Raw genomic sequence first — 230,686 nt, 5'->3', positions numbered from 1 at the left:
TGATTTTGAAGAGACTATTGTAACGGTAACGATTCCTGCAGGAGAGACTGAAGGAGAAGTAATTGTACCAATTACAGAAGATACTACAGATGAAGAAGATGAGATTTTCACAGTAGACGGAACAGTAACAAGTGGTAACACTGCCAATACAGATCCAAGTGGAGATGTAACGATTACTGATAACGACGATGCTCCAACAGTAACTATTGAAGATGTAGTAGTAAATGAAGATGCTGGAACAGCAACAGTTCCTGTGACTTTAAGTAACCCAAGTGATGAGGATACAGTGATTGACATTGTAACTACAACGGGTACAGCTGGTGCGGATGATTTTGAAGAGACTATTGTAACGGTAACAATTCCTGCAGGAGAAACTGAAGGAGAAGTAATTGTACCAATTACAGAAGATACTACAGATGAGGAAGATGAGATCTTCACAGTAGACGGAACAGTAACAAGTGGTAACACTGCCAATACAGATCCAAGTGGAGATGTAACGATTACTGATAACGACGATGCTCCAACAGTAACTATCGAAGATGTAGTAGTAAATGAAGATGCTGGAACAGCAACAGTTCCTGTGACTTTAACTAACCCAAGTGATGAGGATACAGTTATCGAGATTGTAACTACAACGGGTACAGCTGGTGCGGATGATTTTGAAGAGACTATTGTAACGTTAACAATTCCTGCAGGAGAAACTGAAGGAGAAGTAATTGTACCAATTACAGAAGATACGACAGATGAAGAAGATGAGATTTTCACAGTAGATGGAACGGTAACAAGTGGTAACACTGCCAATACAGATCCAAGTGGAGATGTAACGATTACTGATAACGACGATGCTCCAACAGTAACTATTGAAGATGTAGTAGTAAATGAAGATGCTGGAACAGTAACAGTTCCTGTGACTTTAACTAACCCAAGTGATGAGGATACAGTTATCGAGATTGTAACTACAACGGGTACAGCTGGTGCGGATGATTTTGAAGAGACTATTGTAACGGTAACGATTCCTGCAGGAGAGACTGAAGGAGAAGTAATTGTACCAATTACAGAAGATACTACAGATGAAGAAGATGAGATCTTCACAGTAGATGGAACAGTAACAAGTGGTAACACTGCCAATACAGATCCAAGTGGAGATGTAACGATTACTGATAACGACGATGCTCCAACAGTAACTATTGAAGATGTAGTAGTAAATGAAGATGCTGGAACAGCAACAGTTCCTGTGACTTTAAGTAACCCAAGTGATGAGGATACAGTTATCGAGATTGTAACTACAACGGGTACAGCTGGCGCGGATGATTTTGAAGAGACTATTGTAACGGTAACAATTCCTGCAGGAGAAACTGAAGGAGAAGTAATTGTACCAATTACAGAAGATACTACAGATGAGGAAGATGAGATCTTCACAGTAGATGGAACAGTAACAAGTGGTAACACTGCCAATACAGATCCAAGCGGAGATGTAACTATTATAGATAACGATGATGCTCCAACAGTAACTATCGAAGATGTAGTAGTAAATGAAGATGCTGGAACAGCAACAGTTCCTGTAACATTAACTAACCCAAGTGATGAGGATACAGTTATCGAGATTGTAACTACAACGGGTACTGCTGGTGCGGATGATTTTGAAGAGACTATTGTAACGGTAACAATTCCTGCAGGAGAGACTGAAGGAGAAGTAATTGTACCAATTACAGAAGATACTACAGATGAAGAAGATGAGATTTTCACAGTAGATGGAACGGTAACAAGTGGTAACACTGCCAATACAGATCCAAGTGGAGATGTAACGATTACTGATAACGACGATGCTCCAACAGTAACTATCGAAGATGTAGTAGTAAATGAAGATGCTGGAACAGCAACAGTTCCTGTGACTTTAAGTAACCCAAGTGATGAGGATACAGTGATTGACATTGTAACTACAACGGGTACAGCTGGTGCGGATGATTTTGAAGAGACTATTGTAACGGTAACAATTCCTGCAGGAGAGACTGAAGGAGAAGTAATTGTACCAATTACAGAAGATACTACAGATGAAGAAGATGAGATTTTCACAGTAGACGGAACAGTAACAAGTGGTAACACTGCCAATACAGATCCAAGTGGAGATGTAACGATTACTGATAACGACGATGCTCCAACAGTAACTATTGAAAATGTAGTAGTAAATGAAGATGCTGGAACAGCAACAGTTCCTGTAACATTAACTAACCCAAGTGATGAGGATACAGTTATCGAGATTGTAACTACAACGGGTACAGCTGGTGCGGATGATTTTGAAGAGACTATTGTAACGGTAACAATTCCTGCAGGAGAGACTGAAGGAGAAGTAATTGTACCAATTACAGAGGATACTACAGATGAAGAAGATGAGATTTTCACAGTAGATGGAACAGTAACAAGTGGTAACACTGCCAATACAGATCCAAGTGGAGATGTAACGATTACTGATAACGACGATGCTCCAACAGTAACTATCGAAGATGTAGTAGTAAATGAAGATGCTGGAACAGCAACAGTTCCTGTAACATTAACTAACCCAAGTGATGAGGATACAGTTGTCGAGATTGTAACTACAACGGGTACAGCTGGTGCGGATGATTTTGAAGAGACTATTGTAACGGTAACAATTCCTGCAGGAGAGACTGAAGGAGAAGTAATTGTACCAATTACAGAAGATACTACAGATGAAGAAGATGAGATTTTCACAGTAGATGGAACAGTAACAAGTGGTAACACTGCCAATACAGATCCAAGCGGAGATGTAACTATTATAGATAACGATGATGCTCCAACAGTAACTATCGAAGATGTAGTAGTAAATGAAGATGCTGGAACAGCAACAGTTCCTGTAACATTAACTAACCCAAGTGATGAGGATACAGTTATCGAGATTGTAACTACAACGGGTACTGCTGGTGCGGATGATTTTGAAGAGACTATTGTAACGGTAACAATTCCTGCAGGAGAGACTGAAGGAGAAGTAATTGTACCAATTACAGAAGATACTACAGATGAAGAAGATGAGATTTTCACAGTAGATGGAACGGTAACAAGTGGTAACACTGCCAATACAGATCCAAGTGGAGATGTAACGATTACTGATAACGACGATGCTCCAACAGTAACTATCGAAGATGTAGTAGTAAATGAAGATGCTGGAACAGCAACAGTTCCTGTGACTTTAAGTAACCCAAGTGATGAGGATACAGTGATTGACATTGTAACTACAACGGGTACAGCTGGTGCGGATGATTTTGAAGAGACTATTGTAACGGTAACAATTCCTGCAGGAGAAACTGAAGGAGAAGTAATTGTACCAATTACAGAAGATACTACAGATGAGGAAGATGAGATCTTCACAGTAGACGGAACAGTAACAAGTGGTAACACTGCCAATACAGATCCAAGTGGAGATGTAACGATTACTGATAACGACGATGCTCCAACAGTAACTATCGAAGATGTAGTAGTAAATGAAGATGCTGGAACAGCAACAGTTCCTGTGACTTTAACTAACCCAAGTGATGAGGATACAGTTATCGAGATTGTAACTACAACGGGTACAGCTGGTGCGGATGATTTTGAAGAGACTATTGTAACGTTAACAATTCCTGCAGGAGAAACTGAAGGAGAAGTAATTGTACCAATTACAGAAGATACTACAGATGAAGAAGATGAGATTTTCACAGTAGATGGAACAGTAACAAGTGGTAACACTGCCAATACAGATCCAAGTGGAGATGTAACGATTACTGATAACGACGATGCTCCAACAGTAACTATTGAAGATGTAGTAGTAAATGAAGATGCTGGAACAGTAACAGTTCCTGTGACTTTAACTAACCCAAGTGATGAGGATACAGTGATTGACATTGTAACTACAACGGGTACAGCTGGTGCGGATGATTTTGAAGAGACTATTGTAACGGTAACAATTCCTGCAGGAGAGACTGAAGGAGAAGTAATTGTACCAATTACAGAAGATACTACAGATGAAGAAGATGAGATTTTCACAGTAGATGGAACAGTAACAAGTGGTAACACTGCCAATACAGATCCAAGCGGAGATGTAACTATTATAGATAACGACGATGCTCCAACAGTAACTATTGAAAATGTAGTAGTAAATGAAGATGCTGGAACAGCAACAGTTCCTGTAACATTAACTAACCCAAGTGATGAGGATACAGTGATTGACATTGTAACTACGACTGGTACTGCTGGTGAGGATGATTTTGAAGAGACTATTGTAACGGTAACAATTCCTGCTGGAGAGACTGAAGGAGAAGTAGTTGTACCAATTACAGAAGATACTACAGATGAAGAAGATGAGATTTTCACAGTAGATGGAACAGTAACAAGTGGTAACACTGCCAATACAGATCCAAGCGGAGATGTAACTATTATAGATAACGATGATGCTCCAACAGTAACTATCGAAGATGTAGTAGTAAATGAAGATGCTGGAACAGCAACAGTTCCTGTAACATTAACTAACCCAAGTGATGAGGATACAGTTATCGAGATTGTAACTACAACGGGTACTGCTGGTGCGGATGATTTTGAAGAGACTATTGTAACGGTAACAATTCCTGCAGGAGAGACTGAAGGAGAAGTAATTGTACCAATTACAGAAGATACTACAGATGAAGAAGATGAGATCTTCACAGTAGATGGAACAGTAACAAGTGGTAACACTGCCAATACAGATCCAAGTGGAACAGTAACAGTTACAGATAACGATGGTGCACCAACAGTGACAATCGAAGATGTAGTTGTAGATGAAGATGCTGGAGAAGTAACAGTTCCTGTTACTTTAAGTAACCCAAGTGATGAGGATACAGTTATCGAGATTGTAACTACGACTGGTACTGCTGGTGAGGATGATTACACAGAGACTATTGTAACGGTAACAATTCCTGCTGGAGAGACTACTGGTGAAGTTGTGATTCCAATTACGGATGATATGCTTGATGAAGAAGATGAGATCTTCACAGTAGACGGAACAGTAACAAGTGGTAACACTGATAATACAGATCCAAGCGGAACAGTAACAGTTACAGATAACGATGGTGCACCAACAGTGACAATCGAAGATGTAGTTGTAGATGAAGATGCTGGAGAAGTAACAGTTCCTGTTACTTTAAGTAACCCAAGTGATGAGGATACAGTTATCGAGATTGTAACTACGACTGGTACTGCTGGTGAGGATGATTACACAGAGACTATTGTAACGGTAACAATTCCTGCTGGAGAGACTACTGGTGAAGTTGTGATTCCAATTACGGATGATATGCTTGATGAAGAAGATGAGATCTTCACAGTAGACGGAACAGTAACAAGTGGTAACACTGATAATACAGATCCAAGCGGAACAGTAACAGTTACAGATAACGATGGTGCACCAACAGTGACAATCGAAGATGTAGTTGTAGATGAAGATGCTGGAGAAGTAACAGTTCCTGTAACCTTAAGTAACCCAAGTGATGAGGATACAGTTATCGAGATTGTAACTACAACGGGTACTGCTGGTGCGGATGATTTTGAAGAGACTATTGTAACGGTAACAATTCCTGCAGGAGAGACTGAAGGAGAAGTAATTGTACCAATTACAGAAGATACTACAGATGAAGAAGATGAGATTTTCACAGTAGATGGAACGGTAACAAGTGGTAACACTGCCAATACAGATCCAAGTGGAGATGTAACGATTACTGATAACGACGATGCTCCAACAGTAACTATCGAAGATGTAGTAGTAAATGAAGATGCTGGAACAGCAACAGTTCCTGTGACTTTAAGTAACCCAAGTGATGAGGATACAGTGATTGACATTGTAACTACAACGGGTACAGCTGGTGCGGATGATTTTGAAGAGACTATTGTAACGGTAACAATTCCTGCAGGAGAGACTGAAGGAGAAGTAATTGTACCAATTACAGAAGATACTACAGATGAAGAAGATGAGATCTTCACAGTAGACGGAACAGTAACAAGTGGTAACACTGCCAATACAGATCCAAGTGGAGATGTAACGATTACTGATAACGACGATGCTCCAACAGTAACTATCGAAGATGTAGTAGTAAATGAAGATGCTGGAGAAGTAACAGTTCCTGTAACCTTAAGTAATCCAAGTGATGAGGATACAGTGATTGACATTGTAACTACAACGGGTACAGCTGGTGAGGATGATTACACAGAGACTATAGTAACAGTAACAATTCCTGCTGGAGAGACTACTGGTGAAGTTGTGATTCCAATTACGGATGATATGCTTGATGAGGAAGATGAGATCTTCACAGTAGACGGAACAGTAACAAGTGGTAACACTGATAATACAGATCCAAGTGGAGATGTAACGATTACTGATAACGACGATGCTCCAACAGTAACTATTGAAGATGTAGTTGTAGATGAAGATGCTGGAGAAGTAACAGTTCCTGTAACCTTAAGTAATCCAAGTGATGAGGATACAGTTATCGAGATTGTAACTACAACGGGTACAGCTGGTGCGGATGATTTTGAAGAGACTATTGTAACGGTAACGATTCCTGCAGGAGAGACTGAAGGTGAAGTTGTGATTCCAATTACGGATGATATGCTTGATGAGGACGATGAGATCTTCACAGTAGACGGAACAGTAACAAGTGGTAACACTGATAATACAGATCCAAGCGGAACAGTAACAGTTACAGATAACGATGGTGCACCAACAGTGACAATCGAAGATGTAGTTGTAGATGAAGATGCTGGAGAAGTAACAGTTCCTGTTACTTTAAGTAACCCAAGTGATGAGGATACAGTTATCGAGATTGTAACTACGACTGGTACAGCTGGTGAGGATGATTACACAGAGACTATTGTAACGGTAACAATTCCTGCTGGAGAGACTACTGGTGAAGTTGTGATTCCAATTACGGATGATATGCTTGATGAGGACGATGAGATCTTCACAGTAGACGGAACAGTAACAAGTGGTAACACTGATAATACAGATCCAAGCGGAACAGTAACAGTTACAGATAACGATGGTGCACCAACAGTGACAATCGAAGATGTAGTTGTAGATGAAGATGCTGGAGAAGTAACAGTTCCTGTTACTTTAAGTAATCCAAGTGATGAGGATACAGTTATTGAGATTGTAACAACAACTGGTACAGCTGGTGAGGATGATTACACAGAGACTATAGTAACAGTAACAATTCCTGCTGGAGAGACTACTGGTGAAGTTGTGATTCCAATTACGGATGATATGCTTGATGAAGAAGATGAGATCTTCACAGTAGATGGAACAGTAACAAGTGGTAACACTGCCAATACAGATCCAAGTGGAACAGTAACAGTTACAGATAACGATGGTGCACCAACAGTGACAATCGAAGATGTAGTTGTAGATGAAGATGCTGGAGAAGTAACAGTTCCTGTTACTTTAAGTAACCCAAGTGATGAGGATACAGTTATCGAGATTGTAACTATGACTGGTACTGCTGGTGAGGATGATTACACAGAGACTATTGTAACGGTAACAATTCCTGCTGGAGAGACTACTGGTGAAGTTGTGATTCCAATTACGGATGATATGCTTGATGAAGAAGATGAGATCTTCACAGTAGACGGAACAGTAACAAGTGGTAACACTGATAATACAGATCCAAGCGGAACAGTAACAGTTACAGATAACGATGGTGCACCAACAGTGACAATCGAAGATGTAGTTGTAGATGAAGATGCTGGAGAAGTAACAGTTCCTGTTACTTTAAGTAACCCAAGTGATGAGGATACAGTTATCGAGATTGTAACTACGACTGGTACTGCTGGTGAGGATGATTACACAGAGACTATTGTAACGGTAACAATTCCTGCTGGAGAGACTACTGGTGAAGTTGTGATTCCAATTACGGATGATATGCTTGATGAAGAAGATGAGATCTTCACAGTAGACGGAACAGTAACAAGTGGTAACACTGATAATACAGATCCAAGCGGAACAGTAACAGTTACAGATAACGATGGTGCACCAACAGTGACAATCGAAGATGTAGTTGTAGATGAAGATGCTGGAGAAGTAACAGTTCCTGTAACCTTAAGTAACCCAAGTGATGAGGATACAGTTATTGAGATTGTAACAACAACTGGTACAGCTGGTGAGGATGATTACACAGAGACTATAGTAACGGTAACAATTCCTGCTGGAGAGACTACTGGTGAAGTTGTGATTCCAATTACGGATGATATGCTTGATGAAGAAGATGAGATCTTCACAGTAGACGGAACAGTAACAAGTGGTAACACTGATAACACAGATCCAAGCGGAGATGTAACGATTATTGATAACGATGATGCTCCGGTTACAACACCTAATTTAGATCTTGTTAAAGTGGGCGTTTTAAATGACTCAAATGGTAATAACGTAGTTGATGCTGGTGATACTATCACTTACACTTTAACAGTTGTAAATAATGGAAACGAGGAGCTTACTAATGTAATCGTAGTAGATCCATTAATCGTTATCAATGAAGGTCCAGTCGCGGTATTAGCAATAAGTGAAAGTGCTACTTTTACTGGAACATATACAATCACTCAAGATGATATTGAAGCTGGAGGAGTTGTAAACGTTGCAACTGCAGAAGGAACTGATCAGGTAGGTAATACAATTACAGATCAATCTGATGATCCAACTGATACAACAAATGTAGACATTGATGGTGATGGAGATTTTGAAGATCCTACGGTGACTATATTAGATCAGTCTCCAAATATCATGATTACTAAGGATGGAGTATTCCAAGATTTTAATCAAGATGGATTTGCAAACGCAGGTGACCAGATTCTTTACACATTTGATGTTGTTAATACGGGTAACGTAATTTTAAATGACGTTATAGTAACAGACGAGATGGTAGAAGTGATTGGTGATGCAGTTAGTTTACTACCTGGTGAATCAGTTACATTTACAGCAGTGTATATCATAACTCAGCAGGATGTTGATAATGGTGAAGTTGTAAATACTGCCTTAGCAATCGGATTAACTAATGATGGTCTAGAAATCACAGATATTTCTGATGACGTAACAGACACTACTAGTGATGATGATCCTACGGTTACTGTATTAAGTCAAAGTTCAGGACTTATCTTTAATAATGGTATCTCTATGAATGGAGATGGTCGTAATGATTCATTTAGAATACAAGGAATAGAGAATTTCCCAGAAAATAAACTGAGAATATTTAATAGATGGGGTGTAGAAGTATATAATGCAGAAGGATATGGATCTGATGGTAAAACTTTCATAGGATTATCAGAAGGTAGAACCACTATATCTCAAGATAAATTCTTACCTGTAGGAACGTATTACTGGATATTAGAATACGTGAATTCAGTTGGGGAGACTATCAATAACTCTGGATATTTATACCTTACCCGATAAATAATTTTAAATCGTTGAGTGCATTAAGCACTCAACGATTTTATTTGACCTACATATGAAAAATATAATATTAACAGTTACTTTTTTTGGAGTACTAGTACTAAATACATTTACGATAACTGCCCAGCAAGATCCGCAGTATACTCAGTATATGTATAATACAGTAGCTATTAATCCAGCATATGCCGGAAATAGAGGTGTGACGAGTATTGTGGGGCTTCATAGAAGTCAGTGGGTAGGCCTAGAAGGTGCACCTAGAACACAGAGTTTAAGTATCCACTCACCCATAGGAGAAGGTAAAGTAGGATTGGGGTTATCTATCGTAAATGATGCCCTAGGTCCAGCTCAAGAAACATATATTGGTGCAGACTTTAGCTATACTATAAATACTTCTAATAGTGGGAGATTAAGTTTTGGATTGAAGGCGGGAGGTCATGTTTTAGATGTAGACTTTTCTAAGTTGACATTGTTTGATGTTTCTGATCCTAGATTTTCACAAAATATAGATAATAAAATTTCTCCAGTAATTGGTGCTGGATTATATTATCATACTGACAGATTCTATGCTGGTCTGAGTGCTCCAAATTTAATTCAAACAGAGCATTTTGATGAAAGTAATAACAGTAACTCAGCTAGCTTTATTGCAGAGGAGCGTATCCACTATTATGGAATAATGGGATATACTTTTGATATAAGTGACCAACTTAAATTTAAGCCTAGTACGCTTGTCAAATTAGTTGGAGGTGCACCACTTCAAGTAGATCTAACAGCAAACTTTTTGGTAATGGAAAAATTACACCTAGGGGCAGCTTATAGATGGAGCGCAGCCTTAAGTGGTTTAGTAGGTTTTCAAGTGTCAGATAGTATGCTTATAGGCCTTGCTTATGATCGTGAGAGTACAGATCTTGGAGAAACTGTTTATAATGATGGGAGTTTCGAAGTGTTTCTTCGTTTTGAACTCTTCAATGAGTATGATAGAATGCTTACCCCTAGATTCTTTTAATACGTATACTTTAGCAGTATATCTAATTTGATTACATGATGAAAAATATAATTTGTTTTTGCCTGAGCATCCTATTCTTGGGAGTTCTTACCCTAAATGCTCAAGAAGGAAAAATTGATAAAGCAGATAAAAAGTTTGACCAGTATGCCTTTGTAGACGCTAGAAAGATTTATCTGGAAGTTGCGGATAAAGGATATAAGTCTGCAGATCTTTTTCAAAAAATAGCAGATAGTTACTATTTCAATGCAAAATATGTGGAGGCAGAAGTTTGGTATAATAAACTTGTAACGAACTATGCAGAGGAGATAAAGCCAGAATACTATTTTCGTTTCGCTCAAACACTACGTGCCTTAAAAAGCTATGATCGTGCAGATGAAATGATGGCTAAGTTCAACGATGTTAATAGCGATGACTTAAGAGCTGAACTTTTTACAGAAGAGCCAAATTACCTAAGCAAAATTGACTACAAAAAGAGTAAGTATACTATAGAAGATATACGTAGTATGAACTCAAGATATTCAGATTTTGCCCCTACAGAATATGAAGGTAAATTAATTTTTGCATCCTCACGTGATACTGGTGGAGCAACAAAGAAAATTCACAAATGGAATAATGAGCCTTTCTTAGATTTATATGAATCAAAGGTAGGTGAAAACTCAGGGTCTTATACTAAGCCAAAATCTTTTAGTAGAGAACTGAATTCTAAATTTCACGAGAGTACTACTGCATTTACAAAAGATGGTAACACAGTGTACTTCACTAGAAATAATTTCAACAAAGGAAATTACCGTAAGTCAAAAAATGGAACTAATAAGCTTAAAATCTATAAGTCTAAAAAAGTAAATGGAAAGTGGTCTACTCCCGTAGAAATGCCATTTAACAGCGATGAGTACTCTACAGCGCATCCTACGCTTAATGCAGATGACAGTAAATTATATTTTGCCTCAGACATGCCTGGGACGGTAGGACTTTCAGATATATGGGTTGCCACTATAGATGAAACAGATTCAGTAGGAACCCCTGTGAATCTAGGACGACCAATAAACACAGAAGGAAGAGAGACTTTTCCTTTTATGAGTTCGAAAGGAGTGTTGTACTTTGGATCTGATGGCCATCCTGGTTTTGGAGGTCTGGATGTCTTTGCAACAACGCCGAGAACAAATAGTAATGAAAAAGAAGTTATTAGCAATATAGGTGAGCCTATTAATAGTTCTTTTGATGACTTTACATTTATATTAAATGAAGATACGCAAGTAGGTTACTTTGCTTCAAATCGTAAACGTGGTCAAGGAAGTGATGATATTTATAAGTTTTTAAAGGAAGAAATACCATGTGATATCAAACTTGTAGGTGTAGTAACAGATAAAGATAGCGGTAATCCTATTCCAGAAGCAACAGTGCAGCTTATAGATAGTGAAGGGACGGTTTTAGAAGCGGTTCAAGCGACAGCAGCTGGTGCTTATGCATTCGAGGCATCATGTGTAAAGCAATACGTTATACGAGCTTCAAAAGAAGAATATAGCACAGCAGAGGCTATCACTACAACACCAGATGTAACAGGCACACTAACCAATGATTTGGAGTTAAGCCTTCTCAAAAAACCAATCAATGTAGGTGATGATCTCGCAAAGGTTTTAGAACTTAATCCTATTTACTTTGATTTCGATCGATTCAATATTCGTCCAGATGCAGCACTTGAATTAGAAAAAGTAATCGCAGTGATGCGCGAGTATCCTAATATGGTATTAGATGCACGATCTCATACGGACAGCAGGGGTAAGGATTCTTATAACCTCAGTCTTTCAGATAAAAGAGCAAAGTCTACTGTTGCATATATAATTAATCAAGGTATAAGCTCATCTAGAATTACTGGACAAGGTTACGGTGAAAAGCAGCCTGTAAATTCTTGTTCTAATGGAGTTCAATGTTCAGAAGAAGAACATCAACTTAACAGACGTTCGGAGTTTATAGTAATAAGTAACTAGCACTTACCGTCTTTATAAAATATGAAGCCTCCTTTTCTATTGAAGAGGAGGCTTTTTTATTTGTGCGCTTTCGCGAAAGCGTTATTTTAATTTTTCTACTACCTGTCAGATTGTTTTACTCAATGCAAGAGCGTTGGTATTAATACGCCGAAATTAAATGTAAAGCCATTTAAGGGTGTTTTGTGACAACTCTCTATATATTGAGCAAATACCGTTGGCAAGTCCTTAAAAACCATCTAGATTGTCATAGAGAAAGAAGTACTTAGACCACGGCCATAATTGCGCTTTCATATCTAATTTACTCCGAGTTGATGTAAAAGTCTCTTTAAAATATTCAAACTAAAACATTAGTTTAAACTAATGTTTTAGTTATATTTGAGTAATTAATACGAATAAGGATTATAATTTTTTGTAATTCAGAGGAATATAAAGCTCGACTATGAAACAACTTACAAAGGCAGAAGAAGAGGTGATGCAGCTATTATGGGTAGCCAAAAAAGCAAATGTAGCAACACTCATTGAGCAAATGCCTGAGCCTAAGCCAGCATACAACACCATCTCAACAATCATAAGAATATTAGAAAATAAGGGCTTTGTAGGCCATGAGAAGGAAGGAAGAGGATACCTATACTATCCCTTAGTTACAAAAGAGGTGTATAGTAATGATTCTATGCACAAAATGATGGATAGCTATTTTAATGGAAGTTTTAAAAGCATGGTAAGCTTCTTTGTGAAAAAGAATGACGTAGGTGTGCAAGACCTAGAAGCCATACTTAAGGAAATTAATAAAAACGACTAGTCATGATAGCATATGTAATTCAAGTCATCTGTTTTCAAGCAATATTCTTAGCAGTGTATTATCTCCTATTAAGAAAGGAAACCTTCTTTGTATATAATAGAATTTACCTTCTATTGACACCTGTAATAGCACTCTTATTGCCATTTGTAAAAATTGCAAGTTTACAAACCGTAGTTCCCGTAGAGGTGATGTCTGTCATGTTACCAGAAGTAGTAATAGGTGAAGCAACTACGAGCCAATCAGAACAAACAAGCTCCTTTGTCATTCCGTGGTTGAGTATTTACTTCGCAGGTGTTGCAGTAAGTGCATTACTTCTTGTGATAAAGGTCAAAAGTTTTATTAGCTATCTATCTTTTAAACGACGTGGGGAGCACATCATTAACGTCCCTAACAGTACAGAAGCTTTTACGTTTTTTAAGTACATATTTATTGGAGAGGATATAGATACGCTTTCGCGAAAGCAAATCCTTACCCACGAACAGATACACGCAAAACAGGGGCATACTTGGGATCTTATCTTTTTTGAGATTATGAAAATCATCTTTTGGTTCAACCCATTGATATATTTCAATCAAAAACTGATAAGTACAGTTCATGAATACTTAGCCGATCAAAAAGCAACAGCAGCCTCATCAAAAAAAGCATACTACGAAGAGTTATTAAATACTGCCTTTGGCACTAATAACCTTTCTTTTACAAATACATTTTTCAATCAATCATTAATCAAAAATCGAATTGTTATGTTACAAAAATCAAAATCAAAAAAGAGTGCTCTCATCAAGTACTTTCTTATAGCACCTCTTATACTAGCAATGCTCGTGCAAGTGTCTTGGGCACAAAATTCAAGTAAATCAGGAGAGGTGGAGAGAGAGAATTTTACATTGATGGAAAGTGATTTTAATAACGAGAAAGTTAATTACTCTATTATAATTATAGATACCTTAAAATTAGCAAGTAATGAGAAAGCGTTTATAAAAGCTGTACAAAACGATAAATCTTTAGATGTAACAGGTTTTGATCCAGCAAAAGGGAATGAGGCAGTATTCAAAAACATAAACAAATTTCTTATGTTTTCAAGTAAGGATGACATTGTGGAGCTCAAAGAAAAATTTGATATAAAATCTTACACAGTTGAGGAGCTACGTAAAAAGTATAAGTTAACAAATACTTATACTTCTCAGGCTATATATAAAGAAGAAGTAGAAGTTGTCGAAACTCAAGACGAACTCGAAATACCATTTGCAGTTATAGATAATGTTCCTACCTACCCTGGTTGTAATGAATTAGAAGGAAATGAAGATAAGAAAACATGTATGTCAGATAAAGTCTCAAAATATGTAAGTGCTAATTTTAATACAAGTATTGCAAAGCCACTAGGTCTTACAGGAGTTAATAGAGTGTTTGTTTCATTTAGAATTAATAAAAGGGGACAGGTAGATAATGTTGAGGCACGAGCATCGCATCCAGATATTGCAGAAGAGGCTAGAAGAGTTATCTACAACCTACCTCAAATGAAACCCGGAAGTCAGGCAGGAGAAGAAGTAGGAGTTCTGTATAGCTTACCTATTACATTTCAAATAGCAGAGTAATTAAATAGAATAACCATATTAAAATATGCGATATGATAGCGTACATTATACAAGTCATCTGTTTTCAAGCAATTTTCTTAACAGTGTATTATCTCCTATTAAGAAAGGAAACCTTCTTTGTATATAATAGAATTTACCTTCTATTGACACCTGTCATAGCACTCTTATTGCCATTTGTAAAAATTGCAAGTTTACAAACCGTAGTTCCCGTAGAGGTGATGTCTGTCATGTTACCAGAAGTAGTAATAGCTGAAGCAACTACGAGCCAAACAGAACAAACAAGCTCCTTTGTCATTCCGTGGTTGAGTATTTACTTCGTAGGTGTGGCAGTAAGTGTATTACTACTTGTGATAAAGGTCAAAAGTTTTATTAGCTATCTATCTTTTAAACGACGTGGGGAGCACATCATAAATGTCCCTAACAGTACAGAAGCTTTTACGTTTTTTAAGTACATATTTATTGGAGAGGATATAGATACGCTTTCGCGAAAGCAAATCCTTACCCACGAACAGATACACGCAAAACAGGGGCATACTTGGGATCTTATCTTTTTTGAGATTATGAAAATCATCTTTTGGTTCAACCCATTGATATATTTCAATCAAAAACTGATAAGCACCGTACATGAATACTTAGCCGATCAAAAAGCAACAGCAGCCTCATCAAAAAAAGTATACTACGAAGAGTTATTAAATACTGCCTTTGGCACTAATAACCTTTCTTTTACAAATACATTTTTCAATCAATCATTAATCAAAAATCGAATTATTATGTTACAAAAATCAAAGTCAAAAAAGAGTGCGTTAATCAAGTATGCCTTTATTGTTCCATTAGTTTTAGGAATGTTAGTCTATGTTTCATGTAGTGAGGATAATGAGCTGGTAGAAAATCAATCACTAGAGGAAAAAATAAGTGAACTACAATTGCTAATAGAGCAAAAAGAGAACCTTTCAAAAACAGAATCTCAAATGATCAATGATCTAAGTATGACATCAGCCAAAAAAACAAAAGGAACATCTGTGCATACTTTTAATATGAGTAAAGATGACGACGAATTAATAGAGGTTGTAGAAGAAGAGGTTGTGTATGATGTCGATGAGAACGGAAATATCCCATTTACAGTCATAGATGAAGTTCCAGTATTTCCTGGATGTGAGTCACTCACTTCAAATGAGCAACGTAGAGATTGTATGTCTCAGAAAGTAGGTGTCTTGGTAAATTCTAACTTTAATGTTGCATTAGGCAAGGAGCTAAATCTCAAGGGTACTAACAGAATTTTTGCAAGTTTTAGAATTGATAAAAATGGATACGTCACAAATCTAAGAACTCGCTCACCACACCCAGATCTTGATGCAGAAGCACAGCGTGTAATTTCTATGTTGCCAAAAATGAAACCTGGTAAACACAATGGTGAAGAAGTAGGAGTCCTTTATAGCTTACCTATTACGTTTAAAATAGCAGAGTAACCTATGAGAAAACTAATTATACTTTTAAGTATCATAGCATTTTCAAAAGCCGGTGCACAAGCTCCGGCTTTGGCTATTGCAGATAGTTTATATGCTGTGGGAGATTATACACAGGCAATTGCTCAGTATGAATCTATAAAAAATCCTTCGGCTAGAACATATTTGCAAATAGCAAGAGCCTATAACAGTAAAGGAGTGAAAACTGACGCGCTTTTGTATTATAAAAAGTCGTTAGAGCTTAATGACAGGCAACCCATAGCTCAAACAGAGTACGGTAGATTATTACTGTCAAAGTCAAAGCATCATCTTGCAGACTCAATTTTTTCTGATTTAGCAAAGAGATTCCCTACCAATCCTGAGTATTACTATCAATGGGGGCGAGCGCTTAAAAAGACTGCGGTCAAGGATACCTTAGTTTTAAATAGAAAAGTAGATAATGAAAAGATAGACACTTCAGAAAAAGCTTTTGCCAAGGCAGTGCAGCTAGATTCTACTCACCAAAATGCCATGTATGAACTTGCATTACATCATTTAAGTCATAAAGAATACGATGTCGTAGAAAAGATTTCTGAGAAAGCACTTGAGAGTTACCCAGAGAATATTAAGATAACTAATATTCTAGCTCAAAATTATTACATAAAAGGATGGTGGGTTGAGGCCATAGCGTGGTTTAATAAATTACTAGATTTAGGCATGGATACTGCGTTTGTGAGAAATAAACTAGGGCGTGCCTACTACGAGAAAAGAATGTATCCAGAGGCTATAGAAGCTTATGAAAAAGTACTCGCTTATGATGACGAAGACTGGGGTACACTTATAACCCTTGCTAGGTTATATAACTTTAACAGAGAATACGATAAGGCCGTTGATTATTCGACCAAAGCGCTTAGGTATAAAGATTTGCCGCTTGATGATGTGTACTTTACGTTAGGTAGAGCTTACGAGTTTAAGAAAGAGTTCACTAAGGCAATGAAGCATTATCAACTAGCAGTTAAAGAAGATCCTGATAACCTTGATGCCGTATATGCGATTGCCGTAGCAGCCGATAATTATTATGAAGATAAGGAAGAGGTTGTCCAATTGTATGAGAAGTTTGTGGCTCAATCTGAAAAATCAAAATCAAAGCCATATTTGATAAGAATAGCTAAAGAGAGAATTATAATACTCAAAAGAGAAATTTTTGAAGCAAAAAAAGCGCAGGACTAACCCATTTACAGCACTTTTAAACGAAATTTAAAAATCGTACTTTCGAAGTACGTATGAGAGGCTTATTATATCGTGGTTTAGTAATAATTACAGCAATAGCTGTAATGACTTCTTGCGACCGTATAGAAACAAAAAAGATCTCATCTTCGGAGTATCTTTCAGAAAGTTGGAAGGCCATAGATCTCCATAAAGTGGACGGCTATCCTACTTTTGATACATGTAGCTCACAAGCAGAAGGAGAAGCCTTGAGAGTGTGTTTTGAAGAGACAGTAACGAGTACGTTTTACGAGTCCTTTGGTAAACACACAATTGTTGTAAATAGAGTGATCAACGATACGCTTGTAGTCAATTTTGTGGTAAATGAAAAAGGTAAATACTGTATTGATACACTCGCCATTACACCAGAAATACGCGCAGAAATCCCAAAACTAGAGCAGTGGATTCATGAAGCGGCCAAACAACTTCCTCAAGCTAAAGCAGCTACCAAGCAAGGAGTGCCCGTAAAGACAAAATTTAAAATCCCAGTAGTTTTAAAAGTGGAGTAATTGTAAGGCACCACAAACTATTGCTTGTAGTTGCGACCTTTCCATTGGTAACTACTAGTAAGCGATTTTACGGCTATATAAGTACTTAAAAACGGGTAACAAATCATCACAACTGGATACCATTTTAAATAACTTTTTCGGTTATAAAAAGAAGCTTCGGTGGCAATGAGGATAACATCAACCACTAGTTTTATGACTAAGCCTATTAGTATGATGGATTGGGTTTCCGCTTTCGCGAAAGCGTAATAAAAAACTCCCACAACACTTAAAAGATTAACACCCAAAACAAGAATCCCCATTAGCTTTGAGAACCAAAAGGTATAAGCACTAGACTTTGCAGCCCAGCGTGTGCGCTGTGCTATAAATATTTTCCACTGCTCTTGAGGCTGTGTGGTTACAATAGCATCTGGAGAGCGTAAATAGCTTATCCTATTTTTAAATTTCTCTTGAAATTTTTCGAGTAAAAAATGATCATCTCCACTAGCGATATGATTATTATTTGCAAAGCCTTGAACGGCTGTAAAGGCTTCTTTTTCATAAGCGAGATTTGCTCCGTTACATAAAAAAGGTAAGCCCATATAAAAGCTTCCGGCGGTTGCGCCCATAAGACTTAAAAAGTCTAATTGCTCATAGGCAGTTAGAAACGAAGGCTGAGGGGTGGTCGCAATAGCAACGGGCATAATAACCATAAGTGGTGATTGTTTATGTATTATAGCGTCTAATGTGTTGAGCCAGTTTACGGGCACGGTACAGTCGGCATCTGTGGTCACAATCCACTGGTGTTTACTGGTATGGATGGCGGTCTGGAGTGCATCTTTTTTTGGTGATGCAGAGGTGCGCACGTTGTCTATAACATCAATGTTTGTAAGCGCATATCGCGATATACACTTATTTATGACCTCGAGAGAGTTGTCTGTAGAGGCATCATTTACTAAGATGATTTCCCAGCTGTTTTGTGGATAGTCAACCTCGGCTAGTGATTGCAGCAAGTTAGTAAGATGCGCTTCTTCATTTCTAAAGGGTACAATAACGGTAAATGTGGTAGTTGTAGCGTCACAAGTTTGTGAGAACGTGCCAGCGCGATTAATCTCAAGCGCAAACCCGAGGATGATAATTCCATAGAGCAAGAAAACAAAAAACAGCATCCAGATCATTATACTGTCTTTATGTTGCTTGTTTGCTTTTGCACGAGTAAAAAGTAGGCACCAGGTAATAGCGGTACTACTACATTGAGCAGCCACATTAAAAGTACAGTACTTAATACAATCTCTTCGGGTACATTAAACAAGCCAAAAATGAGAACAGCCAAACCACCGCGTACCACAACGTCTAGTAACTGCATTACAGGTATGAGCGAGCTCACAAGGTAGGTAGCACAAATACACGCCATTACAAAAGGATAACTTGTGGTTGCACCTAGCAGGTAGAGAATGAGGTAAAACTGATGTGCAAAAATAATATATCGTATAAAGGAAAACAGGCGCACTTTCTTTTTGATGGGTGCAGCAATAGATTTCCAATACTTCTTGATTTTATACCAAGGATTTCCCTTGAGTGTCCAGTGTACACTTCGTAGTATTTTAGGAAGTATCTGGTACAACACGAGTGCCATAAATATGCTCAAACTCCAAAAGAATATCGCTGTCCCACTAGTGAAAAAGGCAATAACTCCTAAGCCAATGCTCCCAAAAATAAGCGTTGCCAGCAGCTGATACATATTGCCTATAAAGTTTAAGATGAGTATCTGCTTGCGTTGCTCTTTTGGGTAATAGAGAGCCTTTGCACCATAGTCACCAGCTTTGGCAGGAGTTACAAACCCTACGAGGTGAGCGGTGAGGATTTGTATTGCGCTTTCGCGAAAGCGTACTAATCTATATATACTCACTAGAGTTTGCCATTTCTTGATTTCAAAAAACCAGTTGGTAGCGGTAAATAATAGTATGATTATAATATAGAAATATAACGATGATGTACTAATTTCGGAAAGCTGAAATTGTAGCGACCGTAAATCACCGCGATCTAGTTTGTCATAAATAAAATAGCCAGCCAGTAGTACAATGAGAATCTTAAGAGTCGCCCAGAGTAATTGCGTAGCTTTGTGAGATAATCTAGGCATTCATTTCTTTGTTAAGGATGAGCACAAAGTAACAATAAAAGCATTGGCAGACGAAAAAATCATATTAGGTATTGATCCTGGAACCACAATTATGGGTTTTGGACTTATCAAGGTTGTGGGTAAAAAGATGGAGTTTATGCAACTCAATGAGTTATTGTTACAAAAGTATAATGATCCTTATGTGAAGCTCAAGCTCATTTTTGAGCGCACCATACATCTCATAGATACGTATCACCCAGATGAGATTGCGATAGAGGCACCGTTTTTTGGCAAGAATGTACAAAGTATGCTCAAGCTAGGTAGAGCACAAGGAGTGGCGATGGCAGCAGGTTTATCTCGAGAAATCCCTATCACAGAGTACCTCCCTAAAAAGATTAAAATGGCAGTTACTGGAAACGGTAATGCAAGTAAGGAGCAGGTGGCAAGAATGCTACAGTCTTTACTAAAACTTAAAACCTTGCCTAAAAACTTAGACTCTACAGATGGTCTTGCCGCAGCAGTGTGTCACTTTTATAATTCTGGAAAAGTAGAAATAGGTAAGAGTTACTCGGGCTGGGAGAGCTTTGTAAAGCAAAATGAAAAACGAGTTAAGAAGTGATATTTCTTTAGATCTTATGGCATCCATCTACATCCACATACCATTTTGCAAGCAGGCGTGTCACTATTGTGATTTTCACTTTTCGACTACAATGGGTAAAAAAGAGGAAATGATAACGGCTATCATAAGCGAACTTGAGATACGTAAAGCCGAGTTTGAAAATGATGAGGTGTCTAATCTTTATTTTGGCGGTGGGACACCTTCTGTCTTAAACACTGCAGAGATTGAACAAATTATAGATGCTTGCTACGCACATTACAAGATTCAAGAAGATCCAGAGATTACCCTAGAAGCAAATCCAGACGATCTTACTGAGCAAAAAATAAGAGAGCTCGCAGCATCGCCCATTAATAGATTGAGTATAGGCGTACAATCATTTTATGAAGAAGATCTCAAATTAATGAACCGTGCTCATAATGCTCAAGAGGCAATAGATTGCCTGAGATTAACAAGAGCAAGCTTTCCTAACAGTTCGCTAGATCTTATTTATGGAATCCCTGGGATGAGTAATGAGCGCTGGGAGCAGAATATAGATAAAGCGCTAGCGCTAGACCTCCCTCATATATCTGCCTACGCGCTTACGGTAGAGCCTAAGACGGCCCTAGAAAATTTTATTAAAAAAGGAATTGTACCTCCGGTAGAAGATGAGGTGGCACAAGAGCATCACGAGCTATTAATACGTAAGATGGAAGCTGCTGGTTATGAGAATTACGAGTTTTCAAACTTTGCAAAACCAGGTTATCATTCTAGAAATAATACGGCATACTGGCAAGGGAAAAAGTACATAGGTATAGGTCCTTCTGCACATAGCTATGACGGTAAGCGCCGCGCCTGGAATATAAATAACAACCCAAAGTACATAAAGGCAATCGCTGCTGGAGAGCTACCTCAAGAGGTAGAGGAGCTCTCGCTCACAGACCAGTACAATGAGTATGTAATGACGAGATTGCGCACACAGTATGGAGTTTCTTTACTTGAGATAAAAGCACAATATGGTGAGCGTTTTTATAACTACTTTTTAGAATACGCTCAAAAACACATAGAGGAACATTTGCTTTTTATAGAAGAAGATAGGGTTTATGTGAGTAAAAAAGGAAAGTTTTTAAGCGATGGTATTGCAAGTGACTTATTTATACTCAACTTAAAGTAGCCTAACTCGTTGCAATGAGTTTAAGTACTCTAGGTAAATCAATAGAGTATTTTTATCTTTAGTTTTCTTTTGAATTACGCTATGCTTGCAACTATAACTCATAATAAAGAAACTTTTAAGGTCAATCTTTCAAAACCCATTGATCTCTCGATTCCCCTTACTTCTAAGAAGAATCCGCTGGCTTGGTATATTGACCCGCCTAAGTTTGAGACAGTCACAGATGGCGAGTGGGTAGGAAGTGTGCGCAAGGGAGGCGATGTAAATTTTACTACCATCACCTTTAACCCACATTCTCACGGCACGCATACAGAGACCGCTGGACATATCACAGAAAAGGTGCATAGCATTAATAAAAATCTCAAAACATTTTTCTTTATTGCAGAGTTGGTGACAGTCATACCAGAGCCGCTTGTTAATGAAGATGATGATTTTATACTAAGTGATAAGCAGTTTAAAAACCTACTTAAAGATAAATCACCAGAAGCTTTGGTCATACGCACATTGCCTAACGCACGCGAAAAGAAAACAATGAACTGGTCTAACACAAACTGGCCATTTGTAGATGAGAGGGCGATGGTACGCTTTCGCGAAAGCGGTATAAAACACCTCCTCATAGATTTACCTAGTGTAGATAAAGAGAAGGATGGTGGAGAGCTCAAGGGGCATCACGCGTTTTGGGATGTAAATGGTGAGATACGACTAGATGCAACCATTACAGAGATGATCTATGTGCCGCATAAAGTTCCAGACGGGACGTATCTTCTTAATCTCCAGATTGCCTCTTTTGAAAATGATGCCACACCTAGTAAACCCATTTTATATAAAATTGAAACAGAATAATGCAACCACCTTACTACGCTGTAATCTTTACGTCTACACAAACCAGTAGCACAAGAGGCTATAAACAAGCAGCAGATCTTATGGAGGAGCTGGCCGTAACAATGCCTGGTTTTCTGGGAGTAGAGGGAGCTAGAAATGATAGTGACCACCTAGGCATTACTGTATCATACTGGCGCTCGCTAGAAGACATTGCAAGATGGAAAGCCCAAGCAGAGCATCAAGGCGCGCAACGTATGGGAAAGTCAGACTGGTACGATAACTATACGGTGAGAATATGCAAGGTGGAAAGAGAATATAGCTTTGATAAAAGTTAAATATCTGCCAAATGTTAAATAGAAACATACGATGTTTTTTAACATTTGCGTTGCAATTATAACCACACCTCCCAAGGTAATATTTCACGTTTATAAATCATCAATGTGTTTAAAATCAGCTATTTTTAGCTTGTCTGAGAACACCCTTATTTTAGATTTATTTTTTATGTCATACGCACATTGGTCTAAAGTAAACACCTAACACCATCACTCAAAATGCCTAACTATCATCTCTCATCCTCCTATCTTAAAAAAACGATTATAACTAAGTATGCATACGTCCTGCTGGCTTTGCTTACCATAACTATTTCTTGTAAAGAGAAGAGCACACCTACAGACAATCTCTTTAAGTTTAAGGATTACATTTCGTATACCACAGAGGGGCGACAGTCTGTTATGAGCCCTATACGTGTGGAGCTTGCACAGCCACTCACGCAGTTTGAGGTAGACCAGGTGCTACCTAGTGACATTATCAAAGTGCGTCCTAAAGTTTCTGGAGTGCTTAGTCTTCATAACAGTAGACTACTAGAGTTTATACCAGAAGAGCCTCTCAAACCAGACACGGCATATGAGGTAACTCTTATGCTCGATAAACTTTATGATGATCTTGACACAGGGAAGGAGCAATTTACTTTTGGCTTCAAGACCATTACTCCAGATTTTAAAGTAGCGATGGGCGCCTTACAATCATATAGTAAGGATTATAATTATCTAGAAGGACAAATAGAGGCGAGTGATGATATCGCTTTCGCGAAAGCGCAACAACTCATAAACGCCTCTCAAAATGGTAATGCACTAGCTGTAAAATGGTTTGATAAAGATGGGGTGTCTAGATTTCATTCATTTAGAATAGATAGCATCTCCCGCACTAAGGCAGATTCACAAATTATGGTTGTCTGGGATGGTAAAGCTATAGGAGCCAGAGACACAAATGGTAAGAATACCATACAAATACCTGGAAAAGATAATTTTAAAATCGTAGGCATACATCAAGAGCGCGGCGCAAACGCCTCTGTGATTATAAATTTTTCTGACCCATTAAAGGATAACCAAAACTTTGCTGGACTCGTGACAATCGCGCGTGCAGGAAACCTTCGCTTTGAAGTAAATGGAAATGTGCTACAGGTATATCCAGAAAATAAGATAGTAGGTAATGCACTAGTTGAGGTTTTTCAAGGAATAAAAAGTACTGATGACTATAAGTTGAAACAACCCTTTAAAGAGACCGTAAGTTTTGAGCAAATAAAACCTGCCATACGGGCTATCACAAATGGAGTTATTCTTCCAAAATCTACGAGTACTCCTTACTATTTTGAGGCAGTAAATCTTACACACGTAGACGTGAGAGTCATTAAGATTTATGAAGATAATGTACTCGAGTTTTTACAAGAGGGATCGCTCAATAATACGAGTAGTTATAACCTTAAAAAAGTAGGTAGGCGCATAGCAAAAAAGACGATTGAGATTGCACAAAAAGGTGATCTTAACACCGGCCAGTGGCAAGCTCACGGGGTAGATCTCTCAGCTATTTTTAAGGCAGATCCTGGTGCATTGTATAGAGTAGAGATAAGCTATAAACCTTCTTATGCTATTTATGAGTGTGATGATGCTGTTGCTGGTAGTATAGAAGAAGATAGTTATGAGGACTATTATGAAGATGCATATACCGAGGTAGAAAGTCCAGATGAAGATGCTAGAGAGGAGCAGTACTGGGATAACCGTATTTATAGATGGCGTAAGCAAGTGTACGACTGGAGACAAGAAGATAACCCTTGCCACCCTGCATATTATCAAGAGTCAAAATTTGTAAATAGTAATTTACTAGGGAGTAATCTAGGGGTGATTGTAAAAAAAGGAAAAGACAATTCCTACTTGTTTGCAACATCAGATATTGTGACTACTACGCCAGAGGCAAACACAAAAATCACATTATATAATTACCAAAAGCAACCTATTGCAAGAGTCACTACAGATGCGACTGGAATAGCTCAAGTAACACCAGATGGTTACCCAGTATATGCTGTTGCAGTAAAAGATGGAAACTATGCTTACTTAAAACTGCAAGATGGGCATAGTCTCTCTATGAGTAAGTTTGATATTGCGGGTAATCAACTTGAGAAAGGGCTTAAAGGTTTTACCTACTTAGACAGAGGTGTGCACCGCCCTGGTGATACCATCCATCTTACTTTTACACTTAATGATAAGGCGAACCCACTGCCAAAAGATCACCCGGTAAAGCTGGAAGTGACAGATGCACGAGGTAAACTTATGTATAGAAAGGTAGCGTCTGGATCAAAAAGAGGATCTCAAAATGGGAGCCAAGCACTTAATAACTTTTATTATTTCCCGGTTCCTACAGAGCAGGACGCTCCTACGGGTAACTATAATGCTACGATCTCTGTGGGAGGTGCCACATTTAACAAAACGCTCAAAGTAGAAACCATAAAACCTAATCGCCTCAAAGTAGATCTTACTTTTAAAGATGAGATACTACAAGCAAGCGGAAATCTTATGGGAGCTGCTACTGTAAAATGGTTACACGGAGCGCCTGCCAGAAATTTGAAAATTAAAACAGACGTAACTATACGCAAGTCAAGTAGCGGGTTTAGCCAGTTTCCTGGATATAATTTTTATGACCCAATTAGGGAGTTTGATGAGGTTAGTATAGATGTGCTAGATGGCACTCTGGATAATGAAGGCAACATAAAGATTAATAAAAAAATAGATTTGAGTAAGCGAGCACCGGGTATGCTCAAGGCAACGTTTGTTACAAAAGCCTATGAGGGAGGAGGTGACTTCTCTCTGGATGTGGTAAGTAAGGATGTCGCACCGTTTGATCACTTTGTAGGTCTGCGAGCTCCAAAAAGTCGTGCCTACGGGAGTTATTACACAGATCAAAATATAGAGTTTGACCTAGCTACTACAAATGCTCAAGGCGCACCAGCTGCGGGTCGTAAGCTTCAAGTAAAAGTATTTAAAATGTCTTGGCGCTGGTGGTGGAACAGGAGTCGAGATAATTACTCTAGTTATGAAACAAGCACTGTACATACACCTGTACAAGACTTTACCGTCACTTCTGGTTCTAACGGAAAAACAAGTTTTAATATCAATATTCCGGAGAAGGAAAGTGGGCGTTATCTTATACGTGTTATAGACCCAGAAAGCGGTCACGCTACAGGCCGTATCGCATATTTTTATAGAAACTGGGGTGGTTTTCAAAGAGACTCAGAAAGTGCAAAGATGCTCGTGTTTTCGGCAGATAAAGATGAGTATAGTGTGGGAGATAATGCCACCGTTACATTCCCATCTTCGGCGGGAGGTAGAGCGCTTGTGAGTATTGAAAATGGCACAAAAGTACTCGAGAGTTATTGGGTGGAGACCCAGCAAGGTAAAACCAATTTTTCTTTACCTGTTACCTCCGCAATGGCGCCTAATGTGTATGTGAATATTTCGCTATTACAGCCTCATAAACAATCTGTAAACGACCTTCCTATTAGGCTTTATGGTGTAATTCCTTTGATGGTAAAAGATAGGCAAACAGTGTTAGAGCCGGTAATCACTATGCCAGATGTATTAAAGCCAGAAGAGCCATATACTATCAAAATCACAGAAAAAAATAATAAACAGATGACCTATACTATCGCTGTGGTAGATGATGGTTTGCTGGATCTTACAAGATTTCAAACACCAAAAATCCATAAGCATTTTTATAGCAGAGAAGCACTAGGTGTGAAGTCTTTTGATATGTATGATTATGTGATAGGTGCATATTCTGGCAGTGTAGATAACATTTATGCAATAGGAGGTGGTGATGCTGCGAGCGCTGCCAAAAATAGAAAGGCAGAACGCTTTAAACCTGTAGTTACTTATTTGGGTCCTTTCGCTTTAAGCGAAAACGAAACAAAGTCACACACGGTAACAATGCCTAACTACGTAGGCTCTGTGAGAGCAATGGTAATTGCCGGAGATGCCACAAAAAGCGCCTATGGATCTGTAGAAAAGACAGTACCTGTGCGTAAACCGCTTATGGTTTTAGGTTCGCTTCCGCGAAAATTATCTCCGGGAGAACACGTGACTTTACCAGTAACAGTGTTTGCAATGGAAAAGAACATCAAGCAGGCTAAGATTACCGTCAAAACATCTGAAGCTTTTAAAGCATCTGAAGGGAATGTAAAAACGGTAAATTTCACGCAAGTGGGAGAAAAAATAGTTCCTTTTGAGTTTGATGTGCAAGCTGCTACAGGAGTGCAAACCGTACAAATTATTGTAGAAGGTCACGGGGAGCGTGCAACCTATGATGTTGAGATAGACGTAGAAAACCCAAATCCTATTACTCAAAAAGTAACCGATTACGAACTAGACCCTAGCAGTAACCTTACTATTGATTATGAGACGTTTGGTGTGGCAGGGACTAATGAAAGCGCTTTGGAGTTTTCGACACTGCCACCTATGGATTTTACTAAGCGTATGCAGTATTTAATACGTTACCCACACGGTTGTGTAGAGCAAACTACCTCTGGAGTTTTTCCGCAACTGTTTTTAGATGATGTTTTTGATCTTACCTATGAGCAAAAACGGGATGCACAACAGTATATTAAAGACGGTATTGCGAGGCTAGGCCGTTTCCAAAACACAGACGGAGGTCTAGGTTACTGGCAGGGAGAGATAGAAGCAGACCTATGGGGTACCACCTATGCTGGACACTTTATGATAGAAGCCCAGAAAAAGGGATATGCATTACCGCTCACTTTTATGAATAACTGGTTACGTTTTCAGAAAAAGGAGGCTCGTGAGTGGAGATCTGGACAACAAAGTTATAATGCAACGCTAGTACAAGCATATCGCTTATACACGCTCGCACTTGCGGGACAACCCGACCTTGCAGCGATGAACCGTCTTCGTGAGAATACAAATTTAAGTAATGAAGCAACCTGGAGGCTTGCGGGAGCTTATGCACTAGCAGGTCAAGACAAAGTAGCTGGCCAACTTACCGCTACGGCAAATATTGATTTTACTCCTAAAAAGTATGACTACCATACCTATGGCTCGGTATATCGCAACAGGGCAATGGCGCTAGAAACGATGGTGCTTCTTAATGATAGCAAGCAAAAAGAACTTGCTGTAAGTATAGCCAAAACGCTAGCTTCAGACAGGTGGTTAAGTACTCAAGAAACCAGTTATGCACTGCTGGCTATGGCAAAAATGGTTGTAAAGAACGGAGGTAAAGCAATGCAGTTCTCTTATACAAAAGATGGAAAAGAGTACAGTGTAGATACACAACAAGCTATCGCTCTACGTGACATAAAAACGCAAGACGGAGCAAATGAGATTATTATAAAAAATGCTAAAAATAGTACCGTGTTCATACGTCTTGTGCAAAGTGGTAAGTTACCATTAGGCAAAGAGCTTGTAGATCAAAAAAACCTACAGGTTAAAACAACCTTTTATAACCTCGCTGGTGAAGTGATGTCTATCAATAATCTCCAGCAGGGAGAAGAGTTTACCGCAAAAATTACGGTGAGTAATACGAGCAGAGATTATGTAGATAATGTCGCGCTTACACAAATCTTCCCAAGCGGTTGGGAGATTGTGAATACACGTTTTACAGATGCTCAGGGAGGTACAGCAGGAAGCGCCCGATATACAGATATAAGAGACGATCGTGTGCAGTTTTATTTTGATATGAGTAAGACCAGTACAAGAACATTTACGGTTCGTCTTAATGCAAGTTACTTAGGTGATTACTATTTGCCAGGTACTCAGGTAGAGGCTATGTATGATGCGACTTATTATGCCAGGTCAAAAGGAGCTTGGATAAAAGTTAAGAACTAACAGCGATGTACAGCCGCCTCCTACATATCATAAAGCGCCATAAATTCAAGTTTATACTTGTGGTGTTATTTATGTTGTACTGGGCTTTTTCTATACCGCAGCAGGTTTTTAAAGATCCTCACGCTACCGTGGTTGAGAGTGCGAGTGGTGAGTTGCTGGGCGCCCGCATTGCTAGTGACGGGCAATGGCGTTTTCCGGTACTAGATAGTGTTCCTCATAAGTTTGAAAAGTGTATTCTGTTATTTGAAGATGAGTATTTTTATACCCACCCAGGATTTAATCCCGTGGCGATGGGGAAGGCAATATGGGGTAATATCACTACAGATAAGCGTCGTGGTGGGAGCACCATTACACAACAAGTAATTAGACTTTCTAGAAAAGGAAAACAACGCTCCTATACAGAAAAAGTAGTCGAACTTATAAAAGCTACACGTCTCGAGGCAGGCTATTCAAAAGATGAAATTCTTGGTATGTATGCTACCTATGCGCCCTTTGGCGGTAACGTAGTAGGGTTAGAAACTGCCGCTTGGAGATATTTTGGACTCCCGGCGTCACAGTTAAGTTGGGGGCAAATGGCGGCACTGGCAGTATTACCTAACAATCCTAGTATGGTGCGACCGGGTAAAAATGAGATTACGCTTTCGCGAAAGCGTAATAACCTCCTTAAAAAACTTTGGGAAACAGGAGAGATAGACAAAACCACCTACGAACTATCGCTGCTAGAAAAACTACCCGGAAAACCCTACCCATTACCACAAATTGCGCCTCATCTAGTTGATAGAATTACTAAAGAATCTCGTGGAAAAAGAGTTCAAACCACGGTACAACTTCCTATACAGCGAGACCTCAATAGACTTGCCGAAGAGCATTATGGCCTGTTAAAGCAAAATGAAATTTACAACCTAGCGATCGTGGTTATAGATGTAAATACAAAAGAGGTTGTAGGCTATGTAGGAAACGCACCAACAGATGCAGCACACCAAAAAGATGTAGATATCATCACCAAATACCGCAGCACAGGAAGCACGTTAAAGCCATTGCTTTATGCGGGGATGGTAGATGAGGGACTCATATTGCCACAAACATTAGTCCCAGATATACCTACAAGTATCAATACGTATAGACCACAAAATTTTGACAACGAGTATCAAGGCGTAGTAGCTGCAGATGTGGCTCTTGCAAAATCGCTTAATGTACCTGCAGTGCGATTACTACGTGAATACGGGCTTGACAAGTTTTATAAAAATGTACAAGAGATGCATATGGGAGGTATAAATAAACCCGCCTCTCACTATGGACTTGCAATGATATTAGGAGGTGCAGAGAGCAGCCTTTTTGAATTGACAAAAACCTATGCAGGGATAGCAAACACCCTTAACACATTTAATAGGTCTAGTAGTGAGTATACTTTGGAGTCTTTTAGCGATTATCGTTATGTCAAAAGAGATAATCTGGCTTCTGTAAAAAAGAGTGTCCCCTTGCAAAGTGAGCCCGAGGTATTTTCGGCGGGAGCTATTTATAAAACGCTTGAGACATTGCAAACTGTAAATAGACCAAGCGGCGAAGAAAACTGGCAGTTTTATGAAGATGCCCAACCTGTGGCTTGGAAAACAGGGACGAGTTTTGGTTTTAAAGATGCGTGGGCAGTAGGGGTTACGCCTCAATATGCAATAGGAGTGTGGGTAGGTAATGCAGATGGAGAAGGAAGACCAGGGATTACAGGAATACAAGCAGCAGCGCCACTGTTTTTTGATGTGTTGCGTAGCTTGCCAGTAAATGGCTCTTGGTTTGACACACCATACGATGCACTCGTGGAGACCACGGTTTGCATAAAAAGCGGGATGAAAGCGAGTCCATATTGTGTAGAAACACGTAAAGAGCAAATACCTCACGCTGGGGAGCATACAGCTTCTTGCTCATATCACAAGCAAATGTACCTCTCTGCAAATAAGGAATATCTAGTAAACTCAGATTGTTATGAGCTTGATGAGATGACGGCTGTCACCTATTTTACGCTACCTGCTACAATGGAGTATTACTATGCAAGCAAGCATCCAGATTATAAAGAATTGCCACCATACCATCCAGATTGTAGCTTTTCTGGAGAAATGCCTATGGCATTTATGTATCCTAAAAATAATGAAGGTGTTATTCTTCCCAAGGATTTTGATGCAGCAGTAAACGATGTTGTGTTTAAAGTCTCTCACCGTAACCCTGAGACTAAGATTTTCTGGTATCTAGATAATGAGTTTATAGGAGCTACAGAAGATTTTCACGAGCTAGCTGTTACGCCAGGGGTGGGAAATTATACACTCACTGTAGTAGATGCAGCGGGTAATGAAATCAAGAAACAAATTGAGGTTTCTAGGGGTTAAGAAAAACAACTTTTACCAATTTTTAAAAGGATTCTCAGATAGCTGCGAGTTGTAATACTTGTTATCTCCAGTCACTTCGCTGCCTACCCATTCTGGTGTTGTAAAATCTTCCTCTTCAGCGTTTAGTTCTATTTCGGCGATGGTTAGTCCTTCGTTATCTCCATAAAATTCGTCTATTTCCCAAGTGTGATTACCTGCGGTATACTCGTAACGCGTTTTATCTATAACTCCGGGAAGGCATAGTGATAGAAGCGTTTGCGCCTTATCTACTGCGATTTCTTCTTCTACTTCTACACGCGTAGTACCGCTGTCGTTTGATTTTCCTTTAATGGTAAGAAAGCCTTTCTCGCCTTTAATTCGCACTCTTACAGTACGCTCAGGATCTGTACTTAGATAGCCTTGAGTAATACGAGTTGCCTTTTGAGCAACTTCTTTAAAAGCCGCTGAGGTTACTAGGAATTTTCGTTCTATTTCTAACATAATGTTGCTGTTATATCTAGCCTTTAGTTAATGCGCCACGGCGGGTTTTTGCGATTATCACCAGCGTAGTAAAGAATAATTTGATTCCCATCTGGATCCTTAAGTCTTGCCTCTCGCCACAACCACGACTGGTCTGTGGGCAATAGGTCGAAAGTAACATTCTCATCTTGTAATCGTGCCACTTCTTGGTCTAAACGCTCTGTTTCAAAATATACCGTTACTCCAGCACCTGCAGGTAGCTCATCTACAAGATGTATAGAAAACGTAGCATCTCCCTCTGGGCACTCAAAGCGTGCATAATGTGGCAAGGCTTTTACAATGAGACGCAATCCTAGTTGCTCATAAAAAGCAATGGAAGTTACAAGATCTAGTGACGGTACGGTGATTTGGTTGAGGTTCATAGCGTTTATTTTTGCCAGGGAGTTACGGTCGTAGGAGTGTCCTTTTGGTAAAGCACCACATTATTCCCATCGGGATCTTGTAGTGTTAAGTCCTTTCCACCCCAGTCTCTGTATATGGTGGGGATGAATACGCTTTCGCGAAAGCGTAATTCAAACACCTCAATACCGTCTGTTTCAAAGTAAACGGTTACGGGTTGTTCTGGAAGTTTGAGATTATAATAAGCTGTAAAAATGACTTCGTGCTCCTTATTTTCAAAATGTGCGTGATGCTGAGGCTCGTGCTCAATAAGTTCCATACCAATGCCTGTATAAAAGGCAATCGCCGCTTTAAGGTCTCGAGAGGGAACGGTGATGTGGTTAAACGTGGTAGGCACTGCTTAGTTCTTTAATCTCAATATTTGTGATGTCTGTGTGGGTTACTGTTTGTTTTGCAAGTTGTGCCATTGCTCTAGCAATATCTTTTGCTTGTGTAGACTTCCACTTTTTGAGCGGTCCCACCATAAAAAAGTCCATAACGGCCATCATCATTTTAAGAGCTTTCTCGCCTTTGCGAGCGTCATCTGGGCGGCCATTTATAAAAGCAGGTTTAAGAATGTGCGTGTTCTCAATGCCTACCTTACTCAAGTCGCCCTCCATCTCACCTTTTGTACGCACATAGAAAAACGGACTCTTAGCCGAAGTTCCCGCCGAAGAAATGACCATATAACTTGCTATACCGTGTTGTTTTGCTAGTTGTGCCGTTTCAATCGGGATGCCGTAGTCTATAGCTTTATATTTCTCCCTATCTGGCGTTTGGGCTTTCGTTGTGCCTATGCAGCAAAAAATAACATCACCTGTAAATTGCTCCTTGAAGGTACTCGTGTCTAGTAAATCACAAATAATCTCTTCTACTTTCTCGTGTGTAAAAGAGGTAGGCCGCCTTGTAAAGATTTTCACTTTAGAAAATGCTGGGTCTTTTATGAGTAACTCTGTTAAAAGTCCGCCAGTAAGACCTGTGGCGCCGAGTATGATTGCTGTTTTAGACATACTCAAAGTTACGATTTATAGTACAAAACCTTCTGAGTACTTTGTAACTTGCATACAATGTCTGAGCTGCCTATAAAAAAGATAATTCACGTAGATATGGATGCATTTTATGCATCTGTAGAGCAGCTGGATAACCCAGATTTACGAGGTAAAGCTATTGCTGTAGGTGGCGGTGGTGAGCGTGGTGTGGTAAGTGCAGCGAGTTATGAGGCTCGTAAATATGGCGTGCGGTCTGCTATGGCGGGTGCGCTTGCGCGAAAACTGTGTCCCGACCTCATATTTGTAAAGACTAACTTTGAACGATACCGAGAGGTCTCTGCTCAGATACGCTCCGTTTTTCACGAGTTTACAGATCTTGTAGAGCCCTTATCACTAGATGAAGCCTACCTAGATGTCACCGAAAACAAAGTAGGAATGCCTAGCGCAACCGTTATTGCCTCGTGGATACGACAACGCATAAAGGAAAAGACAGGACTAAATGCCAGCGCAGGAATAAGCATCAATAAGTTTATTGCAAAAGTTGCCAGTGACATTAATAAACCCAATGGTCAGAAAACCATACCGCCAGAGGAGGTAATCACCTTTCTTGAGGAACTAGACATCAGAAAGTTTTATGGCATAGGAAAAAAGACTGCCGAAAAAATGTATCTACACGGCATTTTTACAGGGATGGATCTCAAATTAAAATCAAAAGAATATCTGAGTGACAACTTTGGAAAGAGTGGAGCTTACTACTATGATATTGTGAGAGGTATACAACATAACGAAGTAAAGCCTAACCGCATACGCAAGTCACTTGCGGCTGAGCGTACCTTTAGAGAAAACATCACTTCGGAGATTTTTATGCTTGAAAAGCTAGAACATATAGCCGAAGAAGTGGAGAGAAGATTAGAAAAAAGCAAAGTAGCAGGTAAGACCATTACTCTCAAAATAAAATACTCAGACTTTACACTCCAGACCCGCTCAAAAACGCTGGACTTATACGTGAGGTCTAAAGACATCATACTAGAAACCGCAAAGGACTTACTGTATCAAGAAAAAATGAAAAATAGCGTACGGCTCTTAGGCATCTCACTATCTAACCTCAATACCGAAGACCGTAAAAAGAAGGACGCAGCAAAAGCTGTAAAAGAAGAAGAGATCGATGTACAGATGCGCTTTACCTTCTAGCAAGACATATCTGCTACGATTTTCCAGGCGCCGTTTATACGCTTAAAGATGATGATAAAAACACCGTCTGCATTTCCTACTCTACGTTTGAGATGATATTCTCCCATCACGTAATAAGCGTTTTCTTCTATGAGTGTCATATCATTAATCACAAATTGCAACTCACCTGTGTGATCTAGCGTGGGGTATCCTTTTTTATAATTTGCTAGTGTGTTTTCCCATCCATAGGTAAGGCCTTTACTTCCATAAAACTTTAAGGAATCACTCTTCCAGTAACTTTGCATAAAAGCTTCTAGATCTCCCTGTGACCAGGCTTCTTGTTGTGCTTTTAAGACAGCGGTAATGGCTGCCTTATCTTGAGCAACTGTATGTTGTTGCTGGCAGTTTATTAATAAGAAACTAGCAAGCAAGAGCGTGATAACGATTTTCATAATAAGCCTATTTCCTATAAAGATACATTATAGCACATAGGACAAAATGTGACTATCCTAAAATTTTAGTCTGCCGCCTGTAAAAGGCATCTTGCTGTCGTTTTAAAATCTCTTTTGCCATCTTTTTCTTGTAGTTGTATAGCTCTTCATCTTGAGCGATGTCTGTATACACGCGATCATTTACAATGTGATCTGTTTCGGTAAGGATCTTGCGTTGTAAGGCTTTTTGTGCACTCCATTCTTTAATGGTGAGCTCGTGGTCTGCAAGTTTTATATCATACTCACCCATAGGCGAGATGAGCTTAGAAAATATAGGTGCCGTCTCTATGGCAAGAAAGAGTAAGAAAATAAACAGCGAGGGTAACCACGGGAGTTCTTTCATCGCATCTATGCGCGCCATTAATCCGTCAAAATTATTTATAATAGGTTGACTCGTACTTACAGCAGTATTGAACTCGTCGCGCAGTTGTATTTTTTGCGCTTCGGCTTGTGCTATTTTTTCGGCATTTGTGGCTTTGAGAGTAGTGAGTTCTGCAAGAGCGGCATCGTGTTTATCTCGCTTTTCTTGATAGACTGGGCCTTTGCCTAGTAGCTCAGTGCCAGCAGTACCTTCTGCCTCGTCTATGTAGATTTCATACAGGTTATTTACTTCTGTCTCTTTGGTAGCGATTTCTTGTTTTGCGGCAGCTATTTGGGCATCTAGTTTATTGATTTCTGGGGTGTACTGCGCGAGTATCTCGCCTTGATTTTGCACGGTAAACTCATTTTTTTGACTGAGCATCACGCGGTCTATCTCTTTCTCAAATATTTTAAGCTCTAAGGGTTTTGAAATCACCACAGCAATAATTACCGCAAGAATAAGGCGGGGAATTGCCATTCCAAATTCTTTCCACCAGTTGTTTCGCTTTTTAAGTGTAGAAACAATAAAACGGTCTAGATTAAAAATTACCAGTCCCCATAATAAACCAAAAAGTATGGCTCTATACACATTATCAAAAACGGTAAAAAGCGCATAGGTTGCTGCGATGGTGGCTAATACGGCTGTAAAAAATACGGTAGCACCTATGCCAGCATATTTATTCTTCTCTCCGCGAGAGCAGGTGTCTAAAACGTCACGATCTGCACCAGAGCAGAGAATAAAAAAGGATTGAATCATAATACGGTTCGTTTAGTTAGTTTTTTTGAGTGGATGGTTGTTATGCAACCGGCTGATTGATGAGGGTGTGGAGTACTACAACGACGGTTTTCTGCTTTTTCGTATGTATTACACAACAAGGTGCAGGCGTAGGTGAGTCTCTTGCTTTAAGAGACTCATAAAATATGAGATTGTTGCAGTTGTGTGTGTTACGCTTTCGCGAAAGCGTATAAAACCTATTGAGAAACGTCTATAAAGTTATCACGATTAGGACTACTAGGGTACTCAAAGAGCTCAAGATCAAAGTAAGGTACGGCGGCCAAAAAATGGTCAAAAAGATCTGCCATTATGTACTCGTAGTTTTCCCATTTTTTGTCTTTACTAAAGCAATATACCTCTAGAGGGATACCTTGCGCAGTAGGAGCCAGCTGGCGACACATAAGAAGCATCTCTTTGTGTATGGCGCTGTGGTTTTGAATATAGGTCTCCATATATTTTCTAAAAAGACCTACGTTAGTCAGGTTGCTACCATTAATCTGGATAGACTTATCAGAATCATCTCGCTCGTTAATGCGAGCCAGTTTTTCCTCCATATTTGTGAGGTAATCTGTGATGAGTCCTATTCTCTTAAAGCGCTGTATATCCTCGTCTGTAAGAAATTTTATGCTGTCTTGTTTTATATATAAAGAACGTTTTATGCGACGACCAGGACTGTCTGTCATACCACGCCAGTTCTTAAAAGAGTCTGAGATAAGCGCGTAGGTAGGTATGGTTGTGATGGTCATATCAAAGTTTTGAACCTTTACCGTTGCGAGGTTAATCTCTACCACATCACCATCTGCTCCATACTTTTCAAAAGTGATCCAGTCGCCTATGCGCACCATATCATTAATAGCAACCTGAATACTTGCTACAAACCCAAGAATAGTGTCTTTAAAAATGAGTAATATAATGGCTGAGGCGGCACCAAAAGTTCCCAAGGCCTGCCCTAGTGATACAGGTGTGAGAAGACTTATTGCATAGAATATAGTAAACACCCACGCAAAAATCATAAAGACCTGTATGTAGCTATCTATAGGTTTATCACGTAAACCTGGTACTGTTTTAAAGTAATCTCTAAGGGTATGTAAAAGTGCTCTTATAATACGTAGCGCAAGAATGACTCCTATAAGATTGAGTATGACACTAAAGACGTGCTCGATTTCAAGGAAATCATCTAGTACAAATGGAAGCGCTCCTATAAGTAAGTACAACGGGAGTATGTGTGCTAGTCTTCTAGGTACACGGTTTTTGATGAGGAGATCATCAAAATTTGTTTTTGAACTTTTTGAAATATATGCAGCGAGGTTGCGCAGTACTTTACGCACGAGCATATCTGCCAGAAAAACCATTACTAGCACAATAATACCTAGTACAAAGGCATTGAGATACTTAGAGAAGGTTTCTGATAGTCCCCAATCAATAAAATGATCAAAGAAAAAACAGCTTATTTCCTTTTTATAATCCATTGCCGCAAAGCTACATATATCTGTATTAATTGCTTTGCTATTGGCTTTGTTTTAAGAAATAAGCTGTGTGAAGTATAGCTTGTAATTATTCTTTGATTTTCACAAATTTGAAAGATGGTTTCTCTTTTTCAGAACCTCTTGAAATGAGCTGCATAGTATACAAAGGGTTTTCAAATAATTCAATCATCTCGTCGTCTGAGAGTAACTTGTCATTATAGTAATAAAGTGCTTTTTGTTGAAGTAGATCCTTATGAATAATCATTTTATTATGTAAGGTAGAAGTCTGCGTGCTAATATTAGGTTCTTTAGATTTAAGTATCGCTTCTTCTTTTGAGATTTCTTTTCCTTCAAATTCAAAAGTACCGCCATTTAGGGCGTGCTGTTCAACGTCTTTTGATAAAGAACCATCTTCATCATAACTTGCTTTAACTTCAAAATGTTTGCTTTTTTGGTTTATTGGATAAGGCTGATTTTTATCCTTCTGTTCATCATTCATATCATCATAAATAATTTGAATTGTTTTTAAATCAGCAGCAGGAATTTGTTTAACAGTTTTGTTTTTATATTTTGATGTGAGGCGATTGTAAATTTCTAATTGGCGTCCATCAACTCCTGCATTTTCAGGAAGCTTATCTATAATAACTCCATTCTTGTTATTATTCATCACAGCTAGTGCCTTTTGACCAGTTTCAGTTACAGTGATTGTTAGAGTATCACCTTTTTTAATTGCTGGTTTTTGTGGCATATTATTATCCTTGCTTCCTATAAAAGTTTTGGGCGGGTTGCTGTAAGGATACGGTGTTTTAATTTCTGTTACACCACCTTTTGCAAGGCGTACAGCTTCTTCATAGGTTACTTCTTTTCCGTTATAGATAAAAAGGCTACCCAGTTTGTGCATTTTAAGTAAATGTTCTTCTGGAGATGGCGGCGGTGGCGGTGGAGGAAGCTCTCCTCTAGGTGCCGGTGGAGCAGGAGGTGGCGGAGGAATAAGGCGTAGACTGTTATTTGCCTTATACAATTGCGTTTGTCTAAAAACAGTTTCGGCTTTATTTATAAACTCTTTTGAGTTGCCCTTAAAAATCATAGACCTCACCGGCTCTGCAAACTCTTCTTTTGTCCACCGGGCGGTGATATTATCTACGCTTTCGCGAAAGCTGTCAAGCGGACTGTATTGTCCATTTATATAGATACTATCATTTCGTACCTCTATAACTAGTGCGTTTTTACCATTACGTGCTGCACCTTCTATAAACTGTGTGGCGTAGGTTGAGGTTTGAGGTGCCTTGGTAGTTAGGTGTTTTTGACTTTGCCAGTATGGACTAGTCCATACATCTACTCTATATCTACCATTTGTGCGATCACTAATAGCGTAGTAAGGGAGATCATCTGGATGATAATCTAAAATAGTTTTATTTGAAATTTCCTCGTTGTCTAAAAATATGGCAAACAACGATGTGTTTTGCCACTTAACAAGGTCTTCATAGTCTGGTTTTTTTGATTTTACAAAATTTGCTCTTACAAGTGCATTTGCCTCAGGATCAAAAATTGCATTTTGATCATCAACTAAATTTGAGGTGCAAAAAGTAACTCTACTAAAATTCCATAACTCTGCTACAAGAAATTGTTTTTCTCTTCCTAACTTGCTAGATACTCCTGGTCTACCTTGTATAGATAAGTAGTCGTAAACCGTTTTCTTAATAAGGTTCTCAATGCCTTGTATAGAGATAGGTTTTAGTTTGTAATAGAAATTACCTTCGGTGTCTAGTTCTAGCTCTAGAGTGTTTGTTGCACTATTCTCGTATGACATAATACCAGATATAGCATTTGGTCCCGATTGAGCAACAATAGCTTGATTAAAAAAGAGAACACACAAACCTATGATAGGAATGAGTAGTAATGCGCGCAGCACTACTTTTTTACGACTAAATGATTGTGATAACATAACGATTCGTTTTTTGGTTAATGAATAATTAAAAGGACTCTCGAGCGCAGTGTGATGAGTACTGCTTGCATAACTTAAGAGTATGTTTTGATATATAGCAATATTACTTTTATCTGCTATAGCACCTTGATCTGCTAGAAATTCGTGGTTTAATTTTATAGAACTTTTAAAGAACCACACCAGCGGATTGAACCAGAAAATGACCTGTATAAACTCTATGGCAATAATATCTAGGGAGTGCTTTTGGCGTACGTGAGTTGCCTCGTGAGCAAGTACTTCTGGAGCTATTTCCTGTTGTGTGTATGATTGTCTGTTTACAAAAATCCACTTAAGAAAAGAGTGTGGTACCATCACTTGCTCTAATAGGGCAAGCGTAAAGTGTGATGATGGGTGAAGCTCTGCCTGATGTATCTTTCGCTTTAAGCGCACAAGATTTACAATAAAACGTGTTCCAAAAATGAATACCCCTAGAAGGTATATTCCCCAGATAGCGGTGTTTGTGTAATCTACTTCGGTAACCTGAGGCACTTGGCTTGGCGCAGAAACTGTTTCTACATATTCTTGAAATATGGGAGTAATCTGTGGTGCTTCTGCTGCTTGGTATGTAAAGGTGATAAGCGGTATGGTAAATGAAAACACAAGACTTGCCAGGAGGTAAAATCTTTTAAAGTGGTGCATCGCTTTTCCTTCTAGCGCGAGCTTATAAAAGCCAAATAGGATGCCTAAACATAAAGCGCTTTTTAAGAGATAGATGAGTATCATTTCTTTTTGGCTTTAAGTTGGTTATCTATGATTTGTTTTAACTCCTCTAGTTCTTGCTGTGAGAGATCTGTCTCACGGGTAAAGAATGAAGCAAACTGCCCAGCACTATCATTAAAGAAATTTTTAATCAGCCCATTTACGTGTTTTGAGAAGTAGTCTGTCTTCTTTACAAGAGGGAAGTATTCCCTAGAACGGCCGTACTGTTTATAATCTACAAACTTCTTGTCTTGCATACGCTTAAGTAGCGTTGCGATTGTCGTGGTCGCTGGCTTTGGTTCTGGATATGCTTCTATGAGATCTTTCATAAAAGCCTTTTCCTGTTTCCAGAGCAATTGCATAAGCTGTTCTTCAGAAGTGGATAGTGCCATAATGTTCTACAGTGTTAGAATGTACTCTACAAATGTAGAATAATATTTTAATTCTACAAGTGTAGAATAATAATTATTTTAGATTTTTAATTATTTATTTTTTTAAGGAAAATTTTTAAATCTAATGGATCTTTAAATTTCAGTCTACTTTCTTTGAGGATTTTTTTTATAACACCCTTATCTTCATTAGAAAACAAACCGTAAATGTTGCGCTTTGTAACTTCAAGGGGTTTTTTGCCACCATTAGTGCTGATTAAAAAATAATAATCATTGCTAATTTTTCCAGCCTTATCTGGTACTTGCGGATTTGGTGCCTTTTCAGGAAGCCTTAATGTTTTTTCGTGTTTGATATAATATGAATTTGAATTATAGTCCCCGATGTACTCTAAGTATCCAATTATCGAGTTGTTATTTTTATCTAAAAAATTTGTGTAAATAAACAAGCGGCTGTCATATGAAACTTCAACACCATAAGCTTTCTCTAAAAAAGTGTGTGATGAGCTAGTTTGAGTTGCTTTACGCTCAAAAGTATCACTGTACACATCATACCTTAGATATAGTTTTGTCTCTTTATTAGTAAGCTTATCCTGAACTGTACTCAATTGAAAATCATCTTCAAGATATTGAGAACCCTTAAACGTGCTAAGATCATGCTCTCTATCTTTATTACTTCTATAATCTTGAGTTGCTGATAGGGTCTGCCCAAAGGAGTGAGAAACTGATAACAATAAAGTTATAATTACTAGAAAAATTTTCATATGATTGATGTTTAGTTAATTGCTCTCAATATTTGTACCGAATTTATAAAAATTAATAATGCCAAAAGTATTTCTTATGAAGTTGACGACCTAGCAAATTCATTTTACCAACTAAAACGGAGTATTTAATCCTCTAGGTACCTAGAGTTGGAATAAAAAAAACGCCTTAGTAATTACTAGATTACCAAAGCGCTTTTTTATTATTTAAGATTTACTGCTACTTACTCATCTCAGTAAAATACTGATAGAAATAAGGAATTGTTTCTATTCCTTTTAAGAAATTCCATACGCCAAAATGCTCGTTTGGTGAGTGTATCGCATCACTGTCGAGACCAAAGCCCATAAGGATTGTTTTGCTTTTAAGTTCTTTCTCAAAAAGGGCCACAATAGGAATACTACCTCCACTACGTTGCGGGATAGGTGTTTTTCCAAAAGTTTGCTCATACGCCTTTTCGGCAGCTTGATAAGCCACGTTATCTATAGGAGTAACATAACCTTGACCTCCGTGATGTGGTGTTACCTTAACTTTTACGCCTGCTGGAGCAATACCTTCAAAATGCGTTTTAAATAGTTCTGTGATTTCTTCCCACTCTTGATGTGGAACTAGTCGCATTGAGATTTTTGCATATGCCTTGCTTGCAATCACTGTTTTGGCTCCTTCTCCAGTATATCCTCCCCAGATACCGTTTACGTCTAGGGTAGGGCGTATAGAGTTGCGCTCGTTTGTAGTGTAACCTTTTTCTCCATACACAGCGTCTATATCTAGCGCTTTTTTATACTCATCTGGTGAGAAGGGTGCTTCACCCATTTTATCGCGCTCTGCCTGTGTGAGTTCTTCTACCTTGTCATAAAAGCCTTTTACAGTGATGTGATTATTATCATCGTGTAGTGAAGCAATCATTTTTGATAACACATTAATAGGGTTTGCTACGGCACCACCATAAAGACCAGAGTGAAGGTCACGGTTAGGTCCTGTAACTTCTACTTCTACATAACTCAAGCCACGTAGGCCTGTTGTAATAGAAGGAATATCATTTGCAATCATCCCCGTGTCTGAAATAAGGATGACGTCATTTTCTAACTTTTCTTGGTTACGCTCTACATACCAAGCAAGGTTTGCGCTTCCTACTTCTTCTTCACCCTCTATCATAAACTTTACGTTGCAAGGAAGCTTATCATTTGCAACCATATATTCAAGCGCTTTTACGTGCATATACATTTGCCCCTTGTCGTCACAAGCGCCACGTGCAAAGATGGCACCCTCTGGATGCTTGTCTGTTTTTTTTATTACAGGTTCAAACGGTGGTGAGTCCCATAGATCAATAGGATCTGGTGGTTGTACGTCATAGTGACCGTACACAAGTACAGTAGGTAAGTTTTTATCTATAATCTTATCTGCATACACAATTGGGTAGCCTGGTGTCTCGCAAATTTCTACCGTATCGCAACCGGCATCTCGCAGACTTTGTGCTACAGTTTCTGCTGTTTTTACAGTAGATGTTGCATAAGCTGGGTCTGCGCTAACACTCGGTAATTTTAATAATTCAATTAGTTCGTTTAAGAATCGATCTTTATGTTGGGCTATATATTCCTTAGAATTTTTCATCAAATAGTAATTTATTCAAAAGTACAAATTAGGGTAGTTCTTTGATAGCGTGGAATATTTTAGATCATAACATTTTTAGATATATCATCTATTTTGTTTAAAATATTACTAGTAACAAATCAATAAAAAAATGCATTTATAATTTAAATATTAAAATATTATGTATTTCATCGATTAAAGAGTTAATTTGAACGGTATTTGTATTGTTAAATTTTAATTTTGAAAAAAAATTTATCATGAGATATATAATTACTTTTCTGTCTTTTGTGACTTGTTTTTTAACATTGAATATGACAGCGCAAGTTGGGATTAATACCACTAGTCCCGATCCATCATCTGTACTTGACATACAATCTGAAGTAGGAGGTTTGTTAACCCCGAGAATGACGACAACCCAAAGATTAGCCATTTCAAGTCCTGCGCAGGGGTTACTAGTTTACGATACTACATTAGATGCCTTTTATTACTATGGAGCAGGATGGGAGGAAGTTAGTATTAATAATACTAGAGATAATTATAAACTAGTTAAGGATATTTCTGATCTAGCAGAAGAGCTTGCTGCTGGTGGTGGATCTACCTATTTATTGAGTTCAAATTTTCTATATGAAATCAACGGATCTATCGTTTTTAATGCTCCTATAAATATGAATGGTGCCTATATTGAAGGCGTAAATTCTTCTCAAGATATATTAGTTAATGCTTCTGGAGTAGCGCTCTTTCAAGGGTCGCCAGGTAGAATGAGGAATCTCACAATATCCGGTGGGTCGGCTCCTGTTTTTGATATTACAGGAACAGGGTCAGATTTATTAGTTGTGAATAGTACTATATTTACTGGAGCTAGTACTATGGGAACATTACATTCTCTAGGAACGGCTTTTTTCAGTATTACACAATACGTGAGTGTGAATGATGGTTTTAAGTTTTCTGATATTGGCTCCTTTTTTATGAATAATGTTTTTTGGACTACTTCGAATTCAGGAACGTTTGCAACAGTTTCTGGAACGTTCAATAATTTTCAAATTGCTAGTGGTAGGATAGAGGCAGATGCTGGTGAGGTAGGGATAGATGTAAGTGCAGATCCTATAATTGTAAATGAAGCTAGTTTAAATGGACTAAGCTTTGTAGGGGCTGGGACATTAGTATCTGGATATACCACTGGAAGTTATACAGATTTTAGCTTTACTACAGATTGGAACGTTAACTGTTCAGGTATTCCAACAGAAACTGATGATCAATCTACAGCCAATTTTTATAGTACCTCGACAATAACTACTGGCTTTACTCAAAGTATAACAAGCGCTGCAGCGGTTCCAATTGTAGGAAATGGAGCATTTGATAATACGGAATTATTTCGCTTTCAATCAAATACGGCAAATAATAGATTGATATATGAAGGTAAGAAACCTAGAAACTTTCAAATTAGTGCATCATTATCCGTTCGCGTTTCTGGCGCTGCAAGTAACTTTTATAGTTTTATAATTGCAAAAAATGGTACTGTAGTAGATGATTCAGATGCATTGGTTCTCATTGAAAGTGACACTCAAATACAATCTGTATCTATTAATACTGTTGTTACTATGGAGAGTGGTGACTATATAGAAATTTATGCTCAACGATTAACGGGAAGTGGTACAGATACACTTGTGGTCTTTTCGGAAAATTTGACTATTAGGTAATTTTTTCAGCAAAGGCTTCATTAGTGTTATAATCAATAAGATAGCTTGATGTATTGTTAGTTTACTTCATAAAAAGCGAATTTTTTTTTAATTTCTTTAAAATATTATTTTGAGATTGAAAAAAAGTATTATATTTGCACCCCGTTACGAAGTTATTACGTGACGATGTATTGAAATGCGGGCGTGGTGGAATTGGTAGACACGCCAGACTTAGGATCTGGTGCCTCACGGTGTGGAAGTTCGAGTCTTCTCGCCCGTACAAAAACCTCTCAAGAAATTGAGAGGTTTTCTTTTGCAATAAACTCTCGCTTGTAGAAGCAACAAAGCCAACTTAAAAAGTTGACTTTGTTGTTATGTATGCGTACTAAGTATGTTGAATTCAAATTTTCGCGAAAGCGTAATTACTATATATCATCAAGTAAGTCATTTACCTCATTATTATGCACCACTGGGTTTGCGCCAGCTTTACCAGCCACTAAGCTGCCCATAGCGCAAGCCACTTCAAGTGCATCATCTGCCGTTTCTCCAGATAGTAGTCCAAAGACTAGCGTTGCTAGAAAACTATCTCCAGCACCTACGGTGTCTACCACTTTGGTTTTGAAACCTACTTGAGTGTGTATGCCACCTTTATGTAATAACATCGCTCCCTCTGCTCCTAGCGTGACACAAACGATAGGAGTCTCAGTCATTGCACTAAGCATTTTAAGTTCATCCTCGAGTGTCTCTGCCTCTATGCCCATAGCTAGGACAACTAGCTCTAGCTCTTCATCGTTGAGCTTGATCATATCTGCAGCTTCCATGAGTCCTACTACCACTTCAAGGTCGTAATGTGGGGCACGAAGATTCAAGTCAAAAACCGTAAATTTAGATCGTTCTATCAGTACTTCTATTGCTTCTAGATTTATTGGAGGCGTAATTTCTTCTTCTAAGTCCAGTTGCATAGCGTCAAAATTTACGCTTTCGCGAAAAACTAGACTTCCTATAATCAGAGCGTCTGCATCAGTCACAGCTGCGACATTAGCTTCAGTCCATGCAATATTGTCCCAAGCAGCATTGTCTCCTATTTCATAAGAGGCGACACCTTTTTTATCAAGTGTAACGTTTACTTGCCCTGTGGGTTTGTCATTGCGTTGAATAAATTTAGTGTCTAATCCTAGTTCTTTTATCTTAGCAAGTGCCTCTTTACCTAAAGCGTCATTTCCTAAAGATGAGATCATAGATACATCTACCCCAAAGGAGTGTAAACGTAGCGCAACATTAAGTGGCGCGCCGCCTAGTCGTTTCTCATCTGGGAAAACATCCCATAATATCTCGCCGTAACTGGCTATTTTAAGTGGTGTATTAGGCATCTGTAACAAGGTCTTTTTCTAGTTCTTCTAGGGTACGTCCTTTGGTCTCTGGCATAGCAATAATTGCCCATAATAGTTGGAGTACCATCATTCCTGCAAAGAAATAATAAATATTCCAAAGATGGTCTCTCATTATGCCTTCTTTATCATCTATAAAAAATGGAGTTACGAGCGTTATGACGGCTGCAAAAACCCAGTGTGTACTCGTACCCCAAGATTGCCCATAAGCGCGCACCCGATTTGGAAAAATTTCTGAGATAAAAACCCATATAACAGCACCTTGTCCTATAGCGTGTGACGCAACAAAGGTACATATGAAAGTAAGTAAGAGGGCTGGACTTAGTTGCATCTGGAAACAAATACCTACCATAATAAGGCTCACAATATAACCTACAGACCCTATTATTATAAGTTGTTTTCTTCCTAGCTTGTCTAGTAATCGCACGCCTATAAATGTAAAGATGATGTTTACAATACCTATCGCAATAGAGTTAAAGAGCGACTCAGAACCGCCAAGACCTGCTTGTTCTAATATTTGTGGAGCATAATAGAGCACAAAGTTGATACCAGATAACTGATTGAAAAAAGCAATAAGGAAGCCTAACCATAGTACTTTTGAATATTTCTTTTGGAAAAGATTTTCTGAGGTTTTAGTTTGCTGTAAGTCTAGTTTTATTTCTTCTAGTCTCGACTGTGCAGCCCCAGCTCCTTCATATATTTTTTGTAAAACAAGCATTGCGCCTGCATCATCTTTTTTCTGTAGTACGAGCCACCTCGGGCTGTTAGGCACTTTCATCACCATAAGCGTATATATAAGTGCAGGTATAGCTTCTACACCTAGCATCCACCGCCAGTCGTTTATGCCATCTACACCTTTAAGCAGCCAGTTTGACACAAATGCAATGAGGATACCAAAGACGAGCCAGAACTGATAGAGACCTCCCAGTTTACCACGGTTAGACTCAGAGCTTATCTCAGATATATAAATAGGTGCCGCCACAGATGAGACTCCCACACCAATGCCTCCTATAAATCTAAAGGCAGAAAATGAATACGGATCTTGTGCTAGCGCACAGCCTATGGCAGAAACAAAAAAGAGGATTCCTATCCAGAAGAGTGTCTTTTTACGTCCCAATTTTTTAGTAGGAAAACCACCAAGTAGTGATCCAGCCACCGTACCCCATAATGCCATACTCATTATAAAAGTACCGTGCATAAAAGGCGATAAATTCCATAACTCCTTTATGGGTGAGTTTGCACCACTTATAACTACGGTGTCAAAACCAAATAAAAATCCAGCGAGGGCAACGGTAATACTCCATTTTGTAATTTCTTTCATATGCCTTGTTTAGGGTGATGAGAGGTCGCGTGCTTCTACACTACTTCCATATTCGTTTTATTTTACTCACTTTTAAATTTGCGATTGTAGCATTCTCACTTGTAAATGTGAGTGCGGTAAAAGGTGTGGTAGGAAAAATTTGATCTGTAAAGACAGTGCTCCCGCCGTTTATAAAAATCTCAATAGATGATGCATCCATTACAATACTATAAGCTACATCAGTAGGGCTGTCAATAATGGCTGGTGCTGTGTGAACTTTATCGCCAAAGGATGGTTCAAAGCTTACAACGCCAGATTTTCTCCGGTCTAGATAGTAGCTCTTTGTGTTGCTGTTATAACCAAATTTTACTGATTCCTTATTGACATTTGTAAAGTTGAGTTTAAAGTCATCTAGTTTACCGGGTATTTTAAAATCTAGGCGTTGCTCATTATAATTTTTACTAGAGAGAGACATTCCATTCTTCATCGTATCGTGTACTACGGTTGCATAGGCATATTCATCTAGAGAGTTGACGGGATAGTTTTTAAGGTAAAAGCCATTTGTCTTGTTTTTATGAAGAGTAAGCTTTCGCGAAAGCGTCATAGCACTGCGCCACGCTTCTGTAGGGGTGTCACGGGCATAGTTCCAGTTGCTCATCCAGCCTATAAACGTACGATCTGTATCTGGAAGTCCATTAAAGGTAACGCCGGCATAGTTGTCTGTACCGTAGTCTAGCCATTTTATTTCCTTTTGGTTTGTAGTAAAGGTGGTTCCGTCAAAGTCACCTACAAAATACTGAGTTCCCGATCCACCATTTGGCGCGCCAGGATTAATACTTATAATCAAGACCCACTTAGTCTCATCGCTTCCCTCAACTTTGAGCGGAAATAAGTCTGGACACTCCCAGACGCCGCCGTGAGCTCCTATATTTTTTCCAAACTCACTCATAAGAGTCCAGTTTTTAAGATTTGTGCTACTATAAAATTTGGCGTGATCGCCAGCGACAAGTGTCATCACCCATTGCTCAGTGTTGTCATCCCAGAATACTTTAGGATCTCTAAAATCTTTGATGTTTCCTTCATTACCTATAACGGGATTGCCAATATACTTTTGCCAGGTCTCACCTTCATCTAGACTGTAAGCAATACCCTGAGTTTGAAAATCTTTACGTCCTGCTTTTTCGCCTTCCATAAGGTGGTAGGTAAAAATGGCAACCATAGGAGGATTGTCTTTTGTGCCTAAGCCAGAGGTGTTATTTGTATCCATCACAGCACTACCAGAAAATATAAGACCTAGCTCGTCTGGGTATAGTGCTATAGGCTTATGCTCCCAAGAAACGAGATCTTTTGAGGTGGCGTGACCCCAGTGCATAGGTCCCCAGACAATGTCTTCTGGGTAATGCTGGTAAAATAAGTGATAAGTGCCGTTGTGGTATAAAAGCCCGTTGGGGTCATTCATCCACATTGTGGGTGGAGTGAAGTGGTATTGAGGGCGATAGTTTTCGCGAAAGCGGTCTTCTACCACTTCCACTTCATTTACAGGAGTTGTTTTTTCTTTACAACCTATAAGAGTAAAAAGTGCAAGAATGATAAGAAGCTGCTTCATTTTTTGACTAGTTTTTAGACATAAATTGAACAAGTAGATTAATTTAAAATGATCTAAATGCTATTTAAACCATCCTAAAATAGGGCAAAAATTCACATTTTGATAATAAATATAATAACTTATTAAGAATACATCGTTTTCGTACCCAAAAGGATTTGTTTAAATTGTACTATAGCTTTTAGTAAGCCTATTTTTACGATACCATTATGAAAAGAAAACTCACCTTAAAATTAATTGCCAAAGAACTTGATGTTTCTATCTCTACTGTCTCAAAAGCACTGCGTGATAGTGCAGAGATAAGTGAAGACACACGCCAGAAGATTAAAGCCTTTGCAAAGCTGTATAATTATAAGCCTAATAATATCGCGTTAAGTCTTAAAAACAGGAAGACGCGCACCATCGGGATTATTATACCGCAAATAGTGCATCACTTTTTTACCACTGTAATACGTGGAGTTGAGCAAATGGCGAGAGAGCATAATTATAATGTGATTATCACCCTTTCTAATAATGATTTTGATAAAGAGGTCCTTAATATGGAGCTACTCGCAAATGGTAGTACAGATGGATTTATCCTTTCTTTATCAAAAGAAACAATGCAAAAGGACGACTTTAGACACCTCACAGAGGCTATTGATCAAGGGATGCCTGTTGTAATGTTTGACCGTATAGTAGATGAGATTCCTTGTGATAAAGTTCTTATAGATGACCGCGAGGGGGCAAAGCTAGGCGTAAACCACTTGATTAAAACAGGCTGTAAAAAGATAGCCATCATCACTACCGAAGATTATATCACCATAGGTAAACTAAGAACAAAGGGCTACATAGAGGCATTAGAATCTGCAGGTATAAAAATAGATCCAAATCTTATTTTAAAATTAGATGCTATAGATGAGCTCAATGATAAAGCAAAAGCACGTATCAAACATTTCTTAAAAGGGAAGGACATAGATGGCGTGTTTACGATAAATGAAATTTTTGCTGTGACCGCCGCCAAATATGTTATGGAGGCAGACAAGAGTATTCCAGAAGATGTGAGTATCGTGAGCTTCTCAGATGGTGAGTTATCTCAACACTTTGTACCTAGCCTCACTACAGTAAGCCAGCACGGAGAAGAGATGGGACGTAAAGCAGCAGAGTTACTTATCAATAAACTAGAGCGGCCAGAAGAAGAGGTAGAGCAATATACTACCGCATATATAGATACAAGTCTCATAGAGCGTGAGAGCACAAAGAGAGTAAAATAGGGCTATTACGCTTTCGCGAAAATTGAATACAAACACATCGAGTGAAAACAAAACAGCTCTGATGACCGAAAACACATTAAAATTGAAAAAGAAAGCATTCCTTTTTGACCTAGACGGAGTTATAGTAGACACTGCAAAATTTCACTATCTCGCCTGGCGTAACCTTGCCAAAGAGATGAATTTTGACTTCACAGAAGAGCAAAACGAACTTTTTAAAGGGGTAAGCCGTGTGCGATCGCTAGAGATACTACTAGACCTAGCTTCATATGATGCAACTCAAGAACAAAAGGACAGGTGGCTCATCCAGAAAAATGAAGAGTATCTTAAGTACATCAAAGGGATGGATGACAGCGAGATTTTACCAGACGTGGTGAGAGTACTTGATTTTCTAGAAGAAAAAAATCAAGGTATTGCACTAGGTAGCGCAAGTAAAAATGCACGACCTATCTTAACTAAGCTTGATTTATTAGATAAATTTCAGGCGATTGTAGATGGTAATGATGTGACAGCAGCAAAGCCAGATCCAGAAGTATTCTTAAAAGGAGGAGAAGCTTTGAAAATTGAACGTACAGATTGTATCGTTTTTGAAGACTCTATTGCAGGTATACAAGCTGCAAACAGCGCAGGTATGATAAGCATAGGTATAGGAGAGCAAGACGTGCTACACGAGGCAAACTATGTTTTTAAAGACTTTACAGAGATGAGTAATGCTTTCCTTCTAGAACTTATAGAAGCATAAATTTTATCTAACTACAACTATCATCAAGTATGAGGTAAGCTCATACGTAAGACTACCATAATATGCATATAGATTATATCACTCCAAATGATTGGTCCATTATAGAAGATGGATGGAACCCAAATAACGTAAAATCATCAGAGAGTCTTATGGCGCTAGGTAATGGTGCAATGGGGCAACGCGCAAATTTTGAAGAAGATTATAGTGGCGCAACCTTTCAAGGAAGTTATATAGGAGGTGTGTATTACCCAGATAAAACCCGCGTAGGCTGGTGGAAAAATGGGTATCCAGAGTATTTTGCAAAAGTGCTCAATGCGCCTAGCTGGATAGGTATAAAAGTCACAGTAAACGGAGAGAGTCTGGATTTACATACCTGTAAAGAGGTAAAAGATTTTCGTCGTGAGCTTGATATGAAAGCTGGTGTATTGTACAGAAGTTTTAAAGCCACCCTACAAAATGACGTTGAGATTGCAGTAAAAGCAACACGTTTTTTAAGTATGGAGATGGATGAGGTAGGTGCCATTAAATACGAAGTCACACCTATCAATGTAGACGCAACAATAAGTTACGAACCGTATTTAGATAGCGGTATAACTAATGAAGATTCAAACTGGGATGACAAGTTTTGGAACACGCTAGAAGTTTCAGAAAATGATGATATGGCTTTCATCACCGCACATACAATGAAGACGGAGTTTCACGTATGTACGATGATGCAAAACAAGCTTTTTATAGATGGTGATGAGATTACGCTTTCGCGAAAGCGTTCTCAAAAAACTGCAACTTATGTAGGTCACGAGTATGAGACAGATGTTGCCAAAGGAGAAACCTTTGCCATACAAAAAATAGGAGGTTATGTAAGTAGCCTTAATCACGATAAAGATGGTCTGGTTGCAGTAGCAACAGACGTACTAAATAAAGCAACAGGCTTAGGATATGATGCTTTGCTAGCTTCTCAAAAAGAAGCCTGGGCAAAAACTTGGGAGATGTCTGACATCACAATTGAGGGAGACACAAAAGCACAGCAGGGTATACGTTTTAATATCTTTCATCTTAATCAAACCTACACGGGGCAAGATAGCCGTCTCAATATAGGCCCAAAAGGGTTTACTGGCGAAAAATACGGAGGATCTACTTACTGGGATACCGAGGCTTACTGTATTCCATTTTATATGGCTACCAAAGATCAAAGTGTTGCACGACAGTTACTCACTTATAGGTATAACCAGCTAGATAAGGCTATAGAAAATGCTCAAAAACTAGGTTTTACAAATGGAGCGGCACTATACCCTATGGTTACTATGAACGGGGAGGAATGTCATAATGAGTGGGAAATCACCTTTGAAGAGATACACCGTAACGGCTCTATGGTTTATGCTATATATAACTACGAGCGTTATACAGGAGATACGAGCTACATTCCAGAAATGGGGCTTGAGGTAATTATAGGTGTAGCGAGATTCTGGAGACAGAGGGCGACTTTTTCTAAGGCTAAGAATGCTTATGTGATTCTAGGGGTTACAGGTCCTAATGAGTACGAGAATAATGTAAATAATAACTGGTTTACAAACTACATCGCAAAGTGGTGTCTCGAGTATGCTTTTGAACAAGCAGAGTTGCTAAGAGATACTGCCAAAGAAGATTGGTCACGTATTTCTGGAAAAACGCATCTCTCTTATGACGAGATGCTTTCTTGGAGGTCTACTGCAGAGCAGATGTACTTTCCATACTCAGAAGAAAATGGAGTGTACCTACAACAAGATGGTTTCTTAGATAAGGAATTAATCACCGTAGCAGATTTACCAAAATCAAACCGACCTATTAATCAAAAATGGTCTTGGGACCGCATACTGCGTTCTCCATATATAAAGCAAGCAGATACGTTACAAGGGTTCTACTTTTTTGAAGATCACTTTACTAAGGAGCAATTAGAAAAGCATTTTGATTTTTATGAGCCATTTACCGTACACGAGAGTTCATTATCCCCTTGTGTGCACGCTATACAAGCTGCAAAATTAGGCAGAATGGATCAAGCATATGAGTTTTACTTACGCACATCACGTTTAGATCTTGATGATTATAATAAGGAGGTAGAAGAGGGACTGCACATCACAAGTATGGCGGGTACCTGGCAGAGTGTGGTAGAAGGCTTTGGAGGGATGCGTGTAAAGAATGACACGTTATCTTTTGATACTAAAATACCTAATGCCTGGACGGGTTACAGTTTTAAAGTAAACTTTAGAGGCCAGATTTTAAAAGTAGAAGTGACTAATAATGCAACCAACTTTACACTGGTGAGTGGAGAAGGTCTAAGTATTCTTGTAAACGGAGAAAAGAGAGAGGTATTACCAGCTTAAAGAGCTGGTAAGCCTATAATTTTATAGGTGTACTATCTGTAACTGCATTCCCATTATATTCAAGTGTCCACCCCAGTGAGTTAGTAAGAAAGTAAATTTTAGAAAGTTCTGAGATAAGTCTGTTTTGTGCATTTGAGTAAAGGGTAGAGTTTTTAACTTCCTTTTCAAGCCCTTTTTGCACGCGTGATTTTATGATATTATAATCTCGAGCATTAAACTGGTTGAGGTAGTCTTGTTGCACATCATAATATTCTATATTAGGATTAATCTTCAACTCAGGTTCTGGGATATAGATAATGCGTACTGTCTTTGTGAGCTCATCAATTTCTGTAGCCACCTTAGAAAGGTCGTAAGCGATAGTTGCTTCGGCATTTACGACTACTAGGGCCTTTTTTGTAGCAGAAAGTACATCTACATAAAATTTTTTTGAATCTTCATAGGTAAAAACTTGGGCATAGTTACCTTCTGTAACGATGAGTTTCCCCACATTTTTTATTTGTTTCTCAATGAGCGCGGTGTTTGCTCTAAGTTGCTCACTTTCATCTTTTGTGTGTTCACAATAACGCACACCAAAAACAATCACAAGTGCAAGAGCTGCCCCAAAAAGTATTTTACGCATAATAGATATTTCTTTGACTAAAGTACGTAAAATAAAAGGCCACACTTGCGTGTGGCCTGAATGAGTTTATAAATCCCCCAATTTAATCCCTCATTGATTATTGGTGTAAATATAGTTTGAGGGATAGCTTTTTAGTAGGGGCATTTACCCTATTTTCTGTATTACAAATCTCACTTAAGATTGAGTTGTAAGTGTATTACGAGTCCTTCTAAGTGGTCTTTAGAAAATATGGCCCCTTTCATATTGTTATTCGTAGTGTCAATAGTAAAATCGATTGCTCCCATAAAATCTGCCTTAGTAAGATTTGTATTATCAAAGATGGTTTTACTCAATGTTGATCCAGTAAATGTGGCCTGTGATAAATCTGCACTAGTAAAATCTACCTCTGTAACTTGGCAAGAATTAAAAGATGTTCCTTTTAAAGGTAATTGAGTGAAATTTGCTAGCTGTAGTATGCTTTCGCGAAAGCGTATATCTAACATAAATGGCTGGCAAACGCTGAAGTCTGCGCCTAGTAATTTACACGATTCAAAAGTGACTTGGTTAAGCGTTGCACCACCAAATTTTACATTAGTAAGATTGCAATCTATGAATGTACATTCAAGAAAGCTTGTATTTGAGACATGAAGATTTTCAAAATTACAGTCTGTAAATGTGCAATTATCATACTCGCCTTTTTTAAAGGATTGTAAGGTGAAGTCTATGGAAACAAATTCTTCATCATCATAAAAATCAGACATATTGGTACTAATTTATTATCGGCATGAAGATTTCTGCTTTCCAATTACTTGCGTCTCCACCCATATTAGGATTATTATAAAAAACTTCTGTGGGCCTAGGATCTATTTTTATATTGTTAGTTTTTGCGTAATTAAGTAAGGCGTACCAAGCGCGATCTGATGTAAGATAGTTTCCATTGTAGGTAGCTTTAAGAACCTTTTGATCCTTAGTATTTCCATATTGTATATCTGCTACTTGAGGAAGTGAGTCAGTGGGTATTATTGGAAAACCAAACTGATATTTAATGCTATCGGTTTTACGATTCCAATAGGTTATTTTGACAAATGGAGGTCCATCTAATGTTGTATTTGATACGGCCATTGTGTTTTGTAGATAGGTGATGTCTTTCATCATACCTGTCACTTTGTAAGCTTGTAGTCCCTCATATTGGGTATATGCATAGTGCTTTGCAGGTAATGTGGTAATACCATCTATAGTAATAGTAATGTCCTTAAGGTGCTGTTGTAATGTTTCGTTATAATTTAGGATGGTCTGTCTAGCGCTTTTTTCAAAGCTAGTTTGTTGCCATAGTCCTTGAAGTCTATTCTGTAAGCTATAAGCACTGTCTGTTACATGTACTTTTATTTCAGAAACAGTATCATTTATTCTTTTTATATTCCAGTTGTAAAGGTGTACTGAATCTTGTATCATATATTTTTGATCAATCTGAGTACGATTATTCTTTTCTAAAACGGAAGCAGTTGTTACAATATTGTCATTCCAATTCTTCGTAAACTGCTCGATAGTTCCTAGGTTTCCTTTGGCTTTAATCTTTGCAGTAAAGTCTCCAGGTTTCAAAAAGAAATACCAGCCTGCAGCTGCAATCAAGGCAATAAATACTATCGCTATAACTTTTTTCATTATTTTCAAACCTTAGTTAGTTGCAACCATTGTTTCATTTTTCATTTCTAGTGTAGAAACAACAAACTTTCCTAGTTTTTGACCTTGTTCTAGTCCTACTGCTACAGCAGCACGATAGTGTATTCCTCCATACATACGACTTACAGCAGCTTCCTCAGCCGCGGCTTTGAAAGATGTGAAGCTACGCACGGGTAGTCCGTATGCTATTTCTGTATCATCATCAAAAGAAAAGTCATCGCCAAAAATGCTAGTCAATGTCTCAGATGCTGCACCAGATACTACAGAGTGTCCACTCACATATTCTGGAAACGGAGGCGTTTGTAATATAGGTTTCCACGAGTCGTCTATATGATTGTTGATGAGCGTTTCTGGGCGTATCAGGTTAGAGCGATATTTTTCATCCCAGCAAGAAATAAACGCATCGTTCATGGCGATAGATGTTTTTGCATAAGCATGTAATGTATTCATTACATCAAAACCTGCTTTCTTTGAAGCAATTTTTGTAATACCTATCCAGTGACCTCCTGGAGTAATCTTTTTGGTTGCAAACATTAAGTGACCGCGAGTAACAGATACGTATGGATTACAATCCCAAAACTGAGCAATCGCAATCTCCTCAGAGTTGTCTCCATCTTTTGTGATTTGCTGGCTTATGTCATAGACCTCTTTAAGCTCTTTATAAAAATCTGAATCTTCTTCTAGTGAGAATGCAGGAGGTGGTACAGGCTTAAACTGGTCTGCAGATGTAAGCGTAAATGGTCTTATTTTATTCCAATGTGGTTCTATGCCGTCCATGTATGCTGGAGGCGTAGGTTGCCAGCGAGAAGGCTCATCTGCATACACAGAAAATTTAGGCATTGTACGCGTCTGTTTATAATTATCTCCATCCATCCATTGTGCTATATGGCTTGCAACCTTTAGCCCATAATCTCTGGACTGTACAAAAACATCTTCATTGCGCTCTTTCCATGTCATGTAAAGGCTATCTCTATATGTCTCAATTTCTTGCTCAGAAAATATGAGGCGCTTGCTCATTTCCATGTGAGCAACCAGTGCTGCAAGCTCAAAGTTTATAGTTGTGTCCTTTGATGGAGTTGGAATACTTTTAAGACCTGCAAGCTGTCCAGCAAGAGAGTTAAATTCAGTATCATTTACAGCTAGTATTTCATAAGCTGCAATATTAGGATACGCATAGATACGACTCGCAACAGGCGGTGAGAAAATGTCGTGTATAATAACTTCAGTAACCTTGTCTATTGCATTATGAAAATGCTCGGGAGTAATAACAATAGGCTCATCTTTTGTAGCGCATGAAGTGATGCATGCAGTAATAAGGACTACTATAAGAAAGTGGTATGCTGTTTTCATTAATCAGGGATTTGTATGTTATAAACTTGTGCTGCTTCATTATTAAAAGTAACGAGCAAGTATGAAATATTGTTTACGGTTATAATATCTAAATGTCTTAACGATTTTTGTGCAAAATCTAGGCCTAGCTCATACCCTAAGGTTACTTTATTTTCTGAAGCTATTAGTGCCCCAGAAAACGAATCTAGTCTACTGTGATATGGTTTTGTGCCAAAATAATTTCCTCCAGCTAGTGCTTCCTCGTTGCCATCGCCATTAAAGTCGTAAACCACGAAATCCATAATAGGCGCTACTTGCAATGCACCAGTGAAAGGTACAAAAGTAAAAATTCCTTTTTCATTTTTTAAATATCCAGAGGACAAGGTGTTTACTTCAAATCGCTGAGCGGCTCGGAGTGCTTTTTCTCCAAAAATCTGGAATACAGTGTCTCCTGCAAAATCATTATTATTTGCGTATTTCTTTTTAAGAAATACGAGTTGAGCTCCTAGCTCTTGAAGATTTTGAATAGGGTAGTAGTCTCCGTCTTTTGCCGTAGTAACAATGGTTTCTGTTTGCCCATTATTATCAAAATCTGAGTAATGCATTGTCATGGGAAACGCTGTAGATGCTGTAAACTTACTGTTTGTTCCCCAGTTCCCAAGTAGGTAGTCCATATCACCATCATGATCTATATCAAACGGTTGTATGCTTTGCCATAAACCATTGAGCGTAGCGTCTAGTACTTCTTCTTTTTTAAGAATACCATCTTCATTTTTATAAAAAAGCGGCTGCATCCATTCTCCTATGACAATTAAATCAGTGGAGCCATCAGCATTAAAATCTGTCCATACGGCATCTGTAACCATTCCTATCTCGCCTAGAGGGTTGTCTTGATCTTCTACAAACTTACCTCCGTCATTCTTTAAAAGAAATGATGCTGGAACTTTTCCAAAGTCGCCAGTTACGGCGTGATTACCCACAAAGAGATCCTTGTCTCCATCATTATCATAATCACTTGCTATAATGATAGAGGTGTTAGCTCTTAGACCCGACATTTTGGTAGTCAGCGTGTCTGTGATTTTTAAATAATAGTTTTCTAAAGCCTCGTTTACTTCAGAAAAATCACCACCTGCTGTACCTACAATAATTTCATTGTTAAGGATAGTAGCTGTCACATCCTCTGTTTTTGAAAGCGATTTTAATGGGGCTGAGTACGCTTTCGCGAAAGCGTTATTTCCTCCAGTGTACATGGCCGAAGGTATAAATTTAGAACTACCAAAATAGATGTCGTCATTACCATCACCATTTATATCGCCAATTGCTGTTGCAGGACCACGGTCAGATATTTGATAAGGAATTAGTTGCTGTCTATTGAAATCTATATACGCATCTTCCTTGTGTACATAATCTATACCTAAATTATTTGGTTCTTTAGAAAATAGCGGCTTGCTTTTTATTTGAAGTATACTATAGTCAAAAGCGGTTGTGTTATCTGGTGATAAGGATAATGTTTGGTTCGTTGAGATATCGTAGAACAATTGCTGCTTGTTATCTGGCCAAATAATGCGAAGTGAATCTATTGAAGTACTCTTTTTAAAACCAAAATGAACGATAGGCTCAGAGGATGCTTGAAATCCTCGGGCAGTATACAATTCCTTGTATTGTAACGTTCCATTTTGATATGCAAAAACCTTAGTACCTATACCGAGCGAATTAGCTTTAGAGTAATCAAACTTTAATTTTAAAAAGGTTGCTGTAGTGTCTGTTTGGTTCACATAAATAGTGGCTTCTTGATTAATGTTATTAACAACAACATCAAGATCACCATCATTATCAAGATCTGCTAGCGCAGAAGCACCAGACATCGTAGGTTTTTTGTCAATCCACACTCCAGATTGATCTGTAAATACGAGGTCTTCATTCCCTTGATAGACATAATTATGTGTAGCACCATCAGGCATAAGATTAAGAGCTTCGTTATCTAGAAGCCTTGTCTCGTTGAGCCTGTTTTGAATCTTACCGCTAGAAATGAAATTAATGAAATCAAGATTATTAGGTCGTTTTGGGATACCATTTGAAATAAACAAGTCTTGATTCCCATCTTGATTAAAATCTGCAAAAAGAGCACTCCAGCTCCAGTCTGTCACCCCAACTCCAGAGGAAAGGGCACGTTCTTGAAATTGATATCCCGGCTGATTTACAAATAGCATATTGCGGGTAAACTGGTAGTGATACCCAAAACGTTCTGTACGCAGTTTTTGTGTTTGGATATTATCATCACCTTCGGAAGCCTTTAATACTTTCTCATCTTCAGGTAACATATCGAGTGACATGAGATCTGGGAAACCATCATGATTAACGTCGGCCACGTCATTACCCATTGAAAATCTTGATGTGTGTGGGAATTGCTCTTTTAAGCTTTCGCGAAAGCGTAACCCTCCTTCATTAATATAGTAATAGTCGTCCTCATGAAAATCATTACCTACATAAATATCTGGGTAGCCATCTTGATTAAAATCTGCAATCGAAATACCAAGGCCATACCCATTAATACCACCAAAAATGCCCATTTCCTCACTGACATCTGTAAAAATGTTTCCATCGTTTCTAAGAAGTTTGTCTCCCGTAAATTCGTTACGCTCTAAACGTAAATTTGCATGACCAAATGAGGATTCTGTATGTACAGCATGGTTGAGTAAATACAGGTCGAGATCACCATCTTTATCATAATCAAGAACGGCGGCAGTGGTACCATAATTTTGAAAATCAAGACCAAACTCTGCAGCGCGCTCTGTAAAGGTCTCATCACCATTATTTATAAAAAGCTCGTCGTGTCCCTGGAAATTATTTATGCCTACTACGGCACGCACATAGATATCTAACAGTCCATCTGAGTTTGCGTCAAACATTATCGCTCCAGTGCTCCACGAGTTTTTCCCTTCTACACCAGCACTAGCGGAGATATTTTTAAACGTAAGGCCGCCATTATTGAGGTAGAGCTTATTTTTCACTTGATTTCCAGAGAGGTAGATATCTGGTAACCCATCATTGTTAATATCTCCTACAGCGGTGCCACCACCATTGTAGAAGTACAAGTAGTCGAGTATGTTGAGACTATCTGTCTCTGTGAGATTGTTTGAAAAAGTGATTCCAGTACTCGTGCTTTGAGGGTTTAAAAATAGCGCAGGTGCTTCTTGTACTGGTTGATGGGTACAACCAATGAGCAGATAACACAGACTTAATAGAATTCCCCACTTCATGAATTATTTATTTGCTGTGAAAATTCTAGGTTTTCCATCATTAATCGCTGCTACGAGAAATACATTACCTTGAGCATCTTTAAATGATTCTAGATGTTTCATTTCTTCGCGCACAAAGAAACCAGTGTCTGTATAATCTTGCCATTCAAAATTTGCTTTACCATCACCCAGTAATACGTGGGCATATCCAGCATCAAGTTGGGAGTATTGAGGTTTGAATTCAAAATTATTACCTCCCATTAAAATATCAAGATTGCCATCATTATTTACATCTGTACATGTAATACCACAAACACAAGATAGTTGTACTCGGGTAGGTAATGCTTTGATGGTGAAGTTGCCATTTCCTTCGTTTATTGCAATCATTGTTTCGGCAGTATTAACTTCTTTTACAATAGCGTTAGCTAGGATATCCTTAGGAAAAAGTTCATCAATGGATCGCTTTGCATAATCTGATGCTTTGAGATTTTTCTTTTTGAGATAAACTATTTGTGATGTGATTTCGCTCTTTTGATGTATTGGGAAGTCTTTGCCACCCTCTGAGTACGTTGTGATTTGTTCTATAGTACCGTTTCCATCAAAGTCTGTGATAAACATTTTAAGCGGGCCGTCATTTCCTGGTTTGTAATGCACATTTGTTCCATCATTACCAAGTATTAGGTCTAAGTCGCCATCATTGTCAAGATCTGCGCTTTGTATAGCATTCCACCATCCTGCATAAGATGATAGTCCAGTATCTATAACTTTAATGGACTCGCTTGTGATGTTAAATGCAGTAGGAGTCCCCCAGTCTGAAACCGTTATTAATTCTTTATTGTTGTCAGCATCAAGATCTATCCATAGCGCGTCTGTTACCATTCCAGCAGGATTAAGCTGCTTAGAGAGTAGATTGTCTTTAGTGAAATTTCCTTTTCCGTCATTAATTAAGATTGCGTGCGGCGGGTTAATACCGTAAACACCAGCAACGCTTCTACTACCAATGAATAAATCTATATCTCCATCGCCATCAATGTCGTTAGGTGCAATTACAGATGCACTTTGATGTGCAGATGGTAAACTACGTGCATCTTTAAAAGTTCCATTGCCGTTATTTATGTAAAGTCTAGAAATGTAGTAAGCCTCCGCATCTACTTGACCACCTCCAGTGGATACAATAAGATCTAAAAAGCCGTCATTATTTACATCTACAAAAGTGGCTGCTGTGTCTTCAAATAATGCAGCCTTTTCAAAAGTAATTTTACTAGATGGAATAAGATTACCTTTTCCTTTATGAATATAGAGCATGCTAGTTTGCCCTTTTGCTCCACCTATGAAGATATCGTCATTACCATCATTGTCTATATCTCCTATTGCAATTGCAGGTCCTTCTTGAGAAAGTTTCTTGGCAATGAGTCCCTCAAAATCAAAGTCACTATAATTATTCTCTTTGTGAGCAATAAGCGTAGGGTTTGTAATTTCTTTTAGTAATGTAGGCTTATTCTTTTTTACAGGAACATAGGTTTCAGATGCGTCTGTGATTGATAAATTGAGCGTTTGGTTTGCTTTTACTTTTGTGAAAAGCTGTGTTTTATCATCAGGCCATATAACGCGAAGTGAGTCTAGAGTTGTAGAGCTTCCTAGTCCGATAGTCATATCATGATCCATAGATGACTGGAATCCGCGAGAAGGTATAAGTTCTTGTAATACTGAAAGATTATTGTGGTAGAGTCTTACTGTGGTGCCTACTGCAAACTTGTTTTTGTCACCTCCTTTAAATGTAAGTTTAATATAGTTATGATCTTTATCGACCTGCGTGTTGTTGCGGTAAATAAAAGAAGGCATATTTACATTGTTAACCACGATATCGAGATCACCATCATTATCAAGATCTGCGTGAGCTGCACCATTACTCATGCTGGGTGTAGCAAGTCCCCAGTCTTTAGATTTATTTTTAAACGTGATATCTTTTTGATTGTGATACGCATAATTAGCTAGTGGCTTAACGGGCATTTTATTGATTATAGAATCTACAGGATGTGTTTTTCCGGTAGCTTGACTACGCATAAGTTTATCTGCAAAGAAGTCTACAAAGTCAAGATCTGTGAGGTCATGATTTATTCCATTAGTAACATAAATATCTCTGAATCCATCATTATCCATGTCAAATACAAGTCCAGACCAGCTCCAGTCTGTAGCGTTCACCCCGCTATGATATGCGGTTTCAGAAAACGAACCATTACCATTATTTATCTGTAATGTGTTCTGTATAAATTGTTGGTAGAAATCGTTACGTTGCTTTCGTTTATAAACGTTATATCCATCAAACTCCATAACAGACTTAACGCGTTGCTCATTTTCAGGCAACATATCTGTGATAAAAATATCTTGTAAACCATCGTTATTTATATCAGAAATATCAATTCCCATCGCAGATAGGGATAAGTGAGAGGTCCATTGTTTTATTTCTTCTGTAAATGTTCCATCTTGATTGTTGATGTATAAATAGTCACGCTCAAAGAAATCATTTGAGATATAAATGTCTGGCCATAAATCTTGGTTAATATCAGTAACTACGACACCCAGCCCAAAACCTATTAAGGAACCATAAATGCCTGCCTCTTCACTTACGTCTGTAAATATTCCGCCGTCGTTGCGCATTAGCAAGTCTCCTACGCCTCTAAACTGGCTGCCTACACTTTCCCAGTTTTGGGCACGTTTGTCACGTTGTCCCTTATTTCCTAAGCTACTTACGGGAACGTTACTATTGTTAAGAATATAGACATCAAGATCACCATCTTTATCATAATCAAAAAAGGAAGCTTGGGTTGAAAATCCTGAAGTCGCTAGGTTGTATTCTTTTGCTTTTTCAGTAAAGGTGAGATCACCATTGTTTATGTATAAATCATTATCATGACTGTCTTCTTCGAGGTTTCCTGCGTTACTTACATAAATATCAAGAAGTCCATCTGCATTTACATCTGCCATTGTTACTCCAGTAGACCACGGCTTGTTCCCTTCAATCCCTGCAGATGCTGATATATCTTCAAATTTAAAATCTCCTTTATTTAAGAAAAGCTTATTCTTACCCATATTTGCCGTTAGGTAAATATCTGCTAGACCATCATTATTAATGTCACCTATAGCAACACCACCGCCATTATAGAAGTTTCGGTATTTAAAAATGTTGAAATCGGTTTCATTTTTAATGCTATTTATAAAATTGATTCCCGTGCTGTCTGAGTGCATCTCCGTAAATAATGTATCGCTCTCTGACTTTTGGGTTGTGCTAGACTGCTTATTACAAGAAAGTAATAATAGGGGAAGGACTATTAATAAAAGCCCATATTTTTGTAGTGTTTCCATAAAGTTTAGTCGTCTTTTCTTATGAATAATGGGGTGTCATTATTCCTTCCTATAAGGTAATAGGTTGTTCCAGAAATTGTAATTGTTTGTATGCTTCTGGAAGCTCCTAAAATATTAAATTTTGCTTGTTTTTCTATGCGGAAGAAGCCCTTTTTATCGTTGATAAGGAGAACGCCTTGTGATCCATCTAGTCTTCCTAGTTGAGTGCTTATTTCATAATCATTGCCTACTAACAATACATCTTTATAACCATCGTCATTTATATCATCTACTAGAATGTCATGAACAGATGAGATTTGAGAAAGTAGTGGTAGCTCATGTGCTGTAAATGTATTATCTCCGTCGTTTTCAAAATACATGGAAGCAAGTTGTGTGACAGACTTTACTTGAGCTTCTCTTAGTTTATCTTGAGGTAGTATTTCTTTAAATTTCGCTTTCGCGAAAGCGTTATAAGACAAGTATTTCTTATTGAGTTGAGGTAGCTGTTTTACGAGTTCATCTTTTGTTGCAATGGTAGTTTCTTCTCCTTGATAATAATACGTTACAATAGGGTCGTGAGTTCCATTGCTGTCAAAATCTTGAATATATAGCTGTAACGGTTGGTCTGCAGAAGCAGTAAGTCTTGAATTAAGTCCCCAATTTCCAGTAATGATATCTAAATCCCCATCATTGTCAAAGTCTGCTACTCTTAATGAATTGAACCACCCTTTAAATGCTGCTAATCCGTCATTATCCTGCTTTGAAAGCTTGGTTCCGTCATTAAGAAAAACTGCAGGAGGCATCCAGTGCCCTATAACTACAGCATCCTTATAGCCGTTGTTATCTATATCTATCCATTGAATATCTCGGACGTTTCCTATACGTTGAAACAATGTGCTGTACTGAGTTGTGACATCCTTAAAAACACCTTTCCCATTGTTCTCAAGAATATATTGCAGTGGAGTAGTGCCAAATTGTTGAGGAATCACGTCACTAGTTATAGAAATATCGAGATCCCCATCGTTATCGATATCAATGGCTTTTACGGTGGATGCGTTTACTGCTATATCTGAGAATGCAGTCTCGTCGTAGGATAATGATGTTCCATTATTAATATATAATCTTGGTTGGAGAGGCTTGCCAGATTTTATTTCATTCCCACCGCTTACTATAATTAAGTCGTTTAAGGAATCGCCATTTACATCTGCAATGACACCATCAATGTCCTCATGTATTTGATGTTTATCATTTTCCGGGAGATGTACTTCGTTAAATGTACCTGAGGATGTCTGTATGTAAGTTGTAGATTCTTCTATTTTAGAACCAAGAGCAACCATGTCATCAAGTCCATCATTATTTAAATCTCCAGCAACAATTGCTTTACTAAGGTTAGTATATGCATAAGGTACAAGGGGATTCCGGCTGAATTCTAGCGTGGCGTTATCTATATGTTTGAAAGGTATAATGCTGTCAGTTATTTGTGCTTTTAATGTTTCTTTTTGGCTAGAAGAAGCCGCAGAAGATGTATCATATGCTAGAGTAATAATTTGATCTGCTTTTATGTTTTTCAAGGTTTGCTTCTTGCCGTCTGCCCACATAATACTGAGAGAATCAATACTCTTCTGTTTGCCTAAACCAATTGATAATTCAGGTGCTATAGAAGACAAGTATCCCCTAGTAGTGTAGTTTTCAAAATATTGATAGTTTGTTGCCGTGTATACATGAACTTGTGCTCCAATACCGAAGGTGTTTTGAGGAGATCCTTTAAAACGAACCTTCAGATAATGCATACTATCCTTTAATTGTTGGGTTTTGTTTTCTAGTAAATAAGCCTGTTCATTTACATTATTTACTATGATGTCTAGATCACCATCGTTATCTAAATCTGCATAACTACTTCCGTTACTAAAGGAGGTACTACTCTCTATCCACGATTTTGAGGTGTTCTCAAAAGTTCCATTACCATTATTTGAGAAGAAATAGTTTTCTGTTTTCTTCTGTGGTATTTCGTCTAATAGCGGAAGTTCCTTGTCAGTCATGCGACTGCCTATCCTCTTTTGAATATTATCATTGGATATAAAATTTATAAAATCCATATCATTTGTAGCTCCTACGATGCCGTTTGTGATGTATATGTCTTTATCACCATCATTGTCAAAATCGGCAAGTAGGGGAGACCAGCTCCATTCCGTACTTGAAATGCCGCTTAGAAAAGCCGTCTCAGTAAATTGCTCTTTCCCTTGATTAATATGTAAGGTGTTTTGCATGAATTGAGGTTGATATCCTTGACGTAACTGATTTTGGAAAATAGGGAAATTAAATTCCGTTCCAGATGATTTTAAGGTTTCTAAATTCTCTGGTAGCATGTCTACAGATAGGATATCGGTAAACCCATCATTATTGATGTCTGCAATATCATTACCCATAGAAAAATGGCTAGTGTGACCTAAGTTTCCTTCTGTAGTATTGACTTCTTTAAAGGTTCCATCAGTTTGATTTATATATAGATAGTCATCCTCAAAGAAATCATTACCTATATAAATGTCAGGATAACCATCGTTGTTTATGTCACTTATGGCAAGCCCTAGTCCGTAACCTATTCTAGATGAAAATATATTCGCTTTCGCGGAAACGTCTATAAAAATACCATCTCGATTTTCTAATAGTTTGTCTCCACTGATGCTATCCACCTTTGTGCGCTGACTTCCTCGACCAAAATATGCATTAGGATATAACGAATGCCCCATGATATAGGCATCAAGATCGCCATCATTATCATAATCAAAAAAGGCAGATTGAGTAAACAATCCAGATAGATTTAATTGGTATTTTTTTGATTCTTCTTTAAAGGCCATTTGGCCATTGTTGAGACCTTGATTTACGTAGAGAAGATTATGCCCTTTAAGTTTTAAATGCCCAGCTACTTTAGATATATAGATATCTAGTAGTCCGTCATTATTAATGTCTACAGTAGTTACACCTGTAGTCCACCCAGTATCATTAGAGATACCTGCTTGTGTTGTAATATCTTTAAAAGTAAGATTAGCTTGATTGCGGTAGAACCTATCTGGTCCTTGATTTGAAGTAAAATAAATGTCTATTAATCCATCATTATCAAAATCTCCAGTTGCTACTCCTGCGCCATTATTATAGTACAGATAGTTTAAAATATTCAAATCTGAGTCAGGAGACAATTCATTTTTGAATGTTATACCTGAATTTGTTTTAAGTTTAAATCTTACATCTGTTTTCTGGTCCTTACATGAAATTATAAAGGACATAAAAGCGATAAATGTAAAAATCTGTTTCAACGTAGTTTGCTTGTAAGTTGTATATATAAAAAGAGGGCTAGATAACATCTAACCCTCTTTTAAGCTAATTAAATTACCAAGTTTAGTAGCCTGGGTTTTGAGTAAGATTAGGGTTTAGTAGTAATTGTGATGCAGGTATTGGAAATAAATTACGACTAGTATCTCCTACAGCAGAAGGGCTTTTTAATGTCCAATCATTTGTGTATTGTCCAAATCTAATCAAATCATTCCTTCTCCAGAGTTCAGCATATAACTCGCGTCCTCTTTCATCAATTATATCTTGTGCTGTTACCGATCCAATTGGAGTAGCTTCACGTAATACTCTTAATTCATTTACAAGTGCTGTTGCAGATCCAGTATCACCAGCTCTAAAAAGGGCTTCTGCTTTCATCAAGTGAGCATCAGAATATCTGAAGTAAATTTCGTGATTTGTAAAGCCTCCGTCAAACATTGGACTATATTTAGTAACTCTAATTCCAGTAGTTTCATCATTCCCGATAAGGCTTGTGTTTCCTTGAGCGTCTTGAAATTCCCTTTTAAAAGTCAGTGGGTTACCTACTCTATCACTAAGAGCGGTGCCATCATCTGCATATTGTTGTCCAATTAAAAATCCTCTTCCTACTGACGATCCATCGATAAAACCGTCGCCGTTATCGTCGCCATTGGCTCCAGCTACAGAACCTACTGGTAGACCTTGTAATGGAACCATACCTCTACGCTCTTCTTGGCCACTTCCAGCAATATTGATGTTTGGATCTCCTTCAAAAAGATCGTAGTACTCGGCTAGTGTGGAGAATCCATTCCATCCTCCCCCAGAAGTAATTGTACTGTTGTAATGAAGACCATTATATATTCTATTTCCAACTCCAGTTTGTAAGAACCAAATAGTTTCATTGTCAAGTTCAGGTCTGAAAATATCGAAATAGCCTCCAACTAAGTCATAACCCTCGGCATTTATTGCGTCGACTAGTGTTACTACTTGAGCCATATCAGCTGGATCAGGTTGAGTTCCTAAATAAACATGTTTGTTAAGAAGGACTTTAGCTAGAAGATATCTCGCCCCAGCTTTTTCTGGTCTTGTATTTCCCGATCCTGGTCCTGCTAATGGTAATCCATTTATCGCATTAGTTAAGTCGGCTACGATTAAATCTACTGCCTCAGCGCCTCTTAATACAATTGGATCATCTATTGGTGATCCTGTAACGTCGCGTATTGGAACTTGACCATAGTTGTCTAAAATAACCCAAGTACCTAACGCTCTCAAAAATGAAGCATTCGCCTTCAACTCAGGTGACGCTTCTGTGAGGTCAGATAACACTTGTGAAGCTTGAAATTGTAAACCATTCCACTGGTTCCAAGTGCCTAAAATAAAGTTATGATCTGTAGGCCAAGTCTGTTCATGTAGTTGTCTCCATTGACCATTATCTCCCCAATCTGCTCCTCTTGTAGGAATAAGTGCGGCATCTGTAGTCACCTCACTTAATGCAAATAAATTAGTTTGATCACCTATAAATCCATTTATACTGTTATAAACTCCATCTAAAAAGGAAGAAGGATCTTGAATTCCTTGGAATGTTGAATCATTTGCATCTAGAAAAATTGAGTCTGTTGCTTCAATCTCTAAGTCTGTACAAGAAGTTAAAAGGACTCCTGAGAGCACCCCTAGTGCTAGGAGTCTTTTAAAATTATTTACTGTCATTTTTTGTTTCATAATTTTCCTTTTTTTTTATTAAAATCTTGCATTCACACCTAGTGTGAATGTCCTTGCTCTTGGAAATTGTAAGTAATCAATACCTCTTGAAGGTATGTTTACGTTCTGATCAAGATCACCAGTATTAGTAGAAACCTCTGGGTCTAGACCACTATATCCAGAAATAAGGAATAAGTTTTGTCCGGTAAGATTAAATCTAAGAGAATCAAAGAATCCTTCTCCACTCAATGGAAAATTATACCCTATTGATGCAGAAGTTAATCTCACAAAATCACCTTTTTCCAGAAAACGAGTTGAAGGATCTGCCGTTGCAGATGCAGCTTCGTCACTTTGGATTACTGCTTGCGTAACGTTTTTATTATTACTTAACTGTCCTTGATTGAATAGAGCATTTGCTGTAAGGTTGTATACAGAGAATCCAAATTGACCATTGAAATACGTTGATATATCAAAATTCTTATAACGTGCTGTAAGGTTTAAGCCAGCTGTTACATCTGGTAACGCATTTTCTCCTACGAATTTTTGATCAGTAAAAGCGTCTCCTACACCATCCCCATTTACATCTTCATAAATAGGCTGGCCATCGGTATCAAATCCTTCAAATACAGGTAGAAAGAATGAGAAAATTGGTTGACCGGCTTCTAAACGCTGTACAGCAGAACCGGTTAAACCTGCACCTCTCAGCGCTCCAGCCCTTACAGGAACTCTTAAGCCTTCAACCATGTTGTCATTGTAGGCAACATTAAAACCTACATCAAATCCCCAATCCTCAGTATTGATGAAATCATAATTTAAACTAAATTCAACACCTTGATTTACGATGGTAGTGTCGTCAAGATTACGAATAAAAGTGCCGCCTGCACCAGGCGCTGCCGTTTCTACAGGAATCAGTAAGTCGTTTGTTTCTTTTCTGTATAAGTTTACAGATCCATTAAGGCGATCATTGTCAAACCCAAAATCAACACCTAAGTTTAGATCTATAGTATTTTCCCATTTAAGATCAGGATTAGGGAAATTACCTACTGTTTCAGTTCCCGGTCTAGGTAGTACCTCTAGATTATTTGAAATTCCACCACCTTGAGCAACAGTTCTAAATAAGAAACCACCAAACCCTAAGCCTTCTTGATTTCCTACGCTACCAGCACCTACTCTAAGCTTTAATGTAGAGAAAGTATCTCCTATGAAATCTTCTTCGTGTACTTGCCATGCAAAAGCTCCTGAAGGGAAATAGCCATATCTTTTATTATTACCAAATAGTGTTGAGCCATCTGCTCTCATTGTACCAGTAAATAAAAACTTATCATTAAATGATACATTAGCTCTAACAAAATAAGACTGTAATTCATCAAAATTGTCAAATATTCCAGCCGTGTAAGCAGGTATTAATCTTTCAAACTCTCCAAGTTCCCCTGTTAAGTCGATTTCTGGAAATAATCTACTTACGTAGCTACCATCAGTTCCATAACCGAATACTTGAAATCTTCCATCTATCGAATTTCGTGCTAAGTCGTATTGATTTAAAAGTTGAGAGTGGATAACATCAAGGTCATCTCCTCCAAAACCAGCTCCTTGAGCGAAAACTCCACTTCTGTCAAATTTTTGATAAGAGAAACCACCTAAAACATCGACTTTAATATTACCAAATTCTTTCTTGTAATTTAAAGTCGCTTCTAAAAGTGTATTAGTTTGGTCTATAGTATTCAGACTTCCACGACCAATACCTGACACTCCGTTTAGACCCTGTACAGTTCTATTGAAGGCTGTAATTGTCTGTGCATCGGTGTTATCATAACCTACAGTTACCTTGGCGCTAAAATCATCTGTAAAATCATATTTCGCTGAAATGTTTGCGAGAACACGAGTACTTTTAGACTCGGCAAGATAGTTATTCAGTAAACTAACCGGGTTTAGTGTGTTTTGTCCAAATGTTAAATTTTCTTCTAAAGGAAATAATGGGCTAGCACTTAAAGAAGCACCTATTAAGTCGCCTGTTGATCCAACAGTTCCATCCAAAGGAGGAGATCCTCTGTCTACTTGAGAAATAGCCCCAGTTCCCGTAAGTGTTAATTTGTCTTCAAAAAAACGTTGAGAAAAGTTTACACGTCCTGAGTATCGCTCTAAGTTGGAATCCTCTATAATTCCATTAGTGTTGCTATATGACCCTGATAATCTTACATTACCACTATTGTAGCTCTTAGAATAGCTTAAATTAGTTTGTCTTGAAAAAGCCTCACGAGTGTAAAAGTCCTGCCAATCTGTATTAGCATTTCCAGGTAATGCTGTAACATCTATGTTATCTAAGGCGTCGTTAAATTCTTGTGCATTTAATAAGTCATATCTATCTGCTGCTGCAGATGAACTCACCGTAGATCCTAATTCCCAAACACCCTTAGAAGCTCCTCTTCCTTGTTTTGTTTGTACAATAACAACACCGTTTGCTCCACGAGATCCGTAGATTGCAGTAGCTGAGGCGTCTTTAAGTATCGAAATACTTTCAATGTCATTAGGATTTAAGAAACTTAAAGGATTACCTCCACTTGTAGCTCCTACACCACCTACACCATTAGCAGGTGCTCCTCCACCAGCTAAAGGTATTCCGTCCACTACAAATAATGGATTGTTGTTAGCTCTTACAGAATTACTACCACGTATGTTTACTGCAATACCTGCTCCAGGCTCTCCAGAAGATTCTGATATTGTAACACCGGCTGTTTTACCTTGTATAAGTTGCTCTGGTGATTGGATAACACCTTGGTTGAAGTCTTCTGAACCAACGTTATCAACAGATCCCGTGGCATCCTTTATCGTTGTAGATCCGTAACCGATAAGTACCACTTCATCAAGTGCATTGTCTGGAGCAAGAGCAATATTAATCGTGCTTCTTCCACCTACAGCTACTTCTTGAGCGGCATAACCTACGTAACTAAAAACGAGTGTTGCATCGTTTGGTACGTTGTTAAGACTGTAGTTTCCATCAAAATCGGTAGTTGCACCGTTTGAAGTACCCTTTACAATAACATTTGCTCCCGGTAATGGGCCGTTTTCCTCAGTAACTGTTCCAGTCACCGTCTGGGCTTGGGCAATTCCTACAAAGAGGATTGCAACAAACAAGAGCATACTTTTAAGTATTACTTTCTTCATAAGAATCTTGTTTAAAATTAGTTTGCTTAGTTTATTTGAGTGTTTGTACACTTTATAAGGGTTAAAAATATGCAAATTTTATGTTAAGATAGTGTGACTACCCCCATAAAGTTACGAAAACGATTTCGTGTGAACAAGGGAAGATTTGTAAGAATACCATAATATTTGATTGCTTTGATTGTCATATTATGATTTAAATAGCTCAAGTTTTTTTATATAATTACTCAAAATTGTTTTTAAGTCATATATCACCGACATCGGTGTCGCATTTGGCTAACTTTGATCAGATTGTATTATTAGTCTAATTTCACACAAAAAGGAATCTTATGAAAAAGTATTTTTTAAGCTTAGCTGTACTCGTTACAACACTATGTTCTTGTGATTTCAATACTTCAAACGAATCTCCCGCTTTCGCGAAAGCGTTATCAAACACCTCTTTCCAGTTTGAAGAAGCCATGGAAGAGTCTGGGGTTATTTATGAAGTGAATATAAGGCAGTACTCCGCCGATGGAACCTTTGCATCTTTTACAAAAGATATACCTGTAATAAAAGAGCTAGGGGTTAAGATACTCTGGGTGATGCCTATTTTTTCTATTTCCGAAACTAATAGAAAGGGGGAGTTGGGGAGCTATTATGCAGTGTCAGATTTTAGAGAGGTAAACCCTGAGTTTGGGACTTTGCAAGATGTGGATGATATGATTAAGGTTGCTCATGAGCATGGAATAGCTGTTGTGCTGGACTGGGTGCCCAATCATACAGGATGGGATCACACGTGGATTACAAAGTACCCAGAATGGTATACTCAAAATGATAAAGGAGAGATTGTTGATCCTATAGATCCAGCAACCGGTAAATCGTGGGGATGGACTGATGTCGCAGATCTTAATTACGATAATCAAGCCATGCGCGATGAGATGATTGCAGATTTGTTGTATTGGGTACAAGAACATGATATTGATGGTTTTAGAATGGATGTTGCTCATAAAGTGCCAGTACCATTTTTCAAGAAAGCAATAGATTCTCTTGAGCAAATAAAGTCACCGCTATTTATGCTTGCAGAAGCAGAGCAAGAGGATCTTATGGCAAATGGTTTTGATATGCACTACGCCTGGCAGATGCATCATTTACTTAATGAAATAGCCAAAGAAGAAAAAAGTGTAGAGGACTTCTGGACACTACTCGCACAGTATGACCAAACACTAGCTCAAGATGATATGAATATGTACTTTGTTACAAATCATGACGAAAATAGCTGGGCAGGAACGCTAGGTGAGCGCATGCCAGACAATAAAGAGATCTTTACCACACTTACCTATATGTTGCCAGGCATGCCTCTTGTTTATAGTGGGCAGGAATATGATCTGGATAAACGATTAGCCTTTTTTGAAAAAGATAGTATACCTAAGGAACGAGGAGATTACTTTGAATTATTAGCAACCCTCGGGGCTCTTAAAAATAATAATACGGCACTGCATGGTGGTAAAGAAAAGGCTTCACTTATAAAGATAGATCTAAGTCACCCAGCTGTAATGAGTTTTGGAAGAGAAAAGGAAGCAGAGCAATTAGTATTCATTGGTAATTTCTCAAGCAAGACTGTAAAAACTACCTACCCATATAGCGGTACGTTTACAGATATGGTAAACGATAAGGAGGTGCTCATAAGCTCAAATGATGGATTTGTACTAGAGCCTTGGGAGTTTTATATCTTAGAGCCTGTGAATACACTTATCTTTGACACTCGTATTGTACCAGATGTCGCACATGAATAAATTTGATATACTTATAGTAGGTGGAGGAGCAGCCGGTTTTTTTACAGCTATTAATATAGCCGAGAAGAGACCATCGCTTAAAATTGCCATTTTAGAACGAGGCAAGGATGTGCTTACCAAGGTGAAAATCTCTGGAGGTGGGCGTTGTAATGTGACTCACGCCGAGTTTATACCTAAAGAACTTTCAAAAAAATATCCTCGTGGTCAAAAAGAGTTGCTAGGGCCATTTCATACGTTTATGACTGGTGATACTATTGCTTGGTTTGAAGAGCGCGGTGTCGAACTGAAAATTGAGGAAGATGGGAGGGTGTTCCCCATTACAGACTCTTCATCTACCATTGTAGATTGTTTTTTAAGGGAGGCTCGTAAGCACAATATTGAAGTACTTACTAATCATTCTGTGCAAGATGTTGGTTTTGATTCCGCTTTCGCGAAATTGAGAATTTCAAATAAAGATCCCTTTTATGTAAAGACGAGTAAAGGTGATTTTACATGTGAACACCTTGTAATGACTACTGGAAGCAATCCTAAAATGTGGTCATTATTGCAAAAATTAGGTCACTCTATCACGGATGCAGTGCCATCACTTTTCACTTTTAATATTAAGGATAAAAAGATAGAGGGTCTAATGGGGCTGGCAACTAATGTCACAGTAAAGGTGCTAGGAACCAAACAGAAATCTGAAGGTCCTTTGCTTATAACTCACTGGGGAATGAGCGGTCCAGCTATTTTAAAACTCTCTGCATGGGGAGCAAGAGAACTTGCCGACCTGAAATATCAATTTGAGATTCAAGTAAACTGGCTGCAGTTTCTTACACAAGAAGATGCTTTGGATGAGCTTTTAGAGCTCAAGCTGCAACACGCAAAACAGTCTCCGTTTACCTATGCACAACTTGAGTTGCCTAAGCGTTTATGGCATAATTTATTAACGGCCTCAGGGATTCAGCAGGCTACTAAGTGGGCAGAACTCACGAAGGCTCAATTACAGTCATTAAGCCGAGAGCTCACGCAATCCCGTTTTCGCGTAAGCGGGAAAAGTACTTTTAAAGAAGAGTTTGTAACTGCGGGAGGTGTTAACCTAAAGGAGGTCAATTTTAAAACCTTTGAAAGCAAAAAAGTACCAAATCTTTATCTAGCAGGTGAGGTGCTCAATATAGATGCAATTACGGGTGGTTTTAATTTTCAAAATGCATGGACGGGAGGCTATCTTGCTGCTCAGGCTATAGATTCTTAATAGAAGATGTATGAATACGTATATATGTTTACTGCGCGGAATTAATGTAGGAGGTCATAGAAAAATCAAAATGGCAGACCTCAAAACTCTTTTTACTTCGCTAGGATATACAGAGGTAGTGACCTATATACAAAGTGGGAATATTATATTTAAATCTCACGAGAAAGATATAGACGAGATAACAACTGTTTTAAAGAAAACTATTGTGGATACATACGGTTTTGAGTTGCCAGTGTTTGTTTTAACTCGTAAAATGCTCACTCAGGTTTATGAGAACTATGCGCTCTCACCAGAATATATAGAGTCAAGTTATTTTACATTGTTGCATACCATACCTAGCACAGAACATAAAGCGCTTGTAAATAATTTAGAGCTACCTAACGAACATTTTGTAGCTACTCAAAACTGTGTTTACCTTTATCCGGAGAAAGGGTACGGGAAAGCAAAGGCGACAAATACTTTTTTTGAAAAAAAATTAAGCGTGGTCGCTACAACCCGCAATTATAAAACCATCGTAAAATTGTTAGAACTTTCTAGTTAAGACGCCAGATTTCAAAATTAAGAGCCGTCGCAAATGCAAGCCATAATAAATAAGGAATAAGTAATGCTGCGCTCCATCTGTCTACAACTTTGAACCATTTTATGGTTAGTATGACTAAGATAAAAAGGCTGCAAATGGTGAGTAAGGCAAAGAATGGCTGTTCTAGCCCGAAGAAAATGATGCTCCACAATCCATTAAGTATAAGCTGAAAACCAAAATGGTATAAAGCTACTTTTACCCACTTGTGATAAAAACCTCTATTCCACACAATACCTGCGGCTATACCCATCATGATATAAAGTACAATCCATACGGGTGCAAATATCCAGTTAGGCGGACTCCAGCTAGGTTTCATAAGACCTACATACCATGTATCTATGCTGGTTTGTGTTGCTAGTGCACCTATTGTTCCTATGAGAAGGCAAATGATTATGCTCAGAACAATGCGAATCAATAAATCTTTGTCCATAAAATAAATTGGTTAAGACTTAAAGGTAGTAAATAATCTTAGACGTCTCTAAAGGTTGATATTGCTATCTTTGTATAAATTTCTACTTAAACTCAATGACCGAAAGCGATTTTATACCCTCTGGTGATTATCAGGTTTTACCTGCAGGATCTGTAAGTTATCAATCTCCTAGTAATATAGCCCTTGTTAAATATTGGGGTAAATATGGCGAGCAGTTACCTCAAAATCCAAGCATAAGTTTCACCTTATCTAACTGCCATACAACCACAACGCTATCCTATAAAAAGAATAGCAATACTTCTGGCGAGATTCCTTTTGAAATCTTTTTAGATGGAGAAGCAGCGCCAGATTTCAAGCCAAAAATTGCCAAATTTTTTGAGCGTATAGCTATTTATATGCCTTTTGTAAAGGAGTATGAGTATAAAATCGAGACGTCTAACTCTTTTCCTCATAGTTCTGGAATTGCGAGTTCTGCATCTGGTATGAGTGCTCTTGCGCTCTGTCTTATGGAAATGGAGCGAGGTATGGAGGGAGCAATGACAGATGATTTCTTTAATGAGAAAGCAAGTTTTCTTGCAAGATTAGGTTCTGGAAGTGCGTGTAGAAGTATAGAAGGTCCTCTTGTGGTTTGGGGTAAGCACGCAGAAATAAAAGGGAGCACAAATTTTTATGGAACATCTTACGAAGGAGAAATTCATGAGAAATTCAACAATTATCAAGATACCATATTACTTGTAGATAAAGGTGAGAAGCAAGTAAGTAGTACTGTAGGGCATGATTTAATGCATGGTCACGCTTTCGCGAAAGCGAGATTTACCCAAGCTCATGAAAACTTATCAAGCTTGATGAAAGTTTTTAAGGAAGGTGATGTTGATCAGTTCATTAAAATTGTGGAAAGTGAGGCGCTCACACTGCATGCTATGATGATGACGAGTCATCCTTACTTTATCTTGATGAAGCCTAAAACACTCGAGATAATAAATGAAATCTGGGCTTACCGCAATGAAACAGACTCAAAAATTTGTTTTACACTTGACGCTGGAGCAAATGTTCATGTGTTGTATCCAGAAAATGAAAAGGAATCTGTTCAGAAATTTATAGCTAGCAAACTTTCAAAATTTTGCCAAAACAGCCACTATATTGATGATTGTGTGGGTAATGGAGCAAAAAAACTGTAAATTTGTGTAACTCATTAGGAGAACCCCATTATGAAAGGTCCACTTTTTTATTCTAAAATCTTACTTTTTGGCGAGTATGGAATCATAAAAGATTCCAAAGGACTTGCTATACCATATAACTTCTATAATGGAGCTCTTAAGATAGAGGAGAATCCGTCTGAAGAAGCAATTGCATCAAACGGGCATCTTGCACGTTTTGTCACCTATCTGAAAGACTTAGAGGCGGAGCAGCCAGAGCTTGTTTCATTTGATATTGATCAAATGCAAGCAGATGTAGCTGCAGGTATGTACTTTGATTCTAGTATACCTCAAGGTTACGGAGTGGGAAGTAGTGGTGCACTAGTTGCGGCTATTTATGATAAATATGCGGTAGATAAAATCACAGTGTTAGAAAATCTTACGCGAGAGAAGTTGCTTAACTTAAAGCAAATCTTTGGTGGAATGGAATCTTTCTTTCATGGCAATTCTTCTGGATTAGACCCTCTTAATAGCTATTTAAGTTTACCTATTCTCATCAATAGTAAAGATCACATTGAAGCTGCAGGAATTCCCTCTCAAGCGCAAACGGGTACAGGTGCTGTATTCTTATTAGATAGTGGTATCGTAGGTGAGACTGCTCCTATGGTAAATATCTTTATGGAAAGTATGAAGCAAGATGGCTTTAGAGCAATGCTTAAAGATCAGTTTGTAAAACATACAGATGCCTGTGTAGATGATTTTTTAAAGGGAGACGTAAAATCACTTTTTGGTAATGTGAAGCAATTATCTAAAGTGGTGCTTAGCAACTTTAAACCTATGATCCCTGCAAAATTTCATGACCTATGGAAGCAAGGAATAGAGAGTAACGACTATTATCTCAAGCTTTGTGGCTCTGGCGGTGGTGGTTATATGCTCGGGTTTACAGAGGACTTAGAAAGAGCGCAGCAAGCCCTTAAGGGACACAAGTTAGAAGTGGTTTACACTTTCTAGTAATTCTTACTACTTACATAAAAGGTAACTGATGCTTTCGAGAAAAAACAAACGTTTTATCCTTAAGTTAATCAGTCTCTTTTCTGTGGTGCGTGGTTATAATATTCTTGTAATTGTCATTGCACAGTATCTTACTTCTATATTTATACTAGCTCCAGATTTACGCTTACGCGAAATTATATTTGATCTCAATCTCTTATTTCTAGTGCTCGCTGGAGTTTTTACCATCGCAGCGGGTTATATTATCAATAGCTTTTACGATTCTGAAAAAGATCTGATTAATAGGCCTAAAAAGACCATGTTAGACAGGCTCGTGAGTCAAAACACAAAGCTGTCTATATATTTTGTACTCAATTTTCTAGCCGTAATCGCAGCTAGCTATGTGTCTTTTAGAGCGGTAATATTTTATGCCCTTTATATTTTTGGAATATGGATTTACTCACATAAACTCAAAAAATATCCTTTTGTAGGTAATCTAGTAGCGGCAACACTCGCTATTACTCCATTCTTTGCTGTATTTATCTATTATGGGAACCTAGCGCCTGTAATTTTTGTACACGGTTCATTTTTATTTCTAGTAATAGCCATGCGAGAGATGGTAAAAGATCTGGAAAATTTGAAAGGCGATCTCGTGCAGAATTATAGAACAATTCCCGTGATTTATGGTACAACTACTTCGAAGTGGTTACTTACTATATTGGCAGGCTTAACCATAATCCCTATCTTTTTTCTAATTAATCGTTTTAAGTTAGGAGATATGAGTTACTACTTTTATGGAAGTGTTGCTCTGTTATTATTGTTTCTAGCTGTTTTATGGAGATCTGTAGCGAGACCTCACTATGTGTTACTACATAATATTTTGAAGTTTATTATCGTAGCTGGGGTGTTCTGTATAGTGCTTCTGGACGCGAGTGTGGTGCTTAATAGAATATTTTAAGTTAAGGGTTTAAAGGATTTGATCTAAACGAAAAAAGCCCGCCATAGGCGAGCTTTTGTAATCGTAAAAAAGTATCTATCTATCTTGATTACTACAATACACGTACTTGTGCAGCAGTCAATCCTTTTCTTCCTTCTTCTTCTACGTACTCAACTTTGTCTCCTTCGTTGATAGTTTCCCCGTTAAGACCTGTAACGTGTACAAAAATGTCTTTACCGGTGTCGTCATTAGTTATAAAACCATAACCTTTTGACTCATTGAAAAATTTTACTGTTCCTTCCATTATAAAATATGTATTATTAAAGTGCAAACTTACACTTTTATTTGCTAACCAAAACTTATGCCAATATTATATTAATGTAAACTCTTTAAATTCAGCGCTTTTTATCTTTAGAGTTGTTAAATTCCTTCATTCTTTTAAAAGCATCATCGGTGAGCATATAGTCTGCAACTTTACGATCTTTCCAGCGATGATAGATAAAAGTGGGCATTAATATAAAGAAACCGCCAGCAATAGAAAGGCCAATGAATTTATGACCTAGCGCGACATCTATATTCTCTTTGCAGTAAAAACCGTATGCGAGCATCCCCGCTAGAACGAGAAATAAAACAATTATAAAAATACGCCTCACATTATCCATCTAGTCAAAGAATGTTATAGTTATAAAAAAAGCTATGATAGCAAGTATCAAGATGCTCACCATCGTGATTGCTATAGTTTTTAATACAGTTTTAAAAACTTTTGCGTTGCTTTGATTTTCTTCGGTTTCCAAGACGTTGCTTTGTTAGGTAGAAGTTTACAAGTATTATGATTTTTGATCGCGTAGCTTCAAATTCAATTCCTTCATTTGCTCTTCATCAAGAAAAGCAGGAGCATCTATCATTACATCACGACCGCTATTATTTTTTGGAAAAGCAATAAAGTCACGTATGGTCTCTTGACCACCTAGTATAGCGACAAGTCTGTCTAGTCCAAAAGCAAGACCACCGTGTGGAGGTGCTCCATACTCAAAGGCGTCCATAAGGAAGCCAAACTGCGCCTTAGCTTCCTCTTCAGAGAAGCCTAGGTGACGTAGCATGATAGCTTGTGTTTCCTTATCGTGTATACGTATTGAACCTCCACCTATCTCGTTTCCGTTGAGTACAAGGTCGTAAGCGTTTGCTTTTACTTCACCAGGTTTTGTGTCTAGTAATTCTATTTGACCAGGTTTTGGAGATGTAAATGGGTGGTGCATTGCGTGGTAATGTCCTGTCTCTTCATCTAGCTCAAGTAGCGGGAAGTCTATGACCCATAATGGAGCAAATACCTTAGGGTCTCTTAATCCTAGGCGTTCTGCAAGTTCCATACGTAATGCGCTCATTTGAGCGCGAACTTTTGAAGTCTCGCCAGAAAGGATACAGATAAGGTCTCCTTTTTGAGCACCTGTTACCTCTGCCCATTTTGCAAGATCTTCTTGATCATAAAATTTATCTACAGAAGACTTGAATGACCCATCATCATTACAACGTGAGTATACCATTCCTAGTGCGCCTACTTGTGGACGTTTTACCCAGTCTATAAGTTTATCTATCTCTTTACGAGTATAGCTGTTTCCTCCTGGTACAGCTATACCCACTACAAGCTCTGCGTTGTTAAAAACGCCAAAGTCTTTATGCTGTGCCACCTCATTAAGCTCACCAAATTTCATCCCAAAACGAATGTCTGGCTTATCGTTACCATACAGACGCATTGCATCATCATATAGCATACGTGGGAACTTTTCAATCTCTACTCCGTTTACTTCCTTAAGTAAGTGACGAGTAAGCCCTTCAAAGATGTTTAAGATATCTTCTTGCTCTACAAAAGCCATCTCACAGTCTATTTGTGTAAACTCTGGCTGCCTGTCTGCACGTAAATCTTCATCACGGAAACACTTTACAATCTGGAAGTATTTATCCATACCACCCACCATAAGCAATTGCTTGAAGGTTTGTGGTGATTGTGGTAGTGCATAAAATTGCCCTTCATTCATACGAGAAGGCACTACAAAATCACGCGCTCCCTCAGGTGTAGATTTGATTAAATATGGGGTTTCTACCTCGATAAAATCTTGATCAGAAAGATATTTACGTACTTCTAGTGCTACTTTATGTCTAAAGATCAAGCTATCGCGCACTGGTTTACGGCGTATATCTAAGTAGCGATATTTCATGCGTAAATCCTCACCACCATCAGTTTCATCTTCTATAGTAAAAGGAGGAGTGAGTGATGCGTTCAGGACTTCTAGTTTTGATACTAAAATCTCGATATCCCCTGTAGGAATATTTGGATTTTTAGAATTACGTTCTATAACGGTTCCCGTAACTTGAATTACAAACTCGCGTCCTAGTTTGCGTGCTTGCTCCATGATAGATGCATCGGTGCGCTCCTCGTCAAAAACAAGCTGCGTCATTCCGTAGCGATCACGTAGATCTACCCAAATAATAAATCCTTTATCTCTAGATTTTTGAACCCATCCTGCGAGGGTAACTTCCTTATTTACATCGGTAGCTCTTAGGCTTCCGTTATTGTGCGTTCTGTACATTTTTGCTCGGTTTGAGATGTGCAAAAATAAATATATCAAAGGGGATTTAAACAGTAACTGTCTATAAATGTTAAGGAAGTGTTTTAGTATGGTTTAATTACGCTTTCGCGAAAGCGTAAAAATTCAATTTACCTTCTTAAAAACGTAAATTTGTAAGCTGCTTATGAGAACCGAAACGCGCTTATATGCGTATTATATATGATAAAATAGATTGAAAATGATTGCACAAGTTACAAGAGAAATACAACCGCTTCAAGAACAGTTGCTTAGTCATTCTTTATATAAAGAGATAAAAACGCCTGATGATCTTTTGGTCTTTATGGAGCATCACGTATTTGCCGTTTGGGATTTTATGTCTTTGTTGAAGGCATTGCAAAATGGATTAACATGTACAAAAACTCCATGGAAACCAGCGGGAAATGCCGAAACTAGATATTTAATCAATGAAATCGTTCTTGCTGAGGAGACGGATATTAATGCAAAAGGGGAGCGACAGAGTCATTATGAGATGTACATTGATGCTATGCAAAAAGCTGGTGCGAGTACGGTTGCAATAGATCGTCTAGTTGCTACAGATTTTGATGTAATGACAATACATAAGGCTATCGAAAATCTGCCAGCTGGGGTAAGTCAGTTTTTAAAATTTACATTTGATATTATAGATAGGGGTAATTTGCATGAGATAGCAGCGGCATTCACCTTTGGCCGTGAAAATTTAATTCCAGCAATGTTTAGTGCAATTATTGGGGAAATAGAAGATAATTTTCCAGCTAAAGACTTATCTGATTTTAAGTATTATTTTGATCGTCATATTGAGCTGGATGAAGATGAGCATGGGCCTATGGCTTTGCAGATGATTGAACATTTATGTGGAGAGGATAATAATAAATGGAATGAAGTGATTACAGTCTCTAAGGAGGCTTTAAAAGTAAGATTAAATCTTTGGGATGGTATATTAAGTGAGATTAAGCGTGAAGAGATTTTTGTTTAGATAAATGGGGTAGTATACTTTACTAACGTCCATAAAAAAACCTGCTCACTGAGCAGGTTTTTTTATATATGTGATGGAAGATATTACTTCTTGTTTACATCTTTAATGTACTTCTCTAATGCCATAGTCATAGAAGGAGTTTCTGGTGTAGGTGCTTGGATATTTACTTTAAGCCCTGCTTCTTCGGCAGCTTTTACCGTGGTGTTACCAAAAGCGGCAATACGTGTGTCGTTCTGTTTAAAGTTAGGGAAGTTTTCAAATAATGATTGAATACCACTTGGACTAAAAAATACTAATATGTCGTAAAATACATTTTCATATTCAGAAAGATCACTTACTACGGTTTTATAAAAAGTAGATTGCATCCATTTTACACCTAAAGCATCGAGAAGTTCTGGCACATTAGGCTTGAACTTATCTGATGATGGCAATAAGAATGTCTCATTCTTATGCTTTTTGATTAATGGGATAAGCTCTGGAAATGTGCGTTTACCTACATATATTTTACGCTTACGGTATACCACGTATTTCTGAAGGTAGTAAGCAACAGCTTCACTCTGACAAAAATATTTTAAGGTATCTGGAACTTTAAAACGCATTTCCTCTGCAATCCTAAAGAAGTGATCAACGGCATTGCGACTTGTGAGTATGATTGCTGTGTAGTCTTTAAGATCTACTTTTTGCAATCTAACTTCTTTTCCTGAGACACCCTCTACATGGATGAAAGGGATGAAGTCTATTTTAACGCGTTGTCTTTGTTCTAGCTCAAAATAAGGTAAGTTTTCAACCTTAGGCTTTGGTTGCGAAACGAGGATAGTTTTCACTTTCATAAACACTCATTTTTTTAATTGGGCTACTGTTTTGCGATGAATGAGTACAAAATAAAGTAGGGCCCAATTTCGAGAGTGCAAAAATACAAAATAAAATAAAAAGGAAACCTAAAAAAGTCACTCTTGTATTTACGAATGAGCCAAAATTGTGAAATAGTGTAAATAGTTATGATTATACCTAGGATGCTGTAAATGAAATACAAAGGAATTTGCAGCTGGTATACGACAAAGGCACTTCCTAAAAGCGCAAAGAGTCCTAAGAGGTGTTTAACATTAAGTCGTTTGTAAAAAAAGGACTGCATCTTTTTGTCAAAATTTAAAACGTATCCTATAAATCGTTCTAACAAGAATTTTATAATCTCAAAGGCGGCATAACCTATTAAAATATACTTGAAAATATCAAAGTTATCTGAAAAAGTTAGGCCTTGAAAGGTGCAGTATGTTAAGTAGAAGAGAAGCGAGATGCCTGTAAATTGTATTATCAGTAGTGCAAGCTGTAATGGATGTAGTATAAAAACTCCTTTCGATCTTGTGCTGAAAAATCGATCTGCACCTATCACTTTTATAAAATCTGTGAATCTAGCCTGATAAAAAAACTTAATTGTAGCTAGTAATATCAAGCAGCTAACTATGGTTATTGTTATCCAGTTTTGATATGTAATAAGACGTAGGCTGCTTTCCAAATCGAGGAGTTTTTTTAGAGCGTTAAAAATACTACAAATTCTACCAAAAGGTGCTCTCGAGGTGTAATGACCTTATTAAAATAAGTACATTTGCCTCAAACAAGATTGCATGGCAAACGCTGTAGTTATCATACCCACCTACAACGAGATTGAGAATATTGAGAGACTATTGCGCAATATATTTGCGCTACAACGAGCTTTCCATATTTTAGTTGTTGATGATAATTCTCCAGATGGAACAGCTGCTACTGTAAAAGAACTTCAAGAATCTTATAAAGGGAAACTATTTCTTTTAAATAGGCCTAAGAAAAATGGGCTTGGTACTGCATATATAGCGGGCTTCAAATGGGCTCTTGATCAAGAATATGAATATGTTTTTGAGATGGATGCAGATTTTTCACATAACCCTAATGATTTGATTAGGCTTTATAATGCATGTGTTAAAGATGGTGCAGATCTTGCTATAGGATCCAGATACGTAACGGGAGTTAATGTTGTAAACTGGCCCATGGGGAGGGTATTGCTTTCTTGGGGAGCCTCCAGATATGTTAGGTTTATAACAAGGATGAACATATATGATACTACAGCTGGATTTATTTGCTATCATCGTAAGGTGTTAAAAGCAATAAATCTTGAAAATATTAAATTTGTAGGATATGCGTTTCAAATAGAGATGAAGTATAAAGCATATCTCAAAAAGTTTAAAATAGTTGAAGTTCCTGTAGTCTTTACAGATAGAACTAAAGGTGAAAGTAAAATGAGCTCAGGTATTATCTCTGAGGCTATTTTTGGTGTTGTTAAAATGCGATTACAACACCTTTTTAAAAAGTAATTATGGAAAAGATTTTAATAAAAGATGCTCATATTGTTAACGAAGGAACCATTTTTAGAGGGGACGTATTAATACATGATGGTATTATAGAGGAAATTGCAGAAAGTATAAGTGCAAAATCTGGTGATGTACACATCTTTGATGCAGAGGGTACTTACCTTATACCTGGAATTATAGATGACCAAGTGCATTTTAGAGAGCCTGGACTTACTCATAAAGCAAATATTGCGACAGAATCTAAAGCGGCTGTTGCTGGAGGTATTACATCTTTTATCGAAATGCCTAACACAAACCCACAAACTACTACTGTTGAGAAGTTGGAAGAAAAGTTTGAAATTGCAGCAAACTCATCTGCAGCAAACTATTCTTTTATGTTTGGAGGGACTAATGACAACCTTGATGAGATCTTAAAAGTAGATAAGAAAAGTGTTGCCGGACTTAAGTTGTTTTTAGGGAGCTCTACTGGTAATATGCTGGTAGATAATGAGGCAGTGCTTGAAAAAATATTTAAGTCTACAGATATGGTTATTTCAACCCACTGTGAAGACGAGGAGACCATTAGAAAAAACCTGGCAATTTATATAGAGCGCTATGGTGATGATATACCTATGAATCTCCACCCTATCATAAGAAGTGAGGAGGCATGTTATATATCTTCATCTAGAGCAATAGCGCTTGCAAAGAAAACTGGAGCTAGACTTCACGTTTTTCACTTGTCTACAGGTAAGGAAACAGAATTGTTTGACAACAGCATTCCACTAGCCGAAAAGAAAATTACAGCAGAGGTTTGCATACATCACCTATGGTTTTCTGATGCGGATTATGATGAGAAAGGATCTAGGATAAAATGGAATCCAGCTGTAAAAACCGCTCAAGATCGTGATATGCTCTTTCAAGCATTGCTAGATGATAAGATTGATGTTATAGCAACAGATCACGCTCCACATACTCTAGAAGAAAAAAATAACGTTTATACAAAAGCTCCTAGTGGCGGCCCATTAGTACAACATGCTTTACCGGCAATGTTAGAGTTTTATCATCAGGGAAAAATCTCTTTAGAGAAGATTGTAGAAAAGATGTGTCATAATCCAGCAATACTTTTTCAAGTAGAAAAGAGAGGGTATATACGTAAGGGTTATAAGGCAGATCTTGTGCTTGTAGATCTTAATGCACCGTGGACTGTACAAAAAGACAATATTCTTTATAAGTGCGGTTGGTCTCCTTTTGAAGGAACTACATTCAAGTCTAGAATAACACACACTTTTGTAAATGGGCGCCTTGCTCATAAAAACTTTAAGGTGTACGATGAACTTTTTGGTGAACGTCTTACGTTTGATAGATAATGAGAGGATTATATGCTTTATTTCTAGGTTTTATGTGCTTGATAAGTTGTCAAGACATCCCGCTTGTAGAAAAGCCAGATAATTTCATTAATCAGAAAACCATGGAGAATATATTATATGAATCTGTACTTATTTCTAGTGCTAGAGGTTATAATATTGCACAGCTTAAACTCTTGGGGATCCAGCCAGAAACTTATATTTATGATAAATTTGATATTGACAGCCTTACGTATGCAAAGAATCTAGCTTATTACACAGCAGATGTAGATGCTTACAAATCTTTAAATGCTAAAGTGCTAGAGAGAGTCAAAGCAGAATTGAAAGTGAATGACTCGATAGAAAGAGTGCAGAAAAAAGAGCAAGATTCTTTGCGAACATTAAAAGCAAGAGAAGTACAAGCAAAATTTAAACAAAGTGACTCTACTAAGTTTAAAGAAATTCCAAGGCGGTTAATTACAGATACTTTTAGTAGAAAAAAGATACAGGTAAAAGAAGATTTTAGCGAGTCTGATTAATATGCACTGCTATACGTGATAATGTATCATCCAGTGGCGTGGGAACATAATTAAATGCCTCTACTATTTTGTTATTATTGTACAGCGTCTGTGTTTGCAATGACTTGTACCCTATTTTAGTTATTTGTCTTTTGCGAGTAAATATGCCTCTTATAAAGTCTAAGAAGTTTAAAAACTGTAGTAAGCTACTGCTTAGAGGACTAGTAGGTGCTTTCTTGCCTAAAGTCTGTGCTATTTCTTTTAGTAGCTCACGATAAGTGATATTGTAAGCAGTCGCGATGTATCTTTCTTGTGCTAGAGGAGTGATCATAGCTTTCTCCATTAATGCTACTAGGTCCTTTACATCTATCACAGCGCTACTTCCAGTAGGGTATAAATTTTTTCTTTCAAGAATATGATTAAAGAATTTTCCGCTGCCAGCTTGGTAGTTTCCTTCACCTATTATAATTCCGGGATTTAAAATAATTGCGTTTAAGCCTTCTTGTGTTCCTCTCCATACTTCCATCTCTGCGCCATTTTTTGTGAGCGCATATACCGAATTTTTGGCGTCGGGATCCCAGAAATTTTCTTCTGTAATTGGATTATTTGGTGTGTTTGCCAGCGTAGCAATAGAGCTTATATGGACTAGCTTTTTTATATTATTTGCTAGGCATAGGTTTACAATATTTGCCGTTCCTTCAATATTTATTTTAGTAAGCTTTTTAAATTGGTAGGGGTCAAATGAAATAAGTGCCGCACAATGATACACATGGGTTATATCCTCAAAGGCTGCGGTGAGGCTGGGTATTTCTGTAATATCCCCTTGAACCCAATCTATACGTTGTAATTGAGATTCCGCTTTCGCGAAAGCAAAAAAAGAAACAACCTCTTCCTTCTTAGATTCACTTCTGTATAATGCTCTAACGCTATCACCTTTTTGTGTGAGGCTTAACAGTAAATGCGTGCCTACAAGTCCAGTACTCCCCGTAACTAAAATCATATGGTAAAGATACATCTCAGGGATTAATTCTTAATTATATGAAGTATCTACATGATTTGTCTTTTTAATAGAAACAATAGCCGTGGTCACACGCTTCTTTTTATATTTGCTATTGCCTAAATACAATAGCAATGATTAAGAATTTTGTAGAAGAATTAAAGTGGCGTGGGATGATACACGATGTGATGCCACAAACCGAAGAGCATTTAATGGAAGCGATGCGCTCTGCATATGTAGGTTTTGACCCTACAGCAGACTCATTACACATTGGAAATTTAGTTCCTATTATGTTGCTGGCACATTATCAAAGATCTGGTCATAGACCTGTCGCACTGGTGGGAGGAGCTACTGGTATGATAGGGGATCCATCTGGAAAATCTTCTGAGCGTAATCTTCTTGACGAAAAAACATTGCGTCATAATCAAGAGTGTGTGAAAAACCAATTGTCGCAATTTCTTGACTTTACTTCGGGTGCAGAAAATCAGGCACTTTTAGTGAATAACTATGACTGGATGAAGGAGTTTTCTTTTCTAGACTTCATTCGTGATATAGGTAAGCATATTACGGTTAATTATATGATGGCAAAAGATTCTGTAAAAAACCGACTTACCGGTGAAGATGCAGATGGTATGTCATTTACAGAGTTTACCTACCAGATGGTTCAAGGATATGACTTCTTGCACTTGTATAAAAACGAAGGAATCACACTCCAAATGGGAGGAAGTGACCAGTGGGGTAATATTACTACAGGTACAGAATTAGTTCGTCGCATAGGAGGCGGAAAAGGATATGCACTTACATGCCCGCTCATTACCAAGTCTGATGGAAGTAAATTTGGTAAAAGTGAAGGAGGAAATGTATGGCTAGATGCAAAAAGAACATCACCATATAAATTTTACCAGTACTGGTTAAATACAACAGATGAGGATGCAGAGAAGTACATTAAGATCTTTACATTTTTAGATAGAGAAGAGATTGAGGCGCTTGTTGCAGCTCATAAAGAGGCTCCACACCAGAGGGCTTTACAAAAGAGACTGGCAGAAGAGGTAACTACTACGGTACATGATGCAGAGGCGCTAGAAAAAGCAATTGCAGCTTCAAATATATTATTTGGTAAGAGTACGAGTGATGACTTGAAATCTCTTGACGAAGCAACCTTTCTAGATGTTTTTGAAGGTGTGCCACAAGCAGAGATCGACAAAGCAGACATAGAAGGTGGCTTAGATATCATTGCAGCACTAGCGGAGAAGACTGGCTTTTTGAAGTCTAATGGAGAAGCAAGACGTGCGCTTAAAGAAAATTCCATTTCAATTAATAAGGAAAAAGTAGGAGAGGATTATACCATCCAGACTACAGATTTAATAAATGGAACCTTTGTACTGCTTCAAAGAGGTAAGAAAAACTATTTTGTAATTAGAGCAGTCTAGTTAAGTAAAAACTTTACTAATAGATATATGAAAGCCCCAGTGTTCAAGTGAACATCTGGGGCTTTCTAACTAACTAACCAATCTATTATGAAGTCGTTATTAATGTTTAGTCCTTACACTCTTCCACTCAATATCTGCTTTTTTCTTTAAAGCGGCTGCGCCCTCTTCATTCCATTTTTCTAAGGTGTTTACTCCCCATGAATTATAAAAGAGATATAATTTGCCATCTCTTATTTCAAAAGTTTCTGGATCTATAGACACTTTTTTTCCTTTATCTGCAATGGCGTAAGCACAATAGCCTCCGTATTGAGGGATGAATTTTTCTGGAGTCAGCAAGAAAGCCTCTAAGTTTTCATGGCTGGCAAATTTGAATTTTGCACCATCATAGGTTGTGGTAAACTCTTTATTTCCTTTTATTGCCTTATTATTAAAATACTCTGTCACGTCATATCCTTCGGCTACATATCCTTTTTTGAGGTTGTAATCCGTTTTTTGGGCAGTAGCGGCAATTGTAAACAATGCTACGAGAATAAATGATAGTGATTTCATAAACTTGCTATTTTAGTAATACGTACGTAAGGTAAGTCGTATTAGTTTTAGCAGGATTACATTTTATAGGGACATGAGGTTGCAGCCCCGTATATCTGAGTTGTCAAAACGACCTATTACGGTAAAGCTGCCATCTTTGTATACTCGCCCAAGATCTTGAGTGGCTATAAAGGGGCAAGAAAATCTATTAGCCAAGTCAATCACATTGAGACCTCCGGTTTTCGTTCCTTCTAGTAGGCTTAGAGCATCTTCTGTATCTCGAGTGTATATTTTCATCCATGGAGGTGTGGTAAATATCCCGTTGCCATTAGAATACCCTTGACTTAACAACTCGGTCATTCCATACTCGCTATGTATTGAAGACACGCCAAAACCATTACAAAGTATTTTATGCAGCTCTTCGCGCACTAGTTCTTTGCGACGCCCTTTCATCCCTCCAGTTTCCATTATGATGGTGTTCTTAAGATTAAAGCGATGGGATTCTACTAGGTCTAAAAGCGCAAATGATACTCCTATGAGTAATACTTTTTGTCCAGACTTGTCTAATGAGTTTAGCTTTTTTGCTAGTTCGTCGAGGTTATTTAAATAAAACCCACTGTCAGGGTGATTACTGGTCTTTATTAAATCATCTACCATGTAAATAAGTGAAGAACCAGTTCTTTCTAGGTAGGAGGGTAGTAAGGCTAGGATTACATAATCTTTTGGGTTGCCGTACGCTTTCGCGAAAGCGTGCCTAAAACTATCCTCATATAAACTCAAGTCTGCAACATGGTGCTTGCTCGTAATGCTCCCCGTAGTCCCACTACTACTAAAAACAACTGAAGGCTCTGATCCAGACGTGAGAATTGTGTGTGATTTAAAAAACTGAATAGGTAAAAAAGGGATGTCTTTACTTTTTGTGATCTCACTGGGGTGTTTATAAAGTAAATCACAGAAAGATCTATAAGTGCTATTATTCTCAAATTGAAAGCGGAATGATTCTAGTGCAGCTTCTTCAAATTGTGCATCTGTAGTGATATCGAAAATAGACCGTTGAGGCATTGAGAGTAGTGTTTGTGCAAAGATATAAAACATATCTACCCATATTTATGTGAGTTTTAAGTATAAATTAATGGCAGGTGAGTAGTTTTTAGCATAAATATGGCTAGATAAAAAATGTTCTTATGTCATTGATGTGTTGTTTATCATGCAGTTAAATGCTTTAATTTTACCTTGCCAATTGTTGTCGTTGTAGAAAAACTTAACGAATTCTTAATGCTCTTAACATGAGAAAGGATAATATTGCTAATACATTGCAGGGTAAATCAAAAGATTAAAACAACGTATATTTACAGTAGGCGTATAATATTTAAAGCATGAAAAAAAAGGACCTAAAAATACTTCTTGTAGATGATGAACCGGATATTCTTGAAATTGTAGGTTATAATTTATCTAATGAAGGTTACCAAGTTATAACTGGGTCAAATGGTGTAGAGGCTGTAAAACTTGCAAAAAAACATTCACCTCATTTAATCATTCTTGATGTGATGATGCCAGAGATGGACGGTATAGAAGCTTGTGAAGTGATAAGAGCAAATAGCGATCTAGATCAAACTATAATTACATTCTTTACAGCCAGAGGAGAAGATTACTCACAAGTAGCAGGATTTGATGCTGGCGCAGACGATTATATTACAAAGCCTATTAAACCTAAGGTCTTAATAAGTAAGGTAAAAGCATTGCTAAGAAGATTTAAGGAAGAAGAAGTAGCTTCTCAAGTTACAAAAGTTGGTAATCTCGTAATCAATAGAGAGGAATATAAGGTGTATAAGGGTAAAGAAGAATTGTCTTTGCCGCGTAAAGAGTTTGAATTATTGTCACTATTAACATCAAAGCCAGGTAAAGTGTTTACTCGAGAAGATATACTTGATAAAGTCTGGGGTCTGGAAGTTGTAGTAGGCGGGAGAACTATAGACGTACACATACGTAAGCTAAGAGAAAAAATAGGAGATGCGTCTTTTAAAACTGTAAAAGGTGTAGGCTATAAATTCGTGATTTAATGGCCGCAGGAGATAAGCAGTCGTACTCATTCTCTCTTATTACGGCAAGTTATATATCAATAGTATTTGCGATACTTATTGTTACACTTGAGTTGGTGCGTGAGGGCGAACCATCCTGGCAGGCGCCAGCGATAGGTGTGGGACTATGCTTTGTTATTTCTTTTTTAATTATCCATTATAGAACTCAGTTTTTTATTATAAAGGGAGTTAAAGAGATTTATGATAACATAAAACTGCTTGAGGATGTGAGTTTTGTGCCAGATAATATTACCACAGATATGGCTTCCTTATCTGAGGAAGTAGAGCGTTATGCAAAACGTAAGAAAATAGAAATATCATCTTTACGTATTCAAGATGAATATAGACGTGACTTCCTTGGAAACGTAGCACATGAATTAAAAACACCTCTTTTTACTGTACAAGGATATATTCTCACGCTTCTGGATGGAGCAATAAATGATAAAGCAGTACGTAAAAAATATCTACAACGTGCCGAAAAAGGTGTGGAGCGTCTCATTTACCTAGTAAATGATTTGGACATGATTACAAAGCTGGAAGTGGGCGACCTCAATATAAACTATGAGTATTTTGACATTATAGAGCTGGTGGAAAATACCTTTGAAATGTTAGAAATGAAAGCTGCAAGGAGGAATATCACACTTGCTTTTGATGCGCCTTACGATGATGGCGTGATGGTCAATGCAGATAAAGAACGTATGCAACAACTACTTACTAACCTTATAGAAAACTCTATAAAGTATGGTAAAGAAAACGGAACGACAGAAGTAAGCGTGCAAGATCTAATTCAGAATAAAGTCCTGGTGCGCATTACAGATAATGGTGAGGGAGTAGAGAGTGTACATATCCCTAGACTTTTTGAGCGTTTTTATCGTGTAGATAAATCTGGTAATCGTAAAGTAGGAGGTTCGGGTCTAGGCCTGTCTATTGTCAAGCACATCATTGAAGCGCATGAAGAAAGAGTGTATGTTGAAAGTGAATTTGGGGTGGGCTCTGAGTTCTCTTTTACCATTGAAAAGGCCGAAGAATTGAGTTAAATCATAAGCAGGTAGTCCTTGCTCAAAGCCAGGATATACTTTAAGCCTAGGTAGCTCTTTGCTTTTAAAACTGTCTTGTGTGCAGTAAGGCGCAATCTTTTTTGTTTTCAATACCTCTGCAAGGTATTCTTGCTCGGTTTGTCCAGGTGTAGGTATAAAGAACACCTTTTTTCTCATTACGGCTAGATCCATAATTGTAGTGTAACCAGATCGTGCAATTACATAGCTACTCTGGTTAATCGCTTTTTCTAAAGCAATAGATGTTAGATAATTTACAACCTTTATGTGATGGCCTACGCTCTTAAATTCCTGCTCTGAGGATACTTTTCCTTGTACAATAAGGAGCTTTGAACTAGATTTTTTAAATAATGTAATAATAATTTCTTCTAGCATGCTGCGCTGTGGCTCTGGTCCAGATAATACAGCGATATAGTCATAGATAATCTCTTCCTTGCGAGATTGCATCCTGCTCAAAGGTCCTATGTACTTGGTAGGTATAGAGAGTTTTTTTTGTGGATGCCCTAAAATTCCACTTAAATTTATATCGTCAGCTACATCAGGAACCCAACATTCATTAAATCGCTGAAGATACATTCTATGAGCGGCAGATGAGAACCATGTGGTTTTACCACTCAAGACTTGCAGCTGGTGACTTATTATAACACACGGAACTTTTTTAGTGTATAGCCCAAGTCTGTTGTCAGATATTACACCATCTATATTTAATTTATAGATGAGTTCTTCAAGATCTCTGTGCTCCTCCTTTATCGTTCTTCGTATGGAAGGTAAATCTGCAATTAGTTTTCTTTTAAAATGCGATCCTTTCTCAGAATACTCAATATTATACGAAGGTAAAGTAACTGTAGCAAGGTCTGGAAATTCCTTTATAAGGAGTTTTAAGGCTTGGCCATCACTAGCGATGGTTACCTTATACTCTTGAGATAATAAAGTGCGAATTATAGGGATGCATCGCGTAGCGTGACCCAGTCCCCAGTTGAGGGGTGCAACTAGTATGTGTTTTTTATAATTCACAATGCAAATATCTAACACTTCTAACTACTAAAAGTTTCCTTAATTTTACCAAAACATTAAATATACCTGTGGGAAGTAAAAATAAGCTTAAGCGTTTTAGAGAAAATGAGACTTTTTCAAATGTAGTACAACCTACAAGGGAAGAACTCGTAGATGGTACATTCCCATTAAAGGGTAAATGGAATAAAGACTTTTTTAAAAATGAGAACCCTATCGTAGTCGAGCTAGGTTGTGGTAAAGGAGAATATTCTGTGGGGCTCGCGCAATCTTATCCAGATAAAAACTTTGTGGGTATTGATATAAAAGGTGCCCGTTTTTGGAGAGGAGCAAAAACCGCTATCGAAGATAATTTGACTAACGTAGGTTTTATGCGTACGCAAATTGAGTTGATTGAGCACGCTTTCGCGAAAGCGGAAATAGATGAAATATGGATTACTTTTCCAGATCCTCAAATTAAGTACAAGCGTACAAAACACAGAATGACTAATACGGAGTTTCTCCAAAAGTATAAGCGTGTGCTTAAACCAGGCGGTTGTGTAAACTTAAAAACTGACTCTGAGTTTATGCATGGTTACACCTTAGGGTTACTTCACGGCGAAGGTCACGAGATTTTAGAGGCAAATCATAATGTGTATAAGAATGAATACTCTCCTAAGGAAGTGGTAGGTATTCAAACTTTTTATGAAAAACAATATCTAGAACAAGGAAAACCAATTACTTATATTAAATTTAGAGTTAAGTAACCGCTAGCCTTGGAGATAACAAAACTCTTCTTAATTACATTTTTTGCTGCTTTAGCAGGAGTTATCCCTCCTGGTCTAATAAATATGTCGGTTGCAAAAACCTGTGTAGAACGTGGTCGCAATAATGGATTGCTAGTTGCTATAGGGGCATCATTTATTGTTATTATACAAGCACTTATTGCTGTATTGCTGGCTAAATATATTTTTGGCAATCCATTTGTTCAAAATATGTTATTGAGAACAGGGCTTGTAATTTTCTTAATAATGGCGGTGTTCTTCTTTATGAAGGCAAAGCGTGGGAAGGTTCCTAAGGTAAAGCTATCTAAAAATAGAGGACTCAAGAGTCTAGGTAAAGGGATGATGATTTCTGTCCTTAATATCCTGCCCATACCATATTTTTGTGCCCTAGGCGCTGCCTTAAATGTGAGTGGTAAAGTAGAGTACGATATTGTAGCTATTACGTTTTTTGTGCTAGCGGCAGCATTAGGAACCTTTACAGCACTCTATTTTTATGTGATATTTTTTGCAAGAATTCAGAGCAGAGCAACCACTTTTACAAAGTATTCTAATTACTTTATGGCTGGTCTTATGGTGATACTAATGATTATTACACTAGTAAGAACTATCTACTTCGAATGAATTATACACCAAAAACCGAAAATTTCTTTACAAAGGTCTATGCGGTCGCAGCCCAGATACCTTATGGTCGTGTAACAAGTTATGGGGCTATTGCAAAGTACCTAGGAGCTGCGAGAAGTAGCCGTATGGTGGGGTGGGCAATGAATGGTGCACACACACATAGTGAAGTCCCTGCTCACAGAGTTGTAAATCGGGTGGGTATACTTACGGGTAAGCATCATTTTGCACAAACTAATCTTATGCAACAGCTACTAGAAAACGAGGGTATAGAGGTGGTAGATGATAAAATTGTGGCATTTAAAAAGCACTTCTGGGACCCTAGTGTGGAGTTGTCACAAGACTTCTAGCGCGAGGCAGAGAGCCCCTAAAAATCAATAAAATATTTTGTGATTAAACAAACTTGAAATGTCAAATAATTTGAAATTTCAAAGGTTGGAATATACATGCTCGCGGTTGTATCTTTGCATTTAGAATCAGTCTAATTAGAGATTATTCAGAATTGCTTAAACACAACAATGAAACTACAAAAAAACGATATTCTTGAGGCTTTGAAAACCATAACAGCTCCAGGTGCTGGAGAAAACATGGTAGATAGTGGTGCTGTTACAAACGTACTCACGTTTGGTGATGAGGTGATAGTAGATATTACTATTAATAACCCAACGTTACAAGCACGTAAAAAGGCAGAGGTTGGTATTATGAAAACCATACACGATAAAGTGTTTGCAAAAGCACAAGTGAAGGTTAATGTAAAAGTCAATGCACCAGCCAAAGATGAAAGCAACGAGATAAAAGGAAAGGAAATTCCAGGTATTAAAAATATTGTAGCTATTGCTTCTGGAAAAGGAGGAGTAGGTAAATCTACAGTAACTTCAAATATCGCGGTAACACTTGCAAAAATGGGATTCAAAGTAGGTATTCTAGATGCAGATATCTATGGTCCTTCTGTACCTATTATGTTTGATGTAGCAAATGAGAGACCACTTTCTGTTACCGTAGATGGTAAGTCAAAAATGAAGCCTGTAGAGAGTTACGGAGTAAAAGTACTGTCTATCGGATTTTTTACTAAGCCAGATCAAGCGGTTATATGGAGAGGGCCTATGGCGGCAAAAGCTCTTAATCAAATGATTTTTGATGCTGCTTGGGGTAAACTAGATTTCTTACTGTTAGACCTTCCTCCGGGAACTGGAGATATACACTTGAGCATTATGCAATCACTACCTATTACAGGAGCGGTTGTTGTGAGTACACCTCAAAATGTGGCACTTGCAGATGCAAAGAAAGGTGTAGCGATGTTCCAGCAAGAAAGTATCAATGTCCCAGTACTTGGTATCGTTGAGAACATGGCTTACTTTACGCCAGATGAGTTACCAGATAATAAATATTACATCTTCGGAAAGGAAGGAGCAAAGAATCTTGCCGATGATTTAGGTGTACGTTTACTGGGAGAAATACCATTAGTACAGAGTATACGTGAAGCAGGAGATGTAGGTCGTCCAGCTGCATTACAAGCAAACACGCCTACAATGCTAGCCTTTGATGAGCTTACTAAAAATGTTGTTGAAGAAACTGTACGACGCAACAAAAGCCTACCAGCAACAGAGGCTATAAAGATTACTACCATGGCAGGTTGTTCTGCTGTAAAGAATTAATTATGACCGGAGCAGAGTTAACCCAAAAAGTAGAAGAGGCACTTCAAGAAATTCGTCCGTTTTTACAGAGTGACGGTGGAGATATTACCCTTTTGGGCATAGATAACGATACCGTTGTACGTGTCCAATTGCAAGGGGCTTGTGTAGGATGCTCTGTAAATCAAATGACACTTAAAAGTGGCGTGGAGATGACTATAAAAAAGCATGCTCCGCAGATAGAAGAAGTCATTAATGTTAAGGCTTAAGACTGATAATAGTCATCTTTTTAGATAGAGGATGTATTTATTTTTGCTTTCGCGAAAGCGTATTAATAAGAATCAATGATTAAAACAGATATACTCATTATAGGTGCTGGTCCAACAGGACTTTTTGCCGTATTTGAAGCAGGATTATTAAAGTTGAAATGTCATCTTATTGACGCACTACCGCAACCAGGAGGGCAGTGTTCTGAGATTTATCCTAAGAAACCTATCTATGATATCCCTGCATTTCCAGAAGTTCTTGCGGGAGATCTTGTAGATAATTTAATGAAACAAATTGAGCCTTTCCAGCCAGGATTTACACTAGGTGAGCGTGCTCAAACTATAGATAAACAAGAGGACGGTAGCTTTATAGTAACCACAAATAAAGGAACAAAACACCACGCGCCAGTTGTTGCAATTGCGGGAGGTTTAGGGAGTTTTGAGCCTCGCAAGCCGCCTATTCCTAATATTGCCAACTATGAAGATATTGGGGTAGAATATATCATAAGAGATCCTGAGTTGTACCGTGACAAGAAGGTAATTATTGCTGGTGGTGGAGATAGTGCTTTAGACTGGAGTATTTTTCTAGCAGATGTTGCTAGTGAAGTGACGCTAGTACACCGTCGTAATGAATTCCGTGGAGCTCTTGATAGTGTAGAGAAAGTTCAAGAGCTAAAAAATCAAGGACGCATTAAGTTAATCACCCCAGCAGAGGTGGTTGATGTACTAGGAGATACACATGTAAGTGGGGTAACCATAAAACAAGGTGAGGAAACATTTAATGAGGCTTGTGATCACTTTATACCGCTCTTTGGATTAGCTCCTAAATTAGGTCCTATAGGAGACTGGGGGCTTGAGATTGAGAAAAATGCTATTAAAGTGGATAATAGTTTGGACTACCAAACAAATATCCCTGGTATATATGCAATAGGAGACGTAAATACTTATCCGGGTAAATTGAAGTTAATCCTTTGTGGTTTTCACGAAGCGACGTTAATGTGCCAGAGTGCTTACCAGCGTATCTTTCCAGATAAACGCTATGTGATGAAATATACGACCGTAGGTGGAGTCACTGGGTTTGACGGAACAAAGAAAGAAGCCCCTAAGGCTGTAGTAAAAGCAATAGACTAGTAATAGGTTAATCGTAAAGTTATTATAGAGGATTAACCTATAAATCGCTATCCATGACAGATATTAAAATTACAATTACAGATCGTGATGGCGTTGCTCACGAGATTGATGCTCCTACAGATATGAATATGAACTTAATGGAGCTTGTGCGCTCTTATGAGCTCGCTCCAGAAGGTACCATAGGTATTTGTGGTGGTATGGCGATGTGTGCATCATGTCAATGTTATGTAGAGAGTGATCATGACTTACCTGAAATGGGTGATGATGAGGAGGCGATGCTTGCCGAGGCCTTTCATGTAGAAGATAATAGCCGTTTGGGCTGCCAGCTACATATACATCAAGATATGGATGGATTAAGAGTAACCTTAGCTCCAGAAGAATAGAAGGAGTAAAGTATATTATTAAAAATTATATCAAGGGATTATAAGGCTAGCTAGTTTTATAATCCCTAATTTTTTGAGGGCCTTCTAGTAATACACGGTTTACATGCAGGTGACCTTCTTCTGTAGTGGTAATATGCCATTTTATAAGGGAGATAGCCCCTTTCTCTATTTCTAAACCTGTAATACTACGTGGGTGAACACAACTACCATCATTAAAAAAAGCAATATCCCCGGGTTCTGGAAATCGAGGTCTATGTGTGTGACCCGTAATGGTAAGTAGATTGTTATTTTCTGTAATCCACTTTTTAATACGGCGCTCTACTTTTATGAGCTCTTTGTAATTTTTTGCAGGACTTGTAGGGTCAGAAATACCAAATATTTGAAGAGGTTTCCATAAAACTCTAACGAGAAATCTATTAAACCGCCAGCCGTGATAATTGAGCCAGTCGGCTTGATGACCATGGCACAAAAAGAGTTCTTGAGCGCTTTCTTGATGTTTTAGTATCAATGCCTCATGATACTCTAGATCTTTAAATAAAACCTCTTCTCTGCCATCCTTTGGGTCAAAATAGGTGCTCAAATGCTTTTGAACGTAGTTCTTATCGCGATATACCATATCATGATTTCCCCAGATGAGGTGAAGTCGTTTTTCAAAGTGAAACTTCTGCAGTAATGTATACACATTTTTATGAGCGCGTAAGATGCTTTCAAAGGTGCTATTTTCCCATAATTCATCACCATCCCCTAGCTCGCAGTAGGTGAACCCTTCCTTGTAATAATGTTTTAGAGCGTGGTAATAGATATTTTCATTTCTCGCAAAATCATCGGCAAAGCTTTTATCGCCTCGATGACAGTCGGAAAAGAAAACTAGTTTATCGGCATCAGAAAATGGTATTTCCTTTGCTGCTTTATAAGCTCTGTCTAAACGCTGTCTTGTATTCACAGGTTAAATATCTTAAAAAAGACTGAGATTAATAGGGTTGAGAGGAGTACGCTTTCGCGAAAGCGTAAAATAAATACATCCTCTCTATTTTATGTCGGGTAGAGAGGATTCGAACCTCCGATCTCTGGTCCCCCAGACCAGCACTTTAACCGGACTAAGCTACTACCCGTTTTTATGCGCATAAATATAATAAAGCTTAATCATTAAGAAAATAGCGTGGTTGAAAAAACCCTCAACACATGGCTTATTAATTTTTTTGTAACTTAAAGTATTGGAAAATATATTATTAACTAAACCCAAATATTATGAAAATACTAATGATGATTTGCTTTTATGTGATGGGTGCTACACTTATTACGAGTGATGGATGGAATACGGATGAACCTACAATGAGCCTTGAAGGGGTATGGGAATTAGAAAACCAGCAGATGTATGAAAATGGGATGCTCTCAGAAATGCTTCCCAATGAGAATGGGTATAGGCAGGTGAAGATGTATACTAAAGGGAAGGTGATGTGGACACGTAATGATCCATCAGATAGTAATGAGTGGTTTGGCTATGGTACATATACCGTAGCAGATGGTTTTCTAGAAGAACGGTTGGAGTATGCCTCAGGCCCTATGATGAATATTGTAGACACGACTCAAATTTTCAGATTTGAATTAGTAATGGGAGCAAACAGTTACCAGCAAATACAGCTAGATGAAGAGGGAAATAGAGCAGAAGGCGAGAGTTATATAAGAATAGAGTAAGATTTATAATTATTGATCAATAAAGCTTGTAATTATATAATAGATTTTATTATATTTGCACCCCGTTAAATACTCGGGGTATAGCGTAGCCCGGTTATCGCGCCTCGTTTGGGACGAGGAGGTCGCAAGTTCGAATCTTGCTACCCCGACAAAAACCAGCCTTTTTAGGCTGGTTTTTTCATTTTAAAAGGGTTTGGATATTCATAATGTTTTATATTATGAAATTGTTTAAAGCAAAAATGCGAGCCTGTGAGGGCTCGCATTTTTATTATGTATTACTAGCCTTAAAGCTAGTAGTATTGCAATTACTTAGAATGCATACGTAAGTCCTAATAGGTAGTATGATTGTATTTTGTTATCTACAGCGCTATCACCTACTTCAAAAGGAATAGCCGTTGGATCTTCAGCAAGTAAATTGTTATTAGCAAAGTTTACTGCCTCTTGTCTGTTTCCTCTTAAACCAAACTCAAAACCAACACCGATTTGATTAAACAATTTGTAGCTGAAAGAGTTAATCCATGTGAAGTTTGATAAGTCACTGCTCTTGTAGCTTGCAAATGCAGATAAGTTAGATTTAAATGCAATTTTACCAATCTGACGTGTATAATCTGCAACGATTTTTGCTCCTAAAGAAGATTCAAATACTGCGTCGTTATCAGAGAATACAAAGTTGTAGTTAAGTGGGTGTACTACAACTACAAGATTTGTGATAGGAGTCCATGTAGCACCAACACCTAAATCTAAGTATCCTGGATCGTTAAAATTATTTAATATCGTAGTTCTGTATTCACCTAATGCAGATACGGCAATCTTGTCAGTTAACTTGTAACCGTATAAAGATGAAACATTAAAAACATCTGTAGCTTCTCTAAAGCTATCGTCATCTGTAGCGTCATCTTCATTGTCAAATTTTACCCATCCTAAGTTTACGTTTAGGCTGTTTCTCCAGAAGTATTTTTCTTCTAGTTTATTTGCAAATACGTTACCAGTAATACCTATGTTACCTGAAGATACGTTAGGTGTACCTTGAGAATACCAATCGCTAAATTTAGAGAAATTTCCTCCTATTGTTCCAAATGCTCCGTATTTCCATCCTGGAAGAGCATCGATTTGTGCTTGTAAACTATTTACTTCTCCTTGAAGCTTTGCAATTTCTGCTTTCTTAGGAGCTTGTTGCGCTTTTAATTCTTCTTCTGTTTGTGCTTGCGCGCTGATTGTGAGGAGTATAGCTGCTCCTAAAACAATAAGTCTTTTCATAATAATAATTAGTTAAGATTTGTAGCGCAAAGATATAATTAAATAAAAACTGCTACGTGTAATCTCGCTAATTTAATGGTATTGCCTCTTTATCGATTAAATGTGACATTAAACGTTAGCTTGTAAGTATAGTTTGTGAAAGTAGCTTGCTATCTAAGATTTCCACTCGAGAAAAGCGTATTTAAGACCTACTCCAAGTACCTCTCGTACCTGTAAACCGCTTACTGCATTTTCATCATAAATGAGTTGTAATGCAAGATTTGTAGTAACATATTTATTTACTTGCATGGCAACATTGAGTGTGTAATCTAAATCGACATTCTTTACTTTTTCCAGGTAATCTGCATAAAGGTTGAGGGTGTTTTCAAATACGACATTTTCAAACAGCTCTTCTTTATAATAGACGCTTAGTGATGAACCTAATTCAAAACGAGTATTTTCATTTGCTTCAACACCAAAAAATGGTTCGTAAGCTGCTACGGCTTCAGGGTCGCTCTCATCAACTCTCGTAAACTTAGAATGCACAAAAATAAGTCTAGACGTAGCGGGTGCTAGGTTTACTGTAAAGTCATTGCTTTTTTTCCAAAGAATACCAGGCCCTGCTTGAATGTAGGCTGGAGAAAAGGCATCTGTTATCTCTCTTCTGTCTTGTACGGTGTTGATAATTTCTCCCTCTTCATCAAGCACATTGCGGTCAAAAAATTCATAACCAGGTGCCATTTGTGTTCTAAAGTTAAACACGCCAGAATAGTACCAGTTTGATTTATTGATTCTACTACCCACAAGGCTGTTTAACTCGAGTCTGTCTGTTGTTTTACGTACAAATTTTTGATCTTTTGTAGCAGCAAGACCAAGTATAGAGGTAAGTCTGGTGTCCCATGCAAGTTTATTGCGTTTATAATTGAGATCCCAGCTTATATTAAAGTTACCTGCGATGTTAGAGGTACCTCCACCTTGCCATTCTTTATTAAAGGCGCTTTGGCTAAAAAGTAATTCGGCAAGTCCTTTACTTTTCCATCCATCAGGAAGAGAATCTTTTTTCTTAGTCTTCGTTTGGGCGACTAGAATACTACTTGTAGCTAGTAGTATTATAAAAAGATATGTTCTCATAGGGACTTGCTTAAAAATTAAGAAAGTAAATATACACAGGGAGTCTGTGGATGTCAAGACAATTTTTAAGCGCGCTTCTTAAATAGAGGAACGGTAGAGCATGCTTCTCCAAACATGAGGCTACGTACCACAGGTTGAAGTTTTTCTATAAGCAGTAAATATGCGTTAGGAGGTACTGGTTTATTTGAGCATCCTTTTACGATTAAAGGTACGCCTTGATAAGGTGTTGTGTCAAGATTTGCAATAGCCGTTGTGTAAAGAACAGTTTCTAGAAGCTCTAAAGAGCCCACGATGGTCTTTTGTGCAATATCTTGTAGCTGAGTAGAAACAAGCATATACGCCCATGCTGGAACAATAGCGTCTGTACTGCAATGTAACGCTACAAACGAGCCTTTATATTGCTGCCAGTCGTGGTTTTTTATGCTTTCGCGAAACTGAGTTTCACGTAAAATAAAACCTTGGTCTAGCCATTCAGAAATGTCTAGTGTTTCTCTCTTTCCTTTGGGATATAAATCTTCCAAATCAAAAGTGATGAGTTTACTCCCGGCGACTCTATTTATGATTTCTTCTGCCATAATCATGTAATTAAAAAGTGATGATGCGTTTTAATCCATAAGCTTAAAACGCATCATAATACTTTTATAACATTCCTAATTCTAGTTTTGCTTCTTCACTCATGAGGTCTTGTGTCCATGGTGGGTCAAAAGTGATTTCCACTTCACAATCTTTTACTTCTTTGAGAGATTTTACTTTCTCTTCTACCTCAAGTGGTAATGTTTCGGCTACTGGGCAGTTAGGTGTAGTAAGTGTCATAAGGATTTTGGTATCCATGTCTTCGTTTACAAAAACATCGTAAATCAATCCTAGCTCATAAATATCTACTGGAATTTCTGGATCGTAAATGGTCTTTAGTACTCGTACAATCTTATCTCCTAACTCTTCTGTGTTTACTTCCATATGTATTGTGGTACTGCAATGCAGTCTCTTTTATTTAGTTAATAATGGTGAATTACATCACATTTTCGCGCAAGCGTAATTTGTAATTTAATTCAGTTGTGTTTGATAAGCTACAGCATATAGCTTTATCTGCTTGATCATGCTCACAAGCCCGTTTGCACGGGTAGGAGAGAGGTGGTCTTTAAGTCCTATCTCGTCTATAAACGAAGTATCTGCATCTATAATTGCTTGTGGTGGTTGCCCAGAAAAAGCACGTATAAGTATCGCTATGATTCCTTTTGTGATAATCGCATCACTATCTGCAGTAAAGGCAATCTCACCGTCTTTCATATCTGCGTGTACCCATACTTTGCTCTGGCAGCCTTTTATGATGTAATCATCAGTTTTAAACTGCTCATCAATCATAGGAAGTGATTTTCCTAGGTCTATCATATACTCATAACGTTGCATCCAGTCTTCAAACATGCTGAACTCATCAACGATTTCGTCTTGTATTTCTTGTATACTTGCCATAATTATATTGCTGTTGATGTTGCTTTAAAAAGTACTTGGTCTTTGTTATATAAAGTAAGTGTTCCGTTTTTGAGAGTGTATCTATTTACCTTTAGGAGATTTTGGAATATTTTTTTCTCTAAGTCCATAGCCTCCGCAGGACATGCTTTTTTAGTAGATAACGGATCTGTAATATCTAATTTATCCTTTGTGAGTGTAAACGCTGCATTATAAGAATTACATCCAGAAAAACCAGTTATTCTGCGTTTTTGATTTTCTATGTTAAAGGTGATTCCTTGTTTTGTGATTGGATTTTCTGCTACACTCGTAAGTGTGTAGTATCCAGAAAATCTAGGTGCTTTTACGTCCGGTTCGCTTTCCTTTTTTTCAGTCGCGCAGCTGCTTAAAAAGAGGCTTAGCATTAAAGCGATGATGTAATATGTGTGTTTCATAGTAAAATAGTATTTGCAAAGATAGTGCCCAGAAGATTAACTGTCATTCTGTCGAGTCTAGCATTTTATGCATATACCACATAGGGCGGTATTCATCATGTAATAATGTAAAGTCTAGTTTTTGCTGTTCTGTTTTTTGAAATCCTAATTTCTTATAAAATTGCTGTGCTTGCGTATGTTTATCCATAGCGTCTAGCCAGATCAGGGTGTGTTTTTGTGCTATTGCAATTTGTTCTGCATAACCCATCAGAGCATAGCCAACACCTTTACCTTGAACAGATGCGTCTAGGTATATACGATGTACTTTAAAAGCTTTGTGAGATGCTAGCGGTGCATACTCGCAGTCATTAATGAGCTTTAATATACCTACTATCTTATCGTTATAGTGCACAAAGTAGTACAGGCTATTATCATCACTAAGCTCTTGAGCTAAGTTTTTTTTGCCATAAATCTGATCGAGATACCATAAGCCTTCGTCTTTCCAAAAATGCGCATATGCAGATGGATACACCCTCTTCATCAAATTATATAATCGTTCTTGATCTACAAGCTCAATAGACGTTAGTGTAATATGTGAATTTACCTGTATCAATATGGCAATGTCTAAAAATGATGTACTATAAGATATTATGAGAGCATGGTAACTGCTCGTTTTAATCCAGTTACAAAGGTGTCTATTTCTTCCTTGGTATTATAAAAAGAAAAAGAAGCGCGTACTGTTCCTGGTATTTTATAATATTCCATAATAGGCTGTGCACAGTGATGACCAGTACGTACTGCAATGCCTAGTTTGTCAAGTATCGTCCCTATATCATAAGGGTGTATATTTCCTACATTAAAAGAAATAACGGCAGTTTTGTGTGCAGAAGTACCATAAATCTTTAGACCTTCTATTTCTAGTAATTTCTCCGTTCCATAATGTAAAAGCTCATCTTCATAGCTCGCTATGTTATCAAAGCCTATAGTGTTCATGTAATCGAGTCCTGCGGCTGTGGCAATCCCTCCACAAATGTTAGGCGTTCCGGCTTCAAATTTGTGAGGTAAACCAGCATAGGTGGTTTTTTCAAAACTTACCTGATCTATCATCTCGCCACCACCTTGATAAGGAGGTAGTTTAGTAAGCCATTCTTCTTTTCCGTATAGAATTCCCACTCCAGTAGGGCCGCAAATTTTATGTGCAGAACATACGTAGAAGTCGGCGTCTAGTGCTTGTACATCTGGTTTGATGTGAGGAGTAGCTTGTGCGCCATCTATAAGAACTGCAGCACCTACTTTATGAGCTTCCTCAATGATGTGCTCTATAGGGTTTATAGTTCCTAATGCGTTAGATACGTGGTTTACAAAGACTAGTTTTAAGTTAGGAGATAACGCTTTCGCGAAAGCGTCCATATCCAGTTCACCACTTTCTGTCTGAGGTATCACTTTAAGGATGGCTCCAGTTTTCTCACAAAGCATTTGCCACGGTACAATATTACTGTGATGCTCGAGTGCCGAAACTAAAACCTCTTCACCTTCTTTTAGTATTGAGGCAAAACCATGTGCTACAAGATTAATAGCATGTGTAGTTCCTGCAGTGAGAATGATCTCGTAAGGCTTTGCTGCGTTAAAATGCTTTTGAATTTTAATACGCGCCTCCTCATAGGCATCTGTTGCTTCTTGAGAAAGTGAGTGTACGCCGCGATGGATATTTGCATTATAGTTTGAGTAGTAGTCTACAATAGCATCTATTACCAATTGTGGTGTTTGTGAAGTGGCGGCATTATCAAAATAAATAAGCGGATTTCCATTTACTTCTCTTTTGAGAATAGGGAAGTCATTGCGTATTTTCTTAACGTCTAGCATAGCATTTTTCTTTGTTACAAAGATACAAACTGGACTACTTTTAGGCTACTCCAGTATGTGTTGAGTTTAAATTGAAAAAGCCGTTACTGGAGAGTAACGGCTTTACATATATAGTTATAATTCCCTATTGCTCGAAGCCGATGTTTACACCGATTTTCTTAGCAATAAGTTTTGTGATTCTATCCTTTAACTGAGGGATTTTTACACTTGACAGCACTGTGTTTGCAAAAGCATACATCAATAAAGCACGCCCTTCTTTCTCTGCTATACCACGTGATTGTAAATAGAACAGAGCACTCTCGTCTAGTTGTCCTATAGTACATCCGTGAGAACAACGTACATCATCTGCAAAAATCTCTAATTGAGGTTTTGAGTTGATAGTTGCAGTGTCATCTAATAAAATGTTGTTATTAGATTGGTAAGCATTTGTTTTTTGAGCTTCTTTCTCAACAACTACTTTCCCATTAAATACACCTACAGATTTATCTGCAAAAATACCTTTGTAATCTTGGTGGCTCTCGCAGTTAGGGGTAATGTGGTGTACTAGTGTGTTGTGGTCTACGTGCTGTTTTCCTTCTATAATCGTAATACCTTTAAGGATAGAGTCCATGTACTCTCCTTTTTGATAAAAGTTAAGGTTGTTACGAGTGATGTTTCCACCTAGAGAAAAAGTATGTACAGAAACAATACTTTCTTTGTGCTGCTCTATCTCTGTAGTATCTACAAGGGAAGCACTTAGGTTATCGTTCTGAATCTTATAGTAATCTACAAGCGCTCTTTTGTCTGCAAAGATTTCTGTTACAACATTAGTAAGCACTTTCTTGTCTGTAAGACTCTGGTGGCGCTCTATAATTTGTACTTCAGAATTTTCTTCGGCAACAATCAGGTTACGTGGTTGTAGCATCATCGCATCATTTGCTCCTGTAGCAAAGTGTACAATCTGGATAGGCTTTTGTGCTACTTTTCCTTTTGGGATGTAAATGTAAGCACCATCTTTTGCAAATGCAGTGTTAAGAGAATCCATAGATTCACCCTTTACAATCTTATTAAAGTAAACGTCTATAACTTGTTTGTACTTTGGCTTTGATAGTGCAGCACCCATGGTGCATACATCAATGCCATCATGCGTAGTTTCTGAAAGAAATGAGCTATATACTCCATCTACAAAAACGATTTTATAAGTGTCTACATCATTAAGAAAATACTGTTTTACATCTTTAAAGTCTAGTGCAGCTTCCTTACTAGGGAAGATGTTGTAATCTTCCTTAAGAATGCTGTTAAGAGATGTGTATTTCCAGTTTTCTAATTTCTTTGTAGGAAACCCTTCTGCTTCAAAAGTCTTGATGGCCTCGTTACGAATGTCGTACATAGGAGAATCTGCATCAATACTTTCTTGAAGTACGATATGGTTACTTACTAATTTATCTTTTAAACTCATCTTTTCTAAGTTATGAATCTAGACAGTTAAGTATAAGGGATATTTTTATTGGGCATATCTCTTATGAGTTGTCTAAACGTATTACGCTCCCACTTCTTCTTTTAACCAGTCGTATCCTTTTTCTTCAAGTTCAAGAGCAAGCTCTTTTCCTCCAGAACGTACAATTTTACCATTCATAAGAACGTGTACAAAATCTGGAACGATATAGTCTAGAAGACGCTGGTAGTGAGTGATCACTAGTACTGCGTTGTCTTTGCTCTTTAATTTATTTACGCCATTTGCAACAATACGTAGTGCATCTATGTCAAGACCAGAATCCGTTTCGTCTAGAATAGCGAGTTTAGGCTCTAGCATTGCCATTTGGAAAATCTCATTACGCTTCTTCTCTCCTCCAGAAAACCCTACGTTTAATGATCTAGAAAGAAACTTACGATCCATCTCAAGAAGTTCTGCCTTCTCTTTTATCTTTTTAAGCATATCGCTAGCTGGCATATTTTCTAAGCCTTTAGCTTTGCGAGTTTCATTTATGGCAGTCTTGATAAAGTTAGTCACAGAAACTCCAGGGATCTCTACAGGATATTGAAAAGATAAGAAAACACCTTCGTGTGCTCTCTCTTCTGGATCCATTTCTAGTATAGATTCTCCTTCAAGTTCGATGTCTCCATCGCTTACTTCATACTCTTCTTTTCCTGCAATAACAGAAGCGAGTGTACTTTTTCCAGAACCGTTAGGTCCCATGATAGCGTGCACTTCGCCAGCTTTTATCTCAAGATTAATACCTTTAAGGATATCCTTCTCTTCAATTCGTGCGTGTAAATCTTTAACTGATAACATAATTCTACGTTCTTATTGTGCGATTATTTACCGCTTTCTACTTTAATGGAAGCGCCCTCTGTCTTGAGTTTGTCTCCTGCTTCTAATTTAATCGAAGTGTCAGCAGTTGGTGCTTTGACTTCTACTATTTCTTTTATGGTCACTATATAATCCCAACCTTCCTCACTAGTAGGCTTAGGATTAATGATTCCTTTTATAACAACTGGCACCATGTCATATTCATCACGTTGTAATGGTTTTACAATAGTTGCTAGTTCTTGCATTTTTTCATCTATAACTACGCCGTGTATAAAGGAATCTCCCTTAATAATAGCGGCATCTTCTAGATATATAAACTCACCTTCGATAGTTTCATATGAGGAAGAAGACGAGTCCTGGCTAGATTTCTGATTACAGGATACAAGTGCAAGACTTGTTATCAATAAAAAGATAATCTTCTTCATATTTTAATTAAGTATTGCAGGTGTTTGTGCAAAGTTTCCTGCATCATGCTGGATAATTACCTTGGCATTTTCCGCTTTCGCGAAAGCTTCAAAATCCTTTATACTTTTATCTGTTGCTGGAATATCATAATTAAACTGAGGTACAATCGCATCTTTGCGGTTTTGCTCAAAATGATAAATATCTCCAGACAACAAGGTTGGTCCGTTATCTTTTAAACGTAAAAATAACACTTGGTGACCCGGTGTGTGCCCTGGCATAGATTTGATGACTACAGTACCGTCTCCAAAAACGTCTCTATCTCCATTCAGTTTCTCTACGTTTGTAAGCTTGTTAAAGCTATCTGGCGCATAAAATGAATTTCCTTTGATGTCTTCTCCTTTTGCAAAATCATATTCTGATTCTTGAACCAACCATGTTGCGTTTGCAAAATGATTTGCCGCTCCTGTGTGATCAAAATGTATATGAGAAAACGCAATCATATCGATATCCTCAGTAGTCATATCGATACTTTTAAGTTGATTTTTGATAGAGTCCTTACGCGTGATTGTAAAAGCCCCTCCTTCTGGAGTATATGGTTCTTGTCCTACCAGCATTTCTGGTAAGCCTGTGTCCCATAAAAGAGTTCCTTTAGGATGCTTGATTACAAAAAATGCATCTGCAAGCTTCTTAGATTCTCCTTTGTAGGTGTCGCCCTGAGCAAATAGGTTTAAGTTATTTGCCATTACGGTACCACCATCTAGTTTGTATAATGTAACCTCAGGTGAGACTGCTGCAGCTGCTGCCTCTTTTTGGTCTTCTGCTTTTTGCTTTCCATCTTCATACCCTTTCTTGAATTCTTCGCAAGAAACAGTAGTTATGGCAAGGGCAGCAATTAATAATATATTTTTCATTGTTTTGATAATCTTGGTTTAGAACTCAATTGTAATAGTGGATACTATCCTACAGACCCCTCAAGACTAATCTCAAGTAATTTTTGGGCTTCTACAGCAAACTCCATAGGGAGTTTATTAAGTACTTCTTTTGAAAATCCGTTTACAATTAAAGCAATTGCCTTTTCTGTATCAATACCACGCTGGTTACAGTAAAAAATCTGGTCTTCACCTATCTTACTAGTGGTTGCTTCATGCTCTACTTGAGCAGTTTTGTTTTTAGTCTCAATATATGGGAAGGTGTGTGCTCCACACTCGTTACCCATTAATAAAGAATCACACTGCGAGAAGTTACGTGCATTTGTCGCTCCTGAGTTAATCTTTACTAGACCTCTATATGAGTTTTGAGATTTTCCTGCAGAGATACCTTTTGATATGATTGTACTCTTGGTGTTTTTTCCAAGGTGTATCATCTTAGTCCCTGTGTCTGCCTGCTGGTGATTGTTTGTCACTGCGATAGAGTAAAACTCACCTATAGAACTGTCTCCTTTAAGAATACAAGAAGGATATTTCCATGTAACTGCAGATCCTGTTTCTACTTGTGTCCATGAGATTTTTGCATTCTTCTCACAAAGACCACGCTTTGTTACAAAGTTATAAACTCCACCTTTTCCTTCTTCATTACCAGGGTACCAGTTTTGAACGGTACTATATTTAATCTCTGCATCGTCCATTGCGATAAGTTCTACAACGGCAGCGTGCAGTTGATTCTCATCACGACTAGGAGCGGTACAGCCTTCAAGGTAACTTACATAGCTGCCTTCATCTGCGACAAGTAGTGTTCTTTCAAACTGTCCAGTTCCTCCTTGATTAATTCGGAAATAGGTAGAAAGTTCCATAGGGCATTTTACACCTTTAGGAATATAACAGAAAGAACCATCAGAAAATACAGCACTGTTTAATGCTGCGTAGTAATTGTCTTTTACTGGAACTATTGTTCCTAAGTGCTTACGTACTAGTTCTGGGTGTTCTTTTATGGCCTCAGAGATACTCATGAAAATGATTCCTTTCTCTGCAAGTGTCTCTTTAAATGTAGTGGCTACAGAGACAGAGTCTACCACGATATCCATCGCGATATTGTTCATTTTCTTTTGCTCATCTACAGAGATTCCTAATTTTTTATACATAGCGAGTAGATCTGGATCTACATCGTCTAGTGTTTTGTTAGGGTCTACAGCTACGGGAGCAGAGTAGTAAGCTATTGATTGAAAATCTGGCTTTTCGTAATTTACGTTTGCCCAGTCTGGTTCTTCCATAGATAACCAAACCTTGTATGCATCAAGTCTCCACTCAGTCATCCACTCTGGCTCTTCCTTTTTCTTAGAAATCGCTCGTATGATGTCCTCATTTAATCCTACTGGAAACGTTTCAGACTCAATATCTGTAAAAAAACCATATTCGTATTCTTTGGTTTTTAGTTCTTCCCTTAAATCATCTTCAGTATATGCCATGTTTCTTATTTCAATGTGTGATAGAAAAGTATTCCTGCCCTAAGGGTGCCTTTTCAAAGTATGCTCGCTTTCTTGTTTTAGGGTGTTGTCAAGAAAACTATAATGAGTTTTAAGTGGTTGCGCTTTCGCGAAAGCGTAACCAACAAAGTTATTATAGAGAAAAGCTTTCTCCGCATCCACAGGTGCGCTGTGCATTTGGATTATTAAAAACAAATCCTTTTCCATTAAGTCCGCCACTATATTCTAGTGTAGTACCTATTAAGTAAAGGAAGCTCTTCTTGTCTACGATGAGCTTTACGTCATTGTCTTCAAAAACTTTGTCATCTTCGTGATGTGTTTTGTCAAAATGAAGGTCGTATGATAAACCACTACAACCACCACTCTTTACGCCTACACGCACATAGTCTGTAGTTACATCAAAACCGTCTTCCTGCATGAGGCTTGCGATTTTAGTTTTTGCTTGTGAATCTACTTTAATCATATCGTTATAAATAGTTTGCAAATATAAGGCTTAGGTCTCGTTTTTACACAAATCCTAACATATAACTAATGCATAGTGCGATAGGGTTTTCTTATAGGTTATTTAAAAGTGTTTTAAAGTTGTTTTTAAGGATATGAGATGTAAAATAACTAGAAATTCTATAGTCCTTTTGCTAAAGCTTTGTGTGTGCGGTCTTCTCTAAAATGAGATGTCATTTTTACTTGAAATGACTCTTGAAACCTAATTTAATCCCGAAGTTTTTTGAGTAAGTTTTCCACACCGCAATGTTGATAGATTTGTGTAAATCGTGTTACCATATGGAAATAGACTTGATGACAGAGATATGCGTGAAAATGAAACCTTTGCGAAGGCTAGTAAAATGGCAATTGTGAATATCCTGTTGAAAACGTTGAAAGATAAACGGTTGTTTGAGCCCATAAAAAGTAGACCTTTATTATCCGCATAATTCTAATCATAATACTCAATTTAGCTATGGAAATTACTCACATCGTCAAGCGCGATTTTCAAACGAAACCTTTTCACCAAGAGAAGATTACAAGTGCTATTCTTAAAGCAATGACTGCCATTGAGCATGGAGGTCCTGAAGATGCACAACGTATTTCTGATATGGTTTATAGCGACCTTAAGAAGAGAAAGGAGCTTGATGCAACGTACATTCCTACTATTGAGCAAATACAAGATCTCGTAGAGCGCAAGTTAATGTTAAGTGAGGAGTTTGTAGATGTTGCAAAAACATACATATTGTACCGTGACGAGCAAGCTCAAAAGCGTAAAACAAACATCTTTGAAAAGAGAATTAATCTTAAGCCGTACGAGTATCCACAATTATACGATTATGTGCCAGCGATAAGACACTCTTACTGGATACATACAGAGTATAACTTTACGAGTGATATACAAGATTTTAAAACGCGTATTACAGATGTGGAGCGTAGCGCGATTAAAAATACAATGCTAGCAATCTCTCAAATAGAAGTTGCGGTAAAAGGTTTTTGGGGAGATATCTACCACAAAATGCCTAAACCAGAAGTAGGAGCAGTGGGAGCGACGTTTGCAGAGAGTGAGGTGAGACATGCAGACGCATACTCGCACCTTCTTGAAATATTAGGTCTTAATAAAGAGTTTAAGTTACTTAAGAAAAAGCCTGTAATGATGAAGCGTGTGCAGTACCTAGAGACTGCGCTCAAGAATGCAAAGAGTGAAGACAATAAAGAGTACTCAGAGTCTATATTACTATTTTCTCTATTTATTGAGCACGTATCACTGTTTTCTCAGTTCTTAATTATCATGGCTTTTAATAAGCATAAAAATATGCTTAAAGGAATCTCAAACGTAGTAGAGGCAACTTCTAAGGAGGAGCAAATACACGGAGATTTTGGTATTGATATTATAAAAATTATTAAAGCAGAAAACCCAGAGTGGTTTGATGCAGAGCATAGCGCAACCGTACAAGAAATGTGTAAGGAAGCATTCAAAGCAGAAAGCAATATTGTAGACTGGATTTTTGAAGCTGGAGAATTAGACTTCTTACCTAAAGCGCTTGTAAACGAATTCATAAAAGACAGATTCAATAAATCTCTTACGAGTATTGGTATTGACCCTGTATTTGAAGTTGACGAGAATTTATTAAAAGACGCAGAGTGGTTTGATGATGAAATCATAGGGACCAAACATGGCGACTTCTTTGTAAAGAGATCTGTTAACTACACAAAAAGAGCACAAAGTATAACCGAAGACGACCTATTTTAAATGAACGATCAAGAACTAATGAAAGACCAAGTTTCTGCATCAACAGCAGGAAAAGAAAATGAACTGTTAACTGCTCGTAAAGAAGCGTTGTCTAATAAAACAGAAAGTGAAGGAGCCGGATTCAAGTGGCTTACAGAAAATAGTCGTAAGTTTTTAGGTGCAGGATATCTAAGCCCTGGAGTATCTCCAGAGCAAAGAATAAGAGAAGTTGCAGATAGAGCCGAACAAATTCTAGGAATGCCTGGGTTTAGTGATAAATTCTATGGGTATATGTCTGAAGGGTTTTACTCACTTGCTTCTCCAGTATGGTCAAACTTTGGAAAAGAAAGAGGACTTCCTATAAGCTGTTTTGGTTCACATATCTCTGATGATATGGGTAACATTCTATATACTCAATCTGAGGTAGGAATGATGTCAAAACTAGGAGGAGGAACTTCTGGTTATTTTGGAAAAATAAGACCAAGAGGTGCAGAGGTGAAGAACAATGGGCAAGCGTCTGGTTCTGTACACATCATGCAACTTTTTGAATCAATGGTGGACGTAGTAAGTCAAGGGTCTGTAAGACGTGGTCGTTTTTCTCCTTACTTGCCTATTGAGCATGCGGATATTGAAGAGTTCTTAAAAATAGGAACAGAAGGTAATAGCATCCAAGAGCTTACACACGGTGTTACTGTGACAAGTAAGTGGATGGAAGAAATGATCGAGGGTGACAGTGCAAAACGCTCATTATGGGCAAAAGTATTGCAGTCTAGAGGAGAAATGGGATACCCGTATATATTCTTTACAGACAACGCAAATAATGGTGCTGCAGATGTATATAAGGATAACAATCACAAAATCTATGCAAGTAACCTTTGTACAGAGATTATGTTACCTTCTAATGATGACTGGTCATTTGTATGTGTACTTTCATCTGTAAACGTACTTCACTATGATAAGTGGAAGGATACAGATGCTGTTGAGACAATGGTATACTTCTTAGATGCTGTAATTACTGAGTTCCTTGAGAAATTAGAAACTTATAGAGATTCAGACTCTAGAGAAGATCGCCAGACATTCTTATTTATGGAACGTGCTTATAACTTTGCAAAGTCTAACCGTTCATTAGGGTTAGGAGTATTAGGATGGCACTCATTACTGCAGTCTAGAATGTTGCCTTTTAATAGTCAAGAAGCATATAACTTAAACAGCGAAATCTTTAAGGCAATTAAAGATAAGTCTTATAAAGCATCAGAAGAGCTTGCAAAGACATTTGGAGAGCCAGAAGTACTTAAAGGATATGGTAGACGTAATGCTACACTTAACGCAGTTGCACCTACAACATCATCTGCTTTTATACTAGGTCAAGTATCTCAAGGTATTGAGCCTATCTGGTCTAATATCTATGTAAAAGATATAGCAAAGATTAAGACTACGATTAAGAATCCATTCTTAGAAGAACTTCTTGAAGAAAAAGGAATGAATACTACAGAGGTGTGGAGAAGTATCCGTGATATGGATGGATCTGTACAGCACTTAGAATTTTTGAATGAAAATGAGAAGGATACTTTCAAAACATATTCAGAAATTGATCAAATGGATATTATCTATCAAGCAGCAAACCGTCAAAATCACATTGATCAAGGACAGTCTGTAAATATTATTGTGCACCCAGAAATGCCAGTAAAAGAGATTAACAAAATCCACGTAACTGCATGGAAGCTAGGATTAAAATCTTTATACTACCAGCACAGTATGAATGCAGCTCAAAAATTCAAGCAGAAGAAAGACTGCGCAAGTTGTGAAGCATAATCTGTAAAAGATTAAGAATATTGCTTAATGTATGTTGAGCAAACCATATAATAAGAAAGACCTGCTGTGATAGCGGGTCTTTCTTTTTTTGTGTTTATACTGTTTTTAATACGCTTTCGCGAAAGCGTAGTTTATATCACAACCTGTTCATAAAACCTACATTGTCTATAATGATCACACCTTCTTTCGTATTATCAAAAACGAATGTGATACTCATAATTTCCTTTAAATCAAGAGCCTTGTTGCGATCTTGGAAGTCGGCTAATGGAAAATAATAAGTCTGAAATACATTTTCTGAGAGTGTTTCCTCTCCTATAAATTGAGATTTCCACACTCTTACACCTATCTCATTTTGCAATGCAGAGAAGTCACTTAAACATAGAGAAGCTGTGTTTCCAGTAGCGTCCTCAATACTAATTGTAAAGTCAATAGGTTCTTCTGGGAGCTCTGTGTCTTCACCATAATCTATACTATCTTCGTTAGTTTCCTCACTGCTGTTAGCGATGTTGTTAGTCGGTACTGGTTCCTTGTTTATAGTGTTGTCTTCATTGTTTATCCATTTTCCACCAGATTTTGGATTAGTGTTTTCGTTGGATTCTGCTAGTGAAAATGTAAATACTTTGTTGCTGTCTACAGTGCTGAGCGGCTTTTTAAAAACAAATGAATAACTAGCAACAATACTGTCTGGAAGGTCAGTCCCTTCTTCAATATCATCGTAGTGCCAACCCACATATGCCGCCCGACTGCCTTTCTCTCCCCATTTTAGTGCTATTTCTTGTTCTCTCCACACGCTTAGATGTTGCGTTGCTATAGTTGTGAACGTGTCTGTAGTAGTCACAACATCAAAATCTTCATCAAAAGTAGCAATGGCATCCAAAGAGCTATCCTCGTATTGGTTGAGGTAGATGGTTTCTGGGAGCCATTCTTTCCCTTTACGAGCATCTATAAATAATGAGAGGTATTCCTTACGATTTTTGAGTGTTGTCTCAAGAAAGGCACTTATATAAACTTTGGCGATTTCTTCTTGATCTTTTTTGGGAAGTAATTGCTTGTTATTTAAAAACTGCGTCACAGCAAGCCCCACATCATTAGCTCCCCAGCTAGTATTAAACTGTCCGTGATTTGCTCCTTGTATATAAAGTCCGCTTTTTATGTAATCTGTACTATCAGAAAATGTGATGCGTTCATATTGCTTAGATCCTGCAAAAGAACTTACATCACCATCCTGAGATCCATGCATCACAAAGTAGTTGATGTCTTTAAGTGAAGTGCGCGTATTTCCAGGCTCGTACTGTCCGTCTACAGGAGCAATCGCAATGATAGTGTTGATATTGTAGTTATAATCCATGGTGATGGTTGCATCATCAGGGTAATGAGTAAGCTTGTTTAGTAAGGCGGCATGTGCCACGGCTTCGCCACCTCTAGAGTGACCTAGTAATGCTATCTGGGTGGTGTCGACTTTTTTATAAAAACTATTTTCTGAATCTTCATTCCACTCATGCCATGCTTTTAGATGTTCTAGAAGTATCCAGCCACGAGCATCATTTTCTTCATCAAGACCTTCAGGAATATCTGACCAACTGCTATTGATGAAATTTTGATCTACAGATACAAAAATGAATCCTCTTGATGCCATTAATTCTCCTAGATACGCATAACCTTGGTCTGAGAAGTCGTGCATGGAGTGATTACCGTGTACAATTAATGCAAGGGGGAACGGGCCTTCTCCCTCTGGATACCAGACTCTACCATTAAGAGGGAGTTCTCTAGCGTCAAATCCCCAAAAGCGTTCTCTATACCATCCACTCATTCCTTCCCAATTATCTAAAAACGGTATTCCGTTTATAGTATTTGTGATCATAGTGGCTTCTTCTCCATATTCAGGTCTGTGTTTGTCAGTACCGCTACCGTACGTTAATGTCTGTACTTTGTAATTGCCATTTAGGGATGGAGAAGGAGCTTCAATTGGTGCAATATTATCTGAACTTAGAGCAGCCGCATTTGCTATTGGTTTCATGTCAAATCCGTCAGGCGCGAGTCCCAAAATCGCAAGTGTGCATCCAGTAATAGCAACTACTCCTCCCAGAAATGTTATTATTTTTTTTATAATAGTCTTCTGTCTAAATCCTTTGCTAGTAAGAACTGCAATAGTAGCTCCTCCAAATGCAAGTGTAACCACAGCCCACAACCAATAAACGAGTTCTTCTGATAATGATAGCAGAAGGAGTGGTGTAGTGATCAGTAGTGCTAGCTGAAGAATTTTAGGAATGCGAGCAAGCTTTTTGAGTACCCATAATCCTAAGTATACAGATAGTACAATCCCTATAAGAATAGCGAGCTGTAACAATATGAGTGTACTGTCACCCATCGTTTGTATAGCGTGTATCGCAAAAATCAAAAAGATAATGGAGGTCCCTATAAAAAGTCCTCTTGCGGCACCTTTAGTGGCAATAGCACCAGGAGTGATTGTCTTTAATTGCTTATAAATCCACTTTTTAAGTTGTAATAATCGTTTCATATCATGAACATGTTTACATAAGTAAATGTAGCTTTATTTTGAGTTTCTTCTTATAGGCAGTACTTTTCGCCAAAAATTGCTACCCTTGAAAAATATTATCACCTCTTTTATCTGTTCGATTGCATTCTTTTATGGTGCCTTTAGTCAGACGGGATCTATACCTAATCAGACTATTGATACTATTGTAATTTCTTCATCGAGAATTGAGAGTACAGCACAGCAAATACCTGCAGCCGTTTCTGTTATTAATGCGAGCAAAGAAGATGCAACTAGACAGCAACTGTCCTTACAAGAGTATGTGCAGCAAGTGCCAGGTGTGTTTACTCAAAATGCAAACAACTTTGCTCAGGATTTACGAATATCCATTCGTGGTTTTGGAGCACGGTCTAGTTTTGGGATACGAGGTGTAAAACTTATTGTAGATGGGATTCCTGAGACTACTCCAGATGGACAAGGGCAACTTGATAATCTTAATCTAGGTATCATAGACCGTATTGAGATTACAAAAGGAGCAAGTGCTAGCCTTTACGGTAATGCCTCTGGTGGTGTGGTTGATATAACCACAAAATCTTTTGACACACTGGTGGGAAATAGCACCTCAGTAAAAGCTGGAATAGGTGCTTTTGGATTTCAAAATTATCAAGCAACGGCCACCATAGGAGATGCAAATGCAAACTATACCTTCCACGGTATTTATGCGACTAGCAGTGGTTATAGAGATCAAAGTGGTTTTGAGCAAATAAACACCAATTTTAAAGGGCAATTTAAACTAGGGGAGAATACTTTTCTAACGGCTATTCTTAATTATGCAGATTCACCACAGGCAGATGATCCTGGTGGATTAACGCTAGAGGAAGTTAATACTAATAGAAGACAGGCAAGAGATAGAAATGCGCAGTTTAAAACAGGTGAGGCTGTAGAGCAGTTTAAAGTAGGAGCGAGCCTAGCGTGGAATAAGAGTGAGCATACTACTGTAAATGCATATGCTTTTTATAGCAACCGACAGTTTAATGGATTGTTGCCATTTGAGTTTGGTGGTATTGTTGATTTATCACGCAATTACTTAGGGCAAGGAACGAGTATTACTTATAAGAAAAATAAGAATACCATACGCGCAGGATACGACTTTGCTTATCAGAATGATCGCAGGAACAGATTTAGAAACCTTGATGGAGAAGAGGGAGGTCAAACGCTAGGACAGCGCGAGAAATTTACTAACCTAGGTATTTATGTTACAGACCACCTTTCGCTAGGTAAATTATTGATTACAGCCGGAGCGAGGTTTGATTACAACAAACTTTCGGCAGATGATGATTTTCTGGATAACGGGGATGATTCTGGAAGTCTTACATTAAATTCTTTTAATCCTAGTGTTGGTGTTAGTTACGCTTTCGCGAAAGCGTTATCTCCATACATCAATGTCGCAACAAGTTTTGAGACACCGTCATTATCAGAATTATCGTCAAATCCTGATGGGTCTATTGGATTTAATGAAAATCTAAAAGCGCAAAAAGCAACTAGCTTTGAGGTGGGTTTAAAAGGGACTATTGCAAGCAAGTTGCAATATCAACTCGCTGCGTTTTTGATAAACACAAAAGATGATTTAGTGCCTTTTGAGCTGGCTCAATTTCCAGATCGTGAGTTTTTTAGAAATGCAGGAAAAACCGAGCGTCATGGTGTTGAGGTTGAGGCTTCATATAGAGCATTACCCTTAGGGAGTGGTTGGTTAAACGCTACGGGCTCTTACTCCTACTCAAACTTTACGTATGATGATTTTGAAACTCCAAACGGAGATTTTGACGGTAACTACTTGCCAGGGATAGCAAGACACATGTCTAGTGTAGGATTACAATATGCAGGTCACAGTGGTATTAGTGCTAGCATAAATACAAATTTTATAGGAGAGCAGTTTGCTCAAGATAGTAACGAGACTACTATAGATGGATATGAGCTCGTTAATGTGAGAGCGAGCTACGAGTCATTATTTAGAGAGGTGAGTTTAAAGCCTTACATTGGGATCAACAACGTGTTAGATCAAAAATATACAGATAACGTGCGCATTAATGCCTTTGGAGGAAGGTTTTATGAACCTGCGCCGGGACTCACTATTTTTGGAGGAATCACACTCGAATTTTAATATTGTGACAGAAGTACAAACATATATTATAGCTATAATAGGAGGCCTTATTGCTGGAGGGATCAATACCCTTGCGGGAAATGGAAGCGCCATTACCTTAACGATTCTTACGGAGGTGCTGGGTCTACCTGGTAACATTGCAAATGGAACTAACCGAATTGGGATTTTTACACAATGTTCGGCTACTTCGTGGGTTTTTTATAAGAATGGAAGGCTTGATATTGCAAAGAACAAAAAATATATCATTCCTATTTTTATAGGTGCTATTGCAGGTGCTATTCTTGCCATAAATGTAAGTAATGAGCAGTTTAGAGCAGTATTCAAGTTTATGATAGTGTTCATGCTGCTAGCCGTATTAGTGAAGCCTAAGCGCTGGCTAAGAGAAACAGATCTTACGTTTAAACCTAAATGGTATGTATATATTCCGTTGCTTTTTGCACTAGGGTTTTATGGAGGGTTTATCCAGATGGGTATGGGCGTGTTTTTCCTTATCATCATGGTGTTAGGGATGCGCTTTAATATCATAGAAAGCAATGCGCTCAAAAGTTTCGTAATAGGTCTTTATACACTTTTTGTAATTGCAATTTTCCACTACCAAGGGCTCATTGATTGGAAACTGGGAGGCATTATGGCAATAGGGCAAACTACAGGAGGATTTCTTACTGCTCGTTTCGCTAGCAAGAATAAATGGGCAGATCAAGTGGCATACTACGTTCTTATTATTGTGCTCATAGGTGCTATTGCAAAGATGTTTTTGTTTTAAAAGTCCGCTTTCGCGAAAGCGTGCTTATCCACTTAATTATTTTGTAAGTATTTTTAGGAATCTAAATAAGATTTTATGCACATCAAAATGTTACTCAAAATAAGTTTCTGTATACTATTTATTACTAGTTGCAATCAGGCTGAAGATAAGAAGCAGGTCATAGATGAACCAGTTAAGCAACTTAGAGCACTCATTGTAGACGGTCAAAACAATCATGGAGTATGGCCCAAAACAACAATGATGATGAAATCATATTTAGAAGAAACAGGTCTTTTTCAGGTTGATATTTATAGAACCGCTTATACATATCAAGGTCCACATCACGGTATTGTAGACGGACTCAATCACGACAGTATCACACAACTAGTTGAAAAGTATAGAGTAGATGATGCACGAATACATGAAGTAAAAGACAGCATCATTGCAGATGCTTCTTTTAAGCCCGAATTTGATACATATGATGTGATCTTATCAAACTTTGGTGACAAAACTGCAAATTGGCCTGAGGATACAAAAGAAGATTTTGAATCTTATATGAAGAATGGTGGCGGTCTTGTGGTTGTTCATGGAGCAAATAATTCTTGGGGAGACTGGCCAGCATTCAACAACATGATAGGCGTAGGTGGCTGGGGAAACCGCCCACACGATGGACTTAATCAGATTTACATTAACAAAGAAGAACAGCTTAAGATTGAACCAAGTAATGGTGAGGAATCTTCACACGGTCCAGAAACCGAATTTGTACTAACAGCCTGGGATACGTTACACCCTATCATGCGTGGATTACCTAAGCAATGGATGCATACTAAAGACGAACTCTATGACCGTTTACGCGGCCCTGCTAAGAATGTAAATGTATTATACTACGCCTATTCTGATGTAGAGGGAAATGCACAACCGTGGGCTCCAGAAAATAAAGGATCCGGCAGGGGTGAGCCTCTTATTATGACTGTAAATTATGAAAGTGGACGTGTATTCCATACTGCCTTAGGACATATGGATATTTCTATGGAGAGTGTCGGCTTTATAACGACCTTGCAGCGAGGAGCAGAGTGGGCAGCCACCGGGAGAGTAACACAAGAAGTGCCAGGTGATTTTCCAACAAAAAAGAGCGCCGTAAAGCGCTCTTGGAAATAGTTGTATATATTACATATTATGCAGCTAATCTGCCCTTAATACGTTTTTCAATTTTTTTCTTTTTTACAGTAAGGCGTTTCATGACGTCCATAAGTTTACTGTCTTTTGTTTTCTTGTATACTTCGTTAATAGCAAGAATCAATCTTTTACCTTCTCGTGATGCTGCTACTCGATCACTAGTAGACATATGACTCATTGTTCTATTTTCATATACTTCTGCTTGTTGTAAGAGGTCCATAGTAAATTGTTTAATTTTAGGTTAAATTACTTAAACAAATATAATTAGCCTAGGCAATAGAGAGCTTTTAAGAATACTTTATGAAAATATGGCCGTTTTATCGATAATGTTCTAATTTTTCGGCTCTTTTCTCCCTTATAATTAGATAATTACTAAGTTGTGCCATGTGAACGTAGGATTGAATAAGGGTATTAGTATTATGCTACCTGTAGTTTGTGCTAGACAATTTTGAAAGTAATAAAAGAAGATGTTTAAGTATCTTTGCAGCTATGTTAGAAGATAAAAATCAAGAGCGCACTTCGCTATCAGAATTAGGAGAATTTGGTCTAATTGATCACTTAACAAAGCATTTTAAAATTCATCATAAAAGTACCGTTGTTGGAGTAGGTGACGATACTGCAGTTTTAAAATTCCCTAAGAGTCAGGTTATTGTTACTACAGACCTTCTTGTAGAGGGAGTACATTTTGATTTGACCTACGTGCCTTTAAAGCATTTAGGTTACAAGGCTGTGATGGTAAACCTCTCTGATGTTTATGCTATGAATGCAGAAGCTACTCAGATTACCGTATCAATCGCAGTGTCTAATCGTTTCCCACTAGAGGCGCTAGAAGAATTATATGCCGGTATTCAAGCTGCTTGTGTTAATTATAAAGTAGACCTAGTAGGTGGAGATACTACCTCTTCTAATGTAGGTTTAGTAATAAGTGTTACCGCAATAGGTCACGCAACTCCTAAGAACATAGCAAAAAGATCTACTGCAAACGCAGGAGATTTACTAGTAGTAACTGGAGATATAGGTGCAGCTTATATGGGATTACAGATACTAGAAAGGGAGAAGGCCGTCTTTAAAGTAAATCCTAATAGCCAGCCAGATCTTGAGCAATATAGTTACTTGATTGAGCGCCAACTTAAACCTGAAGCGCGTAAAGATGTAAAAGGAATTTTAGAATCTTTAGAAGTGAAGCCTACATCTATGATTGATGTAAGCGATGGGTTATCTTCTGAGGTACTGCATATATGTAAAAACTCTGGTGTAGGGTGTAATATATATGAAGATAAGATACCGCTTGATCCACAAGTTATAAGTAGTTGTGAGGAGTTTGAACTAGATAGTACTACTATCGCGCTAAGCGGTGGAGAAGATTATGAACTCTTATTTACAATTAGTCAAGAGGATTTTCCAAAAATAAAAGGAAATCCTAATTTTTCTATAATAGGTCACATGACAGAAGAAAAAGAAGGCGTACACCTCATCACACGAGCAAATACTAAAATACCATTAGTTGCCCGTGGATGGAATGCACTTCAAAAAGAAGACTAAGAGGTGCGAGCGAGTTTACGCATGTAAAACTCTTCGTAAACCTCGTTAATACGACGTAACTGAGGTGTTAACGGTGTGTAATGGCCATAACCATCAAGCGTGTATTGTTTTTTACACTGTGAGCATTCAAATTCTTTTAGATTAGATTCATAACGTTTTATGATTCTATATTTATGTCCAAATAATTTGCAGCCTACAATAGTAAGTGGGTTGGTACTTTGGTTTTCTGTCTTTAGGTTAAATGATTTCATTTTAGGGGTGATTTGGGATACACAAATAAAGGAATCATCTGTGAAATACACAAATTTACCGATGAAATACTTTTAATTTTAATAATCAACCTCAATCTCCGCTATAAACCTATGTATATTTTAGTAAGAGATTTCTATTGTTTATAATTATTAGTTGACTGATTATGAGGATAGAAAATGAAGCATGGTATCTAGAGTTGCTGTAGTATTTGTAATGTGTGACATGTGGCCACTTTCTATGATACTGAAGAAGTTTGTAGACCTTTTGTAACGCTGCTCTTGTAAATGAGCATCTATGAGCATATCCGACTTTCCTAAAATCATTCCAGTTGTTATAGAGGTTGTTTTCCAAAACTCAGAACTGTCTTGTCTATCTTTCATTCCAGAATTTGCGGCAATATACCCTTGTACAGGTGTGTTGAGTGCTTGTTCAAGTGCGTCGTTTATTTCGACCTTATTGGCTGAAGTTGCTTTTTTGTCAAAGAGATTTATAAAGGACATTCTTACAAGTTGCTCATATTGTTTTTTTGCCATCACATTTGCACGTGATCTCAATTTTTTGCGAGTATCGTCGTCTGCCTCTGGAGTGGAGTTAAGAAGGCATAATTTTGATACAAATTCTGGATACGCTTTCGCGAAAGCGAGACCTACATAACCTCCCATAGAGTGCCCTATTAATGCAATATCCTTAAGCCCTAACTGATTTGTTACTGCTGCAACTGCACCAGCCATTTCCTCCATGCTATGCACATAACCCACAGACTCCGAAAATCCGTGACCTAATAAATCTATGCATATAACGCGGTATTGATTGCACAAAACGCTAAGGAATTGGTCCCACATCTGGTGGTTTTCTAAGAATCCGTGAAGTAAAATTACAGGTGTTCCTGTTCCTTGATCTGTATAAAATATGGAAGCACCTTTGTGGTTAATAGTCATTAGTTCTATATTGGTGGGCAAATATCACGCAACCTATGAGAATGACCAAACAAACATTTATCACAGCTTTTGCTTTATTCTCCCTTTTTTTTGGCGCGGGTAATTTAATCCTGCCATCTTTTTTAGGTTTTAATGCGGGTAGCTCTTGGTTATTTGTATTAGCAGGGTTTCTTATTTCTGCCGTGGTTATACCTATTCTCGCGATTTATGGTCATGCGAGATTGCAAGGGACTTTGATTGATTTTGCAAAAAAAGTTTCACCACTTTTCGCACTTCTATATACAATTGTTGTTTATGCTATTTCTATAGCATTACCTGGCCCACGAACAGCTTCTGTTACTTATGAAATGGCAATAGCTCCATATTTTGATATTTCTAGTTGGCTGTGGAGTACGATATACTTTGGGCTAGTCTTGATATTTGTACTCAACAGGTCTAAAATGATGGACCTTGTGGGTAAGTATCTCACTCCTGCGATTCTCATTATTTTGGCATTGGTGATTGGTATTGGCATATTCGGAGAGTATGAGCCTATGCGTGCATCCATTTTCGATAGTACACTCACTAGCGGAATCTTAGAGGGTTATCAAACCTTTGATGCCATTGGAGGAGTCGTGGTAGGCGGTGTTATTGTAATATCTCTTGGTTTTAAAAAGGGCTCCAGTGGTGCAAAGCAACGTTTATTAACTAGAGCGGGAATCATCGCAGGTATAGGATTGTTACTAATTTATGGAGGACTTATCTATCTGGGAGCATTGAGAAGTGGAGGTATAGAGATGACAGATCGCACGGCACTTCTCACACTTTTGAGTACAGATACATTAGGTGTTATAGGTACTAAGGTACTGGCTGTATTGGTTGGTTTGGCTTGTTTTACTACAGCCGTGGGAATTGTAACAGGGACCGCAGATTTTGTTAAAGGCATTCTAGGTGATTCACAAGTAGCTTATACTATCACAGCAATTCTAGGAGCTATACTTGGGGTGGTGATGGGACAACTAGATGTAAATTCTATCATTATAGTGGCCGTACCAGCACTCATGTTTATCTACCCAATCACCATCGTGTTAATATTACTTAACGCAATGCCTAGAAGGTGGACATCTCCAGTAGTGTTCAAAGCAGTAGTGATTGCTACCATACTATTTAGCGCACCAGACTTTTGGGCCTCTGTGGGCTTTGGTGATCAGATGAAAGTGGTGCAAGAAATGATTCCGCTAGGTACTGTAAGTTTGGGCTGGTTATTACCTGCTATTGTGACGTATGTAGTGGTGAGTGCTATTACGCTTTCGCGAAAGCGTACCACCTAAGATTGTAACTTTTTAATAGTAGAAAATGCACGGTCAACAAGATGGTCTTCTACAAGAATAATAAATTCGTTTGTGGTTGAAATAACTTCTTGTAATGAAATACCTTCCCACGCCAAACGTTTAAATATCTGGTAGTACAAACCTGCAACCGCAGTGTTCCCTTGCGGAAGTCGTATGCTTATAGCAGATAAGTTACCCTGAAACCCAAGAATGTTTTCTGTCTTGAAATGATTTCTAATATTTGCCTCTTCACTGGATGAGCTTATGAGTGTGCTTTCATGGATACCACGCGTAAACGTATAAAACACCTGTGTATTTGTGGCAATAGTGCTCAATATTTGAGCGTGATTCTGGATAAGTGTTCCAGAATTTTGAAATGTAAACACAATAAGCTTAGAGCGTACAGTAATATCACCTAGCGTACTTAGTACTTCCTTTAAGCGTAGCGATTTTTGTGTGTCTGTAGGTGATGCATAACGACGTAGCGCCATTAAGATAGCTCCATCTTTTACAGGCTTCTTAAGTAATTGTGAGACCTGAGGATTAAGATTCTCAGCGAGAGCGGCATAGTTAATAATCTTCTGTGATAATGCCTCTTCTAAGTAAGGTTGCTGTGCGATAATTTCTGATACGCAGTCTGATATAGTGTTCAAATCGTTATATAGTTAACATTTTGTTCAAAATTAGTCTATTTTCTTCATTTTTATGGTGGTAATCTAACTCTGAAATACATTTACCTAAAAATATCACGTATGCAAGTTTTAAAATTTGGGGGTACCTCCGTTGGTTCTATTGAAAATATGATCGCTGTAAGACATATTATTGATACGCCAACTCCTAAAATAGTAGTGCTTTCTGCAATGTCTGGTACTACAAATGCTTTAGTCCAAATCGCAAATGCCGCAAGAGCATCAAATATTATGGAGGCAAGTGAGCTACGCAGCAGCCTGCAATCAAGGTATGACGATGTAGTGGAGCAGTTAATTACAGATAAAAGGCTAAAGCCTCTTGTAATAGGATATGTAGACGAAATATTTGCAGAGATAGAGCGACTTTCATCAGAAGACTTTAGTGATCAAAAAGCTGAGGCAATTGTAGCGCAAGGAGAATTACTTTCTACTTTTATTTTTTGTCATTTTCTAGAGCAAGAAGGACTTAAAGCTGTCTTGTTGCCAGCGTTAGAATTCATGCGAATTGATAAAGAGCATGAGCCAGATCAATTTTATATCGCACAGAATTTACGCCGAGTGATTGATCAAGTTGATGATAGCGTTGTATATATTACTCAAGGTTTTATATGTCGCAATTATTACGGTCAGATTTCAAACTTGCAACGTGGAGGAAGTGATTATACAGCAACTATTATAGGAGCTGCAATACAGGCAAGTGAGGTTCAAATCTGGACAGATATAGATGGATTTCACAATAATGATCCTCGAGAAGTTGAAAAAACTAAGGCGATTAGTGCACTCTGCTATGATGAGGCGGCAGAGTTGGCCTATTTTGGAGCCAAAATCTTGCACCCGCAGACAGTGCAGCCATTACGAGAAGATCGTATACCATTGAGACTTAAAAACACGATGGAGCCAGATGCCCCAGGTACAGTAATAACCCATAAATCTGAAGGTGAGGGAATAAAAGCAATCGCTGCCAAAGATGGAATTACAGCACTCAAAATAAAATCAAGCAAGATGTTACTTGCGCACGGATTTTTAAGTAAAGTGTTTGCAATCTTCCAGCGCTATGAGACATCTATAGATATGATTACCACTTCAGAAATTGCGGTGTCACTCACGATTGATGATACTACGCATCTTGATGCGATACAAGCAGAGCTGTTACAATTTGCACAAGTTGTTGTAGATAAAAATCAGACTATTATCTGTCTCGTAGGTAATGAGGTAAACCGTCATGCAGATACACATAAGTTATTTCAAGTACTCCAAGATGTGCAGGTGCGCATGATTTCTTACGGAGGAAGTGATCATAATATATCATTGCTAGTTGCAACAGAAGATAAGCGTAGCGCCCTAGAGCTTTTACAGCGTTATGTGTTTTCTCTTCCCGTAGCCTAGCAAACTAAGAAGTTCCTTTGATTGTAAAAGCCCGTTTTTCATATTGAAAACGGGCTTTTGTTATTTGGTAGCTTTCGCGAAAGTGTACTTATTTTACTTATTCATAAGATCTTCAATCTCCTCAACTGTGATAGGAATGTCACCCATAAGATTTACGGGAGCTCCATTTTCTTGGATGACTAGATCATCCTCTAGACGTATTCCAAAACCTTCTTTAGGAATGTATATTCCAGGCTCTACAGTAAACACATTGTTTGCTTGCATAGGTTCGTGTAGCAATCCGTAATCATGAGTGTCAAGACCAATGTGGTGAGAAGTACCGTGCATGAAATACTTCTTATAAGCAGGCCAGTCTGGATTCTCACTCTGCACATCTGCTTTGTCTAGTAAGCCTAGACCCAATAACTCAGAAGTCATTAGTTTGCCGACCTCTACGTGATATTGCTCCCACATAGTACCAGGTACTAGCATTTTTGTAGCCTCATCTTTTACGCGTAGCACTGCATTGTAAACATCTTTTTGTCGGTCTGTAAATCTTCCGTTTACAGGGATTGTCCTTGTCATGTCACTCGAGTAATTTGCATACTCTGCTCCTACATCCATTAATATAAGTTCTCCATCTTTACATTGATTGTTATTTTCAATGTAATGAAGCACGTTTGCATTATTACCAGAAGCTATGATTGGTGTGTACGCAAACTTCTTAGAACGATTGCGTAAGAATTCATGCATGTACTCTGCCTCAATCTCATACTCCCAAACTCCAGGTTTTACAAACCCAAGCACGCGACGGAAACCTTTGTTAGTAATATCACAAGCCTTCTGCATTAGATCTAACTCGATAGGATCTTTTACAGAACGTAAACGCTGTAGGATCGGGTTACTTTTTGCAACACTATGTGCTGGATATTTTGCTTTCCACCATTTTGTAAAACGATCTTCTCTTGTCTCAAGTGCTACAGACTGGCGATAGTGTTCATTAGTGTTTACATATACAGTATCTGCATACGTCATAAGCTCTGCAAAAACTTTTTCTAAGTCTTGAAGCCAGAAAACTGTCTTAACTCCAGAAGTTGCTAGTGCTTTTTCCTTTGTAAGTTTTTCTCCTTCCCAAACTGCGATGTGATCATTGGTCTCTGTTAAGAAAAGAATCTCGCGATATTGCTCTTTAGGACAGTCTGGAAATAAAACAAGAATAGACTCTTCTTGATCAACGCCGCTTAAATAAAAAATATCACGGTGCTGCTCAAAAGGAAGCGTTGAGTCTGCGCTTACTGGGTAAGTGTCATTACTATTAAAAACAGCTAGACTTTTAGGCTTCATTTGAGTCATAAAGTTCTTGCGGTTTTTTATAAAAAGGGTGTTGTCTATTAAGTCGTATTTCATAATTGTGACCTTTTATACGGGTATATCTATTATTCATTAATCTACTATTGTAAAAGTACAAATTAGAACATGCTTTTTAATGGCAATAGCATAACAATAATTGACTGTCAATAGCACTGTAGAAGAGCATATGAGTTAATTATTGGTTAAAATAATAGCTTAAGTTTTAAAAATGAAAGTAATACTATTAAATTTGAAACTAGTTATGTCATTATGAATAACTAAATAAAAATTAGAAAAATGAGAAAGCTATTTAAAGTATCGCTAAGTGTAATGTGTATGATTTTTTTGAACTCTTGCAAAGAGAGCTCCCATGAGATTGTACAAGACGAACAACGAACATCTGAGGTTATAGAAAACAAAGTCGTAGAAAGTATTATGACTGCCGAAGAACAAGCTGGAATGACTCCTGACGAAATTATAAGTCGACTAAAAAAAGGAAATCAGAACTTTGTAGATAATAATTTAACACAACGTGACCACTCGGCGCAAAGGAGAAAAGCCACGATAGGTCAATATCCTAAAGCCATTGTGCTTTCTTGTGTTGATAGTAGAGTGCCTGTAGAAGATGTATTTGACTTAGGTATAGGTGATATTTTTGTTGCAAGAGTTGCTGGTAATATTGAAAATAGAGACATCGTAGGTTCTATGGAATTTGCTACGGCTGTTGCGGGATCAAAAGTAGTAATTGTAATGGGTCATACTGAATGTGGCGCTGTAAAACACGCTATAGATAATACGGACGCTGCGTCTATGGGTATGAATTCTCTTTCAAATTTACTTGATGAGATTAAACCATCTGTACTTGCAACCGAGAAAGATGGCGAGCTATCTTCTAAGAATGTTGTCTTTACTAATAATGTAATTCACAAAAATGCTATTAAAACGGTTCAAGACATCCGAGAGCAATCGCCTAAAATGGCAGAAATGGAAAGTGATGGTAAGATTAAAATTGTTTCGGCTGTTTATGACATGGAAACTGGTAAAGTAAATTTTATTGATTAAATAATGTAGTCTCACAATTGATGTTGTAATTGATTTTATAGCTCTCCTAACTTTACTAAGTTTCGGAGAGCTTTTCTTTTTTTTGTATTGAGGTTTCCAACCTCTTGTGTATGATGACGTGTTAAACAAAAACCAAAAATTTTCTTAAAATAAGTCCTTTCCGTATTTTCATTGCCTTATAAAATCCAAACCAAATGAAATTACGTTATTTCCTTGCCTCAAGTGCGGTTCTTTTTGCACTTACTAAAGGGCAGTCACAACAACCAGCGACCTCGATACAATTACAAGAACAGGCAGTGCTTCAAAAAAAGCAGTCGCTTAGTAACAGTATTGTAAAAAATATCCCTTTTGAAAATATAGGGCCTTCGGTAATGAGTGGTCGTATTGTAGATATTGCAGTAAACCCAGACATGCCGTCTGAGTTTTATGCAGGCTATGCTAGTGGTGGATTATGGTATACCAATAATAACGGAACCACTTTTACACCGGTAATGGATAATGCTCCTACGCAAAATGTAGGAGAAGTTACTGTAGACTGGAAAAGCGGAACTATATGGGTAGGTACTGGAGAGAATAACGCGTCTAGATCTAGTTATGCCGGGATAGGATTATTAAAATCTACAGATAAAGGTGCAACGTGGCAAAATATGGGACTTATAGATAGTCACCACATAGGGCGTATTTTAATAAACCCGTCTAATCCAGATGAGGTGGTTGTAGGAGCACTAGGTCATCTATATTCAGATAACGAAGAGCGAGGAATTTATAAAACAAAGGATGGTGGTAAGACCTGGAAAAAAACCTTATTTATTGATAATAAAACGGGAATTATAGATATAGATAATGATCCAGCTAATTTTAATTTGATGTATGCTTCGGCATGGCAAAAGGATCGCAAAGCATGGAACTTCGAAGGAGCGGGTGCTGGATCTGGAATTTATAAGAGTACAGATGGTGGAGATACGTGGCAACAGCTTACTAATTTTCCATCTGGTGATGGTGTTGGTAGAATAGGGATTGCGGTCTATGACGAGAATACGGTGTATGCAGTACATGATAGTCAGTTCCGTCGTGAGGGTGAGGTGAAAAAATCGTCATCAAGTAAATTAGAAAAAGATGATTTTAAGACGATGTCTAAGGAAGCATTATTAGCGCTAGATGATAAGAAGCTGGATGGTTACCTAAAGCGCAATGGTTTTCAAGAAAAATACCGTGCTGCAAATGTGAAATCTATGGTGCGTCAAGGAGATGTACAACCAGTAGATCTTGCCACGTACTTAGAAACGGCAAATACACAAATGTTTGATACACCTGTAGTAGGAGCAGAGGTGTATAGATCTAATGATGGTGGAGCTACATGGAAGAAAACTCACAAGGGCTATATAGATGATTTATACTATAGCTACGGGTATTATTTTGGAGAGATTAACGTAAACCCATCAGATGCTCAAGATATTTACATTTACGGTGTGCCTATTGTAAAGTCTAAAGATGGAGGAAAGACCTTCACGAGTATTAATGCTCCTAACGTGCACGCAGATCACCACGCGCTGTGGATTAATCCTAAGAATGAAAAGCACCTTATAAATGGTAATGATGGAGGTATTAATATATCATACGATGATGGTGCTAGCTGGATAAAAGCAAATGATCCATCTGTTGGTCAGTTTTACTTTATTCAAGTAGATAATGAGGAGCCTTATAATATATATGGAGGATTACAAGATAATGGTGTGTGGGTAGCTCCGAGTACTGCACAAGAAAGTAGAGGCTGGTTGCAAAGCGGGCAGTATCCTTGGGAAAGTATCATGGGTGGTGACGGTATGCAAGTGCAAGTAGATAATCGTGATGCAAACATTGTGTACACAGGATTTCAGTTTGGTAACTACTTTAGGATTAATCGTGAGACGGGAGAAAACAAGCGATTTGATATAAAGCACACCTTAGGAGAGAAGCCATATCGTTTTAATTGGCAAACGCCTATTTTACTAAGTTCTCATAACCAAGATATTTTATATCTAGGAGGTAATAAACTCATGAGATCTATGGATCAAGGTGATAGCTGGACTGCAATAAGCCCAGACCTTACACATGGCGGTAAGCCTGGTAATGTGGCTTATGGAACTCTTACTTCAGTTTCAGAGTCTCCTTTTCAATTTGGGTTGATATACACAGGAAGTGATGACGGTAAGATTGCTGTTACAAAAAATGGTGGTAGCGATTGGCAAGTGATTAGTAACACATTGCCTAATGATTTGTGGGTATCACGTGTCGTGGCTTCAGAGCATAAGAAGGAGCGAGTATATGCTACCTTAAATGGATATCGCTGGGATGATTTTGCAACATATATCTATGTTTCTGATAATTATGGACAGACATGGAAGAATATTTCGGCAGGGATTCCTATGTCTCCTGTTAATGTGATTATCGAAGATCCTGTAAAAGAAAATATCATTTACGTAGGTACAGATAATGGTGCTTATGTGAGCATAAATGGTGGTGAGAGTTATAACGCTTTCGCGAAAGCGGTATCAGATAAAACCACTGCGCCACTACCAGCAGTAGCAGTTCACGATATGAAAATCCAGAAAAAAGCAAATCACCTATTACTAGGAACGCACGGCCGAAGCATCTACAGAGCAGATCTAACACCTATACAGCAGGTAAATACAGGGGCAAATACTCAAATATTTGACATTGCTAGTGTAAGATCAAGCGGGAGATGGGGCAATAGTTGGAGCAGCTGGTCTGAACCATATGAGCCAAGCGTAGCTATCAATTACTACACAAGCAATGCAAGTAAATTTGCTATGGTGGTAAAGAACGCAGAAGGTAAAGAAGTGCAGCGAGTGGCATTACTACCTTCGGCGGGACTTAATGTGTTTAATTACGATCTTTCAATAACAGAAAAAGGGAAGAAGTTACTTGAAAAAGCAAACTCTTCATTAGATATTCAGAAAGCCAAAAGTGGTAAGTATTACCTCCCAAAAGGAGTGTATACAGTTTCTCTTGATGGTGGAGGAGGTAATAGTAATGCAGCACAAACTACCTTAGAGATTAAATAAAGAAAAAAATAAGATTTTTTAAAACCCTGTACCTAGTGTATGGGGTTTTTCGTTTTAAAAAGACACTGATTATCGAAGAGATGATGGGATTCTTACTAACGTGAGGCCTATTCATAAGTTTAAAATGTCATAGTAAATGTTAGAGCACTAAGTTCTTATGGATGAAATCACGCTTTCGCGAAAGCGTGATAACTTATAAATCTATCTTAAAAGTTTTCAATAATATTGAAAATGTTGAACGTAAAATGCCGTTTTTGCAATGTCTACCTTTTAGTGTTGAACATAGTTGTGTTTTTTTCTTATAATCATTCTAAATAATAACAATGCTTTCCTCGTATAGTTGCCAAAACAACGTTTGCGCCGTATTTTTGTATAGATTATTCCAAACCAAAAATTAAATGAGCGGATTATTAAAATCTTCGATTGGCCGAAAGGTAGCCATGGCGCTATCAGGTCTTTTTCTAGTTGTCTTTTTAACACAGCACTTTGTAATTAACAGTACAGCGGTTATTGCGCCAGATACATTTAATGCGTGGTCGCATTTTATGGGTACAAACCCATTAGTACAATATGGATTGCAGCCTGTACTTATTTTCGGAGTGGTTTTTCACTTCGTGATGGGTTTTGTGTTAGAATTACAAAACCGAAAAGCACGTCCTGTAGGATATGCACAGTACAAAGGAAGTGCAAACGCACCTTGGACATCTCGTAACATGATCATTTCTGGACTTGTGGTACTTGCGTTCTTAGGACTTCACTTTTATGATTTCTGGATTCCAGAAATGGTACATAAATATGTAGAAACGCATCCAGAAGATCCTACAAGATATTATGCAGAGACTGTTCACAAATTTGAAAGCCCTGTACGTGTAGTACTATACGTGATTTCTTTTGTGTTACTAGCACTTCACTTATGGCACGGATTTGCATCGACATTCCAGTCTGTAGGATTTAATAATAAGTATTCTGCTGGACTTTCAAAGTTTGCTAAAGTTTGGGCAATTACAATACCTGTAGGATTTATAATTATTGCAGTATACCTGCACTTTAATCAAATTCCTCACTAAAAAATAAAGCTATGGCATTAGATTCTAAAATACCCCAAGGACCACTAGCTGATAAGTGGACTAACTATAAAAATGAAATTAACCTTGTAAACCCTGCAAACAAACGTCTTATTGATGTGATTGTTGTAGGTACAGGTCTTGCCGGAGGATCTGCAGCAGCAACGCTTGCAGAACTAGGCTATAACGTAAAGGCTTTTTGCTTTCAAGATTCTCCACGACGTGCGCACTCTATTGCAGCACAAGGAGGTATTAACGCAGCAAAGAACTATCAAGGAGATGGTGACTCTACCTACCGTTTATTTTATGATACGGTAAAAGGTGGTGATTACCGCTCACGTGAGGCAAACGTTTATCGTCTTGCTGAGGTTTCTACAAACATTATTGATCAGTGTGTAGCTCAAGGAGTTCCTTTTGCACGTGATTATGGTGGATTGTTAGATAACCGTTCTTTTGGTGGTGTACTTGTAAGTCGTACTTTTTATGCAAAAGGACAAACAGGACAACAATTACTACTAGGAGCATATTCTGCAATGAACCGTCAGATAGGTCGTGGTAAGATAAAAATGTATAACCGTCACGAGATGCTAGACGTCGTAAAGGTAGACGGTAAAGCTCGTGGTATTATCACTCGTAACCTTGTTACTGGAGAAATAGAGCGTCACTCTGCACACGCGGTTGTATTAGGAACAGGTGGTTACGGTAACGTATTTTATCTTTCAACAAATGCAATGGGTTCTAATGTAACGGCAGCATGGAAAGCGCACAAACGTGGCGCTTACTTTGCAAACCCTTGTTATACTCAAATACACCCTACATGTATACCAGTTTCTGGTGATCACCAGTCTAAGTTAACGCTTATGTCTGAGTCACTACGTAATGACGGTCGTATATGGGTGCCTAAGAAAAAAGAAGATGCCATCGCAATACGCGAAGGGAAGAAGAAGCCTACTGAGCTTGCTGAGGACGAGAGAGATTATTATCTAGAGCGTCGCTACCCAGCCTTTGGTAACCTAGTACCACGTGATGTAGCATCTAGAGCTGCAAAAGAACGTTGTGATGCAGGTTTTGGAGTAAATAAAACTGGAGAAGCAGTATACTTAGACTTTGCAAGCGCAATCGAGCGTTACGGTAAAGAACAAGCATATGTACAGCATAAAGATGCAAATGACAAAGCTGTCGTAACAGCATTAGGAACAGAAGTAGTACGTAACAAATACGGAAACTTATTCCAGATGTATGAGAAGATTGTAGATCAAAATCCATACAAAACACCTATGATGATTTACCCAGCGGTACATTATACAATGGGAGGATTATGGGTTGATTATAACTTACAGACTTCTGTAGAAGGTCTATATGCGATAGGAGAAGCAAACTTCTCAGATCACGGTGCAAACCGTTTAGGAGCTTCGGCGCTTATGCAAGGTCTTGCAGATGGATACTTTGTATTACCATATACTATAGGTGACTACCTGTCTAACGATATCCGTACGGGTCCTATCTCTACAGACTCTCCTGAGTTTGAAGAGGCAGAGCAAAACGTGCGTAAGCAAGTAGATGCTTTAGTAAATAACAATGGAACAAAATCTGTAGACTACTTCCACAAGAAGTTAGGTAAGATTATGTGGAACAAATGTGGTATGTCACGTAACGCGACAGATCTACAAAGTGCTATTGACGAAATCGCATCACTACGTGATGACTTTTATAAAGAAGTACGCGTACCAGGAGGGCAGAATGAGTTTAATGAAGAACTTGCAAAAGCACTCCGTGTAGCAGATTTCTTAGAGCTAGGTGAGTTATTTGCAAAAGATGCATTAACGCGTAACGAGTCTGCTGGTGGGCACTTTAGAGAAGAGTCTGTGGAGCTTGATGGTCCGCAAAAAGGAGAAGCATTACGTGATGATGAAAATTTCACATTTGTATCTGCTTGGGAATATAAAGGAGCACCTAAGGATGCTGTTCTTCATAAAGAAGAATTGAAGTTTGAGAATATTGAGTTAAAACAAAGAAGCTATAAATAAGAAGACAATGAAACTAACGCTAAAGGTATGGCGCCAGAAAAACGCCACAGCTAAAGGAAGCATAGTAACGTACCCAATCGATGGTATCGACGGTGATATGTCTTTCTTAGAAATGATGGATGTGCTTAACAATAAGCTCATTAACGAAGGAGAGGAGCCTGTAACATTTGATCACGATTGTCGTGAGGGAATTTGTGGTTCATGTTCTATGTTTATTAATGGTGAGGCGCACGGTCCAGATAGACTTGTTACTACTTGCCAGTTACACATGCGTAAATTTAAAGACGGAGATACTATTACTATAGAGCCTTTTAGAGCAGCGGGATTCCCTGTAATAAAAGATCTTATGGTAGATCGTTCTTCTTTTGACCGTATACAGCACGCAGGAGGATTTATATCTGTAAATACGTCTGGTAACACACAAGATGCAAACTCGATTCCTATCGAAAAGGAAAATGCAGACGACGCGTTTGCGGCGGCTACATGTATCGGTTGTGGAGCATGTGTTGCAAGTTGTAAGAACTCTAGTGCAATGCTATTTGTAGGAGCAAAGGTGAGTCAGTTTGCATTACTTCCACAAGGTGAAGTAGAGGCAACTACTCGTGTTCTTAACATGGTAAAGCAAATGGACGAAGAAGGTTTTGGTAACTGTACAAACACTGGTGCTTGTGAGGTTGAGTGTCCTAAAGGGATATCTCTAGAAAACATAGCACGTATGAACCGTGAGTACCTTTCTGCTTCACTAAAAGGATAATTTATATTCGCTTTCGCGAAAAAGTTATAGACATTAAAAAGCCCGAATTCCACATGGAATTCGGGCTTTTTATGTTTTTGAATTTTGGTAAAAAGATTGATTGTTATGCGATTAGGGGTAAATACCCTACGGTATTTAACTAAATGAAGTGCATATTTGCTACGTGTAAATCCTCAAAATCATAATTATGAAAATTACAATCATTATTATCGTGTGTATCCTTATTGCAATCGCATTTATACCCTAATATCTATTCAAGGATAGATTATAAGCCTAATGCAAAGTAGGTAGCTACTACTGCGACTATTAAAATAACTAATGTTATAATTATAAAGGTTGCGCCAAAACGCGTCTTCTTGTTATCTTGAAGTAAATACTCCTCAGTTGGATCTTTTTCGTCTTTTACTATATCTGCCATAATATTAATTTTTGGTTAGAATATAATATTAAGAATTGCTGTGGCTATTTCATTTTGTCTTAAGTAAGATTAACAGACGTTTTTAGTAAGCTTTAACGCTTTAGGGCGTTCTACGTGGTTGTTTGATTACTTTACCTTGCTTTGATACTAACCGAGCTTTATATCAAACAATACGCTTTTTGTGGGATATGATTACGCTTTCGCGAAAGCGTATTTAAATCAGAAATAAAAATGCCAGAAGCAAATAATGTTTCTGGCATTTTAGTAAGTATAATTGATACTCTTTACTTTGATCTTTTGTGCTCGGTATTATAGAGTTCAAGTAAGTTCATAATCTCTTCTATAAGATCTTTAGTCTCTAAAAGGAGGCCAAAGTATAGCGTAGTATTCTTAGGAGAAGACTCCTCAGAACGGGTTCGTTCTACTTGTTTTTGGATCTTGTCTGTAACCTGACCATAAAGCTCATCCTTCTTACCTAGAAGCGCCTCGATGCGCATATAGTTTCGATCATTAAATGCAGTGGCTGTTTCTTGTAAGAACTCACTTAGCTTGTTGTCTATCTCTTGTAGGTCTTTAATTTGAGTAAAACGTAGTGGCTTGTGATTGTTGTTTACGTGCTTATAACTAGCTTTTGCAATGTACTCTAACGATTGTGTAATGTCTTCTAGGTATCCTAGTATCTCAATGTAGAAATTAGAGCCACGTACAGAGGTTTCTTCAAGATTCTTTATAAAGTAAAAAATGTTGTTACGTAGTTCATCTATCTCATCATTGAGCTTCTCTACGGTACCTCTACTTTTCTTAAGGCTGCCCACTTTATTTTTTGCAAGACCTTTAAGAGTACCTGTGTAGATCTTATTGGTACGTAAGATAGTTATTGCAATATTGTCCGCACTTTCTTCTATAATTCCAGAGATTGTCTGGCTTTCTGCCTTACGTAAGTCTTCTTCTATTTGTGCTTTTTTATTGCTCTTTTTTGTAGCTATATAGTTGCGCACTAGCATAGCTATGGCGAGTATAAAAAGACCTATTACTGCTAGGTTGCCGCCTAGGTACATTAGGTATGCAAAGATACCTGCAGCTGTAAAGGCGCTAAATGCTGTTAAGAACCATCCTCCTATTACATTAAGTACTCCCGCAACACGATATACAGCGCTCTCTGCTCCCCACGCACGATCTGCAAGAGATGTTCCCATAGCAACCATAAACGTAACGTAGGTAGTAGATAATGGTAATTTAAGACCCGTAGCTATTGAGATAAGTACACTCGCAACAACTAGGTTTACTGCAGCACGCACCATATCAAAAGCTGGAGCGTCTATTGCTTTTGTGCTTGTCATTAAGACAGGGGTAAAGCTTTTGTTTATTCTATTTCTAATTGGAGCAGGTAATATTTTATTAACCCCAGTATTTGCTATGATAACTAGGCGTACTAGATTTTGAGAAACCCAGTTAGGTTTAAAACGTTCCTTTACCTCGTCTTGGCGTGATAAATCTACAGAAGTCTTTACTACGCGTCTAGCCTTTTTACTAAACCAGAGTGTTAACACCATTATAAGTCCTGCAACGAGAAGGAGTATAGGTTGTGTAGGCACTTTTTCGGCCAGTTGCTCCATACTAAACGCCTCTGGTAAAATACCCGAGCCAGACCACGCTCCAAAAGAGTTATATGCTGCCATAGGTACACCTATGAAGTTTACTAGGTCATTACCAGCAAATGCCATGGCAAGTGCAAAGGTTCCTAGTATGATAACAAGTTTATAGATATTTTGTTTTAAGACTGCGTGCGATACCCAAGATAGTATGGTCCACACAATAAAGTTAGCTCCTAAAAACTGTAAAAGATTTTCATTTGCCCAGTTACTAAAAGCAGGAGGAAGTATATCTGCACCTTTAAGCCCTTTTATGATGATAAAATAAGAAATTGCAGACACGGCAATACCACCAAAAACGGCTGCAACCCAAGATGCCTTTTTCTGAAAATCAAAAGTAAGGAGTACTCTAGTAATGAGCTGTATAATAGCTCCTACAGAAAATGCAATAAAGACGGAGAGTAAAATACCTAAAATAATCTCTGTAGCCTTATCGGTATTAATATACTCGCCCAGTTGTAAGAGTGAGTCACTATTGTTAGAAATCTTTATAATAGACATCACCACGGCCGCGCCTAAAAGCTCAAATACAATAGATACGGTAGTAGAGGTAGGCATACCTAGACTATTAAAAATATCTAGCAGTATGATATCTGTAATCATTACTGCCATAAATATGATCATTATTTCATTGAAATAAAACTGACTAGGGTCAAAAATACCCTTACGAGCAACCTCCATCATACCACTTGATGATAAAGCCCCAAAGGCAATACCTACACTAGCAACAATCATCACTGTTCTAAAAGTAACTGCCTTAGATCCTATTGCAGAATTGAGAAAGTTTACTGCGTCATTACTCACTCCGACTACCAAATCTGCAATTGCAAGTATTGCTAATGCGGCAATCATAAAAATGTAAATATTTTCCATAAAATATAAGCTGAAAAAGCCAAGGTGGCAAAAATCTCAATTTAAAAAGATTTAAGCGTTATGTAAAGGTTATATCGAGCGAAAGATAAGAACTTTTTACGTTGAACTATAATGCAAATTTATAGTATTAATAGTACACTAGCCGCTTATGTGATATAAAGAGGTTTAAATTAAATCAACCTCCAATGTTCGATTAAAGACGTAGAAACCAGCAGATTAACACCTCAATGTAAATTTAATGTAAACAAAATGTTATGTAAAAGTTTGTTTTATGTAAATTTTGTGTTACATTTATGTCATAGAAAAATTAAAATCCCAAATTATGAGAAAGATAATGATGATGGCAGTTGCATTTTTAATGGTTGTTTCAATGCAAGCTCAAGAAGTAAATAACAAACCTACATATGTAGAAGTAGGAGACTTAGTGAAGGCGACTTTGTATTTTGATAATGGAGAAGTTAGTCAGACGGGCTTTTACACTAAAGATGGTCAGGTTACTGGACAATGGATTAGTTACAATCGCAATGGAGAAAAAACTGCTAAGGCCCAATATGACAATGGGACTAAAGTAGGTACTTGGTTCTTTTGGTCTAATGATAAACTTACAGAGGTAGATTACCAAGATTCACGAGTAGCTTCTGTTAATACTTGGAAAAATCAAGATTCCAATGTAGCGAGTAATAGATAGTAGCGCTTTCGCGAAAGCGTAAAAGTTTTAAATAAAAAAAGGTCTCCATCATGGAGACCTTTTTTTGTGGCTAATTTAATTGTAAATATTAGTTGCGAGTCCATCCTGCGCTCCAAGTATCGTAATCAGTACCAGTACCATTTCCTATTCCTGTAAAGAATGCATCTTCAGAAATAGTTGCATCAGTATCATTTTTAAGATTAAGTATTACGTCTTCAAAAGTGATGTTTGTTACGCTTGTATTTCCAGCTGTAAAACCAACTCCAGTTTCTGTGTCATCAAGATCATATCCTTCTTCAAACCCTTGAAGAAGTACATTGTTAAAAATTGCTCTAGTGCCAGCACGTAGACGTATTGCCTCGTTACCGTTAGAAGACCCTCTACCTACTATAGTTAGGTTATTGATGCTAGGAGCAGACCAAAATACTGGGTTAGAGTTGTTTCCTATGTCAGTGTTAAAGCCGTCTCCTTCAATACCTTTGTCATGTGCAACACCATGTTGGACATATACGTTTGTAAGTGTTCCAGTAAATCCTTCAGTCCAATCTACAGAGTCATCTTGGGCTCCTATTACAGAAACAAAAGATGCATTTACTGTACCTCCAAAAAATTCTACACCATCATCTGCACCTTCAAATGCTTGGATATATTCTATAGTAGTTCCTGATCCTACACCGTAAAATGAAAATCCATTATTTTCAGAAGAGGCATCTGCTGCTCCTCCAGAATATTCAACACGCACATATTTAAGAACACCTGAGTTATCGTCAGTAATAGATCCTCCGTAAGGAAGACCACCTATTTCTGATGTTGAAGTGTCATCTCCACCTACTACAGAGTTTATAGGAGCTTTACCTAATAGAATTACACCTCCCCAATCACCAGGTCCTGGTGTTGCTGTAGCAGAAGTAAAAATTATTGGGTTTGATGAAGTTCCTTCAGCATTAATAACACCGCCTTGTAGTACAGCAACATAAACATCAGATCCAGTTGTTGCCTTTATTACAGCACCTGCATTTATAGTTAGTGTTAAACCGTCAGGTACAATTAGGGCAGATTCTAATGAGTATTCTGTGTTTGCAGCAAGTTCTAGATCTTCAGTAAGTGTTCCTCCAATTACATTAGAATCTGTAGGTGTAGGTTCTGTAACCTCACCACCAGTTGTAATATTTACATCTGCCGTGTCATCTGTTGAGCAGCCAACCAGTAGTGTAGTCGCAGCAAAAAGGCTTAAGATTAGTTTGTTCGTTTTCATTGTGATAGTTTTAAAGTTTAATTTATGATTGATTTAAAATGTATACTTGAATTGTAATCCTATATTGATACCTCTAGTGTATTTAGAAAGTGCAAATTCTTTAGATATAAAATCTGAGGTTCCGTTTGCATTCATTCTTTCTGTAACTGGTATATTAAGTTCTGAAGCGAGTGATTGTCCAATTACTGCATTCTCTCTCACACGCTCGATAGTTGGGTTGAGTAAGTTTTTAAAACTTGCATTGATTTCGAACTTGTCAGTAATTTTATTTTTCCATATAAAATCAAGAGTAGGAACACCTTTTTCTACAATATTACCTAGCTGTCCAGAACCTAGTGCATCAATACGATCTGAGAAATATGAGAAAACTAAATTTCCAATAGGTTTATAGTTTCCAAAGGAAGGGCTATAACTTAAATCAGCATTTATTAAAAAGGGAGATGCGCCTTGTAGTTGGTCAGAATCTTTATTGAAATTTGTACTAAAAGTTCCTGTTACAGATTTGAGATCTTGCGTTGTGTAAGTATAAGTTATGTTTAGTCCAGCGCTTAGCAGTGGCTCATCTTCTGAGTCCACAATAAGTCCTTTTCTTGCTTCTAGTTCTACTCCATAAACTTCTGCCTTATCTCCAGTTCTAAAAAAACGTTGAGTTCCTGTAGCATCATTTGCAGATACTAAGTTTACTGGGTCATTAATTATTTTTGCAAAAGCTCCTACTGAAAAGATTTCTCCTCTCTTCATAAACCACTCGTATTTAGCATCCAAGTTTAGAACTGTTGAGAATGCAGGGTCATTTAAGAGATCTGGATTACCCCCTACGCGATCCGTTACATTTTCATAAACAAATGGAGCGACCTCTTTAAATTCTGGATTTGAAACCGTGCGACTTGCAGAAAAACGTAATGCTTGATCTTCTGTGAGTGCATATTTTATATTTAAACTTGGCAGGAAAAATGTTTCTTCGGCCTCATTACCTCCAGGGTTATTTGCTACAAGATTAATTACATTATATTGAATTTTTTGATTGAAATTTTCAACTCTCAATCCTGGAACAAAGCTCCAGTTTTCTCCCATTTTATAGATTGCTTCTCCATAAACTGCATGCACATTGAGATTACCCTTGTAGGTGTTTTCTAATAGACCAGGAAGATTTGTGTCGTCAAAACCGTCAAGTGAGTTAAAAACAGCTGTGTTGTATACTACGCCAAGATTGTCTGGTGTAAAAATGGCGTCAAAGTTACTTGGATCTAAAACCTCTGTCTTAGCGTTTATTATATCATAACCATAACGCTGGTTGTCAAACGTACGTTCTTTAGAACGTCCATTATATCCAAAATTAAAAGTAAGATCTTCAGATGATTCATAAGATACATTTACACGACCATTTATCTCATTATCCTCAATGTTCTGAAAATATCGTTGGTTGTCAAAGACTACGTTACTAAAGAAAATAGCATTTGTATTTGGATCATTGTCTAGTGCAAGGTCATAGTTTTCTAGAGCAATACGTTTTCTGTCTGGCTGTCTAGCTAATACATTATTGTATCCCACACCATAATCTATTTTTATTTTATCATTGATTCGACTGGTTCCTGTAAGTTGATTTACATAAATCATATCCTGTTCAAACTGCACATTTTGAGTAAAGAACCCAAAGTCGTCTGAGTCTGCTACGGTAGCTCTGTTATAGCCGTTACCATCTATACCAAAACGACCTACTTCATCTGTTGCGTCATTTATAAATAGAGAATTAAATTTTATTTTATGATCTCCATTGATACGATAAACAATATTTGCCATGGCTGTCGTTGTGCGGCTAAATTCGTATTCTTCTGTGTCTTGGAAAATTGTATTTGCAGCACCAGTTACGTTTGCAGATTGTCCTCTTCTATATTCAAAATTACTTCCAAAAGATGCTGTAGCAAATACGCTTAGTCGAGATTCTTCACCAATATTCCAAGATTTTCCACCAGCAATACTTCCATTAATGCCTGCAGTTCCATCAGAGCTTACAGGGTCAACACCGTGTGATAGTATTACGGCAAAAGGATTGTTTTCATATCTATTATAAAAACCAAAATATCCCGTCCCTTCACTCTTCACAAAATTCTTGCCTATAGCATTGGAGTTAATTGTAGTTCCAAGATCTATGTCTAAAAAGAAATCTCCTGTATATTCTTTGGATACAATGTCTACATTTCCAGCTGCAAAATCTCCATAAAAATTTGCTGCATATGTTTTGCTCACACCCACGTTCTGAATAACATCTGAAGAAAAGAGACCAAGGTCCATGTTTTTCTTTTCAATATTGTTTGCGGGCAGTGTTAATCCATTATATGTAGTGTTCAGGTATCTATCTCCTAAACCACGTACATAAACATTACCCCCTCCTTCTTGTTTTGATATACCAGAAATCTTACTCACTGCACCAGCAGCATCACTTACCCCTTTTCTTGCAAGTTCTTGTGCTCCAATACTTTGTTTGATGGTGGTTGCTTTCTTTTGATCAAGTAGCAGTGCTGTTTCAGTCTCCTTTCTTACCGTTGTTTGAATTAAAACTTCATCTAACAAAGCACCTGCGGCTAACTCTGCATTTACTGTAACAACTGCATCGGCAGAGACTATAATATTCGGTTTTTCAATTGTTTGGTAACCTACAAAGCTAAATTCTACAATGTAAGTACCCGGTTCAATATTGGTGATTGTATAATTTCCATCAAAATCTGTTTGAGCACCCTTTTGGGTTCCTTTTAAGATGACGTTTGCAAAAGGAAGAGGGTCACCACCAGTCTCTTTATCGGTAAGAATACCAGAAATTGTCCCTGTCTGAGAAAAAGTTAATGTACTAATAAGTAAAAATAATACTGTAAAAAGGTGTTTCATTTTATGTGTGAATTATCGATGCGCAAAGATGTTCACAGAATTTACGTTTAAAGTTACCTCATTGTTATAGTTGCATTAGCTTCTTGTAATTTTAGCGTTATCTTAACGTTAAGACTGTTGAGCAATTCTTTAGGTGTTATGTTTTTTGCACTTTCGCGAAAGCGTAAACCAATCAAAAAAAAGTAGAAAAAGACTATCTTTCCGCTTGCTAACAAAGGATTGAAAAAATGATGCAATGGGAACGACTGCTTTCACTTAAGAGGCAGGGAGATACAAATAAGAGATTACGGGCAGAACAAGATGAAACCCGTTTAGGCTTTGAAGTAGATTATGATCGTATTATTTTCTCTTCGGCTTTTAGAAGTCTACAAGACAAGACACAAGTAATCCCTTTGTCTAAAACAGATTTTGTTCATACACGGCTCACGCATAGTCTAGAAGTTGCTGTTGTGGGAAGGTCATTAGGTAGGCAAGTAGGAAAGCGTATTCTAGAAAAATACCCTCATCTTTCTGAAGTACACGGTTATAAGATGAATGATTTTGGAGCTATTGTAGCTGCAGCTTCGCTAGCGCATGATATCGGCAACCCACCTTTTGGACACTCTGGTGAAAAATCTATAGGTGATTATTTTAAAAATGGTGGAGGTAAACGATTTAAGGCAGAGCTTACAGATAAGGAGTACCAAGATTTATGCACTTTTGAAGGAAATGCAAACGGGTTTAAAATATTGACCGAGTCTCGCCCAGGTGCAGATGGAGGTTTAAGACTTTCATATGCAACCTTAGGTACATTTATGAAGTACCCAAAAGAATCGCTTCCACACAAGCCTACAAAGCATATCGCAGATAAGAAATATGGTTTCTTTCAAGATGATAAAGCATCTTTTCAAGATGTAGCCGAAGAACTAGGTCTCATTCAGACTAGATCAGGAAAGGATGTGAGCTATGCCAGACACCCGCTTACATTCTTAGTAGAGGCAGCAGATGATATTTGCTATACTATCATAGACTTTGAAGACGGCATTAATTTAGGCCTCATTCCTGAAGAATATGCTTTAGAATACCTCATAAAATTAGTTCCACATATAAATCGATCTAAATATGCTACACTTACAGACAAGGCTGCGAGGGTAGGTTACCTTAGAGCTCTTGCTATAGGGACCCTTATAGACGAGGCAGTTTCTATCTTTATGAAAAATGAAGAAGCTATACTTAAGGGGGTATTTGATAAGGCTTTACTAGATAAGTCAAAATACGAAGCACAAATCAATGATGTGCTTAAAATTAGTATTTCAAATATTTATGAGAGCGACGAGGTTATATCCAAAGAAATTGCGGGTTACGAGATTCTTAATGCCTTACTTTCTGCGCGTTGTAGTGCTATAACTAATACACCCACGCATTACGATAAGTTGGTTTTAAAATTATTTAATACAAGGTCAGATAGCGACTATACATTATATCAAGAACTACTTGAAATTTGTAATCAAGTGTCTGTGATGACAGATAGTAAGTCTGTTAAGATATTTCAACAATTGCAGGGGATGAATATAAATGGGTAAACAATTGTGTTAATGAACGCACATTCATTGTGCAGTTCCTTTGTTTCATTTAATTTTATTTACACTTTTTTAATTAAATCCTATTTATATATGAAAAAAAATTACACTAAGATTTTTATTATTTTGCTTTTGACTTCATCTTTTGGTGTGCAGGCGCAAGATTATTTATCCTTACTCAAGAAGAAAATCAGCAATGAGCGAAGCCAATCTGGTATCGCTGCTCGAGATATTGAGGAACTATACATATATAGTAAGAGCAAAACCCAAAAGACGGATGTAATGCATGTGTATGCAGGACAGAAGTATAATGATATTTCCATATTCAATGCTACGATAAATGGAGCTTTTAAGGGTCAAAATATAATTTACCTTTCAAATAAGCTTGAGACAAATGTAGCTACTCGTATAAATGCAACAACTCCACAACTTAATCCCTTGCAAGCAGCTAATGCCGCAGCATCAGAATTAGGCTTAGGTACTAGCAACTTTTCATTAATAGAAACCGTGACTTCTAAAGAGTTTTTGCTCACAAGTGGTGGGGTTTCATTAGAAGACGTGCCAGTAGAGTTAGTTTATGTTCCCGTAGGTGAAGACTTATTACTAGCTTGGGATCTTAATATTCATACTCTTGATGGTAAACATTGGTGGAGTGTGCGTGTAGATTCTCAAACTGGAAAAATTATTAATCAAAATGATTGGGTAGTTTCTTGTGCATTTAGTACACATAATCATCAATCTGTAAACGGTAACAAAAAGCTATCTAAAAGTGACTTTACTTTATTTAAAACTGAAGAAGCTACCGCAGCATTTGCGGGGGAGCAGTATAATGTATACGCCCTTCCTCTAGAGAGTCCTAATCATGGTGATGTTTCGTTAGTGGTTGATCCTCAGAATCTTGAGGCTTCTCCATTTGGCTGGCATGATACAGATGGTGTCGCAGGAGCAGAGTTTACCATAACACGTGGTAATAATGTGCTTGCTTGGGATGACATATTAGGAGATAATGAAGATACAGGAGGGGCTTCGCCGGACGGTGGTGATGATTTAAATTTCAATTTTCCATATGCATTTGATACAAATCCAGTGAATATGTTAGAAGCGTCTACTACAAATTTATTTTATTGGAACAATATCATGCATGATGTTCTTTTTCTCTACGGGTTTGATGAAGAAAGTGGAAATTTTCAAGAGACTAACTATTCTAATTTAGGAGTAGGAAATGATTTTGTAATTGCAGATTCTCAAGACGGATCAGGGCTTAATAACGCAAATTTTGCAACACCTCCAGACGGTACTAATCCTAGAATGCAAATGTTTCTTTGGACTGCAAGTGGACCTCCAGGAGAAGCTGTTACGATTCTTGATGGGGCTTTAGCAGGTTCATATATCGGAATTCCTGCGGGATTTGGAGCTCCTCTTCCAGAAGAAACAGCATTACAAGGAGAACTTGTTATATTGTTAGATGATAATGCAGGAGAGTCAACAGACGAGCTTGATGGTTGTGATAATGTGACAAATGCTGCTGATGTAACTGGGAAGATTGCATTATTAAGAAGAGGTGCATGTGAGTTTGGAGCTAAAGTATTATCAGCAGAACAAGCTGGGGCAATTGCAGTAATTGTAGTAAATAATGTTCCTGATGCACCAATTGGAATGGCTCCAGGGGCGGTTGGTGATCAAGTTACGATACCTAGTGTAATGGTCTCTCAAGAAAATGGAGAAGCCTTAATTGCCGCATTGCAGAATGGAGAAGTGATAAATGGATCTCTTCTTAACGACGGTCCATTCCAGATAGACGGTAATTTAGATAATGGTATAGTAGCTCACGAGTACGGGCACGGTGTATCAAATAGACTAACTGGAGGAGCAAATAATTCTAATTGTATGAGGACTTGCGTACAATTTAATGCAGATGGTTGTGTTCCAGGTAGGGCTACAGAAGTAATGAGTGAAGGATGGTCAGATTATTTTGGACTTATGCTTACAATGAGGGAAGGTGATACGGGAGAAGATGTAAGGGGTATTGGAACTTATGCCATAGGACAGCCTACAGATGGTGTTGGTATACGCCCAACAGCGTATAGTACGGATTTTGCAATAAACAATTCTTCATACGATTCTGTTGCAGAATTTGAAAGCACGACGGCACCACATCCAGTAGGGTATGTTTGGGCAACAATGATTTGGGATATGACATGGGGATTTATCGAGGAATTTGGTTTTGATGCAGATGTATATAATGGAACAGGAGGTAATAATATAGCACTTCAATTAGTAATGGATGGTCTTAAATTACAACCGTGTAATCCAGGTTTTGTAGACGGTAGAGATGCTATACTAGCGGCTGTAGAGATGAGTCCGTACTTTACTGATGAGGATACAAAGGCAACGGCAGGATGTATTATCTGGACAGCTTTTGCAAAAAGAGGATTAGGTTTTTCAGCAGATCAAGGTGATTGGAGAGAAAGAGAGGATGGAACTTCTGCTACAGATTTACCGCCAGATAATCTTAATCCTTGCTTAGGGCCACTTTCTGTTGATAGAGTAGCAGAGGCTGGAGCTTTCAGTGTGTTCCCTAATCCAAGTAATGGTGATATCAATATTGCAATAAATAAACCTCAAGGTGCAGGAACAGTTAAGGTTGTTGACATAAATGGACGTGTAGTCTATACTAAAAAAACTGTGCTTGAAGGTACGGTGAAGTTACAGTTAGATAATCTAGCATCTGGTATATATTTATTACAAGTACAGAGTGATAGTGCTACTGAAACTGTTAAGATTATTATTGAATAATATTCTAAATTCTATTAAACACCAAATCGGCAGACACTTACGTCTGCCGATTTTTTTATGCAAGATTTTTAAGAAGGCTAGTAATTGCTTCTACAGATATTCCTGCCTCTTCATACTGCTCTTCAACGGTTGCATGCTCTATAAATGCGTCTGGTACTCCTAGTACGGTGAGTTTGCCTTTGTACGCTTTCGCGAAAGCGTAATCACCCACAACACTCCCCAGTCCGCCTATTTTTGAACCATCTTCAATAGTAATGATATGCTTGTAGGTTTTAAAAACCTCGTCTAATAAGTCGGTGTCAATTGGTTTTAAAAAGCCAATATCATACACACCGCATTCATTTTTAGATTGTTCTACCGCTGTTAAAACATTCTTTAAAATGTTTCCTATGCTTATAATAGCAACTTTTTTACCTTTTTGAACACAGTGACCTTTACCTATTTCTATCTTTTTAAAAGGTAGCTGCCAGTCTATATGAAAACCGCGACCACGTGGATATCGTATGGCAATAGGATGTTCTAATCCAAGTTGTGCCGTATATAAAATATTGCGAAGCGCGATCTCATCACTTGGAGCATATATAATGAGATTAGGAATACAATTGAGATATGCTAGATCAAAGACGCCTTGATGAGTTCCGCCGTCTTGCCCCACGAGGCCAGCGCGATCTAAACAAAAAATCACAGGTAGATTTTGCAGCGCTACATCGTGAATTATTTGATCGTATGCCCTCTGTAAAAAGGTAGAGTAGATGTTGCAATACACAACCATTCCCTCAGTAGCCATTCCTGCCGAAAGCGTTACGGCATGTTGCTCTGCGATACCTACGTCAAACGCTCTATCTGGAAAGGCGGCAATCATATATTTGAGAGAGCTCCCTGTAGGCATGGCAGGTGTAATACCTATAATTTTTTTATTAAGTGTTGCGAGCTCTACAATGGTGTGACCAAAAACATCTTGGTACTTAGGAGGTTCTGGATTATTGCTTTTATGGGCTCTAATTCCTGTGATTGCATCAAATTTACCAGGTGCGTGATAGGTAATCTGTTCCTTTTCGGCGAGGGCTAGTCCCTTTCCTTTTGTAGTTATTACGTGTAAGAATTTTGGACCTTCTACCTTTTTGAGGGTTTCTAAGGTTTCTAGTAGTTTAGGTAAATCATGACCGTCTACTGGGCCAAAATATTTAAAATTAAGCGCTTCAAAAATATTGTCTTCTCTAGCAGTGCCTTTCTTTACGTTAGTTAGATACTTTTTAAGAGCTCCCACACTTGGGTCAATACCTATAGCATTGTCGTTAAGAATCACGAGCAAATTAGCATTAGTAACTCCGGCATGATTTAATCCTTCAAAAGCCATTCCGCTGGCTATAGAGGCATCTCCTATTACGGCGATATGATGTCTATCTTTTTGGCCTTTTAATGTGGCAGCCATCGCCATGCCTAACGCTGCAGAGATAGAAGTGCTACTGTGACCTGTACCAAAGGTGTCATACACACTCTCCATACGATTAGGAAAACCACTTATGCCACCCTTTTGCCTGTTAGTATGGAAAATATCTTTTCTTCCCGTTAGTATTTTATGACCATATGCTTGGTGACCCACATCCCAGATAAGATTGTCTTCTGGGGTATTGAATATATAGTGTAGGGCAATTGTAATTTCTACAACTCCTAGACTAGCGCCTAGATGTCCTTCCTTAGTCGCGATTATATCAATAATAAAACGACGAAGCTCTTTGGCAAGTTGGGGTAGTTGCTCTTGCGTCAATAGGCGCAAATCGCTTGGTGTTTTTATAGTATCAAGAATACGCTCTGGCATATTACAAAGGTACATCTTGAATATGTATTTTTATATCATTAAAAATAGGATACATGCTAGAACCTTATGATGATGCTTACTTTATGAAGAAGGCTTTGCAAGAAGCGCAAACTGCTTTTGATCAAGGTGAAATCCCTGTAGGTGCCGTAGTAGTAATTGATAACATGATTATTGCTAGAGCACATAACCTCACAGAGCGCTTAACAGATGTTACCGCGCATGCAGAGATGCAAGCAATCACGAGTGCCTCTAGTTTTATAGGTGGTAAATACCTTCAGCAATGTACATTGTATGTTACATTAGAGCCTTGCCAGATGTGTGCTGGTGCTCTCTACTGGAGTCAGATAGGTAGAATTGTTTATGGTGCAAAAGATTTGAGGCGTGGTTATGATGTGATGGGTACCACCTTGCATCCTAAGACAAAGGTAGAAAGTGGAGTGCTCGCACAAGAGTGTGAAAGTATTATGAAGCGCTTTTTTGTAGATAAGCGCAACCTTAACTAACGAGCTAGTTTATTATTTACTTGTTATAGTTACGCTTTCGCGAAAGCGGAATCTTCCACTTTTAAGGCTGCTTCTCACTTAAATATTTCCAGTATCTTTTAGGTACATGTTGTAAGTGCAATCTCATGTTTTTACGAGACGGAATATTGGTGCTTTTAAAATAGTTTTTCCATAAGTCTTGATAATGCATTTCATCATGGGTGAAGTAAAATGGCGCAGCAAGACTGCTATTAATATCATTTGAAATTTCAAGTTGTACATAGTTGACGGTCTTTAAATCATAGAAAACACCATAATTTCTGCAGCGATCATAGATGAGCCATTTTTGATCTGCATATCTATTTTTAAAGTGGATTGCATTGAGTGGTAATGTATCAAAATCTGGTTCTACCTCTGCAAAATAAACGTTGTCTTTAGTGAGTCTAAACCTTATAAAGGCGTCCATTCTATGTTTCTCGCGTCCTACAATTTTAACCAAGTTGGTGAGTCTTAACACATCGATATCGGCAAAGTTATCTGTTACATTTTCGCCTTTAAATCCCTTTTTAATGATACGTAAAAGTACCTGCTCTCTATCTGATTGCTCGCTTAAAAATGCTTTGTAAATGAGATTCCCAGCTTTCTTTCCTATTTTATCTTCAATGCCTTTCCACACGCGATCAGATTTTATTTGATCTGTGTAAATAGTGTGCTCTTCATCAAAGAAATTTACGGTGACTAGTCGCTCGCTTACAATTTTCACTCGTATAGGTTTGCGGTCATAAACTTCAAATACTGCAGTGAGAAAACCTTCGAAAGTTCCATCATAGATGTATTGATCTATCATTCCCATCTTACGACACAGTTACATTTGCATTAGGTTCAAAAAGGTTAAGCTGGCTACTGTAGGCACCTCTCCATTTACTAGCAGAGTTCCCCATGATTAAACTTTTGAGTTGTGCAGCGGTACGGTCTTTTGTTTCAAATTGTGAAGAAGCGCAAACGAGAAAATACTGAGCGCGATTCATAGAGATACCTATGGCTTTGAGATGTTCCCAACCTAGTTTTCTATATCTACGAGCGTTGATAATCTTATCTACAGAGCGCATTCCTACACCAGGAATGCGAGCGAGCAATCTGCGGTCTGCATGATTTACATCTACAGGGAAGTGCTGTAAGTTACGTAGTGCCCAACTTAATTTTGGGTCGATATCTGTTTCAAGATTAGGGTGTTCTTTGTTAAGTAATTCTTGTATGCTAAATCCATAAAAACGCAATAGCCAGTCAGTTTGATACAATCTATTTTCTCGTAACATAGGCACATCTGTACCTATAGAAGGTAATCGCTCGTCATGACTTATAGGGATGTATCCAGAGTAGTACACCCTTTTCATCTGGAATTCTTTATAAAAGTATGCGCTTGTGTACATGATCTGTGCATCTGATTCGCCCGTAGCACCTATAATCATTTGGGTGCTTTGTCCAGCGGGCGCATATATAGGAGTGCTTTTTATAAGCTTCTTCTCGCTTTTGTATTGAATGATCTCATTTTTCACTTTACGCATAGGCTTGATAAAGTCTTCGCTCTTTTTATCTGGAGCAAGTAATTTGAGACCTTGCTCGGTGGGAATTTCAATATTCACAGAAAGTCTATCGGCATAAAGTCCTGCTTCTCTCATTAACTCGTCGCTTGCTCCAGGTATAGATTTGAGATGGATGTAACCATTAAAATTTTCCTCAAGACGTAGTTTCTTAGCAACAAGAACGAGACGCTCCATCGTATAGTCGGCATTTTTAAAAATACCACTACTTAAAAATAGGCCTTCAATATAATTTCTACGGTAAAAGTTGATGGTGAGATCCACTACCTCTTGCACTTTGAAAGCGGCACGTTTTACATCATTACTTTTACGAGTGACGCAATATGCACAGTCAAAAATACAATGATTAGTAAGTAAGATTTTCAATAACGATACACATCGTCCATCTTCTGTATAGGTATGGCAAATTCCCATCCCACTAGAATCTCCTAGGCCTTTATTTTTATTTGTACGCTTACTGCCGCTAGAAGAGCAAGACACATCATATTTTGCAGCATCTGCGAGGATGTTGAGCTTTTCTTTAATACGTTCAAAATTCATAGCAATAGGATTTAAAACAAAATTATGGAATAATTCCTAATATATGGATTGTATCTCAAATTTTGTGAATGGTATTGAAAGAAATAAGTACGCTTTCGCGAAAGCGTAACCTCATGAAGCCGACTACTATTTAGTACTTTTAACATCATCACTTTTTTAAACTATACATATGTCACAGCCTAATCATTTAAAAGTTGCTCTAGCCCAAATTGCTCCAGTCTGGGGGAATAGGGAAGAGACGATTAAAAAAATAAAAATTGCCATTCAAGAAGCTGCGGAAAATGAGGCAGAACTCATTGTTTTTGGAGAGGGCTTGTTGCCTGGATATCCATATTGGTTATCACTCACAGATGGTGCGGCATGGGATACAAAAGTGGTGAAGGAATTACATGCGCATTACGCAAGAAACGCAGTTGATATAGAACGAGGCGATCTAGATGAAATATGTGCATTATCGAAACATTCCAATATTGCAATATATCTTGGAATTATTGAAAAACCAATGGATAGAGGAGGGGCAAGTTTATATTGTTCCTTAGTGTATATCAATCAAAATGGAGAAATACAGTCTGTACATCGCAAATTGCAGCCTACCTATGACGAGCGATTAACTTGGGCGCCAGGAGATGGTCACGGTCTAAAAGTCCACCCTCTTAAACAGTTTACAGTAGGTGGTCTCAATTGCTGGGAGAACTGGATGCCATTGCCACGTGCGGTTATGTATGCACAAGGCGAAAATTTACATATAGCCGTATGGCCAGGAAGTGATTACAATACGAAAGATATCACACGATTTATTGCCAGGGAATCTCGTAGTTATGTAATCTCTGTGTCTAGTAGAATGGCAATCGCTACAGACTTTCCGGAAGATACGCCTCACCTCAATGAAATTTTAAAACGGGCTCCAGAGCGCTCTTCAAACGGTGGTTCTTGCATTGCAGGACCAGATGGCGAATTCATCTTACCTCCAGACATCGAAACAGAAGGTAATATATATCACACCTTAGATTTTAATAAGGTGTATGAGGAACGTCAAAATTTTGATCCTTCTGGGCATTATTCTCGTCCAGACGTAACAAAGCTCACAGTTAACAGAGAACGTCAAAGCACGGTAACCTTTAATGATTAATTGAAAACGGCAGAAATCACTTGAAGATTTCTGCCGCTTTTTTATTGTTTGAATAGGTATTTTAAATCCTTAACTCTTTTGAAGTCTCTGCTTCTGAGATAAGCATAGGGAACATGGTTCGAACTTGTTTTATTTGAGCTTTACTTTTTGTTACATCTCCTTTGTAAGTTCCATTCTTTATAGACTTATCAGTGGCAGTAAACTCAATGCCAAACAATCGTTGTGCTTCTCTATTTCTTAAAAACTCATAAGCACTTGATATTTCATTCTGTACCGAGATATATGTATCGTAGTTTGTAAGTCTATCTGGCGAAATAGAGATTACAGCTTTCTGAGGATTATCTGAAGAGAGTAGATCTCTACTGCCTTTGCAGTAATCACAATATCCATCTTGACTTGATGGAATGCCTCCGTTATCAAGAAAGTCAATGGTTAATTGCCTCAAATCTTCAAGCGGTACACGTTCATTTTCTACCAGCAGCATATTATCTGCGTTCACAATAATTTCAAAGAGGTTCTTGTTTTTGATAAGAACTTCGGTGTTGTCTTTAATCGCTGGCGGGAGTTGCCGTGCGATGCCTTTGTCTTTTTCTATAGTTGTCGTAACCAAGAAAAAAATAAGCAAGAGGAAGGCAATGTCTGCCATAGATCCTGCATTTACTTCGGGAGTAGTGCGTCTTCTCATAATGTATAAAGTTTTAAAATGTTGAACAGGTTGTGAGAATCAAGTTCTATGCCAGTGGGCTGTTTTTTTAAAATGAGATCTTATTTAGAGTCACAGTGAGAATAGGTTAGGAGGGAACTTTTGATTTTAATAGAGCAATACTTAAGTCGGTAATAGAATGGTTTTCGGGTCAATGAGGGAGGTGGGTTCGGCTTGTTTAGGTTGATAAAAGCTTCTTTGTAATGAGGTCAAATTTTCTCGAAAGCGAGCAACTTATTATTATGCTCACTAGGTAGTAAAAGAGTACGGAGTAAATCTTACCTTTGCAGCTTAAACAATAATGTAATGAGCAGAGGAGCAGATAATAGAGGAAAAGGAAAACCATCTGGGCGTAGTGGCGCTGGCGGAAAGCAAAAGAGTGGTTCGAGAGGGACACAACCCGTGCGTAAACAAGCATCTAGACCAGGAGGAAAACCTAAGGATAAAGCCTTTGATGCACCAAAAAGACAAGCGCCTAGAAAGAAAGATGATGGAACGATGCGCCTTAATAAGTATATAGCAAACTCAGGTGTTTGTTCTCGTCGTGAGGCAGATATGTACATTTCTATAGGTCAGGTTACCGTAAATGGTAAGGTGATTAATGAGATGGGGTACCAAGTAAGACTAGAGGATGATGTTCGTTTTGATGGACGTCGTATCAACCCTGAAGCAAAAGCTTATGTGTTGCTTAATAAGCCTAAAGGCTTTGCAACTACTACGAGTAATGATAAAGGAAATACTGTAATGGATCTCGTAGCTGGTTCTACTAAATCTCGTATACAACCTATAGGTAGATTAGGACGTAATGCGATGGGATTATTACTTTTTACTAATGATGATGAGCTTGTACAGAAATTTACAAATTCTAAAAAAGGAGTAGATAAGTTATACCACGTAGAGCTTTCTAACAACTTGAAAGGAGCCGATATTGAGCGTATCAATGAAGGTCTTAAAATTGATGGTAAAACCATAACTGTAGATGAGATAAGCTATGTAGATGGAGCGCCAAAAAAGGAAGTAGGTCTTCGTATTAGAAATACGGGTAACAGTGTAATACGTACTATTTTTGAACACCTTAACTACGAGGTGGTACGTGTAGATTGTGTTACTATCGCTGGACTCACAAAGAAAGATTTACCTAGAGGTCACTGGAGACATTTAACTAAACAAGAGGTTGTAAATCTTAAAAACGGATAAGTTTTTATGGAGTATCGTCTTACCATCGTAGTCCCAGTTTATAATGAAGAAGATAACCTCGCAAGGGTAGAGTCTGAATTTGTAGCTTATTTTCAAACTGCTACAGCAAAGAGTAAGGTGCTCTTTGTAAACGATGGTTCTAAGGATACCAGTCTTGATATCATCAAGGAGATTTGCGCTAGAAATACTGACTTTGAGTATATCGCATTTACAGAAAATTGCGGACTAAGTGCCGCAATTAAAGCAGGATTTGATCACGCAGATACAGAACTTGTAGGTTATATAGATAGTGACTTACAGACTTCTCCAGAAGATTTTAATGTACTTATTAAAGAAATAGGACCTTATGATCTTGTGACTGGCGTACGTGCAGATCGTAAGGATAAGTTTGTGAAAAACATGTCTTCTAAGATTGCAAATGGAATACGCCGTTCCTTTACAAATGATGGGATGGATGACACTGGTTGTCCGCTTAAAATTATAAAAACTGAGTATGCACAGCGCATACCTATGTTTAAAGGATTGCACCGCTTTTTACCAGCAATGATTTTATTGCAACATGGTAAAGTAAAACAAGTTCCTGTGCGACACTTCCCGCGTATTGCTGGGGAGGCAAAATTTGGTGTTTGGAACAGATTATTAGGTCCACTTATGGATTGCTTTGCTTACCTCTGGATGAAGAAGAAGTACATCAATTATAAAGTAGGTAGTACAAGCCGTGGATAGTCTGTCGCTACTTGCCGTACTTGCGCAGCTTCTCTTTGGAGGGCGTATGTTATCGCAGTGGTTGTTATCTGAAAAGAGAAAAAAAGTAGTTACGCCACTCACTTTCTGGTGGCTTAGTCTTTCTGGGTCCTTCGTGCTTTTTATTTATGGTTATTTCCGTACGGACTTCCCACTTATGCTGGGGCAGGTGCTGGGATATATCATTTACATAAGAAATTTACAAATCCAAAAGCAGTGGAAATTGTTGCCTAGATGGTCTCAGTTTTTAATCATTGCCATTCCTGTTGGGATTATTGCATACGGGTGGAATAATGGAAAATTTGACCTCGCAGCATTGTTCTCAAAAGAGGAAATGAGTACCTGGCTACTTACCCTTGGAATTGTAGCGCAAGTATTATTTACACTTCGTTTTGTGTACCAGTGGTTTCACGCAGAAAAGAATAAAGAAGCAACACTACCTCTGGGGTTCTGGTTGTTTTCATTTACGGGAGGACTTCTCTCGTTGCTGTATTTCTTATACCGTGTAGATTATGTAATGGTGCTCTCTTATGGGCTAGGAACCTTTATCTACGCACGCAATATTTATCTTTATTATAAATCTCAAAAGGCTTGATCACACTCATAGAAAAGCGGCCCATTCTCACAATCATTATCGTGGTTGGGGTTTTATTATTGCCTTTTCTTTATGTGCTAGAAGTGACCATTATGGAAGCTCGCAACTTTGTTACAGCTAGAGAAATGCTTGTAGATGGTAACTGGATACTCACCACCATGAATGGTGAGCCACGTTATGAAAAACCTCCTTTGCCTACATGGCTATCGGCAATTTCGGCTGGGGTTTTTGGTATGAATAGTTTGTGGGGAATGCGTTTTCCTGCAGTATTAATGGTGATGTTGTTGGGGAGTATGATATATACGCTTTCGCGAAAGCTAACTCTTACTAAACGCAATAGTCTTATTAACGCACTCGTAAGTATAACTTCATTATATGTTATTCTTATAGTATTTGAAGCGCCATGGGATATATATGCACATGCATTTATGCTCACGGCAATCTACTGTATTTTCAAAGGATTGAGTCAAGATGCATTACAAGGAAATATAATAACTTGGCTTATCGCTGCTATATGTATAGGAGCTTCTGTGTTGAGCAAAGGCCCCGTTTCTTTATACGTATTGTTCTTGCCATTTCTGATTGCTTATCTCGTAGTGTATAGAAGCGAAACAGAACGAAGAAAGTGGTTGCCAGTAGTGCTCGTTTTGCTAGGAGGATTACTCTTAGGGTTTAGTTGGTACGGCTATGTACGTGCTGTAGATCCAGAAACCTTTGCAGCGATAGCATCGAAAGAAACTGGAAACTGGACGAGTTATAATGTGAGGCCTTTTTATTACTACTGGAGCTTCTTTGTACAAAGCGGATTATGGACAATTCCAGCCTTCATAAGTCTATTATATCCTTATCTGAAGACTAGGGTTGCTAATAGAAAAGCATATCGTTTTACATTTTTGTGGACTGTGATTGCTGTCATTTTACTATCAATTATTCCTGAGAAAAAGTCTCGATACCTCATGCCTGTGCTTATACCACTAGCCATGAATGTTGGGTTTTATGTGACTTATCTCGTGAACAGATTTAGTAAGATAAAAGATAGAAAAGAGATTATCCCCGTGTATTTCAATTTGGGCTTATTGTTTTTAATATTTATAGCTGCACCTCTAGTATTAATATATCTAGCAGTAATGAACACAATAGCAGTAGATGTTATTGCTGTAGTCGCTTTCTTGTTAGTTTTTATAATTGCAATTTATATTATGCGTGCTTTGCTGCGTAAAGATATATACCACGTTTTTCTGCTTATTGTACTTGCTGTTATTTGCACGGCGATAGGAAGTCTAGATGTTCTAAAAAATAACGTCTTTAATGATGATTATAGTCCTTTTAATGATGAGGTGCTAGAAAGTAGCACATCACTGTACAGTTTTGAAATGGGCGCTCCTGAGGTGTTCTGGGAAGCTGGGAAGAAAATCATTATGATTGACTCTTTAGAACCCGTAATGGAGGACGAGAGCTTCTACTTGTTATTGTGTTCAGATTGTGAAACTATTCTTGCAGAAAAGTTTAATGAATATCAAGCAACGTATGTTCAAGACTTTGATTTTAATTATAACGCAAGAGGCAGTAGAGCTTATAAAGGTAGGAAGTCTGGAAAAGTATATGAAATGATACTCACCAAAAAGTAATCTAGCTCTAAACGGCAGTCGTTGCTTTTACAGTAGTCTTAGTAGGGTTATAAACTTCCCAGATAAAAAACAGGATTACAATAACGTACTCAACAGCCACTAGCCATAAGTTTTCCTTGAAACTGTCTGCGCCATAGGCGCTATAACTTAACATCACAGTTGCACTCCATACAAGCGGAAAGCGATAGCGCGTAAACACACATAAAAGTAAGGGTGTGGCAACATACCACGGATGGACTGTGGTAGACATCAAAAAGTAAAAGGAGATACTAATGAGTATTGCGGTAATAGTTGCTTGCATCGATCTGTTATTTCTAAGGAATGCTATAACTATCAAGAAGACTAACACAATCTTAGGAAGTAAAGGACCAACGTCACCTATGATGTTCCAGCCAATGGTTTGATAGCCTATGTATCTAATAATATAGTAGACACTAGCATTGAACTCAAATTTCTTAAACCATAGCGCAATAGATGCTCCAAAGTTTTCGGCAAACTCATTTGTTAGGAACGGTAAGAAGGTAACTATAACCACTCCAATCACAATTAAATAGAAATAAATGAGACGAGGTAGGTTTTTTGTTATTTCGCGAAAGCGGACTTTCCAAGGATATGAGCTTCTAAAATGTGTTGTTTTTCTATCACCACGAGTTAAGAAGTATTGCATGAAAAGAGGCAGAAAGAGTAGCGGTAATAACTTAGTAGATATAGATAATGCTATCATCACAGCGCTTAATATCCACTTGCCTTGAGCCAGTAAATACAATGATAAGACTACAAAAAACAACATGACAGACTCAAAGTGCAGATTGCCTGTCATCTCAATGATGATAAACGGATTAAGTCCGTACCAGAAGATATTATGAATGGGTAAGCCTAATTTTTGTAATAATTTCTTACCGTAAATAATAATCCCAATATCTGCCAGAATAATAGTTATTCTAAACACGATAGCCGCACCAATGATGCTATTGCCAGAGAATAATCCTGCGATGGCAAATATAAGTTGGTTTACGGGTGGGTAATTTGTAAAGTGGCTTCCATTAAGTGCTCCCATCCCCTCATAGAGCTGTCTTGCTTGAGCTACAATCTCAATGTTACCTGATTCTATATAGCTTTGAGGAGTGGTTAAGTACGGGTTAAGACCCTGTGTAAGCATCCGTCCGTCCCAAATAAAGCGATAAAAATCTTGAGAGAGATTTGGGATTACTGGTATAAATATGAGTCTTAATGCTACGGCAAAAACGAGTAGCAAAGAGAAGTCATTTTTGCCTTTGCTTACTATGAAGTAAAAGCAAGCAAAAAGTATGCTGTACAGACTTAGTAGGAGTGCGGTGTTAGCTCTTTCTAGTTGAAAAGCAAAGAGATAGTAGGTTACTAAGGAAACAATCGCTAGTGCAATAGGAGTTTTTTGATATTTCCAAAGACGTTCTATCACGCTTTACTCGTAAGAGATTTAAAAAATACAAATCCAAATCCCATGAACAACATTAGGTGAAAAGGGAATAGCCCAAAGTCACCACCTTGATCTCCTACAACCGAGGCGTAGTACATCCCAAAACCAAAGTATAACATCAAAAGGCCTTCAAAAATTACATTGATTGATATGTTCTTTTTGAGGTATTTATTGCCTTTCCAAGAGTCTTTGAGTTCGCTTATGTTAAACTTAGGTGTGCGTATAAAATCACTTCGTTTACCTAGGTGGCCTTCTATTACTGCAATAGAGTTGTGAAGTGAGAATCCCATAGCAATACTAAAGAATACAAAGAACATCCCTGTGTATTTAAAGAACTGCTTGAAACCTCCGCCATAAATGCTTTTAAACATAAACCAATAGCAAATAAAGAAAATTACACTGCTTATCACAAAGAAGGACATCACATAAAAGTATGGCTTTAAATGTGCGTATTCGTTCTTGATGTGTAACATAGGTATGCTCAATATTGCTACAATAAGAACATTTAAAAACATGGTACTATTTAAAAGGTGTAGTAAGCCATGCATTTTTGTTTTTGGAGAAATGGTTTTGCTCGTCAAAACCTTTCTAGACATTTTCTGGAAATTCTCTGCTCCACCCTTATTCCATCTAAATTGTTGAGAGCGTGCAGCACTTATTACTACTGGCAGCTCTGCAGGAGTTTCTACATCCTCTAGGTATTTGAATTTCCAGTTTTTGAGTTGGGCACGGTAGCTTAGGTCAAGATCTTCTGTAAGGGTATCACCTTCCCAGTTTCCGGCATCTTCTATGCACTGCTTGCGCCACAATCCAGCAGTTCCGTTAAAGTTTATAAAATGTCCTTTACTATTTCTGCCTACTTGTTCTAGTGTAAAATGTGCGTCAAGAGCAAAAGCCTGCACTTTTGTGAGTAAAGAATAATCTCTGTTTATGTGTCCCCAGCGTGTTTGTACGACGCCTATATTGCGATCCTTAAAGTAAGGGACAGTGCGTTGTAACCAGTTAGGTTCTGGAAGAAAATCTGCATCAAAGATGGCGATAAATTCGCCCTTTGCAACCTTAAGCCCTTCTTTTAAAGCTCCTGCTTTAAATCCCGAACGGTCTGTACGAGTAACGTGTTTTATGTCTAGCCCTTTATCGCTAAGGCGTTTTATGTGATTTCTTGTGGTTTCAAAAGACTCATCTGTACTATCATCTAGCACTTGGATTTCTAGCTTATCTGCAGGGTAGTCTAAGAGGGCAATATTATCTAGTAAACGCTCCATTACATACAGTTCATTATATACTGGAAGCTGTATCGTTACAAACGGAATCTGTGCAGGATCTTTAAAATTAAATAAGACAGCGTCGTCTTTCTTGCGTTGTGCTCGCAAGTAATTAAAAAGTAAGTTGAGCTGGGATAAGCTATACGCAAATATGATAATAAGCGAAATCGTGTAAATAACAATAATTACGGTTTCTAATATCATTTCTTAAAACTGTATTTAAAAATCCATCCTAGTATTTTAATTCCTGCCATTACCGCACCTTTTACGGTGCCAGAGACTTTAGAAACACCTATGCGATTGCGATAAGTTACCGGGACTTCTATATAATTCATCTTTTTCTTTAAAACCTTGAGTTGCATTTCTACCGTCCACCCATAGGTTTTGTCTTCCATCTGTAAAGCTAGTAAGCTATCGTATTTCATAGCCCTAAAAGGGCCCAGATCTGTAAAATTTGCCCCAAAGAATAGCGTCATTAAGGTAGTAGCAAGCCAGTTTCCAAAAATTTGAGGAGTGGTCATTGATCCGCTTTCGCGAAAGCGTTTGTCTCTAGCACCTATAACCATGTCGTAATCTCCATTGATAATAGGGGCAACTATCTTAGTAAGCTCTTCTGGATAATCACTATAATCACCATCCAGAAAGACAACGATATCTGGGCGTTGTGCAACATCATCTATACTTAAGGTTGCAATATATTCCATACCCTTGAGGCAGGCATATCCGTAACCTTTGCGTTCTTCTCTTAATACAGTAGCGCCATTTTCTCTAGCGACTTGTTCTGTATTATCTGTAGAGGCATTACTCACTACAATAACTTCACTCACAGTAGTAGGAATGTCGCGTAGCACATGACCAATGGAGTCTTGCTCGTTGTAAGCTGGTATTATTACTTTAATAAGGGGAGTCATAACGCTAGTAGAGTGATACATCAGGATTATCGCGGCGGAAATCACGTATGCTTGTCCACGCGCCTTTTAATTGATTCTTCTCGTATTTTTCTACCTTAAAAAGTTTTTTGTTTTTATATACGAGACAGAAACCATGTAAATGATTGTCAACGTACTGGCTTTTTCTTGTTTCTTGGCGCGCAAGGTCGTAAAAAATCCACCAATTTTGGGCAATTCCGTCTTCATAATGCCCTTCTTTGGTTAGTTTTCCTTGATTATTATAATAATGCCAGTATTTTGATTTCTTATTAGTTTGATAATGTCCCTCGGCGGCAATGGTGCCATTCTCGTGATAAAATTTCCAGTATTCTACCTTTTGCTTTCCCATTATCCATCCTTCTGCTTTAATGGTGCCATCATCATGATATTGCTTGCTATACATTCTCGGCTCTGGGAGTGAAAATGCTATAAAAGCTAGTAAGATCGTAGTAATTGCCTGCGCTGTCATACGAGTGTTAGACGAGAGAAATTTGAGGCACTAACACAGAACACGTATTTTTAATAAAAAATATCTAATGAATTTAAGTTTCTGGGAGCGAGAATCGTGGTTTAATAATGTTGATTACACCATTGTAGGCAGCGGTATTGTGGGTTTAATGTGTGCAATACGCTTGCGCGAAAAAGATGCCAACTCAAAAATAGTGGTCTTAGAAAAAGGATTACTTCCTAATGGGGCAAGTACAAAAAATGCTGGTTTTGGATGCTTTGGGAGTATTTCAGAATTATTAGAAGATCTCAAAACACACACAGAAGAAGAGGTCGTGTCGCTAGTAAAGCAACGTGTGGAAGGTTTACAGCTTTTGAGAAGTATGTTGGGAGATGAGAAAATAGACTACCAAGAACATGGAGGCTATGAGCTATTTACCTCAAATGATAACGTGCTGTATGAGGAATGTGTGAATAATCTAACTCGTATAAACAAGTTGCTATTTTCCATCTTTAATAAGGATTTGTACACGCTCGAGGATAATGCATTTGGTTTTCATGGTGTAGAAGAAAAGGTGATTTTCAATAATGGAGAAGGTCAGATTGATACTGGAAGGATGATGAGTGCACTTCTCAAACTTGCACAGTCTAAAGGAATATTCATACTAAATGGTATGACCGTAAACTCTTATAAAGAAGGAGCCGAAGGTGTCGCAGTTGTAACAGCGCAGAATACATTCTTTACAAAAAAGCTTTTCATTGCTACAAATGGTTTTGCAAGCACGCTAGGCCTTAGCGAAGTGAAACCAGCGAGAGCACAGGTGTTAATCACACATCCTATTCCAGAACTCAAAGTGAAAGGCACTTTTCATCTCGATAAAGGGTACTATTATTTTAGAAATATAAATAACAGAATTCTTCTAGGTGGAGGGAGAAATCTGGATATACAAGGAGAGGAAACGATGGTGATGTCTCAAACAGCACTTATTCAAAATGAGTTAGAACGACTGCTTGCTGAGGTGATTCTACCTCATACGCCTTATACTATTGATCATAGATGGAGTGGTATCATGGGTGTGGGTATTCAAAAAAAGCCCATTGTTAAGAAAATATCTAAGCATACTTATTGCGGAGTACGACTAGGAGGAATGGGAGTTGCCATAGGAAGTACTATAGGTAAGAATCTCGCAGATTTAATTTAGAATTTTATAGCTAGCAATTGTAACCTTTTATGTGTTTACACGTATAATATGTTTATTGTCACATTATCATTGGGAAGTAATTTATGAATCATCAAGAAATAAAATTAGAACTCTTTACAAACTGCAAGCAGTGGATTGCAAACCGTCGCAATAAGGTAGAAACTGTGATTGCAGATATTATGGAATCTCTAGAAGACGAGACTAAGAGCTCGGCGGGAGATAAGCATGAGACTGGGAGAGCAATGCTGCAGATAGATCGTGAGCAAGCTGGTGAGCAATTGAAAGAAATAGGAAAGATAGAAGATGCCTTATCTAAAATTGATTTAAAGATAAAGAGTCAATACGTGCGTTTAGGTAGTGTAGTGCATACCTCTACAAATCGTTTCTTTATCTCTGTTTCTGCAGGAGAAATTAAGATAGAAGGAAGGCCTTATTATGCGATAGCCCTAGCGTCACCTATGGGCCAGTTATTATTAAGTAAGAAAAAAGGTGATGTAGTACGCTTTCGCGAAAGCGATATTACCATTACTTCGGTGTACTAATTTTCAAGCCTAGTGCGACATTAGTATACTTAGCATACGGGTCTGATGCGTTAAAAAGAACTGTTGTGTCTCCTACTAGAGCGGTTACCAAATAGTCCGAACCCATGAAATAGCAATCTGTAACGATTGCTATTTTTCCATCTGGTACTGTAGTAATCTCATGAGGATGTAATAATAAAGTGTTATCACCTTTGTAATTTTTAAAAAACCAAGTTTTAGGCAGTTCATTAATATCTCCGAAAAGCGAACCCACATAATAGTTGGGCGGGTTTTTATATAGTTTTAATGTTTCCTCATGGGCGATTACTTTGCCACCTTTCATCACTACCGTTTTATCCATAAATGCTAGCACATCTGTACTATCATGAGTGGCAACAAGGCAGGTGATTTGTTGTTTTTTTAGGTAGCTAAATAACCTACGGCGTAATTTATTTTTTCTAAAGTTGTCTATATGTGAGAATGGCTCGTCTAGGAGGAGTAATTCTGGTTCCTTTGCTAGGGTTTGTGCAAGTGCAACTCGTTGCTTTTGTCCGCCAGAGAGTGTTTTTACGTGTGCATTTGCATACGCCGTCATTTCTACCACTTCCATGAGCTCATCTGTGCGTGCTTTACTCGCTTCTGGCTCTAGTCGGCTTAAATATTTATTAATATTTTCTGCTACCGAGGTGAACGGCATGAGGTCAAAATCTTGAGAAAGATATTTTATAAAGGGCATTCCTGGTATCAGATGATCTTCTGGACCGGTGATTTTTTCTTCATTCCATGTGATAGACCCTTCATCTAGGTCATAAAGCCCGTAAACCATTTTGAGTAAAGTGGTCTTGCCACAACCACTTTCTCCTATGAGTGCGATATGCTCACCCTGATTGATAGACAGGTTGATAGCCCCTATTGTAAAGCGGTTAGAAATATGAAATAGTACATCTGTTAATTTAAGCATAGCAATTACAAAAATACAGATAGCGAATCAAGAAATAGAAGTGATAGAAAAAATTAAGGTAAGCTGTATATTTGCGACCTACTTAGACTATGAAATTATATCCCCTTTTTTTTACTCCACACTTTAAATACCGCCTTTGGGGTGGTGATAAATTGCGCACAGAGCTCAATAAAGAATTTGATGGGGATCAGATAGGTGAATCTTGGGAGGTTTCTGATGTAGAAGGAAGCGAGACCCAAGTTTTTAATGGACCTCTTGCAGGTAGTACCTTGCATGAGCTTATTACCAGCTTTGGAGAGCAATTTTTAGGAGCATCGGTACTTGAGAGATTTGGTACAAATTTTCCTTTGCTTATTAAGTTTCTAGATGCAAAAACCCCGCTTTCTGTACAAGTTTACCCTGATGATAAAGTAGCAAAGGAGCGCCATAATTCATTAGGTAAAAACGAGATGTGGTACATCATGCAAGCAGATCATGATGCTAGTATTATTGTTGGTTTTGAAGAGGACACCTCAAAAGAACAATATGAAGAGGCTGTAAAAAGCGGAGATATAGTCAACCTATTGCATACAGAATATATAAAAGAGGGTGATATCTTCCACATACCCACAGGTAGAGTACATGCTATAGGTGCAGGAGTTTTACTGGCTGAGATACAGCAAACCTCAGATGTTACTTATCGCATTTATGATTATAATAGAATAGATGCAAAAACCGGTGCTTTACGAGATTTGCATAGTGAAGAGGCTATAGATGTGGTAGATTTAAAGGGATATGACACTTATAATACTCCTTACAAAACCCAAATTAACAATGCGGTGCCTATTATGGATACACCGTATTTTCAAACAACATTATTAGCGGTAGAAGGTGAAACAGACAGGGATTATAGTGACAAAGATTCTTTTACAATTCTTATTTGTGTAGATGGTAACACAACATTCTCATGTGATGATAAGGAGTATGCTTTACAAAAGGGGCAGACTGTTGTATTACCTGCGGTAGTAAATAAACTTTCATTTACTAGTAGTCATGCAAAAATTCTAGAAGTTACTGTTTAATAAGTTCGCTTTCGCGAAAGCGTAGGTAAATAGTGTCTATATAGTTAAAGAAACGTGAAACGGAACGCAACTTATAGTACACCCTCTATTTTTGTTTAAATTCATTATACTGTGCTCAGATTTATTTTTATTATCCTTTTTGTGATTGCCTTAGATATATATGCTTATCAAGCATTTAGATTTCTCGTAAAAGGCCGCTGGGGAACCATTTTATATTTCTTGATTACCGTTTTTGTAATAGGAGGGATGATTTATCAATTCTCTACTGGAGGGCGCCGTAATATGAGTATGTTAACACAATTCTTTGTGGTTTCATTTATCATTTTAATGGTTTGTAAGTTAGTAATTATTGCAACCATGTTTGGTGAAGATATCTTTAGACTTATAAGAGGGGGAGTACATAAAATCTCCTCAAGCTCAGAAGGTAAAGCAATACCTTCACGCCGTAAATTTGTAAGCCAGATTGCACTAGGACTAGCAGCAATACCATTTGCTTCTATTTTATACGGCGTTATAAAAGGGCGTTATAATTTTAAAGTCCTCAAGTATACGCTCACCTTTGATGATCTTCCAGCTGCTTTTGATGGGTATAAGATTACTCAGATAAGTGACATACATAGCGGCAGCTTTGATAACAAGGAGAAGGTGAATTATGCTATAGATCTTATCAATGAGCAGGCTAGTGATGCTATCTTATTTACTGGTGATATGGTGAATAATGAGGCAAGTGAAATGGATCAATGGCAAGACTCTTTTGCACGTTTACAAGCAAAGGATGGTAAATTCTCTGTATTAGGTAATCATGATTATGGTGATTATGTGCAGTGGCCTACGCCTCAAGCAAAGATCGATAACCTCAATAGACTCAAGGAGATCCAAAAAGAAATGGATTTTAAGCTATTACTTAATGAACATCACTTTATTAAAAGAGATGGAGAGCGCCTTGCAATTGTAGGGGTAGAAAACTGGGGTGAAGGCGGATTCAAAAAAGCAGGAGATCTCAATAAAGCAATAAGCGGGTTAGATAAAAAAGACTTCAAGATATTAATGAGTCATGACCCCTCACACTGGGAGTTTGAGGTAAAAGATCATCCAGACCATTTTCACTTAACGCTTAGTGGTCACACCCATGGCATGCAATTTGGTATTGAGATACCAGGTTGGTTTAAATGGAGCCCTGTAAAGTGGCGTTATAAATACTGGGCAGGTATCTATGAAGATGCAAAGCAGTATATAAATGTAAACCGCGGTTTTGGGTATCTTGCTTTTCCAGGAAGGGTAGGAATATGGCCTGAGATAACTGTTATAGAGCTGAAAAAAGGGAGTGCAAACGCATAATACCAAGAAAGTGCTATCTTTACTAAGCACGCAATCCCTAATTGATTAATAAAATCCATAGGTATGTCAAAATTTGGAGAACTTATAGACTTAAATATTCCGGTACTGCTAGACTTTTATACAGACTGGAACGAAAACTCAATGGCAATGCACCCAGTACTTAGAGAAGTAGCAGCTGCTATAGGAGATAAGGGTAAGGTAATTAAGATAGATGTAGATAAAAATAACAAGCTAGCAGAGGCACTGCGCATTAAAGCTTTACCTACACTTATTATTTATAAAAACGGGGAGATGATATGGCGTCAAAGCGGGGAGCTAGATGCAAATACCATTATTGGTATTATGGAAGAGTATTCTTACTAACATCATCATAATTTTCCAAAGCCAAAACCAGCATTTTCAAAATACTCAATAGCCTTAGGAAGTGCATACTGCAAGTTCTTATATGCTTTTACACTGTCGTGAAAAACGATAATATCTCCATCCTTTGCAGTATCAATTACATTATGTAAACATGCTTCTGGAGTAAGGCTTGATTCCCAGTCATAAGCAACTACGCGATACATTACGATTTTATATCCCATCTTGCGCAATGCAGATGCTTGAGTGCGCTTTATTTTTCCATATGGTGGTCTAAATAGCGTACTTGATAATGTATCAGGATTACGTTCTATATGCTTACTCATCTCAAGTTCGGCGAGATGTGTGTTTTTTAAATACGTATCGTTATCCGTTTTCCATCCCTGTAAGTGATTGTAGGTGTGATTTCCTATGGCGTGACCTTCAGCAAGGATTCTTTTAAACACCTCTGGATGCTTGCGCACATTATCACCTATGCAAAAAAAAGTAGCAGGAATGGGGTTGTCACGCTTTCGCGAAAGCGTATCTAAAACAAAATCGGTTACCTCAGGAATAGGTCCGTCATCAAAGGTGAGGTAGATGGTTTTCTTGCCTTTTGGTCTGCTCCATAAATACCAACTTGGATACAACCAGGTAAATATGGAAGGTACTCGCGAAGGTTTTAAAAAGCTCATCTATAGTCGTGTCTGATCTTTGCTAAGAGAGTACATAACTCCTGCACCTAGACATACAAAAATGACAACGAGTGATAACCATTCTGGGAAGGGATAGTAATGACCTACAATAAGTTTTGCAGCGACAAATAGCAGTATTACAAAAACACTATACTTAAGATACTTAAATCGCTCTAGCATATTAGCTAGGAAGAAATAGAGTGATCTTAAGCCCATAATGGCAAATATATTTGAACTGTATACTATAAATGGGTCTTTTGTGATAGCTAGTATCGCTGGTATGCTGTCTAAGGCAAATAATAAGTCTGTGAGTTCTATAGTAACCAGTGCGCCAAATAAGGCTGTAAAAACGCGCTTTCCATCTACTGTAGTGACCCAATTATCTCCGTCTATTATTTTTGAAAATTTAAACCATTTTGCAAGCCCTTTTGGCTCCTCATTCTCTACAGGCTCTTGGTCATCTTTGAGCATCTTAAACGCTGTAAAGAGTAGGATGCCTCCAAAAATGAAGTGCATTCCAGGTATTTTATTAATAAGCGTAATGCCTACCCCTATAAGTAGTGCTCTAAATATGATGGCACCTAAAATCCCTAAAAACAATAGCCTATGTTGGAACTGGCTTGGAATCTTAAAAGAGGTGAAGATTACTGCAATCACAAATAGATTATCTACGCTAAGCGATAGCTCAACAAGATAGCCTGTTAAGTAGGTGACTACTGCTTTTGTGCCAGAATAATCATAAGGATTTGCTACTAGTCCTGAGCTATAAAACCAATAAATAAGCCCTCCAAAGAGAAGGGCATTGGTGATAAAAAAGATAGTCTCGTACGATGCTTTTTTAACGCTTATGGTTGTCCCTTTTTTATGAAGTACAAAAAAGTCTATAAGCAGTAGGATAATTATATAGCCTATTAATAAAGCCCATGGTAAAATACGCTCCTGCATCGTTGAGGTTAGTTTAAGTCTGTTAGTACTTCATCTTTTACACTGTCTTGCGCTGGGATCTCAATGGACGGTTCAGGTAGTGTTTCAAGTAATTCTTGAGGAACTTCTTCTCCTTCATCATCATCGCCCATTAAATATGGGAACGTGCGCATGTAGTTATCAAAGACTTTTGCTTCTTTTTCAAACAGTTCTCTATCATCATTTATAATAAGAAGGTCTACAAGACTTCTGTACTTTTCAATATTAGTCAAGATCTCTTCATAATATTTGTATTGAAGCTCTTCATCTACATTGCTAAAGTAGGTGAGTTGCTCTTGATACTTAGCAGCAACTTCTTTCCATATGTCTCTAGCGCGTTGTGTTTCTCCTATTTCATAATATCCAGTGATATATGGTTCTACAAGGGTGTAAAACTCAAAGATATCCACCGGCATTTTTTCCATCGCGAGGTCCATGATTTCCTTTGCTTTTTCTGGCTTGTTTTCTGCGAGAAGTTGCTCTACTAGACGTGCCATGTTCCCTCTATAGGTTATAGCATTAGTGCGCGTCTCACGATCGTGATAGATGTCTGGGCTTCCGCTGTTACCCCAGTACCATTTCTTTACAATGTCATACATCTTATCTGCATCTACGCGTCCCATATCATAAGGATTACGAGGATCGATAGGAGTCCTTATAGGAATGAGTTTATAAGCTACACCATCCAATTGTAGATAGTCCTTCATCCATAAGTAGTCATCATCACCAAAGCTTCCTCCAGTAAAATAAATAGGTCGCTCCCAGTTGTTGCTAGCAATGATGTCTAGCATAAGTAGTCTATTCTTGTAAAGAACATTTCCTTTAAGTTCAATGTCTATGTATGGTACAATTTGATCTGCATCATCCATAGGTACAATCTTGTTCTTGAGTACAGTTTCTTTATTTACAGGAATACGTATCTTTTTACTAGGGAAGGTGTTAAAAAACTGGCCTTTTGCGTACTCTACCTTTGTTCTAGGATCATCACTAGCAACAAAACCCATCCATTGCGAGATAGGAATAATAGAGTCCTTGGTTTCTTGATAAAACAGGGCTTCTCTATTGTCTGCCGCATACTTGTCATGTGTAAGCGAACTAGGCACCGGCGGACTTTTATATGCCGCTCTCTTCATCTGGTCGTAGTACCAGTCTGTATTAATCAAACTTGTATTCACAATACGTACGTCGGTACGATATCCTTCAATTTCTTGAGCATACCAGAGTGCAAATGTATCATTATCACCTATCGTAAATATTATGGCATTCTCATCTACAGAATCTAGATATTTCTTTGCCATGGCTAGTGCCGTTTTCCTTCCTGAGCGATCATGGTCGTCCCAGTTTTGAGAGGCTAGCAATACAGGAGCAGCAAGCAAACATATGGTAGCCACGATAGGCATTGCTATTTTAGGTTTTATAAAATCTTTTACAATGTCAAATAGCGCATACACCCCAAAGCCTATCCACATCGCAAAGACGTAAAAGGATCCCACTAGAGCATAATCACGCTCACGGGGTTCAAAGGCACGTTCATTTAAGTACACTTTTAATGCAAGACCTGTGAATAAGAAGAAGACTAGTAATACTGCAAAGCGTTTCCAGTCTTTACTTGCGTGAAAGAGTAGGCCTAATAATCCAAGTAATAATGGTAGGAAGTAATAGGTGTTACGGGCTTTATTATCGGCAACGTCAGACGGTAGGTTGTCTTGTGGCCCTAGGAACATACTGTCTATAAAGTCTATTCCAGAAATCCAGTTTCCGTTGAAGTCATCGCCCTTACCTTGTATATCATTCTGTCTTCCTACAAAGTTCCACATGAAGTATCGCCAGTACATATACCCAAACTGGAAACTAAACATATAATTCATGTTTGCTGCAAAAGATGGTTTTTCAACATCGAGATATTGACCTATCTGGCTTTTTAAAAAGGCATCATAACCTTCATAATTTACTTTTCCTTCTCTATAGTCTATCTTAAATTGCGTTACAACATCTTGAAGATACTGGCGGTCTTCCTCTGGCATCTCAGGATCATACTTGATACTAAACTTTAAAGGACCCGTATACTGCATGTAATTTGCATTGTTTTCCGGACTCCACATTCTTGGTAAGATGGCATTATGGGCATCATCAAGATTTTGCTTTGCATTACGCCATTCATTTACCACTACATATTTTCCAAGAGCTTCGTCTTTCTCGTACAACTTTGGTTTGTCAAGGTATGGCGTGTCTGGATCTAGCCCAGAATAATCTGAGGTAAATTGTGGTCCATAAAAGAGTTTTGTTTCGGCATATTGCTCACGGTTATAATATGCAAGTAATGATCGAGCATTTGACGGGTTGTTCTCATTAATGGTAGTACCTGCATTTGCACGTATAGGAAGCATCATCCAACTAGAAAACCCTATAAAGATGTAAAGCATGCAAAGTAGCATGGTGTTAAGGAGTGGTTTGTTAAGTTTTCGCGAAAGCTTAAACCCATACACAAATAACCCTACAAGAAGTAAACCTGCTATAATGGTACCGCTGTTAAAAGGTAGTCCCATAGAGTTTACAAAAAAAACTTCTAGGTAACCAAACAATGATAACGTATATGGTAATAGTAATTTGAAAATGAACATCAAGATGGCAACCACAATAACCAGTGCTATGATAAGATTTTTAGGAGTTACTTTTTCTGTATTCTTGAAGAAATAGAGTAAGCCAATTGCTGGGATGGTAAGTAGTCCCATGAAGTGAATACCAAATGAAAGTCCTACAATAAAGGATATCAATATAAGCCAGCGATTACCTCTAGGTTCGTGCATATCACGCTCCCACAACAACCCTAAGTAAAATAAAAGAGAGAGTACCACAGCTGCTGGAGCATATACCTCTGCCTCTACGGCGTTAAACCAAAAACTATCTGTAAACGCAAATGCAAGCGCACCTATAGCAGCACTAGCAAGTATTGCCTGTTGCTTTGTTTTTGTAATGAGTTCCTTATTGATGGTAAGCGCTCTCGTAATTAATAAGGTGAGCGACCAAAACATAAAAAGTATAGTAAATGCACTTGTAAGACACGATAGATAATTTACTGCAAGTGCTATGTAGGTAGCATCTGGTGCAAAAATAGAAACAAAGGCTCCTAGTATTTGGTAAAGTGGTGCTCCAGGTGGGTGGCCTATTTCAAGTTTTGAGGAGGTAGAGATGTACTCTCCGGCATCCCAGAAACTCGCTGTGGGCTCTACGGTAAGAGAGTAAACAATAAGGGCAATGGCAAATACTGTCCAGCCTAATATCTTATTATACTTCGCAAAATTGAAGTCGGTCATATTGTATGTTTTGTAAAAGGACGAAGTTAAGCAATACGTGTGATTTGTGGTAACGTCATAGAATCATTAATTATTGAGTTTGAAAAAAGTTTTTTTAACCTAGAATGCCATATTTAATTCAAATTCAAATGCTTGTGTGTGCTCATGTGATTTTGGGGTAATTTTTATTTTAAAAAAATGAGATTTTTTTAAAATAATGTTTGGATTATTAAAACTTTGGTTTAAATTTGCACTCGCTATCACAAAATAGTGGCCTATGGTGTAACTGGCAACACGTCTGTTTTTGGTGCAGAAGAGTCTAGGTTCGAAACCTAGTGGGCCAACAAGAAACCCGACCTTTTATTAGGTCGGGTTTTTTTATGCGCTCAAGTTTTGATAATATTCTTCCATCTAATTATACGGGCTCAATGCTATCTGCGTATTACTATTTTACGCTATTGCGTGTCCTAATTAATCTATTTCATCTTTTGACTCATAAAGTCTCTTAAAAAAGTTATACTATTCTAAAAACCAATTGTTCTAGTGAACCAAAAGAGTAGTTTTAAGTGTAAAAAGAAATAATTATGGATAAAGATAGTAGGTCATCGATTATGAATGAGGAGCAATACGAGGCATTAAGGGGTGAGGGTATGAGTAAAGAGAAGGCTGCGCGTATTGCAAATACACCAGATGCTAGTAAAAAAGGAGGTGCCTCAAAGCCTTATGAAGAGCGCTCTAAGGAGGAGTTATACGATCAAGCTAAGGATTTGGAGATAGATGGTCGTAGCACAATGGATAAGGAAGAGTTGATAAAAGCTTTGAGAGAGGATCGTTAATTTATTCTAGGCTTTCGCGAAAGCGTAAAAAATCTAGAGCACATCAAGCGTGAATATTCCCTCAAATAGTCAGTAATGAATTGTGCTCTAAACTATATTTTAAATTCTGAAAGTAATTACGGGTCGTTTTGCGTGATTTACGAGTCCTTCACTTAATGAGCCGTTTAAGAAGTGGGCGAGCCCTTTGCGCCCGTGGGTGGCGATACCTACAAGACCAGAGTCAATCATCTCTGCAAAATGGAGAATCCCACTTTCTATGGTATTGTCATTATAGATGTTTAAGGTGCAGTTTTCTACATGTCCTTCTATATCCATGAATTTTTTCATTTGTTCTTCCACCTCGTGGGTTGATCTAAAATCTCCAGGTGTGTTAACATAAAGGGAGTGTAGTTGTGCATTGTTGGCTTTGGCAAATGCTATAGCTTGTTTAAAGGCATTGTGGCTATCTGCTTGAAAATCAAGTGCATAAATAAAATTTTTAATTTCAAACTGCTCATGTCTATTTTTAATAATGAGTACTGGGATTTTAGAATTACGCACTACTTTTTCTGCATTTGAACCAACGAAAAACTCGTGCAAACCGCTATCTCCGTGGGAGCCCATGACAATGAGATCTGAGTTGTATTTGTTTACATAATCCATGATTCCTTCAAACGCACCATCAAACTCTGCGCTTTCTTCAACAACTACTCCATCTAGAAAAGGGGCGCTCATCATAGATTCAAATCTTTGATGGGCTAGTTTCATGAAAAAAATGGCTTCTGGAAGTTCGCTTTGGTTTCCTGTGACGGCGTCTACTAATGTCATGGGTAGATCTACCATGTGAAGTAAATTAATAGATGCATTGTGTTTTTTAGCAAGGTCTGCGGCAACTCTTAATGCGTTTTCAGCCTGTTCAGAAAAATCGGTAGGTACAAGTATCTTTTTTATCATGCTAATAATTATTTAGTGAATCTGGCTTTCAAGATAGACGCTTTGTCGTCTTGTAGGGCAGATGTAAATACTCATTAAGAAAGGCATCTTAAATTTACAAAATAATACGCAGGGTTTTAGGCTTTTAAAAACGGATAATTTGTAGTATATTTGCACCGTTGAAAGACGAAGTGAATACAGAGGGGACAGCGGTCCCCTCTTTTTATAGGCTTATATGTTGAAGGAAAAAGTAACCAATTTACTACAGGAAGCGCTGGATGAAAATCCAAGTTTATTTTTGATTAGTCTTGATATTCAAGGGAATAACGAGGTTAAAATTATTATAGACGGTGATAGCGGTGTGACAGTTGAGGATTGCATGGCGGTGAGTCGTAAGGTGGAGCATAACTTAGATCGTGAGGAAGAAGATTTCTCGCTAGAAGTGATGTCTGCTGGAGCTACGAGCCCATTGGAAATACCAAGACAGTACAAAAAGAATGTAGGAAGACACCTAGAAATGAAGACGCAGGAAGGTTTGAAAATTGAAGGATTGATGACCGAGGCGACAGATGAAGGTGTTACCCTTACTTGGAAAACAAGAGAGCCTAAGCCTGTAGGTAAAGGAAAAGTAACTGTCGAAAAGATAGAGACAATACCTTACAGTGAGATAGTTCAAGCAAAAGTGATGATTAAATTTTAACAAATGTTGATATGGAGAATTTAGCGTTAATCGATTCTTTTTCAGAATTTAAGGACGATAAATTAATAGATCGTGTAACCTTAATGGCCATCTTAGAAGAGGTGTTCAGAAGTACGTTAAAGCGACGTTTTGGAAGTGATGATAACTTTGATATTATTATAAACCCTGATAAAGGAGATCTTGAAATCTGGCGTAACCGTGTGGTTGTTGCAGATGGTGAGGTAGAAGATGATAATGAAGAGATTTCATTAACTGATGCTCGTAAGATTGAGGAGGATTTTGAAGTAGGAGAGGATGTGTCTGAAGAGGTAAAGCTTTTTGACTTGGGTAGACGTTCTATCTTGGCATTACGTCAAAATTTAATTAGTAAGATTCATGAGCATGATAATACTAACATATACAAGCAGTTTAAAGAGCTTGAAGGTGATTTGTATACTGCAGAAGTGCATCACATTAGACACAGAGCAATAATTTTACTTGATGATGACGGTAATGAAATTATCTTACCAAAAGATCGTCAGATTCCTTCAGATTTTTTCCGCAAAGGAGAAAATGTTCGTGGAGTAATTGAAAGCGTTGAGTTAAAAGGTAACAAGCCTTCTATTGTAATGTCTCGTACATCTCCATTGTTTTTGGAGAAATTGTTCGAGTCGGAGATACCTGAGGTTTTTGACGGTTTGATCACGGTGAAAAAGGTTGTGCGTATCCCAGGTGAAAAAGCTAAGGTAGCGGTAGATTCTTATGATGATCGTATCGATCCAGTAGGAGCTTGTGTAGGTATGAAAGGTTCTCGTATTCACGGTATTGTGCGTGAGTTAGGAAATGAGAATATTGATGTGATAAATTACACAACAAACCTTAACTTGTACATAACTAGAGCTTTGAGCCCTGCCCGTATTACAAGTATTAAGATTAATGAGGAAAATAAAACCGCACAAGCAGTGCTTAAGCCTGAAGAGGTGAGTAAAGCTATAGGTCGCGGTGGTCATAACATTCGTTTGGCTGGACAGCTTACTGGATATGAGATTGACGTTTACAGAGAGGGAGTTGAAGAAGACGTTGAGCTTACAGAATTTTCAGATGAGATAGAAGCGTGGGTTATTGAAGCTTTCGCGAAAATTGGTCTTGATACAGCAAGAAGCGTATTAGAGCAAGATGCAGAAGATCTTGTACGTCGTACAGATTTAGAAGAAGAAACAGTTCTTGATGTGATGAGAATCCTCAAGGCAGAATTTGAAGAATAGAGTACCCTGCATACGGAAGTAAGTAGGTTAAGAATAAAATTTAGAGCAGTTTATGGCAGCAGCAACAATGCGATTAAACAAGGTATTACGAGAAATGAACATTTCTCTAGATCGTGCCGTTGAGTTCTTAGGAACTAAAGGTATCGAGATAGAGGCGCGTCCGACTACGAAAATCACTACGGAGGTTTACGAGGTGCTTTCGGGGGAATTTCAAACGGATGCCAATAAGAAAGTAGCTTCTAAGGAAGTTGCCGAAGCAAAAGAGAAAGAGAAGGAGGCACTGCGCGCCGCTCGAGAAGTTGAGATCGAAGCAAAAGCTGAGGCAAAAGCCGAAGCGCCTAAAAAACAAGAGGTAGTTAAAGCTAAAGCACAGCTTAACGGACCTAAGCAAGTAGGTAAAATTGATCTTAGTAAACCAGCAGGAAATTTAGCAGATCGTAAGGAGGCTAAAAAAGAAGCTAAGAAAGAGGTGAAGCCAGCAGAAGAAGTTAAACCTGTAGAAGAGGTGAAGGCTAAAGAAGCGGCAACTCCTAAGAAAAAGGAAGCTCCTAGTCCAGCAAGTGAAGCTAAGAAAGAGGGTGGTAAACCTGAAGTCAAAGCTAAAGCTCCTGAGAAAAAGGAAAATCCTGCGGTTAAAAAAGAAGATGCAAAAGCTGCAGATTCTAAAGCTAAGAAAGAAGAAAAGGAAGTGCGTCTAGGAGATGAAGTTCTTAAGACGGATTACAAAAAGCTTAACGGTCCTAACTTTACAGGGCAAAAGATTGATCTTTCTAAGTTTAAAAAACCTGAGAAAAAATCATCTTCTTCAGATGATAAGAAGAAACGTCGTCGTCGTATAACAAAACCAGGAAGTACTGGTGGTTCAAAGCCAGGAGGAAACAATTCTCGTGGTGGTAATAATTCACGAGGAGGTAATAACTCTGGAAAAGGTAGAGGACGTGTTGTTAAGGCTGAGCCTACTGAAGAAGAAGTACAAAAGCAAATACGTGAGACTCTTGAGAAACTTCAAGGAAAGTCGAGCAAAGGTAAAGGAGCAAAATATCGTCGTGATAAGCGTGATCAACACCGTCAGAAGACAGAGGATGATCAAGCACAGCAAGATATAGAAAGTAAAATCCTTAAAGTAACAGAGTTTGTTACTGTAAGTGAGGTTGCTACTATGATGGATGTGGGTGTAACGCAAATTATATCGGCATGTATGTCACTAGGAATGATGGTAACAATGAATCAGCGTTTAGATGCTGAGACGCTTACTATTGTTGCAGATGAATTTGGCTATACAGTTGAGTTTGTTACTGCAGATCTTGAAGACGCTATTGAGGATGTTGTGGATTTACCAGAAGATCTAAAAGAAAGAGCTCCTATTGTAACCGTAATGGGTCACGTAGATCACGGTAAGACATCTTTACTGGATTATATCCGTGAGGAAAATGTAATCGCAGGAGAGAGTGGTGGAATCACACAGCACATTGGTGCATATGGTGTTGAGCTTTCTAATGGTAAGAAAGTTGCTTTCTTGGATACTCCAGGTCACGAAGCTTTTACAGCCATGCGTGCACGTGGAGCCCAGGTAACAGATATTGCTGTTATTGTAGTGGCTGCAGATGATAGTATAATGCCGCAAACTAAAGAGGCTATCTCTCACGCACAAGCTGCTGGAGTGCCTATTGTTTTTGCAATAAATAAAATTGATCTTCCAGCTGCAAATCCTGAGAAGATTAAAGAGGGACTTGCTCAAATGAATCTTCTAGTAGAAGATTGGGGTGGAAAAATTCAATCACAAGAAATTTCTGCTAAGAAGGGAACGGGTGTAAAGGAACTGCTTGAAAAAGTATTACTTGAAGCCGAGCTTCTAGAGCTGAAAGCAAACCCTAACAGAAATGCAAATGGAACTGTCGTTGAGGCATTCTTAGATAAAGGGCGTGGATATGTATCTACTATCCTAGTGCAATCAGGAACACTTAAAGTGGGTGATTATGTTTTAGCTGGTACTACTTCAGGTAAAGTAAAAGCAATGCATGATGAGCGCGGTAAAAAGGTTAAAAAGGCAGGTCCTTCAACACCAGTATCTGTGCTAGGACTTGATGGAGCACCACAAGCAGGTGATAAGTTTGTTGTAATGTCAGATGAGCGTGAAGCAAAAGATATTGCTACTAAGCGTACTCAATTACAACGTGAGCAGAGTGTGCGTACACAGCGTCATATTACACTGGATGAAATAGGACGTCGTATTGCATTAGGAGACTTTAAAGAGCTTAATATTATCCTTAAAGGTGATGTTGATGGTTCTGTGGAAGCGCTTACAGATAGTTTCCAGAAGTTGTCTACAGAAGAAATCGCAGTAAACATTATACACAAAGGTGTTGGTGCGATTACAGAGAGTGATGTGCTCCTAGCTTCTGCATCAGACGCGATAATTATTGGGTTTAATGTTCGACCAGCTGGTAATGCGAGACAAGTAGCAGATAAAGAAGAAATCGATATCCGTACCTACTCAATTATCTATGATGCGATAAATGATCTTAAAGATGCAATGGAAGGTATGCTTTCTCCAGAGATGAGAGAAGAGATATCTGGTACTGCAGAAATACGTGAGACATTCAAGATATCTAAAGTCGGTACAATCGCAGGTTGTATGGTGATGAGCGGTAAGATCTTTAGAAATTCTAACATACGTCTTATTCGTGATAGTGTAGTGGTTTATACTGGTACTCTTGCGGCCTTAAAACGCTTTAAGGATGATGTTAAAGAAGTTGCAAAGGGTTATGACTGTGGTATGCAAATCAAGAATTACAATGACATCAAAATTGGTGATGTAATCGAGGCATTCCAAGAAGTAGCTGTTAAGAAGAAGCTTAAATAGTAGAACAACATATTGAGTTATATAAATCGCTTAGGAGTAATCTTAAGCGATTTTTTTATGCGCTTTCGCGAGAATGTGGCATACTAATTAGAATGTCGCTTATTTTATCCTAGTTATCTCAATTGAGTGTGGTTGTTTGATTACAGTAGTGGGTTCTAATATGCTTTAGGATGTATTGTTAGTGATGTGGTGGTGGATGTTCTTTTGGCTTTATGGGTGTCTTTTAATGTGCTTTATTGAAAAGAAGTAGTTTTCTGAATTAAGCATAAAAAAACCCTTAAAAACAGTTAAGTTGATAAGGGGTGTGATTGGTGTGGTGATTCTTTAGTCGCGGCTACCTGGTTTGACGGGGAAAGCGTTTGGAAAGTCTTTCTTGATTTCCATAAGAGCTCTGTCTGTCTCGCGTCTGTTTTTGAAACTGCCTATCCATACTTTATAATTAGGTGTTTCGTGTTTTATAGACGAAGACCATGTGCCTACACGATTTCTGTATTTTTTTAATGTTGAGCTTGCGGTATTTAAGCTTCCAGAATAGATTTGTATTTTGTATCTATCTGTTAACTTCCCTTCTCTTTCAAGGTTACTTTTCAAATCAAGAAGCTCAGTGATTCTTTCATCTTGATTTATAGTGGATTGGGCGGTTTGTGCTTTCGCGAAAGCGAAGGAAAACACAGTGGCGGCTAGTGCTAATTGTATGTTTTTAAACGTAATGCCGTTCATAGTTGTTTTATTTTTTGTAAAGGTAAAAGATTAAAACTTAAACAAATTAAAATTATTATTTAGAACTGTTATAAATTAATAAGAACCCTCTCAAGGTGTCTTTGAAAATGCAGTTTGTGTAGTATTTTTGCTAACCATTTTGCGTGCGAGATTAACAAGCTATTAACAATGCTATTTGTCTAAAATCGTGCCATCTTTTTGAAGCTAATTCAATATTAATATGATACAGGTTAAACGCCAAAATTCATTCTCAAGAGTCCTTGCCCTAGCCGTGGTGGTGATTCTTACACTTTCAAGTTCTCTTTTTGCGCAAGACGCGCCTGTTGCTGATGCTAAGGCTGGTGAAGCTTTATTTAAGGCAAATTGTGCTGCTTGTCATAAACTGTATAAGCCTATGACGGGGCCGTTACTTCATCAGGTTTCTGAGAAGTATGACCGTGAGTGGCTTTATAAGTGGATTAAAAATAGCCAAGGGCTTATTAAGTCTGGAGACCCTCTTGCTGTAAAAGTATATGAGGAGAATGGTAATAAGGTGATGAACTCTTTTCCTGCGTTATCAAATGCAGATATAGATAATATCCTTGCTTATACTGATACTCCAAAGCCAGAAGCTCCGGCTCCTACTACGGCTGTTGGTGGCGCAGACGGTAATCAAGGTGGTGGGGTTTCAAATAATCTTATCCTTGCAATTCTTGGGTTTGTGTTGTTGCTTCTTGTGGCTGTGTTGTTTCTGGTAAATAACACGCTAAATAAGTTTGCATCTGCTCAAGGGATTGAAATGCAGGTAGAGGAGAAGCGTAAACCTATATGGAAAGCATTTGTTGAAAATCAATTTTTGGTTTTAGTGTCAGTAATCTTCTTGTTGTTGGGTAGTGCTTACTTCGCTTACGGGTGGATGTCACAAGTAGGAGTTGATCAGGGTTATATGCCTGTGCAGCCAATACATTATTCACACAGAATTCACGCTGGTGAAAATGCTATTGAGTGTAAGTATTGTCACTCGTCTGCTAGAGTGTCTAAGCATTCTGGTATTCCTTCTCTTAATGTGTGTATGAACTGTCACAAGTCTATCGCAGAAGTTGCGGGTCCAGAGTCTGAGTTTACATCTGTTACTGAGGATTACTCAAAAGAATTTTATGATAAAGAAATTCAGAAGCTTTATAAAGCTGTAGGTTGGGATGAAGCAACACAATCGTATACTGGGGAAACTCAGGCGGTAGAGTGGGTGCGCATTCATAACCTTCCTGATTTTGCTTATTTTAACCACTCTCAGCACGTGAGTGTTGCAGGTATCGAGTGTCAAAAATGTCACGGTCCTGTAGAGGAGATGGAGGTTATGTATCAACATGCTCCTCTTACAATGGGATGGTGTATTAACTGTCACCGTGAGACTAACGTGAAAATCGAGGGTAATGAGTATTACACGGAGATTCATGAGCAACTTGCTAAGAAGTACGGTGTTGAGAAGGTAACAGCTGCTCAAATGGGTGGTCTGGAATGTGGTAAGTGTCACTACTAAGAAGTGTGGATCATATCCTTAAGGGTGTGTGTTAATCAAAACGAATTATCGATCTAAAGAGGATCACAATTAATAAATTAAGTATATGTCATCAAACAAGAAATACTGGAAAAGTGTCGATGAGCTCCAAGGAGACTCGTCTATCGAGGCGCTAAGACAGAATGAGTTTGTACAAGAAATTCCGACAGATGAATTTTTAGGTGATAAGGAAACGCTTGAGTCTTCAGAAACAACACGTCGTGATTTCTTGAAGTATGTAGGTTTCTCTACTGCCGCAGCTTCCCTCGCAGCTTGTGAAGGTCCTGTTATTAAATCTGTTCCTTACGTGGTGCAGCCAGAGCAAATTGTTCCTGGTGTAGCGGACTATTATGCAACGACAATTGCAGATGGTTTTGACTTTGCAAGTGTTCTTGTAAAGACACGCGAAGGTCGCCCTATCAAGATTGAAAATAACGATCTTGCTAAAGGTGGTTTCGGAGCAAATGCTCGTGTTCATGCTTCTGTTTTAGGAATGTATGATACTAATCGTGCGCAATTCCCTACTGCAGCTGGTGAAGAAGTTTCTTGGTCAGATATAGATAAGGGTGTTGTAGGTGCTCTTGAAGGAGGTAAAAAGGCGGTTTTGCTTACGCAAACATTTGCTAGTCCTTCTACAGATAAGCTTATAGAAGAGTTTAAAGCTAAATTTCCAAATGTATCGCACGTAGCGTACGATGCTGCTGGAGAGCAATTTGCTTTGGATGCTTTTGAAATGAAATACGGTTTCCGTGCATTGCCTGATTATGACTTTGCGAAAGCAGATGTTATAGTTGCTGTAGGTGCAGATTTTGTAGGAGATTGGAATGGTGGTGGATATGATTCTGCGTACGGTAAGAAGCGTGTTCCTAAAAATGGAAAGATGTCTAAGCATTTCCAGTTTGAGGCAAACATGTCTCTTTCTGGTGCAAATGCAGATGTTCGTGTGCCATCTACACCGTCGCAACAAAAATTAATAGTACAAGCTCTTGCTGGAGGTTCTGTATCTGGTTTGCCAGAGGGAATAAAGGCAAAAGTTGCTCAAGCTCGTAAGGCTTTACTTGCGGCTGGAGATAACGGACTTCTTATAACGGGAGTACAAGATGTAGCAACTCAGAAAATAGCGCTTGATTTTAACGCTGGTAAGTCTGTAATGGACACTGCTAAGCCTAAGATGACTCGCTCTGGAGATGCACGTAAGATCATGCAGCTTGTAAAAGATATGAATGCTGGGCAAGTAGGAACTCTTATTATGGCGGGTGTAAACCCAGCTTATAGTTTGCCTAATGCTACAGAATTTGTTGAAGGTCTTAAGAAGGTAGAGGTTTCAGTTGCTTGTTCTATAAGAGCAGACGAAACAGCTGCATTAGCTACGCATATAGCTCCTGTGCCACATTACCTAGAATCTTGGGGGGATGTGCAAATCAAAATGGGAGAGGTAAGCCTTCAGCAGCCTACGATAAAAGAAATTTTTAACACGCGTCAATTTCAGCAGAGTTTGTTGACTTGGATGGGTGAGGATAAAACATATTACGAGTATCTTAAGGAGACAATGACTGCGGCTGGACTTCCTTTCAATAAGTCTGTTCAAGCTGGTGTTGTTGAAACTAACGCTTTCGCGAAAGCGGTTACACCTTCAAATACATCAATTACTTCAGATGCTGGATTATCGAGCACATTACAAGAAGGAACTGGTGATTTTGAATTGACGTTGTACACTATGACATCAATGGGTGACGGTACGCAGGCAAACAATCCTTGGTTGCAAGAGATGCCAGATCCGTTAACACGTTGTACTTGGGATAACTACTTGACAATGTCTGAGGCTGATGCCAAAGAGAAAGGATTGTGGTTTGATAGAAGTACATTCTTTACAGAAGCACGTCACAATGCAAATGGTGGTCTTAATGGTCACTATGCAAATGTTACTGTAAACGGTGTTACCTTAGAGAATGTTCCTGTAATGATACAGCCAGGTCAAGCTAAAGGATCTGTTGGTCTTGCGGTTGGGTATGGTCGTAAAAACGGAATTCAAGAGGAGATGCAAACGGGTGTAAACGCATTCCCGTTAATGCAGAACTTCCAGACAACTCAAAAAGTATCTATTGAAAAGGTAGGTGGTGTACATGAATTTGCATCTGTGCAACTTCATAATACGTTGATGGGTCGTGGAGATATCGTAAAGGAAACTACGCTTGAGATTTTTAACACAAAAGATAAGCACTCTTGGAACGCTGTTCCGGAGGTAAGTAAAGGTCATATAGAATATGAAGTAACTTCACCAGAAGTTGATCTTTGGGATGAATTTGATCGTTCTGTTGGACATCACTTTAACCTTGCTATAGACTTAAATGCATGTACCGGTTGTGGTGCCTGTGTGATTGCTTGTCACGCTGAGAACAATGTTCCTGTAGTAGGTAAGTCAGAAATACGTCGTAGTCGTGATATGCACTGGTTGCGTATTGATAGATACTACTCTTCTGAGGAGACTTTTGAGCTTGATGATACTAAGAAAAATGACTTCAGTGGGTTAGGTGGTGATCAAGGTTCTCTTGGAGGATTTGGTGAGCTAGAAGATCCAGCGGCAAACCCGCAGGTTGCTTTCCAGCCTATCATGTGTCAGCACTGTAATCATGCACCATGTGAAACAGTTTGTCCGGTTGCAGCATCTGCACACGGTAAGCAAGGTCAAAACCACATGACGTACAACCGTTGTGTAGGTACAAGATATTGTGCAAATAACTGTCCATATAAGGTACGTCGTTTCAACTGGTTCTTGTATAATGGAAATGATGAGTTTGATTACCACATGAATAACGACCTTGGTCGTATGGTAATTAACCCAGATGTAACTGTACGTTCACGAGGAGTTATGGAGAAGTGTTCTATGTGTATTCAAATGACACAGAAGACTATTCTTGATGCTAAGCGTGAGGGGCGTAAAGTGAAAGACGGAGAGTTTGCTACGGCCTGCTCTAACGCTTGTACTAGTGGAGCTCTAGCCTTTGGAGATATAAACGATAAGGAGAGTGAAATTGAAACGCTTAGAAAAGATGATCGTATGTATCACTTGCTTGAGCATGTAGGGACAAAACCTAATGTATTCTACCAGACAATGGTACGTAATACAGAAGAAGCATAATAACAACTAATCTAAAGACTAATTATATAGGATTATGGCGCATTACGAAGCACCTATACGAAGACCACTAGTTACCGGAGATAAAACTTATCACGATGTAACTTTAGATATAGTCGCTCCTGTTGAAGGGCGAGCTAACAAATCATGGTGGATCGTATTCTCTATCGCACTTGTTGCTTTCTTATGGGGAATAGGCTGTATTATCTATACTGTAACAAACGGTATCGGTAGTTGGGGTCTAAACAAAACTGTAGGATGGGCTTGGGACATTACTAACTTTGTATGGTGGGTAGGAATCGGGCACGCAGGAACATTGATATCTGCGGTACTATTATTATTCCGTCAGAAGTGGCGTATGGCAATTAACCGCTCGGCAGAGGCGATGACTATCTTCTCTGTAGTTCAAGCTGGTTTGTTTCCTATTATTCACATGGGACGTCCATGGCTAGCGTATTGGGTACTACCTATACCTAACCAGTTTGGTTCTCTATGGGTAAACTTTAACTCACCACTACTTTGGGATGTATTTGCAATTTCTACATACCTTTCGGTATCACTAGTATTCTGGTGGACAGGATTGCTACCTGATTTTGCTATGATACGTGATAGAGCTGTAAAGCCTTTCCAAAAGAAGATTTATAGTTTACTTGCCTTTGGTTGGTCGGGTAGAGCAAAAGACTGGCAGCGTTTTGAAGAAGTATCTTTGGTACTTGCAGGTCTTGCAACACCATTAGTACTTTCTGTACACACGATTGTATCCTTTGACTTTGCGACATCGGTAATACCTGGATGGCACACCACGATATTCCCTCCTTACTTTGTTGCAGGAGCGGTATTCTCAGGGTTTGCGATGGTAAATACACTTCTTATTATAATGCGTAAAGTTGTGAGTCTTGAAGCTTACATCACCGTGCAGCATATTGAGCTTATGAACATAGTAATTATGATTACGGGTTCTATAGTGGGTGTTGCTTACATTACAGAGTTATTTATGGCGTGGTATTCTGGTGTAGAGTATGAGCAGTACGCATTCTTAAACAGAGCAACCGGACCTTATGCATGGTCGTATTGGGCAATGATGACTTGTAATGTGTTCTCTCCACAGTTTATGTGGTTCCCGAAGCTAAGAAGATCTATAATGTTCTCTTTTATCATATCAATTGTTGTAAACATAGGAATGTGGTTTGAGCGTTTTGTGATTATTGTAACTTCACTTCACCGTGATTACTTACCATCATCATGGACAATGTTCTCGCCTACATTTGTTGATATAGGTATCTTTATTGGTACTATCGGTTTCTTCTTTGTGTTATTCTTATTATACGCTCGTACTTTCCCAGTGATTGCACAGGCTGAAGTAAAGACAATAATGAAGTCTTCTGGTGAGCGTTACAAGAAGTTGCGTGAGTCTGGACAATCATTAGTAGGTACAGGGGCAGATCCTCGTACTTCTGGTGGACCGGTTAAAATAAATCTTGACGGGGCTTACATTGCAAAGCCGCAAGAGGTGTCTAAAGGTGAAACTGTTATCGCTGAAGATAATCATGGTGCAGAATCATTAACTGATCGTCTAGGTTCATTTGATGCTGCTACGCAGAAGGCAGATGATCTCAAAGTGATCAATGGTATTGGACCAAAAATGGAGGAAAAACTTAACGTTCTTGGTATTTATACATACGAGCAGGTGAGTAGAATGACTTCTAAGGAATATACTTTACTTGATAATCTAACTGGATCATTTCCTGGTCGTGCAGAGCGCGATGACTGGGCTGGTCAAGCTAACAATCTTAAATAATTAAGTATGGCATCTACAGTTATACACGCAATATATACGGATGACGATGTTCTCATGAACGCTGTCAAAGAGGTAAAGAAGAAGCATCTTCATATCAATGATATCTTTACTCCATTTCCTGTACATGGACTTGATAAGGCTATGGGGCTTGCGCCTACTCGCTTGGCTATAACAGCATTCCTTTATGGGTGTGTTGGAATTACAGTAGCTACGTTAATGATGAACTTTATAATGATCGAAGATTGGCCACAGAACATTGGTGGTAAGCCTTCTTTTAGTTACATTGAGAACATGCCGGCTTTTGTGCCTATTATGTTTGAACTTACAGTGTTTTTTGCTGCGCACTTAATGGTAATTACTTTCTATTTAAGAAGTAGATTGTGGCCATTTAAAAAGGCAGAGAACCCAGATGTACGTACAACAGATGATCACTTTCTTATGGAAATTGATGCAACTGGTAAAGATGGAGAAGAGCTCGCAAACTTTCTAGTTACAACAGGAGCGGTAGAGATTAATTTAATTGCAAACGAAGCATAAGCCAACGCAATGAAGAATATATTTAAAATAGCTGTTTTATTAATTGCCTTTGCAAGTGTAATCTCTTGTCAAGACGATAGTAAGCCTAACTATCAGTATATGCCTAACATGTATGAATCTGTAGGTTATGAAACATACGGTAAATACGAGGTTTTTCCTGACGGTTATGAGCGACTTGAACCAGCAGAAGGTTCTGTTATGAGAGGTTGGATGCCTTATGATTTTGAAAACACTCCAGAAGGTAAAGCTTCCGCGAAAGCGAACTTAAAAAATCCACTTCCTCTTACTGAGGATAACTATGTTAAGGGTAACGAACTTTATAATATTTATTGTTCTATCTGTCATGGCGTTAAAGGGGACGGGAAAGGTAATCTAGCAAAACGCGAAAAGATTCTTGGTGTACCTGCATACAACGATGCTGGTAGAGCTATCACAGAAGGGAGTGTATACCACGTAATGTACTATGGTATAAACTCTATGGGATCTTATGCATCACAAATGACAGAAGATGAACTTTGGATGGTTGATCATTATGTAATGGGTCTTAAGGATGCATTAGATGGGAAGCCACAGAAGGAATTTACAGCTTCTGAAATCATCTCTGAGATGACTGAGGGTAAAATCGATACTGATTTAAACGAGGGTGCAGTAGACGCTATCCCTGGTCCAGAATCGGAGCCAATGAATGCTCAAGGTCACGAATAAAACTAATTAACGGAACAACCGATATTTAAGATATGTACACATTATCTAAGAACTTAAAATTATCAGCTATCATATTTATGGTAGTAGGGGCGTTGTTATTCGCAGTTGATGCGGTACTCATGCCATCCACAATAGCAGATATCGAAGCTATGCATGCTGGTGATGATCACGGAACAAGTCATGATGCAGCTACATCTGGTAGAGATCATGATACACACGAGGCCGTTGCATCAGCAAAAGATCACGGAGATGATCATGCAGTTGCTAGTCATCAAGCTGAAGAAGGTCATGCAATGAGCGAAGCAGAACACAATCAACACCTTCTAGATGGATATAAGAATAAGCCATGGTCTGCTGTATACGTAGCGGCATTCTTTTTCTTCATGATTTCATTAGGATGTTTAGCGTTTTACGCTGTTCAATACGCAGCGCAGGCTGGATGGTCTCCTTTATTGCTTAGAGTAATGGAAGGTATTACTGGCTATTTATTGCCAGGTAGTATTATTATGCTAGTATTATTAGCGCTTTCTGGATTCCATTTTAACCATATCTTCCACTGGATGGCAGACGGTATTACAGACCCAGCTAGTGAAAACTATGATAAGTTAATTGCTGGAAAGTCTGGTTGGTTAAATGTACCAGGACTCTTATTTAGAGCGGTTATCTTCATTGGTGGTTGGAATGCTTATAGATTCTTTGCTGTGAAGTTTTCTAAAGAGCAAGATGAAGCAACGGATAACAGATCACACAAGAAGTCATTTAAACTTGCTGCTTTATTCTTAGTATTCTTTTTATACACTGAGTCAATGATGTCATGGGATTGGATTATGTCTATTGATCCACACTGGTTTAGTACGCTATTTGGATGGTATGTACTTGCAGGAATGATGGTTTGTGGTATCACAACAATCGCTTTAATAACTATGATACTTAAAGGTGCAGGTTATTTACAAAGTGTAAACGATAGTCACATACATGATCTTGCTAAATTTATGTTTGGATTTAGTATTTTCTGGACATACTTATGGTTCTCTCAGTTTATGCTTATTTGGTATTCAAACATTCCAGAAGAAGTAACGTATTACATACAGCGTATAGAAGATTATAACCTACCATTCTTTGGAATGCTTGTAATGAACTTCCTATTCCCATTATTAATACTTATGAATAGTGATTTTAAACGTGTGAACTGGTTTGTAGTTATGGCTGGTATCGTTATACTGTTAGGTCATTATGTTGATATATTCAATATGGTTATGCCTGGTACAGTTGGACAGGCTTGGTCGTTTGGATTTGTAGAGATAGGATCTCTTATGTTCTTCTTTGGATTATTTGTACTTATCGTATTTACGTCTCTTACAAAACGTCCATTAGAAGCTAAGCGCAATCCGCTTATTGAAGAAAGTAAGCACTTTCATTATTAGAATATAGATATAAAGAAGTTAGAAAGCAATGACAGGTTTATTAGCACTCATCGTAGTAATTCTATTTGTAGTCACGCTTTGGCAGATGTCAAAGATCTTTAAACTATCACAGTTTAATAATAAGACTAATAGCGAGACGGCTCAAGTAGCTGACGACAAAGACAACCGCATCAATGGTAAATTGATGTTATGGTTTGCCATAGTATTTTATTTTATAATGGCATACTGTTTTATTAATTACAGTAAATTTTACCTGCCAGAGGCCTCTTCAGAGCATGGAGCGGATTATGACAATTTGTTATTTATCTCATTAGCACTTATTATGTTTGTGCAAGTTATAACACAAGCATTACTGCATTACTTTGCTTATAAGTATAGTGGAAAGAAAGGGCAGAAGGCACTTTTCTATGCAGACAACGACAAATTAGAATTTATCTGGACTATTATTCCGGTTATCGTTCTTGCTGGTCTTATTATCTATGGTCTTTTTACATGGTCTGATATAATGAACTTTGAAGAGGACGAAGACGCCATTGTAGTAGAGCTTTATGCTAAACGTTTTGGATGGCAAGCTAGGTATGCTGGAGAAGACAATATTTTAGGTAATGCTAACGTAAGGTTTATAGAGGGAGCAAACACTGTTGGAGTTGATGAAAGTGATGCAGATGCAATGGATGATAAGATCACTACAGAACTACACCTTCCTGTGGGGCGTCAAGTAATCTTTAAACTGCGTTCACAAGATGTTCTTCACTCGGCATATATGCCACACTTTAGAGCACAAATGAATGTCGTGCCTGGAATGATTACTCAGTTTTCATTTACGCCTTCAAAAACTACAGCCGAAATCCGTGATACGGATTACATGAAAGATAAAATGGCTACTATCAAGGAAATTAGAAAAGAAAAGAATAAGGTTTCTATTGCTGCTGGAGACGGCCCAATAGATTCATATGACGAATTTGACTATTACTTGCTATGTAATAAGATTTGTGGAGCTTCACACTATAACATGCAAATGAAGATTGTTGTTGAGACCCAAGAAGAGTATGATGCTTGGATTGCAGAACAAAAAACATTTGGTAGTTCTATTGCAGCGGCTCAAGAGTAAAAAAAAGAAAAAGAAAAATTAACTAAAGAATCAAGGTATGGCAGCACACGCACCAACAGCAGATCATGGTCATGACGATCACGAGCACCACCACGAGCAAACTTTTGTAACAAAATATATCTTTAGTACAGATCATAAGATGATCTCAAAGCAGTACTTAATCACTGGTTTGATAATGGGTATTATAGGTATCGGAATGTCATTGATATTCCGTCTTCAACTTGCTTGGCCAGATCACCAATTCACTATCTACGAAGTACTCTTAGGAGACTGGGGTAAAGATGGTGTAATGGATCCAAATATTTATTTAGCACTTATTACTATACACGGAACCATCATGGTGTTCTTTGTACTTACCGCTGGTTTGAGTGGTACATTTAGTAACTTATTGATTCCACTTCAAATTGGAGCTCGAGATATGGCTTCTGGATTCTTGAACATGGTATCCTACTGGTTATTTTTCCTTTCGTCAGTAATCATGGTTCTTTCTCTTTTTGTAGAGTCTGGTCCAGCTGCTGCAGGATGGACAATTTACCCACCATTATCAGCATTACCTAACAGCATTCCGGCTTCTGGTATGGGAATGACATTATGGTTAGTTTCTATGGCTATCTTCATTGCTTCCTCTTTATTAGGATCTTTGAACTATGTTGTAACGGTTATTAATTTACGTACTAAGGGTATGTCTATGACAAGACTTCCTCTTACAATCTGGGCATTCTTTGTAACAGCAATTATTGGTGTTGTTTCATTCCCAGTATTACTTTCTGCGGCATTAATGCTTATCATGGATAGAAGTTTTGGTACGTCATTCTTCTTATCTGATATTTATATTGGAGGTGAAGTATTACATAACTCTGGTGGATCACCTGTATTATTTGAGCACCTTTTCTGGTTCTTAGGTCACCCAGAGGTTTATATTGTATTATTACCTGCATTAGGGATATCATCAGAAATTATTTCAACTAATTCACGTAAGCCTATTTTTGGTTACCGTGCGATGATTGCTTCCATTCTTGCGATTGCATTTTTATCAACCATAGTATGGGGTCACCACATGTTTATTTCAGGGATGAATCCTTTCTTAGGATCTGTATTTACATTTACAACTCTGCTTATTGCGATACCATCTGCAGTAAAGGCTTTTAACTATATTACAACCTTGTGGAAAGGTAACCTCCAGTTCAACCCTGGAATGTTATTCTCTATAGGATTAGTATCTACATTTATATCAGGTGGTCTTACAGGAATTATCCTAGGAGATTCTACACTCGATATTAACGTACACGATACGTATTTCGTAGTTGCTCACTTCCACTTAGTAATGGGTATATCTGCTCTTTATGGATTATTTGCAGGAGTGTATCACTGGTTCCCTAAGATGTTTGAAGGTAAGATGATGAACAAGAACTTAGGTTACGTTCACTTCTGGATCACAGTAATTGGAGCATACGGTATTTTCTTCCCTATGCACTTTATTGGTATGGCTGGATTACCTAGACGTTATTACACAAACTCGGCTTTCCCATACTTTGATGATTTATTAGACGTTAACAAGGCGATAAGTATCTTTGCATTCATAACTGCAGGAGCACAATTAGTCTTCTTATATAACTTTATCCACTCAATGTTCTATGGAAAAGTAGGAGAGCAAAATCCTTGGAAGTCTAACACATTAGAATGGACAACGGGCCACAAGCATATTCACGGTAACTGGGCAGGTCCTATACCAGAGGTACAACGTTGGCCATATGATTATTCTAAACTGAATAAGGATGGTTCAGACTACGTTATTCCTGGTCAGGATTTTATTCCACAGACGGTAGCTCTTCAACCTAATGAAGAAGAAATGAATCACTAGATATTTATTATTTAGATTTATAAACCCACTCTATTGAGTGGGTTTTTTCTTTTTATGCTTTCGCGAAAGCGTACTAATTATGATAAAATTTTATGAGTGCTCATAAGTTTACTTTATCTATGAGCCAACACTATTCCTTATCTTTGATTGAAAGCACAGCTATTTATGAATGAGCATTTAGACCCCACAAACGAAGGTTTTTCTAGAGAAGATGTAGATGTCGAAAAGGCGTTAAGACCGCTATCCTTTGATGATTTTGCGGGTCAAGATCAGGTGCTTGAAAACTTGAAGATTTTTGTTCAAGCAGCAAATCTTAGAGGAGAGGCGCTGGATCACACTTTATTTCATGGGCCTCCGGGTCTGGGAAAAACAACTCTCGCAAACATTCTTGCAAACGAGCTTGATGTAAATATTAAGATAACATCAGGTCCAGTACTTGATAAACCAGGTGATCTAGCTGGATTACTTACTAATCTTGATGAGAGAGATGTACTTTTTATTGATGAGATACATAGATTGAGTCCCATAGTAGAAGAATATTTGTACTCAGCAATGGAGGATTACCGTATAGACATCATGATTGAAACCGGGCCTAATGCTCGAAGTGTACAGATTGATCTCGCACCATTTACACTAGTAGGTGCCACAACACGCTCTGGATTGCTCACAGCACCTATGCGTGCACGTTTTGGTATTTCAAGTAGATTACAATATTACACCACAGAATTGCTTACCACTATTGTAGAACGAAGCTCTAACATATTAGGAGTTCCGATTTCTATGGAAGCAGCCATTGAGATAGCTGGTAGAAGTAGAGGAACTCCTCGTATTGCAAATTCATTGCTTAGACGTGTGCGTGACTTTGCACAGATTAAAGGCAATGGTAGTATAGACATTGCTATCGCAAAATATAGTCTAGAGGCACTTAATGTGGACGCTCATGGACTAGATGAGATGGATAATAAAATACTTGCGACTATAATAGATAAGTTCAAAGGTGGTCCAGTAGGGATCACAACACTTGCTACTGCCGTTTCTGAAAGTGCAGAAACTATTGAGGAAGTATACGAGCCATTCTTGATACAACAAGGTTTTATCATGCGTACACCTCGAGGAAGAGAAGTTACAGAAGAAGCTTATAGGCATCTAGGTAGAGTAAAAGGACCTGTGCAGGGCGGGCTTTTTTAATTAGTGCGATAGAGCATGTATGTTTAATTTGGGAAGGATTCATATTTTTTGAAAGCCTAGATTATGTTAGTTTCATTCATGCCGTATCTTTATAATTGACCCTTGAAAATAGTATATGGCAGATCAAATCCCAGCAGTATCCGTGTTTAAATTTCTTGCAAATGCAGGAAGTATCCTTAAGAATCCTCTACCTTTTCATAAAGAAAACTTTGAGTCAAAAGGTGATACTTTTAAATTAAAACTTGGTTTTGGCAATGATGTTGTCTTTTCAAGAGATCCAGAATTTGCCAAATATGCACTTCAGAAAAATCAGCGCAACTATGGTAAGTCTCCTATCCAAACTAAGGACTTAGCAAAATACGTTGGAAAAGGTCTTCTTACTGCAGAAGGTGATCACTGGAAGAAGCAGCGAAAGCTAATACAGCCAGCATTTCATAAAAAGCAGTTAGCACAATTACTTGATGCAATGCATAAGGTAATTAAAGAAGAGCTTTTGCGTATTGAAACACATAAGGCTTTTGACGTGTTTGAAGTTTTTAATGATCTTGCATTTATGACTGTCGTTAAGGCATTGTTTAAAACTGATGTAGATCGAGACAAAATAAATAGATTACAATACATCACAGAGCAAGCTCAAAAGATGCTTGTAAAAGAACTTCGCCAGCCATTTAAAGCATGGTATTTTAAGTATGGTGGACCTATAGATAAGCATCTCGCTCTTACAAAAGAGGCGAGGGTGATTCTAAAGGAACTTGTACAAGAGCGCAAGGATGGCGGTGACAAGCCTGGTGATTTACTTGATATGCTTCTGGATTCTCAATACGAGGATGGCGGATTTATGGAGGAAGAACAGCTTATAGATGAAATTCTCATTTTGTTTTCGGCGGGTCACGAGACTACTTCAAACGCACTTACATTTACAGCCGAGTTACTTGCTAGAAATCCTATCTGGCAAGATAAGATTTATGAAGAATACGCTTTCGCGAAAGCGAACTCTACCAATCTCAATGAGTTTTTAAGAAATTGTAATCTTACTAAACAAGTACTTGAGGAATCAATGCGCTTGTATCCACCGGCATATTTTATAGATCGTGTGAATATTGAAGATGACGAGCATAATGGCATGAAGATACCTGCGGGTTCTAATTTGCTATTTTCTGTGGTAGAAATTCATAAACATAAGGACTTCTGGGATCGAGCAGATCAATTTGATCCTACTAGATTTGATGAGAATGCAGGGATGAAGCATGCGGCATATTTTCCTTTTGGGGCGGGTCCTAGAATGTGTATAGGTAATAATTTTGCTATGTATGAGATGATACTAGCCGTTACTGAGCTAGTGGCTACGTTCAAAATTACTCCAAAAAGCACGCCTATTGAAATATTACCACTGATCACCTTAAAGCCTAAAAATGCATTGCTGGAGTTTATACCAAGGTAGTAATGATTGAAAATCGAGCGAAACATACTGCATTCATTAAAGCCGAAGCTACTCGCTTAGGTTTTATGTCTTGTGGTATAAGTAAAGCTGGTTTTCTAGAGGAAGAAGCACCGCGACTTGAGTCATGGCTAAAGCAAAATATGAATGGTGAGATGCAGTATATGGAGAACTACTTCGATATGCGTCTTGATCCTACGAAGCTCGTGGAGGGCTCAAAAAGTGTTATTTCTCTTTTACTTAATTATTTTCCTCACGAAATTCAAAATGAAGATTCGTACAAGATATCTAAGTATGCTTATGGCCGCGATTATCATTTTGTGATAAAGGATAAGCTTAAAGAATTTTTACATAACATTCAAGAGAACATAGGAGATGTGCACGGTCGAGCTTTTGTAGACAGCGCTCCAGTCCTTGATAAGGCATGGGCAAAAAAAAGCGGATTAGGCTGGATAGGAAAGCACAGTAATCTACTCTCAAAAAAGACAGGGTCTTTTTACTTTATTGCAGAGCTGGTGATTGATCTAGATCTAGAATACGACACACCTGTTACAGATCACTGTGGGAGTTGTACTGCTTGTATAGATGCATGTCCCACAGATGCTATTGTTGATCCTTATAAGGTAGATGGTAGTAAGTGCATAAGTTACTTTACGATAGAGTTAAAGAATCAAATACCTGATTATGCAAAGCCACACTTAGACGATTGGATGTTTGGTTGTGATGTATGTCAAGACGTATGCCCTTGGAATCGTTTTTCAAAGGCTCATAGTGAACCTCTATTTGATCCTCATCCTGCATTACTAGCTAATTCAAAAAAAGACTGGGAAGAAATTACCCAAGAAGTGTTTTCAGAAATCTTTAGAAAATCTGCAGTAAAGCGCACCAAGTATTCGGGTTTACAGCGAAATATTGATGCGTTAAAAAAATAACTAAAGAGCGTGTTGTTATTGCGAAATTCCTAAAAATGAAGTCGCTTAATGTTATCTTAATATTTTTGCTGATATTACTGACTTGAATCATAATAAAAACCCTGCATATTTATGAATAAAGTACTCAGTAGTATCAAAAAGCCTAACCTATCCTTCTGGCAAATATTCAATATGAACGTTGGTTTTCTTGGAATTCAATTTTCATTTGGACTTCAACAAACTGCCATAAATCCAATATTCTTATACCTGGGAGCTGCCGAAGATTTGTTGCCTATTCTTAATATTGCTGGTCCTATTACAGGATTGATAGTGCAGCCTATTATAGGCGCGATAAGTGATAAAACCTGGTCGCCTAAGTTTGGAAGAAGGAAGCCATTTTTTCTCATAGGTGCCCTCATAGGTAGTATCTGTTTATTTGCATTTCCATTTAGTCCGGTGTTATGGGTAGCAGTTGCATTGCTGTGGATACTTGATATAGGGAACAACATGGCCATGGAGCCTTATAGAGCGTTAGTAGGGGATAAGTTACCACAAAAACAGCTGAGCCTTGGTTATCAAATGCAAAGCCTTTTTGTAGGTGCAGGAACAGTGATTGCCATGCTCTCTATTATATACTTTCAGGAAATTTTTGGTGTTGCCGAAGAAATCGTAGGGAGCATACCCCAGTGGTTATACTACTCATTTTTTATAGGTGCCATATTATCTATTACCACCATATTATGGTCTGTAAGCAAGACCAAAGAAATACCACCCTCAGATAATGAAATGGTAGAAATAGAAGGATTTAGAAAATTATCCTTTGTACAGAAATTTATACATCCCTTTGTTGAGATTGCTCAAACTGTAAAGACGATGCCTGCATTTATGTGGAAGGTTGCAGGGGTGTACCTTTTTCAGTGGTATGCATTATTTGTATACTGGCAGTTTAATGTTCCTATGTTTAGGGATACCCTAAATTTCACTATTGGGGAAGCGGCATCGCAATCTGCAAAAATGAGTTTGACTTATAATTCTGTGACCATGGTTGTTGCGCTTGTGCTCGTCCCGCTCACGTTAAAGTTTGGTGGTAAGAAAATTTATGCAGCAAGTTTGTTAGGTACAGCTCTTGCTATGTTTTTGATTCCATATATAAACGATGCAAATTTAGTATTGGCGCCTATGATTCTGTTCGGAATAGGCTGGGCTGCAATGATGGGAATTCCATACACAATGGTTTCCAAGATTGTACCACAAACTAAACGTGGTATTTATATGGGTATATTGAATATGATGATTGTCATACCTATGGCAATCGAGACCGTTACTTTTGGTCCTATCTATAAATATTTACTTGATGGTAATGCTACAAATGCAATATTATTTGCAGGAGTGTTTTTCTTAATATCGGCTATTCTAGCACTTAGGTTAACACCCAAGCAAGCCCAAGAGGTTTATAATCAAGCAGAGTAGTTAGTAGTTTACATCATTTATAAGTATCAAAATTCTAAAAAGGCGTGAGTAGAGATATCGACATAATATGTGTAGGTGAAGTTTTAATAGACTTTATAGGGCACCAAAAGGAAGTGAGAATAGATCAAACTAGGGATTATCACAGATATTTAGGCGGTAGCCCTACAAATGTGGCAATGAACTTAGCACGTCTAGGGATGAATGTGAAGCTTGCTGCGACTAGAGGAGATGATGGTTTAGGTCTATACATTGAAGAAAAACTAGCTGAAAATGGAGTGCAAACGGATCTTGTAAGAACAGATGCACAAAACCCTACAAGCGTAATATTTGTATCGAAAACGACGGGAACGCCAGACTTTATTCCATACCGTTATGCAGACACAAAAATCACCGAAGATCAAATTCCAGATGAGCTTATTGAAAAGACCTCTATCTTTCATACCACAGCGTTTGCATTAAGCAAAAACCCTGCTCGAAAGACTATTTTAGGCAAAGCTAAGAAGGCCTTTGAGGCTGGCTGTACTTTGAGTATAGACCTTAATTACTCACCGCGTATTTTTCCTAAGAGAGAAAAGGCGATGGAGACTTTTAGACAATACTGTTCATATAATCCGCTAGTGAAGATTAGTGAAGACGATATGGAGCGCTTGTTTGATGAGCGTAAGTCTCATGATGAGATTTTTGATTTCTTTCATAATGATTTCGGCGTGGAGCTGGTTTGTCTCACGTTGGGTTCTGATGGTGTTAAGCTTTCGCGAAAGCGTAAAAACAAATCTCAAAAAGTAATAGAACTACCGGCAGCAAGAGTAGAAAATATTCTTGACGCTACAGGTGCAGGAGATGCCTTCTGGAGTGGCTTTTTATTTGCATACATCAAGGAGTATGAAGTCAAGCGATGTCTCAAAATCGCACTATCACTAGCTGCAATAAAACTACAGCACGTAGGGAGACTTCCTCAAAATGTAGATATCTTAACGCAATTATTAGATTTTAAATAGAACCCTACCTCATAACTATAATGTGTTATAGCTTATGTGGCGTATTAGGAAATCTGTATTTTTGTAAGTCAAATACAAATCAACTTTATGAGTCAAAACAGCAACAAGCGTAGAGAAGCTCTCGTGTATCACGCAAAGCCTAAACCAGGTAAAATTGCGGTAGTTCCTACAAAGAAGTATTCTAGCCAGCGTGATCTCGCGTTAGCATATTCTCCTGGTGTAGCAGAGCCTTGTCTAGAGATTGCAAAAGACGTAAATAACGTTTATAAATATACTGCAAAGGGTAACCTAGTTGCCGTTATCACAAATGGTACCGCAGTTTTAGGACTGGGAGATATAGGTCCAGAAGCATCAAAACCTGTCATGGAAGGGAAAGGGCTTTTATTTAAAATCTTTGCAGGTATTGATGTGTTTGACATAGAGGTAGATAGTAAGGATGTTGATGCTTTTGTCGAGACTGTAAAAAATATCGCACCTACCTTTGGAGGTATTAACTTAGAAGATATTAAAGCTCCAGAAGCTTTTGAAATAGAACGCAGACTTAAGGCAGAGTTGGATATCCCAGTAATGCATGATGATCAGCATGGTACAGCGATTATCTCTGCTGCGGCAATGCTTAATGCATTGGAAATTGCAGATAAACAAATAGAAGATGTAAAGATTGTAGTAAGTGGTGCGGGAAGCGCTGCTATCTCTTGCATGAACTTATATCACTTGCTAGGTGCTAAGCTAGAAAATATATCCATGTTTGATATAAACGGTTTGCTACGAGCAGATCGTACAGACCTTTCTCCAGAGCAGGTAAAGTTTAAAAGTAATAAGGATTATAATAGCCTTGCAGATGCTATGGTAGATGCAGATGTATTTTTGGGGCTATCAGTAGGTAACATTGTATCACCAGATATGATTAGATCTATGGCAAATGATCCTATTGTTTTTGCAATGGCAAACCCAACGCCAGAGATTGACTACAATGTAGCGATTACTTCTCGACCAGATCTTATTATGGCTACGGGACGCTCAGACCATCCTAACCAAGTTAATAATGTGCTTGGTTTTCCGTTTATTTTCCGTGGAGCGCTTGATGTAAGAGCAACGGCAATAAATGAAGAAATGAAAATGGCGGCTGTAAAAGCACTTGCCCAACTAGCAAAAGAGCCAGTCCCAGAACAGGTGAACATTGCATACGGAGCAACACGATTTACCTTTGGACGAGATTATATCATCCCAAAGCCTTTTGACCCGAGATTGATAACCACAATTCCTCCAGCAGTTGCAAAGGCGGCTATGGATAGTGGTGTTGCACTTGAGCCCATAACAGATTGGGAGTCTTATAATGATGAGTTATTAGAACGCCTAGGAGAAGATAATAAAATTGTAAGATTACTGCTAGATAGGGCTAGGCTTGACCCTAAGCGCATCATCTTTGCAGAGTCAGACCAGCTGGATGTGTTAAAGGCTGCTCAGATTGTTCATGAGGAAGGGATTGCGATTCCTGTTTTATTAGGTAACAGAGAGGTGATACTTGAGCTTAAGGAAGAAATAGGTTTTGAGGCAGATGTAGAGATTATTGATCCATTATCTGAGGAGGAAAAAGATCAAGTAGATCGCTATGCAAATATATACTGGAACACACGTAAGCGTAAAGGTATCACGTATCTTGATGCAAGACGTCAAGTAAAGCGTCGCGATTATTTTGCCTCAATGATGGTAAATGAAGGCGATGCAGATGGGATGCTTTCTGGTTATAGCCGTAGTTATCCCACTGTTATAAAGCCTGTGCTTGAGGTAATAGGTACTGCTCCAGGAGTGCAAAAAGTTGCAGCTTGTAACTTGATGGTGACTTCAAGAGGGCCGTTGTTTCTTGCAGATACTTCGATAAATATTAATCCAAATGCAAAAGAGCTTGCCAAAATTGCTCAAATGACTTCTGCCACGGTAAAAATGTTTGGACTTGAGCCTGTTGTAGCGATGGTGAGTTATTCAAACTTTGGATCTTCTGGGCATGAGAAGGCTACAGAGGTGAGTAAGGCAGTTTCTTACTTACATCGTAACTATCCAGATCTTGTGGTAGATGGCGAGGTGCAGGCAGATTTTGCTCTTAACAGAGAAATGTTACAGGCAAAATTTCCATTCTCAAAACTAGCAGGAAGAAAAGTAAATACACTGGTATTTTCAAATATAGATAGTGCAAATATTTCCTATAAAGTGATTAAGGAGCTTGAAAAAGCAGATAACATTGGTCCTATTTTATTAGGAATGCGTAAGCCTGTACACGTTCTTCAGCTCGGAGCGAGTGTGGATGAAATGGTAAGCATGGCAGCTATTACTGTTATTGATGCTCAGAAAAAGCAAAAACAAGAAGTACGTCGAGCGCAAGATAAAGGGTAATATATAGATTTCGCTTTCGCGAAAATTTGATAAAAAGAGGTGTCATATTTAATATGTACACCTCTTTTTTTTATGGATATTTTATTGGTGGAATTTGACGAATTATATATTAAGCTTTTGTCGAAAAGACATGGTTTTAAGAGGTTTTGTTTTCGCGAAAGCGTAACCATTAAAATTGGCAATCTCCTAGACATAAATTTCTTACATTTACGCTCCTTAATTATATGTTAAATGATCACTCACTTAAGCGGAAGACTGATAGAAAAAAATCCCACCCATGTAGTGCTAGACTGCAACGGAGTAGGATATTTTATTAATATCTCATTGCACACTTTTGGGCAGCTAGGAGATAGCGAGGCTTTGAAGCTACATACCCATCTTCAGGTTAAAGAAGATAGTCATACGCTATTTGGGTTTATGGAAGTGCTGGAACGAGAGATTTTTAGATTGTTGCTGTCTGTTTCTGGTATAGGAGCAAGTACGGCAAGGACTATGCTGTCGTCTCTAGATCCTAATCAGATCAAACAAGCAATTGCTTCTAATGATGTGGCAACCATACAAAGCATTAAAGGGATAGGTGCAAAAACAGCCCAGCGAGTAATACTTGACCTCAAGGATAAGATATTGAAAGTGTACGATTTGAGTAGTGAAAGTGCGGTGCAAAGCAATACAAGCAAAGAAGAGGCGTTATCTGCTTTAGAGACATTAGGTTTTGCGCGTAAGCAAGCAGAAAAAGTCTGTACGGCAATTGTAAAAGTAACGCCAGACGCTAGCGTGGAAACGATTATCAAAGAAGCATTAAAAAAACTGTAGGCATATTTTGAAGCAAGACTATTATTTAAATGTACGTATAGCGATATTGTTTGTAGTTGGGTTTTTCTTTTTAGGAAATTCGGCAGCAATGGCGCAGGAAGAAGGAAATACAGTAGCTCAGGATTCGACGGCTACTACCTTTTCATTAGGTAGTCTTCTGTTGCCTAATCCTAATAGTATAGTGTCAAAGTATACATATGATGCTGTGCTTGATAGATATATTTTTACTGAGGAATTAGGGAGTTTTAATATCACATATCCCCTCATTTTAACACCAGCCGAATATCAAAAAAGAGTGCGTGACGAGCAAATGCGTCAGTATTTTAGAGAAAAGGTAAATGCAGTAGATGGCAGGTCTGACGAGGATGATACACGCAATAGCTTAGTAAAATCACTTTATGTTGAGAATGATTTGTTTAAAAGTATTTTTGGTGGAGATAAAATAGAATTTACACCACAAGGGTCTGTAGAGATGGACCTTGGTCTCTTATTTACAAAGCAAGATAATCCAGCATTTTCACCACGTAACCGTAGTAATTTTACCTTTGATTTTGACCAGCGTATTAGTTTAAGTTTGCTAGGTCAAGTGGGGGAACGTTTACAGATAACTGCAAATTATGACACGGAGTCTACTTTTAATTTTCAAAATCAAATTAAACTAGAATACACTCCTACAGAAGATGATATTATCCAAAAAATTGAAGTAGGTAACATCTCAATGCCACTCAACAGTGCACTTATTCAAGGCTCTCAGAGCTTGTTTGGTGTAAAAACCGAGTTACAGTTTGGAAAGACTCGTGTAACGGCTGTGTTTTCTGAGAATCAGTCTCAGCCTAGAACAGTAACTGCAGAAGGTGGTGCGACTGTACAAGAGTTTGAGGTGCCAGCGCTAGATTATGATGAAAATCGTCACTTCTTCTTAGCGCATTACTTTAGGGATACTTATAACGATGCTCTTAAAAACTACCCGTTTATAGATAACAGAGGGGTTCAAATAACTAGAGTCGAAGTTTGGATTACAAACAGGCAGAACCAAACCACAAATGCGCGTAATATAATTGCAATACAAGATATAGGAGAGTCTGACCCTAGTAACGTAGGGATTGATGTAGGTGCAAATCCAGGTTTTATAAATAACGCTGCAAATGCATTTCCAGATAACCGCAATAACGACTTTAACCCACGTGGTATAAACGATCAGTCTGTACAGTCTGTTCTTACCCCTGCTATAAGAGATGTAGCGACGGCAAGTCAAGGTTTTGGTAACGTTACGGTGCAAGATGGAACTGATTATGTGTTACTCGAAAATGCGAGACAACTACAGAGTTCTCAGTTTACACTATATCCATCACTAGGTTATATATCTCTTAGCCAGCGTTTAAATAATGATGAAGTACTCGGGGTAGCCTTTCAATATACAGTGGGAGGTCAAGTGTACCAAGTTGGTGAATTTGCAAATGATGGTATTAATGCTACAGAGGGTAGCCGTCCAGATGCAGATGGTGATGGGAGACCAGATATTATAGATGCAGATTTTGGACAAGGTCGTCCAGATCAAGATGGCGATAACATCGCAGATAGTGCAGATGCCGATGTGAATGGTGATGGAATTTTAAACGGACAAGATGTAAATGGTGACGGCATTTTAGATACTGTAATTCCTGCTGGACAAGCCGGAAGCCCGGTGAATCTTGTGGTTAAGATGCTTAAAAGTAACCTTACAAATGTGCAGGAGCCTATATGGGATTTAATGATGAAAAACATCTACCCACTAGGTGCTTTTCAATTAGAGCAAGAAGGATTTAGATTGAACATTGTATATTCAGATCCTTCTCCTATTAATTTCATAACTCCTGTAGGTGGAGCTCCTTTACCTACTTTGTTTGATGGGACTAATAATGACAACACCATGGATGAAGGTCAAGATCGTGGAGATCTTGAGAGTAATACCTTGTTACGATTATTTAATCTTGACCGATTAACCACCTTTGGAGATCCCCAAGTAGGAGGAGATGGTTTCTTTGATTTTGTGCCTGGGACAACGGTACATGTCCAAAACGGTAGTATCGTATTTACTACGGTAGAACCATTTGGAGAGACATTATTTGATTTGTTAAGTGTGAACGATGGTGCAGAAACTTACGAGAATACAGAGACTTATAACGAACATCAAGACAAGTATGTCTATTCGTCTTTATATCAATCTACAAAGACTATTGCGCGAGATAATGCTGAGAAGAATAAATTCTTATTAAAAGGACGTTATAAATCTGCACAAGAGCAGGGTATTCCATTAGGAGCATTTAATGTACCACAAGGTTCTGTGACAGTTACTGCAGGAGGAAGAAGACTTGTAGAAGGGCTTGATTATACAGTTAACTACCAGTTAGGGCGTGTTATTATTTTAGATAAATCCTTAGAAGCTTCTGGTATCCCTATCTCTGCTTCTGTAGAGAATAATGCCATTTTTGGACAGCAGAATAAACGTTTTACAGGTATTAATGTAGAACATCAGTTTAGTGAGAATTTTATAGTAGGTGGTACTTTTTTAAATCTCAATGAGCGACCACTTACTCAAAAAGCTACCTATAGCTTTGAGCCTATAAACAATACTATAGTAGGATTAAATGCGAGCTACTCTACAGAGCTTCCGTTTTTGACGAGATGGGTTAATAAACTTCCTAATATCGATACTGATGTAGCCTCTAACCTCTCTGTAAGAGGTGAAGTAGCCTATCTACTCCCAGGACAACCTAAAGGAACAGACTTTAATGGTGAGGCAACTTCATATGTAGATGATTTTGAAGGTTCACAAACCTCAATAGATATTGGAGGTGCTTTACAGTGGAGTTTGTCATCTGCGCCAGTTGGATTTGGTGGAGAGCTTGCAAACGGTGATCTCGCTTCGGGATATAGAAGAGCAAAATTTGCTTGGTATTCTATAGATCCTATTTTTTACAATAACCAACGTCCTGGTGGTATCTCAGACGACGATTTGTCTCTGGCAGAAACGAGACGTGTTTTTAGGGATGAGATATTTCCTCAACAAGATATTATTGCAGGTCAAACACAGGCACTTTTTACGCTAGATTTAGCTTATTTTCCAGGAGAGCGTGGACCTTATAACTTTAGTCCGGATGCCGCAGATGGAATGCTTTCTAATCCTCAAGAGAATTTTGGAGGAATTACAAGGCAGTTAACTTCTACAGATTTTGAACAAGCAAACGTGGAGTTTGTTGAATTCTGGTTGCTAGATCCATTCTTTGGGGATGGTGACACTACAAATGCTGGAGGAAACCTAACGATTAACTTGGGTAGTATATCTGAGGATATCCTCAAGGATGGTAGAAAACAATATGAAAATGGGCTTCCTAATGAAGGAGGAAATGAGGCGACATCAGAAACCGTATGGGGAAAGGTGCCTACTAATCAATCCCTAGTATATGCTTTTGATACAGAAGGGCAGCAACGTACTAATCAAGATATAGGTTATGATGGACTGAGCGATGTAGAGGAGGCAGTGGAATTTCCAAATTTTGCTGGACTCCCAGATCCTGCAGGAGATAACTATAATTACTTCTTGAATACAGAGGGTGGTGTGGTAGAGCGCTATAAAGATTACAACAATAATCAAGGAAACTCTCCCGTAGAGGTTACACAAACTAATCGTGGCTCAACTACTTTTCCAGATGTAGAAGATGTAAACCGTGATAACACAATGAACACGGTAGATGCATATTTTGAATATGAGTTGCCTATTAATCCAACATCTTTAAGTATAGAAAATAATCCATTTGTGACAGATGTAAGAGAGCTCACTGTTACTACTCAAAATGGAAATCAGCTACCTACAAGATGGGTGCAATTTAGAGTGCCAATCAACCAGGCGACTAATGTAGTAGGAGGGATTAATGATTTTAGGTCTATACGTTTTATGCGTATGTACATGAGTGGGTGGCAAGAGGATGTTGTACTGCGTTTTGGGACATTGGATTTAGTGCGTGGAGATTTTAGAAGATACTTACTAACGTTAGATCCTAATGAGAACACGCAAATCAATGATGCAGATAATACACAGTTTGAGGTAGCTGCCGTAAATATAGAGGCAAATGAAACAAGACAGCCAGTTCCTTATGCATTACCTCCAGGGGTAGAGCGTGAGAGGCTCAATAATAACAATAACAATATTAGGCAAAACGAGCAGTCTCTTTCTTTGAGAGTTCAAAATCTTGAAGAGCAAGACGCAAGGGGAGTTTATAAATATTATAATCTCGACATGCGACAGTATAAAAATCTTAAGATGTTTATGCACGCAGAGCCTATTATTGAAAATGGTCTCGATAATCAGAATCTAGTAGGTTTCATAAGAATGGGTACCGATCTTAATTCAAATTTTTATCAGATAGAATTACCACTGCAGCCTACTGCATTTAATGTGTCTAATCAAGATAGAGATGCTATCTGGCCAGCAGCAAATGAGCTAGATCTTCCATTAGAATTACTTCAAATAATCAAATCAAAAGTAATCGCAGGAGATGTGGAACCAGACCCAGATGATATTACGTACTTTGATCAAAACGGTGACCGTATTCTCAATCCAGAGTCTATGTGTTATGAGGAGGGACAGTTGCGTATTGGTATACAAGGTCTTCCTAGTTTTGGTGATGTAAGAACATTAATGCTTGGTGTAAAAAATGGTAACCCAATGAGTAACCAAGCCATGGGTTGCTCTCCAGGAGAAATAGGAGCAGAGGTATGGTTTAACGAGCTGCGCTTGTCAGATCTTACTAATGATGGTGGATATGCAGGAGTATTAAGCGTAGATGGAAATATTGCCGATTTTGCAAATGTATCTGCTACAGGACGATTAAGTACTGTAGGTTTTGGAAGTATAGAGCAAAACGCAGGTGAGCGTAGCCTAGAAGATGTAACTCAATATGATATTGTTACAAATCTTAATGCGGGGCAATTGCTTCCTAAAAAATGGGGATTACAATTGCCGCTTAACTATGCAATAGGTGAGCAAAGTATAACTCCTAAGTTCAATCCGCTTTATGAGGATGTGGAGTTAGATACTTCACTAGATAATGCGGCTAGTCAAGAAGAGAAAGATAATATAGAAGATTATTCTGTAGATTATACAAAGCGTCAGAGCTTTAATGCTATAGGTGTAAGAAAAGAACGCACGAATACCGAGCGTAAACCTATGCCTTACGATATTGAAAATCTTACATTTTCATATTCTTATAGTCAGACAGATCACAAGGATTTTGAGATAGAAGAATCTCGTGATCAAAACGTGAGATTAGGAGGTACTTATAATTATAGTTTTAATGCTAAGCCTGTAGAACCATTTGCTAAGAATGACTCTTTATTTACGGGTAAGTATTATAAGTTTTTAAAGGATTTAAATTTCAATTATTTACCGTCTAATATTGCTGTACAGTCTAATATTGTACGCCAGTATAACCAGCAGAAGTTTAGAGATGTATTTGCAAACGAAGGTGATATTGCGGTACCACGTTTATTTCAACGTAACTACTTGTTTGACTGGGGATATTCTATTGATTATCCTATTACTAAGAGTCTTCGTTTTAATTATAATGTAAACCATAATCGTATCGTAAGGAACTATCTTGATAATGATGGTGCGCCTGCTTTTCTTGATGCTGCAGGGCAAGAGATTAATGGTTATGGTATTTACAATGGGTTTTTTGATGTAGGGACGCCAGATACGCATTATGGAGTATTACAACTTAATTATGATTTGCCATTTGATAAAATTCCATTTACAGAGTGGATTACGGCTACCTATGCGTACACTGCAAATTACAGATGGCAGAGAGGTTCTCAACAGTTTCAAGTATTAGATAATATTCCAGAATTAGGAAATAGCGTTGAGAATACAAATACACACGCTATTAATGGTACCTTAGATATGGAGAAGCTCTACAAATATGCAGGCTTAACCAAGAAGAAAAAGCAACGTGCTACTAGCACGAGGCCTAGAGGCTTACCATCACCAGAAGATGATCGTAACAGTAAAATAAATCAATTAAAACAAGAGGCTTCTAGTGAAGGAACTACGAGTGGGCTAAGTACGTCAGATAAGGCGCTTAATACAGGAGTAGGATTACTTACAGCGGTTAAACGTGTTCAATTTACTTATGAGGAGGATAACGGTATTTACTTGCCAGGTTATTTGCCATCTGTTGGATTTGCTGGTAGTTTACGACCTACACCAGGATTTATTTTTGGTAGCCAGGCAGAGGTGAGAGAACTTGCGGCAAGTAATGGGTGGTTAACACTTTTTCAAGATTTTAACCAGCAATATCGTGAGATAGAAAGTAGGAACCTTGCGATTCAAGCTCAAATAGGATTATTAAAAGACCTAGATATTGACCTTAATTTTAATAGAGTTTTTCAAGAAAACTATCAAGAAAATTACCGAGTAAACGAGCAGAGTTTAGCTTATCAATCGTTAACAGGTAATAGTTTTGGTCGCTTCAATATTTCGACAGTACTACTAGGGACTGCCTTTGCAGAGAGCACATCAGAGTTTTCAAGTACGTTTAATACGTTTAGAGAAAACAGGCTAGCCGTTGCAAATAGACTGGCTACAGAGTTTTATGGTACAAACACATTTGAGGTAGATGCAGATGGATTTCCAGAAGGTTTTGGTCGTACTAATCAAAAGGTGTTATTACCAGCTTTCCTCTCAGCGTATACCGGTAAAGACGTAAATAAAACAGATACTGGTTTCCTTAGAAGCATTCCGTTACCTAACTGGAATATTAAGTACACAGGATTAATGAATCTTAAGTGGTTTAGAGATAAGTTTAAGAGATTTTCTGTGCAACATGGTTACACTGCTGGATACTCTGTAAATAACTATTTAACAAACCTCGCTTATAATAGAAATACAGATAGAGATCCTCTTACCGCACAGCGTGATCAAGCCGGTAACTTCTTAAATGAAACTTTACTTAGTAATGTCACGCTTACAGAGCAGTTTACACCATTGGTACGTCTTGATTTTGAGATGAAGAATTCTGTAAAAATCCTTGCCGAAATAAAAAGGGATAGAGCGCTAGGGTTAAGTTTTGATAACAACCTCCTTACCGAGATTAAGGGTAATGAGTATATCTTAGGATTAGGATACCGTATTAAGGACCTAAGGTTTGTTACAAACTTTGGAGGTTCTCGTAGGGTTCTTAAGAGTGATCTCAACTTTAAAGCAGATTTCTCCCTTAGACAAAACGAAACTATCATTAGGTATCTAGATATAGACAATAGCCAGACCACGGCAGGACAAGATATTTACGGCCTTAGGTTTACCACAGATTATGCGTTGAGTAAAAATCTTACTGCACTCTTCTTTTATGACCATACTTTTTCGACATTTGCAATATCAACGGCATTTCCACAAACGACTATAAGGTCTGGATTTACTTTGAGGTATAATTTTGGAAATTAATAATATGAGTTCGCTTTCGCGAAAATTTGAAAATAATAAGTATTAATCTATTAAAAAGGATATTTTCGCGAAAGCGGAATTAAATCAAACTAATACAGACTAAGATGAATATACCAGCAGAGTTAAAATACACAAAAGATCACGAGTGGGTGCGCATAGAAGGTGATGTAGCCGTAGTGGGAATTACAGATTTTGCACAAGGAGAACTAGGAGATATCGTTTACGTAGAAGTAGAGACTCTTGATGAAACACTTGATAGAGATGAGGTTTTTGGAACTGTGGAGGCTGTAAAGACTGTTTCTGATCTTTTCTTACCACTTTCTGGTGAGATTGTAGCTTTTAACGAAGGTCTAGAAGATGAGCCAGAAACTGTAAATAGCGATGCTTACGGAGCAGGATGGATGATTAAAATCAAATTCTCTGATGCTTCACAAGTAGATGAGCTTTTAAGCGCAGATGCTTATAAAGAACTTATAGGTGGATAAACTCATTGGTTTTGCGGCGATAGCATATACTTGTGCATTAAGCATAGGATCGCTTGTTAAGCCTGTAGAACTAGATACTAATATATCTAACATAGATAAGCTCCTGCATTTAGGAGCTTATTTTGGTTTAGCTATATTGTGGTTGAGTTATTTTCATATCGTAAAAACCTCTTCAACGCAGAAATGGGCAAAGCCCATGTTTTATATAGCAATTGCTTTAGCATTAGTGGTATATGGCATAATGATTGAGTTATTACAAGGTGGTGCAACTACATACAGAACGCCTGATGTGTGGGATGTACTTGCAAATAGTATAGGTGTAATGCTCGGAAGTTTGACATTTCTACTATTTTTTAAGAAATTTAAAGGGTTAAAATCGTAATTTTAGTTTCACAACTGAGATTTATTTTGCTATTTTAGCTCTCTACTAATACTTTAATTATGGAACCCAAGAAAAATCCCAAAGCAGACCTTCGCAAGAGAAGCATGCTGTTTTTTCAGCTAGGACTCATTGCAGTGCTCGCACTAACGTACATCACCATTGAGTGGAAGACTTATGATGATGTGGCTATTGATATTGGTCAGCTCGATCTAGATGATCTAGACGACGAAGAAATTCCCATCACGGAATTGAATACACCACCGCCACCGCCACCACCACCGCCGCCACCAGCGCCGGAAGTTATTGAGGTAGTAGAGGATGAAGAAGAAATAGAAGAGACAGTTATAGAGTCTACAGAAACAGATGCCGAAGAGGAAATCGTTGAAGTAGAGGATGTAGAGATTGTAGAAGAGGAAGAGGAGATTGCAGATGTACCATTTGCAGTTATTGAAAATGTGCCTATTTTTCCAGGTTGTGAGTCTATGACTAACAACAACGATCGTAAGAACTGTATGTCTGAAAAGGTGAGCAAGCTTGTAAACAAGAAGTTCAACACTGAGTTAGGTTCAGATTTAGGTCTATCTGGTATAAACAGAATCTTTGTTAGTTTTAAAATTGATAAAACTGGAAGAATCGTAAACATCAGATCTCGTGCACCACACCCACGTCTTGCATCAGAAGCAGAGCGTGTAATTAAGTTATTACCTAAAATGACACCAGGTAAGCAACGTGGTAAGCCAGTAGGAGTATTATACTCATTACCTATTACATTTAAAGTAGAAGACTAAGTCATAAAGACTTTTAAATAAAAAAAACCATCTCATTAATGAGATGGTTTTTTTTATGTTTTATACTATAAAAAAAGAGGCCTCCAGAAGGTGACCTCAATTTTGGCTTGCTTATTGATTCGTTTTAAGAATTGTTCAACATTTTTAAAACTATATCTTATGGAAAATTCCAAAGAAGGTACTGCTGTTCGCCAAAACAGCGTGTACAAATCAAGCCGCAAGCATGAGGCAAATTTACGAAGAAATCCCACGCTTCATTTTCAAATTGGGTTAATCTTAGCACTTCTAGCGTCCATCTTTTTTATCGAAATGCGCACTTTAGAAAAGGATTTTGCAGTAGTTGAGCCCACCGAAAGTTATGACGAAGTCTATACGATGGGTGAAGTCCGGGTAGAGAAGAAGGAGGTGAAAGTCAAGAAAAAGGTGCAGCCTAAAAAGCAGCAAGAACCTAAAGTGCTTGACAATATTGTGAAGCAAGAAGAAGATGTAAAAGATTTATTAGAAGATCTTACATCAGATTCTGAGCTTGATGATACTAAAATGGTAGACCCTAATAGTGTCACAGAAGTAGAGGAGCCTATAGTGCCGGAGACGGTTCCTTTTATTGCTATTGAGACCGTTCCGCTTTTTCCAGGTTGTGAAGGTTTAAGCTCAAATGACGAGCGCCGAGACTGTATGAGTACAAAGATTTCCAAATTTGTGTCTAAAAAATTTAGAGCAGAAAGAGGAGAAGGTCTAGGACTTTCTGGAGTAAATAGAATCTTTGTGACATTTAAAATCGATGCGACTGGAAAAGTAGTAGATGTAAAAGCCAAGGCTCCGCATGTAAAACTTGAAGAAGAAGCGTTGCGAGTTACAAAGTTATTGCCAGATATGACTGCTGGAAAACAAGCTGGTAAGAATGTAACGGTCCTTTTTTCATTACCCATCTCATTTCAAATAGAAGATTAAATTATAAGAACATTTCTACTATAATCCCGTTACCTCTCGTAACGGGATTTTTTGTGTATAAAACCCTATCTTTCGTGCGCAATTATTACGCCTACATCCATGCATAAATATGTGTTTCTTTTGTTCGTTTTCGCTACTTGTAGTCTTACCGCTCAGGTAACCACTAGTGATTATGAAAAATACCCAGTTTTTCCAGAATGTGCCGACTTGCCAGTGAGCGAAGTTGCGGCTTGTTTTAATGAAACTTTTATTTCCTTTATAATAGATAATCTTGAAGTCCCGGCAGAGGTTAAGGAGGAGAATTATGAGGGTAAGATGGTGATTTTGTTTGAAGTTACTCGGGAGGGTGCTTTTAAGCTGCTGTATACAGATGCGGTCTTTGCGTCGCTTAAGACTTCGGCGCAAGAGGTTTTTAGTAAACTACCTGCAGTTGAGCCTGCAACTTATAACGGCGAGCCTACCTATATGCAATTTACAATGCCTGTGCTGTTGCCACTGTCACGTAATAAAATAGGTGAGATGAATAGTGGTGATATTGAGGGTGACGCTTTCGCGAAAGCAAAAAAAGAAACACCGCTTAAAAATCCAATGCAGGATGAATATGATCGTATTCAAAATCAAAAATTCAATCCAGCAAACGAGTATACGAGTCAGCTGAATATTCCTTTCTCGCATCAGGTTTATAGTAGGTTTGATCAAGAGTTGAATCTTGTAGGGACTAATGCGCATACGGCAAGTAAACCTTATCTGTATCAAACTGTAAATCCATATTATAATTTTCAGGAGAAGACAGATGCGCTCAAGAAAGAAAAGAAAACATGGTTTGGGAGAAAATGGTCTAACGAGCATATGGTGCAAATACAGGGAGAGGATTACTGGATTACCCTAGACCCCGCAGCCGATTTGCAATTGGGATATGAAACCGACAAGTTAAAGTCTGATAGTTTCACCTATAACAACACTCGTGCAGTTTATATTCAAGGTGGCTTAGGGAAGAAGCTTAATTTTTTTGCTGCTGTATATGAGAGTCAGGGTCGTTTTCCTCGATACTTTGATGCCTTTGCTAGGTCACTAAGACCAGATGGTGGTAATCCTGCGGTGGTGCCCGGTCGTGGTATTGCAAAGGAAGGCACAAATGGAGACTTAGACTACCCAGTAGCCGAAGGTTATATTTCATACACACCTAGCAAGTATTTTAATATTCAGCTAGGTCATGGAAAGCAGTTTATAGGAGATGGTTACAGATCGCTATTGCTTAGTGATAATGCGAGTTATTTCCCATATTTAAAACTCAATACGACCTTTTGGAAATTTAAGTACACAAATACGTGGACATCACTGCGTGATGTGCGTCCAGAAACCACAGCAGACGGTGCCTTTAGGACCAAGTTTATGAGTAACCATTATCTAAGTTGGAACTTAAGTAAGAAACTTAATGTGGGACTTTTTGAATCTGTAATATGGGAAGATGAAAATGGAAGAGGCTTTGATTTTAATTTCTTAAATCCAGTGATTTTTTACCGAGCAATAGAGTTTTCTACAGGTTCACGCGGTGGTAATGCACTTATAGGTCTTACGGGTAAGTACAAAGTAAATGACCGTGTAAATGTATATGGTCAAGTTGTGATAGATGAGTTTTCGGCTAGTGATGTGATAGGCGGAAATCAAAGCTATAAAAACAAACAAGGCTTCCAGATAGGTGCAAAGTATTATGATGCTTTTGGGGTTAAGAATTTGACATTGCAAGGGGAGTATAATCAAGTGCGTCCTTATGTGTATTCTAATAATGAGATCCAACTTAACTATGGGCATGCAAACCAGTCGCTAGCACATCAATGGGGAGCAAATTTTAAAGAGCTTATTGGGATTGCTCGTTATGAAAGAGAACGATGGTATGGGACAGCAAAACTTATTGTGGGAGCTCGAGGTGTTGAGATAGGAGATATCAATGAAGTATATTACGGGGGAAGTATTTATGGCAATGATGAGAATAGACCATCAGATGATGGGATTGCATTTTTTCAAGGAAATAAGGTTAATAGCCTGTATGCAGATCTTGAGTTAGGATATTTGATAAACCCTGCAACCAACTTAAAAGTGTATGCAAACCCTATCTATCGTAATGTAACCGCAGATATTCAAGATGCGCCAAATACATTTGATACTAGCACGCTATGGCTAAACATAGGTTTTAGAACAGATTTGTTTAATTGGTATTATGATTATTAAAATCTAGCTAGCGTTGTTAAGTGATTGTGTAATATTTGCGGTTATGAAGTCGTTATAACTCTAGATAAGAAACTACTTCATCAATCACTTAAACGATATGTTATCTAGAATCACCATTTTGGGGATGATAGTGCTGTGTTTCTTATGTTCTTGTCAAGAAGAGAACTGTCAAAGCACGCAACGGAATCACATACTTGCTGCAAACTCATATAATAGTAATGAATATCAAGCAGAGCTCTATCGCTTGATAAAGGAAAGCCCAGAAGTTGATTATTATTATGAAACGCGCGAGGAAATCTTTGGGCAACATTATCTTGTAGTTACTGCTTATGGTAGTGCATTCTGCGGGAAGTTATGCTTAATAATTTCAGAGGAAGATGCAAATCATATTGAAATAGATAAAACTAAAGGATATCAAGGTGCGCAGTTAATAGGCCTAAAGTTCAACAAACAAAAAGCCGACTATGGTTGGTCGGCTTTGGTGTATGATTCTGTAGAGTATATTGTAGATTAAGACGGGTCATTTGTAAACGACCCAATGTGCCACAAGACTCCTGATGGATCGTGTAAGAAAAACTCTCTTCCCCAGTCATTCTCAACAATTTTTGAAATCTTAACGCCTTTAAATAATGTAGCCAAATCAAGCGACTCGAGGTGTGTGAGATATTCATCTAGATGTTGTACTTCTAGAAATACCATCGTGTTGTCTATCCAGTCTTTTACATAAGCATCTTGCAAGTAAAACCCAAAGTCATCCATTGTGAATAGTGACATATTATGGGAGATTACTGTTTCCTTAAAACCAATGGAAGTGTAAAACCTTCTTGAGGAATCAAAGTCTGCAGCACCTATAAAAGGTCTAATGGATTTAGCAATAGGGTTCATAAGGTATATTATTTCTTAATCTCAATATTCTCTAAGATACTTTTATAAACAGTGCTTCTGAATTTTGGGCCAGTAATAAAGCTCTTTGCAGACGCTTCGTCTGTAAGATATTCAGATGTGATTGACTCCATTGCGGTTACTTCTTCAAGGGTTTTATTGCTTTCCATAGCTTTGAGAACTGAAGTGTAAACGTCTACTAGCATATCGTGATATTTTTGATAATCTGCTTTGGTTGCTAGCTTACCGTGACCAGGAATTATTTTAGTATCCTCATTGATAAGCATAAGTCCTTTCTTTGCTGCATCAATATCTCCTTGAATACTCCCGCCGCGATTTGTATCAATAAAAGGGAAGTTACCGTTAAAAAAGGTGTCTCCAGTATGTAGCACATTGCTCTGAGCAAAATAAACAAGCGCATCTCCGTCTGTGTGGGCATTGTGTACGTGGGTTAAAAATACATCATCGTCATTTTGATAGAAAGTAGCATCTTCACTAAAAGTGATTACTGGGAGTCCCGCGCTAGCTGTTTTCTCGTCGGCTGCTAATCTCTTGCGTACATTATCGTGAGCTACAATCATTGCTCCAGCGGCCTCAAAATTTGCATTTCCTCCAGTGTGGTCACCATGAAAGTGAGTGTTTACCAAGAAACTCACTGGCTGGTCAGATATAGTTTTAATAGCAGCAGTTATTTTCTCGCTCAGAGGTGCAAACTGATCATCTATCATAAAAACGCCATCTTTTCCAGTAGAAATCCCTATGTTTCCGCCAGCTCCTTGAAGCATATAGATGTGATCTGTAACTTTTTCAACAGTAATTTGTACATCGTCAAAACGTCCTTGTGCAGTAGCTGCAGCAGTTATTAGTGCGATGATAATGAGTGTAAAGTGTTTCATTTTTGAGTTTTTTTATAAAGGTAGTCGTATTGATGTAGTTGCGCTTTCGCGAAAGCGTAATTTTAACAACCTATTATGGTTGTCGTTTTGTTGTACAGATTCCTTTTGGGCAGTATCTTTGCACCACTTAAAAAATTGCTAAACCTACTGTCTTTGAGCGACGTCGCCATACATACGAATACCTACTCTGCCTGGTACGATTTTAAAGAAATCACAAAGATGCGTTTATCTATAAGCGTAGTGTTTTCTAGTGTTGCAGGATATTTTCTTGGAGCCACAGAGATAGACTGGTTTATTGTATTGCTGCTAGCTGTAGGAGGTTACTTTATGGTAGGCGCGTCAAATGCGTATAATCAGGTGCTAGAGAAAGATCTAGACGCCTTGATGGATCGCACAAAAAATAGGCCTGTAGCTTCAGGAAGGATGTCTAAACAAAAGGCACTCCTAATAGCAATTACATTTACGATTCTAGGTTTAGGTACTTTGTATTACATAAATCCTCAGACAGCTATGTTTGGAGGGATTTCTATATTTATGTATGTACTGTTATATACTCCCTTAAAAACGAAGACACCTTTATCTGTTTTTGTAGGCGCATTTCCAGGAGCGATACCTTACATGTTAGGTTGGGTTGCTGCTACTAACGATTTTGGGATAGAGCCTGGGACGTTATTTATGATACAATTTTTCTGGCAGTTCCCTCACTTTTGGGCAATAGGATGGTTTCTTTTTGATGACTATAAAAAAGGAGGCTTTGCTATGTTACCTACAGGAGAACGTGATAAAGGGACTGCAGTTCAAATCGTTTTATACACGGTATGGACAGTACTTATCTCAATAATACCTGCATTTGGGGTGACTGGAGATTTATTTTTAACGCCTGTGTCTGCTATTATAGTTGGGGCACTAGGATTATTTATGCTGTATTGGGCAATAAAATTGTACCAAAACAGAGATGCAAAAACAGCCAAACGACTAATGCTTTCAAGTGTGACTTACATCACACTACTTCAAATTGTTTTTGTAATAGATAAATTTTTAAGATAGATGGATTATACTCAAGGAGGTGAAAAGTTAAAGCAGGATCGCGCAAAAAAGCAGATGTTGTGGTTTGGGATTATAAGTTTATGTATGACCTTTGCAGGGCTTACGAGTGCATATATCGTAAGTATGGAGCGCCGTGATTGGTTAGAAAACTATGACTTTCCTCAGGCGCTTATAGTTTCTACTGTGTTAATCATAATAAGTAGTATCACGATACATCTTGCCAAAAATGCTATTATAAGCGGTAAAAAATCAATGGGAACCTTATTTTTAATGCTAACGCTAGCGCTAGGAATAGGATTTGTGGTTTCTCAGTTTGCTGGCTTTAGTGCTTTTCAAGAGCAAGGTTATTACTTTACAGGCGCATCTAGTAATATTACAACTACCTTTTTCTTTCTTATAATTGCGGTTCATATTGCACACTTAATCGCTGGTTTTATATCTTTAATTACGGTAATTATCAACCATTTAAGAGGTAAATACTCAGCGACTGAACATTTGGGATTGTCACTAGGGGTCACGTTTTGGCACTTTTTAGATATTCTTTGGGTGTTTTTATTTGTGCTTTTATTTGTTACAAAGTAGACTAGCGGTATATTGTTATATCGTAACGTATCTAAAACGATTATAAATCGATGGTTCAGTGTTGATATCTGAACATAAAATACTTATTTTTGCAACCATTAAATTAACCAATTCTTACGAATGGACACGACAGTGACAAACAACGACGCCGAGGGAACAACTTGGGGTGGTGGTAATCAACCACTAAGAGCGAGCTACGGAAAACTAATGATGTGGTTTTTCATCTTATCAGATGCATTAACCTTTTCTGGCTTTCTAGCCGCATATGGTTTTTCAAGATTTAAATTTATTGATGCTTGGCCAATAGCCGACGAGGTATTCACACACGTACCTTTCATACACGGGAATTTCCCTATGATATACGTAGCGTTTATGACGTTTGTGTTGATTATGTCTTCTGTAACTATGGTACTTGCTGTAGATGCTGGACATCACTTAAAGCATAAAAGCGTAGCATTTTACATGTTCCTTACCATCATAGGTGGTATCATCTTCGTGGGATCACAAGGATGGGAATGGGCTACTTTTATTAAAGGTGACTTTGGAGCAGTAGAAACAAAAGGAGGTAAGATACTTCAGTTTGTTGATACAGACGGTAACCGTATGGCGCTTCGTGACTTTGCAATTACGGAAGTAGGAGAACGTGAGCAACACCTTAATAAAAATGGAGTTTGGTTTTCAGATGAGCCAGCACCTACTACATACTCAATTGAAGAGGTAAAAGCTGGTTTTGAAGCTACGCCTAATGCATTGATACGTATACAGACACTTACAGAAAACGGTGAAAAGACCGTATTGTCAAGAGAAGAGTCTCTTGCCAAACTAGCTAAGGATGGAAAACTTGTAGTAGAAGGAGCAAACCTTATTCACAATGAATATGGAGCACCACTCTTTGCAGACTTCTTTTTCTTTATTACAGGGTTTCACGGTTTTCACGTATTTTCTGGTGTAATGATTAATATCATTATTTTCTTTAACGTAGTTCTTGGAACATACGAGCGAAGAGGACACTACGAGATGGTTGAAAAGGTTGGTTTATACTGGCACTTTGTAGACCTTGTATGGGTATTTGTATTTACATTCTTCTACCTAGTTTAATTTACCTTTCAGACTATTATATATTATGGCACACGAACATAAACTTGCAATATTTAGAGGAACATTAAAGTTCAAGAATAACATTCAGAAGATTTGGGGAGTATTAATATTTCTCTCTATTATCACAGCTGTAGAAGTTGTTCTAGGTATTATAAAGCCTGAGTTTTTACTTGAAACTACATTTATAAGAATGAAACTCCTTAACTGGATCTTTATAATTCTTACTATTGTAAAGGCGTATTATATTACTTGGGATTTCATGCACATGCGTGACGAAGTAAAAGGATTACGTAGAGCAGTAGTTTGGACAGGTATCTTTCTTATTTGCTACTTAGTATTCATATTACTTACAGAAGGTGATTATATCTTTGAAGTTTACAACACAGGATTCCAGAGCTGGAATTTCTAATAAATAATTAAAAGCGACTTTCGAGTCGCTTTTTTTATGTCTTGTAGTTACGCTTTCGCGAAAGCGTTATTTCATAAAAATTGAAACCAATTATAAGCTCGATTACTTCTTGAGAATTATCTTTGTAAACATGAAAAAGAAAATCGTTCTCATATCGCTTTTTGTACTACCAGTGCTTATCTATCTCTTCTTTGCGTCCGGAGTTTACAACTTTGCAAACTTACCCTTACTTACCCCAGAGGTAGCAGATATAAGTATGTATGCAGACCAAGAAATTAGAACAGAAGCAACACCTGAAGCTCCGCTTACATTTGATGATCATATAACTTTAGTTGGTTATCTAGGTGATGGGCTTAAAAGCAATGAAGGGTATACGGCAAATTTGAATTTAATGATATTCAAATACTTTGAGCGTTATAGAGATTTTCAATTGGTTTTATTTGTAAACCAAGGAAGTGAAGAAGTGATAGATAATTTAAGAGCAGAATTATCACGTATTTTTGACACGTCAAAAATGCGCTTCATCGTGGCATCAAAGCAACAAACTCAAGAACATTTTAATAGCCTAGGTACTTCACTATCTATGATGAATGATGGTGGGCATCCTAATGTTTTTGTAATAGATAAGGCAAGAGCTTTACGTTCTGGTCACGAGGAAAAGAAAGCAAATGTGTATGGTTATGATTTTACACAAGCCGTAGAAATGGGTTACCTTAAGGATGACGTAAAAATACTACTAGCCGAATACAGACTTGCGCTTAAAAAGAATAATAATGCCAGTCCTAAGATTGAGCAACGCAGAGAAAACAAGTAACAGCTATTAAAGCATGAGAAAAAATACATATATAGGAATAGCTACCATCGTGCTCATTTTTGGGATCATTGTAATTCCAAAGATTTACAAGCGCATAGCAAATGACGATGTCTCTCGCGGTGGTAGAATGCATCAAGAAGGTGGTGAGAAGATTAATGATGCACCAGACGGTTTAATCTATATTAATCAAGGTGGAGTAGATAGAAAAGTCCCACCGTTTTCATTTGTAAATCAAGATAACGATACCATTACAAATGCAGATTACAAAGGCAAAGTATACCTAGTAGAGTTTTTCTTTACGAGATGTACAGATATTTGTATCCCTATGAGTCATAATTTGATTGAAATATCAAAGAGATTTGAAGGACGCGATGATTTTGGGATTGCCTCTTTCTCTATAGATCCAGAACATGACCAGCCAGCAGTACTTAAGAAGTATCAGGAGGAATATGGAGTAACTAACCCTAATTGGAACTTCATGACGGGTGATCGCTCTGTTATTAGAAAGCTTTCTAATGAAGGTTTCTATCTTGCGACAAATGAAGAAGGAGATGAGAGTGACTTATACCACTCAGGACTTTTTGCACTCATTGATCAAAATGGCTTCATACGTTCTAGATTAGACCCATATGGTAATGCTAAACCTTATTACAGAGGTTTTGTCCCTATGAATGAGAACGTGCCAGAAGGAGGAGAAACACCAGAGATAGATATACTTATTGAAGACATACAGAAATTACTTAAATAGATTATGAGTACACTTAACCCTACAGAAAAGAAATACAGAGTTTGGATTATTATTTTATCCATAGTGATTCCTATAGCCGTTGCAATATTATTTGGGATTAAGCTTAAGGATTACGGTATAGATGTAGAACCCCTTACGTTTTTACCTCCTGTATATGCCACTATAAACGGACTTACAGCTATTGTCTTGATACTAGCGGTGCGCGCCATCAAAAATGGAAATCGCACACTTCATGAGCGTTTGATGAAGACTGCCATTGGGTTATCTGTCTTGTTTTTATTGATGTACGTTGCTTATCACATGACATCAGACTCTACAAGTTTTGGCGGTAAGGGTATCATACGTTATGTGTATTTCTTTATTTTGATAACGCACATTGCACTATCTATAATTATCATACCATTGGTATTGTTTACATATGTAAGAGCACTTGCAGAGCGTTTTGATAAACACAGAAAGCTAGCACGCATCACTTTTCCTATATGGTTGTACGTTGCAATTACTGGTGTTATTGTGTATTTAATGATTTCTCCTTATTACGTTCACTAGATGAAAAATCTTAAACAAGTACTAGTTGTTCTGTTTTTCTGTTGCGCTTTCGCGAAAGCGGACTTAAATGCAACAGTGGCAGCATCTACTACTCAGTGTGCCATGTGTCGTGCAGTCCTAGAATCTGAGGAAGATAATAGTACTGCCAAAGGAATAAACAATGGAATAAAATACCTTATGGTAATTCCATATATCCTTGTGGGTGGTGTTTTCTATTTCGTTTATAAATCTAGAAAAAACGCTTCTAGTGAGTCACAAGAAGAGCATATTGAGTCATAAAAGTTGCTGTTTTCACCTCACTTGCTCTCAGTTGATTTTTCCTCTAGTTACTCCAAGGTTTAATACTTGTTATTCTTTAACAAAACCTTAGGACTACCCGACTAAACCCATCCGTAATTTGCGTGTCTAATTTTAGAACCAAACTATCAAACGGATGAAAAATATTATTACCCTTTTATTGCTATCATTTTCTTTAGTCGCCGTAGCACAGCGACCTGCAGGAAATCGGCCAGATGTTATTATTACTGGTACAGTAATGGAGGCAGAGACAAACATACCTCTAGAGTATGCAACAGTATCATTTGCTACTGCAGATGGTAAAGTAGTAACAGGAGGAATCACAGACCCTTCTGGAAAATACAGTATAGAATTACCAGCAGGCGTATATGATGTGAAGTTTGAGTTTATCTCGTTTGAAACAAAAGTGCTTTCTGCTCAACGTCTTATTAAGGACACTACCTTACCTACACAGACACTAGCCATAGATTCTCAATCTCTAGATGAAGTGATTGTGCGTGCAGAAACTACAGAAGTTCAAGTGCGACTGGATAAAAAGATTTATAACATAGGAAAGGATCTTACCACTAGTGGTGCGACGGTAAGTGATGCACTTAGTAATGTGCCATCTGTTACGGTAGATGTAGATGGAGCTATTGCCTTAAGAGGTAATGGAAACGTGCGTATTTTAATTAATGGTAGGCCATCTGCAATTGCAGGCTTTGGATCTGTAGATGCGTTGAGCCAATTACCAGCAGATGCCATTGAACGTGTAGAAGTGATTACATCTCCATCTGCTCGTTATGATGCAGAAGGAACGGCTGGTATACTTAACATTATACTTAAGAAAGAGAAAACATTAGGTCTTAATGGTTCTATACAGACTAATGTAGGCTACCCAGAACGTTACGGAATCACAGGAAATATAAACCTAAGAACAGATAAGTTTAATATTTTTAATACAACAGGGTATAGTAAACGTACTTCTCCAGGAAACGCTTCTGCCGAAAATCAATATTTTGCATCAGAAATAGGAGCAGATGGTGAGCAGACTTTTACAAGCGAGATAGATCGTATTCTTAGAGAGGATCGAGATTTTGATAGAAATCGTGGAGGGTTTAATACTAACTTAGGTATTGAGTATTTTCTAACGGAAAAAACATCTGTAACTGCAAGTGGTTTCTTAAGATTAGGAGATAACGATTCTGGTACAGATAACTTTACAAATGAGTTTACACCAGATAATGAATTGACAGTCTCTAGAACGAGACTTGAGCGCGAGAATGAAGAGGACATGACCTATCAATTCTCTCTTAATTCGATTACAAAGTTTGATGAGTCTGGACATGAGCTCACCGCAGCTTTACAATATGCGAGAGATGAGGAAACAGAAACTTCTGTTATTACAGAGTTCAACTCTTTCCCAACTTTAGAAAACCTGCCTACAGAAGACATAACTCAGATTGAAGATCAAACTGAATACCTAGCGCAAATAGATTATGTGCGACCTATAGGTGAGACTGCTCAGTTTGAGATAGGATATAGAGGAAACTTTGAAGAAACAGAAACAGATTACACACTTCTAGAAGAAGATGTTGCAGGTGGTACATTTATAAGAGATGACGGCTTGTCTAACATTTTTACTTACAAAGAAGATGTACACGCAATCTATACACAGTATGGAGATAAGTTTGGTGATTTTTCTTTCTTAGCGGGACTTCGTTATGAAAACACAAGACAGCAAGGTACTGTAGATGCAGTAATTTCTGATGATAATCCACTAGGGACTAATCTTGATTTTGACAACCAAACAGATGGTTTATTTCCTACATTAAATCTTACTTATGAGTTTAATGAGCGTGAGAATATCACCTTAGGCTATAACAGACGTATTAACAGACCAAGAGGTCGTTTTATTAATCCTTTCCCATCGCGTTCAAGTGAAGCAAACATCTTCCAAGGAAACCCGGATCTTGTTCCATCATTTGCAAGTGCATATGATCTAGGATACTTAAAAAGATGGGATAAATTGACACTTACCTCATCTGTATACTACCAGTATGAGACAGATTCTTTTGAGCGTATCCAAGAAGATACAGGACTAGTAACTGCAAATGGAGTGCCTATCATTAGAACACTTCCTATTAACCTAAGTACAAACGAGCGTTATGGAGCAGAACTAGGTGTTCTGTACAATCCTAATAAGTGGTTGCGATTAAACTTGAGTGCAAATGCATTCTTATTTGAAACAAACGGTTCTTTTAATGGTGTAGATTATGGGGCTAGTAACTTTAGCTTCTTTACAAGAGGAAGTGCAAAAGTAACCTTACCATATAAAATTGACTGGCAAACTAATATCTTCTACAGAGGTCCTAGCAACAATGCACAGACAGATACAGAAGGTTTCTTATTTACAAACCTAGCATTTAGTAAAGACATACTTAATGATAACGCGACACTTGCTTTAAACGTGAGCGACGTATTTAATTCAAGTAAGAGACAATCACTTACTACCACAGATTCTTTTACAAGTGATAGTGAGTTCCAATTTAGAGTCCGCTCTGTTAATCTAGCTTTTACTTATAGATTTAATCAAAAGAAGAAACGTGAGCGTGGTAGCCGAGGTGGTGGTGAAGGAGAAGATGATTTTGAAGGGTAGACTTTTTTAGCTTTCGCGAAAGCGTAATTTTCCCAATAAAAAAAGGTGGACGGTATAACCGTCCACCTTTACTTTTTTATGTCATAAAACAAATCATTTGTCTAGAAAGAAACCGAGATTTTTCCTCTTAAAAAGAAAGGAACACCAGGTGTAAAGTGAATCTCCTCTACAGACTGTGTTTCATTAAACAATCTACTTTCTGTGGCAAATTGAGTTTCATTCCATTCAGTGTCAAATAAATTTTCGATCACAATTCCGTACGTCCAGTTTTTTACTTTATAGTTGAGATTCATATCTGTAACAAAATAACCGTCTGCTACGATGGAGTTGTCTTCATTTGCTGCTCTATCGTCGATATAGCGGTAAGAAAGCGATCCAGAAAATGCACCTAAGTTATCTACATTAATTCCTCCTACTGCCGTAAAGTCTGGTGCGAGTGGTATTAAATCTGCTCCATTAGGTTCGTCTGTGCTCCTAGCATACGTGTAGTTTACATCTGAGTATGCGTATAACCAATCATTAAACTGGTATCTAGCACCTAGCTCAATACCCACTCTGCGAGAGCGTCCACTAGGTTCTACAATTCCTGCATCACCTACATATACAAACTCTTGGTCTAGAAATAAGCTCCATAATGCAGCATTGACCACAAGACGGTCTGCCGGATTAATAATAGTACCTATGTCAACACCATAAGCCGCTGGTAAAATATCTTCACCTTCATTTGCTACAACTACGCGTGTGTCATTAGAGTGAAAGCCTATACCAGTTTTAAGGAAATATTGAAATGTAGTAGACGGTGTGTAAATCACATTAAGCTTAGGGCTAAAGGCTACCTTGTTTTCGCTGCGATTATCATAAACAGGACTTAGCTCATTCACATAGTCAAACTTAAAATAGTCTAAGCGTACAGACGGATTAATGTTCCAATCTCCTTTTTTAAATTCGGCATTAAAGTAACCAAATGCGTTGAGTTCATCCACATCACCTAAGGATAGATTTTCTAGTGTCTCACGACGATTCCTTGTGCGTGACAATTCTACATCATTCACATCATCATATCTAAAACCTACACCCGTTTGATAATCTAGATTAAAACCAGCAACCTCTGTATCCTTACGTTCAAAAGAACTTTGAACACCCATTAATACGCGGTCTTCGTGCTGTCTTATCTGGTCACCATTTACGGGGTCCTCTAGAAAGAAGGTGAAGTTTGAATACAACTCAAAATCATATTTTGATAAAAAGGCATTGGTCTTAAAAGAGTCACTATCATTTAAGTTTTTTGTGTAGTTAAGAGAGATATTACTTCTACTCGTAGTACCACCTTCGGTATCATCTATTGCTCCAAAACGGCCTATTAATCCAGCATCTACAGCTCTTTGTGGTATCTGGCCAGAGGCATCCCATTTACTTTGAAAGTGTGATAATGTAATGTCTAGCTCTTCCTCTCCTGGTTTGGCATAAATATATTTACTCATCAAGTTAAGACGATTAAAGTTCTGTGGTGAGTCTACAGGCCCATCAGTAAGGTATATCTCTGATGCTAAGTATAACGAGCTATACTCTTTATTAAGCACGGGGAATAAACCCGAAAGGCGCTGAGTGTTAAATTGGCCAACTTCAAGAGTAATTAAATTGTCTTCTACAACATCTTTAAGTTTAAGGTCAATATATCCCGCTGTTGCAAAGTTACCTTGCTGAGCATTAAAAGGACCTTTGCCAAATTCTATATTCTGTATAGTTTCTGGTATTACAAAGTGCAAGTCTGAGTATCCTTGTCCATGGGCGTGAGAGACCATATTAACAGGTAGTCCGTCTACACTAAGCGCGAGGTCTGTACCATGATCAATATCAAAACCACGTAAGAAAATTTGCTCTGCTTTTCCTCCCCCTGCATGCTGGCCTATAATTAGTCCAGGTACCTTGCGTAATATTTCTTGTGATGATTTTACAGGATTGTTTTGAACGTCTATATCTACAATTTTACTTAGTTGGTTTACTTCAGATACGATGAGAACTTGATCAAGTGATAATGACTTAGGCTCAAGCTTAATTTGTAACTGTTTTTCACCTTCTGATAATAAATAAAGAAGGGTTTCATAGCCTAGGCTAGAAAAATATAGAGAGTCGCCTACTTTTGTTTTAGGGATACTAAAGAAGCCTGTCGCATTCGTATGTGCGTGCTGTCCCGATTCTTTATTAAAGATATTTGCATTTTCTATTGGGCTAGCATTTTCATCTAGTACCACACCTTTAATTGACTGGCCGTACAATGGGATAATAAGGAGCATCGTGATAGCTCCAAGAAAGAATTTCATATAATTTTATTTGAGATTTGAATGTATTTGTGCGTGTTTATATGACTAGCCTAGCGATAGACGAGTATAAAAACAGTATTCCATAGTGAGAATACTACAGCCGTGGAGGCTGTATAACCAAATCTCTTTGTGAAGTGTACTTTTTCTCTAGATACCACCAGTTATGTACTATCTCAATAGGAGTAGTACTTGCTAGAGTAGGGTAATAGGTTTGTGACAATTGTTTGTCTGTATTATATTTTTCGTCGCTTTTAAAATGCTCAGGCTGTTGGTCATTATCGTTAAAAACCAATTTAAGAAAAGTAAGAGCACGGTGACTGTGGTGTGTAGCAACATCATTCCCATGGTGATTGCTAGCTGGAGTCTCGTGGTGATGTGGTGGGTTGTCATGATTGTCCTGCGCGATGGCATGTTCAATATTGTGTGCAAGCTGGAAAACCACCTTTTGTACAGGAGATAGCAAGCAAAAGACCGCCATGCAAAAGGCGATAGTTTTGGTAATGGATGATATGTAATGGTTAGTTTTCAGTTTGTATGTGTGAATCTACTATAGAACTTACGGTAATATGACCTCGAGGGTTTCGTTTTAAGAATAGTTTAAGAAAATAAGGGTTACGCTTTCGCGAAAGCATAAAATTATCTTTAACAAAACACTAACATATGTTTGTGTAACAGAAATTCTCAAAAACAGTCTATTCAATACATTTTACAGCGTAAAGACTTGCTTGTATCGCAGATAGTCTTAACAAGAAATTCACAGTATTTAAGTTGGTAAACGTTAATATTGTTATAAACCATTGACTATGATTGAAATAAATGGCCTTCACAAATCGTATCAGATGGGGAGCAACTCGCTTCACGTTCTTAAGGGTATAGACTTTTCTGTAAAAGAGGGAGAGTTAGTTTCAATCATGGGATCTTCTGGGTCTGGAAAATCGACGCTTTTAAATATACTAGGAATGCTGGATGAGGCAGATGAGGGTAATTATACGCTAGATAATGTCCCTATCAAAAACCTCAATGAAAAAATAGCAGCCCAATACCGCAATAAATTCTTAGGATTTATCTTCCAGTCTTTTAATCTTATCAATTATAAGAATGCTTTAGATAACGTCTCTATGCCGTTATACTATCAAGGCATGAAGCGCGCAGAGCGCACAGATAGAGCCATGCATTATCTAGAAAAAGTAGGTCTTGCACAATGGGCAACACACTTACCTAGCGAAATGTCTGGAGGGCAGAAGCAGCGCGTAGCGATAGCGCGAGCACTAGCGAGTGACCCAAAAGTATTACTAGCAGATGAGCCTACGGGAGCACTGGATACAAAGACATCTTATGAGGTGATGGATCTTATACAGGGTATCAATGATGAAGGTAAAACAATCTTAATTGTTACCCACGAGCCAGATATTGCAGAGATGACTAAACGCATCGTAAACTTAAAAGATGGTCGTATTATAGATGACACACTCGTAAATCAAGTAAAGGCAATCAATCATGTTTGATGTAGAACGCTGGCAAGAAATTTTTGAGACCATAGGAAAAAACAAACTTCGTACATTTCTTACAGGTCTATCTGTGGCTTCAGGGATTTTTATCCTAGTAATCTTACTTGGTTTTAGTACAGGAATTCAAAAAGGTGTTAAAACTCAATTTGCTCAAGATGCCGAAAGTCGTGTAAATGTGTGGACGGGCGTCACTACAAAGGAATATGCAGGTCTTAATCCTGGTAGGCGTATCCAGATGCATAATAGTGATTATGAAAATGTCAACACAAAATTTGGTGAGGCTTTAGAGCATAAAACTGGATTATATAATATCTGGGGAGGCCAAGTGAACTATGGCAACGAGTCTGGTAATTATCGTATAGAAGGAGCAAATTATGGGCAGCAGTTTATAGAAAATGCAACACTATCTGCAGGTAGATTTCTCACTCAAAAAGATCAAGACGAAGGTGTCAAAGTGGCTATTATAGGTCAAAAAGTAAAAAATGATCTTTTTAAAGCAGAAGATGCTATCGGTAAAACCATTAAGATAAGTGGTATTAATTTTCTTGTTGCAGGAGTCTTTACAGATCCCGGTGGTGAACGCGAGGAATCTCGCATTTTCATTCCGCTTAGTACAGCGCAAAGAGTATTTAATGCTGGAGACAAATTGCGTTCCATGGCATTTACCGTTAAAATGTCCGACAATTTTGACGAGGCCGTAGCACTATCTGCAGCAGTGAGTCAGGGTATTGAAGATGAGATTAAGTCACGCTATCAGATATCACCAGATGATAGAAGCGCGGTACGCGTGCGTTATAATCTAGAAGAAGCACAAAAAATATATAGCCTTATTGACACCATACGTATGGTCTTTTGGTTTGTAGGTATAGGAACTATTATCGCTGGTGTAGTAGGAGTGAGTAACATCATGCTCATCATTGTTAAAGAGCGAACTAAAGAAATAGGAGTGAGAAAGGCGCTGGGTGCCTTACCTAATTCTATTATAGGGATGATACTACAGGAGTCTATATTTATTACGGCAATTGCAGGATTTTTAGGTTTGTTTCTAGGTGTAGGTTTATTAGAACTCATAGGGCCACAAATAGATAGTGACTTTATTAAGTTTCCTCAAGTAGATTTTACAACAGCAATTTCGACAGTGATAATATTAATTGTTGCAGGAGCATTAGCGGGATACATTCCTGCGAGAAGAGCGGCAAATATTAGACCTATAGAAGCATTAAGAGACGAATAAAATTAACTATTACGCTTTCGCGAAAGCGTACACATAAAATACTCCCACTATAAAAGGAGGAACTAACGTTTAATTAAAAACACCTTTACAAGGTATAACAAGATGTTTAGCAAAGACCGCTGGAATGAAATATTAGAAGCCCTCAATGCAAATAAGTTTCGTACGTTACTTACAGCATTTGGTGTATTCTGGGGAATCTTAATATTGGTGTTGCTACTAGCATTAACCAACGGACTTAAGAATGGTGTCTCGGCAGATTTTGGTGACTTTGCTACAAACTCTATGTTTATGTGGTCGCAAGGAACGTCCATATCGTACAAGGGATTACCTAAGGGAAGGAGATTTAGTTTTAAACTTGAAGATGTAGAGGTCCTTAGAGAGAAGTATCCAGAGCTTAAATATATCTCACCACGCAATCAGCTGGGAGGTTTTAATGGGGCAAATAATGTGACTCGCAATGAAAAAACTGGAGCTTTTAGTATCTATGGAGATTATCCAGAATTTATAAAACAACAGCCTCAAGACATTACTTCTGGGCGTTACATATCATATTCTGATATTAATGAA

The 230,686-nt window shown here is 38.0% G+C and carries 182 protein-coding genes, 4 tRNA genes and 1 pseudogene (2 of these 187 running past the window's edge); 108 read left to right on the top strand and 79 right to left on the bottom strand.

Going from position 1 to position 230,686, the window contains the following annotated elements:
- The 8 genes from SJY23_RS03820 to SJY23_RS03785 form a co-directional block, all read left to right on the top strand.
- Positions 1 to 9,451 carry the 3' portion of a Calx-beta domain-containing protein gene (locus SJY23_RS03820; RefSeq protein WP_396597512.1) on the top strand. It extends 7,451 nt beyond the left edge of the window, so the window shows 9,451 of its 16,902 coding nt (coding positions 7,452-16,902); its start codon lies off the left edge, out of view; its stop codon occupies positions 9,449 to 9,451.
- Positions 9,452 to 9,506: 55 nt separating this feature from the next.
- Positions 9,507 to 10,454 (top strand): type IX secretion system membrane protein PorP/SprF, encoded by a 948-nt coding sequence (locus tag SJY23_RS03815; protein ID WP_396597511.1) that lies wholly within the window; start codon positions 9,507 to 9,509, stop codon positions 10,452 to 10,454.
- Between the two features lie 35 nt (positions 10,455 to 10,489).
- Positions 10,490 to 12,439: an OmpA family protein gene (locus SJY23_RS03810; RefSeq protein ID WP_396597510.1), complete on the top strand. Its 1,950-nt coding sequence runs from the start codon at positions 10,490 to 10,492 to the stop codon at positions 12,437 to 12,439.
- A 439-nt stretch (positions 12,440 to 12,878) separates the two neighbouring features.
- Positions 12,879 to 13,238, top strand: coding sequence for a BlaI/MecI/CopY family transcriptional regulator (locus tag SJY23_RS03805; protein WP_035335455.1), 360 nt, complete (start codon positions 12,879 to 12,881; stop codon positions 13,236 to 13,238).
- Positions 13,239 to 13,240: 2 nt separating this feature from the next.
- On the top strand, positions 13,241 to 14,827 hold the full coding sequence (locus SJY23_RS03800; RefSeq protein WP_396597509.1) for a M56 family metallopeptidase: 1,587 nt from the start codon (positions 13,241 to 13,243) through the stop codon (positions 14,825 to 14,827).
- A gap of 32 nt (positions 14,828 to 14,859) precedes the next feature.
- Positions 14,860 to 16,293, top strand: coding sequence for a M56 family metallopeptidase (locus SJY23_RS03795; RefSeq protein WP_396597508.1), 1,434 nt, complete (start codon positions 14,860 to 14,862; stop codon positions 16,291 to 16,293).
- Between the two features lie 3 nt (positions 16,294 to 16,296).
- Entirely contained in the window at positions 16,297 to 17,499 is a 1,203-nt protein-coding gene (locus SJY23_RS03790) for a tetratricopeptide repeat protein (RefSeq protein ID WP_396597507.1), read from the top strand.
- 53 nt (positions 17,500 to 17,552) lie between these two features.
- Complete coding sequence (locus SJY23_RS03785; RefSeq protein ID WP_396597506.1) at positions 17,553 to 18,044, top strand: hypothetical protein; 492 nt, start codon at positions 17,553 to 17,555, stop codon at positions 18,042 to 18,044.
- Positions 18,045 to 18,061: 17 nt separating this feature from the next.
- Here SJY23_RS03785 and SJY23_RS03780 read toward each other — a convergent pair whose 3' ends face one another.
- Positions 18,062 to 19,198, bottom strand: a complete 1,137-nt coding sequence (locus tag SJY23_RS03780) for a glycosyltransferase (RefSeq protein ID WP_396597505.1) — start codon at positions 19,196 to 19,198, stop codon at positions 18,062 to 18,064.
- On the bottom strand, positions 19,198 to 20,160 hold the full coding sequence (locus SJY23_RS03775) for a hypothetical protein (RefSeq protein WP_396597504.1): 963 nt from the start codon (positions 20,158 to 20,160) through the stop codon (positions 19,198 to 19,200). The genes SJY23_RS03780 and SJY23_RS03775 overlap by 1 nt, the downstream gene beginning before the upstream one ends.
- Before the next feature lie 43 nt (positions 20,161 to 20,203).
- Here SJY23_RS03775 and ruvC point away from each other — a divergent pair, with 43 nt between their 5' ends.
- The 6 genes from ruvC (at position 20,204) to pbpC (ending at position 31,269) form a co-directional block, all read left to right on the top strand.
- Complete coding sequence (ruvC, locus tag SJY23_RS03770) at positions 20,204 to 20,758, top strand: crossover junction endodeoxyribonuclease RuvC (protein ID WP_035335461.1); 555 nt, start codon at positions 20,204 to 20,206, stop codon at positions 20,756 to 20,758.
- Between the two features lie 16 nt (positions 20,759 to 20,774).
- Entirely contained in the window at positions 20,775 to 21,908 is a 1,134-nt protein-coding gene (gene hemW / locus SJY23_RS03765) for a radical SAM family heme chaperone HemW (RefSeq protein WP_396598093.1), read from the top strand.
- Between the two features lie 81 nt (positions 21,909 to 21,989).
- The gene (locus SJY23_RS03760) at positions 21,990 to 22,748 is read left to right on the top strand and encodes a cyclase family protein (protein WP_396597503.1); all 759 of its coding nucleotides are present in this window, start codon (positions 21,990 to 21,992) and stop codon (positions 22,746 to 22,748) included.
- Complete coding sequence (locus tag SJY23_RS03755; protein ID WP_396597502.1) at positions 22,748 to 23,062, top strand: antibiotic biosynthesis monooxygenase family protein; 315 nt, start codon at positions 22,748 to 22,750, stop codon at positions 23,060 to 23,062. Before SJY23_RS03760 ends, SJY23_RS03755 begins: the two co-directional genes overlap by 1 nt.
- 216 nt (positions 23,063 to 23,278) lie before the next feature.
- Positions 23,279 to 28,894, top strand: coding sequence for an alpha-2-macroglobulin family protein (locus tag SJY23_RS03750; RefSeq protein WP_396597501.1), 5,616 nt, complete (start codon positions 23,279 to 23,281; stop codon positions 28,892 to 28,894).
- Between the two features lie 5 nt (positions 28,895 to 28,899).
- Positions 28,900 to 31,269: a penicillin-binding protein 1C gene (pbpC, locus tag SJY23_RS03745; protein ID WP_396597500.1), complete on the top strand. Its 2,370-nt coding sequence runs from the start codon at positions 28,900 to 28,902 to the stop codon at positions 31,267 to 31,269.
- Positions 31,270 to 31,281: 12 nt separating this feature from the next.
- Here the strand turns inward: pbpC and SJY23_RS03740 are convergent, their stop codons facing one another.
- From SJY23_RS03740 to SJY23_RS03725, 4 genes are read right to left on the bottom strand one after another with little or no spacing between them, the layout of a single operon-like run.
- A complete protein-coding gene (locus SJY23_RS03740) occupies positions 31,282 to 31,749 on the bottom strand; it encodes a CYTH domain-containing protein (RefSeq protein ID WP_396597499.1) in 468 nt (155 codons plus the stop codon).
- Between the two features lie 23 nt (positions 31,750 to 31,772).
- On the bottom strand, positions 31,773 to 32,150 hold the full coding sequence (locus SJY23_RS03735) for a VOC family protein (protein WP_396597498.1): 378 nt from the start codon (positions 32,148 to 32,150) through the stop codon (positions 31,773 to 31,775).
- A gap of 5 nt (positions 32,151 to 32,155) precedes the next feature.
- The gene (locus SJY23_RS03730; RefSeq protein WP_396597497.1) at positions 32,156 to 32,524 is read right to left on the bottom strand and encodes a VOC family protein; all 369 of its coding nucleotides are present in this window, start codon (positions 32,522 to 32,524) and stop codon (positions 32,156 to 32,158) included.
- Positions 32,508 to 33,176 (bottom strand): NAD(P)H-binding protein, encoded by a 669-nt coding sequence (locus tag SJY23_RS03725; protein WP_396597496.1) that lies wholly within the window; start codon positions 33,174 to 33,176, stop codon positions 32,508 to 32,510. Before SJY23_RS03725 ends, SJY23_RS03730 begins: the two co-directional genes overlap by 17 nt.
- A 57-nt stretch (positions 33,177 to 33,233) precedes the next feature.
- Between SJY23_RS03725 and dinB the strand changes: the two genes are divergently transcribed.
- Positions 33,234 to 34,346, top strand: coding sequence for a DNA polymerase IV (dinB, locus tag SJY23_RS03720; RefSeq protein WP_396597495.1), 1,113 nt, complete (start codon positions 33,234 to 33,236; stop codon positions 34,344 to 34,346).
- On the opposite strand, the gene SJY23_RS03715 is transcribed toward dinB, so the two are convergent.
- The 7 genes from SJY23_RS03715 to SJY23_RS03685 all read right to left on the bottom strand — a co-directional run bounded on the left by SJY23_RS03715 (position 34,343) and on the right by SJY23_RS03685 (position 42,856).
- Positions 34,343 to 34,777 carry a YybH family protein gene (locus tag SJY23_RS03715; RefSeq protein ID WP_396597494.1) on the bottom strand — a complete coding sequence of 145 codons (435 nt, stop codon included), beginning with the start codon at positions 34,775 to 34,777 and terminating at the stop codon, positions 34,343 to 34,345. The two genes, dinB and SJY23_RS03715, sit on opposite strands and share 4 nt — an antisense overlap.
- A 52-nt stretch (positions 34,778 to 34,829) precedes the next feature.
- Entirely contained in the window at positions 34,830 to 35,933 is a 1,104-nt protein-coding gene (locus SJY23_RS03710) for a DUF4407 domain-containing protein (RefSeq protein WP_396597493.1), read from the bottom strand.
- 215 nt (positions 35,934 to 36,148) lie between these two features.
- Positions 36,149 to 37,420 carry a mechanosensitive ion channel family protein gene (locus SJY23_RS03705; protein ID WP_396597492.1) on the bottom strand — a complete coding sequence of 424 codons (1,272 nt, stop codon included), beginning with the start codon at positions 37,418 to 37,420 and terminating at the stop codon, positions 36,149 to 36,151.
- Positions 37,421 to 37,505: 85 nt separating this feature from the next.
- Positions 37,506 to 40,124, bottom strand: coding sequence for a M56 family metallopeptidase (locus tag SJY23_RS03700; RefSeq protein ID WP_396597491.1), 2,619 nt, complete (start codon positions 40,122 to 40,124; stop codon positions 37,506 to 37,508).
- Positions 40,121 to 40,492, bottom strand: coding sequence for a BlaI/MecI/CopY family transcriptional regulator (locus SJY23_RS03695; protein ID WP_299147852.1), 372 nt, complete (start codon positions 40,490 to 40,492; stop codon positions 40,121 to 40,123). Before SJY23_RS03695 ends, SJY23_RS03700 begins: the two co-directional genes overlap by 4 nt.
- A gap of 86 nt (positions 40,493 to 40,578) precedes the next feature.
- Positions 40,579 to 41,250, bottom strand: a complete 672-nt coding sequence (locus SJY23_RS03690) for a hypothetical protein (protein ID WP_396597490.1) — start codon at positions 41,248 to 41,250, stop codon at positions 40,579 to 40,581.
- A gap of 217 nt (positions 41,251 to 41,467) precedes the next feature.
- Positions 41,468 to 42,856 (bottom strand): dipeptidase, encoded by a 1,389-nt coding sequence (locus SJY23_RS03685; protein WP_396597489.1) that lies wholly within the window; start codon positions 42,854 to 42,856, stop codon positions 41,468 to 41,470.
- A gap of 290 nt (positions 42,857 to 43,146) precedes the next feature.
- On the opposite strand from SJY23_RS03685, the gene SJY23_RS03680 reads away from it, so the two are divergent.
- On the top strand, positions 43,147 to 44,532 hold the full coding sequence (locus SJY23_RS03680) for a cell wall anchor protein (protein WP_396597488.1): 1,386 nt from the start codon (positions 43,147 to 43,149) through the stop codon (positions 44,530 to 44,532).
- Positions 44,533 to 44,709: 177 nt separating this feature from the next.
- Positions 44,710 to 44,791 (top strand) — tRNA-Leu (locus tag SJY23_RS03675).
- A gap of 145 nt (positions 44,792 to 44,936) precedes the next feature.
- Here the strand turns inward: SJY23_RS03675 and SJY23_RS03670 are convergent.
- Genes SJY23_RS03670 through SJY23_RS03660 form a run of 3 tightly spaced genes read right to left on the bottom strand, consistent with a single transcriptional unit; the run spans position 44,937 to position 48,805 of the window.
- The gene (locus SJY23_RS03670) at positions 44,937 to 45,881 is read right to left on the bottom strand and encodes a carbohydrate kinase (protein WP_396597487.1); all 945 of its coding nucleotides are present in this window, start codon (positions 45,879 to 45,881) and stop codon (positions 44,937 to 44,939) included.
- Positions 45,874 to 47,220 (bottom strand): sugar porter family MFS transporter, encoded by a 1,347-nt coding sequence (locus SJY23_RS03665; protein ID WP_396597486.1) that lies wholly within the window; start codon positions 47,218 to 47,220, stop codon positions 45,874 to 45,876. The genes SJY23_RS03670 and SJY23_RS03665 overlap by 8 nt, the downstream gene beginning before the upstream one ends.
- A 40-nt stretch (positions 47,221 to 47,260) precedes the next feature.
- Complete coding sequence (locus SJY23_RS03660; protein ID WP_396597485.1) at positions 47,261 to 48,805, bottom strand: glycoside hydrolase family 32 protein; 1,545 nt, start codon at positions 48,803 to 48,805, stop codon at positions 47,261 to 47,263.
- A 206-nt stretch (positions 48,806 to 49,011) separates the two neighbouring features.
- On the opposite strand from SJY23_RS03660, the gene SJY23_RS03655 reads away from it, so the two are divergent.
- From SJY23_RS03655 to SJY23_RS03645, 3 genes are all read left to right on the top strand, one after another.
- Entirely contained in the window at positions 49,012 to 50,052 is a 1,041-nt protein-coding gene (locus tag SJY23_RS03655) for a LacI family DNA-binding transcriptional regulator (RefSeq protein WP_396597484.1), read from the top strand.
- A 61-nt stretch (positions 50,053 to 50,113) separates the two neighbouring features.
- Complete coding sequence (pgmB, locus tag SJY23_RS03650; RefSeq protein WP_396597483.1) at positions 50,114 to 50,791, top strand: beta-phosphoglucomutase; 678 nt, start codon at positions 50,114 to 50,116, stop codon at positions 50,789 to 50,791.
- Between the two features lie 62 nt (positions 50,792 to 50,853).
- On the top strand, positions 50,854 to 53,148 hold the full coding sequence (locus tag SJY23_RS03645; RefSeq protein ID WP_396597482.1) for a glycoside hydrolase family 65 protein: 2,295 nt from the start codon (positions 50,854 to 50,856) through the stop codon (positions 53,146 to 53,148).
- A 13-nt stretch (positions 53,149 to 53,161) separates the two neighbouring features.
- Here SJY23_RS03645 and SJY23_RS03640 read toward each other — a convergent pair whose 3' ends face one another.
- From SJY23_RS03640 to SJY23_RS03600, 9 genes are all read right to left on the bottom strand, one after another.
- The gene (locus SJY23_RS03640) at positions 53,162 to 53,767 is read right to left on the bottom strand and encodes a DUF4230 domain-containing protein (RefSeq protein WP_396597481.1); all 606 of its coding nucleotides are present in this window, start codon (positions 53,765 to 53,767) and stop codon (positions 53,162 to 53,164) included.
- A gap of 170 nt (positions 53,768 to 53,937) precedes the next feature.
- Positions 53,938 to 54,507 carry a pentapeptide repeat-containing protein gene (locus tag SJY23_RS03635; RefSeq protein WP_396597480.1) on the bottom strand — a complete coding sequence of 190 codons (570 nt, stop codon included), beginning with the start codon at positions 54,505 to 54,507 and terminating at the stop codon, positions 53,938 to 53,940.
- 7 nt (positions 54,508 to 54,514) lie between these two features.
- Positions 54,515 to 55,408: a GyrI-like domain-containing protein gene (locus SJY23_RS03630; RefSeq protein ID WP_396597479.1), complete on the bottom strand. Its 894-nt coding sequence runs from the start codon at positions 55,406 to 55,408 to the stop codon at positions 54,515 to 54,517.
- A gap of 12 nt (positions 55,409 to 55,420) precedes the next feature.
- Entirely contained in the window at positions 55,421 to 56,776 is a 1,356-nt protein-coding gene (locus SJY23_RS03625; RefSeq protein WP_396597478.1) for a vanadium-dependent haloperoxidase, read from the bottom strand.
- Positions 56,776 to 60,015 (bottom strand): VCBS repeat-containing protein, encoded by a 3,240-nt coding sequence (locus SJY23_RS03620; protein WP_396597477.1) that lies wholly within the window; start codon positions 60,013 to 60,015, stop codon positions 56,776 to 56,778. The genes SJY23_RS03625 and SJY23_RS03620 overlap by 1 nt, the downstream gene beginning before the upstream one ends.
- Before the next feature lie 3 nt (positions 60,016 to 60,018).
- A complete protein-coding gene (locus tag SJY23_RS03615) occupies positions 60,019 to 63,357 on the bottom strand; it encodes a VCBS repeat-containing protein (RefSeq protein WP_396597476.1) in 3,339 nt (1,112 codons plus the stop codon).
- Positions 63,358 to 63,362: 5 nt separating this feature from the next.
- Positions 63,363 to 66,647, bottom strand: a complete 3,285-nt coding sequence (locus tag SJY23_RS03610) for a VCBS repeat-containing protein (RefSeq protein ID WP_396597475.1) — start codon at positions 66,645 to 66,647, stop codon at positions 63,363 to 63,365.
- 82 nt (positions 66,648 to 66,729) lie between these two features.
- On the bottom strand, positions 66,730 to 68,358 hold the full coding sequence (locus SJY23_RS03605) for a RagB/SusD family nutrient uptake outer membrane protein (RefSeq protein ID WP_396597474.1): 1,629 nt from the start codon (positions 68,356 to 68,358) through the stop codon (positions 66,730 to 66,732).
- Between the two features lie 18 nt (positions 68,359 to 68,376).
- Positions 68,377 to 71,499 carry a SusC/RagA family TonB-linked outer membrane protein gene (locus tag SJY23_RS03600; RefSeq protein WP_396597473.1) on the bottom strand — a complete coding sequence of 1,041 codons (3,123 nt, stop codon included), beginning with the start codon at positions 71,497 to 71,499 and terminating at the stop codon, positions 68,377 to 68,379.
- A 326-nt stretch (positions 71,500 to 71,825) separates the two neighbouring features.
- On the opposite strand from SJY23_RS03600, the gene SJY23_RS03595 reads away from it, so the two are divergent.
- Genes SJY23_RS03595 through SJY23_RS03585 form a run of 3 tightly spaced genes read left to right on the top strand, consistent with a single transcriptional unit; the run spans position 71,826 to position 75,043 of the window.
- Entirely contained in the window at positions 71,826 to 73,268 is a 1,443-nt protein-coding gene (locus tag SJY23_RS03595) for an alpha-amylase family glycosyl hydrolase (RefSeq protein WP_396597472.1), read from the top strand.
- Positions 73,261 to 74,502, top strand: coding sequence for an NAD(P)/FAD-dependent oxidoreductase (locus tag SJY23_RS03590; protein WP_396597471.1), 1,242 nt, complete (start codon positions 73,261 to 73,263; stop codon positions 74,500 to 74,502). Before SJY23_RS03595 ends, SJY23_RS03590 begins: the two co-directional genes overlap by 8 nt.
- A gap of 10 nt (positions 74,503 to 74,512) precedes the next feature.
- Positions 74,513 to 75,043 (top strand): DUF1697 domain-containing protein, encoded by a 531-nt coding sequence (locus SJY23_RS03585; protein ID WP_396597470.1) that lies wholly within the window; start codon positions 74,513 to 74,515, stop codon positions 75,041 to 75,043.
- On the opposite strand, the gene SJY23_RS03580 is transcribed toward SJY23_RS03585, so the two are convergent.
- Positions 75,036 to 75,512: a TspO/MBR family protein gene (locus SJY23_RS03580; RefSeq protein ID WP_396597469.1), complete on the bottom strand. Its 477-nt coding sequence runs from the start codon at positions 75,510 to 75,512 to the stop codon at positions 75,036 to 75,038. The two genes, SJY23_RS03585 and SJY23_RS03580, sit on opposite strands and share 8 nt — an antisense overlap.
- 95 nt (positions 75,513 to 75,607) lie before the next feature.
- Between SJY23_RS03580 and SJY23_RS03575 the strand changes: the two genes are divergently transcribed.
- The 3 genes from SJY23_RS03575 to SJY23_RS03565 are packed head-to-tail and all read left to right on the top strand — an operon-like array spanning position 75,608 to position 78,596.
- Positions 75,608 to 76,690, top strand: a complete 1,083-nt coding sequence (locus SJY23_RS03575) for a diphosphomevalonate/mevalonate 3,5-bisphosphate decarboxylase family protein (protein ID WP_396597468.1) — start codon at positions 75,608 to 75,610, stop codon at positions 76,688 to 76,690.
- Between the two features lie 30 nt (positions 76,691 to 76,720).
- Complete coding sequence (locus tag SJY23_RS03570; protein ID WP_396597467.1) at positions 76,721 to 77,659, top strand: mevalonate kinase; 939 nt, start codon at positions 76,721 to 76,723, stop codon at positions 77,657 to 77,659.
- 31 nt (positions 77,660 to 77,690) lie between these two features.
- Positions 77,691 to 78,596 carry a geranylgeranylglycerol-phosphate geranylgeranyltransferase gene (locus tag SJY23_RS03565; protein WP_035335506.1) on the top strand — a complete coding sequence of 302 codons (906 nt, stop codon included), beginning with the start codon at positions 77,691 to 77,693 and terminating at the stop codon, positions 78,594 to 78,596.
- A 91-nt stretch (positions 78,597 to 78,687) separates the two neighbouring features.
- On the opposite strand, the gene SJY23_RS03560 is transcribed toward SJY23_RS03565, so the two are convergent.
- From SJY23_RS03560 to aspS, 3 genes are all read right to left on the bottom strand, one after another.
- The gene (locus SJY23_RS03560; protein WP_013750944.1) at positions 78,688 to 78,879 is read right to left on the bottom strand and encodes a cold-shock protein; all 192 of its coding nucleotides are present in this window, start codon (positions 78,877 to 78,879) and stop codon (positions 78,688 to 78,690) included.
- Positions 78,880 to 78,970: 91 nt separating this feature from the next.
- Positions 78,971 to 79,237 (bottom strand): hypothetical protein, encoded by a 267-nt coding sequence (locus SJY23_RS03555; protein WP_396597466.1) that lies wholly within the window; start codon positions 79,235 to 79,237, stop codon positions 78,971 to 78,973.
- 165 nt (positions 79,238 to 79,402) lie between these two features.
- Positions 79,403 to 81,160, bottom strand: a complete 1,758-nt coding sequence (gene aspS, locus SJY23_RS03550) for an aspartate--tRNA ligase (RefSeq protein ID WP_396597465.1) — start codon at positions 81,158 to 81,160, stop codon at positions 79,403 to 79,405.
- Positions 81,161 to 81,377: 217 nt separating this feature from the next.
- On the opposite strand from aspS, the gene SJY23_RS03545 reads away from it, so the two are divergent.
- Positions 81,378 to 82,151: a DUF3050 domain-containing protein gene (locus SJY23_RS03545; protein WP_396597464.1), complete on the top strand. Its 774-nt coding sequence runs from the start codon at positions 81,378 to 81,380 to the stop codon at positions 82,149 to 82,151.
- An 83-nt stretch (positions 82,152 to 82,234) separates the two neighbouring features.
- On the opposite strand, the gene SJY23_RS03540 is transcribed toward SJY23_RS03545, so the two are convergent.
- Both SJY23_RS03540 and SJY23_RS03535 read right to left on the bottom strand, forming a co-directional pair.
- Positions 82,235 to 82,981, bottom strand: a complete 747-nt coding sequence (locus SJY23_RS03540; RefSeq protein ID WP_396597463.1) for a uroporphyrinogen-III synthase — start codon at positions 82,979 to 82,981, stop codon at positions 82,235 to 82,237.
- Between the two features lie 23 nt (positions 82,982 to 83,004).
- Positions 83,005 to 83,664 carry a DUF4271 domain-containing protein gene (locus SJY23_RS03535; protein ID WP_396597462.1) on the bottom strand — a complete coding sequence of 220 codons (660 nt, stop codon included), beginning with the start codon at positions 83,662 to 83,664 and terminating at the stop codon, positions 83,005 to 83,007.
- A gap of 109 nt (positions 83,665 to 83,773) precedes the next feature.
- Between SJY23_RS03535 and SJY23_RS03530 the strand changes: the two genes are divergently transcribed.
- The 3 genes from SJY23_RS03530 to SJY23_RS03520 are packed head-to-tail and all read left to right on the top strand — an operon-like array spanning position 83,774 to position 86,354.
- The gene (locus SJY23_RS03530; protein ID WP_035335515.1) at positions 83,774 to 84,496 is read left to right on the top strand and encodes a polyprenol monophosphomannose synthase; all 723 of its coding nucleotides are present in this window, start codon (positions 83,774 to 83,776) and stop codon (positions 84,494 to 84,496) included.
- A gap of 2 nt (positions 84,497 to 84,498) precedes the next feature.
- Positions 84,499 to 85,839 carry a dihydroorotase gene (locus SJY23_RS03525; RefSeq protein ID WP_396597461.1) on the top strand — a complete coding sequence of 447 codons (1,341 nt, stop codon included), beginning with the start codon at positions 84,499 to 84,501 and terminating at the stop codon, positions 85,837 to 85,839.
- A complete protein-coding gene (locus SJY23_RS03520; RefSeq protein ID WP_396597460.1) occupies positions 85,839 to 86,354 on the top strand; it encodes a DUF4296 domain-containing protein in 516 nt (171 codons plus the stop codon). Before SJY23_RS03525 ends, SJY23_RS03520 begins: the two co-directional genes overlap by 1 nt.
- On the opposite strand, the gene SJY23_RS03515 is transcribed toward SJY23_RS03520, so the two are convergent.
- Positions 86,338 to 87,333: an NAD-dependent epimerase/dehydratase family protein gene (locus tag SJY23_RS03515; RefSeq protein ID WP_396597459.1), complete on the bottom strand. Its 996-nt coding sequence runs from the start codon at positions 87,331 to 87,333 to the stop codon at positions 86,338 to 86,340. The genes SJY23_RS03520 and SJY23_RS03515 overlap by 17 nt on opposite strands.
- A gap of 131 nt (positions 87,334 to 87,464) precedes the next feature.
- On the opposite strand from SJY23_RS03515, the gene tyrS reads away from it, so the two are divergent.
- Positions 87,465 to 88,760 (top strand): tyrosine--tRNA ligase, encoded by a 1,296-nt coding sequence (gene tyrS / locus SJY23_RS03510; RefSeq protein ID WP_192816526.1) that lies wholly within the window; start codon positions 87,465 to 87,467, stop codon positions 88,758 to 88,760.
- Between the two features lie 99 nt (positions 88,761 to 88,859).
- Here tyrS and SJY23_RS03505 read toward each other — a convergent pair whose 3' ends face one another.
- Both SJY23_RS03505 and SJY23_RS03500 read right to left on the bottom strand, forming a co-directional pair.
- Complete coding sequence (locus SJY23_RS03505; protein WP_396597458.1) at positions 88,860 to 89,309, bottom strand: YHS domain-containing (seleno)protein; 450 nt, start codon at positions 89,307 to 89,309, stop codon at positions 88,860 to 88,862.
- Positions 89,310 to 89,372: 63 nt separating this feature from the next.
- On the bottom strand, positions 89,373 to 90,350 hold the full coding sequence (locus SJY23_RS03500) for an acyl transferase (protein ID WP_396598092.1): 978 nt from the start codon (positions 90,348 to 90,350) through the stop codon (positions 89,373 to 89,375).
- Between the two features lie 314 nt (positions 90,351 to 90,664).
- Here SJY23_RS03500 and SJY23_RS03495 point away from each other — a divergent pair, with 314 nt between their 5' ends.
- Positions 90,665 to 91,348 (top strand): response regulator transcription factor, encoded by a 684-nt coding sequence (locus SJY23_RS03495; protein ID WP_035335522.1) that lies wholly within the window; start codon positions 90,665 to 90,667, stop codon positions 91,346 to 91,348.
- Positions 91,348 to 92,403 (top strand): sensor histidine kinase, encoded by a 1,056-nt coding sequence (locus SJY23_RS03490; RefSeq protein WP_396597457.1) that lies wholly within the window; start codon positions 91,348 to 91,350, stop codon positions 92,401 to 92,403. Before SJY23_RS03495 ends, SJY23_RS03490 begins: the two co-directional genes overlap by 1 nt.
- Before the next feature lie 111 nt (positions 92,404 to 92,514).
- On the opposite strand, the pseudogene SJY23_RS03485 reads toward SJY23_RS03490, so the two are convergent.
- Positions 92,515 to 92,796, bottom strand: a pseudogene (locus tag SJY23_RS03485) (glycosyltransferase); the annotation flags it as partial.
- Positions 92,797 to 93,503: 707 nt separating this feature from the next.
- Here SJY23_RS03485 and trmB point away from each other — a divergent pair.
- The 7 genes from trmB (at position 93,504) to SJY23_RS03450 (ending at position 98,225) form a co-directional block, all read left to right on the top strand.
- Positions 93,504 to 94,178, top strand: coding sequence for a tRNA (guanosine(46)-N7)-methyltransferase TrmB (trmB, locus tag SJY23_RS03480; protein WP_035335524.1), 675 nt, complete (start codon positions 93,504 to 93,506; stop codon positions 94,176 to 94,178).
- A 9-nt stretch (positions 94,179 to 94,187) separates the two neighbouring features.
- Complete coding sequence (locus SJY23_RS03475) at positions 94,188 to 94,817, top strand: LysE family translocator (RefSeq protein WP_035335525.1); 630 nt, start codon at positions 94,188 to 94,190, stop codon at positions 94,815 to 94,817.
- Positions 94,814 to 95,164 carry an MGMT family protein gene (locus SJY23_RS03470; protein ID WP_396597456.1) on the top strand — a complete coding sequence of 117 codons (351 nt, stop codon included), beginning with the start codon at positions 94,814 to 94,816 and terminating at the stop codon, positions 95,162 to 95,164. The genes SJY23_RS03475 and SJY23_RS03470 overlap by 4 nt, the downstream gene beginning before the upstream one ends.
- Before the next feature lie 168 nt (positions 95,165 to 95,332).
- Complete coding sequence (locus SJY23_RS03465) at positions 95,333 to 96,469, top strand: P-loop NTPase (RefSeq protein ID WP_396597455.1); 1,137 nt, start codon at positions 95,333 to 95,335, stop codon at positions 96,467 to 96,469.
- Positions 96,470 to 96,471: 2 nt separating this feature from the next.
- Positions 96,472 to 96,714 carry a NifU family protein gene (locus tag SJY23_RS03460; protein ID WP_035335528.1) on the top strand — a complete coding sequence of 81 codons (243 nt, stop codon included), beginning with the start codon at positions 96,472 to 96,474 and terminating at the stop codon, positions 96,712 to 96,714.
- Positions 96,715 to 96,789: 75 nt separating this feature from the next.
- Positions 96,790 to 97,842 carry an NAD(P)/FAD-dependent oxidoreductase gene (locus SJY23_RS03455; RefSeq protein ID WP_035335530.1) on the top strand — a complete coding sequence of 351 codons (1,053 nt, stop codon included), beginning with the start codon at positions 96,790 to 96,792 and terminating at the stop codon, positions 97,840 to 97,842.
- A 53-nt stretch (positions 97,843 to 97,895) separates the two neighbouring features.
- Positions 97,896 to 98,225, top strand: a complete 330-nt coding sequence (locus tag SJY23_RS03450) for a ferredoxin (protein WP_396597454.1) — start codon at positions 97,896 to 97,898, stop codon at positions 98,223 to 98,225.
- A gap of 46 nt (positions 98,226 to 98,271) precedes the next feature.
- Here the strand turns inward: SJY23_RS03450 and SJY23_RS03445 are convergent, their stop codons facing one another.
- A complete protein-coding gene (locus SJY23_RS03445) occupies positions 98,272 to 99,168 on the bottom strand; it encodes a metallophosphoesterase family protein (RefSeq protein WP_035335533.1) in 897 nt (298 codons plus the stop codon).
- A 94-nt stretch (positions 99,169 to 99,262) separates the two neighbouring features.
- Positions 99,263 to 99,337: transfer RNA gene (locus SJY23_RS03440), tRNA-Pro, on the bottom strand.
- Positions 99,338 to 99,473: 136 nt separating this feature from the next.
- On the opposite strand from SJY23_RS03440, the gene SJY23_RS03435 reads away from it, so the two are divergent.
- Both SJY23_RS03435 and SJY23_RS03430 read left to right on the top strand, forming a co-directional pair.
- The gene (locus SJY23_RS03435; RefSeq protein ID WP_396597453.1) at positions 99,474 to 99,920 is read left to right on the top strand and encodes a hypothetical protein; all 447 of its coding nucleotides are present in this window, start codon (positions 99,474 to 99,476) and stop codon (positions 99,918 to 99,920) included.
- 74 nt (positions 99,921 to 99,994) lie between these two features.
- Positions 99,995 to 100,069 (top strand) — tRNA-Pro (locus SJY23_RS03430).
- A gap of 160 nt (positions 100,070 to 100,229) precedes the next feature.
- Here SJY23_RS03430 and SJY23_RS03425 read toward each other — a convergent pair.
- The 14 genes from SJY23_RS03425 to SJY23_RS03360 form a co-directional block, all read right to left on the bottom strand.
- Positions 100,230 to 101,177 (bottom strand): DUF3078 domain-containing protein, encoded by a 948-nt coding sequence (locus SJY23_RS03425; RefSeq protein WP_396597452.1) that lies wholly within the window; start codon positions 101,175 to 101,177, stop codon positions 100,230 to 100,232.
- A gap of 153 nt (positions 101,178 to 101,330) precedes the next feature.
- Positions 101,331 to 102,287 carry a DUF3078 domain-containing protein gene (locus tag SJY23_RS03420; RefSeq protein ID WP_396597451.1) on the bottom strand — a complete coding sequence of 319 codons (957 nt, stop codon included), beginning with the start codon at positions 102,285 to 102,287 and terminating at the stop codon, positions 101,331 to 101,333.
- A 65-nt stretch (positions 102,288 to 102,352) separates the two neighbouring features.
- Positions 102,353 to 102,862: a DUF2480 family protein gene (locus tag SJY23_RS03415; RefSeq protein WP_035335537.1), complete on the bottom strand. Its 510-nt coding sequence runs from the start codon at positions 102,860 to 102,862 to the stop codon at positions 102,353 to 102,355.
- A gap of 64 nt (positions 102,863 to 102,926) precedes the next feature.
- A complete protein-coding gene (locus SJY23_RS03410) occupies positions 102,927 to 103,244 on the bottom strand; it encodes a DUF59 domain-containing protein (protein ID WP_013750977.1) in 318 nt (105 codons plus the stop codon).
- An 87-nt stretch (positions 103,245 to 103,331) separates the two neighbouring features.
- The gene (locus tag SJY23_RS03405) at positions 103,332 to 103,757 is read right to left on the bottom strand and encodes a SufE family protein (RefSeq protein ID WP_396597450.1); all 426 of its coding nucleotides are present in this window, start codon (positions 103,755 to 103,757) and stop codon (positions 103,332 to 103,334) included.
- A 2-nt stretch (positions 103,758 to 103,759) separates the two neighbouring features.
- Positions 103,760 to 104,188 (bottom strand): META domain-containing protein, encoded by a 429-nt coding sequence (locus SJY23_RS03400; protein ID WP_396597449.1) that lies wholly within the window; start codon positions 104,186 to 104,188, stop codon positions 103,760 to 103,762.
- A 43-nt stretch (positions 104,189 to 104,231) separates the two neighbouring features.
- On the bottom strand, positions 104,232 to 104,780 hold the full coding sequence (locus SJY23_RS03395) for a GNAT family N-acetyltransferase (protein ID WP_396597448.1): 549 nt from the start codon (positions 104,778 to 104,780) through the stop codon (positions 104,232 to 104,234).
- A 35-nt stretch (positions 104,781 to 104,815) separates the two neighbouring features.
- Entirely contained in the window at positions 104,816 to 106,030 is a 1,215-nt protein-coding gene (locus SJY23_RS03390) for an aminotransferase class V-fold PLP-dependent enzyme (RefSeq protein WP_396597447.1), read from the bottom strand.
- A gap of 124 nt (positions 106,031 to 106,154) precedes the next feature.
- Positions 106,155 to 107,468, bottom strand: coding sequence for a Fe-S cluster assembly protein SufD (gene sufD / locus SJY23_RS03385; protein WP_396597446.1), 1,314 nt, complete (start codon positions 107,466 to 107,468; stop codon positions 106,155 to 106,157).
- Positions 107,469 to 107,549: 81 nt separating this feature from the next.
- Positions 107,550 to 108,302, bottom strand: a complete 753-nt coding sequence (sufC, locus tag SJY23_RS03380) for a Fe-S cluster assembly ATPase SufC (RefSeq protein WP_035335546.1) — start codon at positions 108,300 to 108,302, stop codon at positions 107,550 to 107,552.
- 23 nt (positions 108,303 to 108,325) lie between these two features.
- A complete protein-coding gene (locus SJY23_RS03375; RefSeq protein ID WP_051583827.1) occupies positions 108,326 to 108,745 on the bottom strand; it encodes a hypothetical protein in 420 nt (139 codons plus the stop codon).
- A gap of 3 nt (positions 108,746 to 108,748) precedes the next feature.
- The gene (locus SJY23_RS03370; RefSeq protein ID WP_396597445.1) at positions 108,749 to 109,636 is read right to left on the bottom strand and encodes an N-acyl homoserine lactonase family protein; all 888 of its coding nucleotides are present in this window, start codon (positions 109,634 to 109,636) and stop codon (positions 108,749 to 108,751) included.
- 44 nt (positions 109,637 to 109,680) lie between these two features.
- Positions 109,681 to 111,126, bottom strand: coding sequence for a Fe-S cluster assembly protein SufB (gene sufB / locus SJY23_RS03365; RefSeq protein WP_396597444.1), 1,446 nt, complete (start codon positions 111,124 to 111,126; stop codon positions 109,681 to 109,683).
- Between the two features lie 151 nt (positions 111,127 to 111,277).
- A complete protein-coding gene (locus tag SJY23_RS03360) occupies positions 111,278 to 111,607 on the bottom strand; it encodes an iron-sulfur cluster assembly accessory protein (RefSeq protein WP_035335551.1) in 330 nt (109 codons plus the stop codon).
- A gap of 492 nt (positions 111,608 to 112,099) precedes the next feature.
- Between SJY23_RS03360 and SJY23_RS03355 the strand changes: the two genes are divergently transcribed.
- The gene (locus SJY23_RS03355; protein WP_396597443.1) at positions 112,100 to 113,377 is read left to right on the top strand and encodes a ribonucleotide-diphosphate reductase subunit beta; all 1,278 of its coding nucleotides are present in this window, start codon (positions 112,100 to 112,102) and stop codon (positions 113,375 to 113,377) included.
- The gene (locus tag SJY23_RS03350; protein WP_035335555.1) at positions 113,378 to 115,168 is read left to right on the top strand and encodes a ribonucleoside-diphosphate reductase subunit alpha; all 1,791 of its coding nucleotides are present in this window, start codon (positions 113,378 to 113,380) and stop codon (positions 115,166 to 115,168) included. It begins immediately after the preceding gene.
- 136 nt (positions 115,169 to 115,304) lie between these two features.
- Here SJY23_RS03350 and SJY23_RS03345 read toward each other — a convergent pair whose 3' ends face one another.
- The gene (locus SJY23_RS03345; protein WP_396597442.1) at positions 115,305 to 117,686 is read right to left on the bottom strand and encodes an alpha/beta hydrolase family protein; all 2,382 of its coding nucleotides are present in this window, start codon (positions 117,684 to 117,686) and stop codon (positions 115,305 to 115,307) included.
- A gap of 85 nt (positions 117,687 to 117,771) precedes the next feature.
- Here SJY23_RS03345 and SJY23_RS03340 point away from each other — a divergent pair, with 85 nt between their 5' ends.
- The 3 genes from SJY23_RS03340 (at position 117,772) to SJY23_RS03330 (ending at position 121,723) form a co-directional block, all read left to right on the top strand.
- Positions 117,772 to 119,823 (top strand): TonB-dependent receptor family protein, encoded by a 2,052-nt coding sequence (locus tag SJY23_RS03340; RefSeq protein ID WP_396597441.1) that lies wholly within the window; start codon positions 117,772 to 117,774, stop codon positions 119,821 to 119,823.
- A gap of 4 nt (positions 119,824 to 119,827) precedes the next feature.
- Positions 119,828 to 120,586, top strand: coding sequence for a sulfite exporter TauE/SafE family protein (locus SJY23_RS03335; RefSeq protein WP_396597440.1), 759 nt, complete (start codon positions 119,828 to 119,830; stop codon positions 120,584 to 120,586).
- Positions 120,587 to 120,661: 75 nt separating this feature from the next.
- On the top strand, positions 120,662 to 121,723 hold the full coding sequence (locus SJY23_RS03330) for a ThuA domain-containing protein (RefSeq protein ID WP_396597439.1): 1,062 nt from the start codon (positions 120,662 to 120,664) through the stop codon (positions 121,721 to 121,723).
- A gap of 16 nt (positions 121,724 to 121,739) precedes the next feature.
- Here the strand turns inward: SJY23_RS03330 and SJY23_RS03325 are convergent, their stop codons facing one another.
- Positions 121,740 to 121,961: a hypothetical protein gene (locus tag SJY23_RS03325; RefSeq protein ID WP_035335559.1), complete on the bottom strand. Its 222-nt coding sequence runs from the start codon at positions 121,959 to 121,961 to the stop codon at positions 121,740 to 121,742.
- 269 nt (positions 121,962 to 122,230) lie between these two features.
- Here SJY23_RS03325 and thiL point away from each other — a divergent pair, with 269 nt between their 5' ends.
- On the top strand, positions 122,231 to 123,283 hold the full coding sequence (gene thiL / locus SJY23_RS03320; RefSeq protein WP_396597438.1) for a thiamine-phosphate kinase: 1,053 nt from the start codon (positions 122,231 to 122,233) through the stop codon (positions 123,281 to 123,283).
- Here the strand turns inward: thiL and SJY23_RS03315 are convergent.
- Complete coding sequence (locus SJY23_RS03315; RefSeq protein WP_396597437.1) at positions 123,280 to 123,534, bottom strand: hypothetical protein; 255 nt, start codon at positions 123,532 to 123,534, stop codon at positions 123,280 to 123,282. The genes thiL and SJY23_RS03315 overlap by 4 nt on opposite strands.
- A 162-nt stretch (positions 123,535 to 123,696) precedes the next feature.
- Complete coding sequence (locus SJY23_RS03310; protein WP_396597436.1) at positions 123,697 to 124,473, bottom strand: alpha/beta fold hydrolase; 777 nt, start codon at positions 124,471 to 124,473, stop codon at positions 123,697 to 123,699.
- Between the two features lie 35 nt (positions 124,474 to 124,508).
- On the opposite strand from SJY23_RS03310, the gene brnQ reads away from it, so the two are divergent.
- Complete coding sequence (gene brnQ, locus SJY23_RS03305) at positions 124,509 to 125,783, top strand: branched-chain amino acid transport system II carrier protein (protein WP_396597435.1); 1,275 nt, start codon at positions 124,509 to 124,511, stop codon at positions 125,781 to 125,783.
- Here the strand turns inward: brnQ and SJY23_RS03300 are convergent.
- The gene (locus SJY23_RS03300; RefSeq protein WP_035335566.1) at positions 125,780 to 126,436 is read right to left on the bottom strand and encodes a hypothetical protein; all 657 of its coding nucleotides are present in this window, start codon (positions 126,434 to 126,436) and stop codon (positions 125,780 to 125,782) included. The two genes, brnQ and SJY23_RS03300, sit on opposite strands and share 4 nt — an antisense overlap.
- A 99-nt stretch (positions 126,437 to 126,535) precedes the next feature.
- Here SJY23_RS03300 and SJY23_RS03295 point away from each other — a divergent pair, with 99 nt between their 5' ends.
- On the top strand, positions 126,536 to 127,858 hold the full coding sequence (locus tag SJY23_RS03295) for an aspartate kinase (RefSeq protein WP_396597434.1): 1,323 nt from the start codon (positions 126,536 to 126,538) through the stop codon (positions 127,856 to 127,858).
- A 93-nt stretch (positions 127,859 to 127,951) separates the two neighbouring features.
- Here SJY23_RS03295 and SJY23_RS03290 read toward each other — a convergent pair whose 3' ends face one another.
- Positions 127,952 to 129,244, bottom strand: coding sequence for an aminopeptidase P family protein (locus SJY23_RS03290; protein ID WP_396597433.1), 1,293 nt, complete (start codon positions 129,242 to 129,244; stop codon positions 127,952 to 127,954).
- Between the two features lie 240 nt (positions 129,245 to 129,484).
- Between SJY23_RS03290 and SJY23_RS03285 the strand changes: the two genes are divergently transcribed.
- The 5 genes from SJY23_RS03285 (at position 129,485) to SJY23_RS03265 (ending at position 137,159) form a co-directional block, all read left to right on the top strand.
- Positions 129,485 to 130,249, top strand: a complete 765-nt coding sequence (locus SJY23_RS03285) for a carbonic anhydrase family protein (RefSeq protein ID WP_396597432.1) — start codon at positions 129,485 to 129,487, stop codon at positions 130,247 to 130,249.
- Positions 130,250 to 130,443: 194 nt separating this feature from the next.
- Entirely contained in the window at positions 130,444 to 133,314 is a 2,871-nt protein-coding gene (locus tag SJY23_RS03280) for a WD40/YVTN/BNR-like repeat-containing protein (protein WP_396597431.1), read from the top strand.
- Between the two features lie 398 nt (positions 133,315 to 133,712).
- Positions 133,713 to 134,381, top strand: coding sequence for a succinate dehydrogenase cytochrome b subunit (locus SJY23_RS03275; RefSeq protein WP_035335576.1), 669 nt, complete (start codon positions 133,713 to 133,715; stop codon positions 134,379 to 134,381).
- 11 nt (positions 134,382 to 134,392) lie between these two features.
- A complete protein-coding gene (locus SJY23_RS03270; RefSeq protein ID WP_035335578.1) occupies positions 134,393 to 136,405 on the top strand; it encodes a fumarate reductase/succinate dehydrogenase flavoprotein subunit in 2,013 nt (670 codons plus the stop codon).
- A gap of 7 nt (positions 136,406 to 136,412) precedes the next feature.
- Positions 136,413 to 137,159: a succinate dehydrogenase/fumarate reductase iron-sulfur subunit gene (locus tag SJY23_RS03265; protein ID WP_035335580.1), complete on the top strand. Its 747-nt coding sequence runs from the start codon at positions 136,413 to 136,415 to the stop codon at positions 137,157 to 137,159.
- 265 nt (positions 137,160 to 137,424) lie between these two features.
- Here the strand turns inward: SJY23_RS03265 and SJY23_RS03260 are convergent, their stop codons facing one another.
- Positions 137,425 to 137,577 carry a hypothetical protein gene (locus SJY23_RS03260; RefSeq protein WP_396597430.1) on the bottom strand — a complete coding sequence of 51 codons (153 nt, stop codon included), beginning with the start codon at positions 137,575 to 137,577 and terminating at the stop codon, positions 137,425 to 137,427.
- Between the two features lie 284 nt (positions 137,578 to 137,861).
- Entirely contained in the window at positions 137,862 to 140,102 is a 2,241-nt protein-coding gene (locus tag SJY23_RS03255) for an inorganic phosphate transporter (protein WP_396597429.1), read from the bottom strand.
- 322 nt (positions 140,103 to 140,424) lie between these two features.
- On the opposite strand from SJY23_RS03255, the gene SJY23_RS03250 reads away from it, so the two are divergent.
- A complete protein-coding gene (locus SJY23_RS03250) occupies positions 140,425 to 140,790 on the top strand; it encodes a toxin-antitoxin system YwqK family antitoxin (protein ID WP_396597428.1) in 366 nt (121 codons plus the stop codon).
- 88 nt (positions 140,791 to 140,878) lie between these two features.
- On the opposite strand, the gene SJY23_RS03245 is transcribed toward SJY23_RS03250, so the two are convergent.
- Entirely contained in the window at positions 140,879 to 142,045 is a 1,167-nt protein-coding gene (locus SJY23_RS03245; protein WP_396597427.1) for a multidrug transporter, read from the bottom strand.
- 33 nt (positions 142,046 to 142,078) lie between these two features.
- Positions 142,079 to 144,928, bottom strand: a complete 2,850-nt coding sequence (locus SJY23_RS03240; protein ID WP_396597426.1) for a TonB-dependent receptor domain-containing protein — start codon at positions 144,926 to 144,928, stop codon at positions 142,079 to 142,081.
- Positions 144,929 to 145,158: 230 nt separating this feature from the next.
- Between SJY23_RS03240 and dgt the strand changes: the two genes are divergently transcribed.
- Both dgt and SJY23_RS03230 read left to right on the top strand, forming a co-directional pair.
- A complete protein-coding gene (gene dgt / locus SJY23_RS03235; RefSeq protein ID WP_396598091.1) occupies positions 145,159 to 146,490 on the top strand; it encodes a dGTP triphosphohydrolase in 1,332 nt (443 codons plus the stop codon).
- A 90-nt stretch (positions 146,491 to 146,580) separates the two neighbouring features.
- Positions 146,581 to 149,283: a T9SS-dependent M36 family metallopeptidase gene (locus tag SJY23_RS03230; protein WP_396597425.1), complete on the top strand. Its 2,703-nt coding sequence runs from the start codon at positions 146,581 to 146,583 to the stop codon at positions 149,281 to 149,283.
- A gap of 55 nt (positions 149,284 to 149,338) precedes the next feature.
- Here SJY23_RS03230 and SJY23_RS03225 read toward each other — a convergent pair whose 3' ends face one another.
- Positions 149,339 to 151,117 carry a 1-deoxy-D-xylulose-5-phosphate synthase gene (locus tag SJY23_RS03225; RefSeq protein ID WP_396597424.1) on the bottom strand — a complete coding sequence of 593 codons (1,779 nt, stop codon included), beginning with the start codon at positions 151,115 to 151,117 and terminating at the stop codon, positions 149,339 to 149,341.
- A 38-nt stretch (positions 151,118 to 151,155) separates the two neighbouring features.
- On the opposite strand from SJY23_RS03225, the gene SJY23_RS03220 reads away from it, so the two are divergent.
- Positions 151,156 to 151,605, top strand: a complete 450-nt coding sequence (locus SJY23_RS03220; protein WP_035335588.1) for a nucleoside deaminase — start codon at positions 151,156 to 151,158, stop codon at positions 151,603 to 151,605.
- Between the two features lie 61 nt (positions 151,606 to 151,666).
- Here SJY23_RS03220 and SJY23_RS03215 read toward each other — a convergent pair whose 3' ends face one another.
- The gene (locus tag SJY23_RS03215) at positions 151,667 to 152,437 is read right to left on the bottom strand and encodes a TIGR03915 family putative DNA repair protein (RefSeq protein ID WP_396597423.1); all 771 of its coding nucleotides are present in this window, start codon (positions 152,435 to 152,437) and stop codon (positions 151,667 to 151,669) included.
- 1 nt (position 152,438) lies between these two features.
- Positions 152,439 to 153,725: a putative DNA modification/repair radical SAM protein gene (locus SJY23_RS03210; protein WP_396597422.1), complete on the bottom strand. Its 1,287-nt coding sequence runs from the start codon at positions 153,723 to 153,725 to the stop codon at positions 152,439 to 152,441.
- A gap of 169 nt (positions 153,726 to 153,894) precedes the next feature.
- On the opposite strand from SJY23_RS03210, the gene SJY23_RS03205 reads away from it, so the two are divergent.
- Positions 153,895 to 154,854: a carbon-nitrogen hydrolase family protein gene (locus SJY23_RS03205; protein ID WP_396597421.1), complete on the top strand. Its 960-nt coding sequence runs from the start codon at positions 153,895 to 153,897 to the stop codon at positions 154,852 to 154,854.
- Between the two features lie 61 nt (positions 154,855 to 154,915).
- Here SJY23_RS03205 and SJY23_RS03200 read toward each other — a convergent pair whose 3' ends face one another.
- Positions 154,916 to 155,539, bottom strand: coding sequence for an ExbD/TolR family protein (locus SJY23_RS03200; protein WP_396597420.1), 624 nt, complete (start codon positions 155,537 to 155,539; stop codon positions 154,916 to 154,918).
- A 324-nt stretch (positions 155,540 to 155,863) separates the two neighbouring features.
- On the opposite strand from SJY23_RS03200, the gene SJY23_RS03195 reads away from it, so the two are divergent.
- The 4 genes from SJY23_RS03195 to SJY23_RS03180 are packed head-to-tail and all read left to right on the top strand — an operon-like array spanning position 155,864 to position 159,721.
- Positions 155,864 to 156,754, top strand: a complete 891-nt coding sequence (locus tag SJY23_RS03195) for a pseudouridine synthase (RefSeq protein ID WP_035335592.1) — start codon at positions 155,864 to 155,866, stop codon at positions 156,752 to 156,754.
- A 6-nt stretch (positions 156,755 to 156,760) separates the two neighbouring features.
- Positions 156,761 to 157,480, top strand: a complete 720-nt coding sequence (locus tag SJY23_RS03190; protein WP_396597419.1) for a glycosyltransferase family 2 protein — start codon at positions 156,761 to 156,763, stop codon at positions 157,478 to 157,480.
- Positions 157,473 to 158,093: a lipid-A-disaccharide synthase N-terminal domain-containing protein gene (locus tag SJY23_RS03185; protein ID WP_396597418.1), complete on the top strand. Its 621-nt coding sequence runs from the start codon at positions 157,473 to 157,475 to the stop codon at positions 158,091 to 158,093. The genes SJY23_RS03190 and SJY23_RS03185 overlap by 8 nt, the downstream gene beginning before the upstream one ends.
- Complete coding sequence (locus SJY23_RS03180) at positions 158,090 to 159,721, top strand: ArnT family glycosyltransferase (protein WP_396597417.1); 1,632 nt, start codon at positions 158,090 to 158,092, stop codon at positions 159,719 to 159,721. The genes SJY23_RS03185 and SJY23_RS03180 overlap by 4 nt, the downstream gene beginning before the upstream one ends.
- Positions 159,722 to 159,728: 7 nt before the next feature.
- Here the strand turns inward: SJY23_RS03180 and SJY23_RS03175 are convergent, their stop codons facing one another.
- From SJY23_RS03175 to SJY23_RS03160, 4 genes are read right to left on the bottom strand one after another with little or no spacing between them, the layout of a single operon-like run.
- Positions 159,729 to 161,159 carry a mannosyltransferase gene (locus SJY23_RS03175; protein WP_396597416.1) on the bottom strand — a complete coding sequence of 477 codons (1,431 nt, stop codon included), beginning with the start codon at positions 161,157 to 161,159 and terminating at the stop codon, positions 159,729 to 159,731.
- The gene (locus SJY23_RS03170; RefSeq protein WP_396597415.1) at positions 161,156 to 162,646 is read right to left on the bottom strand and encodes a cellulose synthase family protein; all 1,491 of its coding nucleotides are present in this window, start codon (positions 162,644 to 162,646) and stop codon (positions 161,156 to 161,158) included. Before SJY23_RS03170 ends, SJY23_RS03175 begins: the two co-directional genes overlap by 4 nt.
- A complete protein-coding gene (locus tag SJY23_RS03165) occupies positions 162,643 to 163,353 on the bottom strand; it encodes a glycosyltransferase family 2 protein (RefSeq protein WP_396597414.1) in 711 nt (236 codons plus the stop codon). The genes SJY23_RS03170 and SJY23_RS03165 overlap by 4 nt, the downstream gene beginning before the upstream one ends.
- 4 nt (positions 163,354 to 163,357) lie before the next feature.
- Complete coding sequence (locus SJY23_RS03160; protein ID WP_396597413.1) at positions 163,358 to 163,840, bottom strand: toxin-antitoxin system YwqK family antitoxin; 483 nt, start codon at positions 163,838 to 163,840, stop codon at positions 163,358 to 163,360.
- A 67-nt stretch (positions 163,841 to 163,907) separates the two neighbouring features.
- Here SJY23_RS03160 and SJY23_RS03155 point away from each other — a divergent pair, with 67 nt between their 5' ends.
- Complete coding sequence (locus SJY23_RS03155) at positions 163,908 to 165,020, top strand: NAD(P)/FAD-dependent oxidoreductase (RefSeq protein WP_396597412.1); 1,113 nt, start codon at positions 163,908 to 163,910, stop codon at positions 165,018 to 165,020.
- Positions 165,021 to 165,103: 83 nt separating this feature from the next.
- Entirely contained in the window at positions 165,104 to 165,562 is a 459-nt protein-coding gene (locus SJY23_RS03150) for a 3-oxoacyl-ACP synthase (protein WP_396597411.1), read from the top strand.
- Here SJY23_RS03150 and SJY23_RS03145 read toward each other — a convergent pair.
- Positions 165,546 to 166,502: an ABC transporter ATP-binding protein gene (locus SJY23_RS03145; protein ID WP_396597410.1), complete on the bottom strand. Its 957-nt coding sequence runs from the start codon at positions 166,500 to 166,502 to the stop codon at positions 165,546 to 165,548. The genes SJY23_RS03150 and SJY23_RS03145 overlap by 17 nt on opposite strands.
- An 89-nt stretch (positions 166,503 to 166,591) precedes the next feature.
- On the opposite strand from SJY23_RS03145, the gene SJY23_RS03140 reads away from it, so the two are divergent.
- From SJY23_RS03140 to SJY23_RS03130, 3 genes are all read left to right on the top strand, one after another.
- Positions 166,592 to 167,563, top strand: a complete 972-nt coding sequence (locus tag SJY23_RS03140) for a type I phosphomannose isomerase catalytic subunit (RefSeq protein ID WP_396597409.1) — start codon at positions 166,592 to 166,594, stop codon at positions 167,561 to 167,563.
- Between the two features lie 111 nt (positions 167,564 to 167,674).
- Entirely contained in the window at positions 167,675 to 168,901 is a 1,227-nt protein-coding gene (locus SJY23_RS03135) for a metallophosphoesterase (protein ID WP_396597408.1), read from the top strand.
- Positions 168,902 to 168,964: 63 nt separating this feature from the next.
- Entirely contained in the window at positions 168,965 to 169,264 is a 300-nt protein-coding gene (locus tag SJY23_RS03130; protein ID WP_035335604.1) for a co-chaperone YbbN, read from the top strand.
- Between the two features lie 5 nt (positions 169,265 to 169,269).
- On the opposite strand, the gene SJY23_RS03125 is transcribed toward SJY23_RS03130, so the two are convergent.
- Genes SJY23_RS03125 through SJY23_RS03115 form a run of 3 tightly spaced genes read right to left on the bottom strand, consistent with a single transcriptional unit; the run spans position 169,270 to position 174,212 of the window.
- Complete coding sequence (locus SJY23_RS03125; protein WP_396597407.1) at positions 169,270 to 169,935, bottom strand: polysaccharide deacetylase family protein; 666 nt, start codon at positions 169,933 to 169,935, stop codon at positions 169,270 to 169,272.
- Positions 169,936 to 170,880, bottom strand: coding sequence for a TerC/Alx family metal homeostasis membrane protein (locus tag SJY23_RS03120; protein ID WP_339846809.1), 945 nt, complete (start codon positions 170,878 to 170,880; stop codon positions 169,936 to 169,938).
- 8 nt (positions 170,881 to 170,888) lie between these two features.
- On the bottom strand, positions 170,889 to 174,212 hold the full coding sequence (locus SJY23_RS03115) for a DUF2723 domain-containing protein (RefSeq protein WP_396597406.1): 3,324 nt from the start codon (positions 174,210 to 174,212) through the stop codon (positions 170,889 to 170,891).
- A gap of 250 nt (positions 174,213 to 174,462) precedes the next feature.
- Between SJY23_RS03115 and SJY23_RS03110 the strand changes: the two genes are divergently transcribed.
- Both SJY23_RS03110 and SJY23_RS03105 read left to right on the top strand, forming a co-directional pair.
- Positions 174,463 to 174,535 (top strand) — tRNA-Gln (locus SJY23_RS03110).
- 240 nt (positions 174,536 to 174,775) lie between these two features.
- Positions 174,776 to 175,027 (top strand): Rho termination factor, encoded by a 252-nt coding sequence (locus SJY23_RS03105; protein ID WP_396597405.1) that lies wholly within the window; start codon positions 174,776 to 174,778, stop codon positions 175,025 to 175,027.
- A gap of 99 nt (positions 175,028 to 175,126) precedes the next feature.
- Here SJY23_RS03105 and SJY23_RS03100 read toward each other — a convergent pair whose 3' ends face one another.
- Complete coding sequence (locus SJY23_RS03100) at positions 175,127 to 175,960, bottom strand: universal stress protein (protein WP_396597404.1); 834 nt, start codon at positions 175,958 to 175,960, stop codon at positions 175,127 to 175,129.
- Between the two features lie 214 nt (positions 175,961 to 176,174).
- Between SJY23_RS03100 and rimP the strand changes: the two genes are divergently transcribed.
- The 3 genes from rimP to infB are packed head-to-tail and all read left to right on the top strand — an operon-like array spanning position 176,175 to position 180,746.
- The gene (gene rimP / locus SJY23_RS03095; protein WP_035335609.1) at positions 176,175 to 176,639 is read left to right on the top strand and encodes a ribosome assembly cofactor RimP; all 465 of its coding nucleotides are present in this window, start codon (positions 176,175 to 176,177) and stop codon (positions 176,637 to 176,639) included.
- 11 nt (positions 176,640 to 176,650) lie between these two features.
- The gene (gene nusA, locus SJY23_RS03090) at positions 176,651 to 177,883 is read left to right on the top strand and encodes a transcription termination factor NusA (RefSeq protein ID WP_396597403.1); all 1,233 of its coding nucleotides are present in this window, start codon (positions 176,651 to 176,653) and stop codon (positions 177,881 to 177,883) included.
- 52 nt (positions 177,884 to 177,935) lie between these two features.
- Positions 177,936 to 180,746 (top strand): translation initiation factor IF-2, encoded by a 2,811-nt coding sequence (infB, locus tag SJY23_RS03085; RefSeq protein WP_396597402.1) that lies wholly within the window; start codon positions 177,936 to 177,938, stop codon positions 180,744 to 180,746.
- A gap of 324 nt (positions 180,747 to 181,070) precedes the next feature.
- Here infB and SJY23_RS03080 read toward each other — a convergent pair whose 3' ends face one another.
- Positions 181,071 to 181,466: an SPOR domain-containing protein gene (locus SJY23_RS03080; protein ID WP_396597401.1), complete on the bottom strand. Its 396-nt coding sequence runs from the start codon at positions 181,464 to 181,466 to the stop codon at positions 181,071 to 181,073.
- 220 nt (positions 181,467 to 181,686) lie between these two features.
- Here SJY23_RS03080 and SJY23_RS03075 point away from each other — a divergent pair, with 220 nt between their 5' ends.
- The 22 genes from SJY23_RS03075 (at position 181,687) to SJY23_RS02970 (ending at position 215,610) form a co-directional block, all read left to right on the top strand.
- Positions 181,687 to 182,985: a c-type cytochrome gene (locus tag SJY23_RS03075; protein ID WP_396597400.1), complete on the top strand. Its 1,299-nt coding sequence runs from the start codon at positions 181,687 to 181,689 to the stop codon at positions 182,983 to 182,985.
- A gap of 85 nt (positions 182,986 to 183,070) precedes the next feature.
- Positions 183,071 to 186,142, top strand: a complete 3,072-nt coding sequence (locus tag SJY23_RS03070; RefSeq protein ID WP_396597399.1) for a TAT-variant-translocated molybdopterin oxidoreductase — start codon at positions 183,071 to 183,073, stop codon at positions 186,140 to 186,142.
- Positions 186,143 to 186,173: 31 nt separating this feature from the next.
- On the top strand, positions 186,174 to 187,937 hold the full coding sequence (gene nrfD, locus SJY23_RS03065) for an NrfD/PsrC family molybdoenzyme membrane anchor subunit (protein WP_396598090.1): 1,764 nt from the start codon (positions 186,174 to 186,176) through the stop codon (positions 187,935 to 187,937).
- Positions 187,938 to 187,943: 6 nt separating this feature from the next.
- Positions 187,944 to 188,474, top strand: coding sequence for a DUF3341 domain-containing protein (locus SJY23_RS03060; protein ID WP_035335618.1), 531 nt, complete (start codon positions 187,944 to 187,946; stop codon positions 188,472 to 188,474).
- Positions 188,475 to 188,483: 9 nt separating this feature from the next.
- Complete coding sequence (locus SJY23_RS03055) at positions 188,484 to 189,179, top strand: c-type cytochrome (RefSeq protein ID WP_396597398.1); 696 nt, start codon at positions 188,484 to 188,486, stop codon at positions 189,177 to 189,179.
- A 32-nt stretch (positions 189,180 to 189,211) separates the two neighbouring features.
- On the top strand, positions 189,212 to 190,603 hold the full coding sequence (locus SJY23_RS03050) for a quinol:cytochrome C oxidoreductase (RefSeq protein ID WP_396597397.1): 1,392 nt from the start codon (positions 189,212 to 189,214) through the stop codon (positions 190,601 to 190,603).
- 28 nt (positions 190,604 to 190,631) lie between these two features.
- Positions 190,632 to 191,714, top strand: a complete 1,083-nt coding sequence (locus SJY23_RS03045) for a cytochrome c oxidase subunit II (protein ID WP_396597396.1) — start codon at positions 190,632 to 190,634, stop codon at positions 191,712 to 191,714.
- 37 nt (positions 191,715 to 191,751) lie between these two features.
- A complete protein-coding gene (locus SJY23_RS03040; RefSeq protein WP_035335623.1) occupies positions 191,752 to 193,575 on the top strand; it encodes a cbb3-type cytochrome c oxidase subunit I in 1,824 nt (607 codons plus the stop codon).
- A gap of 165 nt (positions 193,576 to 193,740) precedes the next feature.
- Positions 193,741 to 194,763, top strand: coding sequence for a Holliday junction branch migration DNA helicase RuvB (gene ruvB, locus SJY23_RS03035; protein WP_396597395.1), 1,023 nt, complete (start codon positions 193,741 to 193,743; stop codon positions 194,761 to 194,763).
- Between the two features lie 115 nt (positions 194,764 to 194,878).
- A complete protein-coding gene (locus SJY23_RS03030; protein WP_396597394.1) occupies positions 194,879 to 196,204 on the top strand; it encodes a cytochrome P450 in 1,326 nt (441 codons plus the stop codon).
- Positions 196,205 to 196,206: 2 nt separating this feature from the next.
- Positions 196,207 to 197,133, top strand: a complete 927-nt coding sequence (gene queG, locus SJY23_RS03025) for a tRNA epoxyqueuosine(34) reductase QueG (protein ID WP_396597393.1) — start codon at positions 196,207 to 196,209, stop codon at positions 197,131 to 197,133.
- A 111-nt stretch (positions 197,134 to 197,244) separates the two neighbouring features.
- A complete protein-coding gene (locus SJY23_RS03020; RefSeq protein WP_396597392.1) occupies positions 197,245 to 198,582 on the top strand; it encodes an MFS transporter in 1,338 nt (445 codons plus the stop codon).
- Between the two features lie 44 nt (positions 198,583 to 198,626).
- Positions 198,627 to 199,580, top strand: coding sequence for a carbohydrate kinase family protein (locus SJY23_RS03015; RefSeq protein ID WP_396597391.1), 954 nt, complete (start codon positions 198,627 to 198,629; stop codon positions 199,578 to 199,580).
- A gap of 87 nt (positions 199,581 to 199,667) precedes the next feature.
- Entirely contained in the window at positions 199,668 to 201,971 is a 2,304-nt protein-coding gene (locus tag SJY23_RS03010; protein WP_396597390.1) for an NADP-dependent malic enzyme, read from the top strand.
- A gap of 231 nt (positions 201,972 to 202,202) precedes the next feature.
- On the top strand, positions 202,203 to 202,784 hold the full coding sequence (gene ruvA, locus SJY23_RS03005) for a Holliday junction branch migration protein RuvA (protein ID WP_396597389.1): 582 nt from the start codon (positions 202,203 to 202,205) through the stop codon (positions 202,782 to 202,784).
- Positions 202,785 to 202,791: 7 nt separating this feature from the next.
- Complete coding sequence (gene sprA / locus SJY23_RS03000; protein ID WP_396597388.1) at positions 202,792 to 210,261, top strand: cell surface protein SprA; 7,470 nt, start codon at positions 202,792 to 202,794, stop codon at positions 210,259 to 210,261.
- A gap of 104 nt (positions 210,262 to 210,365) precedes the next feature.
- A complete protein-coding gene (gene gcvH / locus SJY23_RS02995) occupies positions 210,366 to 210,746 on the top strand; it encodes a glycine cleavage system protein GcvH (protein WP_013751064.1) in 381 nt (126 codons plus the stop codon).
- A complete protein-coding gene (locus SJY23_RS02990) occupies positions 210,739 to 211,128 on the top strand; it encodes a VanZ family protein (protein WP_396597387.1) in 390 nt (129 codons plus the stop codon). The genes gcvH and SJY23_RS02990 overlap by 8 nt, the downstream gene beginning before the upstream one ends.
- A 59-nt stretch (positions 211,129 to 211,187) precedes the next feature.
- Complete coding sequence (locus SJY23_RS02985) at positions 211,188 to 211,916, top strand: energy transducer TonB (protein ID WP_035335633.1); 729 nt, start codon at positions 211,188 to 211,190, stop codon at positions 211,914 to 211,916.
- A gap of 159 nt (positions 211,917 to 212,075) precedes the next feature.
- Positions 212,076 to 212,867 carry an energy transducer TonB gene (locus tag SJY23_RS02980; protein WP_051583831.1) on the top strand — a complete coding sequence of 264 codons (792 nt, stop codon included), beginning with the start codon at positions 212,076 to 212,078 and terminating at the stop codon, positions 212,865 to 212,867.
- A 99-nt stretch (positions 212,868 to 212,966) separates the two neighbouring features.
- Positions 212,967 to 215,096: a gliding motility protein RemB gene (locus tag SJY23_RS02975; RefSeq protein ID WP_396597386.1), complete on the top strand. Its 2,130-nt coding sequence runs from the start codon at positions 212,967 to 212,969 to the stop codon at positions 215,094 to 215,096.
- A 97-nt stretch (positions 215,097 to 215,193) separates the two neighbouring features.
- Positions 215,194 to 215,610: a hypothetical protein gene (locus SJY23_RS02970; protein WP_396597385.1), complete on the top strand. Its 417-nt coding sequence runs from the start codon at positions 215,194 to 215,196 to the stop codon at positions 215,608 to 215,610.
- On the opposite strand, the gene SJY23_RS02965 is transcribed toward SJY23_RS02970, so the two are convergent.
- Positions 215,607 to 215,981, bottom strand: a complete 375-nt coding sequence (locus SJY23_RS02965; RefSeq protein WP_396597384.1) for a glyoxalase — start codon at positions 215,979 to 215,981, stop codon at positions 215,607 to 215,609. The genes SJY23_RS02970 and SJY23_RS02965 overlap by 4 nt on opposite strands.
- 8 nt (positions 215,982 to 215,989) lie before the next feature.
- A complete protein-coding gene (locus SJY23_RS02960; RefSeq protein WP_396597383.1) occupies positions 215,990 to 216,874 on the bottom strand; it encodes an MBL fold metallo-hydrolase in 885 nt (294 codons plus the stop codon).
- Between the two features lie 75 nt (positions 216,875 to 216,949).
- Here SJY23_RS02960 and cyoE point away from each other — a divergent pair, with 75 nt between their 5' ends.
- From cyoE to SJY23_RS02915, 9 genes are all read left to right on the top strand, one after another.
- Complete coding sequence (cyoE, locus tag SJY23_RS02955) at positions 216,950 to 217,921, top strand: heme o synthase (RefSeq protein WP_396597382.1); 972 nt, start codon at positions 216,950 to 216,952, stop codon at positions 217,919 to 217,921.
- The gene (locus SJY23_RS02950) at positions 217,922 to 218,503 is read left to right on the top strand and encodes a cytochrome c oxidase subunit 3 (protein WP_035335640.1); all 582 of its coding nucleotides are present in this window, start codon (positions 217,922 to 217,924) and stop codon (positions 218,501 to 218,503) included. It abuts the gene before it with no gap.
- A 120-nt stretch (positions 218,504 to 218,623) separates the two neighbouring features.
- Positions 218,624 to 219,601 (top strand): cytochrome c oxidase subunit 3, encoded by a 978-nt coding sequence (locus SJY23_RS02945; protein WP_396597381.1) that lies wholly within the window; start codon positions 218,624 to 218,626, stop codon positions 219,599 to 219,601.
- 25 nt (positions 219,602 to 219,626) lie between these two features.
- Positions 219,627 to 220,010, top strand: coding sequence for a cytochrome C oxidase subunit IV family protein (locus SJY23_RS02940; protein WP_035335642.1), 384 nt, complete (start codon positions 219,627 to 219,629; stop codon positions 220,008 to 220,010).
- A gap of 130 nt (positions 220,011 to 220,140) precedes the next feature.
- Positions 220,141 to 220,824, top strand: a complete 684-nt coding sequence (locus SJY23_RS02935; protein WP_396597380.1) for a hypothetical protein — start codon at positions 220,141 to 220,143, stop codon at positions 220,822 to 220,824.
- A 13-nt stretch (positions 220,825 to 220,837) separates the two neighbouring features.
- A complete protein-coding gene (locus SJY23_RS02930) occupies positions 220,838 to 221,572 on the top strand; it encodes an SCO family protein (protein ID WP_396597379.1) in 735 nt (244 codons plus the stop codon).
- Positions 221,573 to 221,575: 3 nt separating this feature from the next.
- A complete protein-coding gene (locus tag SJY23_RS02925) occupies positions 221,576 to 222,121 on the top strand; it encodes a DUF420 domain-containing protein (RefSeq protein WP_396597378.1) in 546 nt (181 codons plus the stop codon).
- Complete coding sequence (locus SJY23_RS02920; protein WP_396597377.1) at positions 222,122 to 222,400, top strand: hypothetical protein; 279 nt, start codon at positions 222,122 to 222,124, stop codon at positions 222,398 to 222,400. It abuts the gene before it with no gap.
- Between the two features lie 154 nt (positions 222,401 to 222,554).
- Positions 222,555 to 225,056 (top strand): TonB-dependent receptor domain-containing protein, encoded by a 2,502-nt coding sequence (locus SJY23_RS02915; protein ID WP_396597376.1) that lies wholly within the window; start codon positions 222,555 to 222,557, stop codon positions 225,054 to 225,056.
- Between the two features lie 101 nt (positions 225,057 to 225,157).
- Here the strand turns inward: SJY23_RS02915 and SJY23_RS02910 are convergent, their stop codons facing one another.
- Together SJY23_RS02910 and SJY23_RS02905 are read right to left on the bottom strand one after the other, a co-directional pair.
- Positions 225,158 to 227,377, bottom strand: coding sequence for a TonB-dependent receptor (locus tag SJY23_RS02910; protein WP_396597375.1), 2,220 nt, complete (start codon positions 227,375 to 227,377; stop codon positions 225,158 to 225,160).
- Positions 227,378 to 227,471: 94 nt separating this feature from the next.
- Positions 227,472 to 227,855 carry a hypothetical protein gene (locus tag SJY23_RS02905; protein WP_035335653.1) on the bottom strand — a complete coding sequence of 128 codons (384 nt, stop codon included), beginning with the start codon at positions 227,853 to 227,855 and terminating at the stop codon, positions 227,472 to 227,474.
- A 325-nt stretch (positions 227,856 to 228,180) separates the two neighbouring features.
- Here SJY23_RS02905 and SJY23_RS02900 point away from each other — a divergent pair, with 325 nt between their 5' ends.
- From SJY23_RS02900 to SJY23_RS02890, 3 genes are all read left to right on the top strand, one after another.
- The gene (locus SJY23_RS02900) at positions 228,181 to 228,882 is read left to right on the top strand and encodes an ABC transporter ATP-binding protein (protein WP_035335655.1); all 702 of its coding nucleotides are present in this window, start codon (positions 228,181 to 228,183) and stop codon (positions 228,880 to 228,882) included.
- On the top strand, positions 228,875 to 230,119 hold the full coding sequence (locus tag SJY23_RS02895; protein WP_396597374.1) for an ABC transporter permease: 1,245 nt from the start codon (positions 228,875 to 228,877) through the stop codon (positions 230,117 to 230,119). The genes SJY23_RS02900 and SJY23_RS02895 overlap by 8 nt, the downstream gene beginning before the upstream one ends.
- Positions 230,120 to 230,221: 102 nt before the next feature.
- Positions 230,222 to 230,686 carry the start of an ABC transporter permease gene (locus SJY23_RS02890; RefSeq protein WP_396597373.1) on the top strand. It continues 795 nt past the right edge of the window, so only the first 465 of its 1,260 coding nucleotides appear in the window; its start codon is at positions 230,222 to 230,224; the stop codon falls past the right edge of the window.

This window comes from Dokdonia sp. R86516 (assembly GCF_044596715.1).
Classification (GTDB): Bacteria; Bacteroidota; Bacteroidia; order Flavobacteriales; family Flavobacteriaceae; genus Dokdonia.
Note: the sequence above shows the minus strand (reverse complement) of the source record. Positions and strands in the feature narration are given on the sequence as shown.

Coding starts and splice junctions, on each gene's coding strand:
- SJY23_RS03620 (WP_396597477.1), bottom strand. CDS start 60,015: ATGAAGTGGGGAATTCTATTAAGTCTGTGTTATCTGCTCATTGGTTGT.
- SJY23_RS03330 (WP_396597439.1), top strand. CDS start 120,662: ATGCACATCAAAATGTTACTCAAAATAAGTTTCTGTATACTATTTATT.
- SJY23_RS02950 (WP_035335640.1), top strand. CDS start 217,922: ATGGATTATACTCAAGGAGGTGAAAAGTTAAAGCAGGATCGCGCAAAA.
- SJY23_RS03140 (WP_396597409.1), top strand. CDS start 166,592: ATGAAATTATATCCCCTTTTTTTTACTCCACACTTTAAATACCGCCTT.
- pbpC (WP_396597500.1), top strand. CDS start 28,900: ATGTACAGCCGCCTCCTACATATCATAAAGCGCCATAAATTCAAGTTT.
- SJY23_RS03360 (WP_035335551.1), bottom strand. CDS start 111,607: ATGATTAAAGTAGATTCACAAGCAAAAACTAAAATCGCAAGCCTCATG.
- SJY23_RS03640 (WP_396597481.1), bottom strand. CDS start 53,767: ATGCGTAAAATACTTTTTGGGGCAGCTCTTGCACTTGTGATTGTTTTT.
- SJY23_RS03605 (WP_396597474.1), bottom strand. CDS start 68,358: ATGAAACAAAAAATGACAGTAAATAATTTTAAAAGACTCCTAGCACTA.
- SJY23_RS03205 (WP_396597421.1), top strand. CDS start 153,895: ATGTCACAGCCTAATCATTTAAAAGTTGCTCTAGCCCAAATTGCTCCA.
- SJY23_RS03290 (WP_396597433.1), bottom strand. CDS start 129,244: ATGAAATACGACTTAATAGACAACACCCTTTTTATAAAAAACCGCAAG.
- SJY23_RS03420 (WP_396597451.1), bottom strand. CDS start 102,287: ATGAGAACATATCTTTTTATAATACTACTAGCTACAAGTAGTATTCTA.
- brnQ (WP_396597435.1), top strand. CDS start 124,509: ATGAGAATGACCAAACAAACATTTATCACAGCTTTTGCTTTATTCTCC.
- SJY23_RS02965 (WP_396597384.1), bottom strand. CDS start 215,981: ATGAACCCTATTGCTAAATCCATTAGACCTTTTATAGGTGCTGCAGAC.
- SJY23_RS02900 (WP_035335655.1), top strand. CDS start 228,181: ATGATTGAAATAAATGGCCTTCACAAATCGTATCAGATGGGGAGCAAC.
- SJY23_RS02935 (WP_396597380.1), top strand. CDS start 220,141: ATGAAAAAGAAAATCGTTCTCATATCGCTTTTTGTACTACCAGTGCTT.
- SJY23_RS03130 (WP_035335604.1), top strand. CDS start 168,965: ATGTCAAAATTTGGAGAACTTATAGACTTAAATATTCCGGTACTGCTA.
- SJY23_RS03495 (WP_035335522.1), top strand. CDS start 90,665: ATGAAAAAAAAGGACCTAAAAATACTTCTTGTAGATGATGAACCGGAT.
- SJY23_RS03460 (WP_035335528.1), top strand. CDS start 96,472: ATGACCGGAGCAGAGTTAACCCAAAAAGTAGAAGAGGCACTTCAAGAA.
- SJY23_RS03760 (WP_396597503.1), top strand. CDS start 21,990: ATGCTTGCAACTATAACTCATAATAAAGAAACTTTTAAGGTCAATCTT.
- SJY23_RS03265 (WP_035335580.1), top strand. CDS start 136,413: ATGAAACTAACGCTAAAGGTATGGCGCCAGAAAAACGCCACAGCTAAA.
- SJY23_RS03790 (WP_396597507.1), top strand. CDS start 16,297: ATGAGAAAACTAATTATACTTTTAAGTATCATAGCATTTTCAAAAGCC.
- SJY23_RS03525 (WP_396597461.1), top strand. CDS start 84,499: ATGGAAAAGATTTTAATAAAAGATGCTCATATTGTTAACGAAGGAACC.
- SJY23_RS03815 (WP_396597511.1), top strand. CDS start 9,507: ATGAAAAATATAATATTAACAGTTACTTTTTTTGGAGTACTAGTACTA.
- SJY23_RS03785 (WP_396597506.1), top strand. CDS start 17,553: ATGAGAGGCTTATTATATCGTGGTTTAGTAATAATTACAGCAATAGCT.
- SJY23_RS03775 (WP_396597504.1), bottom strand. CDS start 20,160: ATGCCTAGATTATCTCACAAAGCTACGCAATTACTCTGGGCGACTCTT.
- SJY23_RS03270 (WP_035335578.1), top strand. CDS start 134,393: ATGGCATTAGATTCTAAAATACCCCAAGGACCACTAGCTGATAAGTGG.
- SJY23_RS03625 (WP_396597478.1), bottom strand. CDS start 56,776: ATGAAAACAGCATACCACTTTCTTATAGTAGTCCTTATTACTGCATGC.
- SJY23_RS03040 (WP_035335623.1), top strand. CDS start 191,752: ATGGCAGCACACGCACCAACAGCAGATCATGGTCATGACGATCACGAG.
- SJY23_RS03750 (WP_396597501.1), top strand. CDS start 23,279: ATGCCTAACTATCATCTCTCATCCTCCTATCTTAAAAAAACGATTATA.
- nusA (WP_396597403.1), top strand. CDS start 176,651: ATGGAGAATTTAGCGTTAATCGATTCTTTTTCAGAATTTAAGGACGAT.
- SJY23_RS03010 (WP_396597390.1), top strand. CDS start 199,668: ATGAGTCAAAACAGCAACAAGCGTAGAGAAGCTCTCGTGTATCACGCA.
- SJY23_RS03455 (WP_035335530.1), top strand. CDS start 96,790: ATGATTAAAACAGATATACTCATTATAGGTGCTGGTCCAACAGGACTT.
- SJY23_RS03030 (WP_396597394.1), top strand. CDS start 194,879: ATGGCAGATCAAATCCCAGCAGTATCCGTGTTTAAATTTCTTGCAAAT.
- infB (WP_396597402.1), top strand. CDS start 177,936: ATGGCAGCAGCAACAATGCGATTAAACAAGGTATTACGAGAAATGAAC.
- SJY23_RS02945 (WP_396597381.1), top strand. CDS start 218,624: ATGGACACGACAGTGACAAACAACGACGCCGAGGGAACAACTTGGGGT.
- SJY23_RS02980 (WP_051583831.1), top strand. CDS start 212,076: ATGGAAAATTCCAAAGAAGGTACTGCTGTTCGCCAAAACAGCGTGTAC.
- SJY23_RS03725 (WP_396597496.1), bottom strand. CDS start 33,176: ATGTCTAAAACAGCAATCATACTCGGCGCCACAGGTCTTACTGGCGGA.
- SJY23_RS03370 (WP_396597445.1), bottom strand. CDS start 109,636: ATGAAAAATATATTATTAATTGCTGCCCTTGCCATAACTACTGTTTCT.
- SJY23_RS03150 (WP_396597411.1), top strand. CDS start 165,104: ATGAATCATCAAGAAATAAAATTAGAACTCTTTACAAACTGCAAGCAG.
- SJY23_RS03425 (WP_396597452.1), bottom strand. CDS start 101,177: ATGAAAAGACTTATTGTTTTAGGAGCAGCTATACTCCTCACAATCAGC.
- SJY23_RS03515 (WP_396597459.1), bottom strand. CDS start 87,333: ATGATTTTAGTTACGGGGAGTACTGGACTTGTAGGCACGCATTTACTG.
- gcvH (WP_013751064.1), top strand. CDS start 210,366: ATGAATATACCAGCAGAGTTAAAATACACAAAAGATCACGAGTGGGTG.
- SJY23_RS03220 (WP_035335588.1), top strand. CDS start 151,156: ATGCTAGAACCTTATGATGATGCTTACTTTATGAAGAAGGCTTTGCAA.
- SJY23_RS03755 (WP_396597502.1), top strand. CDS start 22,748: ATGCAACCACCTTACTACGCTGTAATCTTTACGTCTACACAAACCAGT.
- thiL (WP_396597438.1), top strand. CDS start 122,231: ATGTTAGAAGATAAAAATCAAGAGCGCACTTCGCTATCAGAATTAGGA.
- cyoE (WP_396597382.1), top strand. CDS start 216,950: ATGGTTGTCGTTTTGTTGTACAGATTCCTTTTGGGCAGTATCTTTGCA.
- SJY23_RS03245 (WP_396597427.1), bottom strand. CDS start 142,045: ATGAAAACGAACAAACTAATCTTAAGCCTTTTTGCTGCGACTACACTA.
- SJY23_RS03435 (WP_396597453.1), top strand. CDS start 99,474: ATGAAAATACTAATGATGATTTGCTTTTATGTGATGGGTGCTACACTT.
- SJY23_RS03520 (WP_396597460.1), top strand. CDS start 85,839: ATGAGAGGATTATATGCTTTATTTCTAGGTTTTATGTGCTTGATAAGT.
- SJY23_RS03695 (WP_299147852.1), bottom strand. CDS start 40,492: ATGGCACTATCCACTTCTGAAGAACAGCTTATGCAATTGCTCTGGAAA.
- SJY23_RS03645 (WP_396597482.1), top strand. CDS start 50,854: ATGCATATAGATTATATCACTCCAAATGATTGGTCCATTATAGAAGAT.
- SJY23_RS03280 (WP_396597431.1), top strand. CDS start 130,444: ATGAAATTACGTTATTTCCTTGCCTCAAGTGCGGTTCTTTTTGCACTT.
- SJY23_RS03735 (WP_396597498.1), bottom strand. CDS start 32,150: ATGAACCTCAACCAAATCACCGTACCGTCACTAGATCTTGTAACTTCC.
- sufC (WP_035335546.1), bottom strand. CDS start 108,302: ATGTTATCAGTTAAAGATTTACACGCACGAATTGAAGAGAAGGATATC.
- SJY23_RS03580 (WP_396597469.1), bottom strand. CDS start 75,512: ATGGACAAAGATTTATTGATTCGCATTGTTCTGAGCATAATCATTTGC.
- SJY23_RS03285 (WP_396597432.1), top strand. CDS start 129,485: ATGAGAAAGCTATTTAAAGTATCGCTAAGTGTAATGTGTATGATTTTT.
- SJY23_RS03250 (WP_396597428.1), top strand. CDS start 140,425: ATGAGAAAGATAATGATGATGGCAGTTGCATTTTTAATGGTTGTTTCA.
- SJY23_RS03630 (WP_396597479.1), bottom strand. CDS start 55,408: ATGAAAAAAGTTATAGCGATAGTATTTATTGCCTTGATTGCAGCTGCA.
- SJY23_RS03575 (WP_396597468.1), top strand. CDS start 75,608: ATGACCGAAAGCGATTTTATACCCTCTGGTGATTATCAGGTTTTACCT.
- SJY23_RS03660 (WP_396597485.1), bottom strand. CDS start 48,805: ATGAAGCAGCTTCTTATCATTCTTGCACTTTTTACTCTTATAGGTTGT.
- SJY23_RS03275 (WP_035335576.1), top strand. CDS start 133,713: ATGAGCGGATTATTAAAATCTTCGATTGGCCGAAAGGTAGCCATGGCG.
- SJY23_RS03100 (WP_396597404.1), bottom strand. CDS start 175,960: ATGATAAAAAAGATACTTGTACCTACCGATTTTTCTGAACAGGCTGAA.
- SJY23_RS03260 (WP_396597430.1), bottom strand. CDS start 137,577: ATGGCAGATATAGTAAAAGACGAAAAAGATCCAACTGAGGAGTATTTA.
- SJY23_RS03665 (WP_396597486.1), bottom strand. CDS start 47,220: ATGAAAGAAATTACAAAATGGAGTATTACCGTTGCCCTCGCTGGATTT.
- SJY23_RS03055 (WP_396597398.1), top strand. CDS start 188,484: ATGAAGAATATATTTAAAATAGCTGTTTTATTAATTGCCTTTGCAAGT.
- SJY23_RS03105 (WP_396597405.1), top strand. CDS start 174,776: ATGGATAAAGATAGTAGGTCATCGATTATGAATGAGGAGCAATACGAG.
- SJY23_RS03125 (WP_396597407.1), bottom strand. CDS start 169,935: ATGAGCTTTTTAAAACCTTCGCGAGTACCTTCCATATTTACCTGGTTG.
- SJY23_RS03170 (WP_396597415.1), bottom strand. CDS start 162,646: ATGATATTAGAAACCGTAATTATTGTTATTTACACGATTTCGCTTATT.
- SJY23_RS03780 (WP_396597505.1), bottom strand. CDS start 19,198: ATGATCTGGATGCTGTTTTTTGTTTTCTTGCTCTATGGAATTATCATC.
- SJY23_RS03020 (WP_396597392.1), top strand. CDS start 197,245: ATGAATAAAGTACTCAGTAGTATCAAAAAGCCTAACCTATCCTTCTGG.
- ruvA (WP_396597389.1), top strand. CDS start 202,203: ATGATCACTCACTTAAGCGGAAGACTGATAGAAAAAAATCCCACCCAT.
- SJY23_RS03060 (WP_035335618.1), top strand. CDS start 187,944: ATGGCATCTACAGTTATACACGCAATATATACGGATGACGATGTTCTC.
- dinB (WP_396597495.1), top strand. CDS start 33,234: ATGTCTGAGCTGCCTATAAAAAAGATAATTCACGTAGATATGGATGCA.
- SJY23_RS03680 (WP_396597488.1), top strand. CDS start 43,147: ATGACAGCGCAAGTTGGGATTAATACCACTAGTCCCGATCCATCATCT.
- SJY23_RS03600 (WP_396597473.1), bottom strand. CDS start 71,499: ATGAAGAAAGTAATACTTAAAAGTATGCTCTTGTTTGTTGCAATCCTC.
- SJY23_RS03635 (WP_396597480.1), bottom strand. CDS start 54,507: ATGTCTGATTTTTATGATGATGAAGAATTTGTTTCCATAGACTTCACC.
- SJY23_RS03560 (WP_013750944.1), bottom strand. CDS start 78,879: ATGGAAGGAACAGTAAAATTTTTCAATGAGTCAAAAGGTTATGGTTTT.
- SJY23_RS03585 (WP_396597470.1), top strand. CDS start 74,513: ATGAATACGTATATATGTTTACTGCGCGGAATTAATGTAGGAGGTCAT.
- pgmB (WP_396597483.1), top strand. CDS start 50,114: ATGACCGAAAACACATTAAAATTGAAAAAGAAAGCATTCCTTTTTGAC.
- SJY23_RS03415 (WP_035335537.1), bottom strand. CDS start 102,862: ATGGCAGAAGAAATCATAAATAGAGTCGCCGGGAGTAAACTCATCACT.
- SJY23_RS03080 (WP_396597401.1), bottom strand. CDS start 181,466: ATGAACGGCATTACGTTTAAAAACATACAATTAGCACTAGCCGCCACT.
- SJY23_RS03655 (WP_396597484.1), top strand. CDS start 49,012: ATGAAAAGAAAACTCACCTTAAAATTAATTGCCAAAGAACTTGATGTT.
- SJY23_RS03670 (WP_396597487.1), bottom strand. CDS start 45,881: ATGCCTAATACACCACTTAAAATAGCCAGTTACGGCGAGATATTATGG.
- aspS (WP_396597465.1), bottom strand. CDS start 81,160: ATGTACAGAACGCACAATAACGGAAGCCTAAGAGCTACCGATGTAAAT.
- SJY23_RS03045 (WP_396597396.1), top strand. CDS start 190,632: ATGACAGGTTTATTAGCACTCATCGTAGTAATTCTATTTGTAGTCACG.
- SJY23_RS03795 (WP_396597508.1), top strand. CDS start 14,860: ATGATAGCGTACATTATACAAGTCATCTGTTTTCAAGCAATTTTCTTA.
- SJY23_RS03810 (WP_396597510.1), top strand. CDS start 10,490: ATGATGAAAAATATAATTTGTTTTTGCCTGAGCATCCTATTCTTGGGA.
- SJY23_RS02915 (WP_396597376.1), top strand. CDS start 222,555: ATGAAAAATATTATTACCCTTTTATTGCTATCATTTTCTTTAGTCGCC.
- SJY23_RS03075 (WP_396597400.1), top strand. CDS start 181,687: ATGATACAGGTTAAACGCCAAAATTCATTCTCAAGAGTCCTTGCCCTA.
- SJY23_RS02905 (WP_035335653.1), bottom strand. CDS start 227,855: ATGGCGGTCTTTTGCTTGCTATCTCCTGTACAAAAGGTGGTTTTCCAG.
- SJY23_RS03315 (WP_396597437.1), bottom strand. CDS start 123,534: ATGAAATCATTTAACCTAAAGACAGAAAACCAAAGTACCAACCCACTT.
- SJY23_RS03355 (WP_396597443.1), top strand. CDS start 112,100: ATGGAAATTACTCACATCGTCAAGCGCGATTTTCAAACGAAACCTTTT.
- SJY23_RS03310 (WP_396597436.1), bottom strand. CDS start 124,473: ATGACTATTAACCACAAAGGTGCTTCCATATTTTATACAGATCAAGGA.
- SJY23_RS02925 (WP_396597378.1), top strand. CDS start 221,576: ATGAGTACACTTAACCCTACAGAAAAGAAATACAGAGTTTGGATTATT.
- ruvB (WP_396597395.1), top strand. CDS start 193,741: ATGAATGAGCATTTAGACCCCACAAACGAAGGTTTTTCTAGAGAAGAT.
- SJY23_RS03050 (WP_396597397.1), top strand. CDS start 189,212: ATGTACACATTATCTAAGAACTTAAAATTATCAGCTATCATATTTATG.
- SJY23_RS03465 (WP_396597455.1), top strand. CDS start 95,333: ATGAAACTACAAAAAAACGATATTCTTGAGGCTTTGAAAACCATAACA.
- SJY23_RS03115 (WP_396597406.1), bottom strand. CDS start 174,212: ATGACCGACTTCAATTTTGCGAAGTATAATAAGATATTAGGCTGGACA.
- SJY23_RS03740 (WP_396597499.1), bottom strand. CDS start 31,749: ATGTTAGAAATAGAACGAAAATTCCTAGTAACCTCAGCGGCTTTTAAA.
- SJY23_RS03160 (WP_396597413.1), bottom strand. CDS start 163,840: ATGACAGCGCAGGCAATTACTACGATCTTACTAGCTTTTATAGCATTT.
- SJY23_RS03685 (WP_396597489.1), bottom strand. CDS start 42,856: ATGAAAAATTCTAAGGAATATATAGCCCAACATAAAGATCGATTCTTA.
- SJY23_RS03545 (WP_396597464.1), top strand. CDS start 81,378: ATGATTGCACAAGTTACAAGAGAAATACAACCGCTTCAAGAACAGTTG.
- SJY23_RS02970 (WP_396597385.1), top strand. CDS start 215,194: ATGTTATCTAGAATCACCATTTTGGGGATGATAGTGCTGTGTTTCTTA.
- sufB (WP_396597444.1), bottom strand. CDS start 111,126: ATGGCATATACTGAAGATGATTTAAGGGAAGAACTAAAAACCAAAGAA.
- SJY23_RS03375 (WP_051583827.1), bottom strand. CDS start 108,745: ATGAAGAAGATTATCTTTTTATTGATAACAAGTCTTGCACTTGTATCC.
- SJY23_RS03400 (WP_396597449.1), bottom strand. CDS start 104,188: ATGAAACACACATATTACATCATCGCTTTAATGCTAAGCCTCTTTTTA.
- SJY23_RS03295 (WP_396597434.1), top strand. CDS start 126,536: ATGCAAGTTTTAAAATTTGGGGGTACCTCCGTTGGTTCTATTGAAAAT.
- SJY23_RS03450 (WP_396597454.1), top strand. CDS start 97,896: ATGACAGATATTAAAATTACAATTACAGATCGTGATGGCGTTGCTCAC.
- SJY23_RS03325 (WP_035335559.1), bottom strand. CDS start 121,961: ATGGACCTCTTACAACAAGCAGAAGTATATGAAAATAGAACAATGAGT.
- SJY23_RS02960 (WP_396597383.1), bottom strand. CDS start 216,874: ATGAAACACTTTACACTCATTATCATCGCACTAATAACTGCTGCAGCT.
- SJY23_RS03215 (WP_396597423.1), bottom strand. CDS start 152,437: ATGGGAATGATAGATCAATACATCTATGATGGAACTTTCGAAGGTTTT.
- tyrS (WP_192816526.1), top strand. CDS start 87,465: ATGATTAAGAATTTTGTAGAAGAATTAAAGTGGCGTGGGATGATACAC.
- SJY23_RS03530 (WP_035335515.1), top strand. CDS start 83,774: ATGGCAAACGCTGTAGTTATCATACCCACCTACAACGAGATTGAGAAT.
- SJY23_RS03615 (WP_396597476.1), bottom strand. CDS start 63,357: ATGGAAACACTACAAAAATATGGGCTTTTATTAATAGTCCTTCCCCTA.
- SJY23_RS03715 (WP_396597494.1), bottom strand. CDS start 34,777: ATGAAAATCGTTATCACGCTCTTGCTTGCTAGTTTCTTATTAATAAAC.
- SJY23_RS03200 (WP_396597420.1), bottom strand. CDS start 155,539: ATGAGAAGACGCACTACTCCCGAAGTAAATGCAGGATCTATGGCAGAC.
- SJY23_RS03505 (WP_396597458.1), bottom strand. CDS start 89,309: ATGAAATCACTATCATTTATTCTCGTAGCATTGTTTACAATTGCCGCT.
- sufD (WP_396597446.1), bottom strand. CDS start 107,468: ATGAGTTTAAAAGATAAATTAGTAAGTAACCATATCGTACTTCAAGAA.
- SJY23_RS03490 (WP_396597457.1), top strand. CDS start 91,348: ATGGCCGCAGGAGATAAGCAGTCGTACTCATTCTCTCTTATTACGGCA.
- SJY23_RS03230 (WP_396597425.1), top strand. CDS start 146,581: ATGAAAAAAAATTACACTAAGATTTTTATTATTTTGCTTTTGACTTCA.
- rimP (WP_035335609.1), top strand. CDS start 176,175: ATGTTGAAGGAAAAAGTAACCAATTTACTACAGGAAGCGCTGGATGAA.
- SJY23_RS03405 (WP_396597450.1), bottom strand. CDS start 103,757: ATGGCAAGTATACAAGAAATACAAGACGAAATCGTTGATGAGTTCAGC.
- SJY23_RS03120 (WP_339846809.1), bottom strand. CDS start 170,880: ATGCAGGAGCGTATTTTACCATGGGCTTTATTAATAGGCTATATAATT.
- SJY23_RS03690 (WP_396597490.1), bottom strand. CDS start 41,250: ATGAAAATTTTTCTAGTAATTATAACTTTATTGTTATCAGTTTCTCAC.
- SJY23_RS03225 (WP_396597424.1), bottom strand. CDS start 151,117: ATGTACCTTTGTAATATGCCAGAGCGTATTCTTGATACTATAAAAACA.
- SJY23_RS03350 (WP_035335555.1), top strand. CDS start 113,378: ATGAACGATCAAGAACTAATGAAAGACCAAGTTTCTGCATCAACAGCA.
- SJY23_RS03590 (WP_396597471.1), top strand. CDS start 73,261: ATGAATAAATTTGATATACTTATAGTAGGTGGAGGAGCAGCCGGTTTT.
- SJY23_RS03145 (WP_396597410.1), bottom strand. CDS start 166,502: ATGCTTAAATTAACAGATGTACTATTTCATATTTCTAACCGCTTTACA.
- SJY23_RS03070 (WP_396597399.1), top strand. CDS start 183,071: ATGTCATCAAACAAGAAATACTGGAAAAGTGTCGATGAGCTCCAAGGA.
- SJY23_RS02930 (WP_396597379.1), top strand. CDS start 220,838: ATGAGAAAAAATACATATATAGGAATAGCTACCATCGTGCTCATTTTT.
- SJY23_RS03805 (WP_035335455.1), top strand. CDS start 12,879: ATGAAACAACTTACAAAGGCAGAAGAAGAGGTGATGCAGCTATTATGG.
- SJY23_RS03165 (WP_396597414.1), bottom strand. CDS start 163,353: ATGACTCCCCTTATTAAAGTAATAATACCAGCTTACAACGAGCAAGAC.
- SJY23_RS03565 (WP_035335506.1), top strand. CDS start 77,691: ATGCTTTCGAGAAAAAACAAACGTTTTATCCTTAAGTTAATCAGTCTC.
- SJY23_RS02910 (WP_396597375.1), bottom strand. CDS start 227,377: ATGAAATTCTTTCTTGGAGCTATCACGATGCTCCTTATTATCCCATTG.
- SJY23_RS03800 (WP_396597509.1), top strand. CDS start 13,241: ATGATAGCATATGTAATTCAAGTCATCTGTTTTCAAGCAATATTCTTA.
- SJY23_RS02975 (WP_396597386.1), top strand. CDS start 212,967: ATGCATAAATATGTGTTTCTTTTGTTCGTTTTCGCTACTTGTAGTCTT.
- SJY23_RS03540 (WP_396597463.1), bottom strand. CDS start 82,981: ATGAAAGTGAAAACTATCCTCGTTTCGCAACCAAAGCCTAAGGTTGAA.
- SJY23_RS03255 (WP_396597429.1), bottom strand. CDS start 140,102: ATGGAAAATATTTACATTTTTATGATTGCCGCATTAGCAATACTTGCA.
- hemW (WP_396598093.1), top strand. CDS start 20,775: ATGGCATCCATCTACATCCACATACCATTTTGCAAGCAGGCGTGTCAC.
- SJY23_RS03710 (WP_396597493.1), bottom strand. CDS start 35,933: ATGATTCAATCCTTTTTTATTCTCTGCTCTGGTGCAGATCGTGACGTT.
- SJY23_RS03195 (WP_035335592.1), top strand. CDS start 155,864: ATGAGCAGAGGAGCAGATAATAGAGGAAAAGGAAAACCATCTGGGCGT.
- SJY23_RS02940 (WP_035335642.1), top strand. CDS start 219,627: ATGGCACACGAACATAAACTTGCAATATTTAGAGGAACATTAAAGTTC.
- SJY23_RS03570 (WP_396597467.1), top strand. CDS start 76,721: ATGAAAGGTCCACTTTTTTATTCTAAAATCTTACTTTTTGGCGAGTAT.
- SJY23_RS02895 (WP_396597374.1), top strand. CDS start 228,875: ATGTTTGATGTAGAACGCTGGCAAGAAATTTTTGAGACCATAGGAAAA.
- SJY23_RS02920 (WP_396597377.1), top strand. CDS start 222,122: ATGAAAAATCTTAAACAAGTACTAGTTGTTCTGTTTTTCTGTTGCGCT.
- SJY23_RS03700 (WP_396597491.1), bottom strand. CDS start 40,124: ATGATACTCATCTATCTCTTAAAAAGCGCTTTATGTTTAGGCATCCTA.
- SJY23_RS03190 (WP_396597419.1), top strand. CDS start 156,761: ATGGAGTATCGTCTTACCATCGTAGTCCCAGTTTATAATGAAGAAGAT.
- SJY23_RS03470 (WP_396597456.1), top strand. CDS start 94,814: ATGAATTATACACCAAAAACCGAAAATTTCTTTACAAAGGTCTATGCG.
- SJY23_RS02985 (WP_035335633.1), top strand. CDS start 211,188: ATGGAACCCAAGAAAAATCCCAAAGCAGACCTTCGCAAGAGAAGCATG.
- SJY23_RS03410 (WP_013750977.1), bottom strand. CDS start 103,244: ATGGAAGTAAACACAGAAGAGTTAGGAGATAAGATTGTACGAGTACTA.
- SJY23_RS03500 (WP_396598092.1), bottom strand. CDS start 90,350: ATGCCTCAACGGTCTATTTTCGATATCACTACAGATGCACAATTTGAA.
- SJY23_RS03345 (WP_396597442.1), bottom strand. CDS start 117,686: ATGAAACGATTATTACAACTTAAAAAGTGGATTTATAAGCAATTAAAG.
- SJY23_RS03595 (WP_396597472.1), top strand. CDS start 71,826: ATGAAAAAGTATTTTTTAAGCTTAGCTGTACTCGTTACAACACTATGT.
- SJY23_RS03155 (WP_396597412.1), top strand. CDS start 163,908: ATGAATTTAAGTTTCTGGGAGCGAGAATCGTGGTTTAATAATGTTGAT.
- SJY23_RS03705 (WP_396597492.1), bottom strand. CDS start 37,420: ATGGATTATAAAAAGGAAATAAGCTGTTTTTTCTTTGATCATTTTATT.
- SJY23_RS03240 (WP_396597426.1), bottom strand. CDS start 144,928: ATGAAACACCTTTTTACAGTATTATTTTTACTTATTAGTACATTAACT.
- SJY23_RS03555 (WP_396597466.1), bottom strand. CDS start 79,237: ATGGATAATGTGAGGCGTATTTTTATAATTGTTTTATTTCTCGTTCTA.
- dgt (WP_396598091.1), top strand. CDS start 145,159: ATGCAATGGGAACGACTGCTTTCACTTAAGAGGCAGGGAGATACAAAT.
- SJY23_RS03210 (WP_396597422.1), bottom strand. CDS start 153,725: ATGAATTTTGAACGTATTAAAGAAAAGCTCAACATCCTCGCAGATGCT.
- SJY23_RS03390 (WP_396597447.1), bottom strand. CDS start 106,030: ATGCTAGACGTTAAGAAAATACGCAATGACTTCCCTATTCTCAAAAGA.
- queG (WP_396597393.1), top strand. CDS start 196,207: ATGATTGAAAATCGAGCGAAACATACTGCATTCATTAAAGCCGAAGCT.